Origin of the sequence: Cellulosimicrobium funkei, assembly GCF_001019615.1 — a bacterium.
Taxonomy (GTDB): Bacteria; Actinomycetota; Actinomycetes; order Actinomycetales; family Cellulomonadaceae; genus Cellulosimicrobium; species Cellulosimicrobium cellulans_E.
The window spans coordinates 112,275-341,256 of sequence record NZ_JNBQ01000003.1; the positions used below are offsets into that span (position 1 = coordinate 112,275).

Annotated in this window: 205 protein-coding genes and 1 pseudogene (2 of these 206 only partly in view); 118 read left to right on the top strand and 88 right to left on the bottom strand. The window is 74.7% G+C overall.

Annotation, left to right across the window (positions count from 1 at the left end; genetic code table 11):
* The 3 genes in view from FB00_RS04960 to FB00_RS04970 are tightly spaced (at most 55 nt apart) and all read left to right on the top strand, a layout consistent with a single transcriptional unit that may run on beyond the window.
* Window positions 1-210, top strand: the 3' end of a protein-coding gene (locus FB00_RS04960; RefSeq protein WP_047231782.1) for a DUF1775 domain-containing protein. 405 nt of this gene lie to the left of the window's left edge; only the last 210 of its 615 coding nucleotides appear in the window; its start codon lies off the left edge, out of view; its stop codon occupies window positions 208-210.
* Between the two features lie 55 nt (window positions 211-265).
* Complete coding sequence (locus tag FB00_RS04965) at window positions 266-907, top strand: RNA polymerase sigma factor (protein ID WP_047231783.1); 642 nt, start codon at window positions 266-268, stop codon at window positions 905-907.
* Window positions 904-1,692 carry a peptidase M56 family protein gene (locus tag FB00_RS04970; protein ID WP_156186305.1) on the top strand — a complete coding sequence of 263 codons (789 nt, stop codon included), beginning with the start codon at window positions 904-906 and terminating at the stop codon, window positions 1,690-1,692. Before FB00_RS04965 ends, FB00_RS04970 begins: the two co-directional genes overlap by 4 nt.
* A gap of 328 nt (window positions 1,693-2,020) precedes the next feature.
* Here the strand turns inward: FB00_RS04970 and FB00_RS04975 are convergent, their stop codons facing one another.
* A complete protein-coding gene (locus tag FB00_RS04975) occupies window positions 2,021-2,461 on the bottom strand; it encodes an anthrone oxygenase family protein (protein WP_047231784.1) in 441 nt (146 codons plus the stop codon).
* Window positions 2,462-2,540: 79 nt separating this feature from the next.
* Between FB00_RS04975 and FB00_RS04980 the strand changes: the two genes are divergently transcribed.
* From FB00_RS04980 to FB00_RS04990, 3 genes are all read left to right on the top strand, one after another.
* Entirely contained in the window at window positions 2,541-3,134 is a 594-nt protein-coding gene (locus FB00_RS04980) for a TetR/AcrR family transcriptional regulator (protein ID WP_047231785.1), read from the top strand.
* Between the two features lie 58 nt (window positions 3,135-3,192).
* Window positions 3,193-3,585 carry a hypothetical protein gene (locus FB00_RS04985; RefSeq protein WP_047231786.1) on the top strand — a complete coding sequence of 131 codons (393 nt, stop codon included), beginning with the start codon at window positions 3,193-3,195 and terminating at the stop codon, window positions 3,583-3,585.
* Between the two features lie 96 nt (window positions 3,586-3,681).
* The gene (locus FB00_RS04990) at window positions 3,682-4,107 is read left to right on the top strand and encodes a hypothetical protein (protein WP_047231787.1); all 426 of its coding nucleotides are present in this window, start codon (window positions 3,682-3,684) and stop codon (window positions 4,105-4,107) included.
* A gap of 30 nt (window positions 4,108-4,137) precedes the next feature.
* Here FB00_RS04990 and FB00_RS04995 read toward each other — a convergent pair whose 3' ends face one another.
* Entirely contained in the window at window positions 4,138-5,367 is a 1,230-nt protein-coding gene (locus tag FB00_RS04995) for a CobW family GTP-binding protein (protein WP_082141005.1), read from the bottom strand.
* Window positions 5,368-5,542: 175 nt separating this feature from the next.
* Between FB00_RS04995 and rpmB the strand changes: the two genes are divergently transcribed.
* From rpmB to FB00_RS05030, 7 genes are all read left to right on the top strand, one after another.
* On the top strand, window positions 5,543-5,779 hold the full coding sequence (gene rpmB, locus FB00_RS05000; protein WP_047231788.1) for a 50S ribosomal protein L28: 237 nt from the start codon (window positions 5,543-5,545) through the stop codon (window positions 5,777-5,779).
* Window positions 5,779-5,946 carry a 50S ribosomal protein L33 gene (gene rpmG, locus FB00_RS05005; RefSeq protein ID WP_021483268.1) on the top strand — a complete coding sequence of 56 codons (168 nt, stop codon included), beginning with the start codon at window positions 5,779-5,781 and terminating at the stop codon, window positions 5,944-5,946. The genes rpmB and rpmG overlap by 1 nt, the downstream gene beginning before the upstream one ends.
* Entirely contained in the window at window positions 5,946-6,251 is a 306-nt protein-coding gene (gene rpsN, locus FB00_RS05010) for a 30S ribosomal protein S14 (protein WP_047231789.1), read from the top strand. Before rpmG ends, rpsN begins: the two co-directional genes overlap by 1 nt.
* Before the next feature lie 61 nt (window positions 6,252-6,312).
* Complete coding sequence (locus FB00_RS05015) at window positions 6,313-6,612, top strand: type B 50S ribosomal protein L31 (protein ID WP_021483270.1); 300 nt, start codon at window positions 6,313-6,315, stop codon at window positions 6,610-6,612.
* Entirely contained in the window at window positions 6,609-6,731 is a 123-nt protein-coding gene (ykgO, locus tag FB00_RS05020) for a type B 50S ribosomal protein L36 (RefSeq protein WP_047231790.1), read from the top strand. The genes FB00_RS05015 and ykgO overlap by 4 nt, the downstream gene beginning before the upstream one ends.
* 62 nt (window positions 6,732-6,793) lie before the next feature.
* Window positions 6,794-8,251: a zinc metallochaperone AztD gene (gene aztD / locus FB00_RS05025; protein ID WP_047231791.1), complete on the top strand. Its 1,458-nt coding sequence runs from the start codon at window positions 6,794-6,796 to the stop codon at window positions 8,249-8,251.
* A gap of 155 nt (window positions 8,252-8,406) precedes the next feature.
* Window positions 8,407-8,688: an HU family DNA-binding protein gene (locus FB00_RS05030; protein WP_047231792.1), complete on the top strand. Its 282-nt coding sequence runs from the start codon at window positions 8,407-8,409 to the stop codon at window positions 8,686-8,688.
* Between the two features lie 101 nt (window positions 8,689-8,789).
* Here the strand turns inward: FB00_RS05030 and FB00_RS05035 are convergent, their stop codons facing one another.
* Window positions 8,790-9,161 carry a hypothetical protein gene (locus FB00_RS05035; protein ID WP_047231793.1) on the bottom strand — a complete coding sequence of 124 codons (372 nt, stop codon included), beginning with the start codon at window positions 9,159-9,161 and terminating at the stop codon, window positions 8,790-8,792.
* A gap of 178 nt (window positions 9,162-9,339) precedes the next feature.
* Between FB00_RS05035 and rpmF the strand changes: the two genes are divergently transcribed.
* The 13 genes from rpmF to FB00_RS05100 all read left to right on the top strand — a co-directional run bounded on the left by rpmF (window position 9,340) and on the right by FB00_RS05100 (window position 30,812).
* Complete coding sequence (gene rpmF / locus FB00_RS05040; RefSeq protein ID WP_047231794.1) at window positions 9,340-9,510, top strand: 50S ribosomal protein L32; 171 nt, start codon at window positions 9,340-9,342, stop codon at window positions 9,508-9,510.
* A gap of 229 nt (window positions 9,511-9,739) precedes the next feature.
* On the top strand, window positions 9,740-11,050 hold the full coding sequence (gene aspS, locus FB00_RS05045) for an aspartate--tRNA(Asn) ligase (protein ID WP_047231795.1): 1,311 nt from the start codon (window positions 9,740-9,742) through the stop codon (window positions 11,048-11,050).
* A 55-nt stretch (window positions 11,051-11,105) separates the two neighbouring features.
* A complete protein-coding gene (locus FB00_RS05050; RefSeq protein WP_082141006.1) occupies window positions 11,106-12,395 on the top strand; it encodes a YibE/F family protein in 1,290 nt (429 codons plus the stop codon).
* Window positions 12,396-12,462: 67 nt separating this feature from the next.
* Window positions 12,463-13,371, top strand: coding sequence for a ketopantoate reductase family protein (locus FB00_RS05055; RefSeq protein ID WP_047231796.1), 909 nt, complete (start codon window positions 12,463-12,465; stop codon window positions 13,369-13,371).
* Window positions 13,372-13,482: 111 nt separating this feature from the next.
* Window positions 13,483-17,634 (top strand): SCO7613 C-terminal domain-containing membrane protein, encoded by a 4,152-nt coding sequence (locus tag FB00_RS05060; RefSeq protein WP_156186306.1) that lies wholly within the window; start codon window positions 13,483-13,485, stop codon window positions 17,632-17,634.
* A gap of 179 nt (window positions 17,635-17,813) precedes the next feature.
* Complete coding sequence (locus tag FB00_RS05065; RefSeq protein WP_047231798.1) at window positions 17,814-18,527, top strand: LytR/AlgR family response regulator transcription factor; 714 nt, start codon at window positions 17,814-17,816, stop codon at window positions 18,525-18,527.
* Window positions 18,524-19,909 (top strand): ATP-binding protein, encoded by a 1,386-nt coding sequence (locus tag FB00_RS05070; RefSeq protein ID WP_047231799.1) that lies wholly within the window; start codon window positions 18,524-18,526, stop codon window positions 19,907-19,909. The genes FB00_RS05065 and FB00_RS05070 overlap by 4 nt, the downstream gene beginning before the upstream one ends.
* A 270-nt stretch (window positions 19,910-20,179) precedes the next feature.
* Entirely contained in the window at window positions 20,180-22,579 is a 2,400-nt protein-coding gene (locus FB00_RS05075; protein ID WP_052877452.1) for a glycoside hydrolase family 3 N-terminal domain-containing protein, read from the top strand.
* A 126-nt stretch (window positions 22,580-22,705) separates the two neighbouring features.
* Window positions 22,706-23,122 carry a hypothetical protein gene (locus tag FB00_RS05080; RefSeq protein WP_047231800.1) on the top strand — a complete coding sequence of 139 codons (417 nt, stop codon included), beginning with the start codon at window positions 22,706-22,708 and terminating at the stop codon, window positions 23,120-23,122.
* Between the two features lie 203 nt (window positions 23,123-23,325).
* A complete protein-coding gene (locus FB00_RS05085; RefSeq protein WP_047231801.1) occupies window positions 23,326-26,319 on the top strand; it encodes a glycoside hydrolase family 3 C-terminal domain-containing protein in 2,994 nt (997 codons plus the stop codon).
* Window positions 26,320-26,566: 247 nt separating this feature from the next.
* On the top strand, window positions 26,567-29,113 hold the full coding sequence (locus tag FB00_RS05090) for a glycoside hydrolase family 3 C-terminal domain-containing protein (protein ID WP_082141008.1): 2,547 nt from the start codon (window positions 26,567-26,569) through the stop codon (window positions 29,111-29,113).
* A gap of 20 nt (window positions 29,114-29,133) precedes the next feature.
* Window positions 29,134-29,772, top strand: a complete 639-nt coding sequence (locus FB00_RS05095) for a hypothetical protein (protein ID WP_047231802.1) — start codon at window positions 29,134-29,136, stop codon at window positions 29,770-29,772.
* Window positions 29,769-30,812 carry a glycosyltransferase family 2 protein gene (locus FB00_RS05100; RefSeq protein ID WP_047231803.1) on the top strand — a complete coding sequence of 348 codons (1,044 nt, stop codon included), beginning with the start codon at window positions 29,769-29,771 and terminating at the stop codon, window positions 30,810-30,812. The genes FB00_RS05095 and FB00_RS05100 overlap by 4 nt, the downstream gene beginning before the upstream one ends.
* A gap of 42 nt (window positions 30,813-30,854) precedes the next feature.
* Here the strand turns inward: FB00_RS05100 and FB00_RS05105 are convergent, their stop codons facing one another.
* Window positions 30,855-31,331, bottom strand: a complete 477-nt coding sequence (locus FB00_RS05105) for an Lrp/AsnC family transcriptional regulator (RefSeq protein WP_047231804.1) — start codon at window positions 31,329-31,331, stop codon at window positions 30,855-30,857.
* Window positions 31,332-31,473: 142 nt separating this feature from the next.
* On the opposite strand from FB00_RS05105, the gene FB00_RS05110 reads away from it, so the two are divergent.
* The 10 genes and pseudogenes from FB00_RS05110 to FB00_RS05155 all read left to right on the top strand — a co-directional run bounded on the left by FB00_RS05110 (window position 31,474) and on the right by FB00_RS05155 (window position 45,320).
* Window positions 31,474-32,898 carry a thiamine pyrophosphate-dependent dehydrogenase E1 component subunit alpha gene (locus FB00_RS05110; RefSeq protein WP_082141045.1) on the top strand — a complete coding sequence of 475 codons (1,425 nt, stop codon included), beginning with the start codon at window positions 31,474-31,476 and terminating at the stop codon, window positions 32,896-32,898.
* The gene (locus FB00_RS05115; RefSeq protein ID WP_082141009.1) at window positions 32,895-33,971 is read left to right on the top strand and encodes an alpha-ketoacid dehydrogenase subunit beta; all 1,077 of its coding nucleotides are present in this window, start codon (window positions 32,895-32,897) and stop codon (window positions 33,969-33,971) included. Before FB00_RS05110 ends, FB00_RS05115 begins: the two co-directional genes overlap by 4 nt.
* Window positions 33,968-35,743, top strand: a complete 1,776-nt coding sequence (locus FB00_RS05120) for a dihydrolipoamide acetyltransferase family protein (RefSeq protein WP_419865515.1) — start codon at window positions 33,968-33,970, stop codon at window positions 35,741-35,743. The genes FB00_RS05115 and FB00_RS05120 overlap by 4 nt, the downstream gene beginning before the upstream one ends.
* Entirely contained in the window at window positions 35,740-37,368 is a 1,629-nt protein-coding gene (locus FB00_RS05125) for a carboxyl transferase domain-containing protein (RefSeq protein ID WP_047231805.1), read from the top strand. The genes FB00_RS05120 and FB00_RS05125 overlap by 4 nt, the downstream gene beginning before the upstream one ends.
* Window positions 37,369-37,372: 4 nt before the next feature.
* Window positions 37,373-39,625: a biotin carboxylase N-terminal domain-containing protein gene (locus FB00_RS05130; protein WP_047231806.1), complete on the top strand. Its 2,253-nt coding sequence runs from the start codon at window positions 37,373-37,375 to the stop codon at window positions 39,623-39,625.
* Window positions 39,622-40,797, top strand: coding sequence for an acyl-CoA dehydrogenase family protein (locus tag FB00_RS05135; RefSeq protein WP_047231807.1), 1,176 nt, complete (start codon window positions 39,622-39,624; stop codon window positions 40,795-40,797). The genes FB00_RS05130 and FB00_RS05135 overlap by 4 nt, the downstream gene beginning before the upstream one ends.
* A 107-nt stretch (window positions 40,798-40,904) precedes the next feature.
* Window positions 40,905-41,381: pseudogene (locus FB00_RS05140) on the top strand (MaoC family dehydratase); the annotation flags it as partial.
* Window positions 41,382-41,581: 200 nt separating this feature from the next.
* Window positions 41,582-42,439 (top strand): HpcH/HpaI aldolase/citrate lyase family protein, encoded by an 858-nt coding sequence (locus tag FB00_RS05145; RefSeq protein ID WP_269429993.1) that lies wholly within the window; start codon window positions 41,582-41,584, stop codon window positions 42,437-42,439.
* Window positions 42,440-42,513: 74 nt separating this feature from the next.
* Window positions 42,514-44,670 carry a tetratricopeptide repeat protein gene (locus FB00_RS20950; protein WP_052877453.1) on the top strand — a complete coding sequence of 719 codons (2,157 nt, stop codon included), beginning with the start codon at window positions 42,514-42,516 and terminating at the stop codon, window positions 44,668-44,670.
* A gap of 62 nt (window positions 44,671-44,732) precedes the next feature.
* On the top strand, window positions 44,733-45,320 hold the full coding sequence (locus FB00_RS05155; protein ID WP_052877454.1) for a hypothetical protein: 588 nt from the start codon (window positions 44,733-44,735) through the stop codon (window positions 45,318-45,320).
* 9 nt (window positions 45,321-45,329) lie between these two features.
* On the opposite strand, the gene FB00_RS05160 is transcribed toward FB00_RS05155, so the two are convergent.
* Window positions 45,330-45,815 carry a MarR family winged helix-turn-helix transcriptional regulator gene (locus FB00_RS05160; protein ID WP_047231808.1) on the bottom strand — a complete coding sequence of 162 codons (486 nt, stop codon included), beginning with the start codon at window positions 45,813-45,815 and terminating at the stop codon, window positions 45,330-45,332.
* A gap of 91 nt (window positions 45,816-45,906) precedes the next feature.
* Here FB00_RS05160 and FB00_RS05165 point away from each other — a divergent pair, with 91 nt between their 5' ends.
* Complete coding sequence (locus FB00_RS05165; protein ID WP_047231809.1) at window positions 45,907-46,341, top strand: nuclear transport factor 2 family protein; 435 nt, start codon at window positions 45,907-45,909, stop codon at window positions 46,339-46,341.
* Between the two features lie 53 nt (window positions 46,342-46,394).
* Here the strand turns inward: FB00_RS05165 and pntB are convergent, their stop codons facing one another.
* Window positions 46,395-47,807: a Re/Si-specific NAD(P)(+) transhydrogenase subunit beta gene (pntB, locus tag FB00_RS05170; RefSeq protein WP_047231810.1), complete on the bottom strand. Its 1,413-nt coding sequence runs from the start codon at window positions 47,805-47,807 to the stop codon at window positions 46,395-46,397.
* A complete protein-coding gene (locus FB00_RS05175; RefSeq protein ID WP_047231978.1) occupies window positions 47,804-49,411 on the bottom strand; it encodes a Re/Si-specific NAD(P)(+) transhydrogenase subunit alpha in 1,608 nt (535 codons plus the stop codon). Before FB00_RS05175 ends, pntB begins: the two co-directional genes overlap by 4 nt.
* A gap of 258 nt (window positions 49,412-49,669) precedes the next feature.
* On the opposite strand from FB00_RS05175, the gene FB00_RS05180 reads away from it, so the two are divergent.
* Complete coding sequence (locus FB00_RS05180; protein WP_047231811.1) at window positions 49,670-49,996, top strand: hypothetical protein; 327 nt, start codon at window positions 49,670-49,672, stop codon at window positions 49,994-49,996.
* Window positions 49,997-50,017: 21 nt separating this feature from the next.
* Here the strand turns inward: FB00_RS05180 and FB00_RS05185 are convergent, their stop codons facing one another.
* Window positions 50,018-52,837 carry a flippase-like domain-containing protein gene (locus tag FB00_RS05185; protein ID WP_082141013.1) on the bottom strand — a complete coding sequence of 940 codons (2,820 nt, stop codon included), beginning with the start codon at window positions 52,835-52,837 and terminating at the stop codon, window positions 50,018-50,020.
* Between the two features lie 169 nt (window positions 52,838-53,006).
* On the opposite strand from FB00_RS05185, the gene FB00_RS20955 reads away from it, so the two are divergent.
* The 6 genes from FB00_RS20955 to FB00_RS05215 all read left to right on the top strand — a co-directional run bounded on the left by FB00_RS20955 (window position 53,007) and on the right by FB00_RS05215 (window position 61,016).
* Complete coding sequence (locus tag FB00_RS20955) at window positions 53,007-53,897, top strand: HdeD family acid-resistance protein (RefSeq protein ID WP_052877455.1); 891 nt, start codon at window positions 53,007-53,009, stop codon at window positions 53,895-53,897.
* A gap of 331 nt (window positions 53,898-54,228) precedes the next feature.
* Window positions 54,229-55,875 (top strand): ABC transporter substrate-binding protein, encoded by a 1,647-nt coding sequence (locus FB00_RS05195; RefSeq protein ID WP_047231812.1) that lies wholly within the window; start codon window positions 54,229-54,231, stop codon window positions 55,873-55,875.
* Window positions 55,876-55,975: 100 nt separating this feature from the next.
* Complete coding sequence (locus FB00_RS05200; protein WP_047231813.1) at window positions 55,976-57,097, top strand: ABC transporter permease; 1,122 nt, start codon at window positions 55,976-55,978, stop codon at window positions 57,095-57,097.
* 145 nt (window positions 57,098-57,242) lie between these two features.
* On the top strand, window positions 57,243-58,340 hold the full coding sequence (locus tag FB00_RS05205; protein ID WP_231581737.1) for an ABC transporter permease: 1,098 nt from the start codon (window positions 57,243-57,245) through the stop codon (window positions 58,338-58,340).
* Window positions 58,337-60,067, top strand: a complete 1,731-nt coding sequence (locus FB00_RS05210) for a dipeptide ABC transporter ATP-binding protein (protein WP_047231982.1) — start codon at window positions 58,337-58,339, stop codon at window positions 60,065-60,067. Before FB00_RS05205 ends, FB00_RS05210 begins: the two co-directional genes overlap by 4 nt.
* Window positions 60,068-60,167: 100 nt before the next feature.
* A complete protein-coding gene (locus FB00_RS05215; protein WP_052877456.1) occupies window positions 60,168-61,016 on the top strand; it encodes a hypothetical protein in 849 nt (282 codons plus the stop codon).
* Window positions 61,017-61,055: 39 nt separating this feature from the next.
* On the opposite strand, the gene FB00_RS05220 is transcribed toward FB00_RS05215, so the two are convergent.
* The 3 genes from FB00_RS05220 to FB00_RS05230 form a co-directional block, all read right to left on the bottom strand.
* On the bottom strand, window positions 61,056-61,856 hold the full coding sequence (locus FB00_RS05220) for a CPBP family intramembrane glutamic endopeptidase (RefSeq protein ID WP_047231984.1): 801 nt from the start codon (window positions 61,854-61,856) through the stop codon (window positions 61,056-61,058).
* Between the two features lie 226 nt (window positions 61,857-62,082).
* Window positions 62,083-62,424: a hypothetical protein gene (locus FB00_RS05225; protein ID WP_047231814.1), complete on the bottom strand. Its 342-nt coding sequence runs from the start codon at window positions 62,422-62,424 to the stop codon at window positions 62,083-62,085.
* The gene (locus FB00_RS05230; RefSeq protein WP_047231815.1) at window positions 62,421-63,371 is read right to left on the bottom strand and encodes an SPFH domain-containing protein; all 951 of its coding nucleotides are present in this window, start codon (window positions 63,369-63,371) and stop codon (window positions 62,421-62,423) included. The genes FB00_RS05225 and FB00_RS05230 overlap by 4 nt, the downstream gene beginning before the upstream one ends.
* Window positions 63,372-63,546: 175 nt before the next feature.
* Between FB00_RS05230 and FB00_RS05235 the strand changes: the two genes are divergently transcribed.
* The 4 genes from FB00_RS05235 to FB00_RS05250 are packed head-to-tail and all read left to right on the top strand — an operon-like array spanning window position 63,547 to window position 66,368.
* Window positions 63,547-64,311 (top strand): hypothetical protein, encoded by a 765-nt coding sequence (locus FB00_RS05235; protein ID WP_047231816.1) that lies wholly within the window; start codon window positions 63,547-63,549, stop codon window positions 64,309-64,311.
* Window positions 64,304-64,609: a transcriptional regulator gene (locus FB00_RS05240; protein ID WP_047231817.1), complete on the top strand. Its 306-nt coding sequence runs from the start codon at window positions 64,304-64,306 to the stop codon at window positions 64,607-64,609. Before FB00_RS05235 ends, FB00_RS05240 begins: the two co-directional genes overlap by 8 nt.
* The gene (locus tag FB00_RS05245) at window positions 64,606-65,580 is read left to right on the top strand and encodes an ABC transporter ATP-binding protein (protein ID WP_082141015.1); all 975 of its coding nucleotides are present in this window, start codon (window positions 64,606-64,608) and stop codon (window positions 65,578-65,580) included. Before FB00_RS05240 ends, FB00_RS05245 begins: the two co-directional genes overlap by 4 nt.
* A complete protein-coding gene (locus tag FB00_RS05250) occupies window positions 65,577-66,368 on the top strand; it encodes an ABC transporter permease (RefSeq protein WP_047231818.1) in 792 nt (263 codons plus the stop codon). Before FB00_RS05245 ends, FB00_RS05250 begins: the two co-directional genes overlap by 4 nt.
* Before the next feature lie 151 nt (window positions 66,369-66,519).
* Here FB00_RS05250 and FB00_RS05255 read toward each other — a convergent pair whose 3' ends face one another.
* The 3 genes from FB00_RS05255 to FB00_RS05265 all read right to left on the bottom strand — a co-directional run bounded on the left by FB00_RS05255 (window position 66,520) and on the right by FB00_RS05265 (window position 70,166).
* The gene (locus FB00_RS05255) at window positions 66,520-69,270 is read right to left on the bottom strand and encodes a heavy metal translocating P-type ATPase (RefSeq protein ID WP_082141047.1); all 2,751 of its coding nucleotides are present in this window, start codon (window positions 69,268-69,270) and stop codon (window positions 66,520-66,522) included.
* A 146-nt stretch (window positions 69,271-69,416) separates the two neighbouring features.
* Window positions 69,417-69,803: a heavy-metal-associated domain-containing protein gene (locus FB00_RS21535; protein WP_082141016.1), complete on the bottom strand. Its 387-nt coding sequence runs from the start codon at window positions 69,801-69,803 to the stop codon at window positions 69,417-69,419.
* Between the two features lie 24 nt (window positions 69,804-69,827).
* Entirely contained in the window at window positions 69,828-70,166 is a 339-nt protein-coding gene (locus tag FB00_RS05265) for a metal-sensitive transcriptional regulator (protein WP_047231820.1), read from the bottom strand.
* Between the two features lie 237 nt (window positions 70,167-70,403).
* Here FB00_RS05265 and FB00_RS05270 point away from each other — a divergent pair, with 237 nt between their 5' ends.
* The 3 genes from FB00_RS05270 (at window position 70,404) to FB00_RS05280 (ending at window position 72,852) form a co-directional block, all read left to right on the top strand.
* Window positions 70,404-70,886 (top strand): hypothetical protein, encoded by a 483-nt coding sequence (locus FB00_RS05270; protein ID WP_047231821.1) that lies wholly within the window; start codon window positions 70,404-70,406, stop codon window positions 70,884-70,886.
* 132 nt (window positions 70,887-71,018) lie between these two features.
* A complete protein-coding gene (locus FB00_RS05275) occupies window positions 71,019-72,119 on the top strand; it encodes a DUF2330 domain-containing protein (protein WP_047231822.1) in 1,101 nt (366 codons plus the stop codon).
* 139 nt (window positions 72,120-72,258) lie between these two features.
* The gene (locus FB00_RS05280) at window positions 72,259-72,852 is read left to right on the top strand and encodes an HdeD family acid-resistance protein (RefSeq protein ID WP_047231987.1); all 594 of its coding nucleotides are present in this window, start codon (window positions 72,259-72,261) and stop codon (window positions 72,850-72,852) included.
* 147 nt (window positions 72,853-72,999) lie between these two features.
* Here FB00_RS05280 and hemL read toward each other — a convergent pair whose 3' ends face one another.
* From hemL to hemE, 6 genes are all read right to left on the bottom strand, one after another.
* On the bottom strand, window positions 73,000-74,415 hold the full coding sequence (gene hemL / locus FB00_RS05285) for a glutamate-1-semialdehyde 2,1-aminomutase (RefSeq protein ID WP_082141017.1): 1,416 nt from the start codon (window positions 74,413-74,415) through the stop codon (window positions 73,000-73,002).
* Window positions 74,412-75,446, bottom strand: coding sequence for a porphobilinogen synthase (hemB, locus tag FB00_RS05290; protein ID WP_047231823.1), 1,035 nt, complete (start codon window positions 75,444-75,446; stop codon window positions 74,412-74,414). Before hemB ends, hemL begins: the two co-directional genes overlap by 4 nt.
* The gene (locus FB00_RS05295) at window positions 75,443-76,468 is read right to left on the bottom strand and encodes a uroporphyrinogen-III synthase (protein WP_052877459.1); all 1,026 of its coding nucleotides are present in this window, start codon (window positions 76,466-76,468) and stop codon (window positions 75,443-75,445) included. The genes hemB and FB00_RS05295 overlap by 4 nt, the downstream gene beginning before the upstream one ends.
* Window positions 76,465-77,571: a hydroxymethylbilane synthase gene (hemC, locus tag FB00_RS05300; protein WP_082141018.1), complete on the bottom strand. Its 1,107-nt coding sequence runs from the start codon at window positions 77,569-77,571 to the stop codon at window positions 76,465-76,467. Before hemC ends, FB00_RS05295 begins: the two co-directional genes overlap by 4 nt.
* A 174-nt stretch (window positions 77,572-77,745) precedes the next feature.
* Window positions 77,746-79,227, bottom strand: coding sequence for a protoporphyrinogen/coproporphyrinogen oxidase (locus FB00_RS05305; RefSeq protein ID WP_231581725.1), 1,482 nt, complete (start codon window positions 79,225-79,227; stop codon window positions 77,746-77,748).
* Window positions 79,224-80,384 (bottom strand): uroporphyrinogen decarboxylase, encoded by a 1,161-nt coding sequence (gene hemE / locus FB00_RS05310; protein WP_047231824.1) that lies wholly within the window; start codon window positions 80,382-80,384, stop codon window positions 79,224-79,226. Before hemE ends, FB00_RS05305 begins: the two co-directional genes overlap by 4 nt.
* Before the next feature lie 50 nt (window positions 80,385-80,434).
* On the opposite strand from hemE, the gene FB00_RS05315 reads away from it, so the two are divergent.
* From FB00_RS05315 to FB00_RS05325, 3 genes are all read left to right on the top strand, one after another.
* Complete coding sequence (locus FB00_RS05315) at window positions 80,435-81,856, top strand: glutamyl-tRNA reductase (RefSeq protein ID WP_047231825.1); 1,422 nt, start codon at window positions 80,435-80,437, stop codon at window positions 81,854-81,856.
* A gap of 227 nt (window positions 81,857-82,083) precedes the next feature.
* Complete coding sequence (locus FB00_RS05320) at window positions 82,084-84,786, top strand: GH92 family glycosyl hydrolase (protein ID WP_052877460.1); 2,703 nt, start codon at window positions 82,084-82,086, stop codon at window positions 84,784-84,786.
* A gap of 98 nt (window positions 84,787-84,884) precedes the next feature.
* Window positions 84,885-85,820, top strand: a complete 936-nt coding sequence (locus tag FB00_RS05325; protein WP_047231826.1) for a Ppx/GppA phosphatase family protein — start codon at window positions 84,885-84,887, stop codon at window positions 85,818-85,820.
* 21 nt (window positions 85,821-85,841) lie between these two features.
* Here the strand turns inward: FB00_RS05325 and FB00_RS05330 are convergent, their stop codons facing one another.
* The 3 genes from FB00_RS05330 to FB00_RS05340 all read right to left on the bottom strand — a co-directional run bounded on the left by FB00_RS05330 (window position 85,842) and on the right by FB00_RS05340 (window position 88,129).
* Window positions 85,842-86,279: a VOC family protein gene (locus FB00_RS05330; protein ID WP_047231827.1), complete on the bottom strand. Its 438-nt coding sequence runs from the start codon at window positions 86,277-86,279 to the stop codon at window positions 85,842-85,844.
* 66 nt (window positions 86,280-86,345) lie between these two features.
* On the bottom strand, window positions 86,346-86,798 hold the full coding sequence (locus tag FB00_RS05335) for a helix-turn-helix transcriptional regulator (RefSeq protein WP_231581726.1): 453 nt from the start codon (window positions 86,796-86,798) through the stop codon (window positions 86,346-86,348).
* A complete protein-coding gene (locus FB00_RS05340) occupies window positions 86,795-88,129 on the bottom strand; it encodes a CoA transferase (RefSeq protein ID WP_047231828.1) in 1,335 nt (444 codons plus the stop codon). The genes FB00_RS05335 and FB00_RS05340 overlap by 4 nt, the downstream gene beginning before the upstream one ends.
* A gap of 142 nt (window positions 88,130-88,271) precedes the next feature.
* On the opposite strand from FB00_RS05340, the gene FB00_RS20960 reads away from it, so the two are divergent.
* The gene (locus FB00_RS20960) at window positions 88,272-89,525 is read left to right on the top strand and encodes an SH3 domain-containing protein (protein ID WP_052877461.1); all 1,254 of its coding nucleotides are present in this window, start codon (window positions 88,272-88,274) and stop codon (window positions 89,523-89,525) included.
* A gap of 22 nt (window positions 89,526-89,547) precedes the next feature.
* Here the strand turns inward: FB00_RS20960 and FB00_RS21935 are convergent, their stop codons facing one another.
* The 3 genes from FB00_RS21935 to FB00_RS05360 all read right to left on the bottom strand — a co-directional run bounded on the left by FB00_RS21935 (window position 89,548) and on the right by FB00_RS05360 (window position 93,608).
* The gene (locus tag FB00_RS21935; RefSeq protein WP_047231829.1) at window positions 89,548-91,335 is read right to left on the bottom strand and encodes a hypothetical protein; all 1,788 of its coding nucleotides are present in this window, start codon (window positions 91,333-91,335) and stop codon (window positions 89,548-89,550) included.
* A 128-nt stretch (window positions 91,336-91,463) separates the two neighbouring features.
* Window positions 91,464-91,919, bottom strand: coding sequence for an NUDIX hydrolase (locus FB00_RS05355; protein ID WP_231581727.1), 456 nt, complete (start codon window positions 91,917-91,919; stop codon window positions 91,464-91,466).
* A gap of 336 nt (window positions 91,920-92,255) precedes the next feature.
* A complete protein-coding gene (locus tag FB00_RS05360) occupies window positions 92,256-93,608 on the bottom strand; it encodes a glycoside hydrolase family 6 protein (RefSeq protein ID WP_052877462.1) in 1,353 nt (450 codons plus the stop codon).
* Between the two features lie 136 nt (window positions 93,609-93,744).
* Between FB00_RS05360 and FB00_RS05365 the strand changes: the two genes are divergently transcribed.
* From FB00_RS05365 to FB00_RS05375, 3 genes are read left to right on the top strand one after another with little or no spacing between them, the layout of a single operon-like run.
* Complete coding sequence (locus FB00_RS05365) at window positions 93,745-94,149, top strand: PadR family transcriptional regulator (RefSeq protein ID WP_047231997.1); 405 nt, start codon at window positions 93,745-93,747, stop codon at window positions 94,147-94,149.
* Window positions 94,146-95,309, top strand: coding sequence for a hypothetical protein (locus tag FB00_RS05370; protein WP_047231830.1), 1,164 nt, complete (start codon window positions 94,146-94,148; stop codon window positions 95,307-95,309). The genes FB00_RS05365 and FB00_RS05370 overlap by 4 nt, the downstream gene beginning before the upstream one ends.
* Window positions 95,306-96,409, top strand: a complete 1,104-nt coding sequence (locus tag FB00_RS05375) for a hypothetical protein (protein ID WP_047231831.1) — start codon at window positions 95,306-95,308, stop codon at window positions 96,407-96,409. Before FB00_RS05370 ends, FB00_RS05375 begins: the two co-directional genes overlap by 4 nt.
* Before the next feature lie 101 nt (window positions 96,410-96,510).
* Here FB00_RS05375 and purB read toward each other — a convergent pair whose 3' ends face one another.
* Window positions 96,511-97,998: an adenylosuccinate lyase gene (purB, locus tag FB00_RS05380; RefSeq protein WP_047231832.1), complete on the bottom strand. Its 1,488-nt coding sequence runs from the start codon at window positions 97,996-97,998 to the stop codon at window positions 96,511-96,513.
* A 192-nt stretch (window positions 97,999-98,190) separates the two neighbouring features.
* Between purB and FB00_RS05385 the strand changes: the two genes are divergently transcribed.
* Together FB00_RS05385 and FB00_RS20965 are read left to right on the top strand one after the other, a co-directional pair.
* The gene (locus tag FB00_RS05385) at window positions 98,191-98,505 is read left to right on the top strand and encodes a hypothetical protein (protein WP_047231833.1); all 315 of its coding nucleotides are present in this window, start codon (window positions 98,191-98,193) and stop codon (window positions 98,503-98,505) included.
* Window positions 98,502-100,184 carry an esterase/lipase family protein gene (locus FB00_RS20965; RefSeq protein ID WP_156186307.1) on the top strand — a complete coding sequence of 561 codons (1,683 nt, stop codon included), beginning with the start codon at window positions 98,502-98,504 and terminating at the stop codon, window positions 100,182-100,184. Before FB00_RS05385 ends, FB00_RS20965 begins: the two co-directional genes overlap by 4 nt.
* A gap of 29 nt (window positions 100,185-100,213) precedes the next feature.
* Here FB00_RS20965 and FB00_RS05395 read toward each other — a convergent pair whose 3' ends face one another.
* Both FB00_RS05395 and FB00_RS05400 read right to left on the bottom strand, forming a co-directional pair.
* Window positions 100,214-100,672, bottom strand: a complete 459-nt coding sequence (locus FB00_RS05395; RefSeq protein ID WP_047231834.1) for a hypothetical protein — start codon at window positions 100,670-100,672, stop codon at window positions 100,214-100,216.
* A gap of 78 nt (window positions 100,673-100,750) precedes the next feature.
* Entirely contained in the window at window positions 100,751-101,140 is a 390-nt protein-coding gene (locus FB00_RS05400) for a phage holin family protein (RefSeq protein WP_047231835.1), read from the bottom strand.
* A 92-nt stretch (window positions 101,141-101,232) separates the two neighbouring features.
* Between FB00_RS05400 and hisC the strand changes: the two genes are divergently transcribed.
* From hisC to FB00_RS05475, 15 genes are all read left to right on the top strand, one after another.
* Window positions 101,233-102,312, top strand: coding sequence for a histidinol-phosphate transaminase (gene hisC / locus FB00_RS05405; protein ID WP_047231836.1), 1,080 nt, complete (start codon window positions 101,233-101,235; stop codon window positions 102,310-102,312).
* A 73-nt stretch (window positions 102,313-102,385) separates the two neighbouring features.
* On the top strand, window positions 102,386-102,652 hold the full coding sequence (locus FB00_RS05410; RefSeq protein WP_197088752.1) for a DUF805 domain-containing protein: 267 nt from the start codon (window positions 102,386-102,388) through the stop codon (window positions 102,650-102,652).
* Between the two features lie 316 nt (window positions 102,653-102,968).
* Window positions 102,969-104,081: a pyruvate dehydrogenase (acetyl-transferring) E1 component subunit alpha gene (gene pdhA, locus FB00_RS05415; RefSeq protein WP_047232000.1), complete on the top strand. Its 1,113-nt coding sequence runs from the start codon at window positions 102,969-102,971 to the stop codon at window positions 104,079-104,081.
* Window positions 104,078-105,070 (top strand): alpha-ketoacid dehydrogenase subunit beta, encoded by a 993-nt coding sequence (locus FB00_RS05420; protein ID WP_047231837.1) that lies wholly within the window; start codon window positions 104,078-104,080, stop codon window positions 105,068-105,070. The genes pdhA and FB00_RS05420 overlap by 4 nt, the downstream gene beginning before the upstream one ends.
* A 64-nt stretch (window positions 105,071-105,134) precedes the next feature.
* A complete protein-coding gene (locus tag FB00_RS05425) occupies window positions 105,135-106,604 on the top strand; it encodes a dihydrolipoamide acetyltransferase family protein (RefSeq protein WP_047231838.1) in 1,470 nt (489 codons plus the stop codon).
* 98 nt (window positions 106,605-106,702) lie between these two features.
* Window positions 106,703-107,191: a hypothetical protein gene (locus FB00_RS21940; RefSeq protein WP_156186308.1), complete on the top strand. Its 489-nt coding sequence runs from the start codon at window positions 106,703-106,705 to the stop codon at window positions 107,189-107,191.
* Between the two features lie 85 nt (window positions 107,192-107,276).
* Window positions 107,277-107,978, top strand: coding sequence for a DUF6766 family protein (locus FB00_RS05435; protein WP_047231839.1), 702 nt, complete (start codon window positions 107,277-107,279; stop codon window positions 107,976-107,978).
* 190 nt (window positions 107,979-108,168) lie between these two features.
* Window positions 108,169-109,677, top strand: a complete 1,509-nt coding sequence (locus FB00_RS05440) for an MFS transporter (RefSeq protein WP_082141023.1) — start codon at window positions 108,169-108,171, stop codon at window positions 109,675-109,677.
* A 46-nt stretch (window positions 109,678-109,723) separates the two neighbouring features.
* Window positions 109,724-111,973 carry a molybdopterin oxidoreductase family protein gene (locus tag FB00_RS05445; protein ID WP_156186316.1) on the top strand — a complete coding sequence of 750 codons (2,250 nt, stop codon included), beginning with the start codon at window positions 109,724-109,726 and terminating at the stop codon, window positions 111,971-111,973.
* Window positions 111,970-113,703: an FAD-dependent oxidoreductase gene (locus tag FB00_RS05450; protein WP_047231841.1), complete on the top strand. Its 1,734-nt coding sequence runs from the start codon at window positions 111,970-111,972 to the stop codon at window positions 113,701-113,703. Before FB00_RS05445 ends, FB00_RS05450 begins: the two co-directional genes overlap by 4 nt.
* Before the next feature lie 195 nt (window positions 113,704-113,898).
* Window positions 113,899-116,631 carry a nitrite reductase large subunit NirB gene (gene nirB / locus FB00_RS05455; RefSeq protein WP_269429994.1) on the top strand — a complete coding sequence of 911 codons (2,733 nt, stop codon included), beginning with the start codon at window positions 113,899-113,901 and terminating at the stop codon, window positions 116,629-116,631.
* Window positions 116,628-117,062 carry a nitrite reductase small subunit NirD gene (nirD, locus tag FB00_RS05460; RefSeq protein WP_047231842.1) on the top strand — a complete coding sequence of 145 codons (435 nt, stop codon included), beginning with the start codon at window positions 116,628-116,630 and terminating at the stop codon, window positions 117,060-117,062. The genes nirB and nirD overlap by 4 nt, the downstream gene beginning before the upstream one ends.
* Window positions 117,059-118,420 carry a uroporphyrinogen-III C-methyltransferase gene (gene cobA / locus FB00_RS05465; RefSeq protein ID WP_047231843.1) on the top strand — a complete coding sequence of 454 codons (1,362 nt, stop codon included), beginning with the start codon at window positions 117,059-117,061 and terminating at the stop codon, window positions 118,418-118,420. Before nirD ends, cobA begins: the two co-directional genes overlap by 4 nt.
* Window positions 118,421-118,545: 125 nt before the next feature.
* Window positions 118,546-119,637, top strand: coding sequence for a uroporphyrinogen-III synthase (locus FB00_RS05470; RefSeq protein WP_047232004.1), 1,092 nt, complete (start codon window positions 118,546-118,548; stop codon window positions 119,635-119,637).
* Window positions 119,634-120,524 carry a sirohydrochlorin chelatase gene (locus tag FB00_RS05475; RefSeq protein WP_082141025.1) on the top strand — a complete coding sequence of 297 codons (891 nt, stop codon included), beginning with the start codon at window positions 119,634-119,636 and terminating at the stop codon, window positions 120,522-120,524. Before FB00_RS05470 ends, FB00_RS05475 begins: the two co-directional genes overlap by 4 nt.
* A 24-nt stretch (window positions 120,525-120,548) precedes the next feature.
* Here the strand turns inward: FB00_RS05475 and FB00_RS05480 are convergent, their stop codons facing one another.
* Both FB00_RS05480 and FB00_RS05485 read right to left on the bottom strand, forming a co-directional pair.
* Window positions 120,549-121,997 (bottom strand): MFS transporter, encoded by a 1,449-nt coding sequence (locus FB00_RS05480; RefSeq protein ID WP_047231844.1) that lies wholly within the window; start codon window positions 121,995-121,997, stop codon window positions 120,549-120,551.
* Window positions 121,994-123,025, bottom strand: a complete 1,032-nt coding sequence (locus FB00_RS05485; RefSeq protein ID WP_047231845.1) for an alcohol dehydrogenase catalytic domain-containing protein — start codon at window positions 123,023-123,025, stop codon at window positions 121,994-121,996. The genes FB00_RS05480 and FB00_RS05485 overlap by 4 nt, the downstream gene beginning before the upstream one ends.
* A 159-nt stretch (window positions 123,026-123,184) precedes the next feature.
* Between FB00_RS05485 and soxR the strand changes: the two genes are divergently transcribed.
* On the top strand, window positions 123,185-123,655 hold the full coding sequence (gene soxR, locus FB00_RS05490; protein WP_047231846.1) for a redox-sensitive transcriptional activator SoxR: 471 nt from the start codon (window positions 123,185-123,187) through the stop codon (window positions 123,653-123,655).
* A gap of 10 nt (window positions 123,656-123,665) precedes the next feature.
* Here the strand turns inward: soxR and FB00_RS05495 are convergent, their stop codons facing one another.
* Together FB00_RS05495 and FB00_RS05500 are read right to left on the bottom strand one after the other, a co-directional pair.
* Window positions 123,666-124,388, bottom strand: a complete 723-nt coding sequence (locus FB00_RS05495) for a GNAT family N-acetyltransferase (RefSeq protein WP_047231847.1) — start codon at window positions 124,386-124,388, stop codon at window positions 123,666-123,668.
* Window positions 124,389-124,498: 110 nt separating this feature from the next.
* On the bottom strand, window positions 124,499-125,134 hold the full coding sequence (locus FB00_RS05500; protein WP_047231848.1) for a nitroreductase family protein: 636 nt from the start codon (window positions 125,132-125,134) through the stop codon (window positions 124,499-124,501).
* Between the two features lie 148 nt (window positions 125,135-125,282).
* Between FB00_RS05500 and FB00_RS05505 the strand changes: the two genes are divergently transcribed.
* Both FB00_RS05505 and FB00_RS05510 read left to right on the top strand, forming a co-directional pair.
* Complete coding sequence (locus FB00_RS05505) at window positions 125,283-126,230, top strand: LLM class flavin-dependent oxidoreductase (RefSeq protein ID WP_197088753.1); 948 nt, start codon at window positions 125,283-125,285, stop codon at window positions 126,228-126,230.
* Window positions 126,227-127,567, top strand: a complete 1,341-nt coding sequence (locus tag FB00_RS05510) for an NtaA/DmoA family FMN-dependent monooxygenase (protein WP_047231850.1) — start codon at window positions 126,227-126,229, stop codon at window positions 127,565-127,567. Before FB00_RS05505 ends, FB00_RS05510 begins: the two co-directional genes overlap by 4 nt.
* A 113-nt stretch (window positions 127,568-127,680) precedes the next feature.
* Here FB00_RS05510 and FB00_RS05515 read toward each other — a convergent pair whose 3' ends face one another.
* Genes FB00_RS05515 through FB00_RS05540 form a run of 6 tightly spaced genes read right to left on the bottom strand, consistent with a single transcriptional unit; the run spans window position 127,681 to window position 133,349 of the window.
* Window positions 127,681-128,724 carry a hypothetical protein gene (locus tag FB00_RS05515; RefSeq protein WP_156186309.1) on the bottom strand — a complete coding sequence of 348 codons (1,044 nt, stop codon included), beginning with the start codon at window positions 128,722-128,724 and terminating at the stop codon, window positions 127,681-127,683.
* A complete protein-coding gene (locus tag FB00_RS05520) occupies window positions 128,721-129,830 on the bottom strand; it encodes a vWA domain-containing protein (protein ID WP_052877465.1) in 1,110 nt (369 codons plus the stop codon). The genes FB00_RS05515 and FB00_RS05520 overlap by 4 nt, the downstream gene beginning before the upstream one ends.
* 7 nt (window positions 129,831-129,837) lie before the next feature.
* Window positions 129,838-130,932, bottom strand: a complete 1,095-nt coding sequence (locus FB00_RS05525) for a vWA domain-containing protein (RefSeq protein ID WP_047231852.1) — start codon at window positions 130,930-130,932, stop codon at window positions 129,838-129,840.
* Entirely contained in the window at window positions 130,926-131,429 is a 504-nt protein-coding gene (locus tag FB00_RS05530; protein ID WP_047231853.1) for a hypothetical protein, read from the bottom strand. Before FB00_RS05530 ends, FB00_RS05525 begins: the two co-directional genes overlap by 7 nt.
* The gene (locus FB00_RS05535) at window positions 131,416-132,318 is read right to left on the bottom strand and encodes a DUF58 domain-containing protein (protein WP_052877466.1); all 903 of its coding nucleotides are present in this window, start codon (window positions 132,316-132,318) and stop codon (window positions 131,416-131,418) included. Before FB00_RS05535 ends, FB00_RS05530 begins: the two co-directional genes overlap by 14 nt.
* 32 nt (window positions 132,319-132,350) lie before the next feature.
* Window positions 132,351-133,349 (bottom strand): AAA family ATPase, encoded by a 999-nt coding sequence (locus FB00_RS05540; protein WP_047231854.1) that lies wholly within the window; start codon window positions 133,347-133,349, stop codon window positions 132,351-132,353.
* A 235-nt stretch (window positions 133,350-133,584) separates the two neighbouring features.
* On the opposite strand from FB00_RS05540, the gene FB00_RS05545 reads away from it, so the two are divergent.
* The 4 genes from FB00_RS05545 (at window position 133,585) to FB00_RS05560 (ending at window position 139,909) form a co-directional block, all read left to right on the top strand.
* Window positions 133,585-134,082 carry a PPOX class F420-dependent oxidoreductase gene (locus FB00_RS05545; protein ID WP_082141028.1) on the top strand — a complete coding sequence of 166 codons (498 nt, stop codon included), beginning with the start codon at window positions 133,585-133,587 and terminating at the stop codon, window positions 134,080-134,082.
* Window positions 134,083-134,124: 42 nt separating this feature from the next.
* Window positions 134,125-136,272 carry a cytochrome c oxidase assembly protein gene (locus FB00_RS05550; RefSeq protein WP_047231855.1) on the top strand — a complete coding sequence of 716 codons (2,148 nt, stop codon included), beginning with the start codon at window positions 134,125-134,127 and terminating at the stop codon, window positions 136,270-136,272.
* 236 nt (window positions 136,273-136,508) lie between these two features.
* Window positions 136,509-137,504, top strand: coding sequence for a hypothetical protein (locus tag FB00_RS20970; RefSeq protein ID WP_052877467.1), 996 nt, complete (start codon window positions 136,509-136,511; stop codon window positions 137,502-137,504).
* Window positions 137,505-137,596: 92 nt separating this feature from the next.
* Window positions 137,597-139,909, top strand: a complete 2,313-nt coding sequence (locus tag FB00_RS05560) for a prolyl oligopeptidase family serine peptidase (RefSeq protein WP_047231856.1) — start codon at window positions 137,597-137,599, stop codon at window positions 139,907-139,909.
* A gap of 42 nt (window positions 139,910-139,951) precedes the next feature.
* Here the strand turns inward: FB00_RS05560 and FB00_RS05565 are convergent, their stop codons facing one another.
* The 6 genes from FB00_RS05565 to FB00_RS05590 form a co-directional block, all read right to left on the bottom strand.
* Entirely contained in the window at window positions 139,952-141,268 is a 1,317-nt protein-coding gene (locus FB00_RS05565) for an RNA polymerase sigma factor (protein WP_047231857.1), read from the bottom strand.
* Between the two features lie 7 nt (window positions 141,269-141,275).
* Window positions 141,276-141,668: a YciI family protein gene (locus FB00_RS05570; RefSeq protein ID WP_231581728.1), complete on the bottom strand. Its 393-nt coding sequence runs from the start codon at window positions 141,666-141,668 to the stop codon at window positions 141,276-141,278.
* Between the two features lie 138 nt (window positions 141,669-141,806).
* On the bottom strand, window positions 141,807-142,373 hold the full coding sequence (locus tag FB00_RS05575; protein ID WP_197088754.1) for an RNA polymerase sigma factor: 567 nt from the start codon (window positions 142,371-142,373) through the stop codon (window positions 141,807-141,809).
* Between the two features lie 135 nt (window positions 142,374-142,508).
* Window positions 142,509-142,697 (bottom strand): hypothetical protein, encoded by a 189-nt coding sequence (locus tag FB00_RS05580; RefSeq protein ID WP_047231860.1) that lies wholly within the window; start codon window positions 142,695-142,697, stop codon window positions 142,509-142,511.
* 102 nt (window positions 142,698-142,799) lie between these two features.
* Window positions 142,800-143,006 carry a hypothetical protein gene (locus FB00_RS05585; protein WP_047231861.1) on the bottom strand — a complete coding sequence of 69 codons (207 nt, stop codon included), beginning with the start codon at window positions 143,004-143,006 and terminating at the stop codon, window positions 142,800-142,802.
* Window positions 143,007-143,191: 185 nt separating this feature from the next.
* Entirely contained in the window at window positions 143,192-143,929 is a 738-nt protein-coding gene (locus FB00_RS05590; RefSeq protein ID WP_047231862.1) for an alpha/beta fold hydrolase, read from the bottom strand.
* A gap of 50 nt (window positions 143,930-143,979) precedes the next feature.
* Here FB00_RS05590 and FB00_RS05595 point away from each other — a divergent pair, with 50 nt between their 5' ends.
* Window positions 143,980-144,741, top strand: coding sequence for a helix-turn-helix transcriptional regulator (locus FB00_RS05595; protein WP_047231863.1), 762 nt, complete (start codon window positions 143,980-143,982; stop codon window positions 144,739-144,741).
* On the opposite strand, the gene FB00_RS05600 is transcribed toward FB00_RS05595, so the two are convergent.
* The 4 genes from FB00_RS05600 to FB00_RS05615 all read right to left on the bottom strand — a co-directional run bounded on the left by FB00_RS05600 (window position 144,720) and on the right by FB00_RS05615 (window position 147,648).
* A complete protein-coding gene (locus tag FB00_RS05600; RefSeq protein ID WP_047231864.1) occupies window positions 144,720-145,664 on the bottom strand; it encodes an alpha/beta fold hydrolase in 945 nt (314 codons plus the stop codon). The two genes, FB00_RS05595 and FB00_RS05600, sit on opposite strands and share 22 nt — an antisense overlap.
* 29 nt (window positions 145,665-145,693) lie before the next feature.
* Window positions 145,694-146,425 (bottom strand): alpha/beta fold hydrolase, encoded by a 732-nt coding sequence (locus tag FB00_RS05605; RefSeq protein ID WP_047231865.1) that lies wholly within the window; start codon window positions 146,423-146,425, stop codon window positions 145,694-145,696.
* A 106-nt stretch (window positions 146,426-146,531) separates the two neighbouring features.
* Complete coding sequence (locus FB00_RS05610) at window positions 146,532-146,897, bottom strand: VOC family protein (RefSeq protein ID WP_047231866.1); 366 nt, start codon at window positions 146,895-146,897, stop codon at window positions 146,532-146,534.
* 55 nt (window positions 146,898-146,952) lie between these two features.
* Window positions 146,953-147,648 (bottom strand): TetR/AcrR family transcriptional regulator, encoded by a 696-nt coding sequence (locus FB00_RS05615; protein WP_047232010.1) that lies wholly within the window; start codon window positions 147,646-147,648, stop codon window positions 146,953-146,955.
* A 137-nt stretch (window positions 147,649-147,785) separates the two neighbouring features.
* On the opposite strand from FB00_RS05615, the gene FB00_RS05620 reads away from it, so the two are divergent.
* From FB00_RS05620 to FB00_RS05640, 5 genes are all read left to right on the top strand, one after another.
* Window positions 147,786-150,818, top strand: coding sequence for an MMPL family transporter (locus FB00_RS05620; protein WP_047231867.1), 3,033 nt, complete (start codon window positions 147,786-147,788; stop codon window positions 150,816-150,818).
* Window positions 150,815-153,139 (top strand): YhgE/Pip domain-containing protein, encoded by a 2,325-nt coding sequence (locus tag FB00_RS05625; protein ID WP_052877469.1) that lies wholly within the window; start codon window positions 150,815-150,817, stop codon window positions 153,137-153,139. Before FB00_RS05620 ends, FB00_RS05625 begins: the two co-directional genes overlap by 4 nt.
* Window positions 153,140-153,185: 46 nt before the next feature.
* Window positions 153,186-153,512 carry a hypothetical protein gene (locus tag FB00_RS05630; RefSeq protein ID WP_047231868.1) on the top strand — a complete coding sequence of 109 codons (327 nt, stop codon included), beginning with the start codon at window positions 153,186-153,188 and terminating at the stop codon, window positions 153,510-153,512.
* A 121-nt stretch (window positions 153,513-153,633) separates the two neighbouring features.
* Complete coding sequence (locus tag FB00_RS05635) at window positions 153,634-154,719, top strand: hypothetical protein (protein ID WP_052877470.1); 1,086 nt, start codon at window positions 153,634-153,636, stop codon at window positions 154,717-154,719.
* Window positions 154,720-154,795: 76 nt separating this feature from the next.
* A complete protein-coding gene (locus FB00_RS05640) occupies window positions 154,796-155,056 on the top strand; it encodes a hypothetical protein (protein ID WP_047231869.1) in 261 nt (86 codons plus the stop codon).
* An 82-nt stretch (window positions 155,057-155,138) separates the two neighbouring features.
* Here the strand turns inward: FB00_RS05640 and FB00_RS05645 are convergent, their stop codons facing one another.
* From FB00_RS05645 to FB00_RS05655, 3 genes are read right to left on the bottom strand one after another with little or no spacing between them, the layout of a single operon-like run.
* Complete coding sequence (locus FB00_RS05645; RefSeq protein WP_047231870.1) at window positions 155,139-157,457, bottom strand: heavy metal translocating P-type ATPase; 2,319 nt, start codon at window positions 157,455-157,457, stop codon at window positions 155,139-155,141.
* Window positions 157,458-157,506: 49 nt separating this feature from the next.
* Window positions 157,507-158,475: a hypothetical protein gene (locus FB00_RS05650; protein WP_047231871.1), complete on the bottom strand. Its 969-nt coding sequence runs from the start codon at window positions 158,473-158,475 to the stop codon at window positions 157,507-157,509.
* Window positions 158,472-158,690, bottom strand: a complete 219-nt coding sequence (locus FB00_RS05655; protein WP_047231872.1) for a heavy-metal-associated domain-containing protein — start codon at window positions 158,688-158,690, stop codon at window positions 158,472-158,474. Before FB00_RS05655 ends, FB00_RS05650 begins: the two co-directional genes overlap by 4 nt.
* Window positions 158,691-158,788: 98 nt before the next feature.
* Between FB00_RS05655 and FB00_RS05660 the strand changes: the two genes are divergently transcribed.
* On the top strand, window positions 158,789-160,828 hold the full coding sequence (locus tag FB00_RS05660) for an NHL domain-containing thioredoxin family protein (protein WP_047231873.1): 2,040 nt from the start codon (window positions 158,789-158,791) through the stop codon (window positions 160,826-160,828).
* A 42-nt stretch (window positions 160,829-160,870) separates the two neighbouring features.
* Here FB00_RS05660 and FB00_RS05665 read toward each other — a convergent pair whose 3' ends face one another.
* A complete protein-coding gene (locus FB00_RS05665) occupies window positions 160,871-161,452 on the bottom strand; it encodes a TetR/AcrR family transcriptional regulator (protein ID WP_047231874.1) in 582 nt (193 codons plus the stop codon).
* 84 nt (window positions 161,453-161,536) lie between these two features.
* Between FB00_RS05665 and FB00_RS05670 the strand changes: the two genes are divergently transcribed.
* A complete protein-coding gene (locus FB00_RS05670; RefSeq protein WP_047231875.1) occupies window positions 161,537-163,030 on the top strand; it encodes a hypothetical protein in 1,494 nt (497 codons plus the stop codon).
* 94 nt (window positions 163,031-163,124) lie between these two features.
* On the opposite strand, the gene FB00_RS05675 is transcribed toward FB00_RS05670, so the two are convergent.
* The 4 genes from FB00_RS05675 to FB00_RS05690 form a co-directional block, all read right to left on the bottom strand.
* Window positions 163,125-163,589: a PTS sugar transporter subunit IIA gene (locus FB00_RS05675; protein ID WP_047231876.1), complete on the bottom strand. Its 465-nt coding sequence runs from the start codon at window positions 163,587-163,589 to the stop codon at window positions 163,125-163,127.
* Entirely contained in the window at window positions 163,589-163,819 is a 231-nt protein-coding gene (locus FB00_RS05680) for a PTS transporter subunit EIIB (RefSeq protein ID WP_047231877.1), read from the bottom strand. The genes FB00_RS05675 and FB00_RS05680 overlap by 1 nt, the downstream gene beginning before the upstream one ends.
* 148 nt (window positions 163,820-163,967) lie before the next feature.
* Window positions 163,968-164,213 (bottom strand): PTS transporter subunit EIIB, encoded by a 246-nt coding sequence (locus FB00_RS05685; RefSeq protein WP_024839826.1) that lies wholly within the window; start codon window positions 164,211-164,213, stop codon window positions 163,968-163,970.
* Window positions 164,210-165,082 carry a GntR family transcriptional regulator gene (locus FB00_RS05690; protein WP_047231878.1) on the bottom strand — a complete coding sequence of 291 codons (873 nt, stop codon included), beginning with the start codon at window positions 165,080-165,082 and terminating at the stop codon, window positions 164,210-164,212. Before FB00_RS05690 ends, FB00_RS05685 begins: the two co-directional genes overlap by 4 nt.
* Window positions 165,083-165,464: 382 nt before the next feature.
* On the opposite strand from FB00_RS05690, the gene FB00_RS05695 reads away from it, so the two are divergent.
* The 3 genes from FB00_RS05695 to FB00_RS05705 all read left to right on the top strand — a co-directional run bounded on the left by FB00_RS05695 (window position 165,465) and on the right by FB00_RS05705 (window position 169,223).
* Entirely contained in the window at window positions 165,465-166,862 is a 1,398-nt protein-coding gene (locus FB00_RS05695) for a PTS transporter subunit EIIC (protein ID WP_082141030.1), read from the top strand.
* Window positions 166,859-168,592, top strand: coding sequence for a phosphoenolpyruvate--protein phosphotransferase (gene ptsP / locus FB00_RS05700; protein WP_269429995.1), 1,734 nt, complete (start codon window positions 166,859-166,861; stop codon window positions 168,590-168,592). The genes FB00_RS05695 and ptsP overlap by 4 nt, the downstream gene beginning before the upstream one ends.
* Before the next feature lie 184 nt (window positions 168,593-168,776).
* Window positions 168,777-169,223, top strand: a complete 447-nt coding sequence (locus FB00_RS05705) for an SRPBCC family protein (protein WP_047231879.1) — start codon at window positions 168,777-168,779, stop codon at window positions 169,221-169,223.
* Between the two features lie 63 nt (window positions 169,224-169,286).
* Here FB00_RS05705 and FB00_RS05710 read toward each other — a convergent pair whose 3' ends face one another.
* The 3 genes from FB00_RS05710 to FB00_RS05720 all read right to left on the bottom strand — a co-directional run bounded on the left by FB00_RS05710 (window position 169,287) and on the right by FB00_RS05720 (window position 173,422).
* Window positions 169,287-169,556 carry an HPr family phosphocarrier protein gene (locus FB00_RS05710; RefSeq protein WP_047231880.1) on the bottom strand — a complete coding sequence of 90 codons (270 nt, stop codon included), beginning with the start codon at window positions 169,554-169,556 and terminating at the stop codon, window positions 169,287-169,289.
* Between the two features lie 147 nt (window positions 169,557-169,703).
* Window positions 169,704-172,445 carry a pyruvate, phosphate dikinase gene (gene ppdK / locus FB00_RS05715; RefSeq protein ID WP_047231881.1) on the bottom strand — a complete coding sequence of 914 codons (2,742 nt, stop codon included), beginning with the start codon at window positions 172,443-172,445 and terminating at the stop codon, window positions 169,704-169,706.
* Window positions 172,442-173,422, bottom strand: coding sequence for a pyruvate, water dikinase regulatory protein (locus FB00_RS05720; RefSeq protein WP_082141031.1), 981 nt, complete (start codon window positions 173,420-173,422; stop codon window positions 172,442-172,444). Before FB00_RS05720 ends, ppdK begins: the two co-directional genes overlap by 4 nt.
* 87 nt (window positions 173,423-173,509) lie before the next feature.
* Between FB00_RS05720 and FB00_RS05725 the strand changes: the two genes are divergently transcribed.
* Window positions 173,510-174,487: a sugar phosphate isomerase/epimerase family protein gene (locus FB00_RS05725; RefSeq protein WP_082141051.1), complete on the top strand. Its 978-nt coding sequence runs from the start codon at window positions 173,510-173,512 to the stop codon at window positions 174,485-174,487.
* A gap of 10 nt (window positions 174,488-174,497) precedes the next feature.
* On the opposite strand, the gene FB00_RS05730 is transcribed toward FB00_RS05725, so the two are convergent.
* Together FB00_RS05730 and FB00_RS05735 are read right to left on the bottom strand one after the other, a co-directional pair.
* The gene (locus FB00_RS05730; protein WP_047231882.1) at window positions 174,498-175,856 is read right to left on the bottom strand and encodes a hypothetical protein; all 1,359 of its coding nucleotides are present in this window, start codon (window positions 175,854-175,856) and stop codon (window positions 174,498-174,500) included.
* Window positions 175,853-176,422 (bottom strand): SigE family RNA polymerase sigma factor, encoded by a 570-nt coding sequence (locus tag FB00_RS05735; RefSeq protein ID WP_047231883.1) that lies wholly within the window; start codon window positions 176,420-176,422, stop codon window positions 175,853-175,855. Before FB00_RS05735 ends, FB00_RS05730 begins: the two co-directional genes overlap by 4 nt.
* A gap of 192 nt (window positions 176,423-176,614) precedes the next feature.
* On the opposite strand from FB00_RS05735, the gene FB00_RS05740 reads away from it, so the two are divergent.
* Entirely contained in the window at window positions 176,615-177,934 is a 1,320-nt protein-coding gene (locus tag FB00_RS05740; protein ID WP_047231884.1) for an MFS transporter, read from the top strand.
* A 9-nt stretch (window positions 177,935-177,943) separates the two neighbouring features.
* Here FB00_RS05740 and FB00_RS05745 read toward each other — a convergent pair whose 3' ends face one another.
* Window positions 177,944-178,372 carry a winged helix-turn-helix transcriptional regulator gene (locus FB00_RS05745; protein ID WP_082141032.1) on the bottom strand — a complete coding sequence of 143 codons (429 nt, stop codon included), beginning with the start codon at window positions 178,370-178,372 and terminating at the stop codon, window positions 177,944-177,946.
* Between the two features lie 187 nt (window positions 178,373-178,559).
* On the opposite strand from FB00_RS05745, the gene FB00_RS05750 reads away from it, so the two are divergent.
* The 4 genes from FB00_RS05750 (at window position 178,560) to FB00_RS05765 (ending at window position 182,071) form a co-directional block, all read left to right on the top strand.
* Window positions 178,560-179,489: an NAD(P)-dependent oxidoreductase gene (locus tag FB00_RS05750; protein ID WP_047231885.1), complete on the top strand. Its 930-nt coding sequence runs from the start codon at window positions 178,560-178,562 to the stop codon at window positions 179,487-179,489.
* Entirely contained in the window at window positions 179,486-180,397 is a 912-nt protein-coding gene (locus FB00_RS05755) for an NAD(P)-dependent oxidoreductase (RefSeq protein ID WP_047231886.1), read from the top strand. Before FB00_RS05750 ends, FB00_RS05755 begins: the two co-directional genes overlap by 4 nt.
* A gap of 90 nt (window positions 180,398-180,487) precedes the next feature.
* Window positions 180,488-181,153 (top strand): pentapeptide repeat-containing protein, encoded by a 666-nt coding sequence (locus FB00_RS05760; protein WP_047231887.1) that lies wholly within the window; start codon window positions 180,488-180,490, stop codon window positions 181,151-181,153.
* Window positions 181,154-181,174: 21 nt separating this feature from the next.
* Window positions 181,175-182,071 (top strand): carbohydrate kinase family protein, encoded by an 897-nt coding sequence (locus FB00_RS05765; RefSeq protein ID WP_231581730.1) that lies wholly within the window; start codon window positions 181,175-181,177, stop codon window positions 182,069-182,071.
* 32 nt (window positions 182,072-182,103) lie between these two features.
* Here the strand turns inward: FB00_RS05765 and FB00_RS05770 are convergent, their stop codons facing one another.
* Window positions 182,104-183,171 (bottom strand): hypothetical protein, encoded by a 1,068-nt coding sequence (locus tag FB00_RS05770; RefSeq protein ID WP_047231888.1) that lies wholly within the window; start codon window positions 183,169-183,171, stop codon window positions 182,104-182,106.
* A 95-nt stretch (window positions 183,172-183,266) separates the two neighbouring features.
* On the opposite strand from FB00_RS05770, the gene FB00_RS05775 reads away from it, so the two are divergent.
* On the top strand, window positions 183,267-183,860 hold the full coding sequence (locus FB00_RS05775) for a TetR/AcrR family transcriptional regulator (RefSeq protein ID WP_047231889.1): 594 nt from the start codon (window positions 183,267-183,269) through the stop codon (window positions 183,858-183,860).
* Between the two features lie 46 nt (window positions 183,861-183,906).
* On the opposite strand, the gene FB00_RS05780 is transcribed toward FB00_RS05775, so the two are convergent.
* Both FB00_RS05780 and FB00_RS05785 read right to left on the bottom strand, forming a co-directional pair.
* The gene (locus FB00_RS05780; protein ID WP_047231890.1) at window positions 183,907-184,683 is read right to left on the bottom strand and encodes a response regulator; all 777 of its coding nucleotides are present in this window, start codon (window positions 184,681-184,683) and stop codon (window positions 183,907-183,909) included.
* Window positions 184,680-186,053, bottom strand: coding sequence for a sensor histidine kinase (locus tag FB00_RS05785; protein WP_052877473.1), 1,374 nt, complete (start codon window positions 186,051-186,053; stop codon window positions 184,680-184,682). The genes FB00_RS05780 and FB00_RS05785 overlap by 4 nt, the downstream gene beginning before the upstream one ends.
* A gap of 150 nt (window positions 186,054-186,203) precedes the next feature.
* Between FB00_RS05785 and FB00_RS05790 the strand changes: the two genes are divergently transcribed.
* Entirely contained in the window at window positions 186,204-187,094 is an 891-nt protein-coding gene (locus FB00_RS05790) for a GAP family protein (RefSeq protein WP_047231891.1), read from the top strand.
* Between the two features lie 87 nt (window positions 187,095-187,181).
* Here FB00_RS05790 and FB00_RS05795 read toward each other — a convergent pair whose 3' ends face one another.
* The 7 genes from FB00_RS05795 to FB00_RS05825 form a co-directional block, all read right to left on the bottom strand.
* On the bottom strand, window positions 187,182-188,651 hold the full coding sequence (locus FB00_RS05795) for a flotillin family protein (RefSeq protein ID WP_047231892.1): 1,470 nt from the start codon (window positions 188,649-188,651) through the stop codon (window positions 187,182-187,184).
* A gap of 168 nt (window positions 188,652-188,819) precedes the next feature.
* Window positions 188,820-189,290 carry an NfeD family protein gene (locus tag FB00_RS05800; protein ID WP_047231893.1) on the bottom strand — a complete coding sequence of 157 codons (471 nt, stop codon included), beginning with the start codon at window positions 189,288-189,290 and terminating at the stop codon, window positions 188,820-188,822.
* Between the two features lie 191 nt (window positions 189,291-189,481).
* Window positions 189,482-190,537, bottom strand: a complete 1,056-nt coding sequence (locus FB00_RS05805) for a phosphotransferase family protein (RefSeq protein WP_047231894.1) — start codon at window positions 190,535-190,537, stop codon at window positions 189,482-189,484.
* 40 nt (window positions 190,538-190,577) lie between these two features.
* The gene (locus FB00_RS05810) at window positions 190,578-192,209 is read right to left on the bottom strand and encodes a RecQ family ATP-dependent DNA helicase (protein WP_047231895.1); all 1,632 of its coding nucleotides are present in this window, start codon (window positions 192,207-192,209) and stop codon (window positions 190,578-190,580) included.
* Window positions 192,206-194,014, bottom strand: coding sequence for a pyruvate dehydrogenase (locus tag FB00_RS05815; RefSeq protein ID WP_047231896.1), 1,809 nt, complete (start codon window positions 194,012-194,014; stop codon window positions 192,206-192,208). Before FB00_RS05815 ends, FB00_RS05810 begins: the two co-directional genes overlap by 4 nt.
* A gap of 239 nt (window positions 194,015-194,253) precedes the next feature.
* Window positions 194,254-195,228: an NAD(P)/FAD-dependent oxidoreductase gene (locus tag FB00_RS05820; RefSeq protein ID WP_047231897.1), complete on the bottom strand. Its 975-nt coding sequence runs from the start codon at window positions 195,226-195,228 to the stop codon at window positions 194,254-194,256.
* A gap of 83 nt (window positions 195,229-195,311) precedes the next feature.
* A complete protein-coding gene (locus tag FB00_RS05825) occupies window positions 195,312-196,184 on the bottom strand; it encodes a class I SAM-dependent methyltransferase (protein ID WP_052877474.1) in 873 nt (290 codons plus the stop codon).
* Between the two features lie 47 nt (window positions 196,185-196,231).
* Between FB00_RS05825 and FB00_RS05830 the strand changes: the two genes are divergently transcribed.
* Complete coding sequence (locus tag FB00_RS05830; RefSeq protein WP_047231898.1) at window positions 196,232-196,807, top strand: helix-turn-helix domain-containing protein; 576 nt, start codon at window positions 196,232-196,234, stop codon at window positions 196,805-196,807.
* Between the two features lie 5 nt (window positions 196,808-196,812).
* Here FB00_RS05830 and FB00_RS05835 read toward each other — a convergent pair whose 3' ends face one another.
* The gene (locus FB00_RS05835; RefSeq protein WP_047232021.1) at window positions 196,813-198,078 is read right to left on the bottom strand and encodes an MFS transporter; all 1,266 of its coding nucleotides are present in this window, start codon (window positions 198,076-198,078) and stop codon (window positions 196,813-196,815) included.
* Between the two features lie 203 nt (window positions 198,079-198,281).
* On the opposite strand from FB00_RS05835, the gene FB00_RS05840 reads away from it, so the two are divergent.
* Complete coding sequence (locus tag FB00_RS05840; RefSeq protein WP_047231899.1) at window positions 198,282-198,587, top strand: GNAT family N-acetyltransferase; 306 nt, start codon at window positions 198,282-198,284, stop codon at window positions 198,585-198,587.
* Window positions 198,588-198,698: 111 nt separating this feature from the next.
* Here FB00_RS05840 and FB00_RS20975 read toward each other — a convergent pair whose 3' ends face one another.
* On the bottom strand, window positions 198,699-199,427 hold the full coding sequence (locus tag FB00_RS20975) for a hypothetical protein (RefSeq protein WP_052877475.1): 729 nt from the start codon (window positions 199,425-199,427) through the stop codon (window positions 198,699-198,701).
* A 236-nt stretch (window positions 199,428-199,663) separates the two neighbouring features.
* Between FB00_RS20975 and FB00_RS05850 the strand changes: the two genes are divergently transcribed.
* Together FB00_RS05850 and FB00_RS05855 are read left to right on the top strand one after the other, a co-directional pair.
* Entirely contained in the window at window positions 199,664-201,568 is a 1,905-nt protein-coding gene (locus FB00_RS05850) for an FAD-binding protein (protein ID WP_197088755.1), read from the top strand.
* Window positions 201,565-202,428 (top strand): 2Fe-2S iron-sulfur cluster-binding protein, encoded by an 864-nt coding sequence (locus tag FB00_RS05855; protein ID WP_052877477.1) that lies wholly within the window; start codon window positions 201,565-201,567, stop codon window positions 202,426-202,428. Before FB00_RS05850 ends, FB00_RS05855 begins: the two co-directional genes overlap by 4 nt.
* 74 nt (window positions 202,429-202,502) lie before the next feature.
* On the opposite strand, the gene pgm is transcribed toward FB00_RS05855, so the two are convergent.
* Both pgm and FB00_RS05865 read right to left on the bottom strand, forming a co-directional pair.
* Window positions 202,503-204,197: a phosphoglucomutase (alpha-D-glucose-1,6-bisphosphate-dependent) gene (gene pgm / locus FB00_RS05860; RefSeq protein WP_047231900.1), complete on the bottom strand. Its 1,695-nt coding sequence runs from the start codon at window positions 204,195-204,197 to the stop codon at window positions 202,503-202,505.
* 32 nt (window positions 204,198-204,229) lie between these two features.
* The gene (locus FB00_RS05865; RefSeq protein WP_052877478.1) at window positions 204,230-205,186 is read right to left on the bottom strand and encodes a TetR/AcrR family transcriptional regulator; all 957 of its coding nucleotides are present in this window, start codon (window positions 205,184-205,186) and stop codon (window positions 204,230-204,232) included.
* Between the two features lie 132 nt (window positions 205,187-205,318).
* Between FB00_RS05865 and FB00_RS05870 the strand changes: the two genes are divergently transcribed.
* Together FB00_RS05870 and FB00_RS05875 are read left to right on the top strand one after the other, a co-directional pair.
* Window positions 205,319-206,329, top strand: a complete 1,011-nt coding sequence (locus FB00_RS05870) for an ABC transporter ATP-binding protein (protein WP_047232026.1) — start codon at window positions 205,319-205,321, stop codon at window positions 206,327-206,329.
* On the top strand, window positions 206,326-207,177 hold the full coding sequence (locus tag FB00_RS05875) for an ABC transporter permease (RefSeq protein ID WP_082141034.1): 852 nt from the start codon (window positions 206,326-206,328) through the stop codon (window positions 207,175-207,177). Before FB00_RS05870 ends, FB00_RS05875 begins: the two co-directional genes overlap by 4 nt.
* 76 nt (window positions 207,178-207,253) lie before the next feature.
* On the opposite strand, the gene nrdG is transcribed toward FB00_RS05875, so the two are convergent.
* Both nrdG and nrdD read right to left on the bottom strand, forming a co-directional pair.
* Complete coding sequence (gene nrdG, locus FB00_RS05880; protein ID WP_231581731.1) at window positions 207,254-207,871, bottom strand: anaerobic ribonucleoside-triphosphate reductase activating protein; 618 nt, start codon at window positions 207,869-207,871, stop codon at window positions 207,254-207,256.
* Window positions 207,868-210,066: an anaerobic ribonucleoside-triphosphate reductase gene (nrdD, locus tag FB00_RS05885; protein ID WP_047231902.1), complete on the bottom strand. Its 2,199-nt coding sequence runs from the start codon at window positions 210,064-210,066 to the stop codon at window positions 207,868-207,870. Before nrdD ends, nrdG begins: the two co-directional genes overlap by 4 nt.
* A 258-nt stretch (window positions 210,067-210,324) precedes the next feature.
* Between nrdD and FB00_RS05890 the strand changes: the two genes are divergently transcribed.
* The 5 genes from FB00_RS05890 (at window position 210,325) to FB00_RS05910 (ending at window position 213,216) form a co-directional block, all read left to right on the top strand.
* Window positions 210,325-211,098, top strand: coding sequence for a YwiC-like family protein (locus FB00_RS05890; protein WP_231581732.1), 774 nt, complete (start codon window positions 210,325-210,327; stop codon window positions 211,096-211,098).
* A gap of 29 nt (window positions 211,099-211,127) precedes the next feature.
* Window positions 211,128-211,508 carry a hypothetical protein gene (locus FB00_RS05895; protein WP_047231903.1) on the top strand — a complete coding sequence of 127 codons (381 nt, stop codon included), beginning with the start codon at window positions 211,128-211,130 and terminating at the stop codon, window positions 211,506-211,508.
* Window positions 211,509-211,550: 42 nt separating this feature from the next.
* Window positions 211,551-212,081 carry a DinB family protein gene (locus FB00_RS05900; protein WP_047231904.1) on the top strand — a complete coding sequence of 177 codons (531 nt, stop codon included), beginning with the start codon at window positions 211,551-211,553 and terminating at the stop codon, window positions 212,079-212,081.
* An 83-nt stretch (window positions 212,082-212,164) separates the two neighbouring features.
* Window positions 212,165-212,542 carry a hypothetical protein gene (locus FB00_RS05905; protein ID WP_156186310.1) on the top strand — a complete coding sequence of 126 codons (378 nt, stop codon included), beginning with the start codon at window positions 212,165-212,167 and terminating at the stop codon, window positions 212,540-212,542.
* Complete coding sequence (locus FB00_RS05910) at window positions 212,539-213,216, top strand: HAD hydrolase-like protein (protein WP_047231906.1); 678 nt, start codon at window positions 212,539-212,541, stop codon at window positions 213,214-213,216. The genes FB00_RS05905 and FB00_RS05910 overlap by 4 nt, the downstream gene beginning before the upstream one ends.
* Window positions 213,217-213,288: 72 nt before the next feature.
* On the opposite strand, the gene FB00_RS05915 is transcribed toward FB00_RS05910, so the two are convergent.
* A complete protein-coding gene (locus tag FB00_RS05915; protein ID WP_047232029.1) occupies window positions 213,289-214,074 on the bottom strand; it encodes an SAM-dependent methyltransferase in 786 nt (261 codons plus the stop codon).
* A 194-nt stretch (window positions 214,075-214,268) separates the two neighbouring features.
* Between FB00_RS05915 and FB00_RS05920 the strand changes: the two genes are divergently transcribed.
* Entirely contained in the window at window positions 214,269-215,102 is an 834-nt protein-coding gene (locus tag FB00_RS05920; RefSeq protein ID WP_047231907.1) for a MerR family transcriptional regulator, read from the top strand.
* A 120-nt stretch (window positions 215,103-215,222) separates the two neighbouring features.
* Window positions 215,223-217,328, top strand: a complete 2,106-nt coding sequence (locus tag FB00_RS05925) for an elongation factor G (RefSeq protein ID WP_047231908.1) — start codon at window positions 215,223-215,225, stop codon at window positions 217,326-217,328.
* On the opposite strand, the gene FB00_RS22645 is transcribed toward FB00_RS05925, so the two are convergent.
* From FB00_RS22645 to FB00_RS05960, 8 genes are all read right to left on the bottom strand, one after another.
* Window positions 217,325-217,492, bottom strand: coding sequence for a hypothetical protein (locus tag FB00_RS22645; RefSeq protein ID WP_231581733.1), 168 nt, complete (start codon window positions 217,490-217,492; stop codon window positions 217,325-217,327). The genes FB00_RS05925 and FB00_RS22645 overlap by 4 nt on opposite strands.
* 84 nt (window positions 217,493-217,576) lie before the next feature.
* Complete coding sequence (locus FB00_RS05930) at window positions 217,577-218,209, bottom strand: Abi family protein (RefSeq protein ID WP_231581734.1); 633 nt, start codon at window positions 218,207-218,209, stop codon at window positions 217,577-217,579.
* Window positions 218,210-218,583: 374 nt separating this feature from the next.
* A complete protein-coding gene (locus tag FB00_RS05935) occupies window positions 218,584-219,456 on the bottom strand; it encodes a heme ABC transporter ATP-binding protein (RefSeq protein WP_047231909.1) in 873 nt (290 codons plus the stop codon).
* The gene (locus FB00_RS05940) at window positions 219,453-220,463 is read right to left on the bottom strand and encodes a FecCD family ABC transporter permease (RefSeq protein WP_047232030.1); all 1,011 of its coding nucleotides are present in this window, start codon (window positions 220,461-220,463) and stop codon (window positions 219,453-219,455) included. Before FB00_RS05940 ends, FB00_RS05935 begins: the two co-directional genes overlap by 4 nt.
* Before the next feature lie 152 nt (window positions 220,464-220,615).
* Entirely contained in the window at window positions 220,616-221,887 is a 1,272-nt protein-coding gene (locus FB00_RS05945) for a heme/hemin ABC transporter substrate-binding protein (protein WP_052877480.1), read from the bottom strand.
* Between the two features lie 235 nt (window positions 221,888-222,122).
* Window positions 222,123-222,791, bottom strand: a complete 669-nt coding sequence (locus FB00_RS05950) for a heme oxygenase (biliverdin-producing) (RefSeq protein ID WP_047231910.1) — start codon at window positions 222,789-222,791, stop codon at window positions 222,123-222,125.
* Between the two features lie 102 nt (window positions 222,792-222,893).
* Window positions 222,894-224,204, bottom strand: a complete 1,311-nt coding sequence (locus FB00_RS05955; protein WP_047231911.1) for an MFS transporter — start codon at window positions 224,202-224,204, stop codon at window positions 222,894-222,896.
* 94 nt (window positions 224,205-224,298) lie between these two features.
* The gene (locus tag FB00_RS05960; protein ID WP_047231912.1) at window positions 224,299-224,913 is read right to left on the bottom strand and encodes a TetR/AcrR family transcriptional regulator; all 615 of its coding nucleotides are present in this window, start codon (window positions 224,911-224,913) and stop codon (window positions 224,299-224,301) included.
* Between the two features lie 131 nt (window positions 224,914-225,044).
* Here FB00_RS05960 and FB00_RS05965 point away from each other — a divergent pair, with 131 nt between their 5' ends.
* The 4 genes from FB00_RS05965 to FB00_RS05980 all read left to right on the top strand — a co-directional run.
* On the top strand, window positions 225,045-225,620 hold the full coding sequence (locus FB00_RS05965; RefSeq protein ID WP_047231913.1) for a DinB family protein: 576 nt from the start codon (window positions 225,045-225,047) through the stop codon (window positions 225,618-225,620).
* 89 nt (window positions 225,621-225,709) lie between these two features.
* Window positions 225,710-226,717 (top strand): hypothetical protein, encoded by a 1,008-nt coding sequence (locus FB00_RS05970; protein WP_047231914.1) that lies wholly within the window; start codon window positions 225,710-225,712, stop codon window positions 226,715-226,717.
* Between the two features lie 652 nt (window positions 226,718-227,369).
* Entirely contained in the window at window positions 227,370-228,461 is a 1,092-nt protein-coding gene (locus tag FB00_RS05975; protein ID WP_047231915.1) for a pirin family protein, read from the top strand.
* Window positions 228,462-228,471: 10 nt separating this feature from the next.
* A protein-coding gene (locus tag FB00_RS05980) for a DUF5926 family protein (protein WP_047231916.1) crosses the window boundary here: on the top strand, window positions 228,472-228,982 show its 5' portion. It continues 314 nt past the right edge of the window; only the first 511 of its 825 coding nucleotides appear in the window; its start codon is at window positions 228,472-228,474; the stop codon falls past the right edge of the window.

Below are 228,982 nucleotides of genomic sequence, written 5' to 3' on the forward strand. Positions count from 1 at the left end.
GCGTCGTACGCGTGGACGGACACCGACCCGTCCGGAGCACGTCCCGCGCCGACCTTCGTCGCGACGGCGGCGTCGCTCGCCCCCGCGCCCGTCGCGGCGGGAGCGTCCCCGACGCCGACGGCGCCCCTCGTCGCGGCCGTCGTGGTCGGCGCCGTGGTGGCCGGGATCGCGGGCGGTCGGGCGTCCCGGCGGCGGGTCCGCGCGACGTGAGGACGGACGCCGCAGTCGGGTGAAACCGTCCGGGCCCTCCAGGACACTACGGGGCATGGACGGCGACCCGGGCCCTGCCGGCGAGCAGGGTGACGCAGAGACCGACGCCGCGCTGTGGGCCGCCTCGCTGGGCGGCGACAGCGCGGCGTTCGGCGTGCTCTTCGACCGGCACCGCGACCGCGTGTTCCGGCACGCGTACCGGCTCGTGGTCGACCGGCACCAGGCGGAGGACGTGCTGGCGGCGGCGTTCCTCGAGCTGTGGCGCCGCCGCACGTCGGTGCGGCTCGTCTCCGGCTCGCCCCTGCCGTGGCTCCTCGTCACGGCGTCGAACGTCGCGCGGAACGTCCGCCGAGGGACCGGACGCCATCGCCGGCTGCTCGACGCCCTGCCCCGGGGCGGCGACGTGCCCGCCGCCGAGGACGCCGCGTTCGTCGACGACCCGGCCGAGGTCGTCGACCCGGCGCTCGGCGCCGCGCTGCGCGCGTTGCCGGCGGCCGACCTGCGGCTCCTCACCCTCGTCGCGCTGGAGGGCTGGTCGATCTCCGACGCCGCCGGGGTGCTCGGCCTGACGCCGTCGGCGGCCAAGTCCCGGCTGCACCGGGCGCGCGTCCGGCTCCGCGCCGCGGTCGGAGACGTGGAACCAGGGCGCGCGAGGCCGCGTCCGAGCGGCGCGTTCGTCGAAGGAGGGCGCTCATGAACAGGGAGAACCGCATGCCGGACCTCGATCCCGTGTTCGCCGACGCGCTGCGTGGCGTGCTCGTGGCCCAGGCGTCGGTGGCGGCCCCCCGTCGCCCGGCACGACGCCGGTGGTGGGCGGGCGTCGGGGCGCTCGGTGCGCTGGCGGTCGCCGGCGGGACGGCGTACGCCGTGACGGCGCTCGTCGAGCCCGGCGGCACGGTCGTGACACGTCTGGCGGGGCCGGTCGAGGTCACGCGCGCGGGCACCTCGACCGTCGAGCTCGGGCCCAGGCCGGACGGCGCGACGCACGCCGAGCTGTCGCTCGTGTGCCTCGACGCGGGGCGGTTCGTGCTCGAGGACGGCGCGAACATGACGTGCTCCACGGAGGACGCGCAGGACCAGGCGCGCCGGCTCGCGGCTGGGGAGGGTGCCGGCATGGGCTGGAGCGTCGTCGCGGTGCCGGGCGACGAGTCGGTGCGCGTGGAGGCCGAGCCGGGGGCGCGGTGGCACCTCGTCGCCACCTACGTCGACGAGACGGTCACCGCCTGGGCGACCAACGCGAACGGCGACACGTACGGGGTCGCGAACGACACGGGCTGGCCCGACCTCGTCTCGGTCTACGCGACGAACGGGCGGGTCGGCTACGCGTACGCGCGGGTTCTGGAGAACGCGCAGGGCGGCTCGCCCACGAGCCCCGAGGAGGCCGCGGCGTGGCAGGAGGAGCGCGAGGGCAAGGCCATCAGCGTCCCCGTGTACGAGTCCGACGGGGAGACGGTCATCGGGGAGCTCGTCGTCGGCGGATGAGGTCGGCCTCGGGAGCGCGCTGGTCATCGCCGACCCACGGCGAGAGGACGCCGGGCCTCGTCAGCAGGCGGCGGGGCGACGACCGACGTACTGTGACTCAGATCACTGTTCGTGAACGTCCCGAACATGTGCCCGCCCCCTCTCGCACTGGTGGGGGACGTCGTCGCGACGGGTCACGCGGCGACACCTGGACCGGTGGCGGTCCGCGACGAGAGCTTCGCTGGGGGGAGCTCTCGCGGCGGATCGCCACCGGTTCCTCCGTGTCCGGTGTCTTCCGATGTGCCCGTCGTCGTGCCTTCTCTGCCTCGGGGCCGTGTCGGTCGAGGGGTCAGGCGGCGACCGCGACGGCCAGCAGGGTGAACGCCGCGACGAGCAGGGCGATGCGGACGAGGTGGTACCGGTCCCAGCGGTGGGCCTGCTCGCGCCAGTCGGCGGGCGCCGTCTCGGGGGTCCACGTCTTGCCGCGGTTGTTGATGGGCACGAGCACGGCGACCGACAGGACGACGCTCAGCGTCAGGAGGGCCGCCGCGGTCCAGGCCGCCCAGGCGCCGGTGGGCAGCACGAGGGCCGTCGCCGCGGTGAGCGCGAGCGACCCGAAGTACCAGAACGGCATCGCCCGCCCGAGCATCCGCCCGCCGTCGGCCCGGGCGAGCAGGCCGGCGTTGCCCGGCAGCCGGTCGACGATCGGGTTCACGACGAACGCGACCGACACCTCGACCCCCACCATCACGCCCAGGACGACCACGGCGACGATCGGCAACCACTGCATGTCCGGCTCCTTCGATCCAGGGAATCTAGCAATGCTAGGAAAACTAGCACAGGCAATCTAGCGGCGCTAGACTCGGGCCATGAGCACACCGGCAGCGGCGCGCAAGGCACGGCTCCTCGAGGAGCGGGAGGCGCAGATCGTCGCGGCGGCGCGCGTGCTCGCCGAGGAGCAGGGGTGGGAGGCCGTCACCACCCGCCGGCTCGCCGACGCGATCGGCTACAGCCAGCCCGTCCTCTACGGGCATTTCCCGGAGGGCAGGTCCCAGATCGTCACGGCCGTGGCGCTGCTCGGCTTCGAAGAGCTCGCCGCAGCGCTCACCGCGGCCCGACCGCAGCCCGGCGAGGGTGCGAGCGGCGAAGGCCGGGTCCGCGCGCTGGTCGTGGCGTACCTCGACTTCGCCGCGCGCCACCCGGCGACGTACGAGGCCATGTTCCACCTGCCGATCGGTGCGGCGTTCGCCTCGGACGAGACGCCGCGCGCGATGCGCGAGGGGTTCGACGCCATCGCCGACGCTCTCCTCGCGCTGGAGCGGCCGCCGGCGGACGTGGGGACGGCTGCCGAGGTCGTGTGGGGAGCGATGCACGGGGTCGCGACGCTGCAGCGCGCGGGCAGGTTCTCCGCCGAGAACTACGACCGTCGCGTCGACGAGCTGGTCCGCCGCGTCGTCGGGTGACGCCACGGCTGTTCGCCGAGCGTGCCCTGAGCGTGCGGGTATCTGCCACACTCACGGCGTGGAGAGCCTGACGGACCGTACGCCGATCGAGCGCGGAGACGGCCGTCGGTCCGCGGGGCAGGGGGCCGAGACGTGGCGCGTGCTCCTCGCGCTGCTCGTCGCGGGCGTGCTCTACCTCGTGTTCGGCTTCCTCGCGTTGTTCCTGCTCGTCGCCGGGATGGGCTCCTTCGACCCCGCGTCGTGCGGGACGCTCCTGCCCGTCGAGTGCCCCCAGCCGGGCAAGGGCCTCCTCCAGATCGCGGGGGGCGTCGTGGGGCTCTTCGTCCCGGCGGTCCTGGCCGTCTACATCGTCGGGACGAGCAGGCCGCGGCGAACGGGAGTGATCTCCGCCTGCCTGAGCCTCGCCACGTGGGCGGTCCTCGTCGGCACCGCGGTCGGCCTCGCGCGCTAGGGAGTCGGTGCGCAGCGCCGCGCCGATGGGGCGTGGGACGCGCCCGAGCGCTGCCGGTCCCAGCGGGTGCGGGTGGCGGGCGCGAGACTCGTCGGCATGGAGCACGACGACCGCGCGTCGACGGGACAGGACGTCACGCCCGAGCGGCAGGGGGACGGCACGGCGCGAGGGCAGGAGAGGGGGCCCCGGGTCCGCGCGGTGCTCACGACGTCCGAGATGCGGAGGCGGCACGATCGAGCCGCCGCGGGGGCGCTCGTGGCCTTTCTCGGGCTCCTCCTCGTCGCCGCACCGGCCTTCTTCGCCCTGCTCTTCGGCCTCGACTCCAGCAGCGACGCGTGCGTGGACGCGTGGGGCGGCCCGTGCGACGGGGCGCCGCAGGCCTATGCCCTCGCGGTCGGCCTCGTCGCGGCGCCGCTGCTCCTCGGGCTCGCGATCGCCCGCCCCCGTCGCGCGCGTGCGTGGCTCGTCGCCACCGTCGGCGGCGCGCTCGTGCTCTTCGTGGTCCTGCTCGTCACGACCTGACCCGCCGACGCCTCGCGGCTGCTCGGCGGGTCACACGGCGTCGCTCCGCGCGCCGAGCCAGGGGGCGAGGACGTCGGTGCGGCCGAGCCAGCGCAGGCCGCCGTCGGCGAGCTCGTCCGGCGTCGCGAGCACGTCGCGGAACGCGTCGAGCAGGCGGCCGCGCTCGTCGTCGTCGCCGTCACCCTCGCCGTCGGGCGTGGCCCCGACGATGACGACGCGCGTGTGCGGCTCGACTGGCCGCCCCTCGGCGGTGGTCGCGTCGTCCCACGTGCCGAGCGTGCCGATGCAGAGCTGACCGCCCGCGCCGTCCCACGCGCACAGCGAGTCGGGGCGGTTGGCGACGTGGAACACCCCGCGGGACCGGACCCGGCCGGTGCCGAGGTCCTCGATGCGGCGCAGCAGGCGCTCGGGGTCGAACGGCCGGGCCGACCACAGCTCGATCGTCCAGCTCCGGTCGCCGTCGGGCGTCACGCGGCATGGGAGCGGGCCCCGCACGCCGAGCGGGTGGGCGCGGCGCTCGCCGGCAGCGGCGTCGTGGGTGTGCCGGGCGAGGTCGTCGGCCGCGAGTGCGTGGAGCCCGTCGACGCGCCGGGTTCCGACGCCCCGGAGCCGGTCGACGAGCCCGGAGCCGGTCGCCGCGGCCGCGAGGTCCCCGGTCGTCACGACGAGGTCGGCGTGCTCGAGCTGGGCCGCCAGCACCTCGCCGACCGCGCGCTGGTCGTCCTCGGTGAGCCCGACGCCGCGCTCGGCGACGAGGTCGTCGTCGAGCAGGTCGTGCTCGAGCGTGTCGACGTCGGCGACGGCGAGCACGGTCGCGAGGCGGAGGCGCTCGAGCTCGTTGCCGGGCGTGGTCTGCGCGGCGAGCGCCCGGACGACGGGCAGCGACTCGGCGGCGACGGGCAGCGCGAGCACCACGTGGTCCCACCGGCCGTCGGCGGCGAGGCGCCGCAGCGTGGGCACGGCGTCCTCGCGCACGGCGCACGACAGGCACGCGTGCTCGAGCGGCACGACCTCGTCCTCGACCACGCCGGTCGCATCGACGACGACCCGGCGCAGCGCGCCCTCGGCCGCCCGGATGTCGTGCCGGAGCGCGACGACGCGGGGCGCCCCGACGACGAGCCCGAACACCGCGCTGTCGCGCAGCACGGGGTCGATCGTCGCCAGGACGCTCAGCGCGACGCGCAGGTCCCCGGCGCCTGACGGCACGTCGTGCGCGTCGTCGGGCGTGGCCCCCGACGCAGAGGGTGACGAGAAGGGCATGAAGCGCTCCGATCCGTGGTCTGGGGCGTCCCGCGCGACCTCGCGGCCGGCACCGGGAACAACCCGCTCCTGAGAACTGTTCTCGACAGCGGGTCAGCATAGCGTCTTGACGGGAATGATTCTCACTATCTAGTGTCGTCTCCCGTCGCCTCACCCGACCCCGAGAGGAACCGCCATGTCCGCCGTCTGCCAGGTGCTCGGCACCGCTCCCGGGTTCGGCCACGCGATCTCGCACTCCCACGTGCGGACCAAGCGTCGCTTCGACCCGAACATCCAGAAGAAGCGCTACTGGGTGCCGTCGTTGGGTCGCCACGTGACCCTGCGCGTCAGCGCCCGGGGCATCAAGACCATCGACCGCCAGGGGATCGACGCCGTCGTGGTGCGGATCCTCGCCCGAGGGGAGAAGCTCTGATGGCTACCCGCACCGACCTCCGTCCCGTGATCAAGCTCCGGTCCACCGCCGGCACCGGGTTCACCTACGTGACCCGCAAGAACCGCCGCAACGACCCCGACCGCATGGTTCTGCGCAAGTTCGACCCCGTCGTCCGCCGCCACGTCGACTTCCGCGAGGAGCGCTGATGGCGAAGCGGTCCAAGGTCGCGCGCAACGACCGGCGCGTCGAGGTCGTCGCCCGCTACGCCGAGCGCCGCGCGGAGCTCAAGCGCGTCGTTGCGGCGCCGTCCTCCTCGTCCGAGGAGAGGGCGGCCGCGGTGCTCGAGCTCCAGCGCCAACCCCGCGACGCGAGCGCCACGCGGGTGCGCAACCGCGACGTCGTCGACGGCCGCCCGCGCGGCTACCTGAGGAAGTTCGGGCTCTCCCGCGTCCGCCTGCGCCAGCAGGCGCACCGCGGCGAGCTGCCCGGAGTCACGAAGTCGAGCTGGTGACCGCCGCCGCCCCGAGCGGCGGCCGGCCCCGGCCCGTCACTGGCCCAGCAAGGAGACCACCATGAAGAAGGACATCCACCCCGTCTACGGGCCCGTCGTCTACCGCGACAAGTCCGCCGACTTCTCGTTCCTGACCCGCTCGACCCTCGCGGGCGACCACCCGCAGGGCCCGGGCGTCCCGCGCGAGACCGTGACGTGGACGGACGGGAACACCTACCCCGTCGTCGACGTCGAGATCTCGAGCGCGAGCCACCCGTTCTACACGGGCACGCAGCGCGTCGTGGACACCGCCGGCCGGGTCGAGAAGTTCCGCCAGCGCTACGGCGCCCGCGGCGGTGCGCAGGGCGGGGGTGCGCGATGAAGGTCCGCGCCTCGCTCCGCTCGCTCAAGGACAAGCCCGGGGCGAAGGTCGTGCGCCGCCACGGCAAGACCTTCGTCATCAACAAGGCCAACCCGCGCTGGAAGGCCCGTCAGGGCTGACCCGCGCACCCACCACCACCGGAGAGGAGCGGCCGCCCGGGTCCCCGGGCGACCGACCACGCATGCACCACACCGCACCCGACCCGACCGACGCCCACGCCGATCCCGCCGGGGCGAGTCCCCCCTCCGGTGACGCCCCTCCCGGGGCCCGGGCCCGACGGCGCCCGCTCGCCCTCGCGCTCGGCCTCGCCCTCCCGCTCACGCTCGTCGCGGCGTGCGCGCAGGGGGCGGGCTCCGAGGGCGAGCAGGGCGACGCGGCCGAGCCCGCGCCGTCGGCCACCTCCGACGTGAGCGAGGCGGCCGCGCTCACGCCGAGGCTCGCGATCACGTACGACGGCGGCGTCCAGGTCCTCGACGCGACCACGCTCGAGGTCGTCGACGACCTCGAGCTCGCCGGCTTCAACCGCCTCAACCCCGCGGGCGACGGCCGCCACCTGCTCGTCTCGACGTCCGGCGGGTTCCAGGTGCTCGACGTCGGCACGTGGGCCGAGCCGCACGGCGACCACGACCACTACTACACCGCGGACCCCGTCCTCACGGACGTGACGTACGCGGCCGAGAAGCCGGGCCACGTCGTCGTGCACGAGGGTCGGACCGTGCTGTTCGACGACGGCACGGGCGAGATCACCGTGCTCGACTCCGCCGCGGTGGCCGACCCGCACGGCCTCGACGACGCGCGCACCCTGACGACCCCCGAGGCGCACCACGGCGTCGCGGTCGAGCTGTCCGACGGCTCGCTCGTCGTCTCGGAGGGCACCGAGGACGCCCGCACGGGCGTTCGCCTCCTCGACGCCGCCGGCGACGAGGTCGCGGCGAGCGACCAGTGCCCCGGCGTGCACGGCGAGGCCGTCGCCGCGGGCGAGGCCGTCGTGATCGGCTGCGAGGACGGCGCGGTCGTCGTCGCTGCCGGCGCGATCAGCAAGGTCGCGGCCCCGGACGCCTACGGGCGCATCGGCAACCAGGCGGGCAGCGAGGAGTCGCCGTTCGTCCTGGGCGACTACAAGTCCGACCCCGACGCCGAGCTGGAGCGGCCGACCCGCGTCTCGCTCATCGACACGCGCGACGCGAGCCTGCGCCTCGTCGACCTGCCCGCGAGCTACACGTTCCGCTCGCTCGGCCGCGGTGACGCGGGCGAGGCGCTCGTGCTCGGCACGGACGGGTCGCTGCACGTCATCGACCCGGAGGCGGGCACGGTCGTGCGCTCCATCCCGGTCGTCGACGCGTGGGAGGAGCCCGACGAGTGGCAGGAGCCGCGGCCCACGCTGCTCGTGCAGGACGGCATCGCCTACGTCACCGACCCGGCCGGCCGCGCGATCCACGCGGTCGACTACGTCGGCGGCGAGGTGTGGAAGAGCGCGGAGCTCGACGTCGTGCCGAACGAGCTCAACGGGGTCACGGGGAAGCCGGCCACGGCCGGCGCGCACGACGACGAGCACGCCCACGAGGAGGGCGAGCACGCCCACGACGAGCCCGCCGAGGAGGGCCACGAGGGCCACGACCACGAGCACGAGGAGGGCTGAGCGCAGACACGCGACGCCCGGAGGCCGCGAGAAGTCGTGCGAAACTCCGCGTGTTCCCTAGTGTTGTCCCCGGTGCACGGCCTCGCGGCTGGCACACTGAGACCGTGACGACGGGTGGTGACCACCGCGCGTCGTGAACCGAAGAAGGGATTCGCATGTCGCTCAACAAGTCCGAGCTCGTCTCGGCCATCGCCAGCAAGGCCGACCTGTCGAAGGCGGACGCCGAGAAGGCTCTCAACGCCTTCCAGGAGGTGCTCGTCGAGTCGCTGGGCAAGGGCGAGGCCGTCAAGGTCACGGGCCTCCTGTCCGTCGAGCGCGTCGAGCGTGCCGCCCGCACGGGCCGCAACCCCCGTACGGGCGAGGAGATCTCGATCCCGGCCGGCTTCGGCGTGAAGATCAGCGCCGGCAGCCTGCTCAAGAAGGCCGTCGCCAAGTGACGTCTCGCTGACCGGCCGCTGCCGGTCCGGTCAGCACGCACGAAGGCCCGGAATCCCGCGAGGGGCTCCGGGCCTTCGTCGTGTCGCGGCGTCGCTCGAGGTCAGGCGTGGACGACGTTCGCGAGGATGCCGTGCTGGGTCAGGCGCGTGCCGATCGCCTGGTCCACCTCGGAGAACGCCTTGTTCGAGCGGGCCACGCCGACCGCGCCGGCCATCGCGCCGTGGCCGGTCGGGCGGTCGATGCGCGCGACGAGCTGGTCGCCGTGGAGCATGAAGTCGACCGTGAAGACGAGGTGCTGCGCCTTGCCGGCGAACGCGCCGAGCCAGAACGTCTTCTGCTTGCTCCCGCGCTCGGCGGCCCACTGGCCCGTGGGTCGCGTCGAGACGGTGAAGCCCTGCTCCTGGAGCGCGGCGTGCAGGTGCTGCTTGGCGACCTCGGGGTCGCCGGACAGGAAGTAGTCGACCGTGGCCATGCTGGCTCCTCGTTGCGTTCGGTAGCGTGCTGTGACGGGGTGTGACGGCTGCGTCGCCGCCGGACGGGCGGACGGCCCTCGGGATGCTACCGCCGTCCGGGGTCGTGGCCCCGGACCGTCTTGAGAATCGTTCTCAGTGCCCGCTAGGCTGGGCGCACCACCACCGGAAGGACCCCTCATGGCCGTGCCCAAGCGCAAGCTCTCCCGCTCCAACACCCGTGCCCGCCGCTCGCAGTGGAAGGCGCAGGTGCCCGAGCTCGTGACCGTCGTCGTCGACGGGCGCGAGCTCACCCTCCCCCGCCGGCTCGTCGCGGGCGTGCGCCGGGGCTACGTGACGCTGCCCGAGTGACCCGCACGCCGACCACCGCAATGCGGTGGTCGGCGTGCGGGTCGGTCGGTATCGTCGCTCGCGGAGGCTGCGAGGCGTGACGATCCTCGGCCGGTGGCGACACCGGCGGCGGCTCCCCGCGCGTGACGGCGTACCGACGAGAGGTCGACGAGACGTCGACGAAGGTGTGGTGGCACCGCGACCTAGCCCCCGCCCGCACCTCCAGGGCCTGCCCTTCCCTGGAGGAGTCATGAGACCACCCGCCCCGCCCGCACCCGCCCGCACCCTGGCCGCCGACGTCGCCGCCGCACCACCCGGACACGTGGTGACCCTGTGCGGGCACGTGCACCGCCGCCGCGAGCTCGCGACGGTGTCCTTCCTGGTCCTGCGCGACCGCACCGGACTCGCCCAGGTCGTCCTGCGTCCGCACGAGGTGCCCGCGGAGGGGCTGCCGCCGGAGGAGACCGCCGTCCAGGTCACGGGGACGGCCACGGCGAACGCGCAGGCACCGGGCGGCGTCGAGATCACCGTGCCGACGGTCACGCTGCTCGGCGCGCCCGCGACCCGCCCGCCGGTCGAGCTGTGGCGCCCCGACCTCGACGTCGCGCTGCCCACGCTCCTGGACCACGCGGCCGTGACGTGGCGGCACCCGGCCCGGCGGGCCCGCTGGGAGCTCGCCGCCGCGAGCCTGCGCGGGTTCCGCGCCACGCTCGACGCGGCGGGCTTCACCGAGATCCAGACGCCCAAGCTGGTCGCGTCCGCCACGGAGTCCGGCGCGAGCGTGTTCCCCGTCGACTACTTCGGTCGCACCGCCTACCTCGCCCAGAGCCCGCAGCTCTTCAAGCAGCAGCTGGTCGGCGTGTTCGAGCGCGTGTACGAGGTCGGGCCGGTCTTCCGGGCGGAGCCCCACGACACGGCACGCCACCTCGCGGAGTACGTCTCCCTGGACGTCGAGCTCGGCTTCGTGCGCGACCACCGGGACGTCCTGGCGGTGCTGCGCGACGTGCTCGCCGGCATGGTCGGGGCGCTCCGGGACGGGGCGGGCGACGCCGTCGAGCGGCTCGGGCCGGCGCTGCCGGTCGTGCCGTCCGAGATCCCCGTGATCCACTTCCGTGACGCGCTCGCCCTCGTCGGTGCGGCGGACGACGAGCCGGACCTCGCCCCCGAGCACGAGCGGGCCCTGGGCGCGTGGGCGAGGTCGACCCACGGCTCCGACTTCCTCGCGGTCGAGGGCTACCCGATGCGGAAGCGGCCCTTCTACACGCACCCGCAACCTGACGACCCTCGTTGGAGCAACAGCTTCGACCTGCTCTTCCGCGGCCTGGAGCTGGTGACGGGCGGACAGCGGCTGCACCGCTACCAGGACTACGTCGCCGCGCTGGCGGCGCGGGGCGAGACGGCCGAGCCGTACGCGACCTACCTCGAGGCGTTCGCCCACGGGATGCCCCCGCACGGCGGCTTCGCCATCGGCCTCGAGCGCTGGGTCGCCCGCCTGGTGGAGGCGACCAACGTCCGTGAGGTCGCGCTCTTCCCCCGGGACCTCCACCGCCTCACCCCGTAGCGCCCGACGGCGCGTGCCACCACGCGTCGTCGGCCCGCCGTGGCAGCATCCTCGGGTGAGCGAGCCGAGCCCCGATCCGACGTCCGGCCCCGTCCCGGGGCGCCGGGAGCGCCGCGAGCAGCCCGGGCGGTCGCGCGCCGACCCGCACGGCCACGCGCACGGGCCGGCGGCCCCGGCGACGCGGCGGGTGCGCCTGACGCTCGCGGCGCTCCTCGTCCCGGCCCTGCTCGCGACGCTCGCCGGGCTGGTCGCGCTGTGGCCCGCGTCCGCCGACGTGCCGGACCGCATCCCCGTCGCGGCGGAGGGCAGCACGGTCCTGCGCGCCACCGTCACCGGCCCGATCGACCCGGAGACGGGCGAGGTCCCCGCCCGCCTCGACGCGGGGTCGCGCGCGGGCGGCGACGACGTGGGCGGTGACGCGATCACCGTCGGCGCGCCGCCCGAGTACGTCGCCTACGGGTTCGACGAAGGCGACCGGCTCCGCGTCCTCTACCTCGCCGAGGCCGTCGGGGCGGGCGTGAGCCCGTACGTGTTCATGGACTTCGAGCGCGGGCTGCCCATCGGGGTCCTCGCGATCGCGTACGCCGTGGTGGTGCTGGCCGTCGCGCGCTGGCGCGGCCTGGCCGCGCTCGCCGGGCTGGCGGGCGCGTTCGTCGTCATCACGTGGTTCACGCTGCCCGCGCTGCTCACGGGTCAGAACGCGCTGGGCGTCGCGCTCGTGACGTCGTCGCTCGTCATGTTCGTCGTGCTGTACGTCGCGCACGGGTTCACCGCGCGCACGTCGACGGCGCTGCTCGGCACGCTCGTCGGGCTCGCGATCACGGCCGTGCTGGGGTGGTGGGGCTCGGGCGCGTCGAACATCACCGGGCTCACCTCGGAGGAGTCCCTGTGGATCCCGCAGTACGCGCCCTCGCTCGACATCCAGGGCGTCGTGCTGTGCGGCATCGTCCTCGCGGGCATGGGCGTGCTCAACGACGTGACCATCACCCAGGCCTCCGCGGTGTGGGAGCTGCGCGCGGTCGCGCCGCTCGCGACCCGGCGCGAGCTGTTCGCGCGCGCCATGCGCATCGGGCGCGACCACATCGCCTCGACCGTCTACACGATCGCGTTCGCCTACGTCGGCGCGGCGCTGCCGCTGCTCATGGCGGTCTACCTGTCCGACCAGAACCTCGCCACGAGCCTCACCTCGGGCGAGATCGCGGAGGAGGTCGTACGCACGCTCGTCGGGTCGATCGGCCTCGTCCTCGCGATCCCGGTCACGACGGCGATCGCGGCGCTCACCGTGCCCGGCGCCGCGTCGGTGGCGTCCGTCCCCGTGGGTAGGGTCGAGGTCCCCGCGGCGTGACGGCGGGGCGGCCCCGCCCGTCCGGACGGGACGACCCGGACGACGGGAGGACGACGGGAGGACGACGGTGACGGAGACGACGAGCGGCCGGGGCCGCAGAGGTGCAGCGGTGCTGGGGCCGGGCGGGGTCGGCGGTCTGGTCGGCGCGCTGCTCGCGCGGTCCGGGGTCGACGTGACGTTCCTCGCGGGGGAGGCCACGGCGGCGGCCCTGACGGAGCACGGGGTGCACGTGCGCAGCCGCCAGGTGGGCGAGGTCCACGTCCCCGCACGGGCGGCCACGCGGCTCGACGGCCCGGTCGACGTCGTCCTCGTGGCGGTCAAGCAGACGGCGCTCGACGAGGCGCTCGACCGCGTCCCGCCCGAGGTGCTCGGCGACGGCGTCGTCGTCCCGTTCCTCAACGGGCTCGACCACCTCGACGTGCTGCGCGCGCGGTACGGGGCCGAGCGCGTGCTCCCCGCGACGATCCGCGTCGAGTCGACGCGTGTCGCGCCGGGCGAGATCGAGCACACGAGCGCGTTCACCGACGTCGACCTCGCGCCCGGCGGCGTCCCGCCCGAGCGGGTGGAGGCCGTGCGCGCGCTCCTGGACGGGGCCGGCATCTCGACCACGGTCCACCCCGACGAGACGGCGCTGATGTGGGCCAAGCTCGGCTTCCTCGCGCCGTTCGCCCTGCTCACGACGACGCACCGCGCCCCGATCGGCGAGGTGCGGACCGCGCACCGCGCCGAGCTCGAGGCGCTCGTGCGCGAGGTCGCGGCGGTCGCCGCGGCGAGCGGGGCGCCGTCGGACCCCGCGCGCACGCTGGCCTTCTACGACCGCTTCGCGCCCGAGGCCAAGTCGTCCATGCTGCGCGACGCCGAGGCCGGGCGGCCGCTCGAGGTGGACGCCATCGGCGGTGCGATCGTCCGGGCCGCCGACCGCGCGGGCGTGGACGCGCCGCTCACCCGCGCCCTCGTCGCCGGCCTCGGCGGCTGACGGCCGGACGACGCCCCGGGACCGCGCCCGCCGGGACCCTTCACCGGACCGCCACGCGACCCCCTGTGGACGCGTCCCCAGGAGCCTCACAGGTTCGCCAGGATGTCCGTCATGAGAGAGCCGTGGGTCGACGTCGCGCTGGCGCGGCTGCCCGAGACGCGTTCCTGCCCCGCGTGCGCCGCGACGCTGCGGTCGTCCCGCTGCGACCGGTGCCTGCTCGACCTCACCGGCCCGCTCGCGTTCGAGGTCGCCGCCGCGTCGAGCGACGCGGCCGACGCGCTCTCACGCCGCCAGGTCGCGCTCGACGCCCTGCGTGCGAGCCAGCCCGAGGCCGCGGCGTGGGCGGCCCGCACGGCCGCCGCGGCGCCGCCCGGCGCGCGCCCGGTCCCCGCCGGCCCGCCGCGGGCGATGCGCCCGCTCGACCCGGCAGGCCGCGGGCCGGCCGGCCCGCGCACGCCGTCCCCGGTGCCGGCGGTCGGGACCGCGCCCGCGCCCGGGCCACGCCGTCCGGCTCCGGTCCGTCCCGGCGCGGCCGGGCCGGTCCCCGCGGTGGCGGGACCGCGCGGCGTCGTCGTGCCCGGCGCGGCGCCGTCGCGCTCGGTCGGCCTCCAGCCGGTCCTCGCCGGGGCGGGGGCGGGACTCCTCGCCGTCGCGACGGTGGTCTTCGTCTTCTTCACCTTCGCCGACGACCTCGCGCTGCGCGCCCTCGTGACCGGGGTCGTCACGGTGCTCACCGTCGGGGCCGCAGTGCTCCTGCGGTCGCGCGGCCTGCGCTCGTCCGCCGAGGCGGTCGCGGGGCTCGCCGTCGTGCTCGCGGTCGTGGACGTCGAGCTCGCGCTCAGCGCGTGGAGGCTCGACCCGGTCGGCACCACGGTGGCGCGCGCGTCGCTGCTCGCCGTGGTCGTCGCGGGCCTCGGCGTGGTCGGGGACCGGGCGCGGGTCCGCGCCTGGGTGACGAGCGCCGTCGTCCTCGGGCCGCTCGTCCCGCTCGTCGCGGCGCCTGCCGCGGGGGCGCCCTGGGGCTGGGCGGTCGCCCTCCTCGCGACGGCGTGCCTCACGGCCCTCGCCGCGCCCGTCGCGGCGCGCTCCGGCACGCGGGTGGGCAGCACCCTGCGGGGCGAGCAGGCGCTGCTCGGCGTCGTGCGGACGGTCGCGGTGCCCCTCGCCGTGGTCGTCGGGCTCACAGTCGCCGCCCCACCGGGCCTCCCGACCGGCTCCGGAGCCGCCCTCGTCGCGCTCGGCGCGGCGCTCGCGGCGACGCTCCTGCGCGTGGCAACCCGCGAGCGGCGCTGGTACGCGGTCGGCGGTGCGTCGGCCGTCCTCGCGGGGGCGCTGCTCGGGACCGGGGGCGACGTCGCCTGGCTGGGCCTGGTCCCCGCGCTCGCCGCCGCCACGTGGCTCCTCGTCCTCGTGCTCACCTCGCCGCGCGTGGCGTCCGGGGTGCTCGGCTCCCCGGTCCCTGCCGTCGGGCGGTCGGACGCCCTCCTCGGCGGCGCCCTCGTCGCCCTCGTCGGAGCAGGGCCCGCGCTGGCCGTCGCGGGGGTGCGCGCGGCCGAGGTCCTCGTGACCGGCACCGCCGGGACCGCCGCGACGCTCGACGACGCGCCGCTCGGCGTCGGCGTCCTCTCCGCCGGGCTGTGGGGCGAGGGCGTCCGCGGCGGCACCCCCGGCGCCGCGCTGCTCGACGGGACGATCGTCGGCCTGCTGTCCGCGCTGGTCGTCCTCCTCGTCGCCGCCCGGCTCTCGCTGCGCACGCCGGTCCCCGTGCCCGTCCCGGGCCTCGCCGGGGCGCGACGGCTCGGCGCCGCGCCGGTCGTCCGGACCGGGCGGGCGCTCGGTCCGTGGGTGCTGCTCGCGCTCGTCGTCGCGCTCGTGCTGGATCCCCGGCTCGCGGGCGTCACCTCCCTCGGGCTGCTCGCCCTGCTCGCCGCGCTGCTCGTCGTCGCGACCGCCCGCCCCGTCGCGACGGGCGCGGCCGGGGGCGGCGCCGCGCCCGGCGCGCTCGTCCGTGCGGTCCGGCGCGCCCTCGGTCGCGTCCTGCGCCCGGTCGCCCGGCGGCTCCCGGGCCCGCGCGCGGCGGTCCGGCACGGCGTCGGACCCGTCGGGCGGGCCGAGGCGCGTGCCTGGTACGCGGCCGCCGTCGCCGGCGTGGTCGTCTCCCTCCTGCTCCTCGTGGCCGGGTCGTGGGTCACGCGCCCGACCGCGACGGCCGGGGCGGTGGTCGTCGGCGCGCTCCTGCTCGCGGCCCGTGCTGCTGCGCCCAGGGCCCTGCACGCCCCGCTCGTCGGCACCGCCTACGGGTACGCGCTCCTCGTGCTGGGCGTCACTCTCGCGTGGAGCGGCGCCGGGACCGTCGCCGTCCTGTGCGCCGTCTCCGGGGTCGCCTCGCTCGCCGCGCTCGCGGTGACGCTCGTCCCGCGCGTCGACCGGGACTCGTGGTGGGCGGTGCTCGGCGTGACCGCCGTGCCGTTCGGGCTCGGCGTCCTCACGGTCGTCGACGAGCGCAGCTGGTGGTCCGTCGCCGCGTGCGTCGCGATGCTCGCGCTCGAGGTCGTGCTCGTCGGCTCGCGGCGCCCCGGGTCGGTCACCGCGCTGCGCGTGCTCGCCGCCGCCCTCGTCCTGCCGACCGCGGCCGTCGCCGTCGTGAGCGCGGGTGCCCTCGTGCTGCCGGGGAGCGGCTCGCCCGTCGTGCTGCCGGTCGTCGCGCTGCTCGTGGCGACGGCGCTCGCCGCGGCCCGACCGGTCACGGCGCGGATCCGCCTGGCCGCCGGGCGCGTCGCCGTCGAGGCGAGCGCGGCGCTCACGGGGGCGGTCGCGGTCGGCCTGGCGTTCGGGCGCCCCGCCGCCGGGCCCACGGTCGCGGTCGCGGTGCTGCTCCTGCTCGCCGCAGGCGCGGGGCTCGCCGCGCGCGACCGCGACCGGCGCGCGGAGTGGTGGCTCGCCGCGGCGCTGGGGACCGCCGCGCTGTGGACGGCGCTCGGCGCCGCGGACGTCGGCCTCGTCGAGGCGTACACCGCGCCACCGGCGCTCGCGGCCCTCGTCACGGGGGCGCTGCTCGCCCGGCGGTCGCGCCGCTGGTGGGAGCTCGCGGGCGCCGGCCTGGTGCTGCTCGTCGTGCCGTCCGTGCTCGCCCTGGGCGCGGCGCCCGGGGCCGGCGACGTGCGGGCGCCGCTCCTCGTCGCGGCAGGAGCCGTGGCCGTCCTCGCAGCGGTCCTGCTGGGTCGCGGGGCGGGAGAGGACGCGTGGCGGCGCGCTGCGGCCCTGCGGCTCGCGGGCGCCGGGGTGCTCGCCGCGACCGGCGGGACCGTCGAGTCGCTCCACGTGGCGCACGCGTCGGGCGGCGGCGCGGTGTTCGCGCTCGGGTTCGCCTGGGCGCTCGCCGCGGGCGGGGTCGCGCTCGGGGCGGCCCTCGTCGGGGCCGGGGTGGCTCCGCGGGGCCGGGGCGCCGCCGTCGCGCGGCGCTGGGCCGTGACGCCCGCCGCTGCCCTCGTGGTGATCGGGACCGTCGCGAACGTCCGGCCGGTGTGGGGCGTCATCGCGACGGTGTGGCTCGTCGAGGTGGCCCTGCTCGCGCTCCTCGTGGTCGGGGTGCGGCGCGCCGTCCGCGGCCGGCTCGACCTCCCGCCCGCCTGGTTCACGTGGTCGCTCGCGCTCGTCGCCGCGATCGGCGCGTGGTGGCCGCGCGAGCTCCGCGTCGAGGTCTTCTCGCTCCCGCTCGGCGCGGGCCTGCTCGTCGCGGGGTACCTCGCGCTCGCGGCCGGCACGACGGCGGTGCCCGGCGCGGCGGGCGGCGACCCTCGTGCCGTGGCCGGTCCGGGCAGCCCGGGGAGCAGCCACACCGACCCGACCCCGGGCGGAGCTCCGGCGCGCACGACGCCGACCCTCGCCGGCTGGCCAGTCGGGTTCGCCGGGTCGTGGCGGACGCTCGCCCCGGGGCTCCTCGCGCTCCTCGGACCGTCGGTCCTCGCGACGTACACCGACGCGCGCACGTGGCGCGCCGTCCTGGTCATCGTGCTCGCGCTGGCCGCGGTGCTCGTCGGGACGCGCACGCACCTCGCGGCGCCGTTCCTGCTGGGCGTCGCGGTGCTGCCGGTCGAGATCCTCGTCGTGTTCGTGTCCCAGCTCGGCACGCGCATCTCCGCCGGGCCGTGGATGCTCACGCTCGCCGCAGCGGGTGGACTGCTGCTCATCATCGCGACGTACTACGAGCGCCGGATCGCCGCGTACGACGGCGCCGCGGCCTACGTGCGCGACCTCCGCTGACCGCAGATCCCTACCACCTGACCCGTTTTCACGTGCGGTGGCCCATAATGGCCGGGGCTCGTCGTCGCGACGACGAGCCCGACGGCAACGTAGGCGCAGGGCGGGACCGCGACGGCACACGGCAGTGACCGGTCGGCGCGGGTCACGCTCGGGGGGCGTAGTCCCTGGAGAACGGCATCGTGATCAGGATCGGCATCGTGGAGGACGACCCCGCGAGCAGCGCGCTGCTCGTGGAGTACCTGCGACGGTACGAGCGGGAGCACGACGAGCAGTTCGCGGTCGCCATGTTCACCGACGGCGAGCAGGTCGTCGCCGGGTACCGGCCCGACTTCGACATCCTGCTGCTCGACGTCGAGATGCCGAACCTCGACGGGTTCAGCGCCGCCCACCGCATCCGGCAGATCGACGCCGACGTCGTGCTGATCTTCATCACCAACATGACGCAGCACGCGATCAAGGGCTACGAGGTCGACGCCCTGAGCTACATGCTCAAGCCGCTCCGGTACTTCGCGTTCTCGCAGGAGCTCAAGCGCTCGGTCGCGCGGCTCCGCCGCCGGTCGGCCGACTACCTGCTGCTCGCCGTCGACGGCGGGCTCGCGCGCGTGGCGACCGACGACATCGTCTTCCTCGAGAGCGCGAAGCACCGCACGACCGTGCACACCGTCGACGGGCGGTACTCCGTGGTCGGGCCGCTCAAGGCGCTCGAGGCGCAGCTCGAGGGCAAGGACTTCTTCCGGAGCAACAGCGGCTACCTCGTGAACCTGCGGCACGTGCTGGCCATCCAGGGCAGCAGCGTGCTCCTGGTCGGCGGGCACGACCTGCTCATCAGCCGGGCCCGCAAGAAGGCGTTCCTCGCGGCGCTGACCGACTACCTCGGAGAGCGTCGCGCGTGACCCAGGCGGCCTCGATCCTGGAGACCCTTCCGGACATCCCGCGCGCGCTGACCGGGCTCGCGGAGTGGCTCGCGTGCGTGGTCTACGTGCTCCTGCGTCGACCGCGCCTGCCCCGCCCGCAGCTCATGCTGCTCGCCGCCGCGGCGCTCGGCGCGCAGGTCGGCGTGCAGGCCCTCGCCGACCTGCTCCCGCGGCAGCTCTGGACCGTGGGCATGGCGGCCGCCGTCGCGTGCATGTACGGGTTCATCGTCGCGGCGGCGCGCGTCTCGGCGCGGGACGCCGGGTACTTCGCGGCCCGTGCGCTCGTGCTCGCCGAGCTCGTGGCGGCCCTGCACTGGCAGGTCCACTGCTTCTTCTTCCTGCCCGAGGGCCGGCCGGGGACGGCGTGGCAGGTCGCGTTCTTCGTCCTCGTCTACGCCGTCGGGTACGGGGTCGCGTACGTCGTCGAGTCCCGGCACTTCCGCCCCGACCAGGAGCTCGACGTCACGGTCGGCGAGCTCGCGTCGGCCGTCGCCATCGCGCTCGTCACGTTCTTCATGAGCAACATCAGCTTCCTCAACGCGAACACCCCGTTCAGCGGGCGTCTCGGCCTGGAGATCTTCTACATCCGCACGCTCGTCGACCTGTGCGGGTTCGTCGCCCTGTACGCGCAGCAGGGCCAGCGGCTCCAGCACCAGGCGCGGTCAGAGGTCCGGGCCATCGACGAGATGCTCCGCCGCCAGCACGAGCAGTATCTCCAGTCCAAGCGGAACATGAAGATCGTCCACCGCAAGTACCACGACCTCAAGCACCAGATCGGCGTGATCCGCGCGGAGGTCGACCCGCGACGGCGGGCGTCCTACCTGGACGACCTGGAGGCCAGCATCTCGGGTCACGCGCGGCAGGCGGACACCGGGAACGGGGTGCTCGACGTCATCCTCACGACGAAGAGCCAGGAGTGCGCCGAGCGCGACATCGACCTCACGTGCGTGGTCGACGGCGCCCTGCTCGACTTCATGTCCGCCATGGACGTCGCCGCCGTGTTCGGCAACGCCCTCGACAACGCGATCGACGGCGTCATGGCCGTGCCCGACCCGGAGCAGCGGATCATCAAGGTCGCCGTCTACGCTCGCGACCGGTTCGTGCTGCTGACGGTGGAGAACTACTTCTCCGGCGAGCTCCACACCGAGGGCGGCGACATCGTGACGCGGCGCTCCGACCGGACCCGGCACGGGTACGGGCTCAAGTCCATCCGGTACACCGCGGAGAAGTACGGCGGCTCCATGACGGTCAACACCGAGGACCGCTGGTTCCTGCTGCGCGTGCTGCTCCCCCTGCCGCAGGACCGGCCGCCGACCACCGGCGCCCACCGCTCTGCCGCGTCGGCGACGACCACCGCGTAGGCCTTCCGGGCCCGATCCGACGGGACCTCCGGCCCACGTGCCGTGACCACCTCGTGACCTCGCCGACCGATCGTGCACGCAAAGCGACGGTTCGTGCACCGGGCCGCCCGGGCCGCCCGGGCCGTCCATAGCGTGGCGGCGCGGCTCAGGGACCACGACGTCCCGGGCCTCGACGGGTTCGCAGAGCTCGCTCAGCCACGCACGTGCCCCGGGTGGGGCGGCGGGGACGGCGCAGTGGCCGACGAGCGCGGAGACGACAAGGGAAGGTCGATGAGGACAACGACAACGGCGGGAAAGCTCGACGGCAGGGCGGCGCGCGTCCGGGGAGCGGCGGCGCTCGCGGGCCTGGCCCTCGTGGCCACGGCGGGGTGCACGGCCGGCACCCCGGACGAGGAGAACGCGTCGGACGCGTTCACCACGCGGGAGGTCACCGACGGGACCACGACCTTCGTGGTCGTCGACAACCCGGGTGACGGCCCCACGCTCTCCTACGGCGCGGACAGCGCCGTCGAGCTGCTGACCGAGGAGGTCGACGGCCAGGAGTACGCGTTCAAGGACATGAACGCGAACGGGACGCTCGACACCTGGGAGGACTGGCGCGAGAGCGCGCAGGACCGCGCCGCGGCGCTGTCCGAGGAGCTGACGATCGAGCAGATCGCCGGTCTCATGCTCTTCAGCTCGCACGAGCGCTCGCAGGCCGACGGCCTCACGGACGCGCAGAAGGAGTACCTGACGGACTCCCACCTGCGCAACGTCCTGCACGCGGGCCCGAGCGACGTCGAGGCGACCGTCACGTGGGCGAACGAGATGCAGGCGTACGCCGAGTCGCTCGCGAGCGCGGACGAGCCCTACGTCCCGGTGAACTTCGCCTCCGACCCGCGCTCGACCGCGGGCTCCGGCGGCTACAACGCCGAGGGTGCGGACATCTCGCGGTGGCCGTCGAACCTCGGCCTCGCCGCGACGTTCGACGTCGAGCACATGGACAACTTCGCCGAGATGTCCTCCGCGGAGTACCGCGCGCTGGGGATCACGACGGCCCTCAGCCCGCAGATCGACCTCGCGACCGAGCCGCGGTGGCTGCGCGTCGGCGGCACGTTCGGCGAGGACGTGGACCAGAACACCGAGCTGGCCGCCGCGTACGTCGACGGCTACCAGAGCACGACGGGCCAGGAGGGCTGGGGCCCCGAGTCGGTCAACGCGATGATCAAGCACTGGGCGGGCGACGGACCCGGCGAGGGCGGCCGCGAGGCCCACACCGACGCCGGCAAGTACGGGGTCTACCCGGGCGGCAACTTCGACGCGCACACCGAGGCGTTCCTCGGGTCGCTCGACTCCGCGGCCGTCATGTCGGCGTACTCGATCGCGCTCGACGGCGCGGGTGAGCCGCTGTTCGGCGAGCGCGTCGGCACGGCCTACGACGACACGCGCATGAACCTGCTCCGCGAGGAGAACGGCTACCAGGGCGTCGTCGTGACCGACTGGGGCGTCACGACCGGGGTGAACGACGAGGGCGCGGTCATCGCGACCGGCTGGGGCGCCGAGGACCTCACCAAGGAGCAGCGCCACTACGAGATCCTCAAGACCGGTCACGACATGTTCGGCGGCAACAACGACGTCGCGCCGGTCCTCGCCGCCCACGAGCTGTGGCAGGCCGACTTCGAGGCCGGCACGAACGACGTCGACGCCGACACGCGCTTCCGCGAGTCCGGCGCGCGCATCCTCACGATGTTCTTCAACCCGGGCCTGTACGAGAACGCGTACCTCGACCTGGACGAGTCCACGGAGATCCTCGCGAGCGACGACAAGGTCGAGGCGGGCTACGCGGCGCAGCTCGACTCCGTGGTCCTGCTGAAGAACGACGGCGAGACCGTCACCGCCGCGGACGCGGAGGCGTGGAAGGACAAGACCGTCTACATCCCGCGCAACTTCAACACCGGCTTCGCGAGCTCGTTCGGGCCGGGGGAGTACACCGAGGGCGCCGGGATCGACCTCGAGGTGGCCGAGCAGTACTTCGGCACGGTCGTCACGGACGAGGCCGTCATGGACGCGGACGACAAGGTCACGAGCTACACCGCTCCGGACCTGTCCGACGTCGACCTCGTGCTCGTGGGCATGGACAGCCCGGACAACGGCGGCACCTTCTCGAACATCGGGCACGACGTCGAGAACGACACCTGGTACCCGCTGTCGCTGCAGTACCGCCCGTACACCGCGGACGGCGCGAACGTGCGCCAGACCTCGATCTCCGGCGACCTGCTCGCGGACGGCACGCGGCAGAACCGCTCGTACTTCGGCAACACGTCGAAGATCGCGAACGAGTCGGACCTCGACGCGTTCGAGCGTGCCGTGGCGGCCGTCGAGGCGTCCGGCAAGGACATCCCGGTCGTCACCGTCCTCAAGGCGACCAACCCGATCGTGCCGGCCGAGTTCGAGGCCGCGTCCGACGCGATCGTCGTCGGCTTCGGCACGAGCGACCAGGCGCTCCTCGAGGTCGTGCTCGGCCTCCACGAGCCGCAGGGCCGCCTGCCCGTCCAGTTCCCGAAGGACATGGACACGGTCGAGGCGCAGCAGGAGGACGTCGCGAAGGACATGACGCCCTACACCGACGCCGCGGGCAACGCCTACGACTACGGCTTCGGCCTGAGCTACGGCGGGCCGATCACGGACTGACGGACCGCACGGGCGGCGGTCGCACGAGCGGCCGCCGCCCGGGGCGGACGGCGCCCGTCCGGCGCCGTCCGGCCCCGACCAGGCCGCGGGGTGGGCCCGCGGCACGAACGAACCAAGGAGCAGGAAGTGAAGCGGAACAAGGCGCTGACCACAGGGATCGGGCTGCTCGTCGCCGTCACGGGGGCCTTCGGGCTGACGGCGTGCGGGAGCGGGGACGACTCCGCGGCCGGGTCGTCGTCGTCGGAGAGCCAGTCGACCGACGTCGACGTGGCGACCGACCTCGAGAACGCGCGCACGGCGGTCGCCGACGCTCTCGCGGAGGACGACAGCTGGGCGCAGATCATGCTCGCCAGCGACGTCAAGGAGCCGACCGTGAAGTACGGCCTCCTCGTGGTGCCCTTCGTCCCCTCGGACGCCGCCTCGCGCGTCCAGGGCACGGTCGACATCAAGGACGGCGAGTACACGATCGAGGCTGACTCCGCCGCGACCGGCGAGACCTGGCAGATCGACCAGGACGGCACCATCACCCCGGCCGGGGAGTAGCCACCCATGCCTCGTCCGTCCGACGGGCTGCTCAGGCGGATCGTCGGACGGCCCGTCGGACGGACGAGGCACCACCCCGCGCACGGGTCGCGCACGACGACGACCGTCCGTGCCGCAGAAACGACCGATCGTGCAGCCGCGGCGGGCGGCGCCGTACCCCGCTCCTAGCCTGAGGAACGGGCCCGCACTCGAGGAGGAATGCAGTGAACGCCAGGGCGAAGAACGCCGACGGTGGCAGGACACCGATGTCGAACAAGAAGTTCCTGTGGATCTGGGTACCCGTGCTCGCGACGGTGACCGTGCTCGTCGTCGTCGCGAACGTCGCGCTCAACGTCGCGGGCGGCTGGGTCGCGTCCCAGCTCGGGTCCGGCACCTACACGTTCACCAACTCCGAGGAGTCCTCGGGCTGGGACACCGAGTACTACACGGCCGAGCACGACAGCCAGGAGTCCGTCGACGAGGCCGCCAAGGTGCTCGTCGAGGAGATCGCCGCCGGCGGGATCGTCCTCGCGAAGAACGAGGCCGGCGCGCTGCCCCTCGCCGCGGACGCCCGCGTGACCATGCTGGGCCGCGCGTCCGCCGACCCGGTGTTCGGCGGCTCGGGCTCCGGCTCGGTCGACACCAACTCCGCGGTGACCGTCCGCGGCGGCCTCGAGAACGCGGGCCTCACGGTGAACGACCAGGTCTACGCCACCATCGAGGCGTTCGCGGCCGAGAACCCGCGCGGCCACATCGAGATGGACAACCCCGACGCGTCGAGCTACACGATCGGCGAGCTGCCCGTCGGCGACTACGAGGCGCAGTCCGGGACGTTCGCCGAGTTCGGCGACGCCGCGATCGTCACGATCGGCCGCCCCGGCGGCGAGGGCGGCGACCTCACCCGCGACATGACGGGCTGGGACGACAACGCCGAGCCCGGCCAGCACCAGCTCGAGCTCAACCAGGACGAGAAGGACCTCGTCGCGCTCGCGACGGCGAGCTTCGACACGGTCGTCGTGGTCGTCAACGCGTCCACGACCCTCGAGCTCGGCGAGCTCCAGGCCGACCCGGACGTCGACGCGATCCTCCTCGCGGGCTCGCCCGGCGCGACCGGCTTCAACGCCCTGGGCACGATCCTCACGGGCGAGGTCAACCCGTCCGGCCGCACGACCGACGTCTGGGCCGCGGACTTCACCGCCGACCCGACGTTCGCGAACTTCGGCAGCTTCTTCTACTCGAACATCGAGGCCTCCTACCCGGTCTCGGCGGTCGAGAAGGCGACGTCCAACGCGACCGTCACGAGCAACGCGCCGTTCGTCGACTACACCGAGGGCATCTACGTCGGGTACCGGTACTACGAGACCGCCGCGGCCGAGGGCTTCGTCGACTACGACGACGCCGTGGTCTACCCGTTCGGCTACGGCCTCAGCTACACCGACTTCGCCTGGGCGGTCACGGGCACGGAGGCGGGCGACGTCGACGGGACCGTCGCGGTCACGGTCGAGGTCACGAACACCGGCGCCGTCGCGGGCCGGGACGTCGTCGAGCTCTACTACACCGCCCCCTACACGCCCGGCGGCATCGAGAAGTCCGAGGTCGTCCTGGGCGACTTCGCCAAGACCGGCGTGATCGAGCCCGGCGCGAGCGAGACGGTGACGCTCGAGCTCGCCGTCGAGGACATGGCGTCCTACGACCACCTGGGCGAGCAGGCGTACGTCCTCGAGGCGGGCGACTACACGATCAGCCTGCGCACCGACTCCCACACCGTCGCGGCGGGCACGGAGCCGATCACGTACCCGGTGGCGTCCGACGTCGTGTACTCGGGCGACAACCACCGCGCGACGGACCTCGCCGAGGTGACCAACCGGTTCGACGACGTCTCGGCGCGCTTCAGCGCCGACGGCGGCGCCGGCACCGTCGTGCCGATGTCCCGCGCCGACTTCGCGGGCACGTTCCCGCAGGCCCCGACCGCCGAGCAGTCCGTCGCCGACGCGGCCACCCAGGAGGGCTTCGCCGCCTGGGACTACGACGCCGAGGCCGCCGCGTTCGACGGCGAGATGCCGACGACGGGCGAGCGCTCCGACCTGACGCTCGTGGACCTGCGCGGGCTGCCCAAGGACGACCCGCAGTGGGACGAGCTGCTCGACTCCCTGACGGTCGGCGACATGACGGACATGCTGCTCAACGGCGCGTACCAGACGGCCGCGATCGCCTCGATCGCCAAGCCGCAGACGGTCGAGCCCGACGGCCCGGCGGGCTTCTCGTCCTTCATCAACTCGTCGATCAACGGCGTCGCCTACCCGTCCGAGGTCCTCATCGCGCAGACGTGGGACGTCGACCTCGGCACCGCGATGGGCACGATGATCGGCGAGGAGGCGCTCCAGAAGGGCCTCAACGGCTGGTACGCGCCGGCGGTGAACCTGCACCGCTCGCCGTTCGGCGGCCGCAACTTCGAGTACTACTCGGAGGACCCGCTCCTCTCGGGCCGGATGGCCGCCGCCGTGTCGAACGGCGCGGCGAGCAAGGGCGTCTACACGATGCTCAAGCACTTCGCGCTCAACGAGCAGGAGACCAACCGCGTCGACAACGGCCCCGCGACGTGGGCGACCGAGCAGACGATCCGCGAGATCTACCTCAAGCCGTTCGAGCTCGCGATCAAGGACGTCTCCCTCGACGTCCGGTACATCGCGGACGACGAGGGCACGATCGAGGAGACGACGGTCGGGGCGCTCGGCATCATGAGCTCGTTCAACCGGATCGGCGCCACGTGGACCGGCGGCTCGAGGCCGCTCATGACGGACGTCCTGCGCGGCGAGTGGGGCTTCGAGGGCTTCGCGATCACCGACTTCAACCTGTACCCGTACATGAACCCCAACGAGGGTCTCGACGGGGGCACGGACCTGACGCTCACCTTCCAGCCGTCGAAGTCGTTCGGCGACACGACGTCCGCGAAGGCCGTCACGGACATCCGGAACGCGACCCACAACATCCTGTTCACGGTGGCCAACTCGAACGCCATGAACGGGCTCGCCCCCGGAGCGACCGTCACCTACACGCCGCCCACCTGGGTGTACGTCCAGATCGGCGTGTCGGTCCTCCTCGGGCTGCTCGTCCTGGTCGGCGCCTTCCTCATGGTCCGACGCGTTCGTCGGCACCGGTCGGCTGCCGAGGAGGTCGCCGCACCCGCCTCCGAGCCGGCGGTCCCCGCCGCCCGGTAGCCGGTGACCACCGGGCCTCCCGGGCGGGCGACCGCCCGGGAGACCCGGCACCCGGCGCCGTCGGGCCGGTGGCGCCCACCACCGCCGGCCCGACGCCGGGACCCCGGACCGCCGTCCGGCACCGGGTCCCGCCCCGCACGTCCCGAGCTGCGCCGTCGTCGACGCACCGCCGACGGCAGGCCTCGCCCTGCCCGCAGACCGCTCGGAGAGACCCCGCACGACCCCACGACCATGCAAGGAGAGCACCGTGCAGCTCCACGGCGAGACCACCGCCGCGGCCGGCGAGACGGCCTCGGCCCCGGGCACGACGACCACGACGACCGGCGTCGTCCCGACCGCGAGCCTGACCCTCCTGGAGAAGGCCGCGCTCCTGACGGGGAAGTCCGTGTGGGAGACGCACGACGTCCCGCGCCTCGGCGTCCGCTCGCTGTGGCTGGCCGACGGTCCGCACGGCGTGCGCAAGCAGCTCGGCGCGGCCGACCACCTCGGCATCGCGGCCTCGCAGGAGGCCACGTGCTTCCCGACGGCCGCCGCCGTGGCGAACACGTGGGACGTCGAGCTGGCCGAGCGCGTGGGCGCCGCGCTCGGCGCCGAGGCCGCGGCGCAGGACGTGGACGTGCTGCTCGGCCCGGGCCTCAACATCAAGCGGTCGCCGCTCGGCGGGCGCAACTTCGAGTACTTCTCCGAGGACCCGCTGCTCGCGGGCCGGATGGCCGCGGGGTACGTGCGGGGGATCCAGTCCCGCGGTGTCGCGGCGTGCCCCAAGCACTTCGCGGTGAACTCCCAGGAGCTGCGCCGCATGGTCTCGGACTCCGTGGTCGACGAGCGGACGCTCCGGGAGGTCTACCTCACGGCGTTCGGCATCGTCGTCGCCGAGTCCCGGCCCCGGACGGTCATGTCGTCGTACAACCTCGTCAACGGCGTGTACGCCCACGAGGACCCGTTCCTCCTCACCCAGGTCCTGCGCCGGGAGTGGGGGTTCGACGGCGCGGTCGTCTCCGACTGGGGCGGGTCGAACGACGTCGTCGCGGCCGCGGCGGCGGGCGGGACGCTCGAGATGCCCGCCGCCGGGCTCGGCTCGGCGCGCCAGCTCGTGGACGCGGTGCGGTCCGGACGCCTCGACGAGGCGGACCTTGACGCGCGCGCGGACGAGGTCCTGCGCCTCGTCGCCGACGCCCGCGAGCCGGGCACCGCCCCGGCCGTGGACGCCGACGCCCACCACGCGCTCGCCCGCGAGGTCGCGGCGCGCTCGGCGGTTCTGCTCAAGAACGAGGACGCGATCCTGCCGCTCGCCGCCGGAACGCGCGTGGCGGTCGTCGGCGACTTCGCGCGCACCCCGCGCTACCAGGGCTCCGGCTCGTCCGCGGTGAACCCGACCCGCCTCGACAGCGTGCTCGACGTGATCGGGGACTCGGGCCTCGACCTGACGTCGTTCGCCCCCGGCTTCCACCGCGACGGCACCCCCGACGCCGCGCTGCGAGAGGAGGCCGTCGAGGCCGCCCGCGGCGCCGACGTCGTGCTGCTCTTCCTCGGCCTGGACGAGATCGCGGAGTCGGAGGGGCTCGACCGCTCGACGCTCGCGCTGCACCCGGCGCAGGTCGAGGTGCTCCAGGCCGTGGCCGCGGCGAACCCCGCCACCGTCGTGGTGCTCGCGGGCGGCGGGGCGATCTCCACCCCGTGGCTCGGCTCGGCCCGCGCGCTCGTGCACGGCTACCTCTCCGGGCAGGCCGGGGCCGGCGGGATCCTCGACGTGCTCACGGGCGTCGTGAACCCCTCGGGACGGCTCGCGGAGACGCTGCCCGTGCGCCTCGCGGACACCCCGACCGCCGGGTCGTTCCCCGCGACCGGGCGCACCGCCGTCTACCGCGAGGGCCTGTACGTCGGCTACCGGTACTACACGAGCGCCGACGTCCCCGTGGCGTTCCCGTTCGGGTTCGGCCTGTCGTACACGACGTTCGAGCGCTCCGGCCTCGTGGTCGCCGCGGACAGGTCGACGGACACCGCGACGGGCTCCGCGATGGACCTGACGACGGACCACGCGACGGTCACGGTGACCGTGACCGTGACGAACACCGGGCCGGTCGCCGGGGCCGACGTGGTGCAGGTCTACACGAGCCGCGAGACGCCGGGGGTCCACCGCCCGGTCCGCACGCTCGCCGGGTTCGTGCGCGTCGAGCTCGAGCCGGGGGAGTCGCGCACGGTGACCGTGCCGCTGGGAGACGCCGCGTTCCGGCACTGGGACGTGGCGACCGGTGCGTGGCAGGTCGAGCAGGGCGCGTGGTCGGTGCTGGTCGGCTCGCACGTGGACGACCTCCCGCTCGGGGCGACGATCGAGCTCACCGGCACCGTGCCGCCCCGCAGCGAGGACGACCTGCCCGAGCCGTACCGCACGGGACGCGTGCACGACGTGTCGGACGCCCAGTTCGCGGCGCTCCTGGGCCGCCCCGTCCCGACGGCGGCGTGGTCCGGTCCCCTCGGCGTGAACGACCCGCTCTCGCGCCTCGCGGACGCGCGGTCGCCGCTCGCCCGCCTCGCGTTCCGGATCCTGTCCTGGCGGCACGACGCGGCGGACCGCAAGGGCGCGCCGGACCTCAACATCCTGTTCCTGCTCAACATGCCGTTCCGGGCCATCGGGAAGATGACCGGCGGCCTGGTCGACGCCGCGATGGTCGACGGCATCGTCCGCATCGTCAACGGCCACCTCTTCCGCGGCACCGGCGCCGTCCTGCGCGGGTTCGTCCGCAACCGCCGTGCCGACCGTCGTACCGCGCGCACCCTCCGCGGCGACGCCTGACCTGCTCGAAGGGAAGACCCATGTTCACCCGCCTCCGCGACGCCTGGCGCCGGTTCTCCGAGAAGCGACCCGGGACCGCCCAGTTCGTCGTGTTCCTCGTGCTGAGCAACGGCATCACCGTGCTCCAGCTCGCGCTCATGCCCCTCATCAAGTGGGTCTTCGGCATGACCGCTCTGGTGGACGTGGCTTTCCAGGTCTGGCCGGTCGGGACGAACCCGGACGGGTCGACGTTCTACGTGTTCGACTACGCCGCCGGCCCGCTCCCGGGCGGCGGCGGGGGGCTGGCATACTTCCTCGCCGTGCAGATCACCTTGCTGGTGGCGCAGGTGATCAACTTCTTCGCTCAGCGCAACATCACGTTCAAGTCCAACTCGTCGGTCGCGAAGGCCGCGCTCTGGTACACCATCGCGTACGTCGTCATCTCCATCGCGGCCGCCGCCGCCCAGGGCCTGTACAAGACGCCGATCTACGAGCTCTTCATCGACACGTGGGGCCTGGGCGCCGCGGGCGAGACCCTCGCGGACTTCACGACGATGATCATCAACGCGGCGATCTCGTTCTGGGTGTTCTTCCCGATCTTCAAGGTCATCTTCAAGCAGGTGCCCGAGGTGCCGGCCGCGCCGGAGGCGGAGCACGCCGGAGAGGTGCGTGCGTCGTGACCCCGCTCCTGACCGTCGTGGTGCCGGCGTACAACGCCGAGCCGTACCTGGCGCGCGCCCTCGACTCGCTCGTCGGGTTCGGGCCCGAGGTGGAGGTGCTCGTCGTCGACGACGGCTCGACCGACGGGACGGCGGCGCTCGCCCAGGGCTACGCGGACCGGTACCCGGGCGAGGTGCACGTGCTCCGCAAGGCCAACGGGGGGCACGGGTCGGCGATCAACACCGGCCTCGACCACGCCCGCGGGGAGTACCTCAAGGTCGTGGACGCGGACGACTGGGTGGACCGCGCCGCGCTCGCGCAGGTGCTCGCGACGCTGCGCGGGTTCGTGCGCCGGTTCGTGGACCCCGACGGCCCCGGAGCCGCACCGGTCGACCTGCTGGTCAGCAACTTCGTCTACGAGAAGGTCGGCAAGCGCGTCAAGACGGCCGTCCGGTACCGCGGGGCGCTGCCGCGCGGGCGCGTCCTCACCTGGTCCCAGACCCGGCGGTTCGCCAAGCGGCAGTACATGATGATGCACGCGCTGATGTACCGGACCCAGGTGCTGCGCGACGCGGGCCTGCGGCTGCCCGAGCACACGTTCTACGTCGACAACCTGTACGCGCTCGTCCCGCTCGCGCACGTCCGGACGCTGTACTACCTCGACGTCGACCTCTACCGGTACTTCATCGGCCGGGAGGACCAGTCCGTGCACGAGGCGGTCATGCTCAAGCGCCTCGACCAGCAGCTCCGCGTCAACTGGCTCATGCTCGAGCACGTCTCCCGCACGCCCGTGGCCGACCGGCGCCTGCGCCGGTACCTGCTCCACTACGTGGAGATCATCTGCGCGGTGTCGTCGATCCTGCTGGTCCGCGCCGGGACGCCCGCGTGCCTCGTGGAGAAGGAGCGGCTCTGGTCGCGCCTGCGCGCCCAGGACCCCCAGCTCTACCACCAGGTGCGCTGGTCGGGCCTCGGGCAGATCGCCAACCTCCCCGGCCCGGCGGGCCGGCGCGTCACGGTCCTCGCCTACCGTGTCGCGCAGCGCGCCATCGGCTTCAGCTGACCCGACGGCGCGACGCCCGGACCGGCGTCGGTGCCGCCCGTGTCACCGGGCGGCGCGGCGCTGCTGCTCGATGAGCGGGCGCAGGCGGTAGGGGATGAGCTCGCCCATCGAGAGCGAGGTCTCCGTGCGCTCGACGCCGTCGATCGCGAGGATCGCCGCGTCGATGCGGAACAGGTGGTCGGTGTCGCGGCACGCGACGGTGACGCGCAGGTCGGCCGTCCCGCTGCGCCCGAACGCCTGCACGACCTCGGGGATGCGCGCCACGTCGTCGACGATCCGGGCGAGCTCCTTCTGGCGCACCTGGACCTCGACGAACGCCGTGAGCGGGTGCCCGAGCACGTGCGGGTCGATGCGCCGGTCGAGGTCGAGGAACGCGCCCTCGGCCTCGAGCCGGGCGAGGCGCGCCGCCACGGTGTTGCGCGAGAGCCGGAGGCGGTCGGCGAGCGCGACGATCGTCGCCCGCGGGTCGTCGGCGAGGGCGAGCAGGAGGTCGAGGTCGACAGCGTCGGCGCTGTGCATGGTGCTCACCCTAACCGAGTGACGGCGGTCACACTGCGCAGCGTGGCGGAGGTCGGTGGAGCCATGTGCGCGGCAGGGGTTACGTTCGCCCTACCTCGGTCCTCGACGGAGAGGACCGGCTCCCCGAGGTGAGGTGGCGACGATGCCCAGCGAACCTGCGGTGCGGACCGGACCGACGGCGGCGACCCCGCCGAAGGCGCAGAACGGTCACCGGGCGGCAACCCCGCGCGACGCACGAGCAGACCGGAAGAACGTGGCGCACGACGTGCGCAAGGACGTGCGCGAGGACGGGCGTGCCGACGTGCGCGCGGACCTGCCGCGGCAGGACCCGGGGGACGGCGCGTCGACGCCGACCCTGCGCGTGCTGACCGAGGACGGCACACGCCTCGCGGACCCCGAGCTCGACCGGTGGCTCGCCGACCTCGACCCCGCGGCGCACGACGACGCCGCGCGCGAGACCGCCCGGGCGACGCTCCTGCGACTCCTCGAGGACATGGTCGTGGCGCGGCGCATCGACGCCGAGGCGACGGCCCTCCAGCGGCAGGGCGAGCTCGCGCTGTGGCCCCCGCTGCTCGGCCAGGAGGCCGCCCAGGTCGGCTCGGCGCGCGCGCTGCGCGACGACGACTTCGTCTTCTCCTCCTACCGCGAGCACGCGGTCGCGCGCGTGCGCGGCGCCGAGCTCGTGGACCTCGTGCGCGTGTGGCGCGGCGTCGCGGTCTCCGGCTGGGACCCGTACGCGATCGGGATGGCGTCTCCGCAGGTCATCATCGGCGCGCAGACGCTCCACGCGACGGGCTGGGCGATGGGCGTGCAGAACGACGTCGACGCCGGCCGGGTCGACGCGTCCGCGGGGCTGCCGGTGGGGGTCGCGTACTTCGGCGACGGCGCGATGAGCCAGGGCGACGTGAACGAGGCGTTCGTCTTCGCGTCCACGTACCGCTCGCCGGTCGTCTTCTTCTGCCAGAACAACCAGTGGGCCATCTCCGAGCCGGTCGCGCTCCAGTCGCGCGTCCCGCTCGCCGAGCGCGCCCGCGGGTTCGGCCTGCCGGGCGTGCGGGTGGACGGCAACGACGTGCTCGCCGTGCTCGCCGTGACGCGCGCGGCGCTCGACCGCGCACGCCACGACGGCGGCCCGACGCTCATCGAGGCCGTCACCTACCGCATGGGCCCGCACACCACGGCCGACGACCCCAAGCGGTACCGCGACGCGGCCGAGGTCGAGGAGTGGACCGGGCGCGATCCGCTCGCGCGGTTCGAGGCGTACCTGCGCTCCGTCGGGGTGCTCGACGACGCGGAGGCGGCCCGGGTGCAGGGCGTCGCCGACGCCGCGGCGGCCGAGCTGCGCGCCGGGTGCGTCGCGCTCACCGACCCGCCGCCGCTGTCGCTCTTCGCGCACGTCTACGCGGAGCCGCACCACGCGCTGGAGCGCGAGCGAGCCGAGTACGCGCACTACCTCGAGTCGTTCGGCGACGGCGAGGACGGGGACGACGGCGCGGGCGGGCCGGGCGCCGCGGGCGACCGGGCGGCGTCGGGCACGGGGACGACCGCGACGGGGGTGGCGCGATGAGCACCCTCACCGTGGCGAAGGCGCTCGGCGCGGGGCTGCGCCGCGCGATGACGGACGACGACCGCGTCGTCGTCATGGGCGAGGACGTCGGCCGGCTCGGCGGCGTCTACCGCGTGACCGACGGCCTCCAGGCGGAGTTCGGGCCGCGGCGCGTGCTCGACACCCCGCTCGCGGAGTCCGGGATCATCGGGACGGCCGTCGGGCTCGCGTACCGCGGGTACCGGCCGGTGTGCGAGATCCAGTTCGACGGCTTCGTGTTCGTCGCGTTCGACCAGATCCTGTCGCAGCTCGCCAAGATGCACGCGCGCACCGGCGGGAAGGTGCGCCTGCCCATCACGATCCGCATCCCCGTCGGCGGCGGGATCGGCGCGGCCGAGCACCATTCCGAGTCGCCCGAGGCGCTGTTCGCGCACACCGCCGGGCTGCGCGTCGTGTCGGTCGCGAACCCCCAGGACGCGTACACCGTGCTGCGCCAGGCGGTCGCGTGCGACGACCCCGTGATCCTCTTCGAGCCCAAGCGCCGGTACCACCTCAAGGGCGAGGTCGACCCCGACCCGGTGGACCCGCTGCCCATGGACCGCGCGCGCGTCGTGCGCGAGGGCCACGACGTCACGCTCGTCACGTGGGGCGGTCTCGTCGGGACCGCTCTCGACGCCGCCGTCGCCGCGTCCGACGACGGCGTGTCCGTCGAGGTCATCGACCTGCGCTCGCTCTCGCCCATCGACCACGACACCGTCGCGGCGTCGGTGCGCAAGACGGGGCGCGTCGTCGTCACGCACGAGGCACCGCGGCAGGCCGGGCTCGGCGCGGAGATCGCCGCGACCGTGACCGACCGTTGCTTCGAGTACCTCGAGGCCGCGCCCGTGCGCGTCACCGGTCACGGCATGCCCTACCCGCCCGCCAAGCTCGAGGGCCACTACCTCCCCGACCTCGACCGCATCCTCGACGGCGTCGACCGCGTCCTGGGGCGGGTCGAGCCGTTCGTGCCGCGCACGGGCTCCGACGCCGGTTCGCCGGGCGGGGCCGGCAGCCAGGCCGGGTCGGTCCGCACCGTCGAGGCGGTGGCCCGATGATGACGATGCGCGAGTTCCGCCTCCCCGACCTCGGGGAGGGCCTCACCGAGTCCGACATCGTGAGCTGGCACGTCCACGCGGGCGACCACGTGGAGCTCAACCAGGTCATCGCCGAGGTCGAGACCGCCAAGGCCCTCGTCGACCTCCCGTCCCCGTACGCCGGCGTCGTCGCGTCGCTGCACGCCGAGGAGGGCCAGACCGTCACGGTCGGCGCCCCCTTGGTGACCTTCGAGGTCGACGACGGCACCCCCGCCCCCCAAGGCGCCGAACCCGGGGATGTCGCCGGGCTCGGCGCCGCCACCGACGACAAGCCCGGGTTCGGCGCGCCTTCGGCCGGGGACGCGACGTCCGAGGACGCGCCGCAGCCCGCCGGTCCACCGGAGGCTGACGACGGGCCGGAGCCCAACCTCGTCGGGTACGGGGCGCGGCCGGAGACCACCGGCAGGCCGGCGCGACGCCGTCGGGCCCGCCCTGCCGACGGTCCGCCGACCCCCGCGGCGCCCGTCGCCGCGCCCGTCGTCGAACCAGGGGTTGCGGTCACTCGCGTCGTCGAGCCCGGCGACATCCCCGGGTTCGGCGGCACGACGGCGCCCGGTGCGTCCGGCAGGACCGTCGCCGGAGAGCGGCCGCGGTCGACGCCGCCGGTGCGGGCGCTCGCGAAGAAGCTCGGTGTGCGCATCGACCGGGTCGACGGGACCGGCCGGGACGGCCTCATCACGCGCGAGGACGTCCTCGCGGCGGTGAGCTGCCACCGCGACGTCGTGCGGCAGCAGCGCGAGGTGCACGGCACGCTCGCCGCGTCGACCGCGTCGGCCACCCCGACCGCGCGGAACGCGACGCCCGCCCACCTGACGGCGCCCCCAGGCGAGAGGGGAGACCTCGCGTCGCGAGGGTCCGGGCGAGGGGTCACGTCTCCCGGCTCGGCAGCCGCCGGTGGGGACGCGCGGGTCGGGCTCGAACCCGAGGTCGTGCCGGTGCGGGGGGTGCGCAAGCACACCGCGGCGGCGATGGTGGCGAGCGCGTTCACGGCGCCGCACGCGACGGTGTTCCTCACGGTCGACGTGACGCGCAGCGTCGAGCTCCTGGAGCGGCTGCGGACCCACCGCCTCGCGCGCGGCGCGCGGATCACCGTGCTGGCGCTCGCTGCCCGCGCGCTGTGCCTCACGTTGCCGCGCCACCCCGCGCTCAACAGCGCGTGGCACGACCTCCCGGACGGCACCGCGGAGATCGTGCGGCACCGCCGCGTGCACCTGGGCATCGCGGTCGCGACCGATCGCGGGCTCGTCGTGCCCCACGTGCCCGACGCGCAGGACCTCGACCTGCCCGACCTCGCCGCCGCGCTCACCGACCTCACGGTCACGGCGCGCGACGGCCGGACGACGCCCGAGCGCCTCACGGGCGGGACGATCTCGATCACCAACGTCGGGGTGTTCGGCGTCGACGCGGGCACGCCGATCCTCGTGCCGGGCGAGGCGGCGATCCTCGGCCTGGGTGCGGTGCGGCGTCGGCCCTGGGAGCACGACGGCGAGGTCGCGCTGCGCGACGTCGTCACCCTGAGCCTGTCGTTCGACCACCGCGTGGTCGACGGCGAGCAGGGCGCGCGCTTCCTCGCCGACCTCGGCGCGCTGCTCGAGGACCCGGCCCTCGCGCTCCTGGCTGGTGGCTCGTCGCCCGGCGGTGGTACCGCGCCCGGCCGAACCCTGGATCCCTCCCCAGGATCGGCCGCGGGTGAGGAGCGAACCCGGGTTCGGCAGGGAGGGGCGGCCGGATGACGATCCTGACGAGCGCCGTCGACCCCGGGTCGGAGACGGCCCGGGCGAACGACGCCGGCCAGCGGGCGCTCGCCGACGAGCTGCGTGCGCGCACGGCGGACGTCGCGCGCGGGGGCCCGGCGTCGGCGCGCGACCGGCACGTCGCGCGCGGCAAGCTGCTGCCGCGCGACCGCGTCGACCGCCTGCTCGACGAGGGCAGCCCGTTCCTCGAGATCGCGCCGCTCGCCGGGTACGGCGTGGACGACGGCGCGTGGCCGGCCGCCGGGGTCGTCGCCGGGATCGGGGTGGTGAGCGGGCGGCAGGTCTTGGTCGTGTGCAACGACGCGACCGTGAAGGGCGGCACGTACCACCCGCTCACGGTGAAGAAGCACCTGCGGGCGCAGGAGATCGCGCTCGAGAACCGGCTGCCGTGCGTCTACCTCGTCGACTCGGGGGGTGCGTTCCTCCCCCGGCAGGCCGAGGTGTTCCCGGACCGCGACCACTTCGGCCGGATCTTCTACCACCAGGCGCGCCTCTCGGCCGCCGGGATCCCGCAGATCTCCGCGGTCCTCGGGTCGTGCACGGCGGGCGGCGCCTACGTGCCCGCGATGAGCGACGAGACGGTCATCGTGCGCGGACAGGGCACGATCTTCCTCGGCGGGCCGCCGCTCGTGAAGGCGGCGATCGGCGAGGTCGTCACGGCCGAGGAGCTCGGCGGCGGCGAGCTGCACGCGCGCCGTAGTGGCGTCGTCGACCACCTGGCCGACGACGACGAGGACGCGCTCGACACCGTGCGCCGCATCGTCGCGACGCTCCCGCCCGACCCGGCGCCCGCATGGGACGTCGCGCAGAGCGAGTGCCCTGCGGTCGTACAGGAGACCGGGGAGGACCTGTACGCCACCGTCCCGGTCGATGTCCAAGCGCCGTACGACCCGCGCGAGATCATCGCCCGGCTTGTCGACGGGAGCCGTTTCGACGAGTTCAAGCGTGAGCACGGCGACACGCTCGTCACCGGGTTCGCGCGGATCCACGGGCATCCGGTGGGCATCCTCGCGAACCAGGGCGTGCTGTTCGGGGCGTCGGCGCTCAAGGGGGCGCACTTCGTCGAGCTGTGCGACCAGCGGGGGATCCCGCTGCTGTTCCTCCAGAACATCTCCGGGTTCATGGTCGGCACCGACGCCGAGGCCGGCGGGATCGCGAAGGACGGCGCCAAGATGGTCACGGCCGTCGCGACGACGCGCGTCCCCAAGCTCACCGTGATCGTCGGCGGGTCGTTCGGGGCGGGCAACTACTCGATGTGCGGGCGCGCGTACTCGCCGCGCTTCCTGTGGTCGTGGCCCGCGAGCCGCATCTCCGTGATGGGCGGTCCGCAGGCCGCGTCGGTGCTCTCGACGGTCAAGCGCGACCAGCTCGCGGCGCGCGGCGAGACGTGGGACCCCGACGAGGAGGCCGCGTTCGCCGCCGGCATCCGCGCCGACTACGACGAGCACGGCAGCCCCTACTACGCGACCGCGCGCCTGTGGGACGACGGCGTGATCGACCCCGCCGACACGCGCCGCGTGCTCGGCCTCGCCCTCGGCGTGTGCGCGCGCACGCCCCTCGCCGAGACCTGGACCGGTGACCGGTTCGGCCTCTTCCGGATGTGAGCCGATGACCTCCGAGACCCCCCACGACGCGACCGGCTTCCGCACGGTCCTCGTCGCCAACCGCGGCGAGATCGCGTGCCGCGTGATCGGCACGCTGCGACGCCTCGGCGTGCGGTCCGTCGCCGTCTTCTCCGACGCCGACGCCGGTGCGCGCCACGTGCGCGAGGCCGACGTCGCGGTCCGGCTCGGTCCCGCGCCCGCCGCCCAGAGCTACCTGGACGTCGACGCCGTGGTCGCGGCGGCGGTCGCGACCGGCGCCGACGCCGTCCACCCCGGCTACGGCTTCCTGTCCGAGAACCCGGCGCTCGCCCGCGCGTGCGAGCGCGCCGGGATCGCGTTCGTCGGGCCGGGAGTCGACGCGCTCGAGGCGATGGCCGACAAGCTCGCCGCGAAGAGCATCGTCGGCGCGCGGGCCGTGCCCGTCGTGCCGGGGGCCGGTGAGGCGGGGATGTCCGACGACGACCTGGTCGCCGTCGCGGGCGCGGTCGGGTTCCCGCTGCTCGTCAAGCCGTCCGCCGGGGGCGGCGGCAAGGGGATGGTCGTCGTGCGCGCCGCCGACGACCTGCCGGGCGCCCTCGCGTCCGCGCGCCGGGTCGCCGCGTCGTCGTTCGGCGACGACACGCTCCTGCTCGAGCGGCTCGTCGAGGCGCCGCGCCACATCGAGGTGCAGGTGCTCGCCGACACGCACGGGACCGTGGTCCACCTCGGCGAGCGCGAGTGCTCGCTCCAGCGCCGCCACCAGAAGGTCGTGGAGGAGGCGCCGTCGCCCCTGCTCACGCCGGCCCAGCGCGCCCGGATGGGCGAGGCCGCGTGCGAGGTCGCGCGGTCGGTCGGCTACGTCGGCGCCGGGACGGTCGAGTTCCTCGTCCCAGCCGGGAGCCCCGACGAGTTCTTCTTCATCGAGATGAACACGCGGCTCCAGGTCGAGCACCCCGTCACCGAGATGGTCACCGGCCTCGACCTCGTCGAGCTCCAGCTCCGCGTCGCGTCGGGCGCGCCGCTCGGGATCGCCCAGGACGACGTCGTGCTCCGAGGCCACGCCGTCGAGGCGCGGCTCTACGCCGAGTCGCCCGAGCGCGGGTTCCTCCCGGCGACGGGGTCGGTCCTGGTCTACGACGACGACGGGGTCCCCTCCGGGCCCGACGCCGCGCCGCTGCGACTCGACTCCGGGATCTCCACCGGCGCCGTGGTGGGCGGGCACTACGACCCCCTGCTCGCCAAGGCCGTCGCGTGGGGCGAGACGCGCGAGCACGCCGTCGACCGGCTCGAAGGGCTGCTCGCGCGGACGGTCGTGCTGGGGGTCGAGACGAACACGGCGTTCCTGCGGTCGTTGCTCGCGGATCCCGAGGTCCGGGCGGGGCGGCTCGACACCGGCCTGATCGACCGGCTCGTGGCGTCGGGGGCGGGGGGTGCGCGCGCCGTCGCGTGGGTCGATCTCGTGGCCGCGGCGTTGTTCGTCGCGAGCTCGCGTGGTGCCGAACCCGGGGTTGTCGACAGGTTCGCGGCAGATTCGCGCGACAAGCCCGGGTTCGGCGGGGCTGGGGGAGCTGGTGACGACGACCCGTGGCGGGCGCGTGACGGGTGGCGGCTCAACGCTCCCGCTGCCGCGCGGCGGGTCGTGCTCGTCGATGCCGCCGGGGACGCGCACGAGGTGCGGGTCTCCGGGGTGGCGCGCGACGCCGTCGTGCACCTCCCCGCACGGGACGACGACGGGTGGGAGTCCCCGGGTGCACCACCGCACCCGGTGCGGGCGTCGCTCGTGCGCGACCCCGGGGCCGACGGCGCGTGGTGGCTCACCGTGGACGGCGTCCGGGAGCGCGTGCGGCTCGCGCTCGACGCGCCGTCCGCTGCTGGCGTGCCCGCCACGGTGTGGCTGTGGCGCGACGGGCGGACCGTCGCGCTGGCCGCCCCGGACCGCGAGCAGCGCGCGGCTCGGGCACGCGACGACCGGCGTCGGGCCCGGGGGGACACGCCCGGCGCGACGGACCCCGAGGTGCGGGCCGCGATGCCCGGCACGGTCGTGACCGCGGTCGCGGACGGGGACCCCGTCGCTGCGGGTGCCGTCCTCGTCACGGTCGAGGCCATGAAGATGGAGCATTCGCTCCTCGCCCCGCACGACGGCGTCGCCGACGTGCGCGTGCGACCCGGCGACCTCGTGCGCCGGGACCAGGTGGTCGCCGTCGTCCACCCCCACGACTCCGGCGCGGCAGACCCCGCCGCCCCGGTCCCGCAACCCGACACCCAGGGAGCATCATGATCGAGGCCGACGTCCTGCTCGACGACGAGCAGCGGAAGCTCAGCCAGGTGGTGCGCGACTTCGCGGACAGCGTCGTCGCGCCCGCCGCCTACCGGTACGACACCGAGCGTCGCCTGCCGATGGAGATCATCGCGCAGATGGGGGAGCTGGGGCTGTTCGGCCTGCCGTTCCCGCGCGACGTCGGCGGGCAGGGCAAGGACTACGTGTCGCTGTGCCTCGCCGTGGAGGCGCTCGCGCGCGTCGACCAGTCCATCGCCGTGACGCTCGAGGCGGGCGTGGGCCTGGGGATCGTGCCGATCTACCGGCACGGGTCGCGCGAGCAGCAGGAGCGCTGGCTGCCCGACCTCCTGGCCGGGCGGGCGCTCGCGGCGTTCGGGCTCACGGAGGCCGACGCCGGTTCCGACGCGGGCGGCACGCGCACCACCGCGCGGCTCGACGGGGACGAGTGGGTGATCGACGGGTCCAAGCAGTTCATCACCAACTCGGGGACGCCGATCACGAGCCTCGTGACGATCACGGCGGTGACGGGCGAGCACGTCAGCCAGGACGGCGAGGTGCGCAAGGAGCTGTCGAGCATCATCGTGCCGGCGGGAACGCCCGGGCTGGAGGTCGGCCCGTCGTACGACAAGGTCGGCTGGCACACGTCGGACACGCACCCCCTCACGCTGACCGACGTGCGCGTGCCCGCCGGGAACCTGCTCGGCGAGCGCGGCCGCGGGTACGCGAACTTCCTGCGCGCGCTCGACGAGGGCCGCATCGCGTTCGCCGCGCTGGCGACCGGCGCCGCACAGGGCTGCCTCGAGGAGGCGCTGCGGTATGCGAAGCAACGGGTCGTCTTCGGGCGGTCGATCGGCGAGAACCAGCACGTCGCGTTCACGCTCGCGCGCATGCAGGCCCGCGTCCACACGGCCCGCCTCGCCTGGCTCGACGCCGCGCACAAGCTCGTCGCGGGCAAGCCGTTCAAGGCGGAGGCGTCGGTCGCGAAGCTCGTCGGTGGCGAGGCGGCGATGGCGAACGCGCGCGACGCGTCGCAGATCTTCGGCGGCTACGGCTTCCTCAACGAGAACCCGGTAGCGCGCCACTACCGCGACGCGAAGGTGCTCGAGGTCGGCGAGGGCACCACCGAGGTGCAGCTCATGGTCATCGCGAGGAGCCTGGGATTGGACGGGTAAACCCCGGGTCGACGTCGAACACGACATGGAGGACGCTATCCGGCTCTTTCCGTCCTTCACGTCGTGCTCGACGGTGGGCGGGGTCGTGGTGGCGAGGGAGGAGCAGGATGCGCGAGGTGGTCCAGCGGGGCCTGTACTACGACGAGCTGGAGACGGGCGTGGTGTACCGCCACCGGCCCGGCCGCACGCTCACGGAGGCGGACGACGTCGTCTTCTCCACGCTCACGATGAACCACCAGGCGCTGCACCTCGACGCCGCGTGGGCCGCGACCCAACCGTTCGGGCAGCGGCTCGTCAACTCGATGATGACGCTGTCCACGCTCGTCGGGCTGTCGGTCGGTCAGGTCACGCAGGGCACGATCGTCGCGAACCTCGGGTTCCGTGAGGTCGAGCTCCCGAAGCCGCTGTTCCACGGCGACACGCTCTACGCGGAGACGGAGGTCGTCGAGAAGCGGCTGTCCGCGTCACGCCCGGGGCAGGGCGTCGTGACGCTCGAGCACCGCGGCCTCAACCAGGACGGCGTCCTCGTCGCGCGCGCCGTCCGCACCGCGCTCTTCTGGACGCGCGCCGCCCACGAGGCGGCGTCCAAGGCGGCGTTCACGGCGGTGCCCGACGACGCCCGGCCGCCCGGGCCGTCCGCCGAACCCGGGGTTGTGGGCGCGGCGGGTGCCGAGCCCGGCGACATCCCCGGGCTCGGCGCAGGGCGTGACGACAACCCTGGGCTCGGTGGGCACGTGGCAGGCGTGCATGATCCCGTCCTCGAGCGTGGCGACGAGGAGGGCGCGTGGTGAGCCACGACGGCGGGCTCGGGCTCGGGCCGGCGCTGCTGTTCTGCCCCGGTGACCGGCCGGACCGGTTCGCCAAGGCTGCCGACCGCGCCGACGCCGTCATCCTCGACCTCGAGGACGCGGTCGCCGCAGCCTCGAAGGACGCCGCCCGGCGCGCCGTCGTCGAGGCGTCCGCGACGCTCGACCCGGCGCGGACGGTCGTGCGGGTCAACGCCGTCGGGACGCCCGAGCACGCGCTCGACGTGGCGGCGCTCGCGGACACCCGCTTGCGCACGGTCATGGTCGCCAAGTCGGGCCCGGAGCTGCTCGGCTCGCTCGCGGCGCTCGCGACGACCCTGCCGGGCGTGCGCGTCCTCGCGCTCTGCGAGACGGCAGCCGGCGTGCTCGCGGCGCCGGAGCTCGCCCGGCGGCCCGAGGTCGTCGCGCTCATGTGGGGCGCGGAGGACCTCGTCGCGTCGCTCGGCGGCACGTCGAGCCGGCGCCCGGACGGGTCGTACCGGGACGTCGCGCGGCACGCGCGCTCCGCGGTGCTTCTCGCCGCCGGGGCGGCGGGCAAGGCGGCGGTCGACGCGGTGCACGTGGACGTCGGCGACCTCGACGGGCTGCGGGCCGAGGCCGAGGACGCCGCGGCGTCGGGGTTCGCCGCGACGGCGTGCATCCACCCGAGCCACGTGCCCGTGATCCGCGCCGCGTACGCCCCGACGCCGGAGCAGGTGACGGCCGCGCGCGCCCTGCTCGACGCGGCGGCCGCCAACCCCGGCGGCCCCGACGCGGTCTTCACGCACGACGGCCGGATGGTCGACGGACCTGTGCTGCGGCACGCCGAGGCGGTCCTGCGCCGGGCGGGCACCTGACCGGTCGCACGATGGGGACCGGTCCCCATGCCAGGCCGGTGCGGCGCGTCGGGGGTGCCGCATAGCCTCTCCCCGTGACCGACGCGAACGCCCAGGACCCGCAGCACCAGCACTGGACCGAGGGCTTCCCGCACCTCGCCGACCGGGCCGCGACCCTGCTCGGCGTCGACGTCGCGACGGTCGCGCGCCACAACAAGGTCGTCCCGGGCGGCTTCCACGTGTGGACTCCGGGCCGCGGCGGCGCGCAGGCGATCGTCGGGTTCGACGGGTCGGCGTACGTGCGCGAGTCGTGCTTCACGCAGGCCCAGCTGGTCCGGGCGTTCCACGCCGGTCACCGCAACGACGCGAACGCCGCGACCCTCCCGGTGAACCACGCCGCGTCCGCGGTGGCCTCGATGGTCGGGATCCTGCGCGGCGGCCCGGCGCACCCCGCGACGCCCACCGGCCCGAGCGAGGCGGAGCTCGCCGAGCTCGTCGGCAGCGGCTTCGAGCAGACCACGCCGGACGAGATCGCCGAGCGGCTGCGCGCCCGGGGCAAGGGCGCGTTCGTCGTCGTCGGCGTCGACCGCGCGCACGGCCCGGGCCACTGGTACGTCGCCTTCTTCGACGGCGAGGACGTGCTCGCGCTCGACCCGATCGCCAACGGGCGCACGGCGTGGCCGCCGCCCGCGGCGGACGCGGTGCGCTGGTGGGCGGACGGCAGGCCGACGACGGCGCCCACGCGCGTCGTGGCTGACGTCCGGTCGGTCACGGGTCGCCGCGTGTGGACGGAGACGACGCCGTTCCTCGCCCCGACGGCGCAGTCGTTCCTCGAATGGGTCGCGACCCTCCCCGCGGAGAAGGTCGTCCAGGGCTACCAGGTCTGGCACGGGTTCTGGTGGGTCGTGCTGGCGGAGTCGGGCGACGACCTGCGCGTCGCCGTCACGGACCTCACGAAGGACGGGATCTCGACGCTCACGTGGGACGTCGACCCGATGCTCGACACCTACCGGCAGCAGCGCGAGATGGTCGCGTTCTGCAAGGTGGGGGCCAAGAGCACGCGCTTCACGGAGACCGTGCTCGTCTACAACGACGTGTACGACGCCCCGGAGATGTACGTCGAGCGCACCCGGCCGGCGGGCGACGGCGCGTCGGGGTGGGTCGTGAAGTCGATCGCCGCGCAGCCGCGCGGCGGGCTCCTCCCCGTGCCCGCGCACGAGCTGTACCGCCGGGCACCGCACCTCGTACGCTACCTCTCGCTCCCCGAGGGCTTCCGTGCGGTGTGGGCGAAGAACCGGACGAACCAGATCTGGAACCCGGACGGCGAGCTGGTCTGGGACGCCGACGCGCGGGACGAGGCGAAGGCGGCGGAGGCGGGCGACGCCTCGGCGAGCGCGACCGCGGAGGGGGCACCGACGTCGGGCACGCCCCGCCCGCGCGGCAGCGTCGCCCACGAGGCGGCGCGCGACGCGCTCGACGACCGTGCCGCGAGCCGCGAGCGGGTCCTGGCCGCCGCGCACGGGCTGCGCGACGCGTTCGCCCGCAACGAGCACGTGATCGGCCTGCTGCCGGGCGACGCGGAGCAGGTGCTCGTCGACACGTACCGTCGGGCCGACGCGGACGGGGCGGACGCGGTGTCGCGCGAGGCGGCGACGTCCTGGGTGCGCGAGGCGTACTTCCGCCGCCTGCCGGTCGCCGCGGAGGCCGCCGAGCGGGTCGACCGGCTCGCGGAGGACGACCCCGACGGCGGCGCGCACGTGCTGCGCGGGTGGATGCGCTACAACGGCTACGGGTTCCGCCAGGACGCCGCGGCGGCCGTCGCCGACCACGAGGAGGCGGCGCGGCGGGGGAACGCCGACGCGCTCTTCGAGCTGTCCGTCCTCACGGCGACAGGCCAGGGCGCGCCGGTGGACGAGGCGCGCTCGCGCGCGTTCCTCGAGCAGGCCGCCGACGCGGGCCACCCCCGTGCGCTCTACAACCTCGCGGCGGAGCACGCGACGGGTCGCGGTCGTCCGCGGGACTCCGCGCGCGCCCTGGAGCTCTACCTCGCGGCGGGCGATCGGGGCAACGGCCGCGCGGCGTTCACGGCGGGCGTGATGATGCTCACCGGGGACGGGTCCCTGCCCGACCCGGCCCGCGCGGGCAGGGCGTTCGCGCTCGCCGAGGACCTCGGGTTCGACGTGCGCGACGCCGCCGCGCAGTTCCCCCCGCAGCTCGCCGAGCAGGTCGTCGGGGCGCTCTCCGCGGGCTGACCGGACAAAAGACGCGCACAGCCCGTTCCACTTGCGGGCCCGGGCATCGTATGGTCACTCGCGTGAACGTCTACGTCGTCCTGTCCCGCAGCCGTACGGTCCTCTCCCGGACCATCGCGCTGGCGACCCGCGACGAGTTCACGCACTCCTCCCTGGCGCTCGACCCGGGGCTCGACCTCATGTTCAGCTTCGGGCGCCGCCGGGCCGGGAACCCGTTCGTCGGGTGCTTCCGGCGCGAGCGGTTCGACGACGGCCTGTACCGCGGCATGGACGTGGTGCCCGGGGTCGTGCTCGAGGTCCCCGTGACGCCCGAGCAGCACGAGGCGATCCGCGTGCGGATCACCGAGTTCCTGCTCGACTCGCACGCGTTCTCCTACAACGTGCGCGGTCTCGTCGGCGCCCGGTTCGGCCGCGGCCACGAGGCGGAGGACCGGTTCTTCTGCTCCGAGTTCGTCTACCACGTGCTGCACGGCGCCGGGGTGTGCGACCTCGGCGTCGAGCGCTGGCAGGTGCGCCCGCAGACGCTGCTCGACCTGCCGGGCCGCGTCGTCTTCCGAGGAGATCTCAAGGACTACGTCGCGGCGCACGGTGCGCTCGAGACGCTCCCGTCGCTCACGTTCGGCCACGCCCGGGAGCGTGTGCTCGGCTGAGCCCGCTCCTCAGGGGCCGTCGGCCCCGGCGGCGAGGTGCGCGTTGACGCGGCCGAGAAGGGCGAACAGCAGCGTGCGCTCGTCCGGGGAGAGTGGTGCCATGATCCGGTCGTTGACCTCCGCGAGGATCGTGTCCAGCTCGTCGAGGCGGCGCTCGCCCGCGGTCGTGATCGACACGACGTTGCGGCGCTTGTCCGCCGGGTCGGGGGACCTGTCCACCCAGCCACCGGCCGCCAGCTCGTTGAGGACTGCGACGAGGTCGCTGCGGTAGACGCGCGTGCGGTCGGACAGCGCCGACTGGCTCGCGGGGCCGCGTTCGGCGAGGACGGCGAGCACGACGAAGTGGTCCTTGTGCGCCCCCACGGCCCGCAGGGCGTCACCGGCGACGCGGCGGGTCTGGGCCGCGGTCATGCCGACGAGGCGGGAGAGCTGTCCCGTGAGCCGCGCCGGCGTCTCGCCGCCGCGGTCGAAGCGGAGGTCGTCCTCGGTGTCCACGGCCCGATCCTACCCTTGCGTTAGTCGGACTAACGGTCTAGGTTTCGTGAGAAGAGCGAACGTTAGTCGCTCTCACGAATAAGGAGGGTCTATGACCACGACCGAGACGCTCGTGCGCGAGCTCGCCGACCGGGCCGAGCTCGCCGACCTCGTCGCGCGCCACAGCCTGTGGATCGACGAGGCGCGCTACGACGAGACGGACCGGCTCTTCACCGAGGACGTCACCGTGACGTCGCTGCGCGGCGAGGCTCACGGCGTCGCCGACCTGGTCGCGCTCGTGCGCGCCGGGCACGACCGCTACGCGCGCACCCTGCACCACAAGGCGAACCTCGTCGTCGAGCTCGACGGAGACACCGCGACCGTGCGCGCGCACGACGTCGCGGTGTTCGTCGTCGACGACACGACCGAGGCCATCGCCGCGGCGGTCCACCGCTACGGTGCGCGCCGCACGGCCGCCGGTTGGCGCTTCGACCGGCTCGAGATCACGCCCGTCGCGCTGACGGGCGCGCTCGAGCGCGCGCTGTAGACGCGGCGGAGCGGCAGGGCGGCACGGGAGCAGCGGGTCGAGCGCCGGGTGGATCAGCCGACGCGCAGGGCCGCCACGATGTCCTCGACCCGCTGCTTCGCGTCCCCGAAGAGCATGCCCGTGTTCTCGCGGAAGAACAGCGGGTTCTGCACCCCGGCGTAGCCGGCCGCCATCGAGCGCTTGAAGACGACGACCTGCCCCGCCTCCCACACGTGCAGCACGGGCATGCCCGCGATGGGGGAGCCGGGGTCGTCGAGCGCGGCCGGGTTGACGGTGTCGTTCGCGCCGATGACGAGCACGACGTCCGTGCCCGCCAGGTCGTCGTTGATCTCGTCCATCTCCAGCACGATGTCGTACGGGACGCGCGCCTCGGCGAGCAGGACGTTCATGTGCCCGGGGAGGCGGCCCGCGACCGGGTGCACCCCGAAGCGGACCTCGGCGCCGCCGTCGCGCAGGAGCTCGACGAGCTCCGCGACGGGGTACTGCGCCTTGGCGACCGCCATGCCGTAGCCCGGCGTGATGACGACGCTGCGGGCGTCGCGCAGGAGGGCCGCGACCTCGTCGGCGCTCACCTCGCGGTGCTCGCCCTGCGGGCCCTCGCCGCCCCCGGCGGGCGCGGCGCCCTCCTCGGCCCCGAACCCGCCGAGGATGACGGACACGAACGACCGGTTCATGGCCTTGCACATGATGTAGCTGAGGATCGCGCCGGAGGACCCGACGAGCGCTCCGGTGACGATGAGCAGGTCGTTCCCGAGCATGAATCCCGCCGCGGCCGCCGCCCAGCCGGAGTACGAGTTGAGCATCGACACGACGACGGGCATGTCGCCGCCGCCGATCGACGCGACGAGGTGCCAGCCCAGCGCGAGCGACACGACCGTGAGCAGGAGCAGGGGCCAGATCGACGGCGCGACGACGAACCACACCACGAGCCCGAGGCTCACGAGGAGCGCCGCGAGGTTGAGCAGGTTGCGGCCCGGGAGCTGGAGCGGGGCCGAGCGCGTGCGCCCGGACAGCTTGAGGAACGCGACGACCGATCCCGTGAAGGTCACCGCGCCCACGAGCACGCCGAGGGAGACCTCGACGAGGTGCGCGACGTCGTCGGCCCCCGCGGCGTGGGCGGTCAGGTAGGAGTTGAAGCCGACCAGCACGGCCGCGGCGCCCACGAAGCTGTGCAGGATCGCGATGAGCTCCGGCATCTGCGTCATCTCGACGCGGCGCGCGCGCCAGGTCCCGACCGCCGCGCCCACGAGGAGCACGAGCGCGATGAGCAGCGCGGTGACGAGCACGGGGCGGGCGCTCGTGCCGAGCGCGAGGACGATCGTCGCGGCGAGCGCGAGGACCATGCCGACCATGCCGAGCAGGTTGCCGCGGCGCGCGGACTCCTGCTTCGAGAGCCCAGCGAGGCTGAGCACGAACAGGACGGCGGCGAGGACGTAGACCGCCTGGGCGACGGACGTCGCGGTCATCGGGCCACCCCCTGCGCGCGTGCCGGGGCGTCCTTGCGGAACATGCGGATCATGCGGTTGGCGACCAGGAAGCCACCGAAGATGTTGATGCTCGCGACCGTCGCGGCGAGCAGCGCGAGCGTCGTGACGACCCAGTCGTCGGAGCCGATCTGGAGGAGCGCGCCGACGAGGATGATGCCGGAGATCGCGTTGGTCTGGGCCATGAGCGGCGTGTGCAGCGAGTGGGTGACGTTCGAGATCACGTAGTACCCGACGACCACCGCGAGCGTGAACACCGTGACGTGCCCGACGAGCGACGGCGGTGCGAAAGACAGCGCGAGCGTCACGAGCACCGCGGCGAGCGCGGCGCCGACGGTCCGGCGACGGCGGCGCAGGCTCGCGGCCGACGCCGCCTCCGCGGCGGCCCGCTCGCGGTCCGCAGCCTCCTGCGCAGGGTCGGGTGGTGGCGGCGGCACGGTCGACCCGGGGGCGGGCGCCGCGCTCACCGCGACGGGCGGCGGCGGCCACAGCACGTCGCCGTCGCGCGCGACGGTCATGCCCCGCTGGACCGGGTCGTCGAGGTCGAGCGCGAGCGTGCCGTCCTTGCCCGGCGTGAGCAGCTCCAGCAGGTGCACGACGTTCGTCCCGAGGAGCTGCGACGTGTGCTGCGGCAGGCGCCCGGCGAGGTCGGTCCAGCCGACGACCACGACGCCGTCCTCCGTCACGACGCGCTCGCCCGGCACCGTGAGCGCGCAGTTCCCGCCGCCCGAGGCCGCGAGGTCGACGACGACGCTCCCCGGGCGCATCCCCGCCACGGCCTCGGCCGTGAGCGTGCGCGGCGCGCGGCCGCGCACGAGCGCCGTCGTGATGACGACGTCGGCCTCGGCGGCCTCGCGCGCGTACACCGCGAGCGCCGCGGCTTCCTGCTCGGGCGTGAGCGGCTTCGCGTAGCCGTCGGCGGACATGCCCTGCTGCGCGGCGGGCTCGCGCACGGCCGTGCCACCCATGGACTCGATCTGCTCGGCCGCCTCGGAGCGCACGTCGAACGCGCGCACCTGTGCGCCCAGGCTCGCCGCCGCGCCGACCGCGGCGAGGCCCGCGACCCCGCCGCCGATGACGAAGACCCTCGCGGGCGGCGTCTTGCCCGCGGCGGTGACCTGCCCGGCGAACATGCCGCCGTACTCGCCCGCGGCCTCGACGACCGCGCGGTACCCCGCGACGTTGGACAGCGTGCTCAGCACGTCGAGGGCCTGCGCGCGCGAGATGCGCGGCACGGCGTCGAGCGCGAGCGCGGTGACGCCGTGGGCCGCGAGGCGCTGCACGAGGTCCGGGTCGTTCGCGGGACCGAGCATCGCGACGAGCGTCGCGCCGGGGCGCAGGAGCGCGACCTGGGCGTCGGTGGGCGCGTTCACGGCCGTGACGACGTCGGCGCCCCACGCGGCCGCGGCGTCCACGACCGCGGCGCCCGCCGCCTCGTACGCGGCGTCGGAGAACGTGGCCCCCGCCCCGGCGTCGTGCTCGACGACCACGTCGTACCCGAGCGCCCGCAGGCGCTCGACCGTGCGCGGGGTCGCGGCGACGAGCCGCTCCCCGTCCCTCACCTCGCGGGGGACACCGATCCTCACGTGCGGGCTCCTCACCTCGTCGAGCATCGTGGGCGCCCGCGCGACCGGAGACGACGGCGGGTGCGCGGTGAGCCTATCGGGGGCCGCCCGCGCCGTCCCGGGTCCAACGTCCTCGGGCGGGCGAGCCTCGGCCCGGCCGGCGCCCGTCGCGCCCGTGGAGGGGGCCGGCGGGGAGTGCTCACCATCGCACGAGGTGGCGCCCCGGTCGCCGGGTCCGCGAGGATCGGGGCGCCATCCGCTCCGACCCCAGGGGGAACCATGCGCCGCACCACCACCCGTACCGTCGTCCTCGCGCCCGTCGCCGCGCTGTGCGCCGTCGCGCTCGCCGCGTGCTCCGTGAACGCGAACCTCACCGTGCCGGCCTCGAAGATCGCGCAGGACGCCGAGGGCGCGCTCGCCGAGATCGGCGAGGCCGACGTCGACTGCGGGGAGGAGAGCGTCGACCTCGTGGACGGCGAAGTCGTCGAGTGCGAGCTCACCGACCCCGCGTCCGGGAACGTCTACGACACGACCGTCACGCTGTCCGACGTCGACGGGACGAAGTACCACGTGGACGTCAAGGTCGCCGAGACCCCGCAGGGCTGACGGCGGCGGACCGCCGGGCGGCTACAGGTCGCCCTTCCTCTGGAGGTACCGCATCGCGGCCCAGCCGATCGGGATGCGGGCCCAGTAGGTCGCGACGCGGAAGAGCACCGTCGCGGACGTCGCGAGAGCGGCGGGGACGCCCGCGGTGGTCAGGCCGAAGATGAGAGCGGCCTCGATCGCCCCGAGGCCACCCGGTGTCGGGACGGCCGCACCCGCGGCGTTCCCGACGAGGTAGATGACCGCGACCTCGACGAGCGAGAGCTCCTGCCCGAACGCGGCGAGCGCGGCGTCGAACGCGAGCACGTAGCCGAGCGTCATGACGACGTTCCCCGCGATGCCCAGCGCGAGCCGCCCGGGCTGGCCCAGCATCTCGGACAGCCGGGGCCACACCTGCTGGATCGTCGGGCGGATCTTGGCGAGCACCCAGGCACGCACGGCCGGCACGAGGAGCGTCGCGAGGACGGCGAGCGCGACGCCGCCGATCGCGAGGAGCACGGTCGTCGACGGGAGCTGGACGAGCCCGCCGTCGCCGGTCGCCACGGACAGCACGACGAGGAGCAGGATCGTCACGACGAACTGCGACACCTGGACGAGCGCGACGGTCGCGACGGCCACCGGGGTCGAGATCCCGCGCCGGGTCAGGAGCCGGAGGTTCAGCGCCGCCGGGCCGATGCCGGCGGGCGCGGCGAGCGCGACGAACGAGCCCGCCGCCTGGGTGAGCGTGACGCGCCAGAGCGGCAGCCGCTTCGACGCGAACGCGACGAGAGTGAGCGCGGCGCCGAACCACGTGACGATCCCGAGCAGGAACGAGACGGCCGCCCACCACGGGTTCGCCGAGGAGACGGCCTCGGTGATCTGGTCGAAGTTGATCGTGGTGACGACGACCGTCACCGCGACGATCGTCAGGGTCAGCGTGAGGATCGTCCGCGCGCCGAACCGGGTGATGCGCTGCGGCTCGATGCTCGCCTCGGGCAGCCGCTCCACCAGGGCGGCGCGCAGCTCCTTGAGGAGCTCCTTGTTCTGGCGGATCTCCTCGCGCGTGCTGGGCGGCAGCGCGACGGGCTGGAGCAGCGGGCCGATGGCGGCGATGTCGTCGTCGGGCAGGACGCTCACCGCGGACTCGACGGCGCGACGCGCCCCGACGCGCAGCGCGAGGAGCGCGACCATCTGCGCCAGGTCCATGCGGCGCGCGAGCTCGGACGACGCGATGTCGCCCTGCTCCCACCCGGTGAGCCAGACCTGCGGGGCGCCGGTCGCGGGCTCGCGCGAGACGAGCATGACGTCGGAGGTCAGCGCGCGGTGCGCGATGCCCGCCGAGTGCGCGAGCCGGAGCTGGCGCCACGCCTCGTTGAGCACCGAGCTGGTGAGGTCCTCCACGGGCAGGTCGCGCAGCGAGACGGCGCCGGTCGCGTGCTCCTGGACCAGGACCATGGAGTCGGCGGACTCGGCGACGCCGAGCAGGCGCGGCGTGCGGACGCCGGCCGACCGCGCGGCGTAGGACAGCAGCGCCGTGCGCTCGGCCGCGGCGCGCAGCGAGATGGCGGCCCGGCCCTCGCTGCCCCGCAGGCGCAGCGAACGCCAGAACCGGGCGAGGAAGCCGACCACCTGCCGGTCGCCGTCGAGCACGACGACGTCGCGCCGCACACCGTCGTCCGCGAGCATCGCGTAGACGCGGTTGTCGCCCGAGCGCGTCAGCGCGATGGCGGCCGAGTCGGACGGCGCGTCCTGGGCCTCCGTCGCGGGGGCTTGTCCGTGCGCCCCGTTCGCTCCGGTCGACGCCCCGCCCTCGTCGGGGTGCGGGGCCGACCCGAGGTGCTGCGCGGCGAGCGCGGCGTCCGCGGTGAGGACCGTCCCGGCGGTATCCGTCGCCCCCGGCGCACGCAGGACGCCGACGTGCACCTCGGCGGTGATGCGTCCCTCGGCGTCGACCTCGGTGATGGGGTCGTCCGCGGCCTCGGCGAGCTCCTCGTCGTCGGTGACGTCGCGGACGCGCACGAGGGCCGCGGGGGAGAACCCGGCGCGCCGCACGCCGGCCACCAGGTCGGGGCCGTAGGCGCGCTCGCTGCGGACACCCGAGACGTAGCGCACGGCGAGCCCGGCGATGCGCCCCAGGAGCAGCGTGATGATGATGCCCGGCAGCGACACCTGGCCGGTGATGAGCACGACGCCGATCGCGACGAACAGCAGGTTCCACGACCACTTGACGGTGCGCCGCCGGGTACGGGTGCCCGCGGCAGTGAGCAGCCCGCCGATCGCGGCGACGTAGCCCGGGATCGTCAGCTGCCACTCGCCCCGCGAGTACACGGAGAGCCCCCGGACGAGGTCGTCCGAGCCCCACGCCCGCAGCGCCAGCACGGCGAGCACGCCGAGGAGCAGGCCGAGCGCGGCGGCGACGATCGACTCGACGACCTGGCGCCCCAGCCGGCGGATGCCCAGCTCGGTGAGGACGGCGATCGGCACGAACAGCGTGATGAGGCCCTCGAGCACCGCGACGGGGACGAACAGGATGCGCGCGAGCAGGTCCGAGAAGTTCCGCACGTCCTCCGCGACCCCGGCCGTCGTGCCGTGCGCGTACACCGACATGAGCAGGACGACCACGACGCCCACCGCGCACAGCACGAGGTTGACGAGGTCGATCGGGTGCCGGACGCGCTGCTCGGCCGTGTCGACGACGCGGACGGTCCCCGCGTCGTCGTGACCTCGACGCCCGAGGAGGGCCTCGAGCGCGCCGGTCTGGGGTCGGGGGTCCGCCTGCTCGGGCCGGGCCAGAGAGCCGACCTCGACGACCGCGCCGACGTGGGGAGCGTCGCGCTCGGTCGGCTCGGGGGCGGGGGAGGCCATGCGAGCGAGTCTAGGTCGGGGGCCCTGAGCAGGCGCGGTATTTGGCCGATTCCTCCGGGTGATTCGCCCCGTTCGCCCGCATGCTGGACGGCTCGTGACCCCCGCTCGGCGGGCGGGTGTGAGCAAGGCCTCCCTAGCATGGGACGAGCGACGGACCCGGGAGGTCGGCATGGCACGTGGCACGACGACGGAACGCGGCACCGCGGACGGCGCCGACGGTCCAGGCAGCCCCGCGACGCCCGACGCGAACGGCCAGGAGCGCAACCCCTTCCGCAAGGTGTGGTGGCTCCCCGTGGTCCGGGGCACCCTCCTCGTCGTCCTCGGCCTCCTCCTCATGATCGAGCCGCTGGAGCAGCTCGGGACGCTGCGGGTCGTGCTCGGGGCGTTCCTCGTGGCCGACGGCGTGCTGGTCGCCGTGCAGGGGTTCGTGCACCGCAAGCAGGTGGGGTCGGCGTGGTGGCTCGCGCAGGCGGGGGTCAACGTCGTGTTCGGCGTCGTCGTGGCGCTCTGGCCGGACCTCACCGCGACCGCGCTCTACTACGTGCTCGCCGTGTGGGTGCTCGTGCTCGGCATCACGACGATCGCCGGGGCTGCCGCGCTCGTCCGCAACCGCGACCTGGGGTGGGCGTGGATGCTCGCCGTCGGGATCGTCTCGGTGCTGTTCGGGGTCCTGCTCGTCACGAGGCCGCTCGACTCCTTCGACGTGCTGCGGCTCGTCGCGGTGGTGTTCGCGCTCTACGCGTTCGTGACCGGGGCGATCCACGTGGTGTCGGGCTTCGCCGTCCGCGCCGTCGCGCGCGAGCTCGCGGACCTGCGTGCGCAGGCCGTCGCGGCGGGCGTCGTCGTGACGGGTGGGTCCGTGCTCGGCGCGCCGGCCGCCCACCCGGGCGTCGCACCGCCGTCGGCCGTCGGTGCTGCGTCCGCGGGTTCCCCGGCCGTGCCCGACCCGGCTGGGCCTGTCGAGCCCGCGCCCGACCCGGCCTCGCCCGCTCCCTCCGCGGACGCGCCGTCCCCAGGTGGTCCGGGTGCGGACGAGGTGGACGGTCGCGAGCGTCTCTGACCCCACCGCGACGCCGCGCTCACCACGGCAGTCGGTGCACCCCCGGGAGCGCCGACCGCCAGGGCCGGTCGACCCGAAAAGGGGCGGACTCTACACCTGCTGCCCAGGCGCCGTGAGTGTGTCTCACGTCACGATCGTTGCCCGGGGCTCAGGGTTACGACCGGGTAACAACGCTGGCGTTCTGTCCGGGTTTCTGCCGATCCTGACACCTGTGCGACACGGCGCTGTGCTAGAAATCACGGCACTCCGCCGACAGGTCGGGGTCCTGGTGCGTGCAAGGTCGCGCCACCGGTGTCTCGCACCCCGAGAAACCCGAGAAAGAGGTAGACACATGACAGCGGTGTCCAAGAAGCGGCTCCTCGCCGCGGCCGCCGGCATCACGGCGGTGACGCTGACCCTGACCGCGTGCGGCGGGGGCTCGAACGGCAACGAGGGCGACGGCGACGGCGGCGGGTCCTCGAGCGGTTCGCTCGTCATCGGCACCACCGACAAGGTCACGGTGCTCGACCCGGCCGGCTCGTACGACAACGGCTCGTTCGCCGTGATGAACCAGGTCTTCCCGTTCCTCCTGAACACCCCGTACGGCAGCCCCGACGTCGAGCCCGACATCGCGGAGTCGGCCGAGTTCACCTCGCCGACCGAGTACACGGTCAAGCTCAAGCCGGGCCTCAAGTGGGCCAACGGCAACGACCTCACGTCGTCCGACGTGAAGTTCACCTTCGACCGCCAGGTCGCGATCAACGACCCCAACGGCCCGGCGTCGCTGCTCTACAACCTCGACAGCGTCGAGACGCCCGACGACACCACGGTCGTCTTCCACCTCAAGAGCGAGAACGACCAGCTCTTCCCGCAGATCCTCTCCAGCCCGGCGGGCCCGATCGTCGACGAGGACGTCTTCGCGGCCGACGCCCTCACCTCGGACCAGGACATCGTCGACGGCAAGGCGTTCGCCGGCCAGTACACGATCACGGGCTACAAGTTCAACGAGCTCGTCTCCTACGAGGCCTACGACGGCTACCAGGGTCTGCTCGGCCCGGCGAAGACCGACAAGGTCGCGGTGAAGTACTTCGCCGAGGCGTCGAACATGAAGCTCGAGATCCAGCAGGGCAAGATCGACGTCGCGTGGCGCAGCCTGTCCGCGACGGACATCGAGGACCTGCGCGGCAACGACGACGTCAAGGTCGTCGACGGGCCCGGCGGCGAGATCCGGTACATCACGTTCAACTTCGACACGCAGCCGTTCGGGGCCAAGACGCCCGAGGCGGACCCGGCCAAGGCGCTGGCCGTGCGCCAGGCCGCCGCGTCGCTCATCGACCGCGACGAGCTCTCCGAGCAGGTCTACAAGGGCACCTACACCCCGCTGTACTCCTACGTCCCCGCGGGCCTGACCGGCGCCGTCGAGCCGCTCAAGGAGATGTACGGCGACGGCGCGGGCAAGCCCGACGCCGCGAAGGCCGAGCAGCTCCTGGCCGACGCGGGCGTCGAGACGCCCGTGACGCTCAACCTGCAGTACTCGAACGACCACTACGGCCCGTCGTCGGCCGACGAGTACGCGCTCATCAAGGACCAGCTCGAGAAGGACGGCCTCTTCACGGTCAACCTGCAGACGACCGAGTGGGTCACGTACGCCGAGGAGCGCACGTCCGACGTCTACCCCGCCTACCAGCTCGGCTGGTTCCCGGACTACTCCGACGCGGACAACTACCTCACGCCGTTCTTCCTCACGGAGAACTTCCTGGTGAACCACTACGCCAACCAGGAGGTCAACGACCTCATCCTCCAGCAGGCGGCGACGCCCGACGCCGACGAGCGCACCGCGCTCATCGAGGAGATCCAGAACAAGGTCGCGGCGGACCTGTCGACCCTCCCGTACCTCCAGGGTGCGCAGGTCGCGGTCGTGGGCACGGACGTGGAGGGGGCCGAGGACACGCTCGACCCGTCCTTCAAGTTCCGCTACGCGGCGCTGTCCAAGGGCTGACCCGCTCGCCGGCCCTCCTCGCGCGACCCGCGGGGAGGGCCGGGCACCGCTCGTCCGGGACGGCGACCGCCGAGGCCCCGGCACCTGAGGAAGAGACGACATGACGACCACCACCACCGACGCCGCGGTCGGCGAGGACGCCGCCGGCGGCCCCGGCCGCGAGGGGCCGACGCGCACCCCGCGCACGACCCGCCGCCGCGGCGGCGGGCTCGGGAGCTACATCCTGGTCCGCGCGCTGCTCATCATCCCGACGGTCTTCATCCTCGTGACCACGGTCTTCGTGGTCATGCGGTCCACGGGCGACCCGATCACCGCCGCGCTCGGCGGCCGGCTCACGCCGGACCAGCTCGCCGAGCGCATCCACGAGGCCGGGTACGACCGTCCGGTGGTCGTGCAGTACCTCGAGTACCTCGGCGGCATCGTGCGCGGCGACTTCGGGACGACGATCAGCGACAACCGGCCGGTCACCGAAGTGCTCGTGACGTACGGCACCGCGACGCTCGAGCTCGCGGTCTACGCGCTGCTCGTCGCGTTCGTCGTCGGGATCCCGCTGGGCATGCTCGCGGGCTACCTGCGCGACCGCGTGCCCGACGCGATGCTGCGCGTCTCCGCGATCCTCGCCTACGCGACCCCCGTCTTCTTCGCCGGCCTCATGCTCAAGCTCGTCTTCTCGGTGTGGCTCGGGTGGCTGCCCGTGTCCGGGCGCGCGTCCACCGACGCGGAGATCGAGCTGCAGTTCCTCGACGACCCGACCGGCTTCTACCTGATCGACGCGATCCGGACGGGCGACCCCGCGATCGTGGGCGACGTGCTCCAGCACGCGGTCCTCCCGGCGCTCGCGCTCGGGCTGCTCACGGCGGGCGTGTTCCTGCGGCTCGTGCGCACCAACGTCATCGGGACCCTCTCCACCGACTACGTCGTCGCGGCGCGGTCGCGCGGCGTCCGGGAGTCCCGGCTCGTGCGGGCCCACGCGTGGCGTCCCGCGCTCATCCCGATCATCACCGTCATCGGGCTGCAGGTCGCCATGCTCCTCGCGGGTGCCGTGCTCACCGAGACGACGTTCGAGTGGAAGGGGCTCGGCTTCCAGCTCGCCGAGTACCTCCAGGCGCGCGACTTCGTCGCCGTGCAGGGGATCGTCGTGCTCATGGCCGTGATCGTCGCGGTGACGAACTTCCTCGTCGACATCATCGCGGCGCTCATCGACCCGAGGGTGAGGTACTGACATGGTCGCGGAGACCGTCGTCCCGGCTGGTCCTGGCACCGGGGGCCCCGCCCCCGCCGTCGTCCCCGAGCGCGGCCGCGTCGCGTGGTGGAAGCGGCTGCCCGTCGTGCACCAGCTCCGGCAGAGCGTGGGGCTGCAGCGCGGCATGCTCGTCACAGGCCTCGTCGTCACGGGCCTCTTCCTGCTCACCGCGGCGCTCGCGCCCGTGCTCGCGCCCTACGGCTACAGCCAGCTCCGCTCCGCGGACGGGCCGTTCGGCGCGCAGCAGCCGCCGTCGGCCGAGCACCTGCTCGGCACGACCGTGGGCGGGTACGACGTGCTGTCGCGTGTCATCTGGGGGGCCCAGACGGCGCTCCTCGTCATCGTCGTCGCGATCCTCGCCTCGATCGTCGTCGGGGTGCTGCTCGGGCTCGTGTCCGGGTACTTCGGCGGCTGGGCCGACCGCCTGCTCGTCGTGGTCTGCGACGCGATCTACGCGTTCCCGTCCCTGCTCCTCGCGATCCTCATGGCGATCGTCATCTCGGGCGGCCAGTCGAGCATGTGGGGCGGCATCCTCGCCGCGGCGCTGTCCATCACCGTGGTGTTCGTGCCGCAGTACTTCCGCGTCACGCGCGCGGAGGTCGTGCGGATCAAGGGCGAGGCGTTCGTCGACTCGGCGCGCGTGCTCGGCACGCCGCACCGGCGGATCATGTTCCGCCACGTCCTGCGGAACTCGACCCGCACGCTCCCGCTCATCGTCACGCTCAACGCGTCCGAGGCGATCCTCACGCTCGCCGGGCTCGGGTTCCTCGGGTTCGGCATCGAGCCGACGGCGGCCGCCGAGTGGGGCTACGACCTCAACAAGGCCGTGTCCGACGTGACGAGCGGCATCTGGTGGACCGCGCTCTTCCCGGGCCTCGCGATCGTGCTCGTGGTGCTCGGCATCACGCTCGTCGGCGAGAGCCTCAACGACCTCGCCGACCCGCGGCTGCGCTCGCGCCGCGCGTCCGCCGAGGTGTCGGGCGACGTCGCGGAGACGTCGGTCGTGCCGGGCGGCACGCTCACCGCCGGCCCCGGCGGGCTCGACGCGATCGAGGGCGCGGGCTCCCGCTCCGACGAGCTCGCCGCCGTCCCCGGCCGCCCCGACCCCGACGCCGTCGGTCTCGACGGGCGGCCCGGCGGCACGCCGGACGACGGCTCCGCAGGCGGACCTGCGGGTGTCCGCGCGGACGCACCCCACGACGAGACGGAGGACCGGCGATGAGCGCCGTGACCGAGACGACCCGCCGCGAGGGCGGGGACGCCGCGCGCCCCGTCGTGACGATCCGCGACCTCGCGGTGTCGTTCGCGACCGACGCCGGGGCGGTGCGCGCCGTCGACGGCGTCGACCTGGAGGTCGCGCCCGGGGAGGTGCTGGCCGTCGTCGGCGAGTCCGGCTCCGGCAAGACGGTCACCGCCAAGACGATCCTCGGCCTGCTGCCGTCGACCGCGACGGCGCGCGGCGCCGTCGTGCTGACGAACAAGGCCGGGACGGCCGACCACGACGTCGTCACGCTGGGCGGGGAGCGGCTGCGCCAGGTCCGCGGGACCGACGTCGCGATGGTCTTCCAGGAGCCGTCCGCCGCGCTCAACCCCGTGTACACGGTCGGCTGGCAGATCATGGAGGGCATCCGCGCGCACGCCAAGCTGTCCCGGCGCGAGGCGCGCAAGCGCGCCGTCGACGTGCTGCGGCGCGTCGGCATCCCGGACCCGGAGACGCGGGTCGACCACTACCCGCACCAGTTCTCGGGCGGTCAGAAGCAGCGCGTCGTCATCGCCATGGCGCTCGTGCTCGACCCGGGGCTCATCGTCGCGGACGAGCCCACGACCGCGCTCGACGTGACCGTCCAGGCCGAGATCCTCGACCTCCTGCGCCGGTGCCGCGACGAGTTCGGCACGGCCATCGTGCTCATCACCCACAACATGGGCGTCGTCGCCGACCTCGCCGACCGCGTCGCCGTCATGTACCAGGGGAAGGTCGTCGAGCAGGCGCCCGCGCGCGAGCTCTTCGCGGCGCCCCGGGCGGAGTACACGAAGGCGCTGCTCGACTCCGTGCCGCGCGTCGGCGAGGGGACCGCGCGGGCCGAGGCCCGCGCGTCGGCCCGCGCCGCGGGTTGGGAGGACGCGGCGCCCGTGGTGGCGGCGCAGGGACTGACCGTCACCTACCCGGGCCGGCTGCGCCGCCCGGGCTTCACCGCGGTCGACGACGTCTCGCTCACCATCCGGCCCGGGGAGGTCCTCGGCCTCGTGGGAGAGTCGGGCTCCGGCAAGACGACCTTCGCGCGCGCCGTGGCGGGTCTCACCGCGGTGACGGGCGGCTCGCTGCGTGTGCTCGGCGTCGAGATGAACGGCGTCAAGGAGCGCGACCTGCGTCCCGTGCGGCCACGCATCGGCTTCGTGTTCCAGGACCCGGCGACGAGCTTCAACCCGCTCCTCACGATCGCGGACTGCGTGGCGGAGCCGCTCGTCGTGCACGGGCGCGCGGAGTCGCCCCAGGCGGCGCGCGGGCGCGTCGACGAGCTGCTCGAGGCGGTGCAGCTCCCGCGCTCGTACGGCGACCGGTTCCCGCACGAGCTCTCCGGCGGGCAGCGCCAGCGTGCGTCGCTCGCGCGGGCGCTCGCGCTCGACCCGGAGCTGCTCGTGGCCGACGAGCCGACGTCGGCGCTCGACGTCTCCGTGCAGGCGCGCGTCCTCGAGCTGTTCGCCGAGCTCCAGCGCGAGCTGGGCTTCGCGAGCCTGTTCGTGTCGCACGACCTCGCGGTCGTCGACCTGCTCTCCGACCGCATCGCGGTGCTGTACCGCGGCCGGCTGGTCGAGGAGGGCACGGGCGCCGAGGTGCTGGGGAACCCGCGCGAGGAGTACACCCAGCGGCTCCTCGCGTCCCTGCCCGTCCCGGACCCGGTGCTCCAGGCGGAGCGCCGCGAGCTGCTCCGCGCTCTGCGCGGCGCCTGACCCGGCCGCGACCCTGGCGCGGCTGGGCCGCGGCCGGGTCGGGCACGGGGGTGGCTGCCCCTAGCATGTGACCGCCGTCCGTCGAGAACGAGGAGCACCTGTGGTCACCGCGTACGACATCCTGTTCGGCCTGACCCCGCAGGACGCGGTGGACGGGTCACCGGTCGGGACGACGGACCTGCTGCCGCCGCCCGTCGCGCCCTGGGGCGAGGCGGCCTGGGGGTGGATCGGCGACGGCGGCCCGGGGATCGAGCCACGGACGTGGCCGCGGAGCCCGAGCACGGGGCTGCCGATGCGGCACGCGGTCACGCTGCGGCTGCCGGTCGAGTACCAGCGCCGGGGCCCGGGGTTCCCGGGCGTGGCGTACTTCCTCGGCGAGGGCCAGTTCGCCACCGAGCACGACGCGACCGACCCGGACGACCCGTTCGTCGTGGACCTGCGCGCGGCCCGGGAGCACCCGCAGGCGCTCGTGCTCAGCGACATCATCGGCCAGAGCTTCGCCCTGGTGTGGCTGACCGAGCAGGAGCTGGCGGCCGGCCCCACCGCCGCCCCGGCCGACACCCGCCGTCCGGGCGAGCACGTCGCGACGGACGAGGGGCAGAACGCGTGGGACCCGCCGCTCGGCACGCGCCGCGGCGAGGACATGACGGTCACCCGGTGGGCCTACCTCGTCCCGAGGGCCGACGACCCGAACGCGGGCGTCGCCCCCGGCCGGGAGGAGGACGGCTGGGTCTCGCCGTGGGACGAGGACTGGACCGGGCTCCCGGAGGAGGAGCGACCCTGGGCGGACGACCACCTCGGCGGGACGTCGGAGGCGATGGTCGACTCGCTCCCGGGCGGCTTCACGCCGCACTACCTGGAGCTGTCCACACCCACGTGGGGCGTCGACTACGGCAACCGCGAGACCCACCTGATCGACCTCGAGACGGGCGCGTTCGGGATCGCCTGACCGGGCGTCTCACGAGTCGCGAGCGTCGCGAGGAAGCCGTCAGGCGAGCCCGAGGGACTGCTTCCACTCCAGGGGGAGGAGCGCGTACCCGACGAACGCGACGACGTCGAGCAGCGTGTGGGCGATCACGAGCGGCATGACGCGGTGCCGGCCCCAGCGGGACGTGTAGAACCACGAGAAGACGACGCCCATGACGACGTTCCCCACGAACGGGCCGAACCCCTGGTACAGGTGGTACGAGCCGCGCAGCAGCGAGCTCCACACGACGAACTTCACGCGCCCCCAGCCGAGGTCGCGCGTGCGCTCGAACAGGTAGCCCACGGCGATGACTTCCTCGAGCAGCCCGTTCTGGAGCGCCGCGAGGACCAGCACGGGCACGGTCCACCACGCGGCGTTGAGCGCCGACGCCTGCACCTCGACCGTGATGCCGAGCAGGCGGCCCAGCGCGTAGAAGCCGAGCCCGGGGATGCCGATCGCGGCGGCGAGCGCGAACCCCCACCCGACGTCCTTGAGCGGCCGCGAGCCGTCGAGCCCGATCGCCCGGACGGCCGAGCGACCGCGCGCGCTGAGCAGGTACAGCGCGAGCGCGACGGGCAGCACCGCGAAGAAGATGCCGACGAGCTGGTAGGTGAGATCGAGGTACGGCCGGGCCGACTGGCTGACGTTGAGACTCGCGGACTGCTCCCCGAGCGGGGTCCCGGCGGTGAGCCGCGCGACGATGTTGATGATCGCGTAGACCGCCGACTTCCCGAGGCTCAGGCCGAGGACGATCCAGATCTCCGCGCCGATGCGGCGTCGCGTCGCACGGTCGGGGCGCGCGGGCGCGGTGGCGTCGGTCACCGGTGGCTCCGCCGTCGGGCCGGCCGCGGGCGGCTCGGGCGCGGTCGCGGGGGTGGACGCGGTCAGGTCGGGCACCGTCCGGTTATAGCACCGGTCGCGGGGAGCAGTCTTGACGCGACCTGGACGCCCGCTGTCCGCCGACCACGAGCCTTCGCCGCGTCGACCACGACGTTCCTGGCGTTCTCGGCCCCAGAACGACGGCAACGTCGTGCTCGGCGGCGGGGGGTCAGGAGCCGCGCGGGCGGCCCGGGCCGCGGGGCGGGCGGACGTCGCGGGGGAGGCGGCCGGCGTCGTCGAGCGCGCGGCGCAGCAGCATCTCGATCTGCGCGTTGACGCTGCGCAGGTCGTCTCCGGCCCAGCGCGCGAGCGCGTCGTGGACGGCGGGGTCGAGGCGCAGGAGCACGGACTTGCGCTGCGCGCGCTGCGCCCGGCCCGTGCCCGACGACGGCTGCGCACCCTTTGTGGACGCGTCACCCTCCGGCGCCACGCGCGGGTCGTCCGAGGGCACGCCCGTGCCCGACGACGGCCGCTCGCCGTCGCCGGGCACGTCCGGGGTGCGGGGGGTCACTGGTAGAGCGACCCCGTGTTGACGACGGGCGTCACGCGGCTGTCGCCGCACAGCACGACGAGGAGGTTGGAGACCATGGTCGCGCGGCGCTCGTCGTCGAGCGTGACGATGTCCTCGGCCTCGAGGCGCGAGAGCGCGTCCTCGACCATGGACACCGCACCCTCGACGATGCGCGACCGGGCGGCGATGATCGCGCCGGCCTGCTGGCGCTGGAGCATCGCCTGGGCGATCTCGGGCGCGTAGGCGAGGTTGGAGATGCGCGCCTCGATGACCTCGACGCCGGCCACGACCACGCGCGCCGCGACCTCGGTGGCGATCTCCGCCGACACGACCTCGGTGGCCCCGCGCAGCGACTGCTCGCCCGCCTCGGCGTCGTCGTAGGGGTGCGACATGGCGACGTGGCGCAGCGCCGACTCCGCCTGGACGCGGACGAAGTCGGTGTAGTCCTCGACGGCGAAGCTCGCCTTCGCGGTGTCCGCGACCTGCCAGACGACGATCGCGGCGATGTTGATCGGGTTGCCGTCGGCGTCGTTGACCTTGAGCTCGCTCGTCTCGAAGTTGCGCACGCGGACCGACACGCGCTTGCGCGTCGAGAACGGCACCGTCGCGACGAGGCCGGTGCGCCGGATGGTCCCGAGGTACCGGCCGAAGAACTGGACGACGAGCGTCTGCCCGGGGTTGATGACCTTGACCATCGTGAGCAGGAAGAGGCCGAGCAGGATCGCGACGACGCCGAGCACGGCGCCCACCGGGGTCGCGGTCGCGAACAGCGGGATCGACCCGCCGAGGAGCACGAGGACGAGCAGGATCACCAGGCCGCCGCCGCCCGCGCCGAGCGACCATGCGGGCTGCTCGGTGACGTCGACGCGCGTGCCGTCGTGGCCGACGGGACGGCCGGTCGGCTCGCCGCCGACGGACTCCTGCGGGGGTGCTGCGCTCTCGGTCACGGGGCCCGTCCTCTCCTGCGGCTGATCGCCGCGCTGGTGTATAGCAAAGTGATATCACATTACCGAGGGCCGAGGAAACCGCGGGGCCGCGGGTGGTTGCGCGCTGCGTCGGTCCCGTGACATTCTGCAAACAGGTTTGCAGTGCAAAGTAGTTTCTCGATCAACGGAGACGACCATGACGACCGACGACGCCGGCGTCGACCGCGCCGGGACGGACGAGCCGGGAGAGCGCGCGCTCGACGTCGCGGAGACGCTCCGCGTGATCCGCGAGCAGCAGGCCCACGCGCGCGACGCGACCGAGCCCGACACGCGGCTGCTGTGCCTCGCGTGGGGGCTCGCGTGGCTCGTCGGGTACCTGTGCCTGTGGGTGAGCGCCGTGCGCGTCGCCGACGGCGCGGACGTCGTGCGGCTCCGGTCGGGCGCCGGTCAGGTGGTCGGCGCCCAGCCGGAGCCGTGGGCCTTCTGGGTCTTCTTCAGCCTCATCGCGGCCGCGACCGTCTTCACGATCGTCCACAGCGTGACGCGCACCGCCGGGACCCGCGGCGTCAGCGCCCGCACCGGGGCCATGTACGGGTGGTCGTGGATGCTCGGCTTCGTCTGCTACGGGTTCGTGCTCGGCGGGCTCGCCCGCGCGGGCGCTTCCACGGAGGTCATGGCGCTCGCGAGCAACGCGTTCGCCTGCATCGTCGTCGGTCTCCTGTACCTCGGCGGCGCCGTCGCGTTCGACTCCCGCGGGCTGTTCGTCCTCGGGGTGTGGATCCTCGTCACCGCCGCCGGGGCGACCTTCGCGGGGCTGCCGTTCACGTACCTGGTCATGGCGCTCGCGGGGGGCGGCGGGTTCCTCGTGATGGCCGGGGTCGAGCACGTCCTGCGCGTACGACGGCGTCGCCCCGCGTCCGGCCCGACGCCCGCCGGGGGGAGGGGGACGGTCGATGCCTGAGACGGAGCTCGACCCCGTCATCCACGCGCCCGCGCGCCTGCGCGTCGTCGCGACGCTCGCGGCCCTCGCGAGCGGGGACGAGCTGTCCTTCCCCAAGCTCCAGAAGCTGCTGGGGATGACGGCGGGGAACCTCTCCACCCACCTGCGCAAGCTCGAGGACGCGGGCTACGTCCGCGTCACCAAGACGCACGAGGGTCGCACGCCCGCGACCTACCTCGCCCTCACGACCCGCGGCCGCGTGGCCTTCGAGGACTACACCGCCGCACTGAACACCCTCCTGAGAGGAGCTGGAGCATGAGTGCCCAGCGCACGAGCCCCACCCGGGCCACCCGGCCCGACCCCGCGCCGTCGGCGACCGATCCCGCCCGCCCGGTCGTCGCCGTCGACCACGTGACCCGCCGCTTCGGCACGGTCGTCGCGCTCGACGACGTCTCCCTGACCGTGGGGGCGGGCGAGCTCGTCGGCCTGCTGGGCCCCAACGGCGCCGGCAAGTCGACCCTGCTGTCCCTGGTCAGCGGGCAGCGCCGACCCGACGCCGGGACGGTCCGCCTGCTCGGCGGCGACCCGCGCGACGCGCGCAGCCGCGCCGGGCTCGGCCTCACGCCGCAGGAGACCGGCCTGCCGGCGACGCTCAAGGTGCGCGAGGTCGTCGACTTCGTCGCCGGCCACTACCCGGACCCCGTCCCGACGGCGGCGCTGCTCGACCAGTTCGGCCTCACCGAGCTCGCGGGCCGTCAGACGGGCGCGATGTCCGGCGGACAGAAGCGCCGCCTCGCCGTGGCGCTGTCCCTCGTGGGCCGGCCGCGCGTCGTCCTGCTCGACGAGCCGACGACCGGACTCGACGTGAGCGCCCGCCAGGCCCTGTGGGACGCGATCCGCGCGTACCACGCGGGCGGCGGCACCGTCCTCCTGACGAGCCACTACCTCGAGGAGGTGCAGGCGCTCGCGCAGCGGGTCGTCGTCATCGACCAGGGCGTGGTCAAGGCGGACGACTCGCTCGACGCGATCCTGCGCCGCGTGTCGCTGCGGCGGGTCGTCGTCGGGTCGGAGACAGACCTGGCGGGTCGGCCCGGCGTCGTGCGGTCCGACCGCCTCGGCGACGGCCGCCAGGAGCTCTACACGCCCGACGCCGACGCGCTCGTGCGCGAGCTCGTCACCTCGGGCGTGGACTTCCACGATCTCGAGATCCGGGGCGCGAGCCTCGAGGAGGCGTTCGAGCAGATGGTCGCGCGCGACGCGACCCCGACGACGGAGGCACGGGCCCGATGACCACCATGACGATCCCCGGCGGCGCCGCCGCCCTCCCCGGGCCGCTGCGCCTCACCTGGCTGCACCTCAAGTACCAGTTCCTCGAGACGGTGCGCGTGCCCGTCGCCGTGCTGGGCAACCTGCTGTTCCCGGCGCTCGCGATGTTCTTCTTCGTCGTGCCGCAGAAGGAGGTCGCGCAGAACCCCGTCGCCGCGACCACGGCCGTCGCGTCGCTCGGCCTGTTCGCGATCTGCTCGGCGAGCCTGTTCACCTACGGGCTCGGCGTCGCGGAGGACCGGCAGCTCCCGTTCGACCCGTTCGTGCGCTCGCTCCCGGCAGGCCCTGCGCCGCGCATGGCGGCGCGCGTGCTCAACGGCGGGATCTTCTCGCTGTTCGGCCTCGTGCCGCTCATCCTCATCGGCTGGTTGTTCACCGACGCGAGCGTGACGTGGGGCCAGCTCCTCGCGGGCGTCGGGACGGTGCTGCTCGTGTCCGTGCCGTTCGTGCTGCTCGGCATGGCGATCGGCTACTCGCTGTCCGCGAAGGCCGCGCTGCCGGTCGTGCAGGTGATCCTCTTCCCGCTCGCGTTCGCCGGCGGCCTGTTCCTCCCGCCGTTCCTCTTCCCGGACTGGCTGGACGCGATCTCGATGGCCACGCCGACCCGCGCGGGTCGTGACCTGCTCGTCCAGGCGCTCACGGGCGAGCCGGCGTACGGGGCCGCATGGTTCGTCCTCCTGGGCTGGACGGTCGTCTTCGCCGCCCTGGCGGTCGGCGCCTACCGCCGCGACGAGGGCCGCCGCTTCCGCTGAGCCGGCCCCAGCTCGCCCACCGCAAGGCGCCGAACACGACCTGAGGGTCGTTATCCCCGGGATAGCGACCCTCAGGTCGTGTTCGGCGGCGGGTGGGGTCGTGCTCGGCGCCCGGTGAGGCCGGGGCCGCGTGGGGTAGGTAGGCCGTAGGTCAGGCCGCGCGGCGCAGGCGGAGCGAGTTCCCGACGACGAGGACCGAGCTGGCGGCCATCGCCGCCCCGGCGATCATCGGGTTGAGCAGGCCCGCCGCCGCGAGCGGGATCGCCGCGACGTTGTACGCGAACGCCCAGAACAGGTTCTGCTGGATCACGCGCAGCGTCCGGCGCGAGAGCCGGATCGCCGTCGCGGCGCTGCGCAGGTCGCCGCGGACGAGCGTGAGGTCGCTCGCCTCGATCGCGACGTCCGTCCCGGTCCCCATCGCGAGCCCGAGGTCCGCCGTCGCCAGCGCGGCGGCGTCGTTCACGCCGTCACCGACCATCGCGACGACACGGCCCTCGCGCTGGAGCCGCGCGACGACGTCGACCTTCTGGTCGGGGAGCACGCGCGCGACGACGTCCGTCTCCGCGATCCCGACGGCCCGCGCCGCCTCCCGCGCCGCGCCCTCGCCGTCGCCCGTGAGCAGGTAGGGCCGCAGGCCCAGGTCCTTCAGCTCGGCGACGGCCTCGGCCGACGTCGGCTTCACCGGGTCGCGCAGCACGAGCACCGCGCGCGCCCGGCCGTCCCACGCGACGACGACGGCGCTCGCCCCCGTCGCCTCGGCGGTGGCGAACGCCTCGTCGAGTGCGGGGTCGCTCGCGACGCCCTCGCGCGCGAGCCACGACGGCTGCCCGACGAGCACGCGCCGCGCGGTGAGGCCCCCGCCCTCGCCGAGCGAGAGGCCGGAGTGCGCGGTGCGGACGACGGCCTCGACCCCGCCGCCCGGGGCGCTGCGGAAGTCGAACGCCTGGAGCGAGCCGATCACGACGCCGTCGGCCCCCACGCCCGGGCTCGCGCCGGCGTCCTGGGGCGCCGGCACTGCGCTCGTCGCGTCCTGCGTCTCGGGGACGGGCGGCACCGAGACGGTCCTCGGCGCCGCCAGGTCGCGGGCCGCTGCCGCGATCGCGCGCGCTATGGGGTGCTCGCTCAGGGTCTCGACCGCAGCGGCGTGCCGCAGGGCGTCGCGCGCGTCGTCCTGGCGCGACGTGTCGGCATCTCGTCGCGCCGGGGCGCGGCCGTCGGCTGACAGCGCGTCGAGCGGCACGGTGCCCGACGGCGTCACGACCGCCTCGAGCGCCATCGCCCCCTGGGTGACCGTGCCGGTCTTGTCGAGCACGACCGTGTCCACGCGCCGCGTCGACTCCAGGATCTCCGGTCCCTTGATGAGCACGCCGAGCTGCGCGCCGCGGCCCGTGCCGACGAGCAGGGCCGTCGGCGTCGCCAGGCCCAGGGCGCACGGGCACGCGATGATGAGCACCGCGACGGCGGCCGTGAACGCGAACTGCGTGCCCGCCCCGGCGAGCAGCCAGCCGACGAGCGTCGCGACCGCGAGCACCAGCACGACCGGCACGAACACCGCCGAGATCCGGTCCGCGAGCCGCTGCACCGGCGCCTTGCCCGTCTGCGCCTGCGTGACGAGCCGCCCGATCTGCGCGAGCGTCGTCTCCTCGCCCACGCGCGTCGCGCGGACCAGCAGCGCGCCCGCCGCGTTGACCGTCGCGCCCGTCACGTCGTCGCCCGGGCCGACGTCCAGCGGCACCGGCTCGCCCGTGAGCAGCGACGTGTCGACCGCGCTCGACCCCTCCAGCACCACGCCGTCCGTCGCGACCTTCTCGCCCGGCCGCACGACGAACACGTCGCCCACCGCGAGGTCCGCGACCGGGACGCGCTCGGTGACCCGTGCGCCGTCGGCACCCGTGCGGGGAGAGCCGTCCGGCCCGAGCGCCACGCGCTCCGCGTCCTTCGCGCCCAGCTCGAGCAGCGACCGCAGCGCGTCGCCCGCGCGCCGCTTCGACCGGTGCTCCGCGTAGCGGCCGGCGAGCAGGAACGTCGTGACGACGGCTGCGACCTCGAAGTACAGCTCGGGTGTCCCACCCGAACCAGCACCGTGGTCGCGGGACGGGATCAGCGTCGGCTGCATCCGCATCCCCAGCTCTCCCGCGCCGCCGAGCAGCAGCGCCCACAGCGACCACAGCGTCGCCGCGACCACCCCGAGCGACACGAGCGTGTCCATCGTCGACGCGCCGTGCCGCGCCGCGCGGAACGCCGCCGTGTGGAACGGCCACGCGCCCCACGTGACGACCGGCAGCGCGAGCGCCGCGACGACCCACTGCCATCCCGTGAATTGGAGCGCGGGGATCATCGAGACCGCGACCACCGGCACCGTCAGCACCGCCGCGACGCGCAGGCGCTGCAGCAGCACGGCGCCTCGGTCGCGCGGACCCGGGTCGGGTCCGGCGGCGGGGTGGCCCGAGGTGCTCGGGCTACCGTCCGGAGCCCTCGTTCCTCGGGCTCCTCCCGCCAGGCCCGCCACGCCCTTCGCATCCTCCGGCCACCCCGCCGCCTCGGCGGCCGTCTCACCCTCGCGCGTGGCCTGCGGGTTCGACGGCTGCTCGGTCGGCTCTGCGGCCGTCTCGCCTCGGTCGGCCGAGGGAGAACCGTGGTCCACCGAGGTAGAGCCCTGGTCCCGCGAGGTGGAGCCCTGGTCACGCGAGGTAGATCCCTGGTCGGTGGGGGCGTGGTCGCGGCGGGTGGTGACGCGGGCGGTGTAGCCGGCCTTCTCGACCGCGGCGACGAGGTCGGCGTCGGTGACGTCGGACGCGAGGACGACGTGCGCGCTCTCGAGCGGGAGGTTGACGGTGGCGGTGACGCCGTCGACGCGGTTGAGCCGCTTCTCGACGCGCGCGACGCAGGACGCGCAGGTCATGCCCTCGATCGCGAGGTCGACCTCGGCGAACGGTCGGCCGTCGACGTCACCCGGCGGGGCGGCGGCCGTCGGGGTGGGCGTGGGCTGGGCGGTCATGCGGGTGACTCCTCGACGGGTGCTCGGGTGGGCACCGATGGCATGGCCGGTCAGGCGCGGGGCGGGACCTGGAGGTCGTACGTCTTCGTCGCGGGCGCGGGGTCGTCGCCCGTGGACGTGCTCGGCGCGGTGCCGCAGCCGCACGCGCACGAATGCGCCTCCTGCTTCTCGGCGGCCTGCTCGGCGTACTGGGCGGCCAGCGCGTCCTCCTGGACCTCGAGCGAGGCGACCTCGTAGCCGGCCTCGTCCACGGCCTCGCGCAGCGCGGCCTCGTCGAGCGGGTCGTCGGAGAAGACCGTGACCTCGGACGCGCCGCCGACGCGCAGCTCGACGCTCACGTTCTCGACGCCGGCGACGGCCTCGAGGTCCTTGGTGACGTGCGCGACGCAGTTGCCGCAGGTCATGCCGGTGACGCCCAGGGTGGTGACGGTGCTCATGGTGCTCCTCGGTGGTGGGGTGGGTCAGCTGCGGACGAGGCGGGCGATGGCGTCGGCGGCCTCCTTGACCTTGGCCGCGCCCTCCTGCTCGGACTGGCGGGCCGCGTCGACGACGCAGTGGCCGAGGTGGTCCTCGACGAGGCCGATGCTCACGGCCTGGAGCGCCTTCGTGACGGCGGAGACCTGCGTGAGGATGTCGATGCAGTAGACGTCCTCGTCGATCATGCGGGCGATCCCGCGCACCTGGCCCTCGACGCGGCGCATGCGCTTGAGGTACGCCTCCTTGTCGGACGCGTAGCCGTGCGGACCGGTGTGGCCCGCGTGCTCGTGCTCGACGGCCGGGGCCTCGGTGGTGTCGGTCATGCTCTCCTCCTCGTCCAGGCGCGGTGCCGCGACCGCGGGTCGATCCTCGTCCTATACCCCACCAGGGTAGCCGATGGATACCCCCCTCGGGTAAGTGTCTCGTCCTCGCCCGACGACGGCGTCGTGACACGTGTCATGGCCGCGCGGTGACGGGTCCACCTCCCGCGGTGAGCGGGCGCACTGTCGACGGCCCCGCACCGCCGGGAGGCTGGAGGCACCCACTACGAGAGGCGCACCATGACCGACATCGTCACCGGGCTCCAGGAGCTCACCCAGGGCCTTCCGCCCCTGCTGCGCTGGGTCGGAGTCCTCCTCGCGGGCGCGATCCCGTACGTCGAGGCCGAGGGGGCGGCGGTCCTGGGGGTCGTGGCCGGGGTCAACCCCGTCGTCGCGATCCTCGCCGCCGTCGTGGGCAACGCGATCGCCCTGGCGGTCGTCGTCTGGCTCATCGGCGCCGCGCGTTCGGGCGTCACGCGCGGGCGGGCGGCCGAGAAGTCGCCCAAGCGACAGCGGATGCGCCAGGTGTTCGACCGCTACGGCGTGCCGGGCGTGAGCCTCCTGGGGCCCCTCCTCCTGCCGAGCCACGTCACCGCAGCAGCGATGGTCGGGTTCGGCGCGCCACGCACCCGCGTCTTCGCGTGGGGGGTCGCCGCGGTGACGGCCTGGGCCGTCGTGCTCGGCGTCGTCGTGCACCTCGGTGTGAGCGCGGCCGTCGCCTGACGGGCTGCGCGGCCCTGCCCGACGGCGGCCCGCGGCCCGGTCGGAGCAGCCCCGGTCACGGTGCTGTCACGGCCCCATCACGATTCGGAACTCGGCGCGCGAGGCCGCTGGCGCGCCCCTAGCCTCCCAAGCATGGGCAGGGGAACCGGGGCAGGACGGGCGGTCCGCGCGACGGTCGTCGCGCTCGCGCTGGCGGGCGGGGCGGTGGTCGCGGCACCGCCCGCCGTCGCGTGCGCGTGCGGCGGGCTCGTCGACGGACCCGCGTACGACACGTCGGTCTCGCGGGAGACGGCCGTGCTCCAGTGGGACGGCACGACGGAGACGATGCTGCTGGAGCTCGACGCGCTGTCGAACGCGCCGGAGGTCGGGCTGCTGCTGCCGACCCCCGCTCCGGCCGACGTCGCGCTCGCCGACCCGCAGGTCTTCCGCGAGCTCGACGACCTCACGCAGCCCCGCGCCGTCGTCTCCGACCACCGGTGGTGGCCCGAGCTGGGGTTCGGCGCCGCGGGCGCCGACGGGGCGGGCGCCGGGGGCGTCGCGGTGCTCGACGAGGTCCGGCTCGGCCCGCTCGACGTCACGACCCTCGGCGCGACCGACGCCGGTGCGCTCGGGGCGTGGCTCACGGAGCGGGGGTTCCAGCTCCCCGAGTCGATCCAGACCGCCCTGGCGCCGTACGTGAGCGAGGGCTGGTCGTTCGTCGCCGCCCGGCTCGCGCCGGAGGAGGCGGCCGCGTTCGACGGGACGCTGCAGCCCCTGCGCGTCTCGTTCGCGAGCGGCTCGCTCGTCTACCCCATGCGCATGTCCGCCGTCGCCGACGACACCCAGAGCACGCGCACGTACGTGCTGGCCGACCACCGGGTCGACCGCACGGACGCGACCGCCGCCGCGCAGGAGCCCACGGTCCGGTTCGCGGGGCGCGTCGACCCGGCGTCGGTGAGCTCGGACGAGCTCGCCGCGCTCCTCGCCGACGGCAGCTTCGTCACGTCGCACGAGCAGGTCTTCACCGACCCGGGGACGGAGATCGTCTCCGACTTCGTCTTCGAGCAGGCCGCGGCCGACGTCGCGTACGCGCCGACCTTCGCGGTCGTGGCCGACAAGCGGATCGGCCCGTTCTTCGCCGGTCCCGTCCTCGCGTTCACGGCGGTGCTGGCGCTGGCCGCCCTCGTGGTCTGGTCGGGCCGACGGCGGCGCGCACCCGCGCCGGCCCTCGCGCCGCGGCCCGCGCGGGCGTGACCGTTCGGCACGAGCGGGCGAAACGCGCGCTTCGCCGCGACACGCGGGATTTCTGGGTGTTCCATGGAGGCGAAGCGGGAGGCGACACAGGCCCCAGGCCGCCGGTGAGCCGGCCCGTCACCTAGCACGGGGAGTGACCATGACGACGCAGGACCCGATCCTCACCGCCTTCTCCAGCACCGCGAAGCAGGTCTGGTACTGGCCAGTGCTCCGCGGGGTGCTCGCCATCCTCTTCGGCATCATCGCGCTCGCGTGGCCGGACAAGACCGCGGCCGTGATCATCTGGGTGATCGGCATCTTCGCGGTGGTCGACGGCATCGTCGAGATCATCGAGGGCATCCGGCGCCGCGGCACGGGCAGCGGCACCGCGTTCCTCGTGACCATGGGCGTCCTCAGCCTCGCTGTCGGCATCGTGCTGCTCGTGTGGCCGGGCAAGACCGCGATCGTGCTCACGTGGATCGTCGGGTTCTGGGCCGTCGTCTACGGACTGTTCCAGACCGTCGCGAGCCTCGACCTGCGCAAGGTGCCCGGCAGCGGATGGGGCTGGGGCGTCTTCGCCGGCCTCCTGGGCCTCGTCTTCGGTCTGCTCGTGCTGTTCAACGTCAACGCCGGCCTCGTGTCGATCGTCTGGATCCTCGCGATCTTCGCGATCCTCTGGGGCGTCATGCTCATCGCGTTCGGCGTCCAGATCCGCTCGCTCGGCAGGCAGGCGGGCAAAGCCGCGACGTACTGACGCGCGGCACCACCCGCGCTGGTCGAGCCCGGCCGACCACGCGATTCCCCGCAGTCGAGCACGACATGGGTGTCGTTATCCGCCGGATAACGACACCCATGTCGTGCTCGGCGCCCTCCGGGTCAGGCGGGCGGGCGCCCGGCACGGTCAGGCCGGGGTCGCCTCCGCGGCAGCGCGGGCGGCCGCGGGGAAGGCGTCGAGGATGCGGGCCACCGCGGCGTCGTCGTGGGCCGCGGAGACGAACCACGCCTCGAACACCGACGGCGGGAGGCTCACGCCCGCGTCGAGCATCGCGTGGAAGAACGCCCGGTACCGGAACGTCTCCTGCGCTTGGGCCTGCGCGTAGTCGCGCACCCCGGCGCTCGCGGCGAGCTCGCCGAAGAACACGGAGAACAGGGAGCCCGCCCGCTGCACGCGGTGCGGGACGCCCGCGGCGTCGAGCGCCGAGCCCACGGCCGACGACAGCACGCCCGCGACCTCGTCCACACGCGCGTAGACCGCGTCGTCGGCGAGGCGCAGCGTGGCGAGGCCGGCCGCGACCGCGACCGGGTTCCCGGACAGCGTGCCCGCCTGGTAGACGGGCCCGAGCGGCGCGAGCTGGTCCATGACGGTCGCCGGACCGCCGACCGCTGCGACGGGCATCCCGCCGCCCACGACCTTGCCGAACGTGAACAGGTCGGGCGTGTAGCCGTCCGCGCCCTGGCCGCGCAGGACGGCGTTCTCGAGCCCCCACCACCCGCTCGGCCCGACGCGGAAGCCCGTGAGCACCTCGTCGAGGATCAGCAGCGCGCCGTGCGCGGCCGTGATGCGGCGCAGGCCCTCGTTGAAGCCCTCCGCGGGCGGGACGACACCCATGTTGGCGGGCGACGCCTCGGTGATGACGGCCGCGATCTCCGACCCGCGCTCCGCGAACGCCGCCTCGACCGCCGCGAGGTCGTTGTACGGGAGCACGAGCGTCTCGGCCGCCGTCGCCTCGGTGACCCCGGCCGAGCCGGGCAGGGCGAGCGTCGCGACGCCCGACCCCGCCTCCGCGAGCAGCGCGTCCACGTGCCCGTGGTAGCAGCCGGCGAACTTCACGACGACGTCGCGCCCGGTCACGCCGCGTGCGAGGCGGATCGCGGTCATCGTGGCCTCGGTACCCGTGGACACGAGGCGCACGCGCTCCGCAGCGGGGACCCGGCGGCGGATCTCCTCCGCGAGCTCGACCTCGCCGAGCGTCGGCGCGCCGAACGACAGCCCGCGGGCGGCGGCCTCCTGGACCGCCCGTACGACGTCCGGGTGCGCGTGGCCGAGCAGCGCCGGGCCCCACGAGCACACGAGGTCCACGTACTCGCGCCCCGCGACGTCGGTGACGTACGGGCCGCGGGCCGAGGCCAGGAACCGCGGGTCGCCGCCCACGGACCCGTACGCGCGGACCGGCGAGCTCACGCCGCCCGGCAGCACGCCCTGCGCGCGCACGAACGCGGCGTGGTTGTCCGCCCCGCCCGCGCCCGGCGCGCCGAACAGCGCCGCGTTCTCCGCCTGCACGGCCTCCGCCGTCCCGAAGCCTCCGGTGTCCGTCATGCCCGCGTCCTTCCGTCGTTCTCGTCCAGCCAGCCCGCGAGCTCCGTCGCCCAGTAGGTGAGGATCACGTCCGCGCCGGCGCGCTTGATGCCGAGCACCGACTCCGTGACGGCGGCGCGCCGGTCGATCCAGCCGTTCGCCGCGGCGGCCTCGATCATCGCGTACTCGCCCGACACCTGGTACGCCGCGACCGGCACCGGCGACATCTCCGCGACCGCGGCGAGCACGTCCAGGTACGACCCGGCGGGCTTCACCATGACCATGTCCGCGCCCTCGGCGAGGTCGAGGTCGGCCTCGCGCAGGCCCTCGCGCGCGTTGCCCGCGTCCATCTGGTACGTGCGGCGGTCGCCCTGGAGCGCCGAGTCCACGGCCTCGCGGAACGGCCCGTAGAACGCGCTCGCGTACTTCGCGGAGTAGGCGAGGATGCCCACGTCGTCGAACCCCGCGGCGTCCAGCGCCTCCCGGATCACGCCGACCTGGCCGTCCATCATCCCCGACGGCGCCACGACGTCCGCGCCCGCGCGCGCCTGCGCCACGGCCATCGACGCGTAGCGGTCGAGCGTCGCGTCGTTGTCGACGACGACGCCCCCGTCGCGACCCTCGGCCAGCACGCCGCAGTGCCCGTGGTCGGTGAACTCGTCGAGGCACGTGTCGGCCATGACGACCGGCCCGCCGCCGGCGTGCTCGCGCGCCGCCTCGACCGCGACCCGGATGCCGCGCTGGAGGATGCCGTCCGCGGCGTCCGCCTGCGTGCCGGTCGCGTCGCGCTCGGCGGGGATGCCGAACAGCATGACGCCGCCCACGCCCGCGCGCGCCGCCTCGCGCACGGCGTCCGCGAGCGTCGCCTCCGTGTGCTGCACGACGCCGGGCATCGACGAGATCGGGCGCGGCGCGTCCAGGCCCTCCTTGACGAACAGCGGCAGCACCAGGTCCGACGCGTGCACGCGCGTCTCCGTGACGAGCCGCCGCACGCGGGGGCTCGTGCGCAGGCGGCGCGGCCGGTGGTGGCCGACGGGAAGCTGGTGGGTCACGAGGGGTCTCCTTCGTCGGTCGGGTCGGCGGCGTCGGTCGGGTCGGCAGCCTGGGGTGCGGCCGGGTCGCCCGACAGGACGGTGGTGAGCGCGGCCGCGAGCGCGGGGTCGGTCGGACGCTCGGCCACGGCGTCGAGCCGCAGCCCGACGGCGCGCGCCGCCCGCGCGGTCGGGTCGCCGATCGCGACGCCCGCGACGTCGGTGCGCGGGCCGAGCTGTCGTGCGACCTCGCGCGCGACGCTCCCCGAGGTCAGCACGACGGCGTCCACCTCGCCCGCGCGCCAGGCCGTGACGACCTCCGGCACGAGGGCGTGCGTGACGGTGCGGTAGACGGTGACGACGTGCGGGACGTACCCGAGGCCGTGCAGGCCGTCGTGCATCGTCGGCGCCGCGAGGTCCCCCTGCGGCAGGAGTGCCAGCCCTCTACCTCGCGAGATAGAGCCCTGGTCCGCCGAGGTAGAGCCGTGGCCCGCCGAGGTAGAACCCTGGTCCGCCGGGGGGAGAGCCGCGAAGGCGGTGACGAGGCCGCGGGCCGAGTTCTCGGTCGGCTCGAGATCGACCTGGATGCCGACGGCCTCGAGGGCGCGACGGGTCGCGGGGCCGACGGCGGCCCAGCGGGACCGGCGGCCGGCGTCGCCCAGGTCGACACCCTGGCGGGCGGCGCTCGCGACGAGCTCGTCGATCGCGTTGACGCTCGTCACGACGACCCAGGCGAAGTCGCCGTGCGCGAGGCGGGCGACGGCGCCGTCCACGGGGGCGGCGTCCTCGACCCGGGCGCGTTCGATCGCGGGGCTGACGAGGACGCGCGCGCCGGCGTCGCGGAGCGTCGCCGCGAGCCCGGCGGCGCGCTCGGGCGCGCGCGGGACGAGGACCGTGCGGCCGGCGAGCGGTGTGCGCGCGGCGTGCGTGCTCGACGCCGGGTCGGCGGCCTCGGCGTCACCGCGCGGGCTCGTCCGCGCGGGCGGGGGCGGCACGACGGGCGCGGGGCCGCGCGACGGGTCGCGCAGGGGGCCGGGCGTCATTCCGCCTCGCCGCGGTAGCCGCCGTCGCGGAGCTGCTCGCGTGCGGTCTCGACGGCGCGGTCCGGCGACGGGGCGGCGTCGGCGGCCGGGGCGGTTCCCGTCGCCGACCCGGCCGACCCGGCCCCGGCCCCGGTCTCGCGGAGCGGGGCGAGGCGCGCGGCGCCGTCGGCGAGGAGCGCGTCGGCGACGCGCACACCGAGGGCGCGGGCAGCGTCGTCCCGCACGTCCTGGGACGACGCGCCGACCGGGACCGTCGTGCGGCCGGAGTGCGTGAGCTGCTCGACGCCGTCGACCCGGGCGACGACGGCCGTCAGGACGACCTCGCCGTCCTCGACCAGGGCGTGCGCGCCGACCGGTGCGGCGCAGCCGGCCTCGAGGCGCGCGAGGAGCGACCGCTCGGCGAGCACGGCGAGACGCGTCGGCTCGTGGTCGAGGTCGTGCAGGGCGCGCGCGAGCACGGGGTCGTCGAGCGACGACGTACGGACCTCCACCGCGAGCGCGCCCTGCCCGGCGGCGGGCGCCATGATCGCGGTGTCGACGACCTCGGACACCGCGTCGAGCCGGCCGAGCCGCGCGAGTCCCGCGTACGCGAGCACGACGGCGTCGAGGTCGGCGTCCGGGCCGAGCGCGCGCGCCAGGCGGGTGTCGACGTTGCCGCGGATGTCCACGACGTCGAGGTCGGGCCGCACGGAGCGGAGCTGCGCGGCTCGGCGCGGCGAGCCGGTGCCGACGCGGGCCCCGCGCGGGAGCGTCGCGATGGTGAGGCCGCCGCGCGCGCACAGCACGTCGCGGGGGTTCTCGCGCTCCGGCGTCACCACGGTCAGACCGGGGGCGGGCTCCGTCGGCAGGTCCTTGAGCGAGTGGACCGCGACGTCGCAACGGCCGTCGAGCAGCGCCTCGCGCAGCGCGGTGACGAACACGCCGGTGCCGCCCATCTGGGCGAGCGACCCGGTGAGGACGTCGCCGTCGGTGCGGATGCGCACGATCTCGACGTCCCGGCCGGTCAGCTCCTCGAGGCGTCGGGCGACGTGGCCGGTCTGGGTGGTCGCGAGGGCGCTGCCGCGCGTGCCCACGCGGAGGGGAGGGGTACCTGCAGGGCTCACGGTCCCAGTCTCTCCCCACTTCGGCGGTGCACGGAAATGCGCACGTCACGGCGGGGGAAATACCCCCGGGAGTGACGTGGTCCTGACGCCCGGTCAGCAACTTTCGGACAATGTGTCAGGACAATTCCTGAGGAATTGCCAAACCCCTTTCTCGGGATTCCGGTAAGGATTGCCTTATTCCTTGACGGCGAGGCCGCGCGCACATTCCTGGGCGTGCCCGACGATCGCCGCGAGGCCCGTGCCGGCGATCCAGCCCCCCGTCACCGCGAGCCCGGGGACGGCGTCGACGCGCGCGACGAACGCCGCGACCTCGCGCCGGAACGCGGGGGTCGGCGGGGGCAGTGCGCCGTTCCAGCGCGTCACGACGTGCCCGAGGACGCGCCCGTGCAGGTCCACGCCGAACAGGCGGGACGCGTCGGCGACGACGCGGTCGAGGTCGGGCTCCGTCGTCGCGCCGATGCGCCCGTAGCTGAGCCGCACCACGTGGTGGCCCGGGCCGACGGCGCCGCGCACGCGGTCGCGCAGCCACGGCCACTTGGCGGTCGAGTGGGTCAGCGCCTTGGCCTCGACGTCCGACGGCGGTGCCGCGCGGCCCGCGTCCCGGTGCGGCGGGGCGACCAGCAGGCCGGTCCCGCGCGGCGCGTCGTCGAGCTCGGGCGCACGGAGCAGGAGCGTGACGAGGCGGACGTCCGCGCCGGGCTCCGGGTCGGGCAGCAGGTCCGCCGCGGTGCCGACGAGCGGGCCGAGCACGTCGACGAGCGCCGGGGTCGTCACGACGAGCCGGGGCGCGGCGAGCGCGAGCGGCCCGTCGGGCGTCTGCGCGCGGACGAACCAGGAGCCGGAAGGTGCCTCGCCGCCCGAAGGTCCGCGACCCGGGTCCCTGCGGGCGATCTCCGTGACCTCGTGGCGCAGCCGCACGTCGGCGTCCGCCGCGAGCTCCTCCACGAGCCGGTGCATGCCGCCGTCGATGCCGCGCACGGCCGAGCCCGCGGGCGCGAGCGCGCGCAGCGACGCGACGGCACGCGCCAGCGACCCCTCGCGCTCGAACGCCTCGCGCAGCCCCGGCGCGACCGCGGCGACGTCCAGCCGGTCGAGCGGGGCCGAGTGCACCCCGGCCGCGACGGGCGCGACGAGGCGCTCCGTGACGCGTGCGCCCATGCGCGAGCGTGCGAACGTCTCGAGCGTGCGCAGGTCCGTGAAGCGGCGGGGCAGGACGCGGTCGAGGCTCGCGCGCAGCGCCCCTCCGACGCCGACCGCGCGGCGCACGTCGGCGGACCACGGGTGGGCCGGGATGCCGAGCACGCCCGCGCGGGGCAGCGGGTAGGCGCGGCCGGCGGCGTAGCCCCAGGCGCCCGCTCCCGACGGCTCGACGACGTCGAGGCCGAGCGCGGCGACGAGGTCTCCGACGGCGGCGCCCCTGGCCGCGAAGGACTCGGCTCCCAGGTCGACGCGGACACCGTCGAGGCCGGGCAGGTCGCCGCCGCGGACGGGACCGCCGGGGACGTCGGCGGCCTCGAGCACGGCGACGCGCAGCCCGTGCTCGCGCAGGGTCCGGGCCGCGGTGAGCCCCGCGACCCCCGCGCCGACGACGACCGCGTCCACCTCCTCGGGGACGGTCCCGGGGGAGGTGCGGGACGTCGTCGGCACGGTGCTCACCGTCGGGTCGCCTCCTCGTGCGCGTCGTGGTGTCCCGTCCAGTCTGCGCCGAGCGCGTGGACCAGGCTGACGACCCGCGTCAGGACGTCCGGGTCGGTGTCCGGAGGGACGCCGTGGCCGAGGTTCACCACGTGCCCGGGCGCGGTGCGCCCGCGCCGCACGACGTCGCGCACGTGCGTCTCGAGCACGTCCCACGGCGCGGCGAGCAGCGCGGGGTCGATGTTGCCCTGCACAGGCACGGGGGCGTGCCCGTCGGCGAGGAGCCGGGCGGCGTCGTCGAGCGGCGTGCGGTAGTCGACGCCCACGGCGACGTCGCGCACCCCGGCCGCGGTGACGGCGTCGCGCATCGCGGGCAGCAGGTGGCCCGTGCCGGTGCCGAAGTGCACGACCGGCACGTCGAGGTCGGCGACGTGCGTCAGCGCGCGCGTGCTCGCCGGGGCGGCGCCCGTCGCGTAGTCCGCGAGGGAGAGCGAGCCCGCCCAGGAGTCGAAGAGCTGGGCGGCGCTCGCGCCCGCCTGGACCTGGGTGCGCAGGAACGTGCCGGTGAGGTCGGCGGCCCAGTCGACGAGGCGCTGCCACGTCTCCGGGTCGCCGCGCAGCAGTGCGCGGGCCGCGAGGTGGTCGCGCGACGGCCGCCCCTCGACGAGGTAGGCCGCGAGCGTGAACGGTGCGCCCGCGAACCCGATGAGCGGCGTCGTGCCGAGCACGTCGACGGTCAGCGCGACGGCCTCCCGGATCGGGGCGAGCGACTCCTCGGTGAGCTCGGTCTCCACCAGGCGCGCGACGTCGTCGGGCGTCCGGTACGCCTGGCCCATGACCGGGCCGACGCCCGGCGCGATGTCGACCTCGACGCCCGCGAGCCGCAGCGGCACGACGATGTCGGAGAAGAAGATCCCCGCGTCCACGCCGTGGCGGCGCACCGGCTGGAGCGTGATCTCCGACGCGAGGTCGGGGCGCAGGCACGAGTCGAGCATGCTCACGCCCTCGCGTGCCGCGCGGTACTCGGGCAGCGAGCGGCCGGCCTGGCGCATGAACCACACGGGTGTGATTTCCGGGCGGTTTCCCGTCGTGCCCGCGCGCAGTGCCTGCACGAGCGGCGAACGGTCCGTGCGGCCGTCGGTCAGGGGATGGCCCGGGGAAAGGGCGACAGGAATCACAGCTACCGATTCTGCCTCCCTCCCGGTGGAATGATTAAATCGGAGGCACTGTGGCTCTTCTCTCCCTCACGGCCAGCCACCACGAGCTCGACCTCGACGCCCTGGAGCGACTCTCCACCGGGGCCCACTCGATCGGCGGCTCCGCGGTCGCGGCGTGCGACGTGATCACCGGTGCCGTCGTCCTCGCGACGTGCAACCGGTTCGAGCTGTACCTCGACGTGGACGCGCCGCTCGACGGGACGGGCGTGCAGCACGCGACCGAGCACGTCGCGCGCATGGTTGCCGACGCGTCGGGCGTCGCCCCGGCCGAGGCGCTCGCCTCGTTCCGCGCGCGCGCCGGGACCGAGGTCGCCGAGCACCTGTTCGCCGTCGCGTCGGGCCTGGACTCCATGGTCGTGGGCGAGCGCGAGATCGCCGGCCAGGTGAAGCGCGCCCTGGAGACCGCGCACGCCGACGGCGTGACGTCCTCGACGCTCGAGCTCCTGTTCCAGACGGCGTCGCGCACGTCCAAGAGGGTCAGCACGCAGACGACGCTCGGCGGCGCGGGCCGCTCCGTCGTCGCGCTGGGCCTCGACCTCGCGGCGGCCGAGCTGCCGCCGTGGCACCAGGCGCGGGTCGTCCTCATCGGGACGGGGTCGTACGCGGGCGCGAGCCTCGCGGCGCTGCGCGCGCTCGGGTGCGACGACGTGCGCGTCTACTCGCAGTCCGGCCGGGCCGAGGAGTTCGCCGCCGCGCGCGGCGTCGAGGCCGTGGCCGACCTCGTCACCGCGCTCGAGGACGCCGACCTCGTCGTGTCGTGCTCGGGCGCGCGCGGGCGGGCGCTCGCGGCGGACGCCGCGCGCCCGGGAGGGGGTGCCGACCGCCGCGAGCAGGCCATCGAGCACGTGCTCGACGCCGCCGCCGTGGTCCGGGCGCGCGAGCGCGCCGCGGTCCGCGCCGGGGACGAGCCCGCGGCCCGTCCGACCGTCGTGCTCGACCTCGCGCTGCACCGCGACGTCGACCCGCGCGTCGCGGACGTCGAGGGCGTGCTGCTCTACGACCTCGCGACGCTCGCCGCGCACTCGCCGTCGATCGCGTCGGAGCTCGTCGTGCAGGCGCGCGCGATCGTGGACGAGGCGACGCGCGCGTTCGAGGAGACGCGGCTCGGCCGCGCGGCGGACACCGCGGTCGTCGCGCTGCTCGCCGACGCGGAGCGGCGCATCGCGCTCGAGGTGGCCGACGTCGTCGCGCTGCGCGAGGCGGACGGTGACCCGGTCGAGCCGGACGAGGCCGACGAGATCGCCCGCGACGTGCGTCGTCGTGTCCACGCGGACCTGCACCGCGCGATCGTCGAGGCCCGCGCCGAGGCCGTCGCGGCGGCGCAGGCGGAGGAGCGTGCCGTCGTCGCGGACGCGCAGGCGCTCGCCGACGAGGCGGCGGGAACGGCGCGGCCGGCGAGCCCGGAGGCGCTCTCCACCCCCAGCGCACGCTGAGGAACCACCCCGCTCCGGCGCTCGGACCTCGGCACGCACGACCGACCCGTTCGTTCGGGCATGCAATTGACAGCGCAGTCATGGCCGGGAGAGAGTGGCCGCCGGACGCCCGTCGTCGACCAGGAGCACCGTCGCCCCCGCCACGAGCGGTCACGGGCGGCACCTGACCGACGGCCCCGGGGCGCCCCGGGCGACGACGCCCGGTCGCACGTCGAAGAGGACATGGCATGAGACGACCACGACTCGCCCTGCTCGCCGCCGGGCTCGCGCTCGCCGTCGCGCCGGGCACGCTGCTGCCCGCCGCCGCGGGCGCCGCCCCCGGCGCCGAGGGCACCGTCACCGCGGCAGCAGGCGACGACCTCACGCTCGAGGTCAACCCGTTCGTCGGCACCGAGAGCGAGGGCAACGCCTACCCGGGCGCGACCGTGCCGTTCGGCATGGTCCAGCTCAGCCCCGACAACACGAACTCCTACGCCTCGACGTCGTACAGCACGAACGCCGGGCGCGTGTGGGGCTTCAGCCACCGGCACGTGAACAGCGCGGGCTGCCCCGCGGCGGGCGAGCTGCTCGTCACGCCGGACACGAGCGCGACGCCGCGCACGTCACGCTCCTTCATCGCCATCAAGGACCAGAAGAGCACCGAGCACGCGTCGGCCGGCTTCTACGAGGTGACGCTCGCGAACGACGTGCACGCCGAGCTCACCGCGACCACGCGCGTCGGCGCGCACCGCTACACGTTCCCCGCCTCGACGACGTCGCACCTGTCGTTCAACGTGGGCCAGACCCTGCGTGACGCGGGCGCGAGCTCGGTGACGTGGGTCGACGACCGCACGCTCGAGGGCTGGGTCGACAACGGCGGCTTCTGCGGCGGCACGCCGGACAAGCAGCGGTACTTCTTCAGCGCGACGTTCGACCGCCCGGTCGCGTCGAGCGGCACGTGGGGGACCGACGCGCGCTACGTCGCGGGCTCCACGACGAGCGAGGTCGCGGGCGGCAACAACGGCGCCGTCGCCGTGTTCGACACCACGACCGACCGCGACGTCGAGGTCAGCGTGGGCGTGTCGTTCGTGAGCGTCGACGGCGCGCGCGCCAACCGCGAGGCGGAGGCCACGGACGAGGGCGGCCAGGTCGCGTTCGACACCGTGCGCGAGGAGGCCCGCGACGCGTGGAACGCCGAGCTCGGGCGCGCCGCGATCGACGCGTCGCCCGACCAGCGCCGCGTGTTCTACACCCAGCTCTACAAGACCCTCCTGTCCCCGACGATCGGCAGCGACGTCGACGGCCGGTACCGCGGCATGGACCTCGAGGTCCACCAGGCCGACGGCTGGGACTACTACCAGAACTTCTCGCTCTGGGACACGTACCGCACGCAGGCGACGCTGCACGCGCTCCTGCTGCCGGAGCGCGCCCAGGACATCGTGCGCTCGATGTACCAGCACCGGGTCGAGGGCGGCTGGCTCCCGCGCTGGTCGCTCGGCGCGCTGGAGACCAACATCATGGCGGGTGACCCCGTCACGCCGTGGCTCGCGGAGAACTTCGCGCTCGGCACCGTCCCCGTCGACATCGCCGACGAGCTGTGGGACTACCTCGTGGAGAACGCGACGACGACGCCCCCGGCGGACGTCGCGTCGGTCGGCCGGCGCAGCACCGAGTTCTACGCCGAGCACGGCCACGTGCCGTTCTACCCGGAGAACGAGGGCGGCCTCGGCGGCCAGTTCGAGGAGTACCGCCACGGCGGCTCGGCCACGCTCGAGCTCGCGCTCGCCGACGCGAGCCTCGGTGCCGCGGCGGAGCGCACCGGCCGCGAGGGCGGCCAGGCGTTCCTCGACAAGGGTCGCAACTGGCGCAACCTGTGGAACCCGGACGTCGAGCTCTCCGGCGGCTTCCAGGGCATGGTCAACGCGAAGCGCCCCACGGGCGAGTTCGTCACGCTGCCCGAGCTGACCGACGTCACGCGCTCGGGCTTCCACGAGGGCGTGCCGTGGCAGTACCAGTGGATGGTGCCGCAGGACGTCACCGGCCTCCAGGAGGTCATGGGCGGCGAGGACGGCTTCGTCGAGCGTCTCGACTACTACTTCGACCAGCCGGCGCTCGCCGCGAACCCCGGCGTCTCGCCGAGCACGTGGGCCAAGGGCGGCAGCTCGTACTACACGACGATCCGCTACAACCCCGGCAACGAGCCGACCATCATGAACGCGTGGCTCTACGGGTACGTGGGCCAGCCCTGGAAGACGAACGACGTGCTCGCCGCGAACCTCAACCGGTTCCCGGACACCCCGGGCGGCGGCGTCGGGAACGACGACCTCGGCACGCTCGCCGCCTGGTACGTCATGGCGTCGCTCGGGTTCGAGCCCGTCATGCCGGGCTCCGGGATCCTCGCGCTCAACGCCCCCAAGGTGCAGGCCGCGACGCTCACGACCGACGCCGGCGCGACCCTGCGCATCGACGCCGCGGGAGCGAACGAGAAGCTCCCGAGCTACGTCGCCGGTCTCGAGGTCGACGGCGTCGCGCACACCGCCGCGTGGCTCGACGTCGCGGCGCTCCAGGACGGCGGCACGCTCGACTTCGACCTGTCCGACACGAGCGCTGGCCTCACGTGGGGCACCGGGGCGGCCGACCGCATCCCGTCGGTCTCCGCCGTCGCCCCGCCCGCGCCGGTCGAGGTCGAGGCGAGCGCGCGTTGCCTCGGCGGCCGGGCGTTCGTCGCGGTCCGCGCGACCAGCACGGCCGACGGGCCCGTGGACGTGACGCTCACGACGCCGTTCGGCGAGCGGACGGTCCGGCACGTGCAGCCGGGCAAGAACGCCTACCAGTCGTTCACGACGCGCGCCACGTCCGTCGAGGCGGGCACGGCGACCGTCACGGTCGTCGCCGCGGACGGTACGACGTCGACGGTCGACGCGGCGTACGACGCGCTGGCCTGCGACTGACCGAGCAGTCACCACGGGTGCGCGCCGCGCACCGGACGAGGGCCGTCGTCGGGCAACCCGCCCGACGGCGGCCCTCGCCGCGCCGCTAGGCTCGCCGCGTGAGCACCACCACGCGACTGGGCGTCCTCGACATCGGCTCGAACACCGTGCACCTCGCCGTCGTGGACGCCGCGTACGCCGCGCGCCCCGTGCAGGCGGCGGGGGCGCGCACGGTCGTGCGGATCATGCGCTACCTCCGGCCGGACGGGTCGCTCTCGCCCGAGGGCGTCGCGGCGATGCTCGCCGCGGTCGACGACGCGATGGCGCTCGCGCGCGAGTCCGCGGTCGACGAGATGCTGCCCATGGCGACGTCGGCGCTGCGCGACGCGACCAACGGACCTGAGGTGCTCGCCGCGATCGGGGAGCGCGTGGGCCAGCCGGTGCGCGTGCTGTCCGGCGAGGACGAGTCGCGCCTGACGTTCCTCGCCGCGCGGCGGTGGCACGGCTGGGCAGCGGGACGCCTGCTCGTCCTCGACATCGGGGGCGGCTCGCTCGAGATCGCGTCGGGGGTCGACGAGGAGCCCGACCTCGCCGCGTCCCTCCCGCTCGGTGCCGGGCGCATGACCATGGCGTTCCTGCCCGACGACCCGCCCGCGCCCGAGCACGTCGAGGCGCTCCGCGAGCACGTGCGCGCGACGCTCGCCCCCACGGTCGAGGCCTTCCGGGCGCTCCCCGCGCCCGACCACGTCGTCGCGACGTCCAAGACCTTCCGCTCGCTCGCGCGGCTCGCGGGCATGCAGACCGAGGCCGTCGGCCCGGACGACCGGTGGCGCATGCGGCGCTCGCAGCTCGCCGACTGGGTGCCGCGCCTCGCGCGCATCACGGCCGAGGGCCGCACCGCGCTGCCGGGCATCACCCCGGAGCGCACGTTCCAGATCGTCGCGGGCGGCGTCGTCGCGGTCGAGACGATGCGCGCGCTCGGCGTCGACGAGGTCGAGATCTGCCCGTGGGCGCTGCGCGAGGGCGCGATCCTGCGTCGCCTCGACCACAGCTGACGCCCGCGCGGCGGCCACGGCTCACGGCGCCGCGGCGACCTTCGGCTCGGTGAGGCTGAACCAGTTTCCCGAGTCGTCGACGAAGACGGCCTCGACGCCGTACGGGCGGTGCGCGGGCGGCTGGCGGAACGTCACGCCCTTCGCGACCAGGTCGCGGTAGGTGGCCTCGCAGTCGTCGGTCTGCAGGACCCCGGCACCCATGGACCCCTTGGCGACGAGCGACCGGAGCTGCGCGGCCGACTCCGGGTCCCGGCCCATCGCGCAGTCGGCCAGGATGATCGTGCGCGTCGGGTCGCCCTGCGGTCCCACGGTGAGCCACCGGAAGCCCGCGCCGCCGCCCTCGAACTCCGCGCCCATCGCGAAGTCGTCGCGCAGCTCGAACCCGAGCACGGACGTGTAGAACTCCTTGGCGGAGTCCTGGTCGAGCACGAACACGGTGGTGTGGGACAGCGTGAGCACGACGTCTCCTCTCGGGCGCCGTCTCCCGGCGCGGGGCGACGACCGGCGCGGCCGTCGTTCTCGACGCTACGGCGCGCCGCCGTGACCCCGCTTCTCCGATCGTGCTGTCCCGGGCATGGCGTCTGGCTGCGGCTGTCCCCACGCGAGCGCGAAGCACCCGGGCACGGGCGGTCCGCCCGCGCGGAGGTGCTCGTCCCGGTAGGTGGTCGGCGTGACGCCGACGATCGCGCGGAAACGCGTCGAGAACGTCCCGAGGCTCGCGAAGCCGACGGCATGGCACACCTCCGTCACGGTGAGGTTCGCCGTGCGCAGCAGGGTCTTCGCCCGCTCGACGCGGCGCGTGGCGAGGTAGGCCATGGGGCTCGTGCCGAACGTGGCGGCGAACGCGCGCGCGAAGTGGAACGGCGAGTAGCCCGCGACCGCGGCGACCCCGGCGAGGGTGAGCGGCTCGGTGAAGTGCGCGTCCATGTGGTCGCGCGCCCGCCGCAGGTGGACCGCGACCTCGGGCTCGACGCTCACGCCGTCCACCGCGGCTCGTCGGCCCCCCACGGACGGGCGGGCGCGGGATAGTCGTCGACCCGGGCGTCGCCGAGGCGGTCGAGCGCGGGGCGGGTCGTCGTCGCCACGACCTCGCGGCCGTCCAGGCGCGCCGGGTGCTCGACGACGCAGCGCGGGCCCGGCGTGCGCGGTGCGTCGTGCGCGGGGTCGCGGCCGGGAGTCGCGAGCAGGGTGTGCCCGGTCCGGGCGAGCGCGCCGTCGATCTCGCGGCCCCGGCCGTCGGCCGCGCGATCGGCGAGGGCGTCCACGACGGCGGCCGCGAGGAGGTAGCCCGTCGCGTGGTCGAGCGCCTGGGCGGGCAGGGCTCCGGGGATCGCGTCCTCGGGAGCGGCCCCGTCCCGTGCCCCTTCCACGAGGGCGATCCCGCTCACCGCCTGGACGATCGAGTCGAAGCCGCGCCGCCCGGCCCACGGGCCGTCGTCGCCCCACGCCGTGACGCGCGCGTGCACCGCACCCGGCGGGAGCCGCAGCCCGAACGCCTCGACCGCCCCCGGGCGGTACCCGGTCACCAGCACGTCGGCGCGGTCGAGCAGCTCCTGGGCGCGGGTGAGGCCGTGGTGCGTCGCGAGGTCGAGCAGCGTCGACCGCTTCCCCTGCCCGGTGTCGAGGTGCTGGACCTCGATCTCCGGGAGCCCCGGTGGGTCGACCCGCAGGACGTCCGCGCCGAGCAGGGCGAGCGTGCGCGTCGCGACCGGACCCGCGATGACGCGCGTCAGGTCGAGCACCCGGAGTCCCGCGAGCGGGCGCGGCCCGCGCGCGAGCGGGCGTGGGGGAGCGGCGTCGTCGCGCGCCGAGCGCCGCACGGGAGGGTCCGACGCCGCGGCGCGGCCGGGCGCGGACGCGCGCCACTCGTCCTCCGACCGCACGCGCACGGCGATCGCGCCGACGTCGGCCGCACGGTCCTCGACGTCCTGGGCCGAGCGCGCGGCGAGGGCGACGGCGACGTCGTCGCGGGTCGGGGTGCTGCGGAGGTCGTCGGCGAGGTCGAGGAGCGCGAGCAGCCGCGCGCGGTGGTGCGGGTAGTTCGCGTGCGTGCGGACCCAGCCGTCGGAGGTCCGGAAGAAGCCGGAGAGGGGGGCGAAGCCGTCCACCGGTGCTCCGTCGACGCGCAGCAGCCGGTCGCTCGCGAAGGCCGCGGCGACCCGCTCGGGGTCGGGAGGCGCTCCGGCGTCGAACCCGCCGGCGCGGGCGGCGGCGTCGCGCACGGCGACGACCGACGCTGCGGCGAGGTCCAGGACGGGCAACGTCGCCGCGAGGAGGCCGTGCCGTCTGCGTGCCGTCGCGCTTCCCACGGCACGACGCTACGCCTGAACCGCTGCGTGCGGGTGAGCGTTCACACCTGCGCGTGCGCGCCCATGAATCTCGACGTACCGTGCTGGAGGTGTGTCAACCCGACACGCCGGGCATGTCACGAACTTTTGCAGGGGGCACAACATGATGCGGTACCCGCGACGCCGGTCCGGCGCGGTGGGCATGGTGATGGCGACGGCGCTCGCGACGGGGCTCGGCACGATGCTGGTCGCACCCGGGGCGAGTGCGGCGGCGAGCACGGTCGTCACGCCGCTGGGCGCGCGGACCTACGCGGTGTCGTCCTACTACGGACCACGCTGCATGCCCATCGCCAACGCCTCGACGTGGCACCTCGGCCAGGACCTCAGCGCCGCCTCCGGCACGCGGATCAACGCGATCGCCGACGGAGTGGTGCTCCGGGCCGGGAGCGTCAGCGGCTTCGGCCAGTGGGTCGTGCTCCGCCACACGGTCGGCGGGAAGACCGTCTCGAGCGTCTACGGGCACGTCATCGACGGCGACAAGTACGTCAAGGTCGGGCAGAAGGTCAAGGCGGGGCAGCGCATCGCGGACGTCGGCTCGACGGGGACGTCGACCGCCCCGCACCTGCACCTGGAGGTCTGGAACGGCACCTACGGGTCCGGTGCGTCGCACACCGACCCGCTCGCCTACCTGAAGGGCAAGGGCGTCGACCTCGGTCGCAGCGCGACCCGCGTCGCGGCCCGGCCGTCCGCGAAGTCGTGCACGTACTACGCGAACACGGCCGTCAACCTCCGCAAGGGCGCGGGCACGAACACCGCGGTGCTCACGCTCGTCCCCCGAGGCGCGGCGGTCGTGGGCAAGCCCGGCGACGGCAGCGGGACGTGGCGCAAGGTGACGTACGGTCGGCTCACGGGGTGGGTCTCGGCGGCGTACGTCGGCCCGACCAAGCCCCCGCCCGTCAGCACGGCTCCCGTCTCCCGGCCCGTCTCCACGCGGTACGTCACCGCCGCCTCGCTCAACCTCCGGGCGTCGGCGACGACGTCCTCGGCCGTGCTCGCCCGGCTCCCGAAGGGGACGAAGCTCTCCGTCACGTCCACCTCGGGAGGCTGGCTCAAGGTCACCGCGAACGGTCGGGCGGGGTGGGTCTCCGCCCAGTACACGTCGACGCGCGCGCCGTCCGCCCCGGCGAAGCCGGCCCCGGCCCCCGCGCCCGCGAAGGCCAAGACGTCGTACGTCACGGCGTCGGTGCTCAACCTCAGGGCGACGCCGTCGACGTCGGCCAAGGTGGTGGCCAAGCTGTCCCGCGGCACCGCGGTCACGCATGCGGGCACCGCGTCGAAGGGCTGGCTCAAGGTGACCGTGGGCAGCCGCACGGGCTACGTCTCGACGACCTACCTCTCGGCCACGAAGCCGCGCTGAGGCACCCGGACCACGACCCGCGTCAGGGGCCGAGCGTCACCGTGCCGGGGAACCGCGCGGCCGAGCGGTCGGTCGCGGACCCGTCGCCCGCGGCGTTGATCTCCGAGATCATCATGACGAGCTCGAGGTCGGAGTCCGCGGCGCGGGCGAGGCTGGTCGCGAGCTGGTACGGGTCCGTGAGCGGCTGCATGTCGTAGTCCGTGACGATCATTCGCGTCTGCATGCCCAGGCTGTCGTTCTCGACCGCCGTGCGCACGCTGTCCGCGAGGCGGTTCATCTGCGACTCCGTGAGCGTCATCGTCACCTGCTGGCCGGACGACACCTCGCCCGACGGCGAGAAGCCGGAGAACTCCCGCGTGTTGAAGTACTGGGACGACATGTCGTCCGCGGTGACGTCGAACGAGTACGTGCGGGCCGAGAGGTCCTCGTTCCCCGAGGCGTCGAAGGCCTGAGACATGCGGAAGTCGCCGCGGTCGCCGTACGTCGCGGTGAGGAGCTGCTCCGTGCTGCCGTCGGGGTTGGTCGTCGCGACGAGCGAGCCCGTGTTCTTGCCGATCTCCCACTCGGCCCCACCGACGGGCGTGTCGAAGCCGACGGTCGACGTCGAGTCGAACTCGACGCGCTCGATCTTCGTGGTGCCCGAGATGCCGGTCGACGGGTCGGCGGGGATCTCGCCCGTGACGAGGTAGGTGTCGTACGCGGCCTGGCCCTCCGGCGTCGACAGGTCGAACTCGGCGCTGCGCAGGGACGCGCCGTCGAGCGACGTCGTGTTCCCGAGCATGACCTTCACGGCGTCGAAGTCGAGGCCGAGCCCCGCGTGGTTCGCGAGGGCCTCGGTCGGGCCCGCGGTCACGCGCACCGTGTCGTCGCCCGTGCGCTCGATGAGGCTCGTCACGCCGCTCGCGTCCTTGACGGACGACTCGACGGCGATGTGGCGGAACGCCGCGTTGAGCTCGGTCTCGGAGTAGCTGCCGCCGTCCATCGTGACGGACGATCCCACCGGCATGCTCCGCGGGTCGAACGGGTTGATGCTGCCCGGATCGGTGACTCCCGCGCCGTCGGGCACCTTGACCGTGTACTCGGACGTGACGCCGGTCGTGTACCCGCCGCTGACGCCCGTGCCGCCCTTGTCGACGCCGCCCTCGACGCCGATCGAGACGTCGGACTTGGACGTGTACGTGGTGAAGCCGTCCTCCGACTTCTCGCCGACGGTGTACTCCGCACCGCCGTTGACCCCGAACGAGATCTTCGACCCGTTCGTCGTCTTCATCCAGTCGGAGAGCGAGCCGCTGCCGGAGTACGTGGTCTCGCCGCTCTCCGGGTCGTGGGTCACGCCGAACCCGACCTTCGCGTCGGTGCCCTCGGTCGCCGGGTTGCCCGGGCTCCCGTTGTCGGAGCCGGACTCGTGGTCGCCCTTCACCGTGACCTTCGGGCCGCCCGGGCTCTCGTCGCCCGAGCCCGACCCGCCGCCCCCGCCGGGCCCGCCACCGGAGCCTGGCCCGCCGCCGGGTCCGCCGCTGCCGCCCCCGCCCGTGCCGCCCGTCCCGTCGGAGCTGGCGCTCTCCTGCTGGTCGGCGTTCTTGCGGACCTTGTCCGCCGCGTCGCGGAGGGTCGCGGTGGCGGCGGCCAGCGCGGGGCCGAGCTCGGCCGACCAGCGGCCGCGCAGCTCGTCGCCGTCCGGGCCGGCCCAGCGGGCGCCGCTCACGGTCGAGTCCAGCGTGCTGCGCGTCGTGGTGAGCGCCTCGGACGCCGTCGTGAGGCTCTGCGCGAGCGCGCGCAGCTCGCCGATGTCGGCACCGTAGAACCCCATGGTCGTCCCTCTGTCGCAGCGGATCGTGCATCCGGAGCGTACGCGGGCGGCCGTCGCCACGTCTCGCCCGGCTCATGGGGCGAGGTCCCCATGGGGCGGCTGGCGCGGCACGGGGGCACGGCGCGGGGTCAGGCGGAGAGGACCCCCGCGAGCCGGTCGAGGACGATCTGGCCCGCCGGCGGGACGCGGTGCGCGTCGGCCGGCGTGAGCCAGGCGAGCTCGGCGATCTCGGCGTTCGGCGCCGGCTCGGGGGAGCCGGGGACCGGCTCGGCGTACATGCAGTGCATGCGCACGACCCGACCGCCGAGGCCATGACCGGGGGCCTCGGCGACGAAGGCGGGGCGGACCGACGTCGGGTCGAGGCGGACGCCCAGCTCCTCGTGGATCTCGCGCACCAGGGCCTCGGCGTCCGACTCGCCGGGCTCGACCTTGCCGCCCGGCATGAAGAAGCGGTCCTTGCCGGTCGTGCGGACGGCGAGCAGGCGCCCGTCGCGGACGTTCACCCAGCCGACGGTGCGCAGCGGGGGCAGGGCGGCGGGCTCGAGGGTGGGCGGGTCGGTGCGGGGAAGGTCGTGCGACGTCACGGCTCCACTGTGCCATCTCCACCGGACTGTCCCCGCCCCGCCGTCCGGCGTCGACAGCTCACGACGCCGGGACCCCCGACGGCGCGTGGCGCACCCAGCGAGCCACGCGCCGTCGGGCCTGCCCCTCGCGCGGCCCCAGTTCCGGCGAAGGACGATCGTGCCGGGCGGGGCCCGGCACAGACGATCGTCACACCGACCAGCGAACCGCGCTCGCTGCGGACCCGCCCCCGCCCGCCCCGGTCGGACGCCGAGCACGACATTGCTGCCGTTATCGGGACGATAACGGCAGCAATCTCGTGGTCGAGGGCGAGCAGGGTCGTGCTCGACGGCGTCGTGTCACCAGGACGCGTTGCGCGCCAGCTCGAGCGCGACCTCCTGCCACCACTGTCCGGCGGGCGGCCCGCCGTTGCACGACCCGTCGCTCTCGCCGGGCAGCTTGACCCACAGCAGGGCATCGAGGTGCGTGCCGTCGTCGACCGCGCGCGGCTGGTCGCCGAGCGCGCGACCCCGGGGGTTGCACCACTCGCCGTTGCTCCCGTTGCCGTTGCGCGACGTGTCGACGACGAACGACACGTCCCCGCCGAGCAGCGCGGCGACCTGCTCGCCGTACGCGCGCGACTCGGCCGTCGTGCGGTAGTTCGACGTGTTGAGCGCGAACCCGACGGCGTGGTCGAGGCCCACCTGCTGGAGGCGGGCCGCGGCGGTCGCCGGGCTCAGCCACGCCGAGTGGCCCGCGTCGACGTAGACGCGCGCGCCGGCGTCGGTCAGGATGTGCGCCGCATCGCGGAGCATGCCCACGCGGTCGCCCTGGCCGGAGCAGTCGCCGAGCTGGGCGAGGGCGTCGGGCTCGAGGACCACCCACGGCTCGCCGACGATGCCCGACGCGACCGTCTGGACCCAGCTCCGGTACGCGGCCTCGGCGGTGCCACCGCCCGAGTGCGAGCCGCAGTCGCGGCCGGGGATCGCGTAGATCGTCAGGAGCGGCGTCGCTCCCTCGGCCGCGGCCGCGCTCGTGAACGCGGCGACCTTGGCGCGCGACACCTGTGCGTCCGCGTCGGTGACCCACGACGACTGCGGCGTGAGCGCGATCTTCGCGAGCAGGTCCCGGTCCGTGCCCGACGCCGACTGCCAGGCCTCCCACGCCTGGTTCGTCTCGTCGACGTGGAACGTCACGTCGCCCGGCGTCTCGGGCGGGTCGGTGGGGTCCGGCGGGTCGGTGGGGTCCGGCGGGGCGTCGCCGCCGCACGCGACGCCGTCGAGCGTGAAGCTCGTGGGCACGGCCGGAGCGGACGCGGCCGTGCCCACGAGGCCGAAGGAGGCGCTGCCGCCCGTGGCGAGCGACGCGTTCCAGCCGACGTCGCCCACGGTGACACGGCCGCCGTCGCGCACGAGCGTGCCGTTCCAGAGCTGGCTGATGCCCTCGCCGGGCGCCAGATCCCAGGCGATCTCCCAGCCCGAGCGCGCGGCGCCGAGGTTCGTGACGGTGACGTCGGCCTGGAAGCCGCCGGACCACGAGCTCGTGATGCGGTAGACGACCGTGCAGGCCGCGGAGGCCGCGGAGGGCGCGGCCGCGCCGGACGTCGCGATCGCCGCGCCGGCGGTCGCCGTGGCGCCCAGCGTCGCGAGGGTCGCGACGGCGGCGACGAACGTCGCCGCACGGGCTCGTCGGGTGGAGGAGGTCGCTCTCATGCTCGGGGCTCCGTCGCCTCGGGGTCAGGACACCGCCACGGTAGGGACGGCCGGGGAGCACCGGGCAGGGTGCGAAACGTTTCGCGCTGCGGCGTGTCGCCCTCCATAGGTTCGTCACGAGGGTATGTTCGTGGCCATGTCATCCAAACCGCTCCAGGAACCCGCGTTCCTCGTCCTGTCCGCGCTCGCGGCCGGTCCGCTGCACGGCTACGGCATCGCGCAGGACGTCGAGTCCAGCTCCGACGGGCGCGTGACGCTGCGTGCCGGGACGCTCTACGGAGCGATCGACCGGCTCGTCGCCGCCGGGCTCGTCGAGGTGGACCACGAGGAGGTCGTCGACTCGCGCCTGCGCCGCTATTACCGGCTCACCACCGAGGGCGGGTCGCGCCTCGCCGCCGAGGCCGAGCGCGCCGAGGCGCAGGCGCGCCGCGCGCTCGAGCGCCTCGGCGCCCGACGCCGTGCGTCCGCGGCGGCGCGAGGCGGCGCCCCCGCGCGCGACGTCGCCCGGGGCCTCGCCGACGGCGGGGCGGTGCCGGCATGAGCGGGGACCGGGGGGAAGGTCTCCGCGCGGCGGGTGACGGGACGGCGGCCGCACAGGTCGCGGGGAAGCCGACGGCGGAGCCCGGCGCGACGGTGCTCGTCGCACCCGTCCTCGTCCGGGACTACCGCCGCCTCCTGCGGCTCTTCCCGTACACCTACCGGCGGGCGCACGAGGCCGAGATGCTCGGTCATCTGCTCGACGGCGCGCAGCCCGGACAGGCGCGCCCGACCCGCGCCGAGCGGTGGGACCTCCTGCGCGCCGCCGCGCGCGAGTGGACCCTCGCGCCCCTGGGCCCGACCGAGCGGCAGCGTGCCGCCGCGGCCGTCGTCGTGCTCGTCGCGCTGACGGCGGTGCTCGCGGCCCCCGCGTCGCAGGACCTCCTGCGCGTCGGTCTCGCGCTGGGAGACGAGTCGGCGCGGGAGGTGGTGGGAACCGCCGCATCGCCCGCGTGGCTGGTCGTCGCGACGGCGCTCGTCGCGGTGCCCCTCGCCCCGGCCTGGCTCCTCTGGGCCGGCTCGGTCGTGGCCCTGGCCACGCGCCTGCGGCGGACCGGGCTCGTGCTCGCCGCGCTCGCCGCCGCGGCGGGCGTCGTCGCGGTCGGCTCGCTCGTCGCGGCGGAGCGAGCGTTCGTCGCGTTCCAGGAGACCGGGTGGGTCGTCGCCCTCGTGGCCTCCCTGGGGGCGGTCGCCGCCCGCGTGCGGCAGACGGGGCCCGTCCTGGGGGCGCGCGCGGGTGTGGCCACGCTGTGGCTGACGGCGGTGTCGCTCGCGGTCTCCGTGCAGCGGAGCGCGACGGCCGTCACCGAGGAAGGCGTCTGGGCCACGCCTCCGGGATACCCCTTCACGCTGGCGGCGGACATCGCGATCCTCGTGGGGGTGGCGGTCCTGCTGGTGGCCGTCCGGCCCGTGCGGCAGGCCGCTCCCGTGCTGGCCGGGGTGCTCACCGCTCTGATCCTCAGCGGCTCGGACGTCTTCTGGTCCGGCGCGCTCGACACCACGGCCGTGAACCTGGGCAACGTGCTCGGCGTGGTCGCGCTGTCGGCCGTCGTCACGCTCGTGGCCCGGTGGGTGGTCAACCGCCTCGACGAGCTCGCTGAGTCCCGGGCCGCGCACCGCGCGCTCCTGGCCGCGTCGGGCCTCGGCACGGCGGTCGCCGCATGACCGCGGCAGACGCTCCGACCTCGGTCGCGGAGCCGCCGGTCCCTCCGGTGCTCGTCCGGGACTACCGCCGCCTCTTGCGGCTCTTCCCTTACACGTACCGGCGGGAGCACGAGGCCGAGATGCTCGGTCACCTGCTCGACGGCGCGCGGCCGGGACAGTCGCGCCCGACCCGTGCCGAGCGGTGGGACCTCCTGCGCGCCGCCGCCCGGGAGTGGCTGCTCGCGCCGTTGGGCTCGACGCCGCGGCAGCGGCGCGCAACGACCGGCCTCCTGTTCGTGCTGCTCCCGGCCGTGCTCGTGGTCATGGCGGCGCGCGTCCTCGCGTTCGCCGCCGCGATGTTCCGGGTGGTGCGAGGCCCGGACAGCCTCGCGCCGCTCGTGGCGACCGTCCCGACGGCGCTGACGTGGGCACTGTGGCTCGCGGCGGTGGCCCTCACGCTGGCCGGTGCGCGGCGCGTCGGCCTCGCGACGGCGGTGCTCGCTGCCGTCGTCGGGGTGGTCGCGATCGTCCTGGCCCTCGCGTCGGGCAGCGCCTACGCCGCGTACCTCGACGCGCCGTGGGTCGTCGGGCTCGTCGCGTACGCGGGAGTCCTCGCCGCGCGACGGACGTGCCGGGTCGGTGCCGAGCCGGTGGCCCTCCGGGCGGCGACGGTCGGGGCCATGGCGCTGGTCCTCGGCGCCTTCGTCGCCGCCACCTACTCCGACGCGGCGCACCTCGGGACGCCGTGGTGGTCGGGCGGCGCTCTGGTCTCGTGGACGCTCCAGGCGCTCGCTGCGCCGGTGGTCGTGCTCCTCGGCGCCGCCCTGCTGGGGCGCCGGACTCGGCAGGCGGTCCCGGTGCTCGGCGGGCTCGCGCTCGCGATGGTGCTGAGCCGCTCGACCTTCTTCTGGTCCGGCACCGTGAGCATCCGGACGGCGGACCTCGGCAATGTCCTCGCCCTGCTCGGGCTCGCGACCGCCGCGCCGCTCGTGCTGCGCTGGGCCGTCAACCGTCTCGACGAGCTCTCCGAGGCGCGGGCCTCGCACCGTGCGCTGCTCGCCGCCGGGGGAGGGGCGCCGGAACCAGCCACGCCGCGCCCGGGCGAGCCGACCGCCGTCTGACAGCCGCGCCGCCGAGCACGACGCTGCGCGCTCACGAGAACGACATGAGGGCCGTTATCCATCGGATAACGGCCCTCATGTCGTGTTCGGCGCAGTGGGCGTCAGTCTAGGTAGGCCGTCACCAGGCGGGACGCGAGGCCCGTGTACGTTGCCGGGGTGAGGTTCGCGAGGCGCTGCGCGACGTCGTCGGGCAGGCCGAGGCCGGCGACGAACTCGCGCAGGCGCGCGGCGTCGACGCGCTGGCCGCGCGTGAGGTCCTTGAGGCGCTCGTACGGGTTCTCCATGCCGGGGACGCCCGCGACCGACGCCGCGCGCATCGCCGACTGGATGGGTTCGCCGAGCACCTCCCAGTTCTCGTCGAGGTCCGCCGCCATGAGGTCGGCGTTCGCGGCGAGTGCCTTGAGGCCGCGGCGCACGTTGTCGATCGCGAGGAGCGAGTGGCCGAACGCGGGGCCGACGTTGCGCTGCGTCGTCGAGTCCGTGAGGTCGCGCTGGAGGCGCGACGTGACGAGCGTCGCCCCGAGCGTGTCGAGCAGCGCGGAGGAGATCTCGAGGTTCGCCTCGGCGTTCTCGAACCGGATCGGGTTGACCTTGTGCGGCATGGTCGACGACCCGGTCGCGCCCGGCACGGGGATCTGCGTGAAGAACCCGAGCGAGATGTACGTCCACACGTCGGTCGCGAGGTTGTGGAGGATGCGGTTGAACCGCGCGACGTCGGCGTACAGCTCGGCCTGCCAGTCGTGGGACTCGATCTGCGTCGTCAGCGGGTTCCACGTGAGCCCGAGGCCCTCGACGAAGTGCTTCGACACCGACGGCCAGTCCACGCCCGGGACGGCGACGGTGTGCGCGCCGTAGGTGCCCGTCGCGCCGTTGAGCTTGCCCAGGTACTCGGCCGCACCGACCCGGCGGAGCTGGCGGCGCAGGCGGTGCGCGAGGACGGCGAGCTCCTTGCCGAGCGTCGTCGGCGTCGCGGGCTGGCCGTGCGTGCGCGAGAGCATCGGCACGTCGGCGAGGTCGCGCGCCATGTCCGCGAGCTGGTCGGCGAGCGCCGTCGCGGCGGGCAGCCACACCTGCTCGACCGCGCCGCGCACCATGAGCGCGTACGACAGGTTGTTGACGTCCTCGCTCGTGCACGCGAAGTGCACGAGCTCGCCGACGCCGGGGAGCACGGTGTCCGAGCCCAGGGCGTCGGGCGCCGCGGCGAGCCGGCGCTTGACGAAGTACTCGACGGCCTTGACGTCGTGCACCGTCTCGCGCTCGATGGCGGCGAGCTCGGCGATCTCCTCGCCGCCGAACGTCGCGGGGATGCGGCGCAGGTACGCGACCTCCGCGTCGGAGAGCTGAGGAGCGCCGGGGACGACCGGGTGGACCGCGTTCTCGTCGACCGCCTGGACGCCGTTGCACAGCGTGATCAGCCACTCGACCTCGACGTGGACGCGCTCGCGGTTGAGCGCGGCCTCGCTGAGGTGGTCGACGAGCGGGGCGACCGCGGCACGGTAGCGGCCGTCGAGCGGTCCGAGCGCGATCGGCGGGGTCACCTCGGCGAGCGACACGCGGGCAGGGGCGTCTGCGGCAGGGTTCTCGGGCACGCCCCTGATTCTCCCACGCGTGCCCGACGGCGGCCCGCGCCTCCCACAGTTCGAGCACGCGGCCCGGGTGGGCGGGCGGTCCGTGGCACGGCAGGGTTCGTGGCCGTCCCCAGGGACGCTCCGCCGGGGGGCCGTCCACAGGGCACCGTCGACCGTGACGGGTGGTGCGCGGCTCTGCGTACGGTCCTCGCCATGTCCTCCTCGTCGCCTCCGCCGCCCTCGCCGTGCGTCGCCGCGCCGTTCGGCGTCACCCTCGCCCGGACCCGGGTCCTCACCGCCCAGGACGACGTCGCGCGAGCGGGTGCCGCGCTCGTCGCGCCCGACCTGCCGTGGGCGGGTCACGCCCGCGCGTCGTACGACGACGCGGCCGCCGAGCGCCGGAGCGGTCTGCTCCGCGTCGGCATGCTGCTCGACTCGTGCCTCCTGCGCCTGGACGCGCTCACCGTCCTTGCCGAGGCCGACGTGGCACGGATCCGGGCCGAGCTCGCCGCGGCGGGCGTGCCGTGAGCGATCCCCGCCCGGCGCCCGTGGTCGTGGTGCGCGGCGGCACGGAAGCGACCACGGTCGAGACGGCGGCGGTCGTCGCGCAGGCGGTGGCCCTGGGCGCCCGGGCGGACCTGGTCGCTAGCACCGTGGCCGCGCTCCGGGACGCGCGGGACTCCGTGGAGGTGGCGACCGCGAGCCCCACGTCGTTCGGGGGCCGCTTCGTGGCGCCGGCCCCGCTCCAGGCCACGTCGGGCTGGAGCGTTCACGCCACGCCGTACTGGTCGGCCGAGGTGCGTGCGGCACGTGCGGCCGCGCTCGAGGCCTTCGACCTCGCGATCGGTGTCGCGGAGCAGCAGGAGGGAGGGCTGAGGTTCCTCGCAGCGCGACTGCACCAGGCCGTCCGCGTGTACGACGACGCGGACGCCGACGCCGCCGCGTTGTGGCAGGACGCCGCTCTCCTGGTCGCTGGAGGTCTGAGCCCGGTCGGGGCGGCGGTCGCCGGGGTCGCTTCCGTCCTGGCCGTGGGGACTGTCGGGGCCTGGGTCTCGCTGAAGCAGGGCCGCCCTTCCCTGTACCCGTTCATCACCTCGGGGCAGTACCTGCACCCCGCCACGATCCGCGCATTGAGCCGTGCGATCGGCGTGTTCGACGTGGATCGCCCGTGGTACCAGATGCCCACGGTGGGCAACGGTGCGTCGGTGCTGCGCGGGCTGCTGCAGCCCCTGCGCGACCGGTTCCTGCGCGACCCCGAGGTCCGCCTCGTCGACCCGTCCTACGACCTGCCGACCCCCACGGACGTGCGGTCCGCGCTCGGTGCCGTGGAGGCGCTCACGACCGACTCGACGCTCAGCATCCAGAAGATCGTCAAGGACGACGGCACGCCCACGTGGGTCGTCGCGATCCCCGGAACGCAGCCCTTCAACCTGAGGTCGGTCTTCAACATGACGTCCAACTACCAGCTCATGGACGACGACCCGGCGGTGCGGGCGCAGGCAGACAGCGCGCGTGCCGTGCTGGAAGCGATGCGGCAGGCCGGGATCGCGCCGGACGACGACGTCGTGCTGGTGGGGCACAGCCAGGGCGGCATCATCGCGTCGACGGTCGCCGCGGCGACGGTCGGCACGTACGCCGTGCGGCACGTCGTGACGGCCGGGTCGCCCATCGGCGGCCACGACCTCCCTCCCGGCGTCAAGGGCACGCACCTCGAGACCCAGGGGGAGGGGATCTCCGACACCGACGGCGCGGAGAACCGTGCGACGGCGGACCAGGTCACGGTCACGGGGGCCTTCGTGGCACCGGGCGGCGGGCCGACGGCCGAGTGGCCGCACAGCGTGCCCTTCCACCAGGAGGTGCTGGACGCCGCCGTCGAGGTGGGCGACCGGGGGCTCGAGGAGCACCTGACCGACGTCGAGCGGCTGCTCGACGGGGTGGCCGACGAGCCCCTCGTCTACGAGGCGCGGCTGGTGCCCGACCCCGACACCACGTTCTGCGTCGGGGACGTGGCGGTCCCGCGGTCGCCCACGCCTCCGTGGGCGCCAGGCACGCCGTTCCCCGGCGCGCCCGTGGTGCCGTTCCCGGGGACGCCGGGCACGACGTCGCGTGGGGTCCCGGGCCTGCCGTGGCTAGGAGGTCCGACTGAGGGCGACGTGACCGCGCCCGGCGTGGAGGGCGGGGGCGAGGACGGTGCGCGATCGCTGTAGCCGCCCGGCTCGCGCGACAGAGGGCGGGCTCACACCGCCCGGCTGTTCGCGTAGAACGTCCAGCACCGGCTCGGATACTCCGTGAACGCGCGGTGGCCGCCGATCCCGTGTGCCGCGTCGAACGAACGGAGAGCCTCCTCGTCCTGTCCCGCGTCCAGCGCGGCCATCCCCAGGATGACGTGCGGCGAGGTGTCTCGTGGGTTGGTGCTGAGCCGAGGCAGGCGTCGCGCGTACTCCAAGGCCGCGTCCGCAGCCCCCTGGCGGAGATGCGACTCCGCGAGGGTGGCGCAGAGAACCGCGGCGATCGGGAAGTCGTACTCACGCTCGAACCACGGGGTGTCGGTGTCAGGCAGCTCGGCCCAGCAGGCGTGCCAGATCACCACTGCGGAGGACTCGTCGTCCGCTGCGATCTCGGTGGCCCGTTCCCACTCGTCGAGCAGCCGCTTCCCGAGGACGTCGGGGAGGTAGCGTCGAGGCGTCTCGGTCACCGTCTCACCTTGCCATCCCGCGGACGACCGCTCCGATCGCCGTGGGCGTCCGGTCCCCGCCGCGGTGGACGGGGACGGTCAGCGGTCCTGGGCCTTGGGCACCACGGCCGAGACGGCGAAGTTGATGAGCCCGATGATCAGCGCCGCGAGCAGGGCCCACCAGAACCCGCCGACGATGCGGATGCCCCAGTCCGTCTGCTCCGTGATCCACGCGGTGAGCATGAGCATGAGCGCGTTGACGACCAGGGAGAACAGCCCCAGCGTGAGGATGTAGAGCGGGATGGACAGGATCTGCACGATCGGCTTGATGACGGCGTTCACCAGCGAGTAGAGCAGCGCCACCACGAGGATGATGACGACCTTCCCGCCGGCGGTGTCGGAGCCGACGATCTGGAAGTGCTCGTCGATGAACAGGCTCGTGAGCCAGATCGCGAGGCCGGTGACGAGGACGCGGACGACGAAGCTCATACCGGGCATCCTGCCACCCGGGAGCCGCGCGGGCACGGCGCCGGGCCGTGCGCCGCCGGGACCGCGACGGGCAGGTGGCATGATCGAGGACCGTGGCCCACGAACCCCGCGTCCCCCTGCGTCCTGCCGTCGCCGCGCTGCCGGCCTACGTCCCGGGTGCCCGCGTCGCCCCGGGCGCGGCGGCGTTCAAGCTCTCCTCCAACGAGAACCCGTACCCGCCGCTGCCGGCGGTCGTCGCGGCGATCGCCGACGCCGCGGCGGACGTCAACCGCTACCCGGACATGTACGCGACCGAGCTCACCGAGGCGCTCGCAGCCGACACGGGCGTCGGTGCCGACCAGGTCGTGGTGGGCAACGGCTCGGTCGCGGTGCTCGCGCACGTGCTGCAGACGGTCGTCGAGCCGGGGGACGAGGTCGTGTACCCGTGGCGGTCGTTCGAGGCGTACCCGATCGCGGTCGCCGTCGCGGGCGGGACGTCGGTCCAGGTGCCGCTGCGGACCGGGGCCGACGTCGGCCGGCTCGACCTGCCCGCCATGGCTGCGGCGATCACGGACCGCACGCGCGTCGTGATGGTCTGCACGCCCAACAACCCGACCGGTCCGGTCGTGCACCGCGCGGAGCTCGAGACGTTCCTCGCGGCCGTGCCGTCGGACGTGCTGGTCGTGCTCGACGAGGCGTACCTCGAGTTCGTGCGCGACCCCGAGGCCCCCGACGGCCTCGCCGTGTACGCGCAGCACCCGAACGTCGTGCTGCTCCGCACGTTCTCCAAGGCGTACGGCCTGGCCGGCCTGCGCGTGGGTTACGCCGTCGCGCGCCCGCGGCTCGCGGCGGGGATCCGCGCGGTGTCGACGCCGTTCGGCGTCTCCCACGTGGCGCAGCGCGCGGCCATCGCGTCGCTCGCCGCGCGCGACGAGCTGCTCCAGCGGGTCGAGCACCTCGTCGCCGACCGCGCGCGCCTCGTCGAGGGCTTGCGCGACCAGGGCTGGGTGCTGCCGGAGTCGCAGGCGAACTTCGTGTGGTTCGACCTGGGCGAGCGGACCATGCAGCGCACCGAGGAGGCCCGCGCGGCCGGGGCGATCGTGCGCCCGTTCGCGGGCGAGGGCCTGCGCGTGAGCGTCGGCGAGCCGGAGGCGACGGACCTCTTCCTCCGCGTGAGCGCCACCTGGCTCTGAGCCCGTCCGTCCGGGGCAGGCACCCGAGCGGTCCCTGTTGCCGGACGCCGTCGGCGCGAGAACACTCGCGTCCATGGACAACGTGGAGTACGACCAGTTCGTGGACCAGTACGGCTGGGCCTTCGGCACCGCCGCGCTGGTCGTCTACGTCGCGGTGGCGGTGATCTTCTTCATCGCCTACGTCCGGATCATCCAGAAGGCCGGCTACTCGGGATGGTGGATCCTCGTCGGGCTCGTGCCGATCCTCAACGTCGTGATGTTCCTCGTGTTCGCGTTCTCGCGCTGGCCCGTGCTGCGCGAGCGCGACGCGCTGCGCGCGGGCGGCGTGTACCCGCGATAGGGCGGACCCCCGTAGGGGTGGGGGTCGTCCGGTGGGGATTGGAGGTTCCCTACAGCCCGCCGCGACGGATGTTGGGCGACACGTCGGCAGCCGAACCTACGGTGTCGTAGCCTACGCTTGCGTAGGCTACGGAGACGTAGGTTCCGACGGCGCCCCTGACCGGGCGCCTCCCGCCCCCCGAGCGGGCCGGCCGCACGGCCGGGCCGCACCGAAGGAGAGTCGCGTGACCGAGAACGACGCGAGAGCTGCCGCGCGGGACGGCGCGAGCACGCCCCCCGACCTCCCCGACGTCGCCGGCGGTCCCGACGACGCCCCCCTGCTCCAGCTCGTGACCCCGGCCGGTGCCCGCGTCACGACGCGCGAGACCGACGGCTACCGGGAGCGGGTCGCCCACCTGGACGCCGACGCCCTGCGCGGGCTCTACCGCGACATGGTGCTCACGCGCCGCTTCGACGACGAGGCGACGTCGCTCCAGCGCCAGGGCGAGCTCGGCCTGTTCGCGCAGGCGAAGGGCCAGGAGGCCGCGCAGATCGGCTCCGGCCGCGCGCTCGCGCCGCAGGACTACGTCTTCCCCTCCTACCGCGAGCACGGGGTCTCGCACGTGCGCGGCATCGACCCGACGGCGCGCCTGCGCCTCTTCCGCGGCGTGGACCACGGCGGCTGGGACCCGACGGCGCACAACGTGCACCTGTACACCCTCGTCATCGGGTCGCACGCGCTGCACGCGACCGGGTACGCGATGGGCGTCCAGCGCGACGGCCTCGTGGGCTCGGGCGACCCGGAGCGCGACGCGGCCGTCGTCACGTACTTCGGCGACGGCGCGACGTCGCAGGGCGACGTCAACGAGGCGCTCGTGTTCGCGGCCGTGAACAACGCGCCCGTCGTGTTCTTCTGCCAGAACAACCAGTGGGCGATCTCCGAGCCCACCACCAAGCAGACGCGCGTGCCGCTCTACCGCCGCGGCGGCGGGTTCGGCGTCCCGAGCGTGCGGGTCGACGGCAACGACGTGCTCGCGTGCTACGCCGTGACCGCGGAGGCGCTCGAGCGCGCGCGGTCCGGCGGCGGCCCGACGTTCGTGGAGGCGTTCACGTACCGCATGGGCGCGCACACGACGTCGGACGACCCGACCAAGTACCGCTCGCGGGCCCAGGAGGAGTACTGGCGCCGCCGCGACCCGATCGACCGGCTCGAGAACCTGCTCCGCGCCGAGGACGCGTGGGACGACGCGTTCGCCGCCGACCTCGCGGCCGAGGCCGACGCGCTCGGCGAGCGGCTGCGCGACGAGGTCCGCGCGCTCGCCGCGCCCGACCCGTCCAGCATGTTCGACCACGTCTACGCGACCCCGAACGCCGTGGTCGAGCGCGAGAAGGCGTGGTTCGCCGACTACCAGCAGTCCTTCGAGGAGCCGGCCGCGGAGGTGGCCCGATGAGCGAGAACAAGACCCTGACCCTCGCCCGCGCGATCAACGAGGGCCTGCGCCGGTCGCTCGAGACCGACCCGAAGGTCCTGCTCATGGGGGAGGACATCGGCGCGCTCGGCGGCGTGTTCCGCGTGACCGACGGGCTGCAGAAGGACTTCGGCGAGGACCGGGTGGTCGACACGCCGCTCGCGGAGTCAGGCATCCTCGGCACGGCGATCGGGCTCGCGCTGCGCGGCTACCGCCCGGTCTGCGAGATCCAGTTCGACGGCTTCATCTTCCCCGCGTACGACCAGATCACGACGCAGCTCGCGAAGATGGGCTACCGGTCGGGCGGAAAGCTCCAGGTGCCCGTCGTGATCCGCGTGCCGTACGGGGGCGGGATCGGCGCCGTCGAGCACCACAGCGAGAGCCCCGAGGCGCTGTTCGCCCACACCGCGGGCCTGCGCGTCGTGTCGCCGTCCACGCCGCAGGACGCGTACACGATGATCCAGGAGGCCATCGCCTCGCCCGACCCGGTGCTGTTCTTCGAGCCCAAGGGCCGCTACTGGGAGAAGGGTCCCGTCGAGACCGCCGGGCGTGGCGAGGGCGCGACCGTGCTCGACCGCGCGCGCGTCGTCCGCCCCGGCACCGACCTCACGCTCGTCGCCTACGGGCCGACCGTGGCGACCGCGCTCCGCGCCGCCGCCGCGGCCGAGCAGGAGGGGCGCAGCGTCGAGGTCGTCGACCTGCGCAGCATCTCCCCGCTCGACACCGCGACCGTCGTGGAGTCCGTGCGCCGGACCGGGCGCTGCGTCGTCGTGCACGAGGCCCCGACCTACCTGGGCTCGGGCGCCGAGGTCGCGGCCCGCGTGACCGAGGAGTGCTTCTACTCGCTCGAGGCGCCCGTGCTGCGCGTCGGCGGCTTCCACACCCCGTACCCCGTCGCCAAGATCGAGCACGACTACCTGCCGAGCCTCGACCGCGTGCTCGACGCCGTCGACCGCGCGTTCGCGTTCTGACGCGTCCGTAGCGACCTCGAGCGACCTCGACAGCGCCGACCGGGACCACCAGGAGGACCACGCAGTGCCCACCTTCGAGAAGTTCAACCTCCCCGACGCGGGCGAGGGCCTCACCGAGGCTGAGATCGTGCACTGGCACGTCGCCGTCGGCGACGCGGTGACGGTCAACCAGACGATCGTCGAGATCGAGACGGCCAAGTCGCTCGTCGAGCTCCCGTCGCCGTACACGGGCGTCGTCACGGAGATCCTCGCGCCGGAGGGGACGACGGTCGAGGTCGGTGTGCCGATCATCGTCGTGGACACCGACCCGTCCGGTGCCGCGCCGGCGCCGAGCGCGCCGGCCGGCGTCGTGCCCGACGGCGCCGACGCTGTCCCGTCGCCCGCCTCGCCCGCGGGCGCCGGGTCGGAGGGCGCGACGCCGTCCGCCGCGGCCGGTGGCTCCGGCTCGGTCCTCGTGGGGTACGGCACGGTGGAGCCGGGCACGGCCCGTCGCCGCCGCCGCGTTCCGGACACGGCCCCGGCCGCCGCGCCGGCGGCAGCCGTCCCGGCGCCTGTCCCGGCGGCAGCCGCCCCCGTGCCCGCGGCGAGCAAGCCGACCCCCGCGCCCGCCGCCGTCGCTCACGTGCACCTGCCGGTGCTGGCGAAGCCGCCGGTGCGCAAGCTCGCCAAGGACCTCGGCGTCGACCTCGCGAGCGTCGCCGGCACCGGGCCGGGCGGGATCGTCACGCGCGAGGACGTGCAGGCGTACCACGAGCAGGCGAAGGCGCAGCCGCTCGCGACGTACGCCGACGACGACCAGCCGTGGCTCGCGTCCGGCGCCGTCACCCCGGACGGCCGCCAGACGCGCGTGCCCGTGAAGTCGGTGCGCAAGCGCACCGCCGAGGCGATGGTGACGAGCGCGTTCACCGCCCCCCACGTCACCGTCTTCCACACGGTCGACGTCACCAAGACCATGCGCCTCGTGCACACGCTGCGCGAGGACCGGGAGTTCGCCGACGTGCGCGTCACGCCGCTGCTCGTCACCGCCAAGGCGCTGCTCCTCGCCGTGCGCCGCCACCCGGAGATCAACGCGAGCTGGGACGACGCCGCGCAGGAGATCGTCTACAAGCACTACGTGAACCTGGGGATCGCGGCCGCGACGCCGCGCGGGCTCGTGGTGCCGAACATCAAGGACGCGCACCGCCTCGACCTGCACGGCCTCGCGGGCGAGATCGCGGACCTCACGTCGACCGCGCGGGCGGGCCGCACGTCGCCCACCGACATGTCCGACGGCACCATCACGATCACGAACGTCGGCGTGTTCGGCATCGACACGGGGACGCCGATCCTCAACCCGGGCGAGGCCGCGATCCTCGCGTTCGGCGCGATCCGCGAGCAGCCGTGGGTCCACAAGGGCAAGATCAAGAAGCGCTGGGTCACGCAGCTCGCGCTGAGCTTCGACCACCGCCTCGTCGACGGCGAGCTCGGCGCGCGCGTGCTGGCCGACGTCGCGAAGGTGCTCGAGGACCCGGCGCGCGGCCTCGTCTGGGGCTGAGCCCGCGCGGTGCTCCGCTTGCGGGCACCCGGCGAACGGCGAGCATGGGCCTCGGAGGGAGCCGGTGAACCTCACCGGTGTCGTTCGAGGGAGGTCGCGTGCGCAGCGCTCGGGGCAGGGCGGTCCGGCCGACGGCGGGAGCCGGGCCGGGAGGCCGGCGCCGGGCGCGGGCAGCGATCCCCACGGGTGCGCTCGCCGGTCTCACGGCGCTCGGCCTCGCCGCGTGCGCCGGGCCGGGCACGGCGGACGCCCGGGCGGTCGTCGAGGAGCTCGCCGCCGCCGTCGCGGGAGGTGACGGCACCGCCGCGTGCGCCCTGATCCTGCCGGACGCCGCGGACGCGCTCGCCGCGGACGAGGGCGAGCCGTGCGCGGACGTGGTCACCGCGCCCGACGGTCCGCTCGCCGCGCTCGCCGCGGCGGGGGACGACCTCGTCGTCGAGGACGTCCACGTGGCGGGCCGGCAGGCGCAGGTCGTCACCGCGACCGACACGCTCTTCCTCGCCGTGTCTGGGGACGGCTGGGTCGTCACCGCGGCGGGCTGCACGCCGCGCGAGGACCGCCCCTACGACTGCGAGGTCGAGGCATGAGGGTCCCGCGGCTGATGTTCTGGGCGACGCTCGTGCTCGTCTGCGCGGGCCTCGCCGTCACGTTCGTGCTCGCGGCGGTGCACCGATGAGCGCCGGCTCCGGGAAGGGCGGCGTCCTCGGCGGGCTGCGCGCGAGCTCGCTGAGCCTCTTCTTCGCCGCCGCGTTCCTCGCGTCGCTCGTCGCCCAGGCGGTGAGCGGGGTCGCGGTCTTCAACACGGACCAGCGCGCGGCGGGGCTCGACCCGGTGACGTTCGGGCAGTACGTGGCGTCGTCGGCGTTCTGGGTCGACGTCACCGAGAACTGGCAGTCCGAGTACCTCCAGTTCCTGCTCTTCATCACCGCGACGGTCTGGTTCGTGCAGCGCGGCTCGCCCGAGTCGAAGAAGCTCGAGGAGGCCGGCCGCGAGTCCGACGAGGACCAGAAGGTGGGCGAGCACGCGACGCCCGACTCCCCGGCCTGGGCGCGGGCCGGGGGCTGGCGGCTCGCGGTCTACTCGCGCTCGCTCTCGCTCGTCATGGGCGCGATCTTCCTCGGCTCGTGGGCGGCGCAGTCGGCGGCGGGCGCCGTGGCGTTCAGCGAGGAGCAGCTGCGCGAGCTCGAGGACCCGGTGCCCTGGACGGAGTACCTCTCGATGCCCGACTTCTGGAGCCGGACGTTCCAGAACTGGCAGTCCGAGATGCTGGCGGTGCTCAGCATGGTCGTGCTCGCGATCTACCTGCGCGAGCGCGGGTCGCCCGAGTCGAAGCCCGTCGGCTCGTCGCACGAGGCGACGGGCGTCGAGGGCTGACCGCGGACGGCTCCCGCCGCACGTCCGCGTGCCGTGCGACCGCCGGTCGCCCCAGGTCACGGACCGCTCACAGCGGCGCCGCACCCGGTGTGCGGAAGACCTCACACGGGCTTAACGGCGGTCGCGCGCCGGGGAAACACGGCGTTCCTAGCGTCCTGGGTACTGACCGGGACCTGCTGAAGGAGCCGCCATGTCCGCGCCCACGAGCCCCACCACCCACGAGGGTGAGCAGTCCGCAGAGCACCCCTCCGGCACCTCGACCACCACGACCGCCCCGGCCTCCGCGCCCGTGGCCACGACCGCCGTCGGGCTGAGCATCGCCTCGACGGCCGGCCGCGCCACGACCGCCCCGACCCATCGCTCGGGGCGCTGGATCGACCGCTGGGACCCGGAGGACCCGACGTTCTGGCGCGACGGCGGCCGGAAGGTAGCGACGCGCAACCTGTGGATCTCGGTGTTCGCGGAGTTCCTGGGCTTCGCGGTCTGGGCGCTGTGGTCGATCGTCGTGCCGCAGCTCCCCGCCGCCGGGTTCACGTTCACGGTCGACCAGCAGTTCTGGCTCATCGCCGTGCCGAGCCTCGTCGGTGCGACGCTGCGCATCCCGTACACGTTCGCGGTGCCGCTGTTCGGCGGCCGCAACTGGACCGTGGTCTCCGCGCTCCTGCTCCTGCTCCCGACGGGCGCGCTCGCGGTCGCGGTGCAGGACCCGGGGACGCCGTTCGGCGTCATGCTCGCGGTCGCGGCCCTCGCCGGCTTCGGCGGCGGCAACTTCGCCTCGTCGATGGCGAACATCTCGTTCTTCTACCCGGAGCGGGAGAAGGGCAAGGCGCTGGGCCTCAACGCCGCGGGCGGCAACCTGGGGACGGCGGTCGTGCAGCTCGCGGTGCCGCTCGTCATCGTCGCCGGGGCGGGCGTCGCGCTCGAGCGAGCGGGTCTCATGATGATCCCGTTCATCCTGCTCGCGGCGTTCCTCGCGTGGCGGTTCATGGACAACCTGTCCACCGCGAAGGCCGACCCGAAGTCGTTCGCCGCCGCGACGCGGAACAAGCACACGTGGATCATCTCGTTCCTCTACATCGGGACGTTCGGGTCGTTCATCGGGTACGCCGGGGCGTTCCCCATGCTGCTCAAGGGCCAGTTCCCCGAGGTGACGCTCTCGATCGCGTTCCTCGGCGCGCTCGTCGGCTCGGTCACGCGGCCGCTCGGCGGCGTCATCGCGGACCGCGTGGGCGGCACGCGCGTCACCATCGCCTCGTACGGCGTGATGGCGCTCGGGGCGTTCGGCGCGATCCAGGCGCTCCAGTCGCACAGCTTCGGCCTGTTCTTCGCGTCGTTCCTCGTCCTGTTCGTCGCGACGGGCATCGGCAACGGTTCGACCTACCGGATGATCCCGGCCGTCTTCCAGGCGAGCGCCGTCCCGGGCGGCACGCTCGACGGGCCGACGGCGGTCGACGCTGCGACGCTCGACGAGGCCCGGGCCCGCGCCCGCAAGGCCGCGGCCGGGTGCATCGGGATCGCCGGTGCGATCGGCGCCTTCGGCGGCTTCCTCATCCCGCGCGGGTTCGCGGCGTCGACGAGCCTCGCCGGCTCGCTCGTCCCGGCCCTGTGGGTGTTCATCGGGATGTACGCGGTCATGGCGGTCGTCGCCTGGGCCGTGTACCTGCGCAAGGGGTCGGCGCTCGCGTCGGCCGGGATCTGAGCGGAGGCCACGAGTGCCGTCCGCTCCCACGACCGCCGCGCCGGGGATCTCTGAGGTCCCCGGCGCGGCGCCGGCCGCAGCCGCGCGAGCCGCCGACACGCACTGCCCGTACTGCGCGCTCCAGTGCGGTATGCGGTTGTCCCCGTCGGACGACCGGGGGCCGTCGGCCCTGCTCCCGGTGACGGTCGCCCCGCGCGACTTCCCGACCAACCGCGGCGGCCTGTGCCAGAAGGGCTGGACGAGCGCGTCGGTCCTCCGCGCGACGGACCGGATCACGACCCCGCTGCTGCGCGGGAGCGACGGCGCGCTGCACCCGGCGTCGTGGGACGAGGCGCTGGACGTCGTGGCGGCCGGGATCGTGCGCGTGCAGGACGAGCACGGCCGGGACGCGGTCGCGGTCTTCGGTGGCGGCGGCCTGACGAACGAGAAGGCGTACGCGCTCGGCAAGTTCGCGCGCACGGTGCTGCGGACCGCGAACATCGACTACAACGGGCGCTTCTGCATGGCGTCGGCGGCCGCGGGGGCGAACCGGGCCTTCGGCGCGGACCGCGGGCTGCCGTTCCCGCTCGCGGACCTCGCCGGTGCGGACGCCGTGGTCCTGCTCGGTTCCAACCTCGCCGAGACCATGCCGCCGTCGGTCCAGCACCTCGCGGGCGTGCGCTCGCGCGGCGGGCTCGTCGTCGTGGACCCGCGTCGCAGCGCGACGGCGGCGCTCACGGGCGAGCCGGGGGACGTCGGCGGGCTGGGCGACCAGGGCGTGCACCTCCAGCCCGTGCCCGGCACGGACCTGGTGGTGCTGCTCGCGCTGCTGCACGTCGTGGTCACGGAGGGGCTCGCGGACGCGGAGTACCTCGCCGCGCGCACGTCGGGGTTCGACGACGTCCGGCGATCCGTCATGGCGTGGTGGCCCGAGCGCGCGGAGACGGTCTGCGGGGTCCCGGCCGACCGGCTGCGGTACGTGGCCCGGCTGCTCGCCGCGGCGTCGCCCGCCCGTGGCGGCGCGGGCGCGTACGTGCTCACGGGGCGCGGCGTCGAGCAGTCCTCGCAGGGCACCGCGACGGTGACGGCCGCGATCAACCTCGCGCTCGCGCTCGGCATGCCGGGCCGCGTCGGCTCCGGCTACGGCGCGATCACCGGCCAGGGGAACGGGCAGGGCGGGCGCGAGCACGGCCAGAAGGCCGACCAGCTCCCCGGGTACCGCAAGATCGACGACGCGGTGGCCCGCGCCCACGTCGCGGCCGTCTGGGGCGTCGACCCGGCGACGATCCCCGGCCCGGGGATGCCCGCCGTCGAGCTGCTGCGCTCGCTCGGCGCCCGGCCGGGACCGGAGGGTGCGGGCACCACCTACGCCGAGGACGGGCGCCCGCGCGCGCTGCTCGTGCACGGGTCGAACGTCGTGGTCAGCGCACCGGACGCGGACCAGGTCGCCGCGAACCTGCGCGCCCTCGACCTGCTCGTGGTGTGCGACCTGGTGCCGTCGGAGACGGCGCTGCTCGCCGACGTCGTGCTGCCCGTGACGCAGTGGGCGGAGGAGGAGGGCACCATGACGTCGCTCGAGGGGCGCGTGATCCGCCGCCGTCGCGCGGTCGACGCGCCCGGCGAGGCGCGCTCGGAGCTGTGGATCCTCGCGGAGCTCGCGCGGCGCCTGGGCTCGGACGTCTCCTTCCCGACCGACCCCGCCGTCGTCTTCGACGAGCTCGCGCGCGCCTCCGCGGGCGGCGTGGCCGACTACTCGGGCCTGAGCCACGCGCGCCTCGACGCGGACGAGGACGACGGCGGCCCGGGGCTGTACTGGCCCGTCCCGAGCGCGGAGCACCCGGGCACGCCGCGGACGTTCCTCGACCGTTTCGCCACGCCGGACGGGCGCGCGCGGATGGTCGCCGTCGACCACGTCGGGCCGAGCGACGACGTACGCCCCGACGCCCCGCTCTACCTCGTCACCGGTCGCGTGCTGCAGCACTACCAGTCGGGCGCGCAGACGCGCCGCGTGGCGGAGCTCGACCGCCTCGTGCCGGAGCCGTTCGTCGAGCTGCACCCGGTCCTCGGCCTGCGGCTCGGGGTCGGCGACGGCGACCGCGCCCGCCTCACGACGCGTCGCGGCGAGATCGAGGCAGTCGCCCGGTGGAGCGACCGGATCCGGCCGGACACCGTCTTCATGCCCTTCCACTGGAGCGGGGAGGGCAGCGTCAACCGCGTCACGACGGACGCGACCGACCCGATCTCGGGCATGCCCGAGTTCAAGGTGTGCGCCGTGGACGTGCTGCGTGCACCCGGCACCCAGGAGGTGGGCGCATGACGCGCGTCGTCGTGGTCGGCAACGGCATGGTCGGGTCGCGGTTCGCGAGCGACCTCGTGGCACGGTGCGGGACCTCCGCGGGGCCGACGGCCGTCGAGGTCACCGTGCTGGGGGCCGAGGAGTACGAGCCGTACAACCGCGTGCTGCTCAGCGAGGTCGTCGCGGGCAAGGTCGACGTCGCGGCGATCGGGCTGCCCGGCGCGGACGACGCCCGGGTGACCGTCCGGCGCGGCACCGAGGCCATCGCGATCGACCGCGCCGCGCGCCGCGTCGTCACGGGGGAGGGGGCGTACCCGTACGACGTCGTCGTGCTCGCCACGGGCGCAGCCGCCCGGATCCCCGACCTGCCGGGTCTGACGGACCTGCCGGGCGGCCTGCCCCGCGGCGTGCACGCGCTGCGCACGCTCGACGACGCGCGCGAGATCGTCGCGGCGTCGGTCAACGCCCGGCACGCCGTGGTCGTCGGGGCGGGCGTGCTCGGGCTCGAGGTCGCGTGCGGGCTCGCGCGCCGCGGCGTCGCCGTGAGCCTCGTGCACGGGGGCGGGAGCGTCATGGACCGCCAGCTCGACCGCGCCGCGGGCGACGTCGTCGCGCGCAGCCTCGCGGGGCTCGGCGTGCGGACCTGGACCCGTGCCCGCACCGAGCGCGTCGTCGTGGAGTCGGGCTCCGTGCGCGGCGTGACGCTCCGCGTGCCCGACGGCGGGGCTCCCGCCGGGCCGTCGGCCCGCCCGGATGATGGCGCCGAGGGAGCGGGCGACCACGCGACGCGGCTCGTCGACCTCGAGGCCGACCTGCTCGTGCTCGCGTGCGGCACCGTGCCCGAGGCCGGGCTCGCGCGCGCGGCGGGCGTCGCGGTCGACCGGGGCGTCGTCGTCGGGCACGACCTCGCGAGCCCCGACGACCCGCGCGTGTTCGCGATCGGTGACTGCGCGCAGCCGCCCGAGGGCGCCACCGGGCTGATCGCTCAGGGGTGGGACCAGTCGCGACGGCTCGCGGAGCACCTCGCGGAGCGGTTCGCCGCAGCGGGCGCCGGGGGGCCGGGCGCCGCGCAGGGGGCGGCGCCGGGCCGCCCGCGCGTCCGCCTGGGGGTCGACGCCGACCGGCCGAGCATGGCGCTGCGCCTCGCCATCAACGTGGTCGCACGCCCGCTCGGGGAGTCGCCCGTGCCGTCGGCACAGGACCTGCCCGGTGTCGACGAGCGCCCGAAGGCCGGGACCGACGTCGTGCGCGTCAAGGCCGCCGGGCTCGAGATCGTGACGATGGGCGTGTGCGGCGAGCGGCGGACGCCCGACCCCGCGCAGCGCTCCGTGACGCTGAGCGACCCGGCGTCGGGCCGGCACGTCGAGGTGGTCGTCGCGGACGGCCTGCTCGTGGGGGCGACGTGCGTCGGCGCGCCCGAGGTGGGCGCCGACCTCACGGCGACGTACACGCGCCGGGTCCCCGTGCCGGTCGACCCGGCCCACCTGCTGCTGCGGCCCGTCGCGCAGGCTCCCGCGCCGGCGTCGTCCCCGACCCACATGCCCGACCGGACCACGGTGTGCACGTGCAACGGCGTGACCAAGGGCGACGTCGTCGGGTGCTGGCACGACGGCGCCCGGAGCGTCGACGACGTGGCGCGGGCCACGCGCGCCACGACGGGCTGCGGCGGGTGCAAGGACGTCGTGTGCGGGCTCGTCGACTGGCTCGCGAAGGCGGACCCCGACCAGACGAGGGTCGCGCTCGGCGCGTGAGGTCGGCGGCCGGGCGACCTCACACCTCGCCGACCGGCCGGGTGAGAACACCGTTACGGACGGGCAACGGACGGGGCACGGTCGCGAAACCGCCCGTCCGTAGCGTCGATCGTGCCTTCCCGGAAGGCCCCGGGGACGACCCGGTCGGCGGGCCGGGGAGGTGGCCTCCCGCCCCCGATCCACCAGGAGCCCGCCGTGACCGGACCTCAGACCGATCCCGCCCCCGCCCCGGCACCCGGTGCGCCCCCCCGGCACCTCGTCGTCGTCGGCGGCGGCATGGTGGCGCAGCGGCTCGTCGAGGCGCTGCGTGCGCGCGACACCGAGGGCGCGTGGCGTGTCTCGCTCTTCGCGGAGGAGCCGCGCAAGCCCTACGACCGCGTCGCCCTGACGAGCTACTTCTCGGCCCGCGACGCCGACGAGCTCACGCTGGGCGACCCGGCGCTGTGGGACGACCCCCTGGTGACGCTGCACCGCGACTGCGCGGTGACGTCGATCGACCGCGACGCGCGGACCGTCACCGACCGGCTCGGGCGCGTGCACGCGTACGACGAGCTCGTCCTGGCGACGGGGTCGAGCGCCGCGATGCCGCCCATCCCGGGCAACGACCTCCCGGGCGTGTTCGTCTACCGCACGATCGACGACGTCGCCGCACTGCGCGGGTGGGTCGAGGAGAAGCGCCGGACCGCCACGACCGAGGGCGGCTGGGAGCGGCCGGTGCGCGGCGCGGTGATCGGCGGCGGCCTCCTGGGCCTCGAGGCGGCGGGCGCGCTCAAGGCTCTCGGCGCGCAGGCCACGGTCATCCAGTTCGGCACGCACATGATGGACGCGCAGATCGACCTGGGCGGCGGCGAGGCCCTCAAGCGCCTCATCAACGGCATGGGCATCGCGGTCCGATGCAACACGGGCACCAAGGAGATGAAGGTCTCCCGCAAGACCGGGCACGTCGGCCGGCTCGACTTCGCCGACGGCGGCCGGCTCGACGTGGACGTCGTCGTCGTCGCGACGGGCGTGCGACCGCGCGACGAGCTCGCGCGCTCGGCAGGGCTCGCGATCGGGGAGCGCGGGGGCGCCGTCGTCGACCTGGCGTGCCGCACCGAGGACGAGCACGTGTGGGCCGTGGGCGAGGTCGCGTGCATCGAGGGCCGGTGCATCGGCCTGGTCGCGCCGGGCTACGCCATGGCGGAGGTCGTTGCGGACCGCCTGCTCGGCGGCGAGGCCACGTTCCCCGGTGCGGACACGGCGACCAAGCTCAAGCTGCAGGGCGTCGACGTCGCGAGCTTCGGCGACGCGTTCGGCCGCACCGAGGGCGCGATGGAGCTCGTCTGGGCCGACCCGGTCGCGGGCGTCTACAAGAAGCTCGTCCTGTCCGACGACGCGCGGACACTCCTGGGCGGCGTGTTCGTCGGCGATGCGTCGCCGTACGCCTCGCTGCGGCCGATGCTGGGGACGGAGCTGCCCGGCGACCCGGGGCCGTTCCTGCTCCCCGAGGGATCCGGGGGCGGGGCGCCGAGCCTCGAGCTCCCCGACGACGCCACGGTCTGCTCGTGCAACAACGTCAGCGCCGGGACGATCCGGGGTGCGGTCACCGAGCACGGGTGTACCGACCTCGCGGGCGTCAAGGCGTGCACGCGCGCGGGGACGAGCTGCGGGTCGTGCCTGCCGCTCGTCAAGAAGATCACCACGACCGAGCTCGCCCGGGCCGGGGTCGAGGTCTCGAACGCGCTGTGCGAGCACTTCGACCTCTCGCGCGCTCAGCTCTTCGACGCCGTGCGCGTCGCCGGCCTGCACACGTTCAGCGAGATCGTCGGGCGGTTCGGTCGGGTGCCTGAGCCCGTGACCGACACCCAGGGCGCCGTGCTCGTCCGCGACGCGGGGCGCGGCTGCGACATCTGCAAGCCCACGATCGCGTCGATCCTCGCGTCGCTCGGCAACGGGCACATCCTCGACGGCGAGCAGGCGACGCTGCAGGACACCAACGACCACGTCATGGCGAACATGCAGAAGGACGGCACGTACTCCGTCGTCCCGCGCATCCCCGGGGGTGAGATCACGCCCGACGGGCTGCTCGTCATCGGTCAGGTCGCCAAGGACTTCGGGCTCTACACGAAGATCACGGGCGGCCAGCGCATCGACATGTTCGGGGCGCGGATCGAGCAGCTCCCGCACATCTGGCGCCGGCTCGTGGAGCACGGGTTCGAGTCCGGGCACGCGTACGGCAAGTCGCTGCGGACCGTGAAGTCGTGCGTCGGGTCCACGTGGTGCCGGTTCGGGGTGCAGGACTCGGTGGGCATGGCCGTCGAGCTCGAGCTGCGGTACCGCGGCCTGCGCTCGCCGCACAAGCTCAAGCTCGGCGTCTCCGGGTGCGCACGCGAGTGCGCCGAGGCGCGCGGCAAGGACGTCGGCGTCATCGCGACGGACAAGGGCTGGAACGTCTACGTGGGCGGCAACGGCGGGTTCACGCCCCGGCACGCGCAGCTCCTCGCCGAGGACCTGGACGACGAGGCGCTCGTCCGGACCATCGACCGCTTCCTCATGTACTACATCCGCACGGCCGACCGCCTCCAGCGCACGGCCGCGTGGGTCGAGGACTACGAGGGCGGCCTCGACGCGATCCGCGAGGTGGTCGTCGAGGACTCGCTCGGCCTCGGCGCCGACCTCGACGCCGCGATGGCCCGCCACGTCGGCGACTACGAGGACGAGTGGCGCGCGGTCCTCGAGGACCCGGAGAAGCTGCGCCGCTTCGGCTCGTTCGTCAACGCGCCCGCCGAGCCCGACCCCGACCTCGCGTACGTCACCGAGCGCGGCCAGATCCGGCCCGTGACGGCGGACGAGCGCGCCGCCCTCGAGGAGGCCCGCGCCGCGGGTCTCGCCACCGTCCCCGCCGGCCCCGTGGTGATCGCCGGCACGACCCTGGAGGTCCGTCGATGAGCGTCGCGTCAGCAGAACAGGTCGGTCCTGCGGCCTCGGCGACCACGGAGTGGGAGCGCGTCTGCCTCCTGCGCGACCTCCTCGTCGAGCGCGGTGCCGCCGCCCTCGTCGGCGGGGTGCAGGTCGCGCTGTTCCGCCTCCCCGACGACACGGTGCGCGTCGTGCAGCAGCGCGACCCGTACTCGGGCGCGAACGTCATGTCGCGCGGCATCGTGGGCACGCGTGGCGGCGTGCCCACGGTCGCCGGGCCCATGTACAAGCAGGTCTTCGACCTCGCGACCGGTCGGTGCCTCGAGGCCGCCGGGTACGTGCCCGTCCAGGGCCTCGCCCCGGACCTGGCGACGTGGCCCGTCGAGGTGCGCGACGGCGTCGTGCACGTGGGCGACCGTCCCGTCGCCCGTCCGGACGCCGCCGCGGACGGTGCGCCGTGACCACGCTCGTGGGCCTCGACCTCGCCGGGCGCACGGTCCTCGTCGCCGGCGGCGGCCCCGTCGCTGCCCGCCGCGCGCGGGAGATGGCCGACGACGGCGCGCACGTGCGCGTCGTCGCACCCCAGGTCTGCGAGGACCTGCGCGACCTCGTCGCGGCCTCGCTGCACGCCCCGCTCCTCGCGCCGTCGTCCGCCCAGCGGCGGTCCGACGGCGAGGCTGCACCCGGCGGTCGCGTCACCTGGGCACCGCGGGAGGTCCGCGAGTCGGACGTCGAGGACGCGTGGCTCGTGCTCGCGGCGACGGACGACTCGGGGACCAACCGCGCCGTCGCCGCGTGGGCGGCGGCGCGCCGCACCTGGTGCGTCAACGCCGGGGCCGCGCACGAGGGCACCGCGCGCACGCCCGCGACGACGCACAGCGGCGACGTGCTCGTCGGGGTCGTCACGGACGTCCCACCCGCGCACCTGTCAGCGGTCGGTCGCGCTGGGGAGCGGCGAGCGGCCGACTCCTCGGTCGAGCGGCGCGGCGCGGACCCGCGGCGGGCGCGTGCGGTGCGCGACGCGATCGCCGAGCACCTGCGCTCCGGCGGGGCCGACCAGCGGCGCCACCGCCCGGCGTCGGGCGGGCTCGGGAGCGTGACGCTCGTGGGCGGGGGACCCGGCGCCGTCGACCTGCTCACCGTCCGGGGACGCCGGGCGCTCGCGGAGGCGGACGTCGTCGTCGCGGACCGCCTCGGACCGGTCGACGTGCTCGACGAGCTCGCGCCCGGCGTCGAGGTGATCGACGTCGGCAAGACGCCCGGGAACCACCCCGTGCCGCAGCACGAGATCAACGCGATCCTCGTGGAGCAGGCGCAGCGCGGCCGGCGCGTCGTGCGGCTCAAGGGCGGCGACCCGTTCGTCTACGGGCGCGGCGGCGAAGAGGTGATCGCGTGCCGCGAGGCGGGCGTTCCGGTCGACGTCGTGCCGGGCGTGTCCAGCGCGCTGAGCGTCCCGGCGCTCGCGGGCATCCCGCTCACGCACCGGGGGACGGTCGCCGCGTTCCACGTGATCAGCGGGCACGACGGGCTCGACGCGGCCGCGCTCGCCGGGGTGCGCGACCGCACGGCTACGCTGGTGGTCCTCATGGGTGTCTCGCAGCTCGCACGCATCACGGCCCAGGCCCTCGGCGCCGGGGCCGACCCCGCGCTGCCCGTCGCGATCGTGGAGAGCGGCTCGACGCCGCGCCAGCGCGTCACGCGGGCCCCGCTCGGCGAGGTCGTGGAGCGCGCCGCCCAGTCCGGGGTCCGGCCCCCGGCGATCATCGTGGTGGGCGACGTCGCCGCCGAGGGACGGCTCGACCCGGCGACGGTCGCGTGACCGGCACCGGCAGCACCGAGATCGACCCGCCCGTCGCGACGTCGACCCACGGAGGGTCGATCTCGGACGCTCGGGTCGATCTCGCGTCCGTCCCCGACGTCGATCGCCCCGCCCTCGGCCAGGTCATGGCCGGCTGCACCGTGCTCGTGACGGCCGACCGCCGCAAGAGCGAGCTCGCCGCCGCCCTCCAGCGCCGGGGTGCCGAGGTCCGCCACGCACCCGCGCTGAGCATGATCCCGCACGCCGACGACGAGCAGCTCCTCGCCGGGACGCGCGACCTCGTCGAGCACCCGCCGGACGTCGTCGTCGTGACGACCGGGATCGGCTTCCGGTCCTGGGTCGAGGCCGCGGACGCGCACGGCCTCGCCGACCGCCTGCTCGAGGTGCTCGCCGACGCGCGGATCGTCGCGCGCGGGCCCAAGGCGCGCGGCGCGATCCAGGCCGCCGGGCTCACGGCCGACTGGGTCGCCGAGTCGGAGACGTCGGCCGAGATCGCCGACGTGCTGCTCGGCGAGGGCGTCGCCGGGCTGCGCATCGCCGTCCAGCACCACGGGGCCGGTGCCGACGGCCTCGACGTCGTCTTCGCCGAGGCGGGCGCCGAGGTCGCGAGCCTCGTCGTCTACCGCTGGGGGCCGCCGCCCGACCCCGAGGCGCTGCGCGCGTCCGTCGAGGCCGCCGCCGTCGGGGAGATCGACGCCGTCGTGTTCACGTCCGCCCCCGGCGCCGAGGCGTGGCTGAGCGCCGCCGAGGAGCACGGCGTGGGCCGCCTCGTCGTGTCGCGCTTCCAGGACGGGTCGATGGTCGCCGCAGCCGTCGGGCCGATCACCGCGAAGCCGCTCGAGCACCGCGGCGTCACACCGCTCCAGCCCGAGCGCGGACGCCTCGGCGCGCTCGTGCGCACGCTCGTCGCGCACTACGAGCAGGCCGAGACCGTCGCGCTCGCGACCGTCGCCGGCGCGCTGCAGATCCGCTCGCGCGTCGCCGTGCTCGACGGCGAGGTGCTGCCCCTCTCGCCCAGCAGCCTCGAGGTGCTGCGCCTCCTCGCCGCGCGCCGCGGCGAGGTCGTCACGCGCGACGACGTGCTCGACGTCCTGCCCGGCGACTCGCGCGACCCGCACGCCGCCGAGGTCGCCGTCGCCCGCCTGCGCGAGGCGACCGGCCGGCGCGACCTCGTCAAGACCGTCGTCAAGCGCGGATACCGATTGGAGCTCGCATGAGCGCGGAGAGCTCGACCTTCTTCGGAGGCGCTGTCCCCTCGGGAGCGTCGTCCGACTCGTCCGAGGCGCGGCCGGGGGAGGCCGGTCGCGAGGCGTCGGCGAGTGCCGCGCCCGTGCTGGTCGGCTGCTCGCACGGCACGAACGACCTCACCGGCCGCGACGTGATCCGCGCGCTGCTCGACGACGTCCGCGCCGCGCGGCCCGACCTCGACGTGCGCGAGGCGTTCGTCGACGTGCAGCAGCCCGAGGTCGCGGACGTCGTGACGTCGGTCGTCGACCCGTCCGCGGCGACGGACGGCCCGGACGGCTCCGCGCCGGACGACACCTCCGTCGCGGACGGCGCGCAGCCGGGCGACGCGGTCGTCGTGCCGCTCCTGCTGTCCGGCGGGTTCCACGTGAGCGTCGACGTCGCGGCGGCGGTCGAGGACCGCGGCCCCGGCACCGGTCGTGCGGCCGCGTCGACCCCGCTCGGCCCCGACCCCCGCCTCGTGGACCTCCTCGCCGACCGGTTGGCCGACGTCGGCCTGCGTGCGGAGGATGCCGTCGTGGTCGCCGCCGCCGGGTCGAGCCGTCCGGGTGCCGCGCGCGACGTGGAGGAGCTCGCCGCGGGCCTGCGCGACCGCGTGCCCGGCCCGGTGACGGTCGGCTACGGCGCCATGGCCAAGCCCTCCGTGCCCGACGCCGTCGCCGCCGCCCGCGCCGACCTCGCCCCGGGCGGGCGCGTCGTCGTCGCGGCCTACCTGCTCGCGCCGGGCTTCTTCTACGACCGCGTCCTCGAGGCCGGCGGCGACGTCGTCACCGCCCCGCTCGCCCCCGACGCCCGTCTCACGGAGATCGTCCTCGACCGCTACGCCACCGCCGCGGCCACGCTCGACCGGCCGAGCTAGAACCCTGGTCGCGTGACCGGGGTGCTACCTCGTGAGGGTCGGGCGGGTGCGAGGGGCCAGGAGGGCGACGCCCGCGGCGAGCAGCACCGTGACGCCGAAGCAGACGACGTACGACGCGAGCCCGAGCGTCGGGTGCAGGGCCCACAGGAGGGATCCGGTGACGGCGAGCGCGGTGGCGGCGGCGACGGCGTCGGACACCTGGAGCGCGGACGAGTTGGCGCCCTGCTCGGCGACGGGTGAGAGCTCGAGCGTCAGCACCGACAGCGTCGGGTGGGTCATGCCCATGCCGAGCCCCGCGAGGGTCCACGCGACCATGCCGACGACGGGCGGGACGGCGGTCCACGCGAGCAGCGCCGCACCGCCGATGCCGAGCGCGACGAGCGTCCCGCCGAGGCGCACGTACCCGGCGTGCTGGAGCCCCCAGGTCGCGCGGCCGCGCAGCCACGAGCCCGTGGACCAGCCGACCGCGCCGAAGGTCAGCACGGCGCCCGCGAGCGACGGCGCGAGGCCGCGCTCGTGCGAGAGCAGGAGCGGGAGCAGCACCTCGGCGCCGGTGAACGCGGCGGCCACGAGGCCGCGGATCGCGATGACGCTCGGCAGGCCGCGCGCGGCGCGGGTCGTGCCCGGCGGCAGGAGGCGCGGGACGGCGAGCGCGACGGCCGTGAGCGCGGCGACGAGCAGGAGCACGAGCCCGACGCCGCGGAGCTGGCCCGCGTAGTTGAGCGCCCCGATCCCCACGGCGGCCACGACGGCCCAGGCGAGCGACGCCTGACGCGCGGTCCGGTCGAGGGGCGACTCGGCGTCGTCGGGCACGGGGGAGGCGGCGTCCTCGGGACCCGAGCCGCGGGCGGCGCGCATCCCCGGGCGCATGAGGATCAGCGCCGGGACGGCGAGCACCGGGACCGCGAGGAAGACCCACCGCCAGCCGACGTGCTCCACGACGAGCCCGGCGATGGCGGGGCCGACGATGGACGGGATCACCCAGGCCGCGGCGAACGCGGCGAAGACCTTCGGCCGCCGGTCGGTGGGGAACACGCGTGCGACGAGCACGTAGAGCGCGACGATGTACAGGCCCGTCCCGACGCCCTGGAGCACGCGGCCCGCGACGAGGACGAGCATGTCCTGCGCGAGGCCGGCCACCAGCAGGCCGGCGAGGAAGAGGCCGATGCCCGTCCACAGGGGCGTCGTCGGGCCCGCGCGGTCGCTCCAGCGACCGGACGCGACCATGCCGACGACGCTCGACGCGAGCGACGCGGCGAACGCGAGCGTGTACAGGGTGAGGCCGTCGAGCTCGACGGCGACGGTCGGCATGGCGGTGGCGACGGCGAGCGCCTCGAACGCGCCGAGGAACACGAACGCGACCATGCCGAACAGCACGGTGCGCTGCGTCCCGGGGGAGAGCGTGCCGGCGGCAGGGGCGTCGGGGGTGCCGTGCACCGGCGCGTCGGCGTCGGTGCGGGGGTCCGCCGTCATACGAGAACGACCTTTCCGGTGGTGGCGCGCGCTTCGAGCTCGCGGTGGGCGCGCGCTGCCTCCGCGAGGGGTACCTGGTGCGTGACGACGTGCCACGTCCCGTCCGCCGCGAGCGCGAGCGCGCGCTCCTGCAGGTCGAACAGGTCTCCCCAGGGTCGGGCCTGGGGTCCTACGGCCCACCGTACGTCGTCGGTCCCTGCTCGGGCCTCGGATTTCCCGGCGCCGTGGCCGACGTCACCGGCGCGGTTCGGCTCGCCCGACGACCACCCGAAGAGCACGAGGCGCCCGTCCGGGGCGACGAGCGCGGCGGCGTCCGTGCCCGCCTCCCCGCCGACGCCGTCGAGCAGGACGGTCGCCCCGGCCGGGGCGTGCTGCCCGACGGCGGCGCGCGCCGCGTCGAGCCAGCCGTCCACCCGGTAGTCGATCACCACGAGCCGGTCGGCGTGCGCCTCCCCGGCGAGCGAGCGCACGAGCGCGACCTTCTCCGGGCCGCCCGCGAGCGCGACGACCCGCGCCCCGGCCGCGAGCGCGCTCTGCACGAGGAGCGTGCCGAGCCCGCCGGCCGCGGCCGTGACGATCGCGGTGTCGGTCGCGTCGAGCTCGGCGAGGTCGAGGATGCCGACGGCCGTGCGGCCGGTCCCGATCATCGCGATCGCGTCCGGCGCGGTGACGTGGTCCGGGATGCGGTGCAGCGCCTCGACGGGGACGGCGGCGAGCCGCGCGTACCCGCCGCCGTCGGGCGTGGCGCCGAGGTGGGCGGCGACGCGGCGTCCGCGCCACGCGGCGTCGACCCCGGGCCCGACGGCGTCCACGACCCCGGCGACCTCGCGCCCGGGGACCGTGGGCAGGTCGGGCAGAGGAAGCGGGCCGCCCGTCGCCTCGCCCCGGCGCAGGGTCGTGTCGAGCAGGTGGACGCCGTGCGCGCGGACGGCGACGAGCACCTGACCGGGCCCGGGGACGGGGTCGGGGACCTGCTCGAGGACGAGGTTCTCGGGCGGTCCGAACGCGTGCAGACGGATGGCGTCCATCGGGTGCTCCTCGGGTCGGGTCGTCGCCGCCTCAGGCCGCGCCGGGGCGGCGGCACGCGCCCGGTCCGGGCGCGCCCTGCTAGTCTCGAACCTCAACAAATGTTGAGGTCAAGCAGCCCGCGGCGCGTCCTCGTCGCGGCCGTCCGGCGAGGAGCCCGCGTGCCCGACGACGCCCCGTCCCCGAACGACGAGCTCACCGTCGGCCAGCTCGCCGCGCGCAGCGGCGTCGCGGTGTCCGCGCTGCACTTCTACGAGCGCGAGGGGCTCATCACGAGCCGCCGGACCCCCGGCAACCAGCGGCGCTTCGCGCGCGAGACGCTGCGCCGGGTGGCGTTCGTGCGTGCGTCGCAGCGTGTCGGCATCCCGCTCGCGCGCATCCGTGCCGCGCTCGCCACGCTGCCCGGCGACCGCACGCCCACCGCCAAGGACTGGCACCGCCTGTCGGCCGGGTGGCACGCCGACCTCGACGCGCGCATCGAGCAGCTCACGCGCCTGCGTGACCACCTCACGGACTGCATCGGGTGCGGGTGCCTGTCGCTGCGCAAGTGCGTGCTCGTCAACCCGCACGACGCGCTCGCCGACGAGGGCCCCGGCCCGCGGACCCTGCTCGTGGACGGGATCGAGGACTGAGCGCCGGACGTCAGGCCGGCGCGAGCAACGAGCCGAAGCTCGTGCGGCGGCGCAGTGCGAACCCCAGCCGCTCGTACACACCGATCGCGCCGGTGTTCTCGGCCGCGGCGTGCAGGAACGCGCGGTCGCCCCGCTCCTGCACGTGGAACGCGACGTCGCGCACGAGGCGCGAGGCGAGGCCACGACCGCGGTGGTCGTGGTCGGTCGTCACGGCGCTGATCTCCGTCCAGCCCGCGGGGTGCAGGCGCTCGCCCGCCATAGCGACGAGCCGGCCGGCGTCGTCCCGGAACCCGACGTAGCGCCCGAGCAGGTAGGTGCGGGCCTCGAACGGCCCGGGGCGGCTGCGCTCGACGAGCGCGAGCATCTCCGGCACGTCGGCCGCGCCGAGCACGACCGCCTGCGGGTCGGGACGGGTGACGAGACGTTCGGTCTCGACGAGCTGGACCCCCTCCACGCGTGCCTCGAGCGTCCAGCCCTCCGGCGGCTCGACGCCCACGGGAGGCGCGGAGAACCGGCCGCCCGGCCCGACGAGCGCGGCGATCGCGTCCCACACGCCAGGGTCGTCCCACGAGCGCACGCCCGTGATGGGCGAGACGTCGGCCGGGTAGCGCCGCGCGAGGTCGTCGCCCTCGGCAAGGTGTGCGTGGGCGCCGGTGAGGGCGCTCCAGGACGGGTTGTCCAGGGGGGCGTCGTCGACGCCGGTGGCGTGGGCCTGCGTGCTCGTCGCGGTCATGCTGCTCCTCCTCGCCCGGTCGCCCGGGTGCCGTGCCGTCGTCACGGTCGTCCGGCCGTGCGCGTCCTCCGGGGCGAACGCTCGCGGGCGCGCGCCTCTTCCAGGTGTGCTCAGCCCTCCCACCGGTCCCGGTGGACGACCTCCGCGAGGGGCCGACGGCGCGGCTCGGACCAGCGCCCGCGCGCCGGGTAGCCGAGCGGGACCAGGCCCATCGTCAGCGCGTCGTCGGGCAGGCCGAGCAGCGCGGCGACGTCGCTCTCCCGGACCGTGTGGAAGGTCGTGAGCGTCGTCCCGAGCCCGTAGGCCCGGGCGGCGAGCACGAGGTTCTGCACCGCGCCGTAGATCGAGGCGCCGAGCCGGGGGTCCGTCGAGCCCGCCGCGTTCCGCAGCACCGGCACGACCCACACCGGCGCCTCCTCCAGGTGCAGGGCCAGGTGCTCGACGGCGCGGAAGCCCGCGTCGCTCACGCCCGCGTCGTCGGTCGCGGCCCCGAGGACGGCGTCGCGGCGGTCCCCGTACGCGGCGCGCCACCCCTCGCGGTACCACTCGGCGATCTGCGCCTTGGTCGCCGGGTCCCGCACGACGACCCACGCCCACTGCTGGCGGTTGCCCCCGCTGGGTCCGCGGACCGCGGCGTCGAGGATCGCGTCGAGCACGTCGTCCGGCACCGGCTCCGGCGAGAGGTAGCGGCGCGACGGCGTGGAGTGGAGCGCTCGAAGGATGGACAGATCCTCAGGTGTGGTCACGGTCGCCGAGGGTACGGGCTACCATCCGGCGCGTTCGCGGGTCCCGGCCGTCGTCTCGCAGGGTGGTCATCTCCCGCGGCGCGTCCTGATCCACAGGCCTCGGACGGGGGAGCAGATGGTCACGGAAGTGCCGGTCACGAACGTGCTGGTGGCAGTGCACGTCGACACGGGGAGGCACGACGACGCGGACAGCCTCCGCGCGCGCGTCGCCACGCTCGAAGGGGCGGGGGTGCACGCGCTGACCTTCGCGCCCGGGCCCGACGGCGGGCTCACCGCGGTCGAGGCCGCCGCCTTCGCGGCGGCGTGGACCGAGCGCGTCGGCCTCGTGGCCGTCGTCAACCCCGTGCACGCCGAGCCGTTCCACCTGTCCAACCAGCTCTCCAGCCTCGACCGCGTCTCCCGCGGCCGGGCCGGGTGGTGGCTCGACGTGGTCGACGACGTCGCGCACGCCCGTGCGCACGGCACCGAGCCCGTCGGGTCCGAGGACGCGACGGCGCTGGCGCAGGACGTGGCCGAGGTCGTCGAGGCGGCCCGGCTGCTGTGGGACTCGTGGGAGGACGGCGCCCTGGTCGCCGATCGCGCGACCGGCCGCTTCCTCGACGCCGAGCGGGTCCGCCACGTCGACTTCGTCGGGCAGCGGGTCTCGGTCAAGGGCCCGGCGCTGCTGCCACGGCCTCCGCAGGGCCAGGTCCCGGTCCTCGCCGAGGCGCGCTGGCTCCCTGCGGGGGCCCGCGACGTCACCGTGGTCGGCGAACCGGCGGCCGTCGACGTCGCCGCCGGACCCGTGCTCGTCGACGTCGCGGTCACCGGGGAGCCGGGTCGTGCCGTCGAGGTCGTCGGCCGCGTCGCCGGCGCGGACGCGTCCCTCGTCGGACCGGACGAGCGCACGCGCCCCTACCCGCTGGTCGTCCGCCTCGTGCCGGACCGGTCGGACGAGGCGTGGGCCGCCGTCGGGCAGGTCCTGGCGACGCTCCGTGCACGGGGACTGACCGCCCCGCCGCCCGACCCTGGCAGGACGCTGCGCGACCAGCTCGGGCTGGAGCGCCCGGCGGGTCGGACCGACCACGCCGCCACGACGATCGGAGCACGACCATGAGCGCACCGACGCCCCCCTCGGCCACCGGCACGTCCCGCCGCGAGCTGCACCTCGCGGCGTTCTTCCCGTTCGGCCCGCACTACGACTGGACGTCCGTGGCCGACCCGACGACCTACTACGACGCGGAGACGTACGCGGCGCTCGCGCGCTCGGCCGAGCGGGGGCTCTTCTCGGCCATGTTCCTCGGCGACAGCCAGCGGCTGCGCGAGCACCTCGGGCGCGTCAACGACACGGTCGTGACCGGGCGGCCGGACCAGCTCGTCCTCTTCGCGCACCTGGCCGCGCGGACGCGGCACCTCGGGTTCGTCGCGACGCTCAACACGACGTTCATGGCTCCGGCGGACCTCGCGGCCCGGGTCGCGACCGTCGACCGGCTCAGCGGGGGGCGCGCGGGCTGGAACGTCGTCACGACGAACGACGCCTGGACCGGGGCGAACTTCCGCCGCGGCGGATATCTGGCCCGTTCCGAGCGCTACCGTTCGGCCGAGGAGCACCTCGCGATCGTCCACGCGCTGTGGGACGCGGACCAGGGGGCCACGGTGCGTCGCACGGGGGCGCACCACGACGTCGTCGCGGCCGCGACCCTGCCGCCGTCGGTGCAGGGCGCGCCGGTGATCTTCCAGGCGGGCGAGTCCGACGAGGGGCGCGACTTCGCCGCCCGGCACGCCGAGGGCATCTTCTCGCGGTACCTCGAACCCGCACCGGCGGCCGCGTTCGCCGCCGACCTGCGCCGTCGGCTCGTCGCGCACGGCCGACCCGCCGACGACCTGCGGATCTTCCCCGCGGCGAGCGTCACGCTCGCGGACACCGAGGCGGAGGCGCGGGAGAAGGCCGAGTGGTTCCACCGCCGGACCTGGACCGACCGCATGGTCGTCGCGGTGATCGAGGCCGTGTGGGGGCGCGACCTCTCGTGGCTCGACCCCGACGGCCCGCTGCCCGACGTCGACCCCGTCTCGGCCGAGCAGACGCGCACCCACGGCGTCGTCAACAGCCGCGACAACCCGGTGGAGACCGCGGCCGCGTGGCGCCGGCTCAGCGCCGAGCAGGGACTGACCGTGCGCGGCCTCGTCGACTCGCTGCACGCCGCGGCGGCGTTCGTCGGGACGCCGTCGTCGGTCGCCGACCGTCTGGCGGCGGCCGTGCGGGCCGGGGAGCTCGACGGCCTCAACCTCACGCCGCAGTCGGTCCCGGACGGGTTCGACGACGTCGTGGACCGGCTGGTTCCCGAGCTGCAGGAGCGCGGCGTCTACCGCACCCGTTACCCCGGGACGACGCTGCGCGAGAACCTCGGCCTGCGTGCGCCCGTGCGCCACCGGCTCCGAGCCGCTGCGGGATGACGCGCGCCGGCTGTCGCTCGTTGACGCCGGCCGGCCGCGCCGGGTGACGCCGGCCGGCCGCGCCGGGTGACGCCGGCGCGGGCGGCTGCCCACCCCCTGCGAGGCCGGAGCGCTCACCAGTTCTTGGTGCCGCTCCCGCTGCCGTCGCCCGGGTCGGTGCCGGTCCCGGGCTGGTCGCCGTAGAGGTCGCGGTACTCCTGCTCCAGGCGCTCCTGCTCGTCGCGCGCCTCGGAGCCCTGCTGCTCGAGCTCCTCCTGGCGCTGCTGCTCCTCGAGCTCGGCCTGGCTCTGCTGGTCCTCGCCCTCGGAGCCCTCGCCGCCCGAGGCCTCGGACTGCTCGTCGCCCTCGGAGCCGTCGCCCTCCTGCGTGTCGCCGCCGCCCTGGTTCTCGGGCTGGGAGTCCTGGGCCTGCTGCTGCTTGTCCTGGAGGCGCCGCTGCGCGGCCTCGTCCTGCTCCTCCTGCTCGGGGGTCTGCTCGGACTCCCCGCAGTCGGGCCAGCCGCGGATCTGCTCGGCGGTCGCGTACTCCTGCTCGGCGTACTCGTACCAGTCCTGGACGTCCTGGCGCAGCTCCTCCGGATCGGGCTCCTCGCTCCCGTCGCCGTACGGGTCGAGGACCTCCTCGTCGTACGGCAGCCCCGCGTCGCGGGCGGCGATCGCCTCCTCGACGAGCGCGAGCTCCGCCGCCTTGCCGTCCGCGTACGCCATGTCGCCGTCGCCCTGGATCTCGTACGCGAGCGACAGGTTCGTCTGGATCATGCAGCGTTCCTCGGGGCTCTCGTCCTCCGCGAGGTCGTACGCGCGGTCGAGGGACGTGATCGCGTCGTACAGCGCCCACGAGTCCTCGGACCGGGCGAGCGCCGTGCCGTGGTTGTAGTGCGCCTTCCACGGCTCGACGATGTTGAAGGTCCGCTGGATGCCGTAGTAGTCCGCAGCGGTCGTCGCCTCCCCGCCGTCGTAGCGGTCCTTGCCCGTCGCCGCGATGGGGGCGAGGAGCGCCAGCTTGACCCCGAGGACGAGGAGCGCGAGCACCACGGGCAGCGTGCCGAGGAGCCACCAGGTGCGCCGCCGCAGGCGCGCGGCGCGCAGCGCGGCGACCCCCGTGGGGCGCGGCTTGCGCGTGCCGGTCGGCGGTGTCGGGGGCGGGGACCAGGTCATCGGCGCACCTCCACACGGTCCGCCGTGCGCACGGCCGACGGCCGGGACGTCGTCGGGCGCACGAGCGAGCGGCTGGCCGAGCGCGACCAGAACCACGCCTCGAGGCCGAGCAGCGCGACGAGCGCGAGCGCGAACGGCCAGACGACCGGGCGGTACGCCGTGACGTCACGCCGGCCGTCGGCCGCGACCTGCTGCGGGTCGACGCCCGCGACGAGCGACGCCGTCTCCGACGGCTCCTGCCGGTGCACGTACGGCACGCCGAGCTGGTCCGCGAGCGCGGTGAGCGACTCCTCGTCGAGCACCGAGAGCGCCTCGACCGGCTCGCCGTCCTGGCTCGGCTGCGACCAGTCGATGATGTACTCCGCGTCCTCGGGGTCCACGTCGGGGTCGTACTCCTTCATGCGCCCGCCCTCGGCCGTGCCGTAGCCGAGCACCGCGCCGCCGTCGACCACCGGGGCCAGCTCGGCGAAGGAGCGCGGCTCGCCCTCTGCCGTCTGCTCCCCGTCGGTGAGGAAGAAGACGAGGCGCACGTTCGCCGGGTGCTGCTCGGCGGACCCCTGGAGCGCGGACCGCAGCTCGTCGAGGGGCCGGTCCGTGAGCGATCCCTGCGAGTACCGCGTGATCTCGCGGTGGAACGTGTCGGCCCACGACGTGATCGCGCGCGCGTCCGTCGTCAGGGGGAGCTGGCGCGAGGCCTGCGAGTCGAACGAGATGATCGAGTAGCGGGCGCCCGGGATCGCCTCGGTGAGGCTCGCGATGTCGTGGCGCACACCGTCGAGCCGCTCTTGGCCGCCCTCGGGCCCGTAGTCCTCGGCCGCCATCGAGCCCGTGCGGTCGACGACGAAGAACATGTCGACGTTCGCGACCGACGTGTCGCGGTCCGTCGACGCGACCGACGGCGCGAGCCCGATGATCCCGAGCAGCACGACCGCACCGGCGCGGCGCAGCCAGGCCGCGCGCGGGGCGCCCGGGCGCGGGGCGCCGTCGGGCCCGGGGCGTCCGGCCACGACGGCCTGCCACACGGCGAGGCCGAGCAGCGGCAGGACGAGCAGCGCGAGCGCCCAGAGGGGCACGAGCGGCTGGAGCGTCAGTCCGGCGAGGTTCATCGGCCCGTCACTCCTTCACCCGCCACGCGACGACGAGCAGCAGCGCGACGCCGAGGACCGCGACGAGGAACCAGCCCGCGGGCCGGTCCGTGACGATCACCTCGGGCGACGCGTCGAGTTCGACGGCCTGCTGCGCGACGACGTCGTCGACCATGCCCTGCACCGCGGCCGGGTCGTCGGCGAGGAAGTAGAGCCCGCCGCCGTCCTCGACCGTGCTGCGGTACTCGCTCTCCTCGGGCGTGCCCTCGTAGCGCTGCGACCCGCCGAAGATCCCGTGCAGCGTGATGTCGCGCGACGCGACGAGGTCGGCCGCCTGGGGGAGCGTGTAGATCGGCTCGCCGGAGACGTAGTTGTCGGTCGCGAGGATGATCGAGCGCGAGCGCTCGGTGTCCTCCGCGTCGAACTGGAGCGCGCAGCTCGCGAGCCCGTCGCCGATGAGGCTCGCCCCGGAGAGGTTCGCCGTCGTCCCGGCGGTGAACTGCGCGTACTCGAGGATCTCCGCGTCGTCCGACCCGCCCGTGTAGTCGAACGTGGCCGGGTCCTTGTCGAGCGCGTCGATCCCCGCCTGGAGCTCCTCCCGCACGAGCGTGTAGTCGTCCGTGAGGGGAAAGACCGTGCGCGACGAGGAGTTGAAGATCGAGAGCGCGATCCGCTCGCCCTCGAAGTTGTCCACGAGCTCCTGGAACACCTTGAGCACCGCGCCGTCGTACTCGATCATCGAGCCCGACACGTCCAGGCACAGCACGATGTCGCGCGTGCCGAGCCGGTCGACGACGACGTCCGTCTCGACGGGCCGCGCCGCCACGGCCCCGGCGCCGACGACCGCGACGAGCAGACCCGCCGCCGTGAGCCCCTGGAGCACGCGGTAGCGCCGCACCCACGCGGCGAACGCCGGCACGCGCGCGAGGTAGTCGGAGTTCGCGACCCACAGCACATCGGCGTCGGCGTCGCGCGCCCGGCGGCGCCGGGCGAGCCACCAGGCGACCGCGCCCGCGGCGAGGACGGCGACGACGAGCGCGCCCCACAGCCACGGCCACAGGATCGACGAGCCCTGCGGCCCGGGGACGACGGCGGTGCTCGCCGCGAGCGCGTGCCTCACCATCCGCGCACCACCGATCGTGCACGGTCGATCGAGTCCTCGGCGTCGGTGTCCCGGGCCGCGGGGTCGTTGTCGTGGTCCGCGAACGACGGCCGGTAGTACCGCGCGATGACCTGGGTGACGCGTCCGGCCTCGCCGATCTGCTGGATCTCCGTGAGCGTCATGGACGACGCGTCCTGCCCCAGCCTGCCGGTCGCGAAGCCCCGCATCTCGGCCGAGAGCGCGAGGTGCAGCGCACGCTCGTCGAGCTCGCCCGCGCGGAACCGCTCCGCGACGGCGTCGAGCCGCCGCTCGTACTCGGCGCGCAGGGACGCGTACGGGTCGTAGGGGCCGGTGGGGAGCAGGGGCGCGGGCGGCGGCGCGGCCTTCTCGGCCGCGCTCGCGCGCGTCAGCCAGACGACCAGGAACACGACGGCGGCCGCCGCGAGGATCAGCACGATCCCCAGGACGGTCCACCACCCCGAGTAGCCCACGGGGTCGACGAGCTCATCGACGGGCACGCTTCTGCCTCCCCAGGAGCTCGACGAACCGCTGCACCACGTCGTCCGACCCCTCGACGAGCACGCCCTCGACCTGGAGGGTGCGCAGCCGCTCCGCGACCTCGGCCCGCCGCGCGGCGAGAGCCTGGGCCGCGGACTCGGCGAGCGCGGCCCGGCCACGCAGGAACGCGGGCAGGCGCAGCGTCCCGTCGACGTCCGCGACCTCGCCGGTGGCGTGCGGGCCCGCGCCCGCACCGACGGGGGACAGGTCCGCGACCTGGACGACCATGACCTCGTGGCGCACGCGCAGCGACCGCAGGAGCTGCTCGTGCTCGGACCCGGGTCGCGCCTCGTCGGTCACGACCACGACCAGCGAGCGGCGCCGGAACGCGGACCGGGCGCGGTCGAGCGGCCGCGTCAGGTCGCTCGGCGGCGCGTCGGGTCGCCACAGGTCCTCCACCGTGCGCAGCAGCACCTCCAGGTCCTGCGTGCTCGCGCGGGGCGGGAGCTGGACCAGCCGCCGGGCGTCGCCGGCGACGAGCGCGACCCGGTCGCCGCGGTCGCGCGCGAGGTACGCGACGAGCGCGCAGCAGAAGCTCGCGATCTCCGCCTTGGTCTCGCCGCTCGGGGCGGTCGCGCCCATCGTGCGCCCGGTGTCGACGACGAGCACGAGGTTGAGGTTCGACTCGCGCACGAACCGGCGGATGATCGGGAGGCCTGCGCGCGCCGACGACTTCCAGTCGATGTCGCCGACGTCCTCGCCCGGCGCGTACAGGTGCAGGTCGTCGAAGTCCTGGCCGTGCCCCTTGAAGACCGACCGGTGCCGTCCCTCGAGCAGCCCGGACGCCCGGCGCGCGACCGGGAGGTCGAGCCGGGCCCGGACCTGGGCGAGACGGGAGACGTCGGGCACGTGGTGCTCTCTCGAGAAGGTGAGGGGGTCGCTCAGGGCGTCGGGACGGCGTCGAACACCGCGTCCACGAGCTGCTCCGGCGGCACGTTGTTCGCGAGCGCGTCGAACGTGCGCACCAGGCGGTGGCGCAGCACCGAGTAGCGCACGGCCTTGATGTCGTCCGGGATGACGTACGCGCGGCCCGCGAGGATCGCGAGCGCCTGGCCCACGCGCATGAGCGCGATGCCGCCGCGCGGCGACGCGCCCACGCGCACGTGGCGGTCGAGGCCGGGGATCGGGCGCGGGCCGGAGAGGCGCGTCGTGTTGATGAGGTCGACGACGTACCGCTTGATCGAGTCGTCCACGTACACGTCGTCGACCAGGCCGCGCAGGAAGCGGACGTCGTCGAGCGAGATCGGCTGGGCGGTGAGGGGCTGCGTCATCTGCCCGGTCGCGATGCGCTGGAGGATCTCGAGCTCCTGCGGCGGCGTCGGGTAGGTGAGCACCTCCTTCATGAGGAAGCGGTCCATCTGGGCCTCGGGCAGCACGTACGTGCCCTCCTCCTCGATGGGGTTCTGCGTCGCGAGCACCATGAACGGGTCCGGGAGCGCGAAGTTCTCGCCGCCGATCGACGTCTGCTTCTCCTGCATCGCCTCGAGCATCGCCGACTGCGTCTTGGCCGACGAGCGGTTGATCTCGTCGAGCAGCACGACGTTCGCGTGCACCGGGCCGAGCTGGGTCGTGAACTCGCCGGTCGCGTAGTTGAAGATCTGCGTGCCGACGATGTCGTTCGGCATGAGGTCGGGCGTGCACTGGATGCGGTGGAACGACCCGTCGACCGCGGCCGCGAGCGTCTGTGCCGCCGTCGTCTTGGCGAGCCCCGGCACGGACTCGAGCAGGATGTGGCCGCCCGCGAGGAGCGAGCTGACGAGCGCCGTGCGCAGCGCGTCCTGGCCGACGACGCGCTGGTCGAAGACTTGGCCGACGCGCTTGAGCAGGTGGCTCGCGCGGTCGAGGTCCTGCGTCGAGATGCTGCCGTGCCCTGCGGCCATCGATCGTCCTCCGGGTCGTGCGTGGGTCGTGCGGGTGTGGTCCCGTGCGCGGCCGGAAGGGTGGACGGAGCGTCGCGAGCCCCCGGCGAACCCGGCCCAGTATGCCAGCGCGACCCCCGCCGGACCGGGCGTCGTCCACAGGTCCGGGTGGGGAGAGGTCCCCACCCGGCGGGCGAGCCTCGGCCGTCCCGGGCATGTCGGGAATGTCCTGCGGGCGCCGCGGGGTTGGGCTGTCATGAGCACCGACGCCGTCGGCACGACCGACGCCACCGCCGCCCCTGACGCCGCCGCCGGGCTGGGCGAGCCCGCCCTCCTCGCCCTCGTCGCCGCGCGCCACCAGGGTGTCCTCGCGACCGTCAAGAAGGACGGCCGACCCCAGCTGTCCAACGTGCTGTACGCGTGGGACGCGGAGGCGGGCGTCGCGCGCGTCTCCGTCACCGCGGACCGTGCCAAGACCCGGAACGCCGCGCGCGACCCGCGCGTCTCGCTCCAGGTGAGCGCCGAGGACTTCTGGAGCTACGCCGTCGTCGAGGGCGACGCCGAGCTGAGCGCGGTCGCCCTGGACCCGCACGACGCCGCCGCCGACGAGCTCGTCGAGACGTTCCGCGCCGCCTCCGGGAGCGAGCACCCCGACTGGGAGGAGTTCCGGCGCGCGATGGTCGCCGACCGCCGCCAGGTGCTGCGCGTGCGCGCGGCGCGCGTCTACGGGATGGCCCGGCTCCCGCAGCCGTGACGCGATGACCGGAGGGGGCCGCGCGCTCGATACCCTGGTGCGGTGACCACGACTGCCCTGCGCCGCGCGCCGTCGGACGCCCGACCCGCGAACCCGTGGTGGCTCGTCCTCGCCGGACCGTTCGCCGTCGTCGTCGCCGTCGTCGCGGTGCTCGCCGCCGGCGCGTTCTCGGCCGCGTTCACCGTCCCGGCCGGCTTCCCCGACCCGGGTGCGCTCGCGCGCCTCGGCACCCCGGTCGTCACGGTCCTCACCGAGCTCTCCGTCGCGCTGACGCTCGGCTCGCTCGTCCTCGCGGCGTGCGTGCTGCCCGCCGGGACGCCGGTCCGCAAGGCGCTCGGTGTCGCGGGCGCGTCGGCCGCGACGTGGGCCGTGCTGTCGGTCCTGCAGGTCGTGCTGCGCTACTCCTCGATCTCGAGCACGCCCATCACGGGCCCGACGTTCGGCGACCAGCTCGGCCTGTTCGTCTCGCAGGTCAGCCTCGGGCGCAACTACCTCGCGATCATCGTCGTCGCCGCGCTGACGTCCGCCGCCGCGCTCGCCGTGCGCAGCGCGACGGGCGCGATGTGGACGGCCGCGCTCGCGCTCGTCGCGATCGCGATGCAGGCCAACACGGGTCACGCCGCGGGCGCGGTGAGCCACGAGCTCGCCGTCTCCTCGATGTTCCTCCACCTGGCCGGTGCCGCGCTGTGGGTCGGCGGCCTGGGGACGCTCGCCGTCGTGCGCGTCCGCGGCGGGCTGGGACGCGCGGACTTCACGGCGTCCGTCGCGCGGTACTCCGCGATCGCGCTGTGGTGCTACGTGGCCGTCGCCGTCTCGGGGGTCGCGAACGCGAGCATCCGTGTCGACACGCTCGCGGGCCTCACCACCGACTACGGCATCCTCCTGCTCACCAAGCTCGCGCTGCTGCTCGTCCTGGGCGCCGTCGGGTTCGCGCACCGCGAGCTCGTCGTACGGCGGCTCTCCGGCCCGACGGCGGTCGCGCGGCCGGGCGCCGACCGTGCCTCGTCGAAGGGTTCCTCGAAGCCTGCGGCGAAGGTCTCGTCGAACGGCTCGTCGCGCCAGGCGGCGACGTCGTCGTCCACGGGCGCGAAGGGCGCCGCCGCGGAGGGCACGCGCTGGCTGTTCTGGCGCCTCGTCGCGGTCGAGCTCGCCATCATGGGCGCGGTGTCCGGCGTCGCCGTCGCGCTCGGGTCGACCGCGCCGCCGGTGCCGCAGGAGGAGCCGCTCGACACCTCCGCCGCGTACCAGGTGACCGGGCACGCGCTGCCGCCGGAGCCGACGCTCGCACGCTGGTTCACCGAGTGGCGCTGGGACCTGCTGCCCGCGTTCGCGTGCGTCGCGGCGCTCGTCGTCTACCTGCGCTGGGTGCGCCGCCTCGCGAAGCGCGGCGACTCCTGGTCGGTGGGACGCACGGTCTCGTGGTGCATCGGCATCCTCATCCTCTTCTGGGTGACCTCGGGCGGGCCGGCCATGTACGGCCACGTGCTGTTCAGCGCGCACATGGTGCAGCACATGATCCTCGCCATGGTCGTGCCGATCTTCCTGGTGCTCGCCGCGCCCGTGACGCTGCTCCTGCGTGCGGTGCCGCCGCGCAAGGACGGGTCGCGCGGCCCGCGCGAGTGGGTGCTCGCGATCGTGACGTCGCGCGTGGGCCAGTTCTTCGCCAACCCGATCGTCGCCGCGGTGAACTTCGCCGGCTCGATGATCGTCTTCTACTACACGCCCGCGTTCGAGTACGCCCTGACGACGTACGCCGGGCACCTCGCGATGCTCGCGCACTTCACGCTCGCGGGGTACCTGTTCGCCAACGCGCTCGTCGGGATCGACCCCGGCCCGCACCGCCCGCCCTACCCGCAGCGCCTGCTCCTGCTCTTCGCGACCATGGCGTTCCACGCCTTCTTCGGCGTCGCGCTGACGTCGGGCGAGGTGCTGCTCGTGCCGGAGTGGTTCGGCCTGCTCGGCCGCGAGTGGGGCCCGAGCGCCATCGCCGACCAGCAGCGCGGCGGCGGCGTGGCGTGGGGCATCGGCGAGCTCCCGACGCTCATCCTCGCCATCGTCGTCGCGGTCATGTGGACGCGCTCCGACGAGCGCGAGGCCAAGCGCAACGACCGCCAGGCCGACCGCGACGGCGACGCCGAGCTCCAGGAGTACAACGCCATGCTCGCCGAGATGTCGAAGCGGGACGACTGACCCCCTCCCCACCCCGCCGAACACGACATGAGGGTCGCTATGGAGCCCATAACGGCCCCCATGCCGTGTTCGGCGGCGGGTCGTGTCGTGTTCGACGGCGTACGCCCGGCGCGGCGGGAGCCGCTCAGCCTCCCGCCGCGGTCCAGACCGTCCACAGGACGTGAATCCCACGGTCCCGTCCACAGGCGTCGCCGGGATGGCGGCGATCGTCCCGCCCGACCTGCTCCGATCGGCGCATGCGCACCGTGGCCACCGTCCCGTCGGAGCTCCTCACCCTTGCCGGCACGCAGGAGGGCTTGCTCTCCGCGCAGCAGTGCGACGAGCACGGCGTCGGCTCGCACCGCCGCTCTCGTCTCGTGAGCCAAGGCCGCTGGCAGAAGGTCACCCACGCGGTCCTCGACACGATCGTCGCCCCGCCTCGTGATCGGGACGGACCACGCCGTCATGAGCACCTGCGGCGCCGCGCCGCATGGCTCGGGCTGCTCGCCTACGGCACGGACGCGATCGCGGTCGGGCCGTGTGCGCTGGTGCTCCTCGGGGTGGAGGGCGTACGCACGGACGTGAGGCCTGAGGTGGCGCTCCCCGGGGCGTGCGCCGGGCGGTCCCGTGACGGCATCCTGCTGCGGCAGTTCGACGACGGCATGACCGTCACGCAGATCGAGGGTAGGTGGGTCGCGACGACGGACTGGGCGCTCGCGCAGGCCGTGCCGGAGATGGGAAGGATGCGCGCCATCGCCGCGATGGACAGCGCACGACACCGCGGGCTCCTGAGCGCCGAGGGGCTCGCGCACGCGCACGACCTCGCGCGCGGTCGGCGCGGCGTCGCACGGACGCACCCCTGGTGGGGGCAGTCCGACGGCCGAGCCGAGTCTCCGCTCGAGACGTTCGCACGGCTCGACTGCACGGATTCCGGCATCGCGCCCGACGACCTTCAGGTAGAGGTGGTCGACGATGGTCGGTTCCTGGGGCGCGGCGACCTCGGCTGGCGGCTGCCCGGCGGTCGGTGGCTGATCGCCGAGCTGGACGGCGCCGACGTCCACAGCGAGCCGGCTGCTCTCCTGCGGGACCGGGCCCGCCAGAACGACCTCGTCGCGTGCGGGGCCGTGGACCTGCTGCGGTTCACCGGACGTGACGTCACGACCCCAGGGTCGCCGCGCCCGGGCCGTCTGGTCACCGACGTGCGTCGGCACCTGGCCCGAGCACGACACCACCCGCCGTCGAGCACGACATGAGGGCTGTTATGGGCCCGAAAACGACCCTCATGTCGTGCTCGGCGGGGCGGGGTGGGGGCGAGCGCGGGCGGCTGCCGTGATAGGACGTACGGGTGAGTAACGACGCCGCCACGCCCGGTACCTCCGACCAGCCCGAGAGCCCGTTCCACGATCTCGACCAGTACCTCGCGATCCCGCGCGTCGGAGGGCTCGCGCTCTCGCCCGACGGGGCGCGCCTGGTCACGACCGTGCAGACGCTCGACCCGCAGCGCACCGGGTACCGGACCGCGCTGTGGGAGGTCGACCCGGCGGGCGAGGTCCCCGCGCGTCGGCTCACGCGCAGCACCAAGGGCGAGTCGAGCGCGACTTTCACCGGGGCGGGCGACGTCCTGTTCACCTCGGCCCGGCCCGACCCGGACGGCGGGTCCGACGACGACCCGAAGGCCGCGCTGTGGCTGCTCCCGGCGACGGGCGGCGAGGCCCGCGTCGTCGCGACGGCGCCCGCGGGCGTGAGCGGCCCGCTCGCAGCGGCGGACGCGCCCGTCGTGTCGGTGGCGGCCTCGGTGCTCCCCAGCGCGCGCGACCTCGCGCACGACGCCGAGCTCCGGTCCGCGCGCAAGGACGCCAAGGTCGCGGCGATCCTGCACAGCGCGTACCCGGTGCGCCAGTGGGACCACGACCGGGGCCCGGACGAGGCCCACCGGTTCGTCGGCGACCTCACGACCCTCGTCGACGAGCCGGCGCACCCGCTCCCGGACCCGGCCGGGACGTCCGGCGCCGAGCCCGGCGGCACCGACGTGACCGACGACCACGGCCCGCACGACCCCCGTCTCCTCGACCTGCGCGACGTGACCCGCGGCGTCGAGCAGGGGACCGCGCCGGGCCGCGCGCTGCACGAGCACTCCGCCGACCTGTCCGGCGACGGTACGACGCTCGTCACCACGTGGCAGGTGGCCGGGCCCGGGCCGCAGGTGCGCAACACGCTCGTCGCGATCGACACGGCGACGGGCGCGCGGCGCACGCTCGTCGACGAGCCGAGCGCGGAGGCGCACTCACCCCGCATCTCGCCCGACGGCGCCTGGGTCGCGTTCGTGCGGGAGACCATCTCGACGCCGCACCAGGCGCCGGAGGAGAGCCTCGCCGTCGTTCCGCTGCACGCGCCGGACGGGCCGGCGGGGGCCGTGGAGGGCCACGACGACTCCGCGACGACGCGCGCGGAGAACCACGCGACCCCGCGCACCCTCGTGCCGCACTGGGACCGCTGGCCGACGTCGCTGCGCTGGCTCCCCGACGGCTCGGGGCTGCTCGTCACGGCCGACGACGACGGCCGCGGGCCGGTCTTCCTCGTCGCCTTCTCCCCGGACGGCACGACGGAGAACGGCACGGCCGAGCGCGTGACGAGCGACGACGCCGTCTTCACCGACGTGCAGGTCGCGCCCGACGGACGCACGGCCTACGCGCTGCGCACGAGCTACCTCGAGCCGTCGCACCCGGTCCGCATCGACCTGGGGGCGTTCCTCGGGTCCGGCGCTGCGGGCGGCCGCACGCCGGTGCCCGCCACGCCGCTGCGCGGCCCGGTCGCGACGCCCGACCTCCCGGGCACGCTCGTCGACGTCGAGACCGCCGCGTCGGACGACGTGCGCGTGCGCGGCTGGCTCGCTCTCCCGCACGGCGCGTCCGCGGACGACCCCGCGCCGTTGCTGCTGTGGATCCACGGCGGCCCGCTCGGCTCGTGGAACGCGTGGAGCTGGCGCTGGAACCCGTGGCTGATGGTCGCGCGCGGGTACGCGGTCCTGCTGCCGGACCCGGCGCTGTCGACGGGGTATGGCCAGGACTTCGTGCAGCGCGGCTGGGGTTCGTGGGGCAAGGCCCCGTACACCGACCTGCTCGCGATCACCGACGCGGTGGAGGCACGACCCGAGGTCGACGCGACCCGCACGGCCGCGATGGGCGGGTCGTTCGGCGGGTACATGGCGAACTGGGTCGCGGGCCACACCGACCGCTTCCGCGCGGTCGTCACGCACGCGAGCCTGTGGGCGCTCGACCAGTTCGGCCCGACGACGGACCACGCGTACTACTGGGCGCGCGAGATGACGCCGGAGATGGCGTTCGAGAACAGCCCGCACCGGTTCGTGGGCGACATCGTCACCCCGATGCTCGTGATCCACGGCGACAAGGACTACCGCGTCCCCATCGGCGAGGGCCTGCGGCTCTGGTACGAGCTGCTCGAGTCGTCGGGCCTGCCCGCCGGGGCCGACAGCGAGACGGTGCACCGGTTCCTGTTCTACCCGGACGAGAACCACTGGATCCTCCAGCCGCAGCACGCGAAGGTCTGGTACCAGGTGGTGCTCGCGTTCCTCGCGGAGCACGTGCTCGGCGCCACGCCGGGCGAGGGCGACGCGGCGCTGCCGACGACGCTCGGCTGAGCACGGGGCTCCCCGCTCGACGCCGGGGGAGGCCGGGCTCCGTCACGGGAGGGCACGCAGGCGCGCCGCGCGGAGCGTGAGGTAGTCGCGCTCCGCGGGGCTCGGCGTCGCCGCCGCGGCGGCCACGTACTGCCCGACGGCGGCCCGCGTCTCTCCCGCCCGCTCCAGCAGGTGCGCACGCACGGCGGGCAGCCGGTGGCCCGTCGCCAGGGCGTCGTCGAGGCCGGCGAGGAGGGCGAGGCCCGCGCGGGGGCCGTCGACCATGGCGACCGCGACCGCGCGGTTGAGCGTGACGTGCGGGCTCGGGTCGAGGCGCTCGAGCACCGAGTAGAGCGCGAGGACCCGCTCCCAGTCCGTCGCGTCCGTGCTCGGCGCCTGCGCGTGCAGCGCCGCGACCGCCGCCTGCACCTGGTACGACCCGACGAGCCCGTGGGGGAGCGTCGCGGTGACGATCCGGACGCCCTCGACGATCTGGGCGTGGTCCCAGCGGGACCGGTCCTGCTCGGCGAGCGGCACGAGCTCGCCGCGCGGGCCGGTCCGGGCGCCGCGCCGGGCGTCCGTGAGGAGCATGAGCGCGAGCAGGCCGCCGACCTCCGGGTCGTCCGGCAGCAGGGCGTGCACCGTCCGGGCCAGCCGGATCGCCTCGCCGGACAGGTCCGCGCGCCGCAGGTGCGGCCCCGAGGTCGCCGTGTGGCCCTCGGTGAACACGACGTAGAGGACGCGCAGGACCGCGGCGAGCCGCGCGTCCCACTCGCCCGGCCCCGGGGTCGCGAACGGGCGGTCGAGCGCGGCGAGGCGCCGCTTCGCGCGCGTGATGCGCTGGGTCATGGTCACCTCGGGGACGCCGAACGCACGGGCGATCTCCGCCGTCGTGAGCCCGCCGACGGCCCGCAGCGTCAGCGCGACGGCGCTCGCGGGCGGCAGGTCGGGGTGGCAGCAGAGGAAGAAGAGGGTGAGCGAGTCGTCGACGTCACCCGGTCCCGCGCCCGTGTCGCCCTCTCCCGGCACGTCGTCGGGCGCGACCGTCGCCCGCGGGGCCCCGGCCGCGCCCGTGAGCCCGGCCGGGGCGAGCCGCGCCGACGCCGGGTCGCGCCGCGCCGTCGTCTCCTCCCGGCGGCGGCGGGCGACGTCGGCCCGGACCGTGTCCGCGAGCCGGCGCTCGGCGACCCGCACGAGCCAGGCGCGCGGGTCGTCGGGAAGCCCGTCCGCCGGCCAGCGGGTCGCGGCCGCGAGCAGCGCCTCCTGGAGCGCGTCCTCGGCGTCGGCCAGGTCGCCGCAGCGCCTGACGAGGAGGCCGAGGACGCGCGGCCGGAGGTCCCGCAGCAGGTCCTCGACCGGCTCGGGGGACGAGGTGCTCACGTGGCCGTCACTGCTCGGACGCGGGTGCGCTCATGACCTGGCGGACCTCGATGTACTCGCCGATCGGGGCGCCTCCCGGACCGGGCGCGGCCGACGCCTGCGCCGCGATCTCGACCGCGCGGTCCTGGCTGTCGACGTCGACGATCCAGTAGCCCGCGAGGAACTCCTTCGACTCGGGGAACGGGCCGTCGGTGACGACGGGCGCCGTGCGGCCGTCGGACACGACGACGACCGCCTGGTCCGGCCCGGCCAGGCCCTGGGCGTCGACGAGCTCGCCCGACGCCGCGAGCTGCTCGCCGAGCGCCCGCTGGAACGCGATGTGCGCCTCGACGTCCTCCGGTGCCCACTCGTGGATCGGGAGGTCGCAGTGCGCCGCCTGGGTGTAGGTCTTCACCAGCATGTACCGCATGGTCGGTTCCTTCCGTCGGTCGGCGCCCCGTCGGCGCCGTCACGGGGAGGTCGGAGCCGACGGCTCGCTCCCGACACGTCTCGGCCGTGGATTCGTGTGAACTGGATCACAGTACAGTCGGCCCGGGGGTCAGGGGTGGGCGCGGAGCTGGGCCAGGCCGCGGCGCGCGTGGCTCTTCACCGTGCCGAGCGGGAGGCCGGTCTCGGCCGCGACCTGGGCGTGCGTGCGTCCCTGCGCGTACACGAGCCGCACCACTCGGCGTCGTTCGGGGGCCAGGTGGCGCAGCGCGTCCTCGAGGTCGACCCGGGAGGCGACGTCGTCGGCCGGGTCGGGGACGGTCGTCGCGAGCCGTGGTCGAGACGCTGCCTCGCGTCGCCGGGCGTCGCGCGCCCGCGCCCGGAGGAGGTCGGTGGCCACGTGGCGCGCGATGCCCAGCAGCCAGACGGGCAGGTCGCCGCGCGTGGGGTCGAACCGGTCGCGCGAGCGCCACGCGGCGAGGAAGACGAGCTGCGTCGCGTCGTCGGTGTCGGCCGGGTCGCCCAGGCGCCGCGCGACGACGGCCCGGACGAGCGGGGCCCATCGGGAGTACGCGGCGGGAAGGTCGAGCACGGCGCCGTGGTCACCCGTGCCCTCGGCGCCGCCGGGCGCGCGCTCGTCCCGCCTCGCGCCCTGCTCGGCGCGGGGGACACGTGCCACGGTCCCGACCATCGCGTCACCGGTCCTCGTCGTCCTCCTCCCAGTGTCGGACGCCGCGGCGCGGGACGCGAGGTCGTGCGCGCTGCGGGGGCTGGGGACGGCGACGGTGGGCGAGCGGCCGTGGTCAGGCGGGCCTCAGCGGTGCACCGGGCGGCGCTGGTGGACGTGCCGGTCGTGCACGGCCTTGCCGAGCTCGTAGATCGAGCCGACGAGGATCGCGGCGATGATGAGCGCACCGAAGATCAGGAACCACTGCGACATGCCGTTCCCGATCCCCGTGACGCCGATCGTCCCGCCGGATCCGGCAGCGAGCGACGCGAACATGGCGACCTCCTCCCGAGGGGGCGGACGTGCCCTCTCGTCCGGGGTTCGCCCGCAGGCCGGCGCACGGATGCGGCCCGGGGTCCCGGGCCCGGAGGGCTCGCGTCAGGCGACGGTCGACGGGAGCGGGGCGAACGCCGCGCGCCAGCGGCGCACGAGGCGCCGGTCGGCCGCACCCCGGGCCGCCGCCCATGCGCAGTGCTGGGTCGTCTCGCGGTGCTCCAGCAGGGCGTCGCGGTCGTGCTCGAGGGCCCAGAGGAGGGCGGTGCGCACCTCGGTGCGCGAGGGGGCGGAGGGCAGGGTGTCGTGCATGGTCCGTCTCGTCGTCGGTCGGTCTTCGGGCGGCCTGGTGACCGCTTCCACCCGACAAGACGGCACAAGTCGCCGTCTGTGACGCGAGTTCGGTGACTTTCTTCCGGAGAACGTGTGATGCCGGTCGCACGGGCCGGTCCCGTACGACCGGCTCACGCCGGCCGCCGTGCTGCCCGGGGCGTCGGTCAGGAGACCGCGTCGACGAGCGCGGCCGCGAGGTCACGGGGGCGCGAGAGCATCGGCCAGTGCCCGGTGGGGAGGTCGACGTACGTGAGGTCCGTGAGCTCGCCCAGCTCGGTGTGCAGGGGAGGGCCGGGGTGCGCGAGCTCGGCGAGCACGGCCGACGGGATCGACGAGCAGATGACGGTCGCCGGGACGTCCAGCCGAGCCGGGTTCGCCAGGTGCACCGTGCCGCGTGCGACGGGGCCGGGCGTCGGCACGGCGCGCTCGCGGAACCGCGCGAGCGCCGCGTCGTCCAGGCCGTCGAGGCTCGACCCGTCCTCGGCCAGCGTCTCCCAGTCGGGCAGCGGGACCTCGGCGGCGTCGGCCGGGAGGTCGGACGAGAGCGCGGCGCCGTCGACGAGGGGGCCGGTGTCGACGTAGACGATCCGCTCGATCCGGGCCGGGTCACGGTCGGCGACCTGCTGCACGACCGGTCCGCCGCCGCTGTGGCCGACGAGCGCGACCCGACCGTCGAGCCCGTCGACGAGCCGCGCGACCGCGTCCACGTGGTCCTCGCGCGTGACCCCGGCGCGGTCCCGCGCGGTCGCACCGGCGTCCAGGCCGGGGAGGGTCACGGCGTGCGGGACGAGGCCGGCGGCCTCGAGGTGGGGGACGACGTCGTCCCACGCCCAGGCGCCCAGCCAGAAGCCGGGGACGAGGACGACGTGGAGGGGCTGCTCGGTCGTGTCGTGGTTGCTCATGCACCCACCTTCGCAGCGCATCGGTGACACCTGTCTGTCACCATCGTCCGGTGAACAGGACGGAACGTCTCTACGCGATCGCGGAGGAGCTCCGGCGGGCGGGGCGGACCGGGACGACGGGTCCACGCCTCGCGGCGGCGCTCGAGGTGAGCGAGCGGACGATCAAGCGTGACGTGGCCGCGCTGCAGCAGGCCGGTCTGACGATCTGGGCCCAGGCCGGCCCCGGCGGTGGCTACGTGCTCGACCCGAGCGCGTCGCTGCCGCCGGTCAACTTCACGCCCGGCCAGGCGGTCGCCGTCGCGGTCGCGCTCGCGACGCTCCCGCCCGGCAGCCCGTTCGCGGTCGACGCGCTCGCGGCGCGCGGGAAGGTCTGGGACGCGCTCGCGGCCGGCGACCGCGAGCGGGCCGAGGCGCTGGCTGCGCGGGTGTGGGTCCGCCACGACGCCCCGGACGCGTCGCCGGACGCCCCCGCCGCAGCGGGTGGGGACGTCGTGGGGCGCGCCCGGTCGCACCTCGGGGTGCTGCGCGCCGTCGAGCAGGCGCTCGCCGGGTCGCGCGTCCTCGCGGTCCGCTACCGCGACGGCCGGGGCGCGACGTCGTCGCGCCGGGTCGAGCCCGTGCTGCTCGCGCACACCGACGGGCGCTGGTACCTCGTCGCGTGGTGCCGGTCGCGCGAGGCGATCCGCTGGTTCCGGTTGGAGCGCGTCGAGCGCGCCGACCTCACCGCCGAGACGTACGCGCCCCGTCCGGTCGCGGACGTCGGGGAGCCGCCCGTCGGCGCGACGGCGGTCTACGACCCCGACGCGGGCTGACGAACCTCAGCCGGGCGCCGCACCAGGTCGAGGACGGCCCCTGCGAACGCCTCGGGTGCCTCGGCGGGCAGGTCGTGACCCGCGTGCGGCACCTGGCGGTGCTCGCGCGGTCCGGCGAAGAACCGTGCCGTCGCCGACCCGTCCGTCGCGGGGAAGTTGCCGTCGGCGAGCCCGTCGAGGGTGATCGTCGGGACGCCGATCCGGGGCAGCGCCGCGAGGCGTCGCTCGAGGTCCTCGTACGCGGGGTCACCCGGCGCGAGCCCGAGCCGGTGGCGGTAGGAGTGGATGACGACGTCGACGTAGCCGGGGTTGTCGAAGGCCTCGGCGGTGCGCGCCAGCTCGGCCTCGGTGAACGACCTCTCGGGTGAGTTGCGCGTCCACAGCACGCGCGCGATCTCCGCGCGGTTCTGCGTCAGCCCCCGCCGACCGCGCTCGGTCGCGAAGTACCAGAAGTACCAGAACCCGGCCTCCAGGTCGGGCCGGATCGGCGTCTGGGCGGCGGCGACGTCCTGCACGAGGTAGCCGTTGACCGAGACCAGGCCGCGGACGCGCTCGGGCCAGAGCGCCGCGACGACGCACGCGGCGCGCCCGCCCCAGTCGTAGCCGGCGAGCACCGCCGAGCCGATGCCGAGCGCGTCGAGGAGCGCGACGAGGTCGGCGCCCAGCGCGGCCTGCTGGCCCGAGCGCACCGCGCCGGGCTCCCGGAACGTCGTGGGGCCGTGACCGCGCAGGTACGGGACGACCACGCGCAGCCCCTCGGCGGCGAGCGACGGGACCACGTCGACGTAGCTGTGCACGTCGTACGGGTAGCCGTGCAGGAGCACCACGGGCGGTCCGGCGGGGTCGCCCGCCTCCACGTACCCGACGGTGAGCGGCCCGGCGTCGACCGTCGAGACGGGTCCGAGCGCGGTGGTGGCGATCATCGTCGTCTCCTCGCGGTTCCGCGGCGCCGTCAGGCCGCGGCCCTGCGCGAGGCGGCGAGGGCGGCGAGCACGGTGCGCGCGACCCGGTCCGGCGCGGAGACCGCGACGGCGTGCGACGCACCCTCCACCTCGTCCACGCCGCGCGCGGCGGCGCGCTCCGCCATCCAGCGGTGCGCGGCGACGGGGATGTTGCGGTCCTCGGAGCCGAACACGAACCAGGACGGGACGGCCTTCCAGGCCGGCGTGCCGGCGAGCAGGCCTTGGTTCAGCGCGACGTCCGTGACGGGGCGCTGCGTCCGGGCGGCGACGTACGCGGTCTCCTCCGGGACGTCCGCGGCGAACTGCGCGTGGTACGCGTCGGGCCGGATCCACAGGTCGTCGACGTCGTCCACGAGCGACGTGCTCTCCAGCGCGTCGGCGAGCGTGCTGCCGGGGAACCGGCCGGCGAGGTCGACCGCGCTCTCGCCCGTGTCGGGGGCGAACGCGGCGACGTAGACGAGACCGACGACGTCCCGCAGCCCCTCGGCCGCAGCCTCCGTGACGACCATGCCGCCGTAGGAGTGGCCGACGAGCACGAGCGGGCGGCCGGCGTCGCCGACGGCGTCACGCAGGTACTGCGCGTCGGTCACGACGCTGCGCAGGGGGTTCGCGAGGGCGAGGCTGTCGACGTCGTGCGCGCGGAGCCGGGCGATCACGCCCGACCAGCTCGCGGACTCGGCGAACGCGCCGTGCAGGAGCACGACGAGCGGGTTCTCGGGCATGGCTCTCTCCTCCGTCGGTCGGCGGACGGACCGGGCGAGTCGCCACGGGGCGTCCTGATGACCGTTCGACCGAGGAGGGACGGCGGGCGTGACACCGCCGCTGGCGTCAGTCCCCGCGCAGCACGCAGAACTCGTTGCCCTCGACGTCGGCCATGACGACGAACGTGTCCGCCTCGCCCTGCCCGACGTCGACGCGGCGTGCGCCGAGCCCCTCGAGCCGCGCGACGTCGGCGGCCTGGGTCGACGAGGAGAAGTCGAGGTGCACGCGGTTCTTGACGGCCTTGCCCTCGGGGACCCGCTGGAAGACGAGGCTCGGCGGTCCGAGGACCGTCTCGCCGTCGCGCGGGTAGAGCACGGCCTCGCCGTGCGGTCCGGTCTCGCGCCCCGTCCAGCCGAGCGCGGCCTGCCAGAAGTCCGCCACGACGGCGGGGTCGGCGCAGTCGACGACGGCGCCGCTGAAGGTGAGTGTCATGCGGTCAGTGTGACGTGCGCCACCCACAGGGACGCGTCGCGTCGAGAGTGCGGCGTCAGGCCGCGTCGGCGTCCGGCTCGACGAGCCGCCCGACGAGCGCGGGCAGCCAGTCCGCGGCCTGCGCGCGCTGGACGGCGTCGTCGCCGTCGGGGGTGAGGAACGCGTCGCGCGCCGCGGACGTGTAGGCGCTGATGAGCACGCGCGTGGCCGCGGCGGCGTCGATCGCGAAGCGCATCCCGACGCTCGTGAGCACACGCGTGAGGATGTCCGCGAGCTCCGTGCGGAACGACTCCTCCTGGTCCGCGAACCGCTCCGCGACCTGCGGGTCGCGCAGCGCGAGCAGCTCGAGCTCCGCGCTCATGAGGCACCACCGACGCTCGTCGCGCGGGTCCGCCATGACGGCCGCGACGATCGTGGCGATCGCCTCGGGGGCGATGACCCCGTCGCGCACGGGGTCGTCGGGCAGGTGCTCGACGGCGGCCTCGAGGCTCCGCATCCGCATCCGGATCTCGCGCTCGGTGAGGGCGAGGAACAGCGACTCCTTGGTGTCGAAGTTCGAGTAGAACGCGCCGCGCGTGAAGCCCGCCGCCTCGCAGACGGCCTCGATCGATGTGCCGTTGATGCCGTGCTCGGCGAACAGCCCGTAGGCGGCGTCGAGCAGGCGCTCGCGGGTGCGCTCGCGGCGGGGGGACAGCGGGGCCTCGCTCTCGGTGCCGCGGTCGACTCGGGTCGGGTCGAGGTCGGTGGTCACGCCGCACATGCTCCCACTGTCGGACGGCGCCACCCGCACGGGCAGCCTTGCGATACACGAGTGTATCCGATACGGTCGCGCATCGGATACAGCGGCGTATCCTGAAATCCGTCTGCACTCTCCCCGGGAGGCCGCTCGTGTCCTCAGCGCTGTACTCGCTCGGCCGCTGGGCGGTCGGGGCGCGCCGGCTCGTCCTCGCCGCGTGGATCGGGATCCTCGTCCTCGCGGGCGCGCTCGCCGGCCTCGTCGGCCAGGGCCTCGACGACGAGGTGACCATCCCCGGCACCGAGTCCCAGGCGGCGCTCGACCGCCTCGCCGCCACGTTCCCGCAGGTCAGCGGTGCGTCCGCCCAGGTCGTCGTGGTCGCGCCCGACGGCTCCACCATCGAGGACGACGCCGTCCGCGCACCCGTGGAGGACGCCGTCACCGCGCTCGGCGACGTCGACGGCGTCGCCGCCGTCACCTCGCCCTACGACGACACCATGACGGCGTCGATCAGCGACGACGAGGTCGCGACGCTCATGACCATCCAGCTCGACGAGGGCCAGAGCGAGGTCACGGACGCCACGAAGGACGCGCTCGGCGACGTCGTCGACGACCTGGCGGCGGCCCTGCCCGACGGCGCCCAGGCCGCGCTCGGCGGACAGCTCTTCAGCACCGAGTTCCCCACGCTCACCGTCACCGAGGCGCTCGGCCTCCTCGTCGCGCTCGTCGTGCTCGTCCTCACCTTCGGCTCGTTCGTCGCGGCCGGGCTGCCGCTCCTCAACGCCGTCGTCGGGGTCGGCGTGAGCATGGGCCTGCTGTTCGCCGCGACCGCCGTCGCGCAGATCAACTCGACGACCCCGATGCTCGCCGTCATGCTCGGCCTCGCCGTCGGCATCGACTACGCGCTCTTCATCGTGTCCCGGCACCGCGACGAGCTCGCGAGCGGTCTGCGCGTCGAGGAGGCCGCCGCCCGCTCCGTCGCGACGGCGGGCTCCGCCGTCATCTTCGCCGGCCTCACCGTGATGATCGCGCTCGTGGGCCTCGGCGTCGCCGGCATCCCGTTCCTCACCGTCATGGGCGTCGCCGCCGCCGTCGGCGTCGGGCTCGCGGTCCTCGTCTCGATCACGCTGCTGCCCGCCATGCTGGGGTTCGCGGGCGAGCGGCTCCGCCCGAAGGCACCCCGCCGTCGTGGGCGTGGGCGTGGGCGTGGGCGACGGCGTGCGGTCGCGGTAGCGGACGGCGGAGGGCCGGCCGCGGCGACCGGGTCGCCCGGGCGACGGAGCGGACGAGCGGCGGCTGCGCCCGAGGATGCGAAGGGCGTGGCGGGCCTGGCGGGAGCATCGCGAGGAACGAGCGATGCGGATGGTAGCCCGAGCACCTCGGGCGCAGCCGCCGCGGACCCGACCACAGACGCCGTGAGCTCGACGACGACCGCAGAGCACCGCAACCGGTTCTTCGCCGGGTGGGTGCGGACGGTCACGCGGATCCCGCTGCTGACGATCGGGCTCGTCGTCGCGGCGATCGTGCTGCTGACGCTGCCGGCGCGGGACCTGCAGCTTGCGCTGCCGGACGCGGGGACGCTGCCCGAGGACAACCAGGCGCGCGTCACGTACGACCTGGTGTCGGAGCACTTCGGGCCTGGCTTCAACGGGCCGCTCATCGTCACGGGGACGATCGTCACGTCGACGGACCCGGCCGGGCTCATGGACGACCTGGGCGACGAGATCGCGGACCTGCCGGGCGTGGCGGACGTCCCGCTCGCGACGCCGAACCTCACCGCGGACACGGGCATCGTGCAGGTCGTGCCGACGGGCGCGCCGGACTCCGAGGAGACCAAGGACCTCGTCACGGAGATCCGCGCGCAGCACGACCACTTCCTCGACGAGTACGGCGTGGACCTCGCGGTCACGGGGTTCACGGCGGTCGGGATCGACGTGTCCGCGAAGCTGGGGGCGGCGCTGCTGCCGTTCGCGTTCGTCGTCGTGGGCCTGTCGCTCGTGCTGCTGACCATGGTGTTCCGGTCGATCGCGGTCCCCGTCAAGGCGACGCTCGGCTACCTGTTCTCGGTGGGCGCGGCGTTCGGCGTCGTGACGCTCGTGTTCGAGCACGGCTTCCTCGCGGACGCGCTCCACGTCACGCGGCTCGGCCCGGTCATCTCCTTCATGCCGATCGTGCTCATGGGCGTGCTGTTCGGCCTCGCGATGGACTACGAGGTCTTCCTCGTGGCGCGCATCCGCGAGGACTACGTCCACTCGGGCCAGGCGCGACGGTCGATCTTCACGGGGTTCCAGGCGTCCGCGAAGGTCGTCACCGCGGCGGCGGTCATCATGTTCGCCGTGTTCGTGGCGTTCGTGCCCGAGGGCGACATGAGCCTCAAACCCATCGCGCTCGGGCTCGCGGTCGGCGTCCTCGTCGACGCGTTCGTCGTGCGCATGACCCTGGTGCCCGCCGTGCTCGCGATGCTCGGCGACAAGGCGTGGTGGATGCCGCGCTGGCTCGACCGGGTGCTGCCGTCGTTCGACGTCGAGGGCGAGGGGCTGTCCAAGGAGCTCGCGCTCGCGGACTGGCCGGAGCCCGGCAGCACGGACGCCGTCGTCGCCCACGACCTCGTGGTCGCCGCGGCGCACGGGCCCCTCGCGGACCCGGTCACGGTCCGCGTGCCTGACGGCGGGTCGCTCGTCGTGCACGGGACGTCGCCCGCGGCGGTGTCAGGGGTCGTGCTGGCGCTCGCGGGACGGCTCAGGCCGGCCGCCGGCGCGCTCAAGGTGACGGGCCTCGTCCTGCCCGAGCGCGCACTGAGCGTGCGCCGCCGGGTCGCCCTCGTCGACCTCGCGGCCGACGTCGCGGCCCTGCCCGGGGACGCGCCCGCGCCCGCCGCGCACCGCGTGCCTGCGGCGGCGAGCGTCGCCGCGCTGCTGCGCGAGGACCCGCGGCTGCTCGCCGTCGTCGGGACGGACGCCGTCACGTCGCCCGCCGAGCGCGCCGCCCTGTCCGAGGTGCTCGCCCGGGCGGCCGAGCGCGGCACGGCGGTCGTCCTCGGCGCCGTCGGGCCTGCGCCGACCGACCTCGCCCCACCGGGGACGCAGGTGCTCGACCTGCACGCCCCCGACCCCGCCCACGCGGTGCCCGCCCCCGCCGACCCGGCGTCCGCCGTCGGCCCGCGCACCGAGGAGGTGCCCGCATGAGCGTCTTCCCGCCCGACACGGTGCAGACCGACCCGACCACCCCGGACGCTCCGTCGCCCGCCGGCGCCCGGACCCGGGTCGACGCGCGACGCGTGTGGACCGTGGCCGCCGCCGTCGCGCTGCCGCTCGCGGTGCTCGGCCTGCTGCTGTGGGCGCTGTGGGACCCGCAGGAGCGGCTCGACACGGTGAAGGCGGCGATCGTCAACCTCGACGAGCCCGTCGAGGTCGACGGCCAGACGGTCCCGCTGGGCCGCCAGCTCACGGCCGGGCTGGTGAGCGGCGGTGCGGCTTCGACGGACACCGGGCCGGTCGCCGTCCAGCCCGACCCCGGCACGACGAACTACGACTGGGTCATCACCGACGCCGACGACGCCGCGTCCGGGCTCGCCGACGGCACGTACTCCGCCGTCGTGACGATCCCGGAGGACTTCTCCGCCGCGGCCACGTCGTTCAGCGGCGACGCGTCCGACGCGACCCAGGCCACGCTGACCGTCGAGACGGCGCCCGGCGGACGGGTCGTGGACGAGGCGCTCGCGCGCATCGTCACGACGACCGCGACCTCCGTGCTCGGCACGACGCTCACCGAGAACTACGTCGACGGCGTGCTCGTCGGCTTCACGACCCTGAACGAGCAGCTCGGCGAGGCCGCGGACGGCGCCGACCAGCTCGCCGACGGCGCGTCCCAGGCGAACGACGGGGCGACGCAGCTCGCGTCCGGCGCGGGCGAGCTCGCGACCGGCGCCGGGGCGCTCGCGTCCGGGGTCGGCGAGCTCGGCTCGGGCGCGGACCGGCTCGCGTCCGGCGCGGGCGACCTCGCGACCGGGGCGCAGGGCGTCGCCACCGGGTCGCGGCAGGTCGCGGACGGGGTCGCGCAGTCCGCGTCCGGCGCGGGCTCGCTCGCGTCCGGCGCCCAGGGTCTGGCCGACGGCGTCACGGGCGTCTCGGGTGGCGCGTCCGACCTCGCGAGCGGGCTCGGCACGCTCGACGCCTCGATCTCGGCCGTCCCTCTCCCCGGCGGAGGGTCCACGTCGCTCCCGGCGCTCGGGACCCGGCTCGCGACGGGCTCACGAGACGTCGCCGGCGGGCTCGCGCAGGTCGTCGCCGGGATCGAGCAGCAGAAGGTCCAGGCGGGGTGCGCGGCCGACCCGACGTCGCCCGCCTGCGTGGCGCTCGACCAGCAGCTCGCCGCGCTGCGGCCGCTCGCGGTCGGCGCGGCCGAGGTCGCGGCGGGCAACGCCGCCCTGGCAGGGGCGCCGTCGGGCGCGAACGGGCCCACCGGGCTCTACGCCCTCGCGGCCGGGGTCGACCAGGCCGCGCAGGGCGCGGACCGGCTCGCGAGCGGGGCGGCGCAGACCGCCACGGGCGCGACGGGCGTGGCCGGGGGAGCGCGCGACCTCTCGACGGGGCTGGGGCAGCTTGCGACCGGCGCCGACCAGGTGGCCGACGGCGCGGCACAGCTCGCCGGCGGGGCGGGCGAGCTCTCGACGGGGGCGGAAGGGCTCGCGACGGGTGTCGGGGCGCTCGGGACGGGCGCCGACCAGCTCGCGACCGGGACCCAGGACCTCGCGACGGGCGCGGGCGACCTCGCGGGCGGCGTCGGGCAGCTCGCGGACGGGACGACCGAGCTCGCCCAGGGCCTCGGCGACGCGACGGAGCAGATCCCCTCGTACACGGACGCCGAGCGGGAGAACCTCTCCACGGTCGTCGCGGACCCCGTGGCCGCTCCCGGCGTCGAGGACCTCGGCACCGGGTCGACCGGTCCGCTGTTCGCGGTCCTCGCCCTGTGGCTCGGTGCGCTCGCGATCTTCGTCGCGTTCCCGCCGGTGCCCGCCAAGCTCATCGGGTCGACGCGGACCGCGGGGCGGCTCGCGCTCGCCGCGCTCGCGCTGCCCGCGGGGATCGCCGCCGCGACCGGCCTCGTGGTCGGCGGCGTCCTCGCCGCGGTCGAGGGGGCGAGCGCGGGCGGCTGGATCGGTCTGCTCGCGACCGGGGCGCTCGCGTCGGTGGTCTTCGTCGCGCTCAACCAGGCGCTCGCCGCGCTCCTCGGGAACGTGGGGCGGGCCATCAGCCTGCTCGTCGCGGTGCTGCTCGTCGCGACCGGCATCGTCGCGACCGTCCCGCCCGCGCTCACGGGCCTGCGCGACGTCCTGCCGGTCGGCTCGGCGCTCCGCCTGCTCACGTCGATCGTCGACCCCGGGGCGGCCGGGGGAGCGGGTGACGCCGTCGCGCTGGTGCTCTGGGGCCTCGCGTCGGTGGCGGTGACGACGCTCGTCGTCGCCCGCCGCCGGTCCATCCGCGTGGAGCAGCTGCTCCGCGCCTGAGCCGGGGTCTGGCGCCGAGCGCCGCCGGCACGACAGGATGCCCCGCATGACGCACGGGGGCACGGCAGCGGGACGACGGTGGACCAGGCGCGCGGGACGCCTCGCGAGCGTGCTGGGGGTCGCCGCGGCGGTCGTCGGCGCGAGCCTGCTCGTCGCGTGGGCGAACCGGTGGTACGTCGCGGAGATGTTCGCGCGGTCCGCGGGCGAGCCGGAGGGCGCGGACTGGTGGTACGTGTACGACCGTCTGCACCAGGCGCACGCGACGCTCGTCGCGGCGGTCGTCGCGCTCGCCGTCGCGGGGCTGCTCGGGGCCGTCGGCCGTCGGGCGCGGAGCCCGCGGCCGGGTCCTGCCCTCGAGGCCACCCGATCCTGATCGCGCCGTGTCACCGGCTGCGTCGGCGTGGCGCGGTGCGGGTGTGGGCGGCTGCCGTCAGACTCGCTCGGCAGGACGCGGACGGCGGGAGCCGTCCGTCGGGCGAGGGGACGGTGCACCGATGGACCAGCAGAAGGCACGAGAGATCAAGTCGCAGCTCGCGGACTACGCGCGCGAGCTCGCGGAGCGGTCGGGCCTGCCGGGCCGGTCGGGCACCGCGATCGAGGCGCGCGACGTGCCCGACGCGGCGGAGGTCGTGCGCGCGCCCACCCTCGCGATCGGCCTCGCCCCGCACGACGACGGCGGGTACGCCATCGCGGTCCGGTACCGGCTGGGCGTGCCGACGGCGCGCAGCATCGCGCGCAAGGTCGCGTCGGAGGCGGGGGACACGGTCGACGTGCGGCGCACGGGCCGCATCCGCCCGCTGACCGGCGCAGGTCGGGGTGGTGGTGGCGAGAGCGGGCCCGGCCTGCGGCCTCCGGTCGTCACGGCCTACGCGACCGGCGAGACCGGCCGGGTGCGGCCGCTGCGTCCGGGCGTCTCGATCGCCCACGTGGACGTCACCGCCGGGACGCTCGGCGCGTTCGTGCGCCTCGGCGAGCCGCCCGTGGAGGGCGCGGACGCGGCGTCGGTCTACGCGCTCTCGAACTGGCACGTGCTCGCGGGGTCGCCGTCCGCGCGGGTCGGGGACGTCGTCGTGCAGCCCGGTCCCGCCGACGGCGGCAGCGCGCCCGACGACCGCGTCGGGACCCTCGCCGCGCTCGTCCCGCTGGAGGCGGGCGTCACGCAGACCGTCGACGCCGCCGTCGCGCTCCTCGACGACCCGACCGTGGACGCGGAGTACCCCGTCGGCCGGGTCACGGAGACGGCGGTCGCGCTGGGCGGCGAGGCGGTCGGCAAGTCCGGCCGGACCACGGGCGTCACGACGGGCCGCGTCACGGCGATCGAGCTCGACGACGTCGTGGTGGGCTACGGCGACGGCCTCGGCGCGCTGCGGTTCGACGACCAGATCGAGGTCGAGTCGACGGGCGACGGGCCGTTCTCGCGCGGCGGCGACTCGGGGTCGCTCGTGTACCGGGAGGACGGGGTCGCGCTGGGGCTGCTGTTCGCGGGGTCGGAGACGGGCGGTGCGAACGGCACCGGGCTCACGTACTGCAACCCGATCGGGACGGTGCTGGAGCGGCTCGGCGCGACGCTGCTCGACTGACCGCGCCCGGCACGGGCTCCTGGCCCTGCCGCGAACGCCCCGACGGGCGCACAATGGGTCCGGGAGGTGGTTCGCCGTGGCGACCCTCGAACGAGCCCGCGAGGCCAAGGCCGCGCTCCGCGACGAGCTGGCAGGCCTCGACGGCGTGACCGGCGTCGGGATCGCCCGCGCCGACGCGTCGGGCGCGCCCGTGCGCGGTCCGCGGGCGCAGGACGTCGTCGACGACTGGTTGCTGCGCGTCAACGTGACCTCCGACGAGGTCGACGTCCCCGAGACCGTCGACGGTGTCGAGGTCGAGGTGCGCGTCGTCGGCCAGGTGAGCGCCTCGCGCGCCTGAGCCTCACGCGCGGGGCGTGCCCGGCACCGCACCAGGAGGTGCAGCACCGGGCACGGGAGGTCCCGATCTCGCGGTCCTGCGGTCAGACGCCGGCGAGCTGCGCGGTCGGCGTGGTCGGGGTGGTGGCCGTCGGGGCCGGGCTCGTGGCCCGGCTGGAGAACGACCGCAGCCGCAGGCTGTTGCCCACGACGAAGACGCTGGAGAACGCCATCGCGGCTCCCGCGAGCATGGGGTTGAGCAGGCCGAGCGCGGCGAGCGGGATCGCGGCGACGTTGTAGGCGAAGGCCCAGAACAGGTTCACCTTGATCGTGCCGAGCGTCCGCCGCGCGAGGCGGATCGCGTCGGCCGCGGAGCGCAGGTCGCCCCGCACGAGCGTGATGTCGGCGGCCTCGATCGCGACGTCCGTGCCCGTCCCCATGGCCAGGCCCAGGTCCGCCTGGGCGAGGGCCGCGGCGTCGTTCACGCCGTCGCCGACCATCGCGACGACCTTGCCCTCCCCCTGGAGCCGGCTGACGACGTCGACCTTGTCGCGCGGCAGGACCTCGGCGATCACCTCGTCGATGCCGACCTCGGCCGCGATCCGGCGCGCGACGGTCGCGTTGTCGCCGGTGAGGAGCACCGGGGTGAGGCCGAGGGAGCGGAGCTGGCGGATCGCCTCGGCGCTCGTGGGCTTGACCGCGTCGGCCACCACGAGGATCCCGCGGGCGCGCCCGTCCCATCCGACGACGACGGCCGTGCCGCCCTGCTCCTCGGCGCGGGCCTTGGCGTCGGCGAGGTCCCGGGGGAGGTGCTGCGCCCACTCGGCGAGGAGGGACTCGCGGCCCACGAGGACGGCGTGCCCGTCGACGACGCCCTGCACGCCCTTGCCCTCGACGTTGGTGAACTCCGCGGGCACGGGGAGAGCGCCGACCTCCTGGACGGCGCCCCGGGCGATCGCCCGGGCGACCGGGTGCTCGGACACGTCCTCGAGCGCCCCGGCGAGGCGCAGGAGCTCGGCGCGGTCGACGCCGGCCCCGGTGACGACGTCGGTCAGCGTCATGACGCCCGTCGTCACGGTCCCCGTCTTGTCGAGCACGACCGTGTCCACGGAGCGCGTGGACTCCAGGACCTCCGGGCCCTTGATGAGGACGCCCATCTGCGCGCCGCGCCCCGTCCCGACGAGCAGCGCCGTCGGGGTGGCGAGGCCGAGGGCGCACGGGCACGCGATGATGAGCACCGCGACGGCGGCCGTGAACGCGGCCGAGGCGGGCGCGCCCGCGCCGAGCCACGCACCGAGGGTGCCGACGGCGATCGCGATGGCGATCGGGACGAAGACGGCCGAGACGCGGTCGGCCAGCCGCTGGACCTGGGCCTTGCCGGACTGGGCGTCCTCGACGAGCCGGGCCATCTGCGCGAGCTGGGTGTCGCCGCCGACGCGCGTGGCGCGCACGACGAGGCGTCCGCCCGCGTTGACGGTCGCGCCGGTGACGGCGTCGCCCTCGCCCACCTCGACGGGGACGGACTCGCCCGTGAGCATCGAGGCGTCGACGGCGGACGTGCCGGCGACGACCGTGCCGTCCGTGGCGATCTTCTCGCCGGGGCGCACGACGAACTCGTCGCCCACGGCGAGCTCGGAGATCGGGATGCGGGTCTCGGCGCCGTCGCGCAGCACCGCCACGTCCTTGGCCCCGAGCTCGAGCAGGGCGCGCAGCGCGGCGCCCGCCTGCCGCTTGGACCGCTTCTCGAAGTAGCGGCCGGCGAGGATGAAGGTCGTGACGCCGGCCGCGACCTCCAGGTAGATGTTCCCGGCGCCGTCGGTGGGCGCGACGGACAGCGTGAACGGGTGCGTCATGCCCGGCTCCCCGGCCGTGCCGAGGAACAGCGCGTAGAGGGACCACAGGAACGCGGCGCCGGTCCCCACGGAGATGAGGGTGTCCATCGTCGCCGCGCCGTGGCGCAGGTTGGTCCACGCGGCGCGGTGGAACGGCCAGGCCGCCCACACCACGACCGGCGCGGCGAGCGCGAGGCTGGCCCACTGCCAGTACGTGAACTGGAGCGCGGGGACCATCGCCATCGCGATGACCGGCACCGAGAGCACCACGGCCCCGACCAGGCGCTGCCGCAGCGCGGTGAGCTCGGGGTCGGCGTCCTCCGCCTCGGCCGGCTCCGGGACCTCGGGGTCCTCGACGCGGGGGAGCTGGGCGGTGTAGCCCGTCTTCTCGACCTCGGCGATGAGCGTGGCGGCGTCGACACCGTCCGGGACGGTGACCTTCGCCTTCTCCGTCGCGTAGTTCACGGTCGCGGTGACGCCCTCGAGCCGGTTGAGCTTCTTCTCGATCCGCATGGCGCACGAGGCGCACGTCATCCCGCCGATCTCGAGCTCGACGAACGTCCCCGGTGACGGGGCGGCCGGTGCTGTCATGAGGTCCTCCTTCCGGCCCGGAAGCGCGCTGCCGGGCGTGCGGGTGCGGTCAGTGGTCGTGCGTGGCCGGGTCGTGACCGGTCGCGGGTGCGTCGTCCGGCGCGGGGGCGGGGGCGCCGTCGCCTGTCGCCTCGACGACGAACGCCGCCGTGCGTACCTGGCCCTCCACCTGGAAGTCGAGGTACAGCAGGTAACGGCCCGGGGTCGGCGCCTCGACGCCGAACGACACGGTCGGACCCGAGACCTGGCCCGCCTCCGGCTCGTCGCCCTCGGGGTGCACGTGCAGGTAGGCGAGGTCGCCGTCGCGCAGCGCGACGAGGTGACCGTAGGCGCCGAGGTAGGGCTCGAGCGTCGTGACCGGCTCGCCGTCGCGCGTGACCTCGACGGTCAGCCGGGAGACGGTCCCGGCCTCGAGGTGCCCGTCCAGCGCGACGTCGTACCCGTCGACCGACGCCGTGGTCGAGACCTCGGCGTCGCGGACCGGGGCGAGGTCGCCCGCGACGTCGACCGTGCGGGTGAGCGTGACGGCGTCGCCCGCGCTGGGCGCGGCGTCGGCGTAGACGCGGTAGGTCCCGGCGGCGTCCCAGGTCCAGGGGAGCGACCAGCGCCCGCCCGCGTCCATCACGGGGTGGACGTGCCGGAAGTGCGCGCCGTCGGAGCGTACGACGATCAGGTGGAGCCGCTGCTCGTGCGAGACGTCGAACTCCGTGACGGGCTCGCCCGCAGGGTCGGTGACGGTGAACGCCAGCTCTCCGGTCTCGCCCACGGTCGAGGGAGCCGTGACCTCGCCCAGCGTGTACCCGTCCTGCTCCAGGGACAGTCCGCGCGTCACGTCCGTTCCTCTCGTGCTCTCCTGCTCGGGGGTGTCGCCCGTGGCGACGTGCTGCTCGGGGGCGTGCGAGGCGGCCGGTGCCGGGGCTGCTCCCTCGGGGACGACGGCGGCGGCGACCGCGGCCGAGGCGGCGAACACGACGCCGAGCCCCACGGCGTACAGCCCGATCCGGGCGGGGGCTCTCATGGCACCCGTACCGCCTGGTACCCGGCCTCGTCGACGGCGGCCACGACCGCGGCGTCGTCGAGGGGCTGGTCGGCCGTGACGACGAGCCGACCGGTGGTCGCGCTGACGTCGATCGCGGTGACGCCGGGCACCTGCTCGACCTCCTCGCGCACCGACATCTCGCAGTGGCCGCAGGTCATGCCGGTCACCTGGTACTCGATCTCGACGATGCTCATCGCGCTCCTCCTCGTCTCGGATACCCCGGCGGGGTATCGAACGATCGTGAATATACCCACCAGGGGTATGTGGGTCAAGGGTCGGAGGTCGCGCGACAATGGAGGACGTGACCACCGAGCGACTTCCCCGCGTCCGTGCGTCCGAGCTCGTCGGGCGCGGCTGGCTCAACACCGGCGGCCGGGACGTGACCCTCGCCGACCTGCGCGGAAAGGTCGTGGTGCTCGACTTCTGGACCTTCTGCTGCGTCAACTGCCTGCACGTCCTCGACGAGCTGCGCGAGCTCGAGGAGGCCCACCGCGACGTGCTGGTCATCGTCGGCGTCCACTCGCCCAAGTTCGAGCACGAGGCGGACCCGGCGGCGCTCGCGGCCGCGGTCGAGCGGTACGAGGTCCATCACCCCGTGCTCGACGACCCGGAGCTCGTCACCTGGTCCGCCTACGCGGCGCGCGCCTGGCCGACGCTCGTGGTCGTCGACCCCGAGGGCTACGTCGTCGCGCAGATGGCGGGGGAGGGGCACGCGTCCGCGATCGCCGCCCTCGTCGACGAGCTCGTCGCGGAGCACGACGCCAAGGGCACGCTCCACCGGGGCGACGGCCCGTACGTGCCGCCTGCGCCGTCGTCGGGCACGCTGCGCTTCCCCGCGAAGGCGATCGAGCTGCCCGGCGGCAACCTCCTCGTCGCGGACGCCGGGCACCACGCGCTCGCCGAGCTCCTGCCCGACGGCGAGACCCTCGTCCGGCGCATCGGGTCCGGCGAGCGCGGGCTCGCCGACGGTGGCCCCCACGACGCGCGGTTCGCCGAGCCGAACGGGCTGTGCCTCGTCCCCGAGCAGGAGCGTGAGGCGTACGGGTTCGACGTCCTCGTGGCGGACACGGCCAACCACGCGCTGCGCGGCGTCCGGCTCGACGACGGCCGGGTGGCGACGGTCGCGGGGACGGGCGAGCAGTTCATGGTCGGCGGCGTGGAGAACGTCGTCGTGTCGGACGAGGACGGCGCCCGCCGCCTCGGTCCTTTCGACGCTGCGTACACCTACGAGCCGCTCGACGTGAAGCTCTCGTCGCCGTGGGACGTCGCCTGGTCGGAGGAGCTGCGCGGCTTCGTCGTCGCGATGGCGGGCCACCACACGCTCTGGGCCTTCGACGGGTGGAAGCTCGGCCTGCTGGCCGGGACGATGAACGAGGGTCTGGAGGACGGGCCGGGTGCGTCGGCGTGGTTCGCACAGCCGTCCGGGATCGCCGGCGCGGCGGACGGCGCGATCTGGGTCGCGGACTCCGAGACGTCGGCGCTGCGTCGTGTGACCGGGCTGGGCGGTGGCGTCGCCGTCGTGCCCGGCGGCGTCGAGGTCCGGACAGCCGTGGGGCAGGGGCTGTTCGACTTCGGCCACCGCGACGGCCCGGCCGAGCGGGCGCTCATGCAGCACCCGCTCGGCGTCGCGACGCTGCCCGACGGGAGCGTCGTCGTCGCGGACACCTACGATGGCGCACTCCGCCGGTTCGCGCCCGCGGCCGGTGACGCCGGGAGCGTCGGGGACGACGCGACCGGGACGCGGCTCGCGGGGGAGGTCACGACCCTGGCGGCGGACCTCGCCGAGCCGAGCGGCGTCGTCGTGCAGGTGGGCGAGGGACCGGACGGCGAGCCGCAGGTGCACCTGCTCGTCGTGGAGTCCGCGGCGCACCGGCTGACCCGTGTCGCGCTGCCCACGTCGCTCGCGGGCGAGGTGCTCGACGGCGGCGCGCACCGCACGCAGCGCCCCGTCACCGAGATCGGGGCCGGGCCGCTGTGGCTCGACGTCCCGTTCGTCCCGGCGCCGGGGCAGAAGCTCGACGACCGGTTCGGCCCGTCGACCGAGCTGCGCGTGAGCGCGACGCCGCCCGAGCTGCTGCTGTCCGGGGACGGGACCGGCGTCGAGCTCGGACGTGACCTCGTCATCAACCCGGAGGTCCGCGAGGGCGTCCTGCACGTGACCGCGCGCGCCGCGTCGTGCGACGTCGTGCCGCTCGGCCCCGACGGCGAGCCCGACCCGGACGTGTTCCCCGCGTGCCACCTCGCCCAGCAGGACTGGGGCGTCCCGGTCCGCGTGGTCGACCGCGGCGAGCCCGGCGACGTCCCGTCGCTCACGCTCCCGCTGCGCGGCTGACGAGGCGCCGCGCACCCATAGTGCGGGGTTGCCCGGGTCGGTTCACCCAGCCGGAGCCGCTCCGAGCGCAGCGAGGGTGGTCGAGAGCTCCGAGAACCCTTGGGCGGCAGTCGGGTCGACGAACCACTGGAGCGCGGCGCCGTTCAGGAGGGCGAGCGAGAGCGAGCCGATCGTCGCTGCCTGGGACGGTGACACACCGTCGCGGTCGATCCCGAGGACGAAAGCGGCGAGATCGACCCGCGCGCGGTCGTAGGTCGACCTGAACTGCTCGCGGACCTCGACCGAGAACTCTGCCTGTGCATAAGCCTGGACGCTCGCCCCGATGACGCGGCGTTGCTCCGGGTCTGCGGAGAGGACGCTCTGGAGGAAGCGCTCCAGCCGTTCCGCTGGCCTCCCGGTGCCGGCGCTGTCGGTCGCCTCGGCGATGCGGTCGCCCCAGTCCTCGATCAGCTGGATCACCGCCGCGTTCATCAACGCGTCCTTGGAGCCGAAGTGGTATCCGATCGAGGCAAGGTTCGCGGCGCCCGAGGTCGCGGCGACGATGTCACGCGCCGTCGTGTGTGCGAACCCCCGTTCGACGAGGCACGACCGCGCGCCCTCGAGGAGATGCTCCCTCTGTCCCATGGCGTCGATCCTAGCAACGATCTGTACAGGTGTGTTATACATTTGTTCTGTACACCCGTACAGATCCTGTGAAGGAGCGCACCCATGGCCGAAGACCACTCGCTGCTGGCCCCGCCCGAGCACGCCCCCGCCATTCCCGTCGTCATCGACTGGGAGGACACCTCGCGCGTCGTCGAGACCGTCCTGACGACCCACCTCTGGGCAGCACCTCCGCTCGAGCGCGGCGCCCCAGCGCACGACCGCGCCTTCGCGGCGTTGCGTGACCTCAAGGTCGACTACGCGCGGTTCCTGCCCTGGTTCTCGAACCCGCTGGTCTCGGTGCCGGCACTCTCCGCGCCCACCGCGACGACCACGTCGTGGGACTTCTCGCGCCTCGACCCGTACGTCGAGGACTTCATGGAGGCCGCCGAGGGCCGACCGGTGGTGGCGAACTTCGCGACGATCCCGCACTGGATGTTCGTCGGCGGCGAGACGATCGAGGTGGGGGGCGACAAGGACGAGATCCACTGGGGCTACGAGCAAGGCACGCAGTTCCGCGACGAGACCCTGGAAGAGGTGGCGGAGTACTTCTACCGGATCGCCAGCTGGTACATCGCCGGCGGGTTCGTCGACGAGCTCGGGGTCCGGCACGAGTCCGGGCACGCGTACCGGTTCGCCCAGTGGGAGGTGCTGTGCGAGCCGGACCTGAACCGCCGGATGGCTCCCGAGACGTACACGCGGCTCTACGACGCGGTCGTGGCGCGTCTCCGGACGCTCGACCCGGACATGAAGTTCGTCGGGCTGTCGCTGAGCCACGTCCACCACGACCCGGAGTACTTCTGGTACTTCCTCGATCCGGCCCACCACGCCCCAGGCACGCCGCTCGACGCGTTCTCCCTCCACTTCTACGCGTCACCTGACATCGTGAACCCGTTCGGCCCAGAGGGAAACCCGCCTGCGGACCAGTGGGAGACGGCGTTCTTCGCCCAGGCCGACGGCTTCCTGGAACAGCTCCGCTACGTCCGGTCGATCGCGGACAGGCTCTCCCCGAGCACCCGCATGCTCCTCAACGAGGTCGGGACGTATCCCTCGGACGTGATGAACCCGCATCCCTCGATCCCCGACGAGTACTGGGTGCTCAGCGCAGCGGTGCAGTCCTACCTGTGGGCACGCAGCCTCGACCTCGGTGCGGACCTGTTCGGGGTCGCCGAGTTCAACGGCTACCCAGGCATGATCCCGGGTACCTCGCTCGTCGATTGGGAGACGGGGGAGCCCAACGCCCGCTACCGCGCGCTGAAGCTCCTCGTCGACCACGTACGGCTCGGTGACACCATCGCCCCGACGTCCACGGGCTATCCCGGTTTTCCCGACGCTCGGGTCCACGCTCAGGCGTTCGCGACGCCGGACGGCGCTCGCAGGATCGTCCTGGTGAACAAGCGCGGCGTGCCGACCGACGTCGAGATCGGCGACTGGACGGGGGAGTCCCTCCTGCACGCTGTCGCGTGGGGATCCGGGTCTGCCGTGCCGATCGCCAGGACGGTCCAGGGAGGGCGACTCACCCTCCCGCCGCACGCGACGGCCGTGCTCTCCCGCGGCTGAGGCGTCCGGGCATCGGTGCCGACGGTGCGGTTCGGTCGTTCCTCACGGAGGATTCGCGTGAGGAACGACCCGGTGCCGGGGGCTCGGCGGGGCGTCAGCCCCAGGTGAGGAGCTCCTCGCCGTGGGCGGCCCACGCGCCGACCTCGGCGAGCGAGGTCACGTCGTCCGGGGCGGCCTCCAGCGCCACCACCGGGCACACGGCCGAGCGGCCGCCGGCGCGGACGGCCTTCGGGTCCCACGAGACGAGGACGGTGCCGCGCTCGACGTGGTCGCCCTGCGCGACGTGCGTGGTGAAGCCCTCGCCGCCGAGCTGGACGGTGTTGATGCCGAGGTGGACGAGGACGGCGCGGCCGTCGTCGTGCTGGACGACGAACGCGTGCGGGTGCAGCTTGACGACCGTGCCCGTGATGGGCGCGACGGCCTCGCCGCCCTGCGCGTCGTCGGGCTCGACGGCGAGCCCCGGCCCGACGAGACCGGCCGAGAAGACGGGGTCGTCGACGTCGGCGACGTCGATGACGGTGCCCGTGACGGGCACGAGCACCGTGAGCGGCGCGGCCATCAGCGCAGGTCCTCGATGTCGGAGGCGATGTTGTCCGCGTCGGGGCCGACGATGACCTGGATCGCGGCGCCCGACCGCACGACGGCGATCGCCCCGGCTGCGGTCAGGGTCGCGTCGTCGACGAGCGCCGGGTCCTCGACCTCGACGCGCAGGCGCGTGATGCACGCCTCCAGGTCGACGACGTTCGCGTCGCCGCCGAGGCCTCGGAGGATCTGCTCTGCCTTGCTCACGGGTGCTCCTCGTGGTCGTGCTCCGGCCGGGGCCGGGTCAGGTGTCCCGGCCGGCTGCCGTGCCGGTCGGGGTGCGCGGGGCGCGCGGGGTCAGGGGCCGTCGTCGGGGGTGGTGCGACGGCGGTGGTGCTGCGGTCGTGGCGGGTCCTCACATGAGGTCGGCGAGGTCGGACGCGATCGTGTCGACCTGCGGGCCGACGACGACCTGGACGACCCGGCCGTTGACCATGACGCCGAACGCTCCGGCGCGCCGCAGGAGCGCGGCGTCGACGAGCGCGGGATCCTTGACGAGCGATCTCAGCCGGGTGGTGCACGGGTCGATCTCGTCGATGTTGGCCACCCCGCCGAGGCCGGCGAGGATCGTCGCGGCGCGCTCTGCGTCGGACTGTGTCATCGGTCGTTCCCTTCGGTCGCCCGGGCCGGCACTGGCACGGGGTCGAGGTGGTTGGTGGGCGTCGGGTCGGTGGTGGCCGCCGTGGCGGCCGGGTCCGCGGGGGCGGTGGTCGACGCCGGGGAGCCGCCGGTGCGCGGCACGAGCGTCGGGCGCGCCTCGCGCAGCGGGACGAACACGCTGTACCGGTCGCCGCGGTAGCTGGACCGCGAGTACATGAGCGGCGCGTCGCCCGCGAACGTGCGACGGACGGTGCGCATGACGGCCCGCGACGCGCGCAGCCCGAGGAGCTTCTGCTCCTGGACCGTCGCGTCGGAGGCGGTGATCGTGTCCTCGCCCCACGTGGGGGCCAGGCCGCGCTCGCGCAGGGCGCCGTACAGGCTCTCGGGGACGCCGTCGTCGAGCAGGTCCGGGGCGAGGTCGACGGGGATCCACGCCTCCTCGACGCTCATGGGCGAGCCGTCGGCGGAGCGCAGGCGCACCACGTGGTGCATGGGGTCGCCCGTCGCGCGCCCGAGCGACTCGGCGACCGACGCCGGCGCGGGCGCCGTGCCGACCTCGAGCACGTCGGTGCCCGGCTCCATGCCGCGACGGCGCGCCTCCTCCCCGAACGTCGTGAGGCGCATCTCGAAGTCCGCGCGCGGCGGGGCGACGAACGTCCCGCGGCCCTGCGAGCGCTCGAGCACGCCCTCGGTCACGAGCGCGTCGATCGCCTGGCGCACGGTCATGCGCGAGACGCCGAACTTCTCGGTGAGGCTGCGCTCGGACGGCACGGCGTCGCCGACCGAGAGCTCGCTCGCCACGAGGTCGGCGAGGTACGCGCGCACCGTGAGGTACTTGTGCTCGCTCGCCTGCGATCGTGACCTGCTCATCGTCGTGCCGCGTCCTCGTCCTCGTCCTGGTCCTTCGTCCGCGCCCTGTCCGGGCGGACGTCCCTGCGTCGGTGCCTCGATCTCCACGGGTGCATTGTCCGTCGTCCGCCCGTGCCGCGACCTGCGGCGACGCGCGTCGCGGACCTGTCCGTGTGTCCCGGGTCACCTCCGGGGGTTGACACATCATGAGGTCTAGACCACTCTTCCTGCAAGTGGTCCAGACAACCTGGACCGGATGTCCGGCACGGCGACGCAGGAACGACCCCAGTCGTCCTCGGCGTGCCCGGAGACCGGCAACGACGCCCCGTACGACGTCGCGCCACAGCTGCCGCACGACGCACCTCGGCCTGCGCCCCAGGCCCACCCAGGAGGAGAACGACACATGACCACCGTCGCCGAACCGACGAGGACGAAGAAGGGGGTGCCCGGCTTCGCGCAGCTCCAGCGCGTCGGGCGCTCCCTCATGCTGCCCATCGCGTCCCTGCCCGCGGCGGCGCTGCTGCTGCGCCTGGGCCAGCCCGACATGCTCGGCGCCGACGGCGTGGCCGGCACCTTCGCGTGGATGCAGCCCGTCGCCGACGTGCTCGGGGCGGCTGGCAACGCGCTGTTCGCCAACCTGCCGGTCATCTTCGCCCTCGGTGTCGCGGTCGGGTACGCGAAGAAGTCCGACGGGACGACGGGCCTCGCAGCCCTCATCGGGTACCTCGTCTTCAAGGGCGTCAGCGACTCGCTCTCGCCATACGTGCTCGGCAAGCCCGCCGAGGGGGACGCGCAGGAGCTCATCAACTACGGCGTGCTCGGTGGCATCGTCATCGGTCTCACGGCGGCGCTGCTCTACCAGAAGTACTACCGGATCAAGCTGCCCCCCTACCTCGCGTTCTTCGGCGGACGGCGCTTCGTCCCCATCGTCACCGCGGGAGTGTCGGTCCTCATCGCCGTGGTCGGTGCCCTGATCTACCCGGCCTTCGACTGGCTGATCAACGACACGATCGGCGGGTTCGTCACGGGCTCGACGATCCTGGGCGCGTTCATCTTCGGCACGCTCAACCGTCTGCTCGTGCCGATCGGTCTGCACCACCTGCTCAACTCGCTGCCGTGGTTCCAGTTCGGCGAGTACACCTCGGCCGATGGCACGGTCGCGCAGGGCGACATCTTCCGCTTCCTCGCGGGCGACCCCACCGCCGGCACGTTCCTCACCGGCTTCTTCCCCATCATGATGTTCGCGCTCCCCGCCGCGGCGCTCGCGATCGTCCACACCGCCAAGCCGGCCCAGCGCAAGGTCGTCGCGGGCATCATGGGCTCCGCCGCGCTCGTCTCGTTCGTCACGGGCGTCACCGAGCCGCTCGAGTTCGCGTTCGTGTTCGTGGCCTACCCGCTGTACGTCATCCACGCGGTCCTCACGGGGACGTCGCTCGCCCTGGTCAACGCTCTCGGCATCCGCGACGGCTTCGGGTTCTCGGCGGGCGCCATCGACTACCTGCTGAACTTCCGGATCGCCGAGATGCCGCTCCTGCTCATCCCGATCGGGCTCGGGTACGCGCTGATCTACTACTTCCTCTTCCGCTTCGTCATCACGCGGTGGAACCTGCGGACCCCCGGTCGTGAGGACGACACCGACGGCGCCGTCGAGGCGACCGGAGCCGCGGGTACGGCCGACGCCCCCGTGGCCGACGCGCCGGCGTCCGATGTCCCGGCGACGGGGCGCGACGACCGCACCGTGGGTGGCACCGAGGCCGACGTCCCGAGCCGCACCGGCTCGGGCGGCGGAGGCACGGCGTGACCGTCGCCGACGACGCGACGCGCGCACCTGCGCGGGTCTCCGACCCGGGGCTGACCGGCGTGCCGGTCAGCCCCGGGCGGGGGGCGGGGACGGTCGTGCGCATGCCCGACCCGGTCCCCGAGCCCGACCCGGCCCCGCTCGCCGCGGACAGCCCGGACGCCGACCTGGACCTCGCGGTGACGCAGGTCCTCGCGGCGGTGACGACCGTCCAGGAGGACCTCACGGCGCGCGCCGCGCGGGCCGAGGGCACCGCGGCGGAGGTGCTGGGCGTGACCGCCGCGATGGCGGCGGACCCCGCGCTGGCGCGCGACGCCGTCGGGCGCGTGCGCGAGCAGCGCTCCACCCCGGCGCGTGCCGTGTGGGACGCGGCGGGCGTCGTCGTCGGGCAGCTGGAGGCGCTGGGCGGGCTCATGGCGGAGCGGGCCCGCGACGTGCGCGACGTGCGCGACCGGATCGTCGCGACGCTGCTCGGCCTCCCCGCGCCGGGCGTGCCCGACCCGGGGCACGCGTTCGTGCTCGTCGCGGACGACCTCGCCCCCGCCGACACGGCGCAGCTCGACCCCGAGCGGGTGCTCGCCGTCGTGACGCGCGGCGGCGGGCCGACGTCGCACACCGCGATCCTCGCGCGCGCCCTCGGCATCCCGGCCGTCGTGGCGGTCGAGGGCGCGCTGACCCTGCACGACGGCGCGACGGTGCTCGTGGACGGCGGGCTCGGCACGGTCGAGCGCGACCCGTCCGCCCAGGACGTGGCCGTCGTCGTCGCGGCGCATGGTGCACGCGGCGAGCGGCGCCGCTTCGACGGCGAGGGGCGGACGGCGGACGGTCGTCGCGTCGAGCTCCTCGCCAACGTCGCGAACGGGGAGGACGCACGGGCCGCCGCGGAGGCGGGCGCCGAGGGCGTGGGGCTCTTCCGCACCGAGGTGTGCTTCCTGGGCCGCACGGTCGAGCCGACGATCGACGAGCAGGTCGCGGCCTACCGTGAGGTGCTCGCGGCGTTCCCCGGCCGCAAGGTCGTCGTGCGCACGCTCGACGCGGGCGCGGACAAGCCGCTCCCGTTCGTCACGCCCGAGGCCGAGCCCAACCCGGCGCTCGGCGTACGCGGCCTGCGCACCGCGCGCCGGCACCCCGAGGTGCTCGACCGCCAGCTCACGGCGATCGCTCGCGCCGCGGCGGCGGAGTCGGCCGACGTGTGGGTCATGGCGCCCATGATCGCGACGCCGGACGAGGCGGAGTCGTTCGTCGCGCTGTGCGCGGAGCACGGCCTCGGCACCGCGGGCGTGATGATCGAGGTGCCCGCAGCGGCCCTCGGGGCGCGCTGGGTGCTCGCCAAGGCGTCGTTCGCGAGCATCGGCACGAACGACCTCACGCAGTACACGATGGCCGCCGACCGCGAGGTCTCCGACCTGGCGCGGCTCTCGACGGCGTGGCAGCCGACGGTCCTCGCGCTCGTCGGGGCGACCGGCTCGGGTGCGGCGCTCAACGGGCGGCCGCTCGGGGTGTGCGGCGAGGCCGCGGCGGACCCGGTGCTCGCGCCGGTGCTCGTGGGGCTCGGCGTGACGTCGCTGTCGATGACGCCGCGCGCGCTGGCCGACGTCGCGGCGGTGCTCGCCGCGACGACGTCGGAGCAGTGCGAGGAGCTCGCGTTCCTCGCGCTCCAGCAGCCCACGCCCGACGCCGCACGCGCGGCCGTGCGGTCCCGCCTCCCGATCCTGGCCGACCTGGGCCTCTAGCTCGCGCCTGACCTCGCTGCCGAACCCGGGGTCGTGCCTCACCGACTCGTCGCGGTGAGGAACAACCCCGGGTTCGGCGCACCCGTGGGGGCCATATGCAACTTCGGGGTTGCGCTTGGTGGGTGGCCGGTCTAGCGTGATGTGCAACCAATTAGTTGCACGAACGGACGACGGGAGAACGGCGATGGTGGACATCCTGCACAGGGTGGGCGTCGAGGGGTCGACGCCGGAGGCGGTGTACCGGGCGCTGACGACGGTCGACGGGCTCGCCGGCTGGTGGACCGAGGACACGACGGGGGGCGAGGGCGTCGGGGGCGTCCTCGCGTTCCGCTTCCCGCCGGTCGGCGGGTTCGACATGGAGGTCGTCGAGCTGCGGCCGTCGGAGCGGGTGGTGTGGCGCGTCGTCGACGGGCCGGAGGAGTGGGTCGGCACGACCGTCGAGTGGGACCTGCGGCAGGACGGCGACTGGACGATCGTGCTGTTCGGCCACCGGGGCTGGGCCGAGCCGGTGGAGTTCATGCACCACTGCAGCACCAAGTGGGCGTCGTACCTGCTGAGCCTCAAGGCGCTCGCGGAGACGGGCGCCGGCGCGCCCGCGCCGCGCGACGTGCAGATCAGCGACTGGCACTGAGCGCCCGGCGCGGGTCGGGCCCGTCGCCCGCGGGCAGGGCCGCGGGCGACGGGCCCGGTGTGCTCAGGCGACCTCGGTCTGCTCCAGGAAGGTCGCGAGCGCGTCGATCGACGCGCTCGCGTCGTCGCCCTCGTCGTCGGTCGAGAGCACGACCTCGTCCCCGGCCGCCACGCCGAGCGTCATGACGCTGAGGATGCTCGCCGCCTCGACGGGGTCGCCGCCCTGCTTGGCGATCCGCACGGGCGCGGGCTGGGCAGCGGCCGCCTTGACGAACAGGGCGGCGGGGCGGGCGTGAAGGCCCTCGGTGATCGCGACGACGACGGCACGGTCCATGGTTGCTCCTCCGGCAGACAAGTGGTCTGGACCAGTGCATCCTAGGGGAAAGCCCGACGCAAGGCGAGGGGCGGAGGACCCTCCGTGCCGCAGCCTCGCCCCGCGTCCTCACTGCTCGGGTCGTCAGGGAAGGCGGCTGCCTCGTACTCACGCCTCACGCGTCGTGCGTGCGCCGTCCCGCCGGTCGAGCGTCGAGCGCGCCGCCGCGAGGCGCGCGATCGGGACGCGGTACGGCGAGCACGACACGTAGTCCAGGCCGATCTCGTCGAACAGCGCGACGGACGCCGGGTCGCCCCCGTGCTCCCCGCACACGCCGGCGTGGAGACCCGGCCGGGCGCGGCGTCCGCGCTCGAGCCCGACGTGCACGAGCTCGCCGACCCCGTCCCGGTCGATCGTCGCGAACGGGTTCGTGCCAACCACTCCCGCCTCCAGGTAGGCGGTGAGGAACGACCCCTCGGCGTCGTCGCGCGAGATGCCGAGCGTCGTCTGCGTGAGGTCGTTCGTGCCGAACGAGAAGAACTCCGCGTGCTCGGCGATGCGGTCCGCGACGAGCGCCGCGCGCGGCAGCTCGATCATCGTCCCGACGGCGTACGGCAGCGGGGCGTCCACGCCACCGAGCTCCTCGGCCATGGTCGCGTCGACGACCTCGCGCATGCGCCGCAGCTCCTCGGAGAACCCGACGAGCGGCACCATGATCTCCACGCGCGGGTCGTGCCCGGCCGCGCGCACCGCGAGCGCCGCGCGCGCGATCGCCCGCACCTGCATCGCGGCGATCTGCGGGTGCAGCAGCGCGAGCCGCACGCCGCGCGTACCGAGCATGGGGTTCGCCTCGCTCAGCCGCCGCACCTGCGCGAGGAGGCGGCGCGCCCGGCCGAGCCGCGCCGTCGTCTCCCCGCCGCCGCCCGCGGCGGCCCAGCCCTCGAAGACGGCGTCCGTCCCGTGCAACGGAGCGCCGGCGTCGCCGACCTCGTCCTCGAGCCGCTGCACGAGGAGCGACTGCTCGACGAGGTCGGGCAGGAACTCGTGCAGCGGCGGGTCGAGCAGCCGGATCGTCACGGGCAGCCCGGACATCGCGGCGAAGATCTCCTCGAAGTCCGCCTGCTGCATGGGCAGCAGGCGGTCGAGGGCTGCGGTGCGCGCCGCGTCGGTCTCGGCGAGGATCATCTCGCGCACGACGGGCAGCCGGTCGGGCGCCATGAACATGTGCTCGGTGCGGCACAGCCCGATGCCCTCGGCGCCGAGCTCGCGCGCCTTGGCCGCGTCCTCGCCCGTGTCGGCGTTGGCCCGGACGCCGAGGCGCCGCACGTCGTCGGCCCAGCCGAGCACGGCCCGGAAGTCGTCGGTGACCTGGGGCGGCACGAGCGGCAGCGCGCCCGCGTAGACGTCGCCGGTCGTGCCGTCGAGCGTGATCGTGTCGTCCTCGGTGAGCACGTGGTCCCCGACGTGGACGCGGCGCCCCTCGACGTCGATCCGCAGCGCGCCGGCCCCCGCGACGCACGGCTTGCCCATGCCGCGCGCGACGACCGCGGCGTGCGACGTCATGCCGCCGTGCGCGGTGAGCACGCCCTGCGCGGCGATGACGCCGGCGATGTCGTCCGGGTTCGTCTCCCACCGCACGAGCACGACGGCCTCGCCGGCCTTGCCGCGCTCGGCCGCGGTCTCGGCGTCGAGCACCACGCGCCCGACGGCGGCGCCCGGCGACGCGTTGAGCCCGCGCGTGAGCGGGGTCGCGCCGTGGCCGGGGTCGAGCGCCGGGTGCAGGAGCTGGTCGAGCTGCGCCGGGTCCAGGCGTCGCAGGGCGGTGTCGCGGTCGATCACGCCCTCGTCGACGAGCTCGCGCGCGACGCGCAGCGCGGCCTGGGCGGTGCGCTTCCCGGTGCGGGTCTGGAGGAGGTAGAGCGCGCCGTCGTCCACCGTGAACTCGATGTCCTGCATGTCCCCGTAGTGCTGCTCGAGCCGGTCCATGGTCGCGCGCAGCTCGCGGAACGCGTCGGGCAGCACGGTCTCCATCTCCGCGAGGGGTCGTGGCGTGCGGATGCCCGCCACGACGTCCTCGCCCTGCGCGTCCACGAGGAACTCGCCGTAGAGCTCTTTCGCGCCCGTCGCGGGGTTGCGCGTGAAGCACACCCCGGTCGCGGACGTCGCGCCCTTGTTGCCGAACACCATCTGCATGACGTTCACGGCCGTGCCGAGGTCGTCGGGGATGTCGTTCGCCTTCCGGTACACGGCCGCGCGGGGGTTGCCCCACGACGCGAAGACCGCGTCGACCGACCGCCGGAGCTGCTCGCGCGGGTCCGTCGGCAGGTCCTCGCCCGTGTGCTGCCGCGCGACGGCGCGGAACGTCGCGACGAGCCCGCGCAGGTCGTCCGCGTCCAGGTCCGTGTCCTGCGCGACGCCGCGGCGCGCCTTGAGCGCGTCGAGCTCGTCCGCGAACGCGTGGGCGGGCACGCCCTCGACCACCTCGCCGTACATCTGCACGAACCGCCGGTAGGAGTCCCAGGCGAAGCGCGCGTTCCCGGACTCGGCCGCGAGCCCCTCGACCGAGTCGTCCGAGATCCCGAGGTTGAGGATCGTGTCCATCATCCCGGGCATGGAGAACACGGCGCCCGAGCGCACCGACACGAGCAGCGGGCGCTCGCGCGCGCCGAGCCGGCGTCCCGTGCGCTCCTCGAGCGCGTCGAGGTGCGCGACGACCTCGTCCCACAGCCCGTCCGGCCACGACCCGCCACGCTCCATGGCCGCGACGCACGCTGCCGTCGTCACGGTGAAGCCGTCGGGTACGGGCACGCCGATGCGGCGCATCTCCGCGACCCCCGCGCCCTTGCCACCCAGCAGGGCGCGCATGTCCGCGCGGCCCTCCGCGAGGTCGTAGACGTACCGGTCGCTCATGGCTGCTCCTCGTGGTCGGCGGCGGTGGCCGCGCTGTCTCCTCCCCGGCGGCGGTCCGCCGGCGGGGTCTGCGGGGTCGCCCGGACGTGGTCGCCGCCCGGTGGCTGCGGCGCATCGTCGGGTGCGAGGGCGCGACGGCGCGCGGTGACGAGCTCGACGACGCGTCCCGCGGCCTCCTCGAGCGCGAGGGTCGTCGTGTCGAGGACCGGGCAGCCGAGGCGCCGCTGGAGCCGCGCGACCTCGTCGAGCTCGTCGTGGATCCGCGCGAGGTCGGCGTACCCGCCGAGGGCCGTGCCGCCCGCGCCACCGTGGCCCGCGGCGCCCATCGCGTGCACGCGGCGCTGCCGGATCTCGAGCAGGCGCTCGGGGTCGATCGTCAGGCCCACGACCTTCCAGCGTTCCGCCTCGAACAGCTCGCGCGGCGGTGCGACGCCCGGGACGAGGGGGATGTTCGCGGTGGGGTAGCCGAGATAGCCGAGGTACATCGACAGCGGGGTCTTGCCCGTCCGCGACGCCCCGACGAGCACGACCTGCGCCTCGTCGAGACCGTCGGTCAGGTGGCCGTCGTCGTTCGCGACCGCGAACTCCATCGCGTGGATGCGGTCGAAGTAGTCCGCGGCGAGCCCGACCGGCTGCACGACGCGCGCCGGCTGCGCGCCCGTCCGCGCGGTGAACGCTTCGAGCGCGGGGGCCAGCAGGTCGGCGCACGGGACGTCGAGCGCCGCGCACGCGTCGAGCACGCGCGAGCGCAGCGCGTCGTCCACGACGGTGCAGAACACCACGGCCGCGGCGGGGTCGGCTCGGAGCTGCGCGACGACGTCGTCCACGCCCTGCGGGCTGTGCAGCCGCGGGTGGCGCACGACCCGGACCGGCTGCCCGGGGAACTGCGCCTGCGTGGCGCGCGCGACGCGGGTCCCGGTGTCTCCCGTCGAGTCCGCGACCACGTGGATGTCGATGACGCGCGCCGTCGCCGCCATGGCCCCAGGCTAGGGCGGACCACCGGTTCTCCCCAGCCGAGCGCCCGCTGGGTGTGGGGCACAGCCGACGGGTCTAGGGTGACCGGCATGTCCGACGCGACGACGCCGAGCGCGGCGTCCCCCGAGGCGTCCCCGGTCCCCGGGGAGGCGCAGCGCATCCACGTCACGCTCTCGACGGCCAGCGTCTACCCGCGCAAGGCCCCGTACGCCTTCGAGGCGGCGGCCGACCTCGGGTACGACGGCGTCGAGGTCATGGTGTGGTCCGACGAGACGACCCAGGACGCCGCGACGCTCCGGCGGCTCGCCGCCGAGCACGACGTCCCGATCCGCAGCGTCCACGCGCCCACGCTCCTGGTGAGCCAGCGCGTGTGGGGGCGTGCGCCCGGGCCCAAGCTCCGGCGCACGGTCGAGCTCGCGCAGGAGGTCGGGGCGAGCACCGTGGTCGTGCACCCGCCGTTCCGGTGGCAGTACCGGTACGCGCGCGAGTTCGAGGACCTCGTCGGCGAGCTCGACGAGACCGAGGGCGTGACCATCGCGGTCGAGAACATGTACCCCTGGCGCAGCCGCAAGCGCGAGATGCAGGCCTACCTGCCCGGCTGGGACCCCTCCGAGCACGGGTACGAGCACGTGACGCTCGACCTGTCGCACGCCGCCGTCGCGCAGCAGGACGCGCTCGCGCTGCTCGACGTGTTCGACGGGCGCCTGGCGCACGTGCACCTCGCCGACGGGTCGTCGTCGATCACGGACGAGCACCTCGTCCCGGGGCGCGGCGACCAGCCGTGCGACAAGGTGCTCGCCGAGCTCGTGCAGCGCGGGTGGTCCGGCGACGTGGTCGTCGAGATCTCGACCCGCCGTGCCCGGACCGCGGCCGAGCGCCGCGAGGACCTCGCGGCGTCCCTGTTCTTCGCGCGCACCTACCTCACGCCCGGGCCGCACCCGGGCTACGCGCCGCCGCCCGGGCACGCGCACCGCCACGCCGACGCCTGGGGCGAGGAGGACGCACGGGACGGCGCGGCGGACGCGGGCACGGACGACGACGTCGCGAAGGCTGCCGGGAAGGCCTGACGCCGCCGGGTCAGAACTGCAACGACCCGAGGACCCCGCGCAGCGTCTCGAGCCCTGCCTCGTCGCCGGGGAGCGTGATCGAGACCAGGACGTCCGGACCGCCGTCCTCGCCGTGGAGCTGGACGTCCGCGCTCAGGGCGGGGACGGTGTCTACCGCCCAGTGCGGGCCCTGGCTCGTCAGCACCTGGGCGAAGTCGGCTCCCGGGACGACGATCGTCTGCGGGTGGAACTGGTCCGCGGCGGTGCTGAACGAGCTCGTGCCCCTCCCGCCGACCTGGACGAACATGTTCCAGCGCACGTCGGACGGCGCGCCGTCGACCGGCGGGCCGGACCACTCGACCCCCGGTCCGAAGTTGCCCTCGACGTCGCGGGACGTCCACCCCGGCGGGACGGCGTAGCCGAGGTCCTCGGTCGAGACAGGCTGCCACCCCGCGGGGACACCGGGGACGACGATCCCGACCTCGGGATACGTGTACGTCGGGCTGAACCACTCCGGCGCTCCGTCGGGCTCGAACCACAGGTTGCCCAGGAAGGCACGTGCCAGCTCGTCGCCCACCTCGTCGTCGGTGAACTCGAGGACGACCGTCCAACCCGTGCCCGTGCCCCCGTGGCGGACGTGCGCCTCCCAGCGGGCGAGACCCGGGTCGTCGGACGGGCCACGCGTCACCGCGACGAAGTCCGCGCCGGGGATCTCGACCGTCCAGGCCCCGGAGTCCCTGGCCGGGGCGGTCCACGACGCGGCGCCGGGGTCGACGTCGATCGTCAGGACGGCGCCGGAATCGTTCATGGGCGGCGGGACCGCGTCCGCGGGAGTGTCCGACCCCGGCGCGTTCCAGCCCGCCGGGGACATCCAGGTCACCGACGCCGGCTCGCCGAACGCCTCGCCGTCGACCTCCCACCCCCCGGGCGGCAGCGTGTACGTGAGACCGCCCTGCATCGTGTAGTCCGAGTGGTGCGTCTCGGCGATGCCGTGCTCGACGCCCGGCAGCTCCGGGAGCTCGCCGTCGCCCACCGGCAGGTAGCGCAGGGGCTGCTCGGGCTGCTCCGTCGTCGGGTCGGGAACCGGGTCCGCCGTCGGCTCCACCGGGGCGGGCGCGGCTGACTGCGCCGGCGGCACGGTGAGGGCGAGGTCGGACCCGCGGGGCAGCATCCCGGGCAACAACGCCACGGCGGCGGCCAGGACGCCGACGACCGCGGTCGACCCGCCCGCCGCGAGGGCCGTCCGGCGGACGCGCACGCGCCGCACCGCTCGGTGCGCGAGGGCGTCGGGGTCCAGCGTCGCCGGCACCTCGACCGCATCCTGTGCCGCGCGCACGCGGGCGACGACCTCGGTCTCCTCGACCGCCACGGGCTCGGGCGTCGCGCTCATCGCTGTCTCTCCGTTCCGTTCTCGGGGGTCACGAGGGTGCGCAGGCGGGCCAGTGCTCGGGACCCGGTGGACTTGACCGTGCCGACGGCGATGCCGAGCTCCGCGGCGGTCTCGGCCTCCGACCGGTCGAGCACGTAGCGCAGCAGGACGACCCGCCGCTGCTTGACCGGTAGGGCGAGCAGGGCGCGCACGATCCGGTCGCGGTCCTCGACCCCGGGCGGGTCGGTCGTGGAGCGACGCTCGAGGCCCGCCAGGGTCTCGTGCTCCACGGAGACCTCCCGTCTCGTCCGCCGCCAGGTGTCGATACGGGCCGTGGCGACGACGCGCCGCGCGTAGGCGAACGGCTCGCCGTCGCCGACCCGTGACCACGCGCGGAACGTCCGCTCGAGCGCGAGCTGGACGAGGTCGTGCGCGCGGTGCGCGTCGCCGCACAGCAGGTACGCGAAGCGGTAGAGGTCCGCGGAGCTCGCCCGCGCGAACTCGGTGAAGCGCTCCTCCGCGGTCTGGCCCACGCGCACGACCCGCACGTGGGGCGCGTCCGCCCGGTCGATCGCGACGTCGGTCATGCCCGACAGCCCCCCTGCTGCGGTCGGCGCTCCGGCCGACGTCGGTTCCTCACGAGTGCTAGACGCAGCGGAGGGCGGCAGGGGTTCCATGTTTCTTCCCGGGTCCGGAGGGATCGCTCAGGATCCCACGGACGGCCTTTCTCACCGTCAGTCGGCCGCGGGCGTGGCAGCGCTGACGTAGGCTCGGCGATCGTGGCTCGCGTCAACGGTCTCCTCGCCGACACGACGCCGCTGCGTACCTCCCCGCCGTTCCGCCGGCTGTGGTGGGGCCTGGGGATCTCGAACCTCGGCTCGCAGCTCACCGTCGTCGCCGTCGGCCTCCAGGTGTACGCGCTCACCGGCTCGTCCCTCGCGGTCGGCGTGCTCGGGTTGTGCGCCCTCGTGCCCCTCGTCGTGCTCGGGCTCTACGGCGGCGCCCTCGTCGACGCGTACGACCGCCGCAAGGTCGCGCTCGCGGCGTCGACCGCCCTGTGGGTCGTCACCGCGCTCATCGCGGCCCAGGCGTGGCTGCACCTGAACTCGGTCGGCGTGCTCTACGCGCTCGTCGCCGCGCAGTCCGCGGCGTTCGCCATCAACAACCCGGCACGGTCGGCGATCATCCCGCGACTCGTCGAGCCCCGGCTCCTGCCCGCGGCGAACGCGCTCCAGACGATCGCGTGGAACGTCGCGCTCACCGTCGGCCCGCTGGGCGGCGCGTTCCTCGTCGCGCTGTGGGGCTACCAGGTCGCGTACACGATCGACGCCGTGCTCTTCACCGCCGCGCTGTGGGCGGTGTGGCGGCTCCCGGACATCCCGCCCCTCGGCACCGACCACACCCCGCAGGCCGCGCCCGCGGGGCGGCGACGCCGGGTCGTCGGCTGGCGGTCCGTCGTCGACGGCCTGCGGTACCTGGCGACGCAGCCCAACGTCCGCACGACCTTCCTCGTCGACCTCGCCGCGATGGTGCTCGCGTCGCCGCGCGTGCTGCTGCCCGCTGCGGGCGTCGTGTTCCTCGGGGGCGGGGAGGCGACCACGGGCGTCCTCACCGCGGCGTTCGCGATCGGCGCCGTGCTCGCGGGCGTGTTCTCCGGCGGGCTGTCCCGCGTGCGCTGGCAGGGCCGCGTCATCGTCTGGGCGGTCACGGCGTACGGGCTGTCGATCGTGCTGTTCGGCCTCGTGCTCGTCGGGGTAGGGGCGACCTCCCCGACGACCGTCCTCGTGGGCGGGGTCGTCGCGGCGAGCGTCGCGCTGGCGCTCGCGGGCGCGTCCGACGCCGTGAGCGCCGTCTTCCGGCAGACCATCCTCCAGACCGCGACCCCCGACGACATGCGGGGCAGGCTCCAGGGCGTGTTCATCGTCGTCGTCGCGGGCGGGCCGCGGCTGGGCGAGCTCGTCCTCGGGGCACAGGCGACGTGGGTCGGCGAGGCGTGGGCCGCCGTCGCCGGGGGCGCGGCGTGCGTCGTCGTGCTGTGGCTCGTCCTGCGGTCGCAACGGAAGTTCTGGCGCTACGACGCCCTGCACCCCGAGCCCTGAGCGAGGGGCTCAGCCGACGCGTGCGGCGCCGATCCGCTCGATGCGGTCACGACCCCAGTCCCCGAGGGACTCGAGCGCCGCGTTGAGCGCGCTGCCGTGCTCGGTGAGGGAGTACTCGACGCGCGGCGGCACCTCCGGGAACACCTCGCGCACGAGCAGGCCGTCCGCCTCCATCTCGCGGAGCTGCTGCGCGAGCACCTTGTCGCTCACCCCGGGCAGGCCGCGCTTGAGCTCGGCGTACCGGCGCACGCCGTGGTCCTCGAGCTCCCAGAGGATGAGCGACTTCCACTTGCCGCTCACGACGTCCATCGCGGCGTCGAGCCCGCACACGTAGGGGCCTCGTCGCGCAGTGCTCGTCGAGGTGCTCGTCGAGGTGCCCGTCGAGGTGCCGCCGGGCGTCGCCGCGCCGGGGGAGGTGCGCACCGCCGTCGTCGTCATCGTTCGCTCCTTCGTCGCAGACCGATCTCCGTGCGGGGCGGTGCCCTGACCTGCACGCTCACCCTGAGGTGAGAACCCCACCTCGAAGTGCGTTCTTCCCGGGCGACCGTACGCCGGGGAGGGTGGACGGCGAGGGCGCGCCGCGCGGTCGGCCCGCCCGAGCAACGCCACCCGACCCGGAGGAACGATGTCTGACCAGCCCGCACGACCCTCGGAACGCGCCCTCGCCGTCACCGTCCTCGGCCTCGGCGGGATGGGCAGCGCGCTCGCTGCCGCGACCGTCGCCGGCCACCCGACGACTGTCTGGAACCGCACGCCGGGACGTGCCGGGGTTCCCGTCGCGGCCGGCGCCCGCGAGGCGGCGTCGGTGCGCGACGCCGTCACCGCCTCGCCGCTCGTCGTCGCGGTCCTCCTCGACCACGCGTCGGTGCACCAGACGCTGGACCCCGTCGCGGACGCGCTCGCGGGCCGGACGCTCGTCAACCTCGTGACGACGACGCCCGCGGAGTCGCGCGAGCTCGCCGCCTGGGCCGCGGCCCACGGCATCGACTACCTCGACGGCGGGATCATGGCCGTCCCCGGGATGATCGGCGGGCCGGGGTCCGAGGTCCTGTACAGCGGGTCGCGCGCGGCGTTCGACGCCGCCCGTCCCGTGCTCGACACGTGGGGCGGGAGCACGTGGTTCGGCGAGGACCCCGGCCTCGCGCCGCTCTACGACCTCGCGCTGCTCGCGGGGATGTACGCGATGTTCGCGGGCTTCTTCCACGGCGTCGCGATGGTCGGGACCGCGGGAGTGAGCGCGAGCGACTTCGCGCGCCGGGCGGCGCCCTGGATCGCGGCGATGACGGCGGAGCTCGCGGGCTACGCCGACGTCATCGACCGCCGCGACTACGGCGGCCCCGGCCAGCAGAGCCTCGAGTTCTCGGACCTGTCCGACATGGTCCGGGCGAGCGCGGAGGCCGGGCTCGCGACCGACGTCGTCGCGGCCGTCCAGGCGCTGGTCCGCCGTCAGATCGAGGCCGGCCACGGCGCCGACGGGTTCGCACGCGCCGTCGAGAGCATCCGAGAACCAGCCCGCACCCCCGTCAGCACCGTCACCGCAGGAGGAGGACGATGAGCGCGCTCACCCCCGTCACCCTGATCGGCCTGGGCCCGATGGGCCAGGCCATGGTCCGCACGCTGCTCGCCGCGGGCCACCCCGTCACCGTGTGGAACCGCACGCCGTCGCGCGCCGACGCGCTCGTGGCCGAGGGCGCGGTCCTCGCCGCGACCCCGGCCGAGGCGGTGGCGGCGAGCGACGTCGTCCTGCTGAGCCTGACGGACTACGCGGCGATGTACGACGTCCTCGGCGGGGCGACGGACGTCCTGCGCGGCCGGACGGTCGTCAACCTCAGCTCGGACACCCCCGGGGCGACCCGCGCCGCGGCCCGGTGGGCGGCCGATCACGGCGCGACCCTCGTCGCGGGTGGTGTCATGACGCCCGCGCCGGGCGTCGGGACCGCCGACGCGTACGTGTACTACAGCGGTCCGGAGGCAGCCTTCCGGGCGCACGAGGCCGCGCTCGCGCTGCTGGGCGCGCCGCGCTACCTCGGGGAGGACCCCGGCCTCGCGCAGCTCCTGTACCAGGCGCAGCTCGACGTGTTCCTCACCGCCCTGTCGGGCGTCGCGCACGCCGCCGCGCTCGCACAGGCGGCAGGTGTCCCGCCCACACGGTTCGTCCCGGAGGCCCTGCGCACGCTCGTCGAGACGCCGGCGATGGTCGGGGGAGTCGACGCACCCGGTCCGGCGTTCGAGACCGGCGTGCACCCCGGCCACCTCAGCACCGCCACGATGATGGGCGCGACCGCGGCGCACGTCCTCGGGGCGAGCGAGGAGCTGGGGGTCGACACGGCGCTGCCGCGCGCGATCCTGTCCCACTACGAGCGCGCGCTCGCGGCGGGTCACGGTCGGGACAGCTGGACGGCGATCTTCGAGGTCATCAGGGCGCCGCGGGCCGCGGTCCCCGAGACGGCGCCCGTCGAGTGATGCGCTCCCGTCCGAGTGATGCGTCCCGGAGCGCATCACTCGGACGGGAACGCATCGTTCGCCGTCGGTGCCGCACTCTAGGCTCGGGGCGTGCCTCCCAAGAAGCCGACGACCGAGCCGCCCGTGATCGACCCGGTCGTCCTGGACGACCTCCAGCGCGGCGACGCCTACGATCTCGAGGCGGAGGCCGACCTCGAGGGGTTCGAGCTCGTCGACCTCCGCCTCGACCGGCTCGACCTGCACGGCGCGAGCGTGTTCTCGACGCGGCTCGACCAGGTCCGCGCCGACGAGGCCGACCTCGGGGCGGTGACGCTCACGGAGGTGGTGCTCGACCGCCTCGACGTGCCCGTGCTGCGCGGGACGCGCGGCCGGTGGCGCGAGGTCGAGGTGCGGGGCGCGCGCCTCGGGTCGGCCGAGCTCTACGAGTCGTCGTGGGCGGGGGTCCGGTTCGTCGGCTGCAAGCTCGGGTTCGTCAACCTGCGGGGCGCGACCCTGCGCGACGTGATGTTCACCGACTGCACGATCGACGAGCTGGACCTCGTCGCGGCGGACGCGCTGCGCGTCGCGTTCGAGGGCACGCGCGTGCGCCGGCTTGACGTGCAGGCCTCAACGCTCGCGCACGTCGACCTGCGCGGCGCGGAGATCGACGAGCTGAGCGGCATCGAGTCGCTGCGGGGCTCGACGATCGACTCGACCCAGCTCGCGCGCCTGGCGGCGACGTTCGCGCACAGCCTCGGCATCACGGTCACCGACTGACCGGGAGATAGGGTGCGCGACGTGACCGACGCGACGCACCCGTCCACCGCGCTGCCCGACCCCGCCGGGACCGAGGTCCTCGTCGCCGGACCGGCGTCGTGGAACCTCCTCGTCCAGCTCGACGAGCTGCCCGCGCCCACGCCGCACACCGTCTTCGCCCGGTCGCACCGCGCCACCGTGGGCGGGACGTCGGCGGGCAAGGCGCTCAACCTCGCGCGGCTCGGCCGGTCGGTGCTGCTGCGCACCGTCCTCGGGGCGGACGACGACGGCGCGCGCGTCCGGTCCGTGCTCGAGGGTGCGGGCGTCCGGGTGCTCGCGGAACCCTCGCCCGACGGGTGCACCGAGAGCCACCTCAACCTCATGGACGCCGACGGCGGGCGCGTCTCGGTCTATCTGCGCGCCCCCGGCGAGGTCCCGGCCCAGGGCCCGTCGTGGGACGCCGCCGTCGCGACGCTCGACGCGGCGCGGGCCGTCGTCGTCGACCTCGCGGTCCCGGCGCTGCCCGTGCTCGACCTCGCGGTGTCGCGCGGGCGCGACGTCTGGGTCGACCTGCACGACTACGACGGCGAGTCCGCGTTCCACCGGCCGTGGGTCGACGCGGGGACGCACGTGTTCCTCAGCGGGGACCGCCTCGAGGACTGGCGCGGCTTCATGTCCGCGCGGGTCGACGCGGGCGCGCGGCTCGTGGTGTGCACGCACGGGTCGCGCGGCGCCGTCGCGCTCACTCCCGAGGGAGGTTTCGTCGAGGTGCCCGCGCAGCACGTGCCGCGCGTCGTCGACACGAACGGTGCGGGCGACGGCTTCTTCGCGGGCTTCCTCGACGCCCACCTGCGGGGCGCGGGCGTCGAGGAGGCGATGACGGCGGGTGCCCGGCACGCCGCGCTCGTCGTGCAGAGCCCGGACCTCGTCCCGGCCTGACGGCCGGCCCGGCGTCGGCGCGAGGCGCGGGGTCAGCGTGCGGCGCCGACGGGAGCGGCCGCGGGTGCGACGTCGTCCGCCTCGCGCAGGGCGGCGGCGGTCGCCGCGCCGCGGTCGCGGAAGTGGCCGACGAGGGAGAGCAGGAGCCCGAGCGCGGCCCAGCCCGTGAGCACGAGCCAGGGGAAGGTCGTGTCCGCGCCGGGGAAGTATGACAGGTCGCGCAGCAGCGTCGCGGACGCGCCCGGCGGGAACCACTGGCCGACGGCGCCCCACGGGCTGAGCAGGAACTCGACCGGCATGGCGGCGGCGGAGAGCGGGTTCGCGACGAGCAGGAACAGGACGGGGCCGACGGCGATACCGGGACGCCCGAGCACCGCGACGGCGCCGACGATCGTGCCGCCGATGCCGAGCAGCGTGAGCCCGACCGCGAGCGAGTCGGCGAGGTACGCGCCGTGCAGGCCGCCGAGCCCGTGCAGGATCCCCGCGATCGCGAGCCCACCGACCACCGAGTAGACCCCGAGCGCCGCGACGCGCCGCCACACCCCGACGACGGCGAGCGAGATCGCGATGCCGCCGACCATGCCGCCGAGCACGAGCGGGAACGATGCCGCGGCGAGCGTGGAGCCGCGCGGGTCGTCGACCGAGAGCGGGACGACGTCGGTCACCGCCACGGTCGGGACGGCCTCGGCGGGCGCGCCCTGGGCGGTCGCGGCGGCGGAGACCTGGGCCTGGAGCGCGGGCTGGAGCCCGGCGAGGAGCTGCGCGACGGCGGGGCTCGCCGCCGAGGCGGTGAGCACCTCCGGCTGCTGCCCGAGGACGAGCGCGCCGTACGCGTCGCGGGACTCGACGAGGTCGACGGCCGTGTCGCGGTCGGCGACGGCGACGAGCTCGATCGCGCCCTCGGCGTTCTGGTCGAGCCCGGCCTGCACCTGGGCGACGACGGCGGGGTCGCCCGCGGCCGCGACCGGGAGGTCTTTCGGCTCGGCGGTGACCGACGGCCAGAGGAACGCGAGGACGACGACCGCGACGAGGGCGACGAGCCCGACGGCGGTCGTCACGACGCGCGGCCAGTGCGTGTGCGGGGCGGCGGCGGAGCTCATGGGGAGACCTCTCGTAAAACGAATGTTCGTTCTCTATAGGGTCGGCCTGCCCGTCGCCTCCTGTCAAGAACGTTCGTTCGGTTTAGGGTGGGCGGATGCCCCGGGTGAGTGACGAGTACCGAGCGCAGCGGCGCGACGACATCGCCGCCGCAGCGCTGCGCGTGTTCCGCCGCAAGGGCTTCGCCGCGACCTCGATGGCGGAGATCATCGCCGAGTCCGGGCTGTCCGCGGGCGCGATCTACGGCTACTACGACTCCAAGATGGCGATCGTCCACGACGTCGCGGGCCGGATCGTCGGCGGGCGCATCGCCGACGTCGAGCGGCTCGCCGAGCGCGACCCGCTCCCCCCGCCGTCCGACCTCGTCGCCGTCCTCATGCACGGGGTGGTGCGCGAGATCGGCAGCACCGCGATCCTGCTCCAGGTCTGGGGCGAGGCCGTGACCGACCCCCGCATCCTCGAGTTCGCCTCGGCCGTCCTCGCCCGCCTGCGCTCGGTCTTCGCCGACTACGTCGCCGCCTGGCACGTGCGCACCCACGGCCTCGACCCCGCACGCGCGGCGGAGTTCGGCGCCGAGCAGGCGCCGCTGTTCGTCGCCGCGTGCCAGGGCTTCATCGTCCAGAGCGCGCTCATGGACGACTTCGACGCCGACGCCTACCTCGACCGCACGACCCGCCACCTCCCGCGCTGACGGCACGACCACCGGGGCAATGCCGGGCTCGCGCCCGTGGGCGCGGTCAGGCGAGGCCCGTGTCGCGGGCGACGATGGCCGCCTGCATGCGGGTGGCGACGCCGAGCTTGGCGAGGACGCGCGAGACGTGCGTCTTGGCCGTGGCCTCGGTGATGTAGAGGTCCGTCGCGATGCCCTGGTTCGAGAGGCCGCGGCCGAGCGCCGCGAGCACGTCCACCTCGCGGGGGGTGAGGTCGGCGAGCCGTGGGTCCTGGTCCGGTCCGCTCGCGGCGTTCCGCCCGGCGGCGGGTGCCGGTGCGGCGCCGGCCGTGCCCGACGGCGGACCCGCGGCCGGGTCGGCCGTCCCGCCCGGGCGGGTGGTCGAGGCGGGGCGCGGGGCGCCGTCGGGGGCCGGGCCGCGGGCGAACGCGGCGAGGAGACGGCGGGTGACCTCGGGCGCGAGGACGCCGTCTCCGTCGGCGACGCGGCGGACGGCGTCGAGCAGCGCGGCGGGCTCCGCGGACTTGAGGAGGAAGCCCGCGGCGCCCGCCCGGAGCGCGCCGTCGACGTACTCGTCGAGGTCGAAGGTCGTGAGCACGAGGACGTCGGCGAGCCCTTCGCTCGTGATGACGCGCGTGGCCTCGATGCCGTCGACGCCGGGCATGCGCAGGTCCATGAGCACGACGTCGGGCCGCAGCGCCCGGACGTTGGTGATCGCCGCGGTGCCGTCGGACGCCTCGCCGACGACCTCGACGTCGTCGGCGGCGTCGAGCAGGAGACGCAGGCCCGCGCGGATCGCGGCGTGGTCGTCGGCCAGCAGCACCCGGACCGGTCGTGGCGTCACGCGCTCTCCTTCTCGATCTGGCGCTCGGCGACCGGGACGGCCGCGCGCACGACCCACCCGCCGGCCGCCGTCGGCCCGGCGTCGAACGTCCCGCCGAGGCCGTCCGCCCGCTCACGCATGGTCAGCAGCCCGGTGCCGGCGCTCAGCGGGGCCTCGACCGGCGCCGCCGAGCCCGGCGCGCCGTCGTCGCGCACCTCGAGCACGACGGCCGACCCGTCGCGGACGAGCCGCACCGTCACGGGCGACCCCGGCGCGTGCTTGAGCGCGTTGGTCACGGCCTCCTGCGCGATCCGGAACAGGGCCTGGTCCGCCGCGGCGGGCAGTGCCGACGCGGCGACGTCGTCGGGGTCGTCGAGCGTGACCGCGGTGGTCGCGCGCGCGGCGTCGAGCAGCGCGTCGAGGCCCGCGAGCCGACCTGGCGCGGCGACGGCGTCGGGGACGTCGTCGCGCCGGCCCTCCGTGCGCAGCAGCAGGATCATCGACCGCATCTCGTCCAGGGATGCGACGGCGCTCGCGCGCACCTGCTGGAGCGCAGCCCGGTCCTTCGTCGCGTCGGGCGGCAGTGCGAGCGCGGCGCCGGAGTGGATCGCGATGGTGGACAGGTGCGACGCGATGACGTCGTGCAGGTCGCGCGCCATCGCGGCGCGCTCCGCCTGCACCGCCTCGTGCCGGTCGAGCTCGGCGATGCGTTCGAGGTCGCTCGCCCGCTGCCGCTCCAGGTCCGCGGTGCGTGCCGCGGCCTCGGCCTCGCGCGCCGCGAGGTCGGCGCGCTCGCCCGCGAGCTCGGCGAGCTCGCTCTTGGTCCGCACGTTCGTCGCCCACCACATCGGCACGAGGAGCACGGCGCCGAGCTGGAGACCCATGTAGACGAACTGCCGCACGTCGCGCGCGGCCTCGCCCGCCGCGACGGAGCCCAGGACGGCGACGGTCACGGCCACTCCCCAGAGCCACGCGCGCGCCCGCGGCCCCGACCACAGCGCGGCGGCGTACAGCAGGTCCCACAGGACGAGCGTGATCGCGAGGCTGCCGCCCCACCGGATGTCGACGGCGGTGACGGCGACGCCCCCGAGGAGCGCCAGGATCGGGTGGGCGCGCTTGACGAGGATGAGGAGGCACCCGACCCCGAGCAGGGCGACCCGCCACCACGCCTCCGCCGGCTCGACGACGAACGGTGCCCGGACGATCCCGACGAGGCCCACCTCGAGGAGGACCCACCCGAGGACGAACGTGGTGACGGCGGAGAAGGCGTCGTTCCGGCGGTCCTCGATGCGCCAGACCTGGGGGAGCGACCAGACCGCCGCCTGCCAGGTGCCGTCGCGCCCGGGCGCGACGGGGCGCACCTCGTCCGTGCCGCCGTGCTCCGTGCTCACGCACCCATCCCAGCACAGCGCGCCGTTCCCCGGATCGGCCGAACGGTGTACGACGGCGGTGTCACCGTCCCCGCGGGCGGCTCGCCGAGGGCAGCAGGTCGGTCGTTCGCCCGACGCCAGGACGGTGCCTCGTAGGCGAGGCTCGACGCCATGGACATCCCTCTCGACCTCGACTCCGTCGGCGGGCCGGGCCTCGGGCTCGCCGCGATGGCGGGCGTGCTCGTCGTGCTGGCCCTCATCGACTCCACGAGCTTCGGCACGCTGCTGATCCCCGTCTGGCTGCTCCTCGCCCCGGGCCGCCTGCGTGCCGGGCGGGTGCTCGTCTACCTCGGCACGGTCGCCGCGTTCTACCTGGCCGTCGGGATCGTCGTCCTGCTGGGCGCGGGGGCCTTCCTCGACCGGTTCGGCGACGTCCTGGATACCCGCGCCGCCGCGATCGTGCAGCTGCTGCTCGGCATCGGCCTGTTCGCGCTGAGCTTCCGGTTCGACAGCAAGCGTGCGGCCCGGCGTGACGCGCGCGCGGCCGCCGCGGGACCGGTGACGGTCGTCGCGCGGCCGTCCGTCCCGGGGGAGGGCGCGGGCGACGCTCCCGGCGTGACGACGGGGACGACGTCGGCCCCGCGCCCGGGGCGGTTGTCCCGCTGGCGTGAGCGCGCGCTGGGGATCGAGGCGGACGCCGCCGGTGCCGGCACGGTCCGCACCCGGCCCTCGGTGCTGCCGCTCGTGGGGCTCGCGCTGGGCGCCGTCGCGATCGAGGTCGGGACGATGCTGCCGTACCTCGCCGCGATCGGGCTGCTCACGACGTCGGGCGTCGGCTGGCCCGCGACGGGCGGCATCCTCGCGGCCTACTGCGTCGTGATGGTCGCGCCCGCGCTCCTGCTGCTGCTCGGGCGCCTCGTCGCGGCGCGGGCGGTCGACCCGCTGCTGCGCCGGCTCGACGCGTGGCTGACGAGGAACGCGACCGACATGACCGGCTGGGTGCTGGGGATCCTCGGCGTCCTGCTCGCGCTCAACGCGTTCGGCCGCCTCGGCTGGACCTGAGCAGGTCGCGCGCCCCGCACGGCGACGGCCCGCCCGGACGTTCCGGGCGGGCCGTCGCCGTGCCACCGGCATGAGCCGGTCAGCCGGTCAGTTCGAGCTGCCGTTCGTCGACGACTCGCGCGACGGCGCGAGCTGGGTGCCCGCGAGGTTGGCGATGAGCTGGTTGATGTCGACGCCGGTGAGCTGCTTGATGACGCCCTGGCCCTCGCCGAGGACCGACGCGACGTTCTTCGTGACCGCGGACGCGCCGTCGGTCGAGACGACGGTCATGCCCTGGATGTTGCCGATCGGCTCGGCCGCGGCACGCACGATCTCCGGCAGGCGCTCGATGAGCTCCTGCACCAGGGCCGCCTCGCCGTACTTCTGGAGCGCGTCGGCCTTGGCGTCGGTCGCCACGGCCTCGGCGCGACCCTCGGCCTCGATCGCCGCGGCGCGCGCCTCACCCTCGGCCTTGATTCCGGCGGCGAGGGCGACCTGGCGGTCGCGCTCGGCCTCACCGGCGCGGCGCACGGCCTGCGCGGACGCCTCGGCGTCCTGGATCGCGGCCGTCTTGTTCGCCTCGGCGATGACGGTGCGCTTGTACGCGTCGGCCTCGGTCGCGGCGTTCGCGGCGTCACGGCGCGCGTTGGCCTCCTGGACCTCGGCGTACGCCTTGGCCTCGGCGGGCTTGCGGATCTCGATGTCGAGGCGCTCCTGCGTCACCCGGGCCTGCTCGGCGAGCGCCTCGCGCTCCTGCTGCGCGACGAGGCGGTCCTGCTCGGCGCGGGCGAGCTGGCCCGCGGCCTCGGCCTCGGCGTTCGCACGGTCGGTGTCGGCCTTGATCGCGGCGCGCTTGAGGTCGAGCGCCTTCTGGCGCTCGGCGATCTGCTCGGCCGCGTCGATGACGGCGAACTCCGAGGCGCGCTGCGCCTCGGCCTCGGAGACCTCGGCGACCTGGCGGGCACGCGCCGACTCGGCGCGACCGAGGTTGGCGAGGTAGTCCGAGCCCGGCGTCGAGATGTCCGAGATGTTGAGCAGGTCGACCTGGAGGCCCTGCTCCGAGAGGTCGGCCTTGGTGGACTCGACCACGCGGTCGGACAGGCCCTTGCGGTCGGAGATGATCTGCTCGATCGTCATGTCGCCGACGATGGAGCGCAGCGAGCCCTCGAGGGACTCCTTGATGATCTCCGTCAGCGTGCCCTGCTGGGACAGGAAGCGCTGGGCCGCGCGACGCACGCCCTCCTCGTCACCACGGACCTTGAAGTTGATGGACGCCTTGATGGCGATCTTGATGCGGTTCTTGTCCACGCCCTCGACCGTGATGCCGATCTGGCGCTGCTCGAGCGAGATGGAGAAGCCCTGCTGAAGGATCGGCCACACGAACGTGCGGCCGCCGACGACGACCTTCTGCCCGCTGCCCGCGGCCTCCTTGCGGCCCGCGCCGCGGCCGACGATGACCAGGGCCTCGTTCGGCGGGACGCGGCGGATGCGCTTGCTGATGAAGATGACCACCGCGAAGAACGCGATGACCAGGGCGACGATCGCCAGGGTCGTGATGAGGTTCGTGTCGTCGAACATGGTCCGCGCCGGGGCGCGTCTCCTTCCGTGGGTGCGGGCAGGTCAGGGCGTGCGGCAGTGCTCGGTGGCCAGGCCGGGTGGTGCCCGGCCGGCCCGCCGGTGGTGCGTGCGGGTGCGCGGCACCCACGGGTCGACGCGCGGGGCGTCGCTGTCGGTCCTCGGAGGACCTCAGTCGTTGGGGTAGTGGCGCTGGACGCGCACGCGGCTCCCGGACTGCTCGAGCACGACGACGCGCGCGCCCTCCGGGATCGGCTCGTCCGCCCACGCGAGACGGCGCTCCAGCTCGTGCGCGGCGTCGAGCGAGACCTCGCCGCGCGCCGGGTCGATCGCGGTCGTCGCGGTGCCCTGCACGCCGACGAGCGACGTCGGGACGCCGTCCTCCGACTCCCGCAGATGCTTGACCAGCGCCTGGACCAGCACCATCACGACCAGTGCCACGACGAGCGACCCCACGTACGCGAGCCACGTCGGCAGGTCGTTGGACGCCACGATCACGCCGACGGCCCCGAAGACCACACCACCCACGCCGAGCGACGTCCCGGACACGGCGCCGTCACCCAGGTCGACGATCTCGCCGACGAGCAGCGAGAGGAGCAGGAGGGCGAGTCCGGCGATGCCGATGACGATGAACGCGATCATGCGAGGTCCCCTTGCTGCGGCGGGCGGCCGTGCGTGTGTCGGTGCCGTGCGGACGGCCGTGCGGACCGTCGTGTCGACGTGGCGTGTGGAGTTGTCGTGAACGTACGCACACCCTATCGTGACCCGACCGTGCCGAGAGCCCGCCCAAGCCGTCCGGGCATGGGGAGCACTCCCCAAGGTCCGACGCGCGGTCAGGACCCGAGCTCGTCCAGCAGCCGCAGGAGGTTCGCGCGCGCGGTGCCGGCGTACCCCTCGACCCAGTCGCCCTCGTAGGCGCGCGGTACGACCTCCACGGTGAGGACGCACGCGAGGTACGCCCGGTACAGGCTCAGCCGCGTCCAGGCCTCGGGATCGCCCGACCCCGGCGTGCCGTCGCCCAGGCCGAGGTCGCCGCCGGCGGCGACGTAGCCTGCGAGCAGGTCGGCGTCGACCGCGCCGGCGCCGAGCTGGTCCGCGCCGGCCAGCTCGAAGAGCGGGTCTCCCCACAGCGACCGCTCGGCGTCGAGCACCCCGGCGATCGCGAGGTCGGTCGCGTCGCGGGGCCCGTCCGCCGCGTCGTCGGTGCGGCCGAGCAGCACGTTCCCCGGCCACAGGTCCGCGTGCACCAGCCGGGGGACCGTCACCCGGGCGAGCAGGTCGCGGTGGCGCGCGACGGCGTCGCGCACCCGGGCCTCGGGGAGGGTCACGCCCCACCGGCGCGCGTCGTCGAGCACGGCCCCGACCATGCGCGCGAACGCGCCGGGCCACGTCGCCGCGGCGAGGTCCGACGCCGAGGCCGGGTACCCGAACCGGTCGCCCGTGATCCGGTGCAGCCGGGCCATGAACGACCCGAGCCCGCGGCGCACGACCGCGGTGGCCGTGGCGTCGAGCTCGCGACCGCTCCACAGGGCGCCGTCGACGAACGTGACGACGAGCGCGTCGCCGTCCACGTGCTCGCGCGTGAGGTCGGCGTGCAGCACGCGCGGGACGGGGAGCCCGGCGGCGTGGGCCGCCCGGTAGGCGGCGTCCTCCGTGGTGAGGATGCCGTGCTCGTAGCGCAGCAGGCGCGACGTGTCCGCCCCGGTGACCTTGACGACGACGCGCGCGGGGACGCCGTCGGGCAGCGGTCTCCCGGGCGTCGCGGCGAGGTCCACGGCGAACACGCTCGCGAACATCCCACCGCTCAGCGGCTCGACGCGGACGGCCTCGCCGAGCGGCGCCACGAGAGCCGCGACCTGGTCCTGCGTGACCGACGCCTTGGTGAGCACGCGGCGATGCTACCGGCCCCGTACGCGCCCCCGGGCCCGGTCAGGACGGGGTGAGGAGGTCCTGCTCGGCCACGGCGTCGAGGCTCAGCGTCCGGTACCCGTGGGTCTCGAAGAGGACGGTCACCCGGTCGTCGCCCTCGTACCCCATGACCGTTCCCGCACCGAACTCCGGGTGCTGCACCGTGGTGCCGGTCGACCAGGGGGCGGAGCGGTCGTCGGCCGACCGCTCGGCGGCCGTGCCGGCCCAGCAGGTGTCGCAGCGGCCGCACGGCTCGGGCAGGTCCTCCCCGAGGTACGCGAGCAGGAACTGGCGGCGGCACTGCGTGGTCTCGGCGTACGCGCGCATCATCTGCAGGCGCGAGTCGTCGACCCGGCGCCTGGCCTCCGCGAGCTCGTGCGCGACGTCGGCCACCGCGGCCGGGCGCGCGTCCTCGCCAGCGAGAGCCCGCGCGTCCTCCACGAGCGCGCGCAGGCGCGCGAGGCGCCGGGGCAGCCGCGCCCGCCCGCCCGGCGCCGAGGATCCCGGCGCCTGGTCGTCCGGACCACCCCGGCTCAGGGCGCGCGCGACCTCGCGCAGGTCGTCGCGGTCGGGCACGCCGACCGCGAAGTAGCGCTGCAGACCCAGGTCCTCCGGCCGGTAGAACAGCACCGCGACGGCGGGCTCGCCGTCGCGGCCCGCGCGCCCGACCTCCTGGTAGTAGGAGTCCGGGGAGCCGGGGACGTCCGCGTGCACGACGAACCGCACGTCCGGCTTGTCGATGCCCATGCCGAACGCGGAGGTCGCGACGACGACGTCGAGCTCGTCCTCGGTGAAGCGCCGCTGGGCCTCGTCGCGCTCGGCCCGCCGCAGCCCGCCGTGGTAGGCGGCGGTGCGCAACCCCGCCTGCGCGAGCACGTCCGCGACCTCGGTCGTGCGGCGCCGCGTGCCGACGTAGACGATCCCGACGCCGTGCTCCGCCTCCGCGCGCACGCGCTCCACGACCGCGCGGTCCTTGTCCGCCGCCTCGACGGCGCGGACGACCTCCAGCGCGATCCCCGGGCGGGCGAACCCGCGGACGATCACCGCGGCGTCGCGCAGGTGCAGGCGCTCCGCCACGTCCTCGCGCACCGGCGGGGACGCCGTCGCGGTGAGCGCGAGCACGGGCGGCCGCGGGTCCAGGGTGTCGAGGCGCTCGCCCACCCGGAGGTACTCGGGCCGGAAGTCGTGCCCCCAGGTCGAGACGCAGTGCGCCTCGTCGACCGCGACGAGGCTGGGCCGGGCCGCGCGGACGGCGTCGAGGACCTCGTCGTTGGCGAGCTGCTCGGGCGACAGGAAGAGGAACTCGAGCTCGCCCGACGCGGCAGCCTCGAGCGCGGCGCGGCGCTCGGCCGCGGGCACGGCCGAGCTCACGGCGGCGGCCCGCGCGTCGTCGTCGCCGAGCTCGAGCAGGGAGCGCACCTGGTCCTGCTGGAGCGCGATGAGCGGCGAGACGACGAGCGTCGGCCCGGGCAGCTCGAGGCCCGGGACCTGGTAGACCGCCGACTTGCCGGCCCCGGTCGGCAGGACGAGCAGGACGTCGCGCCCGTCGAGGAGCGCGGAGATCGCCTCGCGCTGCCCGGGGCGCAGGTCGCGGTAGCCGAAGACCTCCCGGGCGGTGACGCGGACGTCGGCGAGGGTGGGCTCGTCCGTCACGGGCGAGGCACGTTGCGCAGGTTGGCGCGCGCCATCGACACGACCTCGCCCATGCCGCCGCCGAGGACCTCCTTGCTCATCGCGACCGCGAACCCGCGGACCTGGCCCGCGGTGATGTTCGGCGGGATCGAGAGCGCGCGGGGGTCGGTCACGACGTCGACGAGCGCCGGCCCAGGCCTGTTGAGCGCCTCCTGGAGGGCGCGGCGCAGGTCCTTCGGCTTCTCGACGCGCACGGCCGGGATGCCGATCGCGTTCGCGACCGCGGCGTAGTCCACGTGCGGCGACTCGGTGCCGAACATCGGCAGGCCGTCGACGAGCATCTCCAGGCGCACCATGCCGAGGCTCGCGTTGTCGAAGAGGACGACCTTGACCGGCAGGTCGTAGTGCTTGAGCGTGACCAGCTCGCCGAGCAGCATCGAGAGCCCGCCGTCGCCGGACATCGCGACGACCTGGCGTTCGCGGCCCCCTTCACGCCCAGCGGCCGCGACGCCGATCGCGTGGGGGAGCGCGTTGGCCATCGAGCCGTGGATGAACGACCCGATGACGCGGCGCTTCCCGTTGGGCGTGATGTACCGCGCGGCCCACACGTTGCACATGCCCGTGTCGACGGTGAACACCGCGTCGTCGGAGGCGACCTGGTCGAGCGTGTCGGCCACGAACTCGGGGTGGATCGGCGTCGTGCGCTCGACCTTCTTCGTGTACGCCCCGACGACGCCGGTCATCGCCTTCTCGTGCTTGGCGACCATGGAGTCGAGGAACTTGCGCGACCGCGCCTTCTTCACGAGCGGCAGGAGCGCGCGCACCGTCTCGCCCACGTCGCCCACGACGGCGAGGTCCAGGCGCGTGCGGCGCCCGAGGTGCGTCGGGTCGACGTCGACCTGGGCCGTGCGGACCGACTCGGGGAGGAACTGGTCGTACGGGAAGTCGGTGCCGAGCAGCACGAGGAGGTCGCAGTCGTGCATGGCGTCGAACGCGGCGCCGTAGCCGAGGAGGCCGGACATGCCGACGTCGAACGGGTTGTCGTACTGGATGAACTCCTTGCCGCGCAGCGAGTGGCCCACGGGCGCGGCGATCTTGTCGGCGAGCGCGATCACGTCGTCGTGCGCGCCGCGCACGCCCGCGCCGGCGAAGATCGTCACCTTCTTCGCGGCGTCGATCGCGTCCGCGAGCTGCTGGACGGCGGTCGCGTCGGGGACGACGCGCGGGGGCGCGGGCCGGCACGCGACGTCGGGCACGGCGGCCGGGGCGTCGAGGTCGGCGACGTCACCGGGGAGCGTGAGGACGGAGACGCCGCGCGCGCCGTACGCGTGGTGGATCGCGGAGTTGATGACGCGCGGCGCCTGGTCGGCGCTCGAGATCATCTCCGAGTAGACGGAGCACTCCGTGAACAGGCGGTCGGGGTGGGTCTCCTGGAAGAACCCGGTGCCGATCTGCTTGCTCGGGATGTGGCTCGCGATGGCGAGCACGGGCACGCGCGACCGGTTGGCGTCGTAGAGGCCGTTGATGAGGTGCAGGTTGCCCGGCCCGCACGACCCCGCGCACACCGCGAGGCTGCCCGTGACCTCGGCCTCCGCGGCCGCCGCGAACGCCGCCGCCTCCTCGTGGCGCACGTGGATCCACTCGATGCCCTTGCCCACGTTCTCGCCCGTGTTGGACCGGTGCACCGCGTCGACCACGGGGTTGAGGCTGTCGCCGACGATGCCGTAGATCCGGCGCACCCCCGCCTCGATGAGCTGCGCGACGAGCAGGTCCGCGACCGTGCGGTTGCGCTTGTCCTGCGGGGAGCGACCGATTCCGAACGGCATGACGTACCTCCAGCGGGTGGGCTCGGGTTCGTCTCCATCGTGCGCCGGGGGCGCGCGCGCCGCAGCGTGAGGCGGCGTCTCGTGCGTCACGGTCGCGGCGCGCCCCGCCCGGCGTCGAACCCGGGGTTGCCGCACCCCAGGTCGCCGAACCCGGGGATGTCCCCGGGTTCGGCACGGTCCTGGGTGACAACCCCGGGTTCGACGACGGCCCCGGGGCCGCGGACGGCGGCGGCTCGGCGTCAGGCCCGGGCCGCTGCGGACGGGGTGCGACGGCGCGCGACGGCGGCCGCGGCGTCGGTCAGCGCGAGCTCCCCGTGGATCCCCGCGCCGGCCATGACCCCCGCCGCGGCGGACGCGCCGACCTGGGCCATGAGGTCGCTCGAGTTGCCTGCGGCCCACACGCCCGGGACGGCGGTCTGGCCGCGCGGGTCGGCGGGCACGAACCGCCCGAAGGGCTGCTCCTCGAGGGTGCCGCCGAGCTGCTCGAACAGCTCGCCGCGCGCGACGAACCGCGGCCCGACGACGACGGCGTCCACCGCGAACGACGTCTCGTCCGCGAGGACGACCGACCGCACGGCCCGGCCCTCGACGTCGAGGCGCGCGACCTCGCCCTCGACCACGCGCACGCCGAGCGCCGAGAGCTGCTCCCACGTGGCGTCGTCGAGGTCGGGCGCGGTGTGCTGGAAGAGCGTGACGTGCGGCGTGAGCTGGCGGAACAGCAGCACCTGGTGCGCCGCGGCGGGCCCGGTCGCGAGCACCGCGATCCGCTGCCCCCGCACCTCCCACCCGTGGCAGAACGGGCAGTGCAGCACGCTCGACCCCCAGCCCTCGCGGACCCCGGGGACGGCGGGGAGCTCGTCCACGAGCCCCGTCGCGAGCAGGACGCGGCGTGCCCGGACGGTCGCGCCGTCGTCGAGCGTCAGCACGAAGCCGGACTCGGCGTCGGCGGAGGCGTGGGCAACACGCGCGTCGCGGACCTCGGCGCCGTAGCCCTCCGCCTCGGCGCGACCCGCGGTGAGCAGCTCGCGCGGCGGGACGCCCTCACGCCCCAGCAGGTTGTGCGCGCCCTCCGCGGGCGCGTTGCGCGGCTCGCCGGCGTCGAGCACGACGACGGAGCGCAGCGACCGCGCGAGCGTCACCGCGGCGCTCAGCCCGGCGGGCCCGCCGCCGACGATCGCGACGTCGTGGACGGTGTTCTGGGTGGTGGTGTCCATGTCTCTCCTCAGCAGGGGAAGGGGTTCGCTGAGTGCATGAGATAGTCGCGAGGATCGGCCAGGACGGCGACTATTTCGTGCACTCAGCGGGGGCGACGGGCGGCCCAGACGATGCGGCCGCCGTGGGCTCCGACGGTGTGTGCGGGTCCCGGGTCGGCGGGGTTCGTCGCCATGAGCACCGCGTCGAGCGCGGCGAGGTCGTCGGGGTCGAGGTGGTCGGCGAGGTGCTCGCGCTGGCGGGTCGTGGTTGCGTGCGCCCAGCGCGTCACGTCCGGCCCGGGCGGCACGACGGCGGTCGGCTCGCGCCGGTCGACGACCTCCAGCCCGGCATCGGTCAGGTAGGGCGTCCAGTCGGGGTAGCGGTTCCAGCCCGCCTGGTTCAGCGCGCGCTCGAGGTGGGCGGCGAGGTCGGGGCGCGCGACGTCGTCGGGCAGGACGGGCGTGGTGGCGGTCATCTCGACGACGACGAGCAGGCCGCCGGGCACGAGCGCGTCGTGGGCCTCGCGCAGGACGCGCGCCGGGTCGGCGACGTGGTGCAGCGACGCGGACGCCCACACCACGTCGGCCGTGCCGACGTCCGGCCAGCCGGCGTCGAGGTCGGCCTCGACCGTCCGCACCCGGTTCTCGAGGCCGGTCCCGGGGAGCCTGGAGCGCAGCCGCTCGAGCATCTCCGCGTCGGCGTCGACCGCGACGACGTCCGCGTCCGGGAACGCGCGCGCGAGCGCCCGGGTCCCCGTGCCGGTGCCCGCGCCGAGGTCGACGACGGTCCGCGTCGGGCGCGGCGCGTGCGCGACGGCGACCGCGACGGCCTGGTCGAGCAGCGTCCCGAACACCGACGCGTCGAGCTCGAGCAGCTCGGCCAGCCCGTCCGCGTCGTGGCCGTGCGGGGCGTGGTCGTGCCCGTGATCGGGCCCATGGCCGTGGCCGTGACGGTGGTCGTGCCGAGGGGAGTCCATGCCTCCACCGTAGGACCATTCTGCGCCTGAGACATAGGATCTTGCTCATGACGCAAGAACCCGACCTCGACGTGGTCGTCCGGCAGCGCATCCGCGGCCTGCGCATCGCGCGCGGCTGGACCCTCGACGCGCTCGCGGCGCGGTGCTTCCTCAGCCCGTCGACGCTCAGCCGCCTCGAGACCGGGCACCGCCGCATCGCGCTCGACCAGCTCGTGCCGATCGCCCGCGCCCTGGGCACGACGCTCGACCAGCTCGTCGAGCCGGTCGACGACGAGGACGTCGTCATCCGGCCCGAGCCGCAGCGCCGGCCGGGGGAGACCACGTGGCTGCTGTCCCGCGACCGGCCGGGGACGATGGTGGCGAAGATGCGCCTGACGCCCGAGCGCGCCGTGGGCCCCGAGCACCAGCGCGTCCACCCGGGGCACGAGTGGTTCACGGTCCTGTCGGGGACGGCGGTCGTCTACCTCGCGGACCGCCGGATCCTCGTGCACGAGGGGCAGGCGGCGGAGTTCTCGACGATGGTGCCGCACTCGTTCGGCGCGCACGACGGCCCGGTCGAGATCCTCACGATCTTCGACCAGGAGGGTGAGCGCGCCCACCTCTCGGGCACCGACCCGTCCTGACGGCGTCAGTGTGCCGGCGCGACGTCCTCGCGGTCCGCGCTGCGGCGCAGCGATCGGAGCGCGACGAGCACGAGCACGACGGCGAGCGCCGCCGCCGCGACGACGACCTCGAACCCGGCGTGCGCGCCGCCCGCGTCGATGCGCGACCCCGCGACGGACGACCCGATCGACACGCCGACGCCGAGCGACGTGCCGACCCACGCGAGCCCCTCGGTGAGCTGGTTCGGCGCGACGAGGTTCTGCACGAGGTTGTTGCCGTTGATGAGCGTGGGGGCGATGGCGAACCCGGTCACGAACATCACCGCGGCGAGCACGGGGATCGACGTGACGAAGAAGAACAGCGAGACGCCGGCGGCGAGCGCGACGATCCCGATGACGAACCGGCGCCACAGCGGCGAGACCCAGTGCCGCGCGCCGTAGACGAGGCCGGAGATGAGCGAGCCCATCGCGAAGACGGCGAGGATCAGCCCGGCCGCGCCCTTCTGCCCCTGCTCCTCGGCGAACGCGATGGTCGACACGTCGGTGGCGCCGAACACGATGCCCATCGCCACGAAGATCACGGCGAGCACGATCATGCCGGTCGACCGCATCGCGGAGCGCTGCTTCACGCCGGCCTCGGGCACGACGACGGGCGGCTCGGTCGCGCGCTGCGACAGAAACCACAGCCCGCCGACGACCGCCGCGACGAGCGGCACGACCAGCCCCGCCGAGGGGGAGACGCTCGTGGCGAGCACCGTCGCGAGCACCGGCCCGACCACGAACACGAGCTCGTCGAGCGCGGACTCGAGCGAGTAGGCGGTGTGCAGGCGCCGCGCGTCGGGCACGGTGTGCGTCCAGCGCGCGCGGACCATCGACCCGTAGGACCCCTGCGTCGCGCCGGAGATCGCGGCGAACACGTAGAGCGTCCACTCGGGCGCCCGCAGCACGGCGCACAGGATGAGCCCGCCGAGCCCGAACGTCGTCGCGGCGAGCATCGGCAGCATGACGACGCGCTGCCCGGTGCGGTCGACCAGGCGCGCGATCTGGGGCGACACGATCGCCTGCGCGACGACGAGCGCGGCCGCGACGCGTCCGGCGAGCGCGTACTCGCCGTAGATGCCCTGGATCATGAGGATCGTGCCGATGCCGACCATCGACATCGGCAGGCGCGCGACCAGCGCCGCGGCGGAGAACCGCCACGCGCCCGGCAGCGTGAGCACGGCGCGGTAGGGGTTCCGGGACGTCGCCCCCGCCTCCGCGGGGGTGCCCGACGTCGTCTCGTCGGTCGTCAGGTCGTCCCGCCGGTGCTCGGGGTTCTCGGGGTCGTCAGCGCGCGACGGGGAATCCTGGACCACCGTCCCAGTGTCGCACCCGGAAGCCGTCCGCCCGGTAGCGAATTCGCGGCGCGGGGCGGGACGTGACGACCGTCTCGCCACGGCGCACGGCCCCGGCGCGCCGGTTGTCCGGCGGCCGCCCGGCGGCGACGATGGGCGCCATGACCGAGAGCCCCGCACCCCGCACCACGACCGTCACCGTCACCGACGAGGGCGACCGCTTCGAGGCCCGCACCGACGACGGCGTCGTCGCCGGGTTCGCCGCGTACGTCCGCGAGCCCGGGAAGGTGATCTTCACGCACACCGAGGTCGACCCGGCGTTCGAGGGCAAGGGCATCGGCTCCGCGCTCGCCGCGGGCGCGCTCGACCAGGTCCGCGCGTCGGGAGAGCGCGTCGTGCCGCTGTGCCCGTTCATCCGCGCCTACATCGAGCGCCACCCGGACTACGAGGACCTCACCCGGCGGTGAGGCGACGCCCGGCGGCGGTGCGACGCCCGCCGCTGAGACGACGGAGCGCCCCGGTCCCACGGGACCAGGGCGCTCGCGTGCCGCAGCGAACCCGCGAGGGGTCGCGAGGGATCAGGAGATGGTGCCCGTACCCTCGCCCTCCATGCGCTCGTCGTGCAGCAGCTCGCCCTCGGCGTCGACCGGGACGATCGTGCCGTCGAACGTGATGGGCGAGCCCGACTGGTAGCGGAAGTTCACGCCGTACGAGTACGACTGGCCGGTGCCGAACGTGTAGACCGTCGGCTCGCGGTACGCGCCCGGCGCCATCCCGTCGTCGTTCACGCCCTGCGCCTCGTACAGCTCGTCGTCGACGATCGTGTCCATGCCCTGCATGTAGGGCCAGTCGTCGTAGCGCTCGTCGATGCTCACGAGGCTCGAGCCGAGGTCGATCGGCGCGCCCTCGTTCGTGATGACGTAGTTGATGAACACGATGTCGTCGCCCTCGGCGATGATCGGCTGGTTGTTCTCCGGGTCGACGAACAGGCCGTCCTTCGTCGCCTGCGTGACGCCCACCTGGTAGACGTCGATGCGCACGTCGCCGACGTTGAAGGTCGAGATCTGCTCGCCCGGGTTCGTGACGGGGTTCGCCCAGTCGGGCAGCTCGCCGCTCGCCCCGGTCTCCTCCGCCGCGGCGTCGTCGACCTCCTCCGCGTCCTCGACCGGAGCGGTCTCCTCGGCGGACGTCTCGTCCGGCGTCGGCGTCTCGGGCGTGCCGCCGCCGACGTTGATGGTGCACGCGGTGAGGCCGAGCGCGAGCGCGGCGGCGACGGTGAGGCGAGCGGCGGAACGGACGGGACGCATGAGGAGCTCCGGTGTTTCGGGGAGGGGTGCCGCACGGACCTTACCCAGAGTCGAGCCTCCGGATCGATGGGGAGCGGTGCCCATGAGACGGGCCCGGCTCCGGGACCTTCGCCTGTTGCGCCGCCGCCGGAGCGCGAGGACCCTTCCCCTATGCCTCGGCACCGCCTCTCCCCGACGACTCCCGCGTGCGCGGACCTGCGCGTTCGCCCCGCGACGGCCGCTCGGTGGGGGTGCGCGTGACCGCCCTGCGCGTCGAGCGTGCCGACGTCGTCGTCGTGGGCGGCGGCGCGGCCGGGCTCAGCGCGGCGCTCGCGGTCGCGGAGGCCGCGGCTCGTGACGACCGCCGCGCGCCCGTCGTCGCGCTCGTCTCGAAGGTCTACCCGATGCGCTCGCACACCGTCGCCGCGGAGGGCGGGGCCGCGGGCGTGGTGGGCGACGACGACTCGCTGGAGCAGCACGTCGCCGACACCCTCGCCGGTGGCGCCGGGCTCTGCGAGGAGGACGCCGTCCGGTTCGTCGTCGAGCGTGCGGCGGGCGAGCTCTACCGCCTGGAGCGCTGGGGCCTGCCGTGGTCGCGCACGGAGGACGGCGACGTGGCCGTGCGCCGGTTCGGCGGCATGAGCCGCGCGCGCACGTGGTTCGCCGCCGACAAGACCGGCTTCCACCTGCTCCACACCCTGTTCCAGACCTCGCTGCGGTACTCGGGCGCCGACGGACCGGTCCGCCGGTACGACGAGCACCACGTGCTCGACCTCGTGGTCGACGACCCGGGCGGGCCGGACGCCCGGGTGCGCGGCGTCGTCGTGCACGACCAGCACCGCGGCGAGCCGCTGCTGCTCGAGGCGCCCGCGGTGGTCCTCGCGACCGGCGGCTCGGCGCGCGCGTGGGGGACGAGCACCAACGCGGGCATCTGCACGGGCGACGGCACCGCGATGGCGCTCCGCGCGGGCGTGCCGCTGCGCGACCTGGAGTTCCTCCAGTTCCACCCGACCGGCCTGCCCGGCAGCGGCATCCTCCTCACCGAGGCCGCACGCGGCGAGGGCGGGGTGCTGCTCGACGCCGACGGGCGCCGCTACCTCGCCGACTACGGCCTCGGCCCGGAGACGCCCGTCGGGGCGCCCGTGCCGCGCACCATGGAGCTCGGGCCGCGCGACCGGCTGTCGCAGGCGTTCTGGCACGCCGACCGCGACGGGCGCACGATCCCGACGCCGGACGGCGGCGTCGTCCTGCTCGACCTGCGGCACCTCGGCAAGGAGCGGCTCGCCGAGCGGCTGCCGCTCGTGACCGGCCTGGCCAAGCAGTTCGCGGGCGTCGACCCTGCGGCCGAGCCCGTTCCCGTCCGCCCGACGGCGCACTACACGATGGGCGGCATCCGCACCGACGCGCGCGGCACGACCGGCGTCGCGGGGCTGTTCGCCGCGGGGGAGTGCGCCTCCACCGGCCTGCACGGCGCCAACCGGCTCGGGTCGAACTCGCTCGTCGAGACGCTCGTCGTCGGGCGCGCGGCGGGCGAGGCCGCGCTCGCGTGGTCGCGCGCGGCCGGGCACCCCGGGTCCGACGGCGGCGCGGCGGGCGCGGGGGCCGGCGTCGGTCCCGCGTCGGCGGACGGTCAGGTCGTCGACCGAGCCGCCGAGATCGCCGACGGCTACCTCGCGATGCGCGGGCGCGGCACCGAGCCGCCCGCCGCGATCCGGGCCGAGCTCGGCCGCGTCCTCGACGCCGACGCCGGGATCTACCGCGACGCCGACGGGCTGCGGCGGGCGCTCGCGGCGCTCGAGGTCCTGCGCGCGCGGTACGACGACGTGCGCGTCGCCGACACGAGCGCCGTCCTCAACACCGACTGGGCGACGACCGTCGAGCTCGGCGCGACCCTGCTCGTCGCGCACGCGACCGTCGCGGCCGCGCTCGCGCGCGAGGAGTCCCGCGGCGCGCACCAGCGCCTCGACTTCCCGGACGCCGACGACGTGCCGCGCCACTCGGAGGTCCGGCTCGCCCGGGACGGGGGCATGGAGGTCACGCCCCACCCCGTGGGCGCCGACGCCGCGCCCCACCCCGTGGGCGCCGAGCACGACTTGAGGGCCGGAAAGAGCCCGACGACGACCCTCATGTCGTTCTCGGCGGAGGAGGGAGCAGGGTCGTGAGCGAGGCGGAGGTGCCGGTGGAGGCGCGGACGGTGCGGCTGGAGGTCGCGCGGTCCTCGCCCGACGGCGCGGGCACCGGGCGGCGGGACGTGTTCGACGTCCCCTACGACGACCGCACCTCGGTGCTCGACGCGCTCCAGTGGGTCAAGGACCACGCCGACCCCACGCTGACGTTCCGGTGGTCGTGCAAGATGGCCGTCTGCGGGAGCTGCGGCGTCATGGTCAACGGCCGCCCGGTGCTCGGGTGCGAGACGTTCGTGCGCGGCTACCGCACGTCCGGCCTGGTCGTCGAGCCGCTCGCGCACGCCGAGGTGCTGCGCGACCTCGTCGTCGACACCGACGCGTTCCTCGGCAAGCTCGCCACCGTGCAGCCCTGGCTCGTGCCCGACGGCGCGACGCGGCTCCCGCTCGTCGACCCGCCCTCGGTGGGGGCTGGGGTCGAGGGGAGCGAGGACGTCACCGACCCGCCGACGCCGGACGGCGACGACGCGCTGCGGGCGCACGGACCGTCGTCGGGCCACCGGCAGACGCCGGGCGAGCTCGCCGCGTTCAAGGGCTTCGCCGAGTGCATCGACTGCATGCTCTGCTACGCCGCGTGCCCGCAGCTCGACGTCGCGCCGGACTTCCTCGGCCCGGCCGTCGTCGCGACGGCGCGCCGCTGGGACGAGGACTCGCGCGACGCGGGCGAGCTCGACCGTGCCGACGTCCTCGACACCGAGTTCGGCGCCTGGCCGTGCATCCAGGTCGGCGCGTGCACCCAGGTCTGCCCCAAGGGCGTCGACCCGGCCCGCGCGCTCCGCGACGCCCAGCGCGTCGCGACGGACACGTGGGACGCGCGCGAGCGCCGTCGGACGACGTGATCCTCACGAGGTAGAGCCCTGGTCCCGCGAGGTAGAGGCGTGGTCGTGACCACGCCTCTACCTCGGCGGGGTCGTCAGCTCCCGAGGGCGGCGGAGACGACGTCCTTCGCCTCGGCCTGGACCTGGGTGAGGTGCTCGGCCGAGACGAACGACTCGGCGTAGATCTTGTAGACGTTCTCCGTGCCCGACGGCCGGGCCGCGAACCACGCGTTCTCGGTCGTGACCTTGAGCCCGCCGATCGGGGCGTCGTTGCCGGGCGCGTTCGTGAGCTTCGCGGTGATCGGCTCGCCCGCGAGCTCGGTCGCGGTGACCTGCTCGGGCGAGAGCTTGCCGAGCGTCGCCTTCTCCTCGAGCGTCGCCGGCGCGTCGACGCGCGCGTACCAGGACTCGCCGTAGCGCTCGACGAGGTCGCGGTGGTGCTCGGACGGCGTGCGGCCGGTCGTCGCGATGATCTCCGACGCGAGGAGCGCGAGGAGGAGGCCGTCCTTGTCCGTGGACCAGACGCGGCCGTCCTTGCGCAGGAACGAGGCCCCGGCGGACTCCTCGCCGCCGAACCCGACGGTCCCGTCGAGCAGGCCGGGCACGAACCACTTGAACCCGACGGGCACCTCGACGAGCCGGCGGCCCAGGCCGCCCGCGACCCGGTCGATGAGCGCGGACGACACGAGCGTCTTGCCGATCGCCGCGTCGTCGCGCCAGCCCTCGCGCGCGCCGCCGTAGAGGTACTGGATCGCGACGGCGAGGTAGTGGTTGGGGTTCATGAGCCCGGCGTCGGGCGTGACGATCCCGTGGCGGTCGGAGTCCGCGTCGTTCCCGGTCGCGACGTCGAACGGCGCGCCGCCCTCGGCGTCGCCGGAGTCGCCGGTCATCCCCGACACGAGCGACGCCATGGCGTACGGCGAGGAGCAGTCCATGCGGATCTTGCCGTCCCAGTCGAGCGTCATGAACGCCCACCGCGGGTCGACCTGCGGGTTCACGACCGTGAGGTCGAGCCCGTACCGCTCGCCGATCTCGCCCCAGTACTCGACCGACGCGCCGCCCAGCGGGTCGGCGCCGATGCGCACGCCGGAGTCGCGGATCGCGTCGAGATCGAGGACGTTCGCGAGGTCGTCGACGTACGTGGTGAGGAAGTCGTGCTTGTGCACGTGCTCCGACGTGAGCGCCTGGGTGAGCGGCACGCGCCGCACGCTCGCGACGCCGTCGCGCAGGATCTCGTTCGCGCGGTCCGCGATCCAGCCGGTCGCCTCGGACCCGGCGGGGCCGCCGTGCGGCGGGTTGTACTTGAAGCCGCCGTCGCGCGGGGGGTTGTGCGACGGCGTGACGACGATCCCGTCCGCGAGGCCGGGGCCGGTGGTGCGGACGCCGTCGACCGTCGTCGCCTCGTTGTGCAGGAGGATCGACTGCGAGACGGCGGGGGTCGGGGTGAACGAGTCGCGCGCGTCGACGTACGTCTGGACGCCCGCCGCGACGAGGACCTCGAGCGCGGTCTGCCACGCCGGGAGCGACAGCGCGTGCGTGTCGCGCCCGATGAACAGCGGGCCGTCCGTGCCCTGCGAGCGCCGGTACTCGACGATCGCGGCCGTGATCGCGATGATGTGCGCCTCGTTGAACGCGTGGTCGAGGCTCGACCCGCGGTGGCCCGACGTGCCGAAGACGACCTTCTGGGCCGGGTCGTCGACGTCGGGCGCGAGGTCGTAGTAGGCGCCGACCACGGCGTCGACGTCGATGAGGTCGCTGGGCTGGGCGGGCGTGCCGGCGCGGGGATCCATGGGTCGATCCTGCCAGGGGTGACGCCCGCGCGTCAGCCGGGACCGCCGTCCGGTCGGGTCTGCTCGGACGGTCCGGCGTTCGCGCGGTCGATCGCCATCTCGACGGCGTCGAGGAGGCGGTCGAGGCTCGCGTCGAAGGGGCCCTGCGGGGCGTCGAACCCGCCCGCGACGTAGACGCGGGTCATGACGGGGTAGCGCTCGACGTCGAACCAGTCCTCCCAGAAGCTGCCGAGCGTCGTCCAGTACTCGTCGTTGCCGACGCCGGTCGCGTCGCGCTCGGTGCGCTCGGCGACCGTCGCGCGCGCGAGGCCCTGGACGTAGTTGTCGACGAGGCCGAGCGTGTCGACGACCTGGAGCTCGGAGAGGCCGGTGTCGACGATGGTGCGCAGGCCCGCCTCCTGGGCGTCGAGCACGTGGGGCGCGAGCGGGGCGCGCCACATGTTGGTCTGGAGGATCCACGGGTGGCGCAGGTAGAGGTTCCACAGCTCGTGCGCGTACTGCGCGAGCGCGGGCCGCCACGGGGCTCCCGCCGCGGGCAGGTCGAGCTCGGCGTAGGCGCGGTCGATCATGAGGTCGACGAGCTCGGTGCGCCCCGGGACGTACGTGTAGAGCGACATCGCCCCGACCCCGAGCTCGGTCGCGACGCGGCGCATGGACAGCGCGTCGAGGCCGCCCTCCTGCGCGACGACGATCCCGGCCTTCACGACGTCCTCGAGCGTGAGCCGCGGCTTGCGCCCGCGGGTCGCGGGCGCGGGCGGGTCCCACAGGAGCGCGAGGCGCCGGGTGATCTCCGGCGTGCGGACGACCTCGGTGAACTGGGCCCGTGCGTGCTCCGCGGCCTGCACGGCGGAGGCGACCCCGGCGTCCGCGGCCGCGACGACGCCGCGCAGACGCTCCGGCTCCTCCGGCTCCGGGGTCGCGGGCGAGGTCTGCGGGGTGCCCGACGGCGCGAGGTCGCCGTCGCGCTCGTCGGTGCGGTCGGTCGTCACGTGCGTATCCTCCCCGACTTCGGTCGCGTCCCGCCCGGACAAGCTCGGCGGGCCCAAGGCTTGCCTCTTCCCGTACACCGTATGCTAACGTGGATCCTCAATTTCGGTACGGCGTACGAAAGGGTGGCTCCGGTGATCCGAGCCCGTGGCCTGACCAAGACCTTCCACCGCAAGAAAGAGACCGTCGAGGCCGTCAAGGGCATCGACGTCGACGTCCGCGAGGGCGAGCTCGTCGCCTTCCTCGGCCCCAACGGGGCCGGCAAGTCCACGACCCTGAGGATGCTGACGAGCCTCCTCGAACCGACCGCCGGGACCGCGGAGGTCGCCGGCTACGACGTCGCGCGCGACCCGGCCCGGGTCCGCTCCCGCATCGGCTTCATCGGGCAGGGCAACGGCGGCGGGTACTCCTACCGCGTGCTCGACGAGCTGCACAACCAGGGCCGCTTCTACGGCCTGCCGCCCGCCGAGTACACGCGGCGCGCCGCCGATCTCCTCGAGGCGCTCGACCTCGGCGGGCTCGAGAAGCGCACGGTCCAGTCGCTCTCCGGTGGCCAGCGGCGGCGGCTCGACGTGGCGCTCGGGCTCATGAACCACCCGCCGCTGCTGTTCCTCGACGAGCCGACGACGGGACTCGACCCGCACGCGCGCGCCAACCTGTGGGAGCACATCGCCGCGATGCGCGAGCGGTACGGCATGACGATCGTGCTCACCACGCACTACCTCGACGAGGCCGACAGCATGGCCGAGCGCGTCGTCGTCATCGACCACGGCGAGATCATCGCGGACGCCACGCCGGACGCGCTCAAGCACAGCCACGCCGACGACGTCATCACGCTCGCGGTCGTCCCCACGGCGGGCGGGAGCAGCGTTGCCGGCGAGGGGGCGGGTGCGGTGCCCGACGTCGTCGGCCGCGTCCGCGCGTCGCTCGCCGAGGACGTGGGCCAGGTCGAGACCACGAGCGGCGCCGACGGCGTCGTGACCGTCCGGATCTCGACGACCCGCGGCGCGGACCGGCTGCCCGAGGCCATCGAGACGCTGCGCGTCGGCGGCCTCGCGGTGCGCTCGGCCGAGCTCAAGCAGGCGAGCCTCGACGACGTGTTCCTCAACCTCACCGGGCGCAGCCTGCGAGAGGAGGCCGCATGAGCACGCGCACCGACCTCTCGACGCCGGCGAGCCGCACGACACCCGGCACCGACGCGTTCCTGCGGACCGGGGTCGCGAAGTTCCTCGCCGACACCTGGGCCGTCTTCACGCGCGAGATCCTGCTCGTCCTGCGCGACCCGTTCACGCTGATCTTCTCGCTGCTCCAGCCGCTGATCTTCCTCGGCCTGTTCGGCCCGCTGCTCACGGGCGCGGTCGGCGGGTTCGGGGGTGGCGGGGGCGGGTCGACCGCGGAGACGCTGCAGTGGTTCGTGCCCGGCGTGATCGTCATGATCTCGCTGTTCGGCACCTCGATGAGCGGGTCGAACCTGCTCTACGAGATGATGACCGGCTCCTACGAGCGGGTCCTCGCGACCCCGCTCGACCGCTCCGCGATCCTCGTCGGCCGCTCGCTCAAGGAGTTCGCGCCGCTCGTCGTGCAGGGCCTGCTCATCGCGCTGGTCTGCGTCCCGTTCGGGTTCACGCTCTACCCGCTGCACCTGCTCGTCGGGCTGCTGCTGCTCGGGCTGTTCGGCGTCGGCGTCGGCGCGCTGTCCATCGCGCTCGCGCTCGCCGCGAAGAACCGCGAGTGGCTGTTCTGGGGCGTGCAGCAGTCGCTGCTGTTCCCGCTCCTCATCCTGTCCGGGATGATGCTGCCGCTCGAGGCCGGCCCGGCGTGGATGCGCACGGCGGCGCTGTTCAACCCGCTGACCTACATCGTGGACGCCGAGCGCGCGCTGCTCGCCGGGACGTTCGCGAGCACGGACGTGCTGTGGGGCTTCGTCGCCGCGGCGGTGACGTGCGTCGTCGGCCTGTGGGTCGGCATCCGCCGCACCCGCAAGACCGTCTGACAGCACCCCGCCGCCGAGGTAGAGGCCTGGTGCGCCGAGGTAGAGGCCTGGACCATGACCACGCCTCTACCTCGGGCTACCAGGGCTCTACCTCGGCTTGCCGGGCCTCTGCTGGGGACTCGGACCCTGCCGCGCCGGGTCGTTGCCACGGGACGGCATGGCCGGTCGCGAGGGACGCCCGCGCGTCGAGCACGCGCTGGTTGGTGCTGCCGCGGAACGCGAGCGTGAGGTCGCGGCGCGCGAGCTCGAAGCGGCCGTCGACCAGCACGTCGACCTCGGCGATCAGCGCGCGCTGGTCCGGGGTGCCCTCTTGCAGCTCCTCGAGCGTGTAGCCCGTCCAGCACCACACGTCCTTGCGGTCGCCGTGCTCGGCGCGCAGCCGGCGCACGAGGCGCAGGCACACGCCCGTGTTGAGGAACGGTTCCCCGCCGAGCAGGGACAGGCCCTGCACGGCGGAGTGCCCGAGGTCGGCGAGGACCCGGTCCTCCAGGGCGTCGTCGTACGGGCGGCCGTAGCGGAAGCTCCACGCGGCCTCGTTGAAGCAGCCCGCGCACGCGAACAGGCACCCGCTCACGTACAGCGAGCAGCGCACGCCCTCGCCGTCGACCATGACGAACGGCTTGTAGTCCGCGACGTACCCCTGGCTGACGCGGTCCGAGCGCCAGCCGGGGCCGGGGGTGCGCGCCACTGTCACGGCGACGCCGGGTCCGCCAGGTGCTTGACGCGCGCGGAGATCTCCGCGTGGCGGCCGTGCACCATGGGGCGCTGCTGCGGGTTGCCGAGGTACCCGCACGTGCGCTTCACGACGTCGCACGTGCGCGGGTCGGCGTTGCCGCACGACGGGCACGCGAAGCCCCGCGCGGTCGGGTCGAAGTCGCCCGTGAACCCGCACGCGTAGCAGCGGTCGATGGGCGTGTTGGTGCCGAGGTAGCCCACGCGGTCGTAGGCGTAGTCCCAGACGGCCTCCAGCGCCCTCGGGTTCTGCTGGAGCACGGGGTACTCGCAGTAGTGGATGAACCCGCCCGACGTGTACCGCGCGTACTCGGCCTCGAAGTCGAGCTTCTCGAACGGCGTCGGGCTCTTGCGGACGTCGTAGTGGAAGCTGTTCGTGTAGTAGTCCTTGTCGGTGATGTCGGGCACCGCGCCGAACCGCTCCCGGTCGAGGCGGCAGAACCGGTCGGTGAGGCTCTCGCTCGGCGTCGCGTAGACGCTGATCCGGTAGCCGAGCCGCGCCGTCCACCCGGCGGCGTGCGCGTGCAGGGACCGCAGCACGTCGAGCGTGAGCTCCTTGGCCCGCGGGTCGTGCTCCCAGGCGCCGCCGAAGAACGCCGCGGCGACCTCGTACAGCCCGATGTACCCGAGCGACACCGTGGCGCGGCCGTCGCGGAAGAGCCGGTCGACGTCGTCGCCGGGAGCGAGACGCTCCCCGAACGCCCCGTGGACGTAGAGGATCGGCGCGTTGCCCGGCGTCGCCTCCTTGCAGCGCTCGATGCGGAAGACGAGCGCGTCGTGCACGGTCTCCAGGCGCTCGTCGAGCAGTCGCCAGAACGCGTCGAGGTCGCCGTCCGCCTCGAGCGCGATGCGGGGGAGGTTGAGCGTCACGACGCCGAGGTTCATGCGGCCCTCGGAGACGTCGTTGCCGTGCTCGTCCTGCCAACCCTGGAGGAACGACCGGCAGCCCATCGGCACCTTGAACGACCCGGTGAGCTCGACGATCTTGTCGTACGACAGCACGTCCGGGTACATCCGCTTGGTCGCGCACTCGACGGCGAGCTGCTTGAGGTCGTGGTTGGGGTCGCCGGGGTCGAGGTTCACCCCGCGCCGCAGCGTGAAGATGAGCTTGGGGAAGATCGCGGTGCGACCCTCGCTGCCGAGCCCGCGGAGGCGGATCTGGAGGATCGCGCGCTGGATCTCGCGCTCCAGCCAGCCCGTGCCGAGACCGAACCCGACCGACGTGAACGGCGTCTGCCCGTTCGACGTGAACAGGGTGTTGATCTCGTACTCCAACGACTGCATCGCGTCGTAGATGTCCTTGCGCGTCTTCTCGCGCGCGTACTCCTCGTGGTTGGACTCGTCGGCGATCCAGCGGCGCGCGTCGGCGAGGTGCTTCCCCAGGTTGCGCTCGGCGTAGGGAGCGAGGAGCTCGTCGATGCGGTTGACCGAGCACCCGCCGTACTGGCTGGAGGACACGTTCGCGATGATCTGGCTGATCTGCGCCGTCGCGGTCTGGATCGAGCGGGGCGGCTCCACCTGGGCGTTCCCGATCCGGAAGCCGCTCGACAGCATCGACCGGAAGTCGATGAGGCAGCAGTTCGTCATGGGCGCGTAGGGGTGGTAGTCGAGGTCGTGGTAGTGCAGGTCGCCCTTCTGGTGCGCGTTCGCGACGTGCGGAGGAAGCATCCGCAGCCCGATCGCCTTGCCCACGGTCCCGGCCGTGAGGTCGCGCTGGGTGTTGAAGACCTCGCTGTCCTTGTTCGCGTTCTCGTTGACGACCGTGGAGTCCCTTTCCAGCAGCCGCACGATCGAGTGGTTGAGGTCCGTCGCGCGGCTGCGCGCGAAGTCGCGCTCCACGCGGTAGTCGATGTAGGCGCGCGCGACGTCGTACTCGTGCGACTCGAGCAGCACGTGCTCGACGACGCCCTGGATCTCGTAGATCTTGACCGCCCCGACGAACCGCGCGGCGATCTCCTCGTCGACGCGGCCCACGACCTCGTCGACGCGGCTCCGGTGCGTCGCGCCCAGGTCGCCGTGGACCTCCGCGAAGGCCTTCGTCACGGCGGCACGGATCCGGCCGTCGTCGAACGGCCGTCGTCGGCCGTCGCGCTTGAGGACCTCCAGCGTGGCGGTCGTGCTGCGCGGTGCTGCCTGGTCGAGCTCGATGGTGCTCATCGCTCGTCCCCTCTGCCCACCGAGTTCTCGTCTGCGTCCCGCAGGGGTTGCGAGACGGACCGCACCCCAACATGTGGGGTCTGGATCACGGCTGCGCCACCATATCTAGTCCCACTGACGCGTGCGACACCGATCCCCGGCGTGGCGGCGACCGCAGGACAGGTCGGGACGTTGGTCCCGTCGGGCAGGGTCGTGCGACCCGGCGGGGCGGGGATTTCTCGCGGTCGGGACCGCGCGTCGCGGCGCTAGCGTCGGGGCGTGTCCCGACGTCCTCCCGGCTGGGTGCCGAACCAGCACGGCGCGTGGCCGATGCTGCTCCTGCCGTTCGTCGTCGGGACGGTCCGGGGGATCCAGGACGCCGGCTTCCGGCCGGTGACCGTCGCGCTGGGTGCGCTGTGGCTGGTCGGCTACCTCGCCTACTTCGCGGCCGGGCTCTGGCTGAAGTCGCGTCGCCGGGCTCGCTACCGGCGTCCGATGCTCACGTACGGCGCGGTCGCCGCGCCGCTCGGGCTGGTCGTGCTCGTGCTCGATCCCGCGCTCGCGCTCTGGGCCCCCGTGTTCGTCCCGTTACTCGCGCTCGGCCTGTGGGCGTCGGCGCAGCGCACGGAACGGTCCGTCGCCGCGGGCGGCGCGATGACCGTCGCGGCGTCGCTCATGACGGTCGTCGCGTACGCCGCGTGCCGACCGCCTGGCACCCCCGTGTTGGTGGTCCCGGCGGAGGTCTGGCTCGTCGCCGCGCTCCTGCTCGCCTACCTCTTCGGCACGGTGCTCTACGTCAAGACGATGATCCGCGAGCGCGGCGTGCGGTCGTACGTCGTCGCGTCGGTCGCGTACCACGCGGGGGTCACCGTCGCGGCGGGGGTGCTCGCCGTCGTGCACGACCCCTCGTGGTGGTGGGCGACGGCATTCCTCGCCGCCGTGACGATGCGCGCGGCCGTGCTGCCGGGCCGGCCGCTGAGCCCCAAGGCGGTCGGGATCGGGGAGATCGTCGCGACGGTGCTGCTGCTCGCGGTCGCGCTCGTGGTGCGGTAGCCCCGGGCGTGCGGTGGTTCACTGGCGCGATGGACGACGACGCGCCCCTCACGCTCGACGACCTCACGGAGCGCGTCGAGGCGATCTCCGCGCTCTACGCGCGCAAGTTCGCCGTCGAGCGTGACCCGGACTGGTTCATGCTCAAGCTCGCCGAGGAGGTCGGGGAGCTCACCCAGGCGTTCCTCGTCGCGACGGGGCGCACCCGCCCGCGCGGGGACGCGCCGTCCGGGGCTGCCCCTGACGGGGCTACCGGGCGCGACGGCGCGGCCTCGCCCCTCGCGGACGAGGTCGCCGACGTCCTGGCGCACCTGCTGCTGCTCGCGCGCTCCCTGGGCGTCGACGTCGCCGCCGCGGTGCGGCGCAAGTGGCTCGTCTGGGAGGCGGAGCTCAGCGGACGATCGCCGCGCTGACGACCCGGGCGCTCCCGGCGGTGCCGCCGCTAGGGTGGCGCCGTGACCGACCACCGCACCGACCCGCCCGTCAGCGCCGACGAGGTGGCCACGCTGCGCGGCTTCCTCGACTTCCACCGCGACACGCTCCGCTGGAAGACGTCGGGCCTCGACGCGGCCGAGCTCGCCCACCGGCTCCGGCCGTCGTCGATGACGCTCGGCGGGCTGCTCAAGCACCTCGCGTTCGTCGAGTCCCAGTGGTTCTCGCAGGTGCTCCTCGACGAGCCGCTCATGGCGCCGTTCGACACCGCGGACTGGGCCGACGACCGCGACTGGGACTGGACGACGGCGGCGGGCGACTCCCCGGAGGAGCTGCGCATGCTGTTCGACCGGGCGGTCGCGGCGTCCGACGCGATCCTGGACGACGCGCTCGCCGACGGCGGCCTGGACCGGCTGAGCGCGCGGCCCGACCGGCACACGGGCGAGCGCTGGAACCTGCGCTGGATCCTCGTCCACATGATCGAGGAGTACGCCCGCCACAACGGCCACGCCGACCTGCTCCGCGAGGCGATCGACGGGACCGTCGGGGAGTAGCGTCCGGCGGCGGACGCCGTGACCCGTGCGGCGTACCGGGTCGATGGTTGCTCTAGGCACCTCGGGCCGGGACGATGGCCGGCGTGACCGCTCCCGAGCAGCCCTCGTCCGTTCCCTCTCCGCGCCGACCGCGCGTCGCGACCGTCGTGCTCGCCGCGCTCCTCCTAGTCGGCGTCGGGCTCCTGGTCGCCGCGTCCTGGGTGGCGAGCCGCCCTGCGTCGTTCGGGTGGTTCGCGTACGCCCCCGTGTCCGGCACGGCGTTCGTCCCGTCCGGCGTCTTCGGGATCGGATGCGCGGCGTTCCTCGCCGGCGCGGGCGCCCTGCTCGTCGGTGGCGCGGTCGGGTTCCTCGTCGGGCGCGCCACCGCGCCGACGGTGCCCGGAGGCTCCGGAGCCGCCGGCCGGGGTCCCGAAGATCCCCGCACGTCGGGCCCCACCGGCGACGAGGCGTCGGCCGGATGAGCGCGCGCGACGACCTCGTCCTGCTCGACCTCGACGGCACGCTCACCGACTCGGCCCCCGGCATCCTCGCGTCGGTGCGGCACGCGTACGGCGCGCTGCGGCTCCCGGTCCCCGCCGAGCCGGTGCTCCGCGGCTTCGTCGGCCCGCCGCTCGGGGAGTCGTTCGCGGCGCACGGCGTGCCGGTCGACCGCGTGGCCGACGCCGTGGCCGCCTACCGCGACGTGTACACGGCGGGGAACCTCCTCGACAACGCGGTCTACCCCGGCATCCCCGAGTGCCTGACGGCGCTGCGTGGCGCCGGGCTGCGCCTCGCCGTCGCGACGTCGAAGCCGGAGCCGATGGCACGGCGGATCGTCGAGCACTTCGGGCTCGACGCGCACCTCGACCGCGGCCTCGACGACGTGTTCGGCGCGACGCTCGACGGGACGCGCAGCAGCAAGGCCGACGTCGTCGCGCACGCGCTCGCGTCGCTCGACGCGGCCCGGCGCGTGGTCATGGTCGGCGACCGCGAGCACGACGTCCTCGGCGCCGCCGCCCACGGGGTCCCGTGCGTCGGGATCGCGTGGGGCTACGCGCGCCCCGGCGAGCTGGCCGCGGCGGGGGCGACGGCGGTCGTCGGGACGCCGGCCGAGCTCGCGACCGTCCTGCTCCGCCGGGCGCCGCTCGCGGCCTGACGGGCCAGCGCCGACCCGGACGACGGGGCCGGTGCTCAGGCGCGCGAGAGAGCGACGGCTGCGGGGCAGCGCTCAGGCGCGCGCGAGCACGACGACGGGCGCGAGGAGCCCGGCGCGCGTCGCTGCGACGTTGTTGCTGATCCGCGTGACGAACTCCTGGCCGAACACGACGACGAGGCCGTCCTGCCCCGGGCCTCCGGCCGCGGCGAGGGCCGCCCGGCGGTCGTCGACGCGCAGGACGTCGAACCCGGCCGCCGTCAGCGCGCGGCCGTAGTCGTCCGGGGTCTCGACGAACGACGACCCGGCGTCGACCGCCCAGGGCATCGGGAAGGGCAGGTCGCCGGACCCGACCCGCATCTGCTCGAAGAGCCCGAACGGGCTCCCGGGGCGCAGCACGCGGTGGATCTCCGTGAAGAGGGCCGTCTTGTCCGGCACGTTCATGCCGACGTGGACGAGCATCGCGCGGTCGTGCGACGCGTCGTCGCAGGGCAGCCGGTCGCCGTCGCCCAGCGCGAACGTGACGAGGTCGGCGAGCCCCGTCCGTGCGGTGAGCTCGCGGGCGGCGTCGACGAAGTCCGGGCTGAGGTCCACGCCGGTGACGTGGCAGCCGTGCCGGTGCGCGGCGAGCCGCGCCGGTCCGCCGAGCCCGCTGCCGACGTCGAGCAGGGTGGTGCCCGGCGCGAGCCCGAGGAGGTCGAGGAGGGCGGCGGTCGACGTCGCGCCCCCGGCGTGGAGCTCGTCGTACGGGGCGAGCGCGTCGACCGTCACCGGTCCGTCGCCGGCTCCCGCCGCGGCCAGGAGGCGGGCCGCGAGGTCCTTCCCCGCATAGTGCTGCCGCACCTGCTCCGTCGTGGCCATGGCGGCCTCCGTGCTCGTCGCGCGTCCACCCACGGGCGCTCTCTCTCGACCGTACGCCCGTCGTCTCCGCCCCGCCGGTCCGCCGCGCGGTTCGTCGTGAGGGTGTTGACCTTGACGTGACGTCAAGTTCTAGCGTGGTTCTCGTTGCCGCACGAGGCGCCCCGAGACACCGAGACCGTGAGAGGAGGCGGGCGATGCACCCCGCAGGGACGACGAGCGAGCGCACGGCCGACTGGTCCATCCAGGAGGTCGCGCGTCTCGCCGGCACGACGAGCCGCACCTTGCGCCACTACGACGCTGTGGGGCTCCTGCGCCCGAGCCGGGTCGCGTCCAACGGTTACCGGCACTACGACGCGGACGCGCTCGTGCGTCTCCAGCGGATCCTGCTCCTGCGCGACCTCGGCCTCGGGCTCCCCGCGATCCGGGAGGCGCTCGACGGGGCGTCGGACGCCGGGGGCGACGGACCGCCGTCGGGCACCGCCGAGCGCGACGCCCAGGTGCGGGCGCTGCGCGACCACCTCGAGTGGCTGCGGGCGGAGCGGCAGCGGCTGGCGCGGCAGATCGCGTCGGTCGAACGGACGATCACCACGATGGAAGGAGGTGGCGAGCTCATGGCGGACGACATGTTCGACGGGTTCGACCACACGCAGCACCAGGCCGAGGTCGAGGACCGCTGGGGCAAGGACGCGTACGCGCGCGGGCACTCCTGGTGGAGCGGCTTGAGCGAGGCGGAGAAGTCGGCGTTCACGGACCGCGTCGAGCGGCTCAACGGCGACTGGACGGCGGCGGCGGAGGCCGGCGTCGACCCGGCGTCGGACGAGGCGCAGGAGCTCGCGCGGCGCCACGTCGACTGGCTGCAGACCGTGCCCGCGAACCCGGCACACGAGCCCGGGCCGCTGCGGGGCTACCTGCTCGGCCTCGGCGAGATGTACGTCGGGGACCCGCGGTTCGCGCTCAACTATGGCGGCGTCGAGGGCGCGACGTTCGTCCGCGACGCCCTGCGCGTCTACGTCGAGCGCAACCTCTGAGGAGCGCCGACGCGGGGGGGATCCCGACCCGGGACCATCGGCCCGGGCGGGATCACCGCGACGTCACTAGCCTGGAAGCCTGGCGGGACACGGCGCCCCGCCGCCCGCCAGGAGGCACCCATGGCCACGACGTCGACGTCCACCGGCCCGGCCACGACCCGCAACGTCGCCCTCGTGGGGCACAGCGGGTCGGGCAAGACCACGCTCGCGGAGGCGTTCCTCCATCGCGCGGGCGCGATCCCGCGGGCCGGCTCCGTCGCCGAGGGCACGACCGTCTGCGACCACGAGCCCGAGGAGGTCGCGCGCGGCATCTCGGTGAGCCTCGGCGTCGCGCACCTGGACTGGCGCGCGCCCGACGGCGGCACCTACCAGGTCACCCTGCTCGACACCCCCGGGTCCCCGGACTTCGCGGGCTCCGTGGACGCGGCGCTCGCTGTGGCCGACCTCGCGGTCGTGGTGGTGAGCGCCGTCGACGGGGTCCAGTCGGGCACGGAGGAGGTCTGGCGGCGCTGCGACGAGGCGGGGATACCCCGCCTCGTCGTCGTCTCCCAGGAGGACCGCGCGCGGGCGAGCTTCCGCACGGTGCTCGCCGCGCTGCGCGGCGCGCTCGACGCGCCGTTCGTGCCGCTCGAGCTCCCGCTCGGCGAGGAGCAGTCGCTGCACGGCGTGGCCGACGTCCTCACCGAGCGCGCGCGGGAGTACGACGGCGACGGGCGCACCCACGAGGAGGACGTCCCCGCCGACGTGCGCGACGAGGAGCACGCGCTGCACGACGAGGTCGTGGAGGAGATCGTCACGCACGACGACGACCAGCTCGAGGCGTACCTCGCGGGCGACGAGCCCGGCGCGGCCGACCTCGAGCGCACGCTCGCGCACGAGGTGCTCACGGGCGAGGCCGTGCCGGTGCTTCTCGCGTCCGCGGTGACGGGCGTCGGCGTGGACCGCGTGCTCGACCTCGTGTGCGAGCTGGGGCCGTCGCCCGCGGACCGGGCGGCCGTCGTGGCGCTGCCCGACGGCGCGGGGTCGGCAGGTGCCGACGGGTCCCCGTCGGAGGGGGCGACGACGGAGGTCGCTGCGGACCCCGCGGCCGACGCGCTCGTGCACGTCTTCCGGACGGTCGTCGACCCGTTCGTGGGCCAGGTGTCGGTGTTCAAGGTGCTCTCGGGGTCGGTCGCGACGGGCGACCGGCTCGTGAGCACCGCGACCGGCGCCGAGGACCGCGTGCACGGGCTCTTCCGGCTGCGCGGGCGCGAGCACGTCGCGGTCGACCGCGTGGTCGCGGGCGACGTGGCCGCCGTCGCGAAGCTCTCGGCCGCCTCGACCGGCACGCTGCTGGCGGCGCGGCGCGCGCCCGTCTCCGCGCGCGACCTCCCCGAGCGACCACCGGTGTACGCGGTCGCGCTGCGACCCGTGTCCCAGTCCGACGACGACAAGCTGTCCTCGGCGCTGACCCGCCTGCGCGCCGAGGACCCGACGCTGCACGTCGACCTCACCGGGTCGCAGGCCGTGCTCGGGGGCCTCGGCGACACCCACCTCGCCGTCGCGGTCGAGCGGCTGGAACGCTCGTTCGGCGTGCGCGTCACGACCGAGCCTGTCCAGGTCGCGTACCGCGAGACCATCACGCGCGCCGTCGAGGTCGAGGGCAAGGTGAAGAAGCAGTCGGGCGGGCACGGGCAGTTCGCCGTCGTGCAGCTCCGCGTGTCGCCGCTCCCGCGCGGCGAGGGGTTCGAGTTCGTCAGCTCCGTCGTCGGCGGGTCGGTGCCACGCCAGTACCTCCCCGCCGTGGAGCGCGGCGCGCGCGAGGCGATGGAGGGCGGCGGGCCGCACGGGTACCCGGTCGTCGACCTGCGCGTCGAGGTCCTCGACGGCAAGGCCCACTCCGTCGACTCCTCCGACATGGCGTTCCGCACCGCGGGCGGCGCCGGGGTGCGCGAGGCGCTCGCGGCGGCGGGCACCGTCGTCCTGGAACCCGTCTCCGCCGTGTCCGTGACCGTCCCGTCCGACGCGCAGGGTGACGTCATGGGCGACCTCTCCGCGCGCCGCGGCCACATCACCGCGACCGACTCCCTGCCCGACGGCCGCGTGCGCGTCGATGCACTCGTGCCCGAGGCCGAGCTCACCCGCTACGTCCTCGACCTGCGCTCGATCACCGGCGGGCGCGGGTCGTTCACGGCCACCCCCGACCGCTACGAGGTGCTCCCGGGTGGGGTGGGAGCGAGCCGCTAGAGACGGTCGTCTTGACGAGCAGTGCTCACGGCAGCGAGGCGTTCGGACCAGAACGGGTCCGAGCGCCAGTCCGGCGGGATGCCCATGCCCTTCAGCGGTACCTCGGGGTGCTGGTCGAGCAGGGCGCTCAGCCGACGCGCCCAGGACGAACGGGGTGACACCACGGCCAGCACACTCTGAAGAGAGGCGAGCACGGGATAGAGGCGTTTTCGGCGATCGGAGGACGAGAGCACCTCTGTGTCGGTGAGTCAGCCTACCGAGGGTGACGTCGGGATCGCGGGATAGACGCCGAGCCCGACGCTCCACAGCCTCCCGTGGTGCGCGCAGACGTTTCTCACCCGCACGTACGTGCGCAGCCACGACAGCAGTACCGGTCCTGGGAGGCCCAGCGGCTGCGCCACACGACCGATGTCGGTGGCGCGCTGCAGGTTGCTGACGAGGCCAGACAACTGGCCCAGGGTGAGCATCTCGACCATCAGCCACGACGGCGGCAGGGCTGGCTCTCCGTAGGTCGTCAGGTAGTGCTCCAGTGCCGAGGCGTGAGCGAGGTCGCCGCCGGCGGACTCCGGCGCGCTAGCCAGCCGGTCCTCACAGGTCTTCCGGACCATCTCCAAGAACCACTGATGCCGACGCTCGTCTCTGAAGTGCTCCGGCTCGCAGTACCAGAAAGGGCCACCGCGGTGCACGGACATGTGGTCGGTGAGACTGGACCGGACGGCGACCTCGATGCGCTCCAGGGCGTCCATGACCAGCAGGCGGAGTTTGCGGTCGAAGACGTACAGGTCGAGCACATGGTCGAACGTTGTTCCGGTTCGCAGCGCCTCGGCGGTCGGATCCTCGCGGAAAGGGATGAGGTAGGGCGAGAACCGGTAGTGGCCCACGTGGCGGAGGTACCGGACGGCGATCCGGGTCCGTGACGACGAGTCCGCGCTCGACCATTCTGGCGACCAGCTCGTCGTGCGTGAGCGCAGGCTTGGAGAAGTGATGCGGCCCTCGAGGTCGCGGCTGCCGTGTTGGCATTGCTCTCTTTGCCCCCTGCGCAGAGAAAATCCCCCGGGTTGCGCATCGTGGAGAGGCGTGGGGGATGTAGTGCTCCCGACCCTATCGTTCATGAGCACGAACAACAACGGTGGCGTTCGTCATCGGACGATCGGCGGATCGAGGAACTACGACGACGGTCGCCTGCGTGGACGTCGGGGCGGGGTGACGTCCCGTCGCGGGTGCCCTCCATAGCGTTGACAGAGCCGGACCGCAGTCAACGGCGCGGCAGGACGATCGGTGCGCCGCCGCCGGGGTGGTCGACCACCTCGACGGGGTAGTCGTAGACGCCGCTCAACAGCTCGGCGGTGAGGACGTCGCGCGGTCCGCCGTCGGCGACGACGCGCCCGCCCGCGAGGACGGTGACCTGGTCGGCGTACGCGGCCGCGAGCGAGAGGTCGTGCACGACGACGACCACCGCACCGCCCGCGGCGGCGTGCGCCCGCGCGAGCTGGAGCACGAGCTCCTGGTGCTTGAGGTCGAGCGCGGCGGTCGGCTCGTCGAGCATGAGGAGCGACGTGCGCTGCGTGAGCACGCGGGACAGCGCGACGCGCGCCTTCTCGCCGCCGGACAGCGACGTGAAGTGCCGGTCGGCGAGGTGCTCGACGTCGGTCGCGGCCAGGGCCTCGGCGACCGCGGCGTCGTCCTCGTCCTCGAACGGGGTGCCCCGCCACGGCGAGCGGCCCATGCGCACGACGTCCACGGCGGTGAACGGGAAGCTCAGCGAGACCTGCTGGAGCATGACGGACCGACGTAGCGCGAGCTCGGTGGGCGTCCATGCGCGCAGCGGTCGCCCGTCGACCACGACGTCCCCGGCCTCGGGAACCAGGTCGCCCGTGAGCACGGCGAGCAGGGACGACTTGCCCGCGCCGTTGGGGCCGAGCAGCGCGCGGACCTCGCCCGCGCGGACGTCCACGGACACGTCGCGCAGGATCGGCGCGTCGCCGAGCGTGAGGGAGACCCCGTGCGCGGCGGTGACCACGTCGCCGGGCGCGACGGGCCCGGGGAGGCGGGACCGCCGTCGGGCACCGGTGACCGCGGTCCGCAGCGAGCCGAGGAACGAGGAGCCCTCGTGGCGCAGGTCGCTCATGCCCAGCCTCCCTGGCGCGAGCGCGTGCGGCGCAGCAGGTAGAAGAAGAACGGCCCGCCGACGAGCGACGTGATCATGCCGAGCGGCAGCTCGACGTTCGCGACGGCGCTGCGCGCGAGGAGGTCGGCGGCGAGCAGCACGACGGCGCCGCCCAGCACGGACGCCGGGATGAGCGTGCGGTGGCTCGGCCCGCACACCATGCGCACGAGGTGCGGCACGACGAGCCCGACGAACGCGATGATCCCCGTGAACGCGACCCCGGCGGAGACGAGCAGCGCGACGAGGACGATGACGAGCTGGCGCAGACGCTCGACGTCGACCCCGAGGTGCTGGGCCGCGCGCTCGCCGAGCGCGAGGAGGTCCATCCTGCGGCGCACGAGCATCGCGCCCGTGACGCCGACGACCGCGATCGGCAGCACGACCGCGACGGACTGCCACGTCGCGCCGCCGAGCGACCCGAGCTGCCAGAAGACGATCTGCTCGCGCGCCGCCGGGTCGGCGACGAACGTGAAGAACGCGAGCATCCCGCCCGCGAACGCGTTGACCGCGATACCCGTGAGGACGAGCGTCACGACCTCGGTCCGCCCCCCGGCGCGCGCGAGCGCGTAGACGACGAACGTCGTGACCAGCCCGCCGAGGAACGCCGCCCCGGCGACCCACGTGCCCGGCACGAGCGCCCCCGCGGTGACGATGACCGCGCACGCGCCCACGGCCGCGCCCGACGACACCCCGATGACGCCCGGCTCGGCGAGCGGGTTGCCGAACACGCCCTGCATGAGCGCACCCGAGCACGCGAGCGCCGCGCCCACGACGATCGCCAGGACGACGCGCGGGAACCGCACGACCCACAGCGCGTTCTCGCCCTGCGGGTGCGACGGCATCGGCCCCCAGTCGAGCCCGACGTGGTGCGCGAGCGAGCCGAGCACCTCCGCGGGTGACACGGGCACCTGCCCCGTCATCCCGGACACGACCGTGAGCACCGCGAGCGCGACGCCCAGACCGACCATGAGCCAGCGCGCGGCCCGGCGGCGCTGCTGCCCGACGGCGGGGCCGACCCGGGCGGGCCGGTCGCCCGAGCGGGAGGCGTCGTCGGGCGCGGTGGCGTCCTCGGGTACCGGCGCGTCCTCGGGCGTGCCGAGGGAACGGGTGAGGGGCGTGCTCACGAGGCCGGGAGCTCCGGCGCGGGCACCCCGTAGAAGGCCTCGACGAGCGACGCGATCGTGGACCCGGTGCGGGGGCCGAACGTGAGGAGGCGCGAGCCGTCCATGTCGACGACGCGGCGCGCCTCGCCCGCGGGCGTCTGCGCGAGGCCCGGGATCGCCATCATGGCGTCGAGGCCGCCCATCGACTCGAGCCCGTCGGTCATGACGAGGTACGCGTCGGGCGCGGCGCTGATGATCGCCTCGCTCGTGACCGGCGCGTACTGCTGCGTCAGGCCGATCGCCGTCCCGGCGTCCTCGCCGCCGACCTCCTGGATCAGGTCGTCGGCGCCCGAGCCGGGCCCGAACAGCATCTTGATGTTCGACCCGCGCAGGTAGAGGAACGCGACGCGGGGGTTCCCCGTGTCCCGCGGGACCGCGCCGAGCGCCGCGCAGATCTGCCGGTCCGTGCGCTCGACGAGCGCCTCGCCCTGCGCGGGCACGCCGAGCGCGGTCGCGACGGCGCGGATCCGGTCGTCGACGCCGTCCAGCGTGCGCGCCTCGTCGAAGTAGACGACGGGGATGCCCGAGCTCTCGAGCTGTCCGCGCACGTCGTCGGTGAGGATCGTCGCGTCGGTGAGGATCACGGACGGGTCGAACCCGAGGATCGCCTCGACGTCGAGCGCGTGCCCCGCGCCCGTGACCACGGGGACGTCCGCCGCCTCGGGGAAGCCGGTCGGCAGGTCGCGCCCGACGACGTTGGCGCCCAGCCCCAGGCTGTAGACGATCTCGCCCAGCGTCCCGTACAGGTCGACGGGGATGATGCGGCTCACGTCGGTGATCTCGACCGTCCGGCCGTCGACCGACTCGACCGTGACGGGGAGCTGCGGGGCCGGTGCGTCCGCGATCGGGTGGATCGCGTCGTCGGCGAACGTCGCGCTCGTGGGCCCGGTGGGGAACGACGCCGGGTCGACGTCGGAGCCGCCGCCCGCGGCGCGCGACTCCTCGAGCGTCGTGCACGACGGCGCGCCCGTCTGGTCGGCGGTCTCCGCGGGCGCCGCCTCGACGGGCGCGGCGTCCTGGCTCGCCTCCGCCGACGGCGTCGCGGGCGGCTCGTAGGGGAGCGGCGCGCACGCGGCGACGAGCCCCAGCGCGACGACGGCCCCCGCCCCGACCAGCGCCGTCACCGTCCGTCGCGCCCGACCGCGCGCGGTGCCCGACGGACCCGAGGGTGACGTCGAGCGGCTCGTCGTCGAGCCGGGGTGCAGCGCGGAGCGGGCAGCGTGAGGCATGGGGAGTCTCCAGGGAGCGGTGCGCGGGAGGGCGCGACCCGGCGAGGCCGTCGCCCGCCCCAGGTAAGACGAGCCTAACCTGACTTGGAGCCGGCCTCGACCGCCTCGCGAGTAACGCGCCTCACGCGAACGGCGCGAACCGAACCCACTCGACCGAGGAAGAACCCGACTCCCTCGAGGAAGGGTCGTGGTCCGCCGAGGCAGAGCCCCGGCCGACCGGGGCTCTATCTCGAGGTCAGGGGTGGGCGGCGCCCAGGTCGGCGAAGAGGTCGCTGTTGAGGCGGAAGGCGTGCTTGGCCTCGGCGACGGTCTCGTCGAGCTGCTCGGGCGTGAGGACGAGGCCGTCGAGGCGCTCGCGGTAGACGTCCTTGAACGGCTTGGACTTGGGGATCTCGACGAACGTGTAGAACGCGAGGCCGTCGCCCGAGAGCCCGTAGTGGCGCTCGAGCATGCGCTTGATGATCTGGCCGCCGGAGAGGTCGCCGAGGTAGCGGGTGTACGCGTGCGCGGCGTACGCGGGCAGCGACGCGCCGACCGCGCGCAGGCGCGCGACGTAGCGCTCCGTCGCGGGGTGGACGGTGATGCGCTCGGCCCAGTCGGCGCCGACGAGGAACGCGAGGTCCTTCTCGATCTCGGGGGTGCGGGTGAGCTCGTCGAAGACGAGTGTCGAGCCCTGGGCGTCGGCGCGCATCGCTGCGCTCGCGTCCTCGAGCGCGCCGTAGATCGCCCACTGCTGCGCTGCGAGGTCGGCGTACGCCGCGACGTCGAGCTGCCCGGACATGAGCCGCTCGACGAAGCCGGAGCCCTCCGCCTGTTCGTGCTCCGGGCGCGTGCCCTCGCGCAGGCGCAGGGACAGCGGCACGTTCTCGTCGGCGCGCTCGAGGTCGTGGGTGAGAGCAGTCACGGGTGGCTCCTGCGGGTGTGCGTGGGGTCGGGTCTGCTGCTCGTCCTGACGCAGTGTCATGACGATGCGTCAGGAACTGTAACCCAGCCAGGTGAGGCTTGCCTATCCTCTGTCCGGGATCTGGTCCACGTCCTCCGGGTCGGGGAGCCCGGCGAGGAACCGGAAGCCGAGCAGTGCGACCAGGCTGCCCAGACCGCCGCCGACGACGAGCGGGGTCGCCAGGTCCGCGCGGGCCAGGAGCCCGCCGAGGAACGCGCCGAGCGGCATCACCCCCCACAGGAGCGTCCGCCAGGTGCCGTGCACGCGGCCGAGCAGGCGGCCGGGGATCATCGCCTGGCGCAGCGACATGACGAGCACGTTCCACACCGTGACCGCCCCCGAGCTCACCGCGAACAGGGCGGCGCCGACGGCCACCGCGGCGCCGGAGCCGGGCAGGAGCGGGGCAAGACCCAGGAGCACGAGGACGACCGTCGAGACCAGGTTCGCGACGGCCATCGTCGGGCCGGTCCCGAAGCGTTCCTTGGCGGGGTTCGCCACGGCCGCCGCGACGAGCGACCCGGCAGCCCCGACGAGCAGGAACGTCCCGTACCAGGCCTCGGGGACGCCCAGCACGTCGAGCACGTAGAGCACGATCGTCGCGGTCGCGGCGGAGAAGCAGAGCCCGACGACGATCGAGAGCAGCCACAGCGGCCGCAGGGTCGGGTGCGCCCATAGGTAACGGAACCCGTCCCCGAGCTGGCGGAACCAGGGCGGCGCGGGCTCGGCCCCCTCGACGGCCGCGGTCCGGTGCTCGCCCGCGGCGACGGCGGGCAGGAACAGCGCGAGCGCCCCCGCGACGGCGTAGGCGGCCGCGCCGGTCCCGAGCGGTACGACGACGGCGACCGCGAACAGCGCCGACGTGAGCGGCGCGGAGAGGAAGTTCTGGACGGTGATCTCGCCCGCCTCGATGCGCGAGTTCGCGCGGGGGAGGTCGGCGGGCCGCACGATCGAGGGCAGCACCGCGCGGATCGCGCCGTCGTACACGGTCTCGAGCGCGCCGTAGAGGAAGACGACGGCGTAGAGCCACCAGATCGTCAGCGTGCCCGTCGCGGCCAGGGCGACGAGCCCGAGGGCGAGGACCGTGCGCGCGCCGTTCGCGAGCGCGAGCGCGTGCCGGCGGTCGACGCGGTCGAGGAGGACCCCGGCGGGGATCGCGAAGAACAGCCACGGCAGCAGCGAGACGGCGGCGATGCCCGACACGAGGAACGGGTCGTCGGTGAGCCGGGCGGCGAGCAGCGGCGACGCGACGCGCGCGATGCCGTCGCCCAGGCTGGAGCTGAGGTTCGCGGTGAAGACGTTCCGGAACGGCGCGCCGAGCCCGGTGCGCACCCGGGCGGGGGCGTCGGGGAGCCTGCGGCGGCGGAGGGTCGGCACCTCCCGAGGCTAGGCGACGGTTGCCGGGGGCATCACGCGCTCTCCGCCGCTTCTGCTCGGGGGAGAAGGGGCGAGGGCGGCCGGTTCGGGCGCGTCAGTGCGCGAGCGCGGGTGAGGTCGCGTCGGCCCCGACGGCGCGCAGCACGAACGCCTCGGTCGCCTCGATCGCCTGCTCGCGCGCGGCCGGGTCGTCGGGCACGAGCCGGCCGGAGAGGCACGCGTTGACGAGCTGCACGGTGGTGTCGATGTCCTGCTCGGGGAACTCCCCGACCTCGATGCCCGACGCCACGATGCGACGCAGGATCGTCTCGACGAGCTCGGCGTGCTCGCGCAGGCGCTGGCGCGTCGTGCGCGAGAGCACGGTGCGCAGGTCCGGGCCCGGGGCCAGGTGGAAGATGCGCTTGAGCTGGGCCTGCTGGCGGATGTACGTACGGAGCTGCTCGACGGGGTCGTCCACGTCCTCCAGCGCCCGCTCGAGCGTCCCGACGTACTGCTCCGTCTCGTGGGTGATGAACCCGAGGAGCAGCGCCTCCTTGTCCGGGAAGTGGTTGTACACCGCGGTCCGGCCGACGCCCGCGGCGGCGGCGATGTCGGCGAGGGAGATGGCGTCGAAGCCGCGGTCCATCATGAGGGTCGAGAGCGCCGCGAAGAGCTTCTGCCGGGTCTGGGCGCGGTGCTCGTGGAGGGACCCTCCGATGATCTTGGGCATGCTGACATCATAGGGAGGTCGTGTCAGAACGCTAATCGGCTCCTGCGGACGGCGACCGGGCCGCGGCGGAGTCGCCAGCAGCCGCAAGCGGGCGTCCCCGGGCGCGCTCCGCCGTCTGGCACACTGCCGCCATGGACACCACCGCGTCGCCCGACGGCGTCCCCGCCACCGCCCCGGACCCGGACTTCCCGCCCGTCCCCGCGGACACCAAGGACTGGACGTGGGTCATGGAGCGACCGTGCCCGGAGTGCGGGTTCGTGGCGGTCGAGGTGACGCCCGACCGCGTGGGCGCCGCGGTGCGCGACGCGGTCCCGCGCTACGTCGCCGCGCTGGGCCGCGAGGACGTGCGCGTGCGCCCCGACGCCACGACGTGGTCCGTGCTCGAGTACGCGGCGCACGTGCGCGACATCTTCTCCGTGTTCGACGTGCGCGTCCAGTCGATGGTCGAGGGCGACGACCCGCGGTTCGCGAACTGGGACCAGGACGCGACGGCGGTCGAGGAGGACTACGCGCACCAGGACCCGGCGGTCGTCGCGCGAGAGCTCGCGATCGCGGGCGACCGCGTCGCGGGCCGCTTCGACGCGCTCGTCCCCGACCAGTGGGAGCGCCCCGGGCGGCGGTCGAACGGGTCCGTGTTCACGGTGCGCACGCTCGGCCAGTACTTCGTCCACGACGTCGTCCACCACCTGCACGACGTCGGCGCCTGACCGGACGCACGGCACGTGCCGTGGCAGGAGATGCACGGCCGTGACACGGGCGTAACATCCCGGCATTCCGGACGCCCTACGGTCCGGTCATGGACGCCACCGTCGCCGGCCTCGTGCCGGACGCGCACGCGGGAGCGCACCTTCTCGCGGTGCCTCGCTCCCGCGGTGCGGCTCGTACGCCCGTGGACACCCTCGCGCGCGCCTGGTTCGCCGACGCGGCGTGGACCACTCCGCCTGGCGGCGGGGGAGCGACCCGCCCCATGGTCGGCGCGCGGTTCCGGGGCGTGGTGCCCGACGGCGTGGTGACGCCGGGCGAGCTCCGGCTCGCCGAGGGCGCTCGCGTCGTCGGGCCCTTCCCGCTCACACCCCCGCAGACGCAGGCGCTCGACCTCGCGGGCGGGAGCGCCGAGGCGTTCGCGCTGCACGTGGACGACCCCGCCCCGCGCGGCGCGCCGGTCCCGCTCTCCGACGACCGGGACGGTCTCGCGCGGGCGTTCGCGGCAGGGCTGCCCCAGGGCGTCGAGCTCCAGGTGCTGGGCTGGGCCGTCGCGGCGGCGCGGCGCGTCGGGGGCGCCGTCGTCGCGGACGGCCGGACGGTGCTCACGCCCGACCCCGCCTCGGGGGTCGACCTCACCCTCTACAGCGCCCAGGTGCTCAGGCCCGACGACGCGCTCGGCGTCCTGCGCACGACGGTCCCGAGCGCGCGCGTCGTCGCGGTCCACCCCCGCCCGGACGGTCTCGCGGAGTACGTGCTGTCGGGGGAGACCCCGTACGACGGCGCGGTCCGGCTGGCGGCGCAGCGCGTGCCGCAGGTGCCGCTCGCCCTCGGCGCGCTCGACTGGCGCGAGCACGGCCCCCACGCCTACCGCGTCACCTGGGTCCCGCAGGACCCGTACGAGCTCGAGGTCGAGCGCCCCTCGGGGCTGCACGTCATCGCGCGCTCGCGGGCCCGGGTGCTCGTCGCACGGCTCGCGGCGATGCTCCAGGGGCGCCTCGCGGGGACGCTCGTGGACGACGGCGGCTTCGTCGTGCGGGACCTCGACCTCGACGAGCGGCTCACGCCGACGGCGACGCCGACGACGCAGTTCTGGGTCTGACGGGCGGCGTGCGCACGAGGCGCGCACCCTGACCGAACCGGGCGTGTCGGCCGGGGGAACTGTCCACAGATTTCATCCACAGGGTTGTGGGTTCCGTGGGAACGGCGCGGGGCCGCCTGTGGACGAACCTGTGGCCTTCGCAAGCGGCCAAATGACATCGCTGGGAACTCTTGCAGGCCCCCCGGGTGAGGACTACAAACGTGCCTAACGGCCCGGACGGGCGCAGACGGACGACGGTGTTCCGGCACGCAGTACGCAGGGGTCTCCCGGCCCCGCCTGGAGCGCACGACGGCCCGGCGCGAACGCCAGGGCACGGCTGACCGGAGAACGGTGGACGACCCGCGACCCCCTGCTGCGGGGCTGCGCGCGACGGCGCAGGTTCCGACCGGACCCGGAAGGCCGACCGCGATCGGCGTCAGCGCGCCTGCCCGGGGCATCCGGGCCGGGCGCGCGGGCGCCGGGCCGCCACGTCGCGAGCGGCGCCCCGACGGGCCACCGGCCCGACCGCCCCGGGGTCGCGCGGACACGGCGAGGCCCCTCGGAATCCTGCTCCGAGGGGCCTCGCTGCCATTCTCCCGCGGGCGTCCCGCGACGCGAAGACCCGTCCGCGGGGCGGTAGGCCGAGCCCGTCCGCCGCGCCTACGCTCGTGCCATGAGCAACCTCGAGACCCGGCCCGAGGAGCGCGTCTGCTCCGCGGGGACCTCGCACGGCGAGGGCTCCGGCGCGGCGCCGACCGTGGAGATCCTCGAGCACCGCGACGTCCCGCTCGGGGGTACGCGCGCCATGCGGGTGCGGCGCACGATCCCGCAGCGCGCGCGCTCGCTCGTGGGCGCGTGGTGCTTCCTCGACCACTACGGTCCGGACCCGCTGCCGGCGATCGGCGACGGCACCGACGGCATGCAGGTCCCGCCCCACCCGCACACCGGCCTCCAGACCGTCACGTGGCTGTTCGCCGGCGAGATCCTGCACCGGGACGCCGTGGGGTCGCTCCAGACCGTGCGCCCCGGAGAGCTCAACCTCATGACCGCGGGCCGTGGCATCTCCCACTCGGAGGAGTCGCCGCGCGGCGTCCGCCCTCCGGTCCTGCACGGGGTCCAGCTCTGGGTCGCGCTCCCGGGCGACCGGCTGGCGGACCCGCCGGCGTTCGAGCACCACGCCGACCTGCCGGTGGTCGAGGCCGCCGGCGCCCGGGTCCAGGTCTTCGTCGGGAGCCTGCGCGTCGCGGGCGCGGAGCTGCGCTCGCCCGCGACGACGTACTCGCCGCTCGTCGGGGCGCAGGTCGACCTGGAGCCCGGCGCGCGCGTCACGCTCGACGTCGACCGGGCGTTCGAGCACGGCCTGCTCGTGGACGACGGGGCGGTGCGTCTGGAGGGCGACGAGGTCCCGCCGTCGTCGCTCGGGTACGTCGCCCCGGGGCCGGCGACGCTCACGGTCGAGGCCGGGCCGGACGCGCCGGCGCGGGTCGTGCTCGTGGGCGGCGAGCCGTTCGGCGAGGACATCGTCATGTGGTGGAACTTCGTCGGCCGGTCGCACGACGACGTCGCCCGCGCCCGCGCGGACTGGCAGGCGCAGCTCGTGGTCACGGGCGGCGAGGGGCCGAACCACGGCGGGACGCGGTACGCCGACGGTGCGCGCGACGGGCGCTACGGCGAGGTCGTCGGGTACGACGGCGGCCCGCTCCCCGCGCCCGCGCTGCCTGACGTCCGCCTGCGGCCCCGCACCCGCCCGGCGGGGCGCCAGTAGACTGCCGCGCATGGCCAAGAACTCCACGCCCGACTTCGTGCTGCGCCCGTTCGAGGGACTCCCCGGCGAGACCGACTGGGTCGCGATGCGCGAGGTCGTGCCCTCGGCCACCGCGACCGCCCGCACGACCGCGGAGCACGGCGCGCGCGACGTCACCGTCGTCACCGTCCTCCCCGCGGGCTGGGCCGCGCTGCACCGGCAGGACGGCGCGATCCTCCTCGCGGTCCAGACGCTCGCGGGCTCGGGCGACACGAGCCGCGACCTCGCCGCCGCGCTGCTCGAGGCGATCGACGCCGAGCCCGGCACGTCCATCGAGACGAGCGCGCTGCCCGACGCCGGCCCGCGCCTCCAGGACGTCCTCGACCTCTCCGTCCCGTTCGACGTCACGGTCCACGAGGACTTCGCGTTCTGGCTCGACCCGGCCGAGGAGATCACGCCGGACCTGCGCGCCTCGCTCGACCAGGCGGCCGAGTCGATGGTGCCCACGGTCAAGCTCGACGCCGTCCCCTCGGCCTACTGGT

Coding starts and splice junctions, on each gene's coding strand:
- FB00_RS04965 (WP_047231783.1), top strand. CDS start 266: ATGGACGGCGACCCGGGCCCTGCCGGCGAGCAGGGTGACGCAGAGACC.
- FB00_RS04970 (WP_156186305.1), top strand. CDS start 904: ATGAACAGGGAGAACCGCATGCCGGACCTCGATCCCGTGTTCGCCGAC.
- FB00_RS04975 (WP_047231784.1), bottom strand. CDS start 2,461: ATGCAGTGGTTGCCGATCGTCGCCGTGGTCGTCCTGGGCGTGATGGTG.
- FB00_RS04980 (WP_047231785.1), top strand. CDS start 2,541: ATGAGCACACCGGCAGCGGCGCGCAAGGCACGGCTCCTCGAGGAGCGG.
- FB00_RS04990 (WP_047231787.1), top strand. CDS start 3,682: ATGGAGCACGACGACCGCGCGTCGACGGGACAGGACGTCACGCCCGAG.
- FB00_RS04995 (WP_082141005.1), bottom strand. CDS start 5,367: ATGCCCTTCTCGTCACCCTCTGCGTCGGGGGCCACGCCCGACGACGCG.
- rpmB (WP_047231788.1), top strand. CDS start 5,543: ATGTCCGCCGTCTGCCAGGTGCTCGGCACCGCTCCCGGGTTCGGCCAC.
- rpmG (WP_021483268.1), top strand. CDS start 5,779: ATGGCTACCCGCACCGACCTCCGTCCCGTGATCAAGCTCCGGTCCACC.
- rpsN (WP_047231789.1), top strand. CDS start 5,946: ATGGCGAAGCGGTCCAAGGTCGCGCGCAACGACCGGCGCGTCGAGGTC.
- FB00_RS05015 (WP_021483270.1), top strand. CDS start 6,313: ATGAAGAAGGACATCCACCCCGTCTACGGGCCCGTCGTCTACCGCGAC.
- ykgO (WP_047231790.1), top strand. CDS start 6,609: ATGAAGGTCCGCGCCTCGCTCCGCTCGCTCAAGGACAAGCCCGGGGCG.
- aztD (WP_047231791.1), top strand. CDS start 6,794: ATGCACCACACCGCACCCGACCCGACCGACGCCCACGCCGATCCCGCC.
- FB00_RS05030 (WP_047231792.1), top strand. CDS start 8,407: ATGTCGCTCAACAAGTCCGAGCTCGTCTCGGCCATCGCCAGCAAGGCC.
- FB00_RS05035 (WP_047231793.1), bottom strand. CDS start 9,161: ATGGCCACGGTCGACTACTTCCTGTCCGGCGACCCCGAGGTCGCCAAG.
- rpmF (WP_047231794.1), top strand. CDS start 9,340: ATGGCCGTGCCCAAGCGCAAGCTCTCCCGCTCCAACACCCGTGCCCGC.
- aspS (WP_047231795.1), top strand. CDS start 9,740: ATGAGACCACCCGCCCCGCCCGCACCCGCCCGCACCCTGGCCGCCGAC.
- FB00_RS05060 (WP_156186306.1), top strand. CDS start 13,483: ATGAGAGAGCCGTGGGTCGACGTCGCGCTGGCGCGGCTGCCCGAGACG.
- FB00_RS05075 (WP_052877452.1), top strand. CDS start 20,180: ATGAGGACAACGACAACGGCGGGAAAGCTCGACGGCAGGGCGGCGCGC.
- FB00_RS05095 (WP_047231802.1), top strand. CDS start 29,134: ATGTTCACCCGCCTCCGCGACGCCTGGCGCCGGTTCTCCGAGAAGCGA.
- FB00_RS05105 (WP_047231804.1), bottom strand. CDS start 31,331: ATGCACAGCGCCGACGCTGTCGACCTCGACCTCCTGCTCGCCCTCGCC.
- FB00_RS05110 (WP_082141045.1), top strand. CDS start 31,474: ATGCCCAGCGAACCTGCGGTGCGGACCGGACCGACGGCGGCGACCCCG.
- FB00_RS05115 (WP_082141009.1), top strand. CDS start 32,895: ATGAGCACCCTCACCGTGGCGAAGGCGCTCGGCGCGGGGCTGCGCCGC.
- FB00_RS05120 (WP_419865515.1), top strand. CDS start 33,968: ATGATGACGATGCGCGAGTTCCGCCTCCCCGACCTCGGGGAGGGCCTC.
- FB00_RS05125 (WP_047231805.1), top strand. CDS start 35,740: ATGACGATCCTGACGAGCGCCGTCGACCCCGGGTCGGAGACGGCCCGG.
- FB00_RS05130 (WP_047231806.1), top strand. CDS start 37,373: ATGACCTCCGAGACCCCCCACGACGCGACCGGCTTCCGCACGGTCCTC.
- FB00_RS05135 (WP_047231807.1), top strand. CDS start 39,622: ATGATCGAGGCCGACGTCCTGCTCGACGACGAGCAGCGGAAGCTCAGC.
- FB00_RS05165 (WP_047231809.1), top strand. CDS start 45,907: ATGACCACGACCGAGACGCTCGTGCGCGAGCTCGCCGACCGGGCCGAG.
- pntB (WP_047231810.1), bottom strand. CDS start 47,807: ATGACCGCGACGTCCGTCGCCCAGGCGGTCTACGTCCTCGCCGCCGTC.
- FB00_RS05180 (WP_047231811.1), top strand. CDS start 49,670: ATGCGCCGCACCACCACCCGTACCGTCGTCCTCGCGCCCGTCGCCGCG.
- FB00_RS05185 (WP_082141013.1), bottom strand. CDS start 52,837: ATGGCCTCCCCCGCCCCCGAGCCGACCGAGCGCGACGCTCCCCACGTC.
- FB00_RS20955 (WP_052877455.1), top strand. CDS start 53,007: ATGGCACGTGGCACGACGACGGAACGCGGCACCGCGGACGGCGCCGAC.
- FB00_RS05195 (WP_047231812.1), top strand. CDS start 54,229: ATGACAGCGGTGTCCAAGAAGCGGCTCCTCGCCGCGGCCGCCGGCATC.
- FB00_RS05200 (WP_047231813.1), top strand. CDS start 55,976: ATGACGACCACCACCACCGACGCCGCGGTCGGCGAGGACGCCGCCGGC.
- FB00_RS05205 (WP_231581737.1), top strand. CDS start 57,243: ATGCTCGTCACAGGCCTCGTCGTCACGGGCCTCTTCCTGCTCACCGCG.
- FB00_RS05210 (WP_047231982.1), top strand. CDS start 58,337: ATGAGCGCCGTGACCGAGACGACCCGCCGCGAGGGCGGGGACGCCGCG.
- FB00_RS05235 (WP_047231816.1), top strand. CDS start 63,547: ATGACGACCGACGACGCCGGCGTCGACCGCGCCGGGACGGACGAGCCG.
- FB00_RS05240 (WP_047231817.1), top strand. CDS start 64,304: ATGCCTGAGACGGAGCTCGACCCCGTCATCCACGCGCCCGCGCGCCTG.
- FB00_RS05245 (WP_082141015.1), top strand. CDS start 64,606: ATGAGTGCCCAGCGCACGAGCCCCACCCGGGCCACCCGGCCCGACCCC.
- FB00_RS05250 (WP_047231818.1), top strand. CDS start 65,577: ATGACCACCATGACGATCCCCGGCGGCGCCGCCGCCCTCCCCGGGCCG.
- FB00_RS05255 (WP_082141047.1), bottom strand. CDS start 69,270: ATGACCTGCGCGTCCTGCGTCGCGCGCGTCGAGAAGCGGCTCAACCGC.
- FB00_RS21535 (WP_082141016.1), bottom strand. CDS start 69,803: ATGAGCACCGTCACCACCCTGGGCGTCACCGGCATGACCTGCGGCAAC.
- FB00_RS05265 (WP_047231820.1), bottom strand. CDS start 70,166: ATGACCGACACCACCGAGGCCCCGGCCGTCGAGCACGAGCACGCGGGC.
- FB00_RS05270 (WP_047231821.1), top strand. CDS start 70,404: ATGACCGACATCGTCACCGGGCTCCAGGAGCTCACCCAGGGCCTTCCG.
- FB00_RS05275 (WP_047231822.1), top strand. CDS start 71,019: ATGGGCAGGGGAACCGGGGCAGGACGGGCGGTCCGCGCGACGGTCGTC.
- FB00_RS05280 (WP_047231987.1), top strand. CDS start 72,259: ATGACGACGCAGGACCCGATCCTCACCGCCTTCTCCAGCACCGCGAAG.
- hemL (WP_082141017.1), bottom strand. CDS start 74,415: ATGACGGACACCGGAGGCTTCGGGACGGCGGAGGCCGTGCAGGCGGAG.
- FB00_RS05295 (WP_052877459.1), bottom strand. CDS start 76,468: ATGACGCCCGGCCCCCTGCGCGACCCGTCGCGCGGCCCCGCGCCCGTC.
- FB00_RS05320 (WP_052877460.1), top strand. CDS start 82,084: ATGAGACGACCACGACTCGCCCTGCTCGCCGCCGGGCTCGCGCTCGCC.
- FB00_RS20960 (WP_052877461.1), top strand. CDS start 88,272: ATGATGCGGTACCCGCGACGCCGGTCCGGCGCGGTGGGCATGGTGATG.
- FB00_RS21935 (WP_047231829.1), bottom strand. CDS start 91,335: ATGGGGTTCTACGGTGCCGACATCGGCGAGCTGCGCGCGCTCGCGCAG.
- FB00_RS05360 (WP_052877462.1), bottom strand. CDS start 93,608: ATGAGAGCGACCTCCTCCACCCGACGAGCCCGTGCGGCGACGTTCGTC.
- FB00_RS05365 (WP_047231997.1), top strand. CDS start 93,745: ATGTCATCCAAACCGCTCCAGGAACCCGCGTTCCTCGTCCTGTCCGCG.
- FB00_RS05370 (WP_047231830.1), top strand. CDS start 94,146: ATGAGCGGGGACCGGGGGGAAGGTCTCCGCGCGGCGGGTGACGGGACG.
- FB00_RS05375 (WP_047231831.1), top strand. CDS start 95,306: ATGACCGCGGCAGACGCTCCGACCTCGGTCGCGGAGCCGCCGGTCCCT.
- FB00_RS05385 (WP_047231833.1), top strand. CDS start 98,191: ATGTCCTCCTCGTCGCCTCCGCCGCCCTCGCCGTGCGTCGCCGCGCCG.
- FB00_RS05400 (WP_047231835.1), bottom strand. CDS start 101,140: ATGAGCTTCGTCGTCCGCGTCCTCGTCACCGGCCTCGCGATCTGGCTC.
- FB00_RS05410 (WP_197088752.1), top strand. CDS start 102,386: ATGGACAACGTGGAGTACGACCAGTTCGTGGACCAGTACGGCTGGGCC.
- FB00_RS05420 (WP_047231837.1), top strand. CDS start 104,078: ATGAGCGAGAACAAGACCCTGACCCTCGCCCGCGCGATCAACGAGGGC.
- FB00_RS05435 (WP_047231839.1), top strand. CDS start 107,277: ATGAGCGCCGGCTCCGGGAAGGGCGGCGTCCTCGGCGGGCTGCGCGCG.
- FB00_RS05440 (WP_082141023.1), top strand. CDS start 108,169: ATGTCCGCGCCCACGAGCCCCACCACCCACGAGGGTGAGCAGTCCGCA.
- FB00_RS05450 (WP_047231841.1), top strand. CDS start 111,970: ATGACGCGCGTCGTCGTGGTCGGCAACGGCATGGTCGGGTCGCGGTTC.
- nirD (WP_047231842.1), top strand. CDS start 116,628: ATGAGCGTCGCGTCAGCAGAACAGGTCGGTCCTGCGGCCTCGGCGACC.
- FB00_RS05470 (WP_047232004.1), top strand. CDS start 118,546: ATGGCCGGCTGCACCGTGCTCGTGACGGCCGACCGCCGCAAGAGCGAG.
- FB00_RS05475 (WP_082141025.1), top strand. CDS start 119,634: ATGAGCGCGGAGAGCTCGACCTTCTTCGGAGGCGCTGTCCCCTCGGGA.
- FB00_RS05480 (WP_047231844.1), bottom strand. CDS start 121,997: ATGACGGCGGACCCCCGCACCGACGCCGACGCGCCGGTGCACGGCACC.
- FB00_RS05485 (WP_047231845.1), bottom strand. CDS start 123,025: ATGGACGCCATCCGTCTGCACGCGTTCGGACCGCCCGAGAACCTCGTC.
- FB00_RS05495 (WP_047231847.1), bottom strand. CDS start 124,388: ATGACCGCGACGAGCACGCAGGCCCACGCCACCGGCGTCGACGACGCC.
- FB00_RS05510 (WP_047231850.1), top strand. CDS start 126,227: ATGAGCGCACCGACGCCCCCCTCGGCCACCGGCACGTCCCGCCGCGAG.
- FB00_RS05515 (WP_156186309.1), bottom strand. CDS start 128,724: ATGACCTGGTCCCCGCCCCCGACACCGCCGACCGGCACGCGCAAGCCG.
- FB00_RS05520 (WP_052877465.1), bottom strand. CDS start 129,830: ATGAACCTCGCCGGACTGACGCTCCAGCCGCTCGTGCCCCTCTGGGCG.
- FB00_RS05525 (WP_047231852.1), bottom strand. CDS start 130,932: ATGGTGAGGCACGCGCTCGCGGCGAGCACCGCCGTCGTCCCCGGGCCG.
- FB00_RS05540 (WP_047231854.1), bottom strand. CDS start 133,349: ATGGCCGCAGGGCACGGCAGCATCTCGACGCAGGACCTCGACCGCGCG.
- FB00_RS05545 (WP_082141028.1), top strand. CDS start 133,585: ATGAGCACCGACGCCGTCGGCACGACCGACGCCACCGCCGCCCCTGAC.
- FB00_RS20970 (WP_052877467.1), top strand. CDS start 136,509: ATGCGCACCGTGGCCACCGTCCCGTCGGAGCTCCTCACCCTTGCCGGC.
- FB00_RS05570 (WP_231581728.1), bottom strand. CDS start 141,668: ATGCTGGTGAAGACCTACACCCAGGCGGCGCACTGCGACCTCCCGATC.
- FB00_RS05580 (WP_047231860.1), bottom strand. CDS start 142,697: ATGTTCGCGTCGCTCGCTGCCGGATCCGGCGGGACGATCGGCGTCACG.
- FB00_RS05585 (WP_047231861.1), bottom strand. CDS start 143,006: ATGCACGACACCCTGCCCTCCGCCCCCTCGCGCACCGAGGTGCGCACC.
- FB00_RS05590 (WP_047231862.1), bottom strand. CDS start 143,929: ATGAGCAACCACGACACGACCGAGCAGCCCCTCCACGTCGTCCTCGTC.
- FB00_RS05600 (WP_047231864.1), bottom strand. CDS start 145,664: ATGATCGCCACCACCGCGCTCGGACCCGTCTCGACGGTCGACGCCGGG.
- FB00_RS05605 (WP_047231865.1), bottom strand. CDS start 146,425: ATGCCCGAGAACCCGCTCGTCGTGCTCCTGCACGGCGCGTTCGCCGAG.
- FB00_RS05610 (WP_047231866.1), bottom strand. CDS start 146,897: ATGACACTCACCTTCAGCGGCGCCGTCGTCGACTGCGCCGACCCCGCC.
- FB00_RS05625 (WP_052877469.1), top strand. CDS start 150,815: ATGAGCGTCTTCCCGCCCGACACGGTGCAGACCGACCCGACCACCCCG.
- FB00_RS05630 (WP_047231868.1), top strand. CDS start 153,186: ATGACGCACGGGGGCACGGCAGCGGGACGACGGTGGACCAGGCGCGCG.
- FB00_RS05635 (WP_052877470.1), top strand. CDS start 153,634: ATGGACCAGCAGAAGGCACGAGAGATCAAGTCGCAGCTCGCGGACTAC.
- FB00_RS05645 (WP_047231870.1), bottom strand. CDS start 157,457: ATGACAGCACCGGCCGCCCCGTCACCGGGGACGTTCGTCGAGCTCGAG.
- FB00_RS05650 (WP_047231871.1), bottom strand. CDS start 158,475: ATGAGAGCCCCCGCCCGGATCGGGCTGTACGCCGTGGGGCTCGGCGTC.
- FB00_RS05655 (WP_047231872.1), bottom strand. CDS start 158,690: ATGAGCATCGTCGAGATCGAGTACCAGGTGACCGGCATGACCTGCGGC.
- FB00_RS05660 (WP_047231873.1), top strand. CDS start 158,789: ATGGAGGACGTGACCACCGAGCGACTTCCCCGCGTCCGTGCGTCCGAG.
- FB00_RS05665 (WP_047231874.1), bottom strand. CDS start 161,452: ATGGGACAGAGGGAGCATCTCCTCGAGGGCGCGCGGTCGTGCCTCGTC.
- FB00_RS05670 (WP_047231875.1), top strand. CDS start 161,537: ATGGCCGAAGACCACTCGCTGCTGGCCCCGCCCGAGCACGCCCCCGCC.
- FB00_RS05675 (WP_047231876.1), bottom strand. CDS start 163,589: ATGGCCGCGCCGCTCACGGTGCTCGTGCCCGTCACGGGCACCGTCATC.
- FB00_RS05685 (WP_024839826.1), bottom strand. CDS start 164,213: ATGACACAGTCCGACGCAGAGCGCGCCGCGACGATCCTCGCCGGCCTC.
- FB00_RS05690 (WP_047231878.1), bottom strand. CDS start 165,082: ATGAGCAGGTCACGATCGCAGGCGAGCGAGCACAAGTACCTCACGGTG.
- FB00_RS05695 (WP_082141030.1), top strand. CDS start 165,465: ATGACCACCGTCGCCGAACCGACGAGGACGAAGAAGGGGGTGCCCGGC.
- FB00_RS05705 (WP_047231879.1), top strand. CDS start 168,777: ATGGTGGACATCCTGCACAGGGTGGGCGTCGAGGGGTCGACGCCGGAG.
- FB00_RS05710 (WP_047231880.1), bottom strand. CDS start 169,556: ATGGACCGTGCCGTCGTCGTCGCGATCACCGAGGGCCTTCACGCCCGC.
- ppdK (WP_047231881.1), bottom strand. CDS start 172,445: ATGAGCGACCGGTACGTCTACGACCTCGCGGAGGGCCGCGCGGACATG.
- FB00_RS05720 (WP_082141031.1), bottom strand. CDS start 173,422: ATGGCGGCGACGGCGCGCGTCATCGACATCCACGTGGTCGCGGACTCG.
- FB00_RS05725 (WP_082141051.1), top strand. CDS start 173,510: ATGTCCGACGCGACGACGCCGAGCGCGGCGTCCCCCGAGGCGTCCCCG.
- FB00_RS05730 (WP_047231882.1), bottom strand. CDS start 175,856: ATGAGCGCGACGCCCGAGCCCGTGGCGGTCGAGGAGACCGAGGTCGTC.
- FB00_RS05735 (WP_047231883.1), bottom strand. CDS start 176,422: ATGACCGACGTCGCGATCGACCGGGCGGACGCGCCCCACGTGCGGGTC.
- FB00_RS05745 (WP_082141032.1), bottom strand. CDS start 178,372: ATGACGACGACGGCGGTGCGCACCTCCCCCGGCGCGGCGACGCCCGGC.
- FB00_RS05750 (WP_047231885.1), top strand. CDS start 178,560: ATGTCTGACCAGCCCGCACGACCCTCGGAACGCGCCCTCGCCGTCACC.
- FB00_RS05755 (WP_047231886.1), top strand. CDS start 179,486: ATGAGCGCGCTCACCCCCGTCACCCTGATCGGCCTGGGCCCGATGGGC.
- FB00_RS05770 (WP_047231888.1), bottom strand. CDS start 183,171: ATGAGCTCCGCCGCCGCCCCGCACACGCACTGGCCGCGCGTCGTGACG.
- FB00_RS05775 (WP_047231889.1), top strand. CDS start 183,267: ATGCCCCGGGTGAGTGACGAGTACCGAGCGCAGCGGCGCGACGACATC.
- FB00_RS05790 (WP_047231891.1), top strand. CDS start 186,204: ATGGACATCCCTCTCGACCTCGACTCCGTCGGCGGGCCGGGCCTCGGG.
- FB00_RS05795 (WP_047231892.1), bottom strand. CDS start 188,651: ATGTTCGACGACACGAACCTCATCACGACCCTGGCGATCGTCGCCCTG.
- FB00_RS05800 (WP_047231893.1), bottom strand. CDS start 189,290: ATGATCGCGTTCATCGTCATCGGCATCGCCGGACTCGCCCTCCTGCTC.
- FB00_RS05815 (WP_047231896.1), bottom strand. CDS start 194,014: ATGCCGTTCGGAATCGGTCGCTCCCCGCAGGACAAGCGCAACCGCACG.
- FB00_RS05820 (WP_047231897.1), bottom strand. CDS start 195,228: ATGGACACCACCACCCAGAACACCGTCCACGACGTCGCGATCGTCGGC.
- FB00_RS05825 (WP_052877474.1), bottom strand. CDS start 196,184: ATGGACTCCCCTCGGCACGACCACCGTCACGGCCACGGCCATGGGCCC.
- FB00_RS05830 (WP_047231898.1), top strand. CDS start 196,232: ATGACGCAAGAACCCGACCTCGACGTGGTCGTCCGGCAGCGCATCCGC.
- FB00_RS05840 (WP_047231899.1), top strand. CDS start 198,282: ATGACCGAGAGCCCCGCACCCCGCACCACGACCGTCACCGTCACCGAC.
- FB00_RS20975 (WP_052877475.1), bottom strand. CDS start 199,427: ATGCGTCCCGTCCGTTCCGCCGCTCGCCTCACCGTCGCCGCCGCGCTC.
- pgm (WP_047231900.1), bottom strand. CDS start 204,197: ATGGATCCCCGCGCCGGCACGCCCGCCCAGCCCAGCGACCTCATCGAC.
- FB00_RS05875 (WP_082141034.1), top strand. CDS start 206,326: ATGAGCACGCGCACCGACCTCTCGACGCCGGCGAGCCGCACGACACCC.
- nrdD (WP_047231902.1), bottom strand. CDS start 210,066: ATGAGCACCATCGAGCTCGACCAGGCAGCACCGCGCAGCACGACCGCC.
- FB00_RS05895 (WP_047231903.1), top strand. CDS start 211,128: ATGGACGACGACGCGCCCCTCACGCTCGACGACCTCACGGAGCGCGTC.
- FB00_RS05910 (WP_047231906.1), top strand. CDS start 212,539: ATGAGCGCGCGCGACGACCTCGTCCTGCTCGACCTCGACGGCACGCTC.
- FB00_RS05915 (WP_047232029.1), bottom strand. CDS start 214,074: ATGGCCACGACGGAGCAGGTGCGGCAGCACTATGCGGGGAAGGACCTC.
- FB00_RS05920 (WP_047231907.1), top strand. CDS start 214,269: ATGCACCCCGCAGGGACGACGAGCGAGCGCACGGCCGACTGGTCCATC.
- FB00_RS05925 (WP_047231908.1), top strand. CDS start 215,223: ATGGCCACGACGTCGACGTCCACCGGCCCGGCCACGACCCGCAACGTC.
- FB00_RS05935 (WP_047231909.1), bottom strand. CDS start 219,456: ATGAGCGACCTGCGCCACGAGGGCTCCTCGTTCCTCGGCTCGCTGCGG.
- FB00_RS05940 (WP_047232030.1), bottom strand. CDS start 220,463: ATGGTCGGTCTGGGCGTCGCGCTCGCGGTGCTCACGGTCGTGTCCGGG.
- FB00_RS05945 (WP_052877480.1), bottom strand. CDS start 221,887: ATGCCTCACGCTGCCCGCTCCGCGCTGCACCCCGGCTCGACGACGAGC.
- FB00_RS05960 (WP_047231912.1), bottom strand. CDS start 224,913: ATGCCCAAGATCATCGGAGGGTCCCTCCACGAGCACCGCGCCCAGACC.
- FB00_RS05965 (WP_047231913.1), top strand. CDS start 225,045: ATGGACACCACCGCGTCGCCCGACGGCGTCCCCGCCACCGCCCCGGAC.
- FB00_RS05970 (WP_047231914.1), top strand. CDS start 225,710: ATGGACGCCACCGTCGCCGGCCTCGTGCCGGACGCGCACGCGGGAGCG.
- FB00_RS05975 (WP_047231915.1), top strand. CDS start 227,370: ATGAGCAACCTCGAGACCCGGCCCGAGGAGCGCGTCTGCTCCGCGGGG.